This window comes from Allobosea sp. (assembly GCF_035999205.1).
Lineage (GTDB): Bacteria > Pseudomonadota > Alphaproteobacteria > Rhizobiales > Beijerinckiaceae > Allobosea.
The window spans coordinates 332964-560412 of the sequence record NZ_DASYHA010000026.1 but is presented as its reverse complement, the minus strand read 5'-3'; the positions used below and the strand labels follow the sequence as shown (position 1 = coordinate 560412).

Genomic DNA, 227449 nt, shown 5'->3' with positions numbered 1-227449 from the left:
GCGCCCGACCTGAAAGGCGGCGAGCGCCTGGCCGAGCGCAGTCTCGAGATCGGCCAGCGCCGGCGCGCCGGCGTCGAGCGCCGCCAGCACGTCGACCAGCACGATCTGCCGATCCAGCCGGGCGAAATGGTCGCGGAAGAACGGCGCCACCACGACGCGCTTGTAGGCCTCGAAGCGGTCCGCCATCAGCCCGCCGAGCGTACCGGGTCGCGGCTCGGCGTCATGGCCGAGATCGAGCGGCGCGAAGGTCAGCGCCGGCGAGCCCTCGAGATCGCCCGGCATCAGGAAGCGCCCGGGCGGCGTCACCGCCACCGCCTCGGGATCGGCCCGGAGCCTGGCGAGATAGGCCTTGAACAGGTCGCTCGCGGCCTCCGCCGCCATCTCGTCGGGCGGCCCCGCCGGGTCGCGCTGCGGCAGATCGGCCAGCCATTCGGCCGCCGCTGCCTGCCGATGGGCCTTGCGTGCATCCCCGACTGCCTGGCGCGACCACGTCTTGTAGTCCTGTCCGATCAGCGCGAGGTCGAGCAGCCATTCGCCTGGATAATCGACGATGTCGAGCGTCAGCGTCGCCGGTCCCTTGAACCAGCCGGCGGCACGCTCGTAGTCGATCTCGACGCGCAGTTCCGAAATCCGCCGCGTCGAATCCGGCCAGCGCCGCTCCGCCCCGTTGAGCGCCGCGCGATGCGCTTCGTAGGGAAAGCGTGGGATGTCCGGATCGGGCTGCGGCACGAGCCGCACGCGCGAGATCCGACCCTCGGTCGCGGCCTTCAGGACGGGGAGCTTCGCGCCCTCGATCAGGTTCTGGATCAGGGCCGTGGTGAAGACCGTCTTGCCCGAGCGCGACAGGCCGGTGACGCCGAGCCGCAATCGCGGTCGCGCCATCCCCAGCAGGCTGTCTCCGAAGGCGAGCGCCGCATTGCGCGCCTCGTCGAGATAGGAACCCTGGCTCACCGGCGTGCCGCCCGGATCAATCGTCCGGCCCTTCGCCGAGCGAAGCGGGGGTCACGAAACGGTCGAGCCGGCCGGAACGAAGGCTGAGATCGCGCCAGTCCTCGATGTCGAAATCCAGGACGGCAAGGCCGCAGGTCGGATACTTCTCGGCCATGCGCGCCGCGGCGTAACGGTCGCCATGCCCCGTGAGCTTGGCGGCAAGCTCCTCGAAGCCGGGATTGTGGCCGATCATCAGCAGGACGCGGACGGCGGGCTCGGCCTCCTGCACCACCTTCAGCAGGCGCTCGGGCGGCGCCTCGTAGATGCGCGGCTCGAAATGCGTGCCCGGACGCTCGGGCAGCATCGGCCGCACCAGTTCCCAGGTCTCGACCGTGCGCTTGGCCGGCGAGATCAGGACCAGATCGGGCAGCAACAATTCGTCGGCAAGGTAGCGCCCCATTACGGGAGCGGCTTCACGCCCGCGCACCGCCAGCGGCCGGTCGCGGTCGGGAGTGTTGGCGGGCCTGCTCGACTTGGCATGGCGCAGAAGCATGAGGCGTCGCATCAATGGAACCTAGTGAGAGACCGAGAGATTTGCGAGAGGCGGCATCGTCAGCGGCTTTCGCGCCTGACCATGAAGGCGAGCTTCTCGAACAGCGAAACATCCTGCTCGTTCTTGAGCAGCGCGCCGTGCAGCGGAGGGATCAGCTTGCGCGGGTCGCGCTCTCGCAGCACCTCGGGGCCGATGTCCTCGGCGACGAGCAGCTTCAGCCAGTCGAGCAACTCCGATGTCGAGGGCTTCTTCTTGATGCCCGGCACCTCGCGCACCTCGAAAAACAGCTTCAGCGCCTCCTCCATCAGCCTCTTCTTGATGCCGGGGAAATGCACCTCGACGATGGCCTGCATCGTCTCCGCGTCCGGGAAGCGGATGTAGTGGAAGAAGCAGCGGCGCAGGAAGGCGTCCGGCAGTTCCTTCTCGTTGTTGGAGGTGATGATCATCACCGGCCGCCGCGCCGCCCGGATCGTCTCGCCGGTCTCGTAGACATGGAACTCCATGCGGTCGAGTTCGAGCAGGAGGTCGTTGGGGAACTCGATGTCCGCCTTGTCGATTTCGTCGATCAGCAGCACCGGACGCTCGGGCGAGGCGAAGGCCTCCCAGAGCTTGCCGCGCTTGATGTAGTTGCCGATGTCGGAGACGCGCGGGTCGCCGAGCTGACTGTCGCGCAGGCGGCTGACCGCGTCGTACTCGTACAGCCCCTGCTGGGCCTTGGTCGTCGATTTGACGTGCCAGGTGATCAGCGGTGCCTTCAGCGCGGCCGCGACCTCCTCCGCCAGCACGGTCTTGCCGGTGCCGGGCTCGCCCTTGACCAGCAGCGGCCGCTCCAGCCGGATCGCGGCATTGACCGCGACGGTGAGGTCATCGGTGGCGACATAATTCTCGGTACCGGCGAAACGCATGCAAAGGCCTTCTGCGGGATGATCGCGGAAGGCTAGCCCAGGATCGCTCCAACAGGAAACCTCCACCGTCAGGCTCCGCGCAGGCCGCCCCACCTAAGACCTCGACCGGAAAGGCGAATTTCCGCGCGCCGCAACGGTTTGGCGGTTGTGTTGCCGCCGCCCAGACCGCACAGTCCACAGGCTCCTGACCGCTTCGAATCGCAAGGCATTCCCTTGGCCGGAACCGTCGATCCTTCCGTCTACAAGGACGCTGCCGTGGTGCTCGCGACGGCGGGCGTGATCGTGCCTTTCGCCAAGTCCCTGCGGGTCAATTCCGTCGTGGCCTTCATGGCCTGCGGCGCCCTCGTCGGCCCATTCGGATTGGGCGGCCTCGTTTCCTCGGTCCCGCTGCTGAGCACCATCACCGTCTCGAGCCCGGAGGCCTTGGCCGGGACGGCTGAACTGGGCGTGGCCTTCCTGCTCTTCGTGATTGGGCTCGAACTCTCCTTCGAGCGGCTCCTGACGATGCGCCGCTTGGTGTTCGGCCTCGGGCTCGGCCAGGTCGCGCTCTCGGCCGGCATCATCGGAACGGCGGCCTTCATGCTGGGCCAGCCTGCCGCGGCGGCATTGATCATCGGGTTCGGCCTGGCCTTGTCCTCGACGGCGATGGTGGTCGAGCTGCTGTCGGCCAAGAGGCGCATGATGTCCTCGGCCGGACGCGCCAGTTTCGCCGTGCTGATCTGCCAGGACATCGCGGTCGTGCCCCTGCTCTTCCTGGTCAGTGTGCTCGGCGCGCAGAACGGCGGCGGCTCGCTACTCGCTGGCCTGGCCCAGGCCCTGCTCCAGGCTGTCGCGGCGATCGCGATCATCGTCCTGGTGGGCCGACTGGCGCTCAGGCCGCTCTTCCGCCTCGTCGCCTCGACCGATTCCTCCGAGAGCTTCATGGCGGCGACGCTGCTGATCGCCATCGGGACCGGCATGATCGCCGCCGCGGCCGGCCTGTCGATGGGGCTCGGCGCCTTCATCGCCGGTCTCCTGCTCGCCGAAACCGAGTATCGGCGCGCCATCGAGGCGACGATCGACCCGTTCAAGTCGCTCCTGATCGGCGTCTTTTTCCTCACCGTCGGCATGAGCGTGAACCCGGCCCAGATCGCTGCGCAGCCATTCGCCATCCTGGGCATCGCGATCGGCCTGTTCGCCACGAAATCGCTGATCATCTTTACGCTTGCCCGCGTCTTCCGGCTGTCCAAGGCGACGGCGCTGGAAACTGCGATCATGGTGGGGCCCGGCGGCGAATTCGCCTTCGTTCTGCTGAACGGCGCGGTCGGCGCCAAGCTGCTGGGCCAGGAGGCCGCGAGCCTGGTCCTGGCCGGCGTCTCGCTGACCATGATCGCGTTGCCGCTGCTGGCGCGCCTGGCCGCGGCGCTGGCTGCGAAGCTCGCCGTGCCCGTCGTGCTGCCCGAGGAGGCGACGGTCCTGCCGCCGGACGACCACTCGGCGCGGGCCATCGTCGTCGGCTGCGGCCGTGTCGGCCAGCTGGTCGGCAGCATGCTCGAGGAGCACGGCAAGCCCTATATCGTGATCGACTCAGACGCCTCGTTGATCTCGGCCCAGCGGCGGGCCGGGCGGCCCGCCTATTACGGCGACGCCACCAGGTCGGATTTCCTGCGCCTGTGCGGGCTGGACGACGCGACGGCTCTGATCGTGACCATCGATAGCGCCCGCGCGGTCGATGCCACGGTGCAGGCGGCGCGCGCGCTCAGATCCGACCTCGTCATCGTGGCGCGCGCCCGCGATGCGGAGCATGCCCGGCATCTCTACAAGATCGGCGTCAACGATGCGGTGCCCGAGACGATCGAAGCGAGCCTTCAACTGTCGGAGGCGGCGCTGGTCGGCCTCGGCGTGCCGATGGGCCTCGTCATCGCCTCGGTCCATGAGAGGCGCGACGGCTTCCGTGCCGAGCTCAAGCCGGCAGACGCCGCGGCCCCGACTCTTCCGCGGCACGCGCGTTCGCGAAGGCTGTGACACTGGGCCCGGGCGCCACGGCCGCCCCGTTGCGCGGAAGCCGGCCCGCATTCTGGCCGGCGACCTGCCGGATATGGCCGTAGAACTGCGCCGCACTGCGCCGCCAGCTATGGCTGGCCGCGAGCTCCAGGCAGATCTCTCGCGGGACGCGCAGAGCCTGGAGCGCCGCGGTCCGAAGATCCTCGTTCAGGATCGCGGCGCCGCTGCCGGCGAAGACGTCGCGCGGGCCTTGCACCGGGAAGGCCGCGACCGGCAGGCCGCTCGCCGCCGCCTCCAGCAGAACGATGCCGAAGGTGTCGGTCAGGCTCGGGAAGACGAAGACGTCCGAGGATGCATAGATCGCGGCGAGCTCCTCGCCTTCGCGCGTGCCGAGGAAGGTAACGTCGGGAAAGGCGCGCTGCAGATCTGCGCGCGCCGGCCCGTCACCGACCACGACCTTGCTGCCCGGCAGCCGCAGCGACAGGAATGCGTCGAGGTTCTTCTCGACCGCGACGCGGCCGACGCTGAGGAAGATCGGGCGTGGCAGGTCCAGCACGCTGTGCGGGCGCGGATGGAACAGCGACAGATCGACGCCACGCCCCCAGCGCACGATCTTCTCGAAACCGTGCTGGCGCAGCTCCGTCTCGACCGATGCGGTCGAGACCATCACGGCGGCAGCCGGCCCGTGGAAACGGCGCAGGAAGCCGTAGCTCCAGCTCTCGGGGATCGGCCAGCGCGCCGCGACATATTGCGGGAAACGGGTGTGGTAGCTCGTCGTGAACGCCCGCTTCTGGGCGAGGCAGGCCGCCCGGGTCAGCCAGCCGATCGGTCCCTCCGTCGCAATATGGATGTGGTCGGGCCCGAAATCGGCGATCCGCTCGGCCACGGCACGCTGCGTCGTCAAGGCGATGCGGATATCGGGATAGCTCGGCAGACCGACCTGCGCGAACCCTTCCGGCGTCAGCATCTTCGGCGTGACGCCGAAATCCGGCCCTGCCTCTGCCATCCGTTCCAGCGAGCGCACGACGCCGTTGATCTGCGGACGCCAGGCGTCCGTCGCGATCATCACGCGCATCAGGCAGCCTCGACGAGCGTCGGCACGGCGACGGGCCGCGTCGGCACGACGACCGGAACCGGCGTCTCGCCCTTCAGGCGGCCCTGCGGCCAGCGGATCAGCTCGAAGCGTCCGTCATGATGCTCGACGAAGGCGGTGCAGCTTTCGACCCAGTCGCCGGTATTGATGTAGGTCAGCCCGTCGATCTCGCGGAACGCGGCATGGTGAATGTGGCCGCAGACGACGCCGTCGGCGTCGTGCCGGCGCGCCTCGGCCGCCAGGCAGGTCTCGAACTCGCCGATATAGTTGACCGCGTTCTTGACCTTGTTCTTCGCCCAGGCCGAAAGCGACCAATGCGGCAGGTTGAGCAGCCGGCGCACCTTGTTGACGACCGTGTTGGAGGCCAGCGCGATCGTGTAGGCCCAGTCACCGAGCAGGGCGAGCCATTTGGCGTTGCGCACCACGAGGTCGAACAGATCGCCATGGATGACGAGCAGGCGCTTGCCGTCGGCCGTCTCGTGGACGACCTCGTCGACGAGCGTGATCCCACCGAACTGCAACCCGGTGAAATCCCGCAGGAAATCGTCGTGGTTGCCGGTGACGTAGATCAGCTTGGAGCCCTTGCGGACCTTGCGCAGCAGCTTCTGGATGACGTCGTTGTGCGATTGCGGGAAGTACCAGCCGCTCTTCAGCCGCCAGCCATCGATGATGTCGCCGACCAGATAGATCTGGGGGGCATCGTACGCCCGCAGGAATTCCAGGACCAGATCGGCCTGCGCCCCGCGCGTGCCGAGGTGGAGATCCGAGATGAAGATGCTGCGAACCTGCTTCGCGTCGTCCTCGTCGCCCATGCCGCCCGGCCCATCCTGTTGCGATGCGTCCGGCATGTGTCTGATTTGCGTTGCGCTTTGATGACGGAACGAACGATCCGTGGTCTGTCTGTGGGCGAAAGCGCGAAGCCTCTGGAGGAATGCCATGGATCTGGGAATTTCGGGCCGCACGGCCATTATCTGCGCCTCCAGCAAGGGCCTCGGCCGTGGCTGCGCGCAGGCGCTGGCCGAGGCCGGCTGTACCGTCGTGATCAATGGCCGTGACGCCGTGACACTCGAGGCGACGGCGAGCCAGATTCGTGCCAGCACCGGCGCGACGGTGCTGACCGTCGTCGCCGACGTCTCGACTCGCGCCGGGCAGGACGCGCTCCTCGCGGCAGCCCCCGAGCCCGACATCCTGGTCAACAACAATGGCGGGCCTCCGCCGAAGCCGTTTCGCGACGTCTCCCGGGAGGCGCTGCTGGAAGGCGTCGTCCAGAACCTGGCGACCCCGCTCGAACTCGTGCAGCGCGTCGTCGACGGCATGATGGCCCGGGGCTTCGGGCGAATCGTCAACATCACTTCGGCCAGCGTGCTGACGCCGCTGACCGGACTCGACGTCTCCTCGGCCGCCCGCGCCGGGCTCACCGCCTTCCTCTCCGGCGTGGCGCGCGAGGTCGCCCATGCCAATGTCACGATCAACAACATCCTGCCCGGCATGTTCGACACCGACCGGCTGAAGAGCGGGCTGACGAAGATGGCGACGATCAAGGGCGTGGGTATCGAGGAGATCGCCAAGGCGCGTCGGGACAGCGTGCCGGCTGGCCGCTTCGGCGAGGCCGATGAATTCGGCAAGCTCTGCGCCTTTATCGCCAGCGCCCATGCCGGCTACATTACGGGCCAGAATTTCCTGATCGACGGCGGTGCCTTCCGCGGCAACTTCTGAGTCGCGCCAGTCAGACGCCCCCGATCAGCGGCCGGCCTCCCGCCGGCCGCTGATCGGGGTTGCAGCCTTCACGCTTTGAGAGCGTGACTGGACATGTTCTAAGGCGGCCTTCGCGGCGTCTGCCGTCGCCTTGTCCTCCCAGCGTGCCGGTCCGTTGTCCCCTCTCCTTGGCATCAGCCTGAAATTGCTCTCGGCGCTGGCCTTCACGCTGATGTCGGCCGGCATCAAGGCGGCGGCTGCCCGCTATCCGACGGGCGAACTCGTCTTCGTCCGCTCCTTCTTTGCGCTGATCCCGCTGTTGATCTGGCTGGCCTGGCGTTCCGAGCTTCCAGGCGCCCTCAAGACGAAGAACCTGCGCGGCCACATGAAGCGTGGCGTGATTGGTTCGACCGGCATGTTCTGTGGCTTTGCCGCGCTCCAGTTCCTGCCGCTCTCGGACGCGGTGGCGCTCGGCTACGCTGCGCCGCTGGGCGTTGTGGTGCTTGCCGCCCTCGTGCTGAAGGAACGCGTGCGGATCTATCGCTGGAGTGCCGTGACGATCGGCTTCGTCGGGGTGCTGATCATGCTCTCGCCGCATCTTTCGGGCGGCACGCTGTCCCACGGCTTGCAGGCGGGACCGGCACTCGGCGCGGCGCTCGGCCTCTTCGGCGCCTTCTGCTCGGCTTTCGCCTCGATTGAGGTGCGCCTCCTCACCAAGACCGAGCCGACCGGCGCGATCGTGTTCTACTTCATGCTGCTGACCAGCGCGCTCGGCCTTGTCACCCTGGCCTTCGGCTGGCGCATGCCGGATCTGCAGGACGCCTTGCTCATGGTCGCGATCGGCATCCTCGGCGGCCTCGGCCAGATCCTGCTCGTCCAGGCCTACCGCTTCGGCGACGCTTCGCTGATCGCCCCCTTCGAGTATTCGACGATGATCTGGGCGGTCCTGATCGGCTGGTTCCTCTTCGGCGAGTGGCCGGTCAGTACGATCCTGATCGGCGCCGCCATCGTCATCGCCTCGGGCATCTATGTCATCTTCCGCGAGCAGCGCCTCGGCCTGATGAACCGCAAGCAGCGCGAGGTCGGCTCGACCCGCAGCACCTGAGTCTTGACGCACACGGCCATGCCCTGTGCGCATTGCAACAGTCACAGCTTGCTCCTGAGGCGCGGAAGGAGCATTGTCCGGTGAGACAAACGATCGTTCGCTTGCGCAAACGACGCAACATGTGAGGCAGGCCGAGCAGGATGGGTATCGAGACGAAAGAGCGCGGCGGACGCGAGTTCGACTCCGGGGCCCAGGTCATCTCGGGCCAGCTCGGCAAGACGATCCAGCGCCTTCGCAAAGCCTACAACTTCTCGCTCTCGGAGCTTGCCGAACAGTCCGGCGTCGCCAAGTCCATCATCAGCCAGATCGAGCGCAACGAGACCAACCCGACGCTGGCGACGATCTGGCGGCTCTCCCAGGCGCTCGACATCTCGATCGAGCGCGTGCTCTCCAGCGGCGAGGAAGAGCCCTTCATCGAGAAGACGGCCCGGGCCGACACGCCGATCCTGCTCTCGGAGGACGGCAAGCTCCGCCTCGCCATCATCGGCTGGATAAAGACGGTCGAATGGCTGCAATGGTACGATGTCAGCTCAGAGCCCGGCGGCGAACTCGACTCCGAAGGGCATCAGCGCGGCTCGATCGAATCCCTCTCCGTGACCTCGGGCGAGTTCGAGGTCGAGGTCGGCGACATCATCCAGCGCGCCAAGGCCGGCGAGACCCTGCGCTACCGCTGCGACCGCCGCCACGTCGTCCGCTGCGTCGGCGACCAGCCCGGCACCGCCCTGATGGTCTGCATCCTCAAGGCGGCGGTGATGGAGTAGCCGCCAGCTGCGGCACCGCTCACCACCGCTCCCATCTTCCTCCGTCCCGATCACGCCTTCGCGCAAGCTGAGGTTAACTTCTCGCGGCTAGATCGATCTCTGGCTTGGGCGTGTTGGGAGCAGTGGATCATGCCTGAAGCCGGACGCTGGCAGCACTGACGACGATACCGATGGATCTCGCAACCCTCTGGTATCTGACCACCGGAACGGCGCTCATCGCCGCCATCATGACCCTGTGGGAGCGCAAGGCACAGGCCCAGCGTGCGCGCGAACTCGGCCTCTGGGCGGCTGCCTATCTCGCTTTTGCCGTTGGCTGCGTCATCGCGATGAACCGGCATGCCTTCCCAGGCATGGCCGGGCCCGCCATCACCAACATCGTCATGATGCTCGGCTACTTCCTCATGCTCCAGGGAGCCCTGGCGCTGGACGGTCGCAGGCTGCACCCGGCCCTGATCCTCGGCCTGCTGGCCGCCATCGGCATCGCCTGGTTCGTCGCCGGTGTCGGCGCGGTCGGACTTCTCTGGAATCATGTCAGTGCGTTCCCGATCGCCATCGTCGCCGGCTCGACCGCATTCACATTGCTGTGCAGCCGCACCGTGCAGGCTTTGCGCTCCCGCCCCATCGCCGTCGCCGTCTTCGCCTGCCACGCCCTGTTCTACGCCGCCCGCACCTTCGTCGTTCCGGTCATCGCCTCGATCTACGGCGAGAGCGTCCTCGCGCTCGCGGCGGAAATCACGATGTACGAGGCGGTGCTGTTCACGGTCGCGATGTCGATGTCGCTCCTGGCACTCGTGCGGGAGGAGGACCGAGCCAATCTCCTGGCGACGGCACGCACCGACTTTCTGACCGACCTCAACAACCGCCAGGGCTTCTTCGAGCTTGCTCCCAGGCGCCTGAGCGGCACCGCGAAGGACGCCGCGCACTCCCTGCTCGCCTTCGACCTCGATCACTTCAAGGCCATCAATGACCGCTACGGCCACGAAGCCGGCGACCGCGTCCTCAAGCTTTTCGCGACGATCGCTCGCGAGATCGCCGGGGCCGACGCCATGAGCGCCCGGCTCGGAGGCGAGGAATTCGCGATCCTGCTGCCGAACAGGAAAGGCGTGGAAGCCCATGCGATCGGACAAAGGATCGCCCAGCGCTTCGCCGAAATGGCCGTGCGCCCCGACGGGCTCGGCATTCCCGCGACCGTCAGCATAGGGCTTGCCGAGGCCAGCGGCGAGCAGGTCGATCTGGCCACGCTCCTGGCCGCAGCCGATCGCGCGCTCTATCGGGCCAAGATGCTCGGCCGCAACCGCATCGAGATGGCGCAGCCTGGGCAAGCCGCCAGGGCAGCCTAGATACCCTCACTCAGCCCGCCATTCCGCCCCCTTTTTGCTTGCGCCAAAGGCTCGCCGGCAGCCGGGCACAATGCGGCTCGGACGCCGTCGCGACGCCGTTGATGTCGATCACCGGGGGCTCAAACGCCTGCGACCTTCGACCCGATGCTTCAGGGCGCCTTGGCCGGCGGCCGGGCCGGACCTTGCACCGAGGGCAGCGACTTCAGATATTCCGCCATCGCCAGCCGGTCCGCATCCGGGAGCTGCGCCATGTTGCGCACCACCGCCGCCATCGTGCCGCCGACGCTGTCGAAGCTCGGCGTGAAGCCGGTCTTGAGGAGTTCCGCGATCTCCTCCTTCGACCATTTGCCGAGCGCATCGGGATGCTGGGTGATGTTCGGCACCCAGCCCTTGCCCTCAGGGTCCGGCCCTCCGGCGAGGCGCGTGGCCTGCACGATGGCGCCGAGCGCGTTGCGGTTCGAGTGGCATTCGGCGCAATGGCCGGGGCCGTTCACCAGATAGGCGCCACGATTCCACGCCTCGCTCTTCGACGGGTCGGGCACGAACGACGCGCCCTGGAAGAAGAGCAGCTTCCAGCCACCGACGACGCGGCGGATGTTGAAGGGAAACGGCAGGTCATGCGCCGGAGCGCGTCCCTCGACCGGCGCCAGTGTGCGGATATAGGCGAAGAGATCGGCCAGCGCCTTCGGCGGCATAAGCCGATAGGAGGTGTAGGGAAAGGCAGGATAGTAGTGCTGGCCCTTCGGCGAGACGCCCGCCGCCATCGCATCGACGAAATCCTGTACGCCCCAGTTGCCGATGCCGTCGCGCGTGTGCGGCGAGATGTTGGGAGCGTGGAAGGTGCCGAAGGGCGACCCGAGCGCAAGGCCGCCGCCGAGCTTCAGCTTGTCGTCCTGGTTGGGGGTGGCGTGGCAGGAGGCGCAGCCTCCGGCCGCAAAGAGCAGCCGGCCGTTCTCGATGTCAGGCGCGGCAAGTGCGCCAATCTCCGGCGATGGCGAGACGATGCGCGGATCGGTCAGGACATAGAAGCCTCCGAACCCAACGGCCGCCAGCAGGACGAGGGTGACCAGCAGACGGCGCAGGCGCAGCATGTCGATTTTCTCCCGAGCTCATCCTGGCGGCACCGACCGGCCCCGCAATCCGAATCTCTTGATAACGCGAAGCGCACCCGAAAGCTCCCGGGCGTGGCAAAGCAGGCGGACGGCGCGAGGGCCCTTCCACCTGCTCTCAGGCATCAGAACCGTCAGGTCCTGCCGCCGGCATCACTTCTTGATGCGATAGGCCTCGTGGCAGGCGCCGCAATTCTTGGTCGCGTTGCCGAAAGCCGCCTTGAAGCCGTCGAGATTGCTCGCCGAGGCGCCGGCGCCGGCGTCGGTCTCGAACTTGACGAAGGCAGCCTTGAAGCCGGCCTGGTCCTCCCAGATCTTCGGCGCTGCCGTGGTGTCGCCGCCGGTCTTCGCGCTGTCGGGATAGAGGCCGGGCATCTTCTTGGAGGCGTCGACATAGACCTTGAAGATGGCCTGCGCCTTCGTGGCGTCGAACGGGGCCTCGCCCTTGGCGATCGCCGCGCCGTCGCGCGTAGCGGCGCCGACGGCTTTCATCACGTTGCGGCGTTCGGAGATCGGATCGGTATCGGCGACGACGGCCGTCAGACCCAGGCCGAGAATGGCGGCGACGAGAGCGGTACGGATCATGAAACATCCTCAAGGCTTCGGTCGCCGGTGCGGCGCCGATTGGAACTGTTCCAGATCAACCGATCATGCTGTCGCCGCCAAGTCGCATTCGCGTGAGCGGTCTTGCGTCGATGCAAGGGAGTCCTTGCGTCAAAGTTGGTAACCGGCCTCCTTGAGAGCGTTGAACACCTTCAGCGGCGTCGCTGGCATGTCGATAGCCTTGATGCCGGCGGCCCGGTCGAGCGCGTCGACCATCGCATTCATCACCGCCGGACAGGCGCCGATCGCCCCCGCCTCGCCCGCTCCCTTGACGCCGAGCGCATTGGTGACGCAGCGGACATTGCGCGTCTCGAAATGGAAGTTCGGCACGTCGACGGCGCGCGGCAGCGCATAGTCCATGAAGGTCGCTGTCAGCATCTGCCCGGACGCGTCGAACCTGATCTCCTCCATGAGCGCCTGGCCGATGCCCTGCGCCGCGCCGCCATGAACCTGGCCCTGCAGCATGATCGGGTTCAGCGTCATGCCGAAATCGTCGACCACGACGTAATTGACGATCTCGGTACCGCCGGTCTGCGGGTCGATCTCCAGCTCGCAGATATGGGTGCCGTTAGGATAGGTCGCCTCCGGCGGCTCCCAGCTCTGATGCACCCTGAGCTTCGCCGGCGTCGCGCCCGGCAGCGCCGCGATGGCGGCGAGACCCAGCGCCTTGTCGGTGCCGACGACGCGCACGGCGCCATCCGCGATCTCGAGGTCGCCGACGCCGGCCTCCAGTTTCTCGGAGGCGAGCTGCTTCAGATTGTCGGAGAGGATCGAGGTCGCCTTGTCGAGCGCGGCGCCTCCGACCGGAATCGAACGCGAGCCCCCCGTGCCGGCACCGGTCTCGACCCTGTCGGTATCGCCCTGCACGACCCGGATGCGGTCCATCGGAATGTCGAGATGCTGAGAGACGAGCTGCGAATAGGCGGTCTCATGGCCCTGCCCGTTCGACTGCGTGCCGATCAGGACCGTGACCATGCCGTCCTTCTCGAGGATCACGGTCGAGCTCTCGGGCCCGCCGCCGCCGCAGGCCTCGATGTAGCTGGCCATGCCGATGCCGCGAATCTTGCCGGCCTTGTTGGCGGCCTTCAGGCGGGTCTTGAAACCCTTCCAGTCGGCCACATCCATCGCCCGGCGCATATGCCCTTCGAACTCGCCGGAATCGTAGACCGGACCGGTCTGCGTCCTGTGAGGCATCTCGCCCGGCTTGACGAAGTTCAGCGCACGCACGGCATCGGGCGTCTTGCCGGTCTCGCGCGCGATGGCATCGACGAGCCGCTCGATCAGATAGGCGGCCTCCGGGCGACCGGCGCCGCGATAGGCGTCGACCGCCATCGTGTTGGTCAGGATGCCACGGAAGCGCACATGAACCGCCGGAATGTTGTAGCAGCCGGGCGTCATCGTGGTGCCGACCCATGGGATGAAGGGTCCATACTGCGAGAGATAGGCCCCCATCTCGGCGGCGAGATCGACCTTGAGGCCGATGAACTTGCCGCGCTTGTCGAGCGCCATCGTCGCAGTCGCGAGGTTCGCGCGGCCATGGGTGTCGGCGAGGAAGTGCTCGGTCCGGTCGGCAACCCAGCGCACCGGGCGCTTCAGCCTCTCGGCCGCGACCATGGTCAGCGGATACTCGCGATACATGAAGATCTTGGTGCCGAAGCCGCCGCCGACATCGGGCGTGACGACGCGGATACGCGACTGGTCGACCTTGAGGATGTAGTCGGCGAGGATTTCGCGCGTGCCGTGGCTGCCCTGGCTGCCGAGCGTCAGCGTCCAGCGCTTCGTCGCCTTGTCGTATTCGGCGATGCAGGCGCGTGTCTCCATGTAGTTGGAGGCGAGCCGGTTGTTGACGATCGTCACGGAAACCGTGCGGTCGGCCTTGGCGAAGGCTGCGTCGGTCTTGGCCTTGTCGCCCTGCTGGCCCTCGAAGGCGACATTGCCCGGCCGGTCGGGCCAGACCCGATGGGCCTTCGGGTCGAGCGCTTCCTCGATGCCGGTGACCGAGGGCAGCGCTGTCCATTCGATGTCGATCGCCTCAGCCGCATCGCGCGCCTGCGCCAGCGTCTCGGCAACGACGAAGGCGACGGCTTCGCCGACATGGCGGACCGTATCGGTCGGCAGCACCGGCACCGGAAGCGGCCGCACCATCTCGCCGGAGACCTCCTGGATCAGCCCCTTGCAGGGCAGATCGCCGAGATCAGCGACATCCTCGCCGGTCAGGATGAGCTTGACGCCCTTCATCCTGCGGGCGGTCTCCTTATCGCGGATCGCAAAGGTCGCATGGGCATATTGCGAGCGCAACACGAAGGCGTGGAGCGCCCCATCGACCGCGGTGTCGTCGGTGTAGCGGCCCGTGCCGGTGGTCAGGCGCTGGTCCTCGACCCGGCGCACGGGCTGTCCGAATCCGAATTTCATGGGGCGCATCGCCGAACATCCTTCAGATAAGTCGAATGAAAGACTGGAACAGGATCGAGGTGGCGTCAGCCCCGGCAAGAGGCGTGCCGCGATGCGCCGGGCGCAAGGCGGAAAACGGCCGAAACCGTCAGTGCTCGACAGGTTCGCCCTGCATGACCCAGTCGCGGAAGCCGCCGAGATAATGGCTGTCGATATCGAGGCCAGCCGACTGTGCAAATTCGAGTGCCCGCAGCGAGCGGACACCGGCGGCGCAGGACATCACGATGCGCTTGCCGGGCTCGTTCGGAAGATCGGCCGGGTCGAAGCGTGAGAGCGGGCGCGAGACCGAGCCCGGAATATGGCCGGCAGCAAACTCATGCGGCTCGCGGACATCGACGAGGAGGATGGACCCGTCTGAAAGACCGGCCTTGATGTCGTCGATGTCAAGATCGTTCACGGTCAATGCGGCAGCTCCGACGCTCCAAGGGCCTGTACCCTAGTCCAGCAGCTTTACCAGATAGAGCGTGAGGGCTGGAAATGCCACCACGATGCCGAGCCGGATGACATCGGACAACACGAAGGGCAGCACGCCGCGATAGATCCGGGTAATCGGCACGTCGCGCGCCAGCGATGACACGACGAAGACGTTGAGCCCGATCGGCGGACAGGTCATGCCGATGCCGACGACGATCAGCACGAGGATGCCGAACCAGATCGCGACATCGTCCGGCGCCATCCCGAAGTCGAGTGCGGTGACGATCGGAAAGAACACCGGCAGCGTCAGCAGGATCATCGCGAGTTCGTCCATGACGCCGCCCAGCACGATGTAGAACAGCAGGAGCCCGACCAGCACCGTATAGGGCGCCCAGCCCGATGCAGCGATCATCTCCGCCGCCGCCGTCGGCACCTGCGTCAGAGCCAGGAAGGCGTTGAAGACCTCTGCACCAAGCAGGATCGCGAAGATCATGGCCGAGGTTTCGGCCGTCTGCAGGATCGCCTCGCCGATGCCCGACAGGTTCAGAGTGCCGCGGAGCAGGCCGATCAGCAGCATGACGAAGGCGCCGACCGAAGCTCCCTCCGTCGGCGTGAACACGCCGCCATAGATGCCTCCGACGACGACGAGGGCCACCGTCATGGCCGGGATGATGCCGAGCAGCGGCCGCAGGCGATCCGGCCAGGCGACACGCGGCTGGGCCGGACCGAGCTCCGGGTTTCGCCGTGTCATCAGCCCGATCGTGACGCAGTAGAACGCAGCCGCCATCAGTCCGGGGATCAGCGCCGCCTTGAACAGCTTGGCGATGTTCTGCTCGGTCGAGATCGCATAGACGACCAGGATGACCGAAGGCGGGATCAGAATCCCGAGTGTCCCGCCAACCGCGACGACGCCGCAGGAGAAGCCGGGATCGTAGCGATAGCGCCTCAGTTCCGGCAGGGCGGCGCGCGAAAACGTCGCCGTCGTCGCCACAGCCGAGCCGCAAATCGCGCCGAAGCCGGTGCAGGCGCCGATCACGGCCATGCCGAGTCCGCCGCGACGATGCCCCACGAGGGCGGACGCCGCCTTGAACAGGTCCCCCGCCAGCCCCGAGCGCTCGGCGAAGGCGCCCATCAGGACGAAGAGCGGGATCACCGACAGCGTGTAGTTTGCGAAGATCTGGTAGGGGGTGGTGCGGATGTAGTTCAGAAACGGATCGAGCCCGTTGAGCTGGACATAGCCGACACCACCGACCAGCATCATGGCGAGGCCGATCGGCAGGCGCAGCGCCATCAGCGCGAGCATCACCGCGAAGCCCGTGACGGCGATGGAAAATCCGCTCACGCCGAGGCCCTCATCAGACGCAGCGCACTGACGGCCGCTGCCGCTGCCACGAGCGCCGCCAATACCGAACAGAGCGCGATCGGCAGGTAGCTCGGTACCTGCAGCACCATGCTGTTCTCGCCCGTGGCGTAGGCCGCACGCGCACCCACCGCGAGCCGCCAGGAGATGAGCACCATCACCAGGGCGTAGACAATGTCCCAGAGCGCATCGATGCGACGCTGCCAGCGCAGCGGCAGCTTCAGCGTGAAGGTATCGACAAAGATGTTGCCGCGGCGGAGCTGGCACCAGGGCAGGAAACAGAAGGCGGCGATGGCGGTCGCCATCTGCACCAACTCGAAATCGCCGGGAACCCCGGCGCTGCCGACGAGGTCGCTGCGCAGCGTGACGCTGACCACGACCACGACCGACAAGGCGACCAGCAGCGCGCCGCCAAGCAGCGCAACCGCCCTCACCGCCCAGTCGAAACCGGACGGCGCAGCTTCCTCTTCCTTGCTCGACATCGTGTCCGTCAGGCCGCCTTCTCGTGCTTGGCGAGGGCGGCCTTCGCATTGGCGAGCAGCTTCTCGCCGTCGAGCCCCTTCTCCTTCGCCGTCTTCAGCCAGCCTTCGATCACCGGCTCGGTGGTCTTGCGCCAGCGAGCGGCCTCCGCCTCCTCGATCACGGTGATGGTGTTGCCGCGCTTGCGGACCATGTCGGACACCACGATCGCCTGCTCGTCCCAGACCTTGCCAGCCATGGCAGCGGCTGCAGCGCCCGAGTTGCGATCGATCACCGCCTTCAGATCGGGAGCCAGGGCGGCGTACTTCGCCTTGTTCATCGCCAGCACGAAGGTCGCGACATAGAAGGTCGGCGATCCCGGAATCTCGGTGTGATACTTGACCAGTTCCTGGACCTTGACCGAGGGCACCACCTCCCAGGGGATGACGCAGCCGTCGATCACGCGCTGGGCGAGCGATTCAGGCACCTGCGGTACCGGCATGCCGATTGCGTTCGCACCGAGCATCTTCAGCGCCTCGCCGGCGAGCCGCGTCGGGAAGCGCAGCTTCAGCCCCTTGAGGTCCTCCATCGTCTTGACCTGCTTGTTGGCGTGGATCAGGCCGTGATCATGCGTCCACAGGCAGATCGGCTGGACGTCCTTGAGTTCGTCCTTCAGATTCTGCTCGGCATAGTCGGTCAGGGCGAGCGAATTCGGCAGCGCCCGCTTGTTGGCGATGAAGGGTAACTCGAAGGCCTCGAGGCCGGGGAAGCGGCCTGGCGTATAGCCGGGCAACGTCCAGACCAGATCGGCGACGCCGTCACGCGCCTGGTCGAAGAGCTGCGGCGGCGTGCCGCCCAGCTGCATTGATGGGAAGATGTCGATCTTGATGCGCCCGTTCGACTCGGCCGCGACCTTGTCCGCCCAGGGCTTCAGGAACTTCGCATGCCCGACGGCGACCGGCGGCAGGAAGTGGTGCATCTTCAGCGTCACCTCCTGCGCATTCGCACGGGTGGCGCGCAACACGGCGGGCGCGGCCACGGAGGCGCCGGCCAATGTCAGAAAACGACGGCGATCGAATGTCATGATTTCCCTCCCCAGGGACAATGCTTGCGAACAATCCCACTTTCGCGACTGTCTTGGACGCCCACCCCACAGGGGAAAGGCCGCTCCGCGGCATACCGAACGATAGCATGGCCGGCGGCGGAGTTCCGCCACGGTCAGCCAGGCTCGCTTCTTTTTCACCGACGGCTGGACAAGATCGTTGCTGAGGCAACCAATCCCGTCAAGACCTTGCCGGTCGCCGCTGGCATCACGAGCAGCTGTCGCAGAAGAAGCCGCGCCCCGGAAGGCGCGGCTTCTTCGTCGCCGGGGCGCGAGGCCCGACAGCTCAGGCCTTCGGCGGAATCCGCAGCACCCAACCCGGCAGGATCAGGTCGGGATTCTTCACCGGCGGCGTATTGGCCTTGACGATCTCGGTGTATTTCGCGCCTTGCCCCTTGCCGTAATGCTCCTCCGCGATCTTCCAGAGGGTGTCGCCCTTCTTAACGGTGTAGAACACCGCGGCGGGAACCTCCTTGGTGACCGCGAGATCGGATTCGACCGAAGCGACGCCGACGGTGTTGCCGAGAGCCAGAATGATCTTCTCGGCTTCCTCGGTGGACACCGCCTTGCCGGAGACCTTGACCTTGTCGCCGTCGATCGAGATCGCAACGTCGGACGGCAGACCATGTCCGGCCAGTTCCTTCTGCATCTCCTCGGGCGTCGCAGCCTTCGCCGGGCTTGACCCGAAGATCTTGGCTCCCGCTTCCTTGATGAAACTGAACAGACCCATGACGTGTCCTCCTTGCGTTGGGACGCACATGAACCCCTGTCGCAACGACAAGTGCAAGACATGAAACGTGATCGGCTGAAATTTCGCATCGCCGCGGGCGCCATTGTGCGATTCCGCGCAAGCTCCTTCTCCGCCCGGCGCCTTTCGCAGCAGCGTCAGGGCTGGCAGAAGCTCTGACCGCAGATCAATCGGAGTCCATCATGCTGACGCTCGCACAGGCCCAGACCATCATGTCGGCCGCCATCGCCCATGCCGCTGCCGCCGGCTTCAAGCCCCTCGCCATCGCCATCCTCGACGGGCGCGGCGCGCCCAAGCTCGTGGTCGCACAGGACGGAACCAGTCTGAAGCGCGCCGAGATTGCGCTCGGCAAGGCGCATGGCGTGGTGGCGCTCGGCATCGGCTCGCGGGCTCTGCACAAGATGGCGATGGAACGGCCCTACTTCATCGAGGCCGCAACCCATGCCGTCGGCGGCTCGCTCGTGCCCGTTCCAGGCGGCGCCTTGATCCGCGATGCCGGCGGCGCCGTGCTCGGTGCGATCGGCATTTCCGGCGACACCTCCGACAATGACGAGGCCGCGGCCCTCGCCGGGATCGCGGCGGCCGGCCTCGTGGCCGAGACGGGCGCCTGAGCCACGCCCGCCCCAAATGCCTGCCCCGCGGGAGGGGCGGGCAATGCCCTTTCAGATGATCAGACGGACTCGCGCGGTCAGTGGGCCAGGGCCGAAGACATCAGGTCGCGCGCGACGATCGCCGGCGCCGGGCCGAGACGCAGCGAGTCCCGGACCGCCTGCGACGGCTGGGCCAGCATGGAGGGAAGCAGCGTCCCGGTCTGCGCGACGAGTGGCTCCTCAGGCAGCGGCGGCAGCGGCAGCGGCGCATCGTCCTCGACCGGCGCCGGGCTGACACGCTCGCGAAGTTCCGCCAGAGCGCCGGCGACCGGGTGGAAGCTGAAGCGGATCTTGTGGGTGCCGGCCGGGACCTGCACGGCCCGGAACAGCACGTTCGCCTTCAGGATCTCCGTTTCAGCGCCGTCGATCTCGGCTCGCCACCAGGGATGCCAGATGTCGTTCAGCACGACGAAGCCGGCAGCCGCCGTCGTGACCTCGATCTCGACCTCGGTGTTCTCGTAGCGGGTGAGCTTGATGTCGGCCTTCGCGGCAACCGGCCCTTCCGGTGTCGCCAGCGGCGGCTCGACCTCGAGCAGGACGGCCTGTTGCGGATCGACCTCCGGCCAGCTGCCGCCCTGCTTCATCCCGTCGAAATCGGCGAGCTCCCAGCCGCCGACGAACTGCACGCGCGGCAGGGCGCGCGGATTCTCGTAGATATAGCCATCCTTCGTCCGCGCGATCAGCTGGAGATCGCCGTCGCGCAGCGTGTGGTCGACCTGCTCGATCGGGACGGGCGAGGCGATGTAGCGCAGCCCCAACAGGTTGGCGAGGCGGCAGCGATAGGACGGAAACAGCGGCGTGAACTTGCGTTCCGAAGGCGAGGCGATGCCGTCGCGCGTGCCCACGGCTTCCGAAAAATCAGCCAGTCGGAGGGGGTTATAGCCCAGCGTATGGTCGAAGCCATGGACCATTGCGGCGTTGGGCCATTCGAAGCCCATGCCGAGCAGCTCGATGCGGTCACGACGCGGCGATCCCGCGGGCTGCACCGTCAACTGCTTGAGGACCGCCACCGTCTCGTTGCGCGTCTCCCGGCGCAGCACGTCGTAAAGCTGCGGCGGCAGGGCCGTCGATTCGTTGGGGCCGTTGTTGACGCCGAGATCGGCGGCGACGACGCCAGTGATCAGAACGGCCGCCGCAACCGGCCCGACCGCGCCGCGCCAGCGCTGCAACGCCAGGATGACGGCGCCCGCAGCCAGGAACCAGCCCAGCGCCAGCGCGACGGGCTTGCCGGCATCGGCCAGATGCCCCGCGCCCTGCGAGACGCCCAGTGCCACCCCGGCAATCAGCAGGAGGGCGACGGCGCCGATCAGCAGATCACGCCGGAACGAGGTGCCGGGTTCAGCGGTCAGGATGCGATGCAGCACATAGCCGGACAACAGCGCGCCGAGCGCCCCGACCAGGAAGGTCGCATCGGCCGGGCGCCGGAACACCTTGACCCCGGGCAGATAGTCGTAGGCCAGGTCGAAGACCGGCGTGTAGCGGCCGAGCGCAAACAGCACCATGAAGGCGAAGAGCAGCGTCAGCGGCCGCACGGCTCTGTCCCAGAGCCAGCCACGGGTCAGGCCCGGTGCGATCAGCAGCAGCACCGGCAGCGCCCCGAAATAGACTTGTCCCATGTTCTGCGACAGGAACAGCTCCTTGGCCCAGTTCGGATTGTTGTAGGGGCCCCAGAAATCGACGTTCGGATCCTGCGCGCCGAAGAGATCACCGAAGAAGGCGGTCAGGAGCGATACCGGGTGCAGCGAACCGCGCCCTGCCTCCGTCAGGTCGATCGCAGGACGGGTCGTCGCCTCGGCGAAGAGCCAGGTCCAGATCAGCGGCAGCGCGATCGTCGCGGCACCGACGACGCTCGCCACGCCGATCGCCGGCAGGCTCGCGCGAAGGGCGGCCCAGCCGCCCGAGAGCCAGTGGCCGACGACCATGCCGATCAGGATATAGGCCCCGAGTAGCGCCACCTGATCTGGCTCGAGCACCATCATCCCGGCTGCGAAACCGGCGAAAACGCCGGTCAGCATCGACGAGCGCTGCAGCATGCGCGCGGTCAGCCAGAAGGACAGTGCGAAGAAGGCAAGGCTGGCGATCTGGCCGACATGCTGCACGCGCCAGGCCGCCGAGGCGCCGAAGGCGAAGACCAGCGCCGCCAGCAGCCCACCGACGGGATGCCAGTTGCGGTCGCGGAAGAACATCATCAGCGCCAGCCCGCCGACCAGCAGATGCGCCAGCACATAGGCGTCGACCGCGCGGAAGCTCGGCGAGGGCGAAAGCAGCGCGAGGATGAGCGCGGGCGAGAAGATCAGCGACTGGGGGTCGGCCACCTGCGGCGAGCCGCCGAAGACGTTGTGCGTCCAGAACGGCGACTGCCCCGAGTGCAGCGCCTGCGCCAGGAACTGGATCTGCGCCTGGAAATGCGCCTTGGCGTCGAACGGAATGGTGACCGCACCCGACAGCCATGGCCAGCACAGCACCGCCCAGACACAAACAAATGCCACAGCCGCCAGCCGATAGCCGGCGGCTTTCCTCAAGAACACGTTCAACGGACCCCCCGGTCCCCCTTCAGGGCAGGACGGCTCCGGATAGTGGAGCCAGCCTCCAGCCTGTCAGTGCTTGGACCATGGCGACCGGCAGGTGAACCGAAACTGAATGGATTCGCACAGGCGTTCAGCTTGGTGCGAACAAGGTCAAAAGGCGGTAACGGCGATCGCGGAGATCAGCGCCCGGGCGTCAGCCACGCAGCCAGAACCCGGCGCTCGTCCGGCGTCATGCCCGACAGGTTGCTGGGCGGCATCGCATGGGTCATCACCGCCTGGGCCCGGATCGCGCGAGCCTGCGTCGCGATGCGCTCGGGCTCGTGCAGCAGCACGCCCTTGGGCGGAATCTGGATGCCCGGCCAGGACGGCTCCGGCGCATGGCACATGGCACAGCGCCCCGTGATGATGTTGGCGACTTCGGCCGGGGGCAGTTTCGCTCCCGCCAGCAGGATGGGCCTGGCGTCGGGCAAGGGCGCCAGCCCGAGCCGCTCGCGGCCTCCGGGCGAGGACGCCATCGCCAGCCAGAACGCAAGCCAGAGCGCGACGAGCGCCACGGCCCAGCACCACCAGGGCGACTTCGCATGGTCGGCATGGCGGATGTTGAAGAAATGTCGGATCAGCGCGCCCGCCACGATGATCAGGGCGACCAGGGCCGGAATCACCTTCGAATTCGCATAGGTGACCGGGTAGTGGTTCGACAGCATCAGAAACAGCACCGGCAGGGTGATGTAGTTGTTGTGCGTCGAGCGCTGCTTGGCCGCCTTGCCGTATTTAGGGTCCGGGGTTTCGCCTGCCGTCAGTGCCGCGATCACCTTCCGCTGGCCCGGCATGATGTTGAAGAAGACATTGGCGGTCATGATCGTCGCCATCAGGGCGCCGGTATGGATCAGCGCGCCGCGCCCGGAGAACACCGAGGCAAAAGCCCAGCTCGCCGCCACGACGTAGCCGAAGCCGAGCACGCCCAGCACGACGTCGTTGCGACCGAGCGGCGAGCGACAGAGCCAGTCATAGAACAGCCAGCCGAGGACCAGGGCCGCGACACCCATCGCGCCCGCCGCCAGCGGCGACAGCGCCATCACGGCGGGATCGATCAGGTAAAGCTCCGACTGCGCGTAATAGACCCAGACCAGCAGGAAGAAGCCGGAGATCCAGGTCCAATAGCTCTGCCATTTGTGCCAGGTCAGCTCCGCCGGCATCACCGCCGGCGCGACCATGTATTTGCGCATCTCGTAGAAGCCGCCGCCATGGACCTGCCAGGCGCGTCCTCCCGTTCCCGGCGGGATGTCCGCGGCCGGCCTGAGCGAGGCGTCGAGATGGATGAAGAAGAAGGACGAGCCGATCCAGGCGATCGCCGTGATCACATGCAGCCAGCGCAGCAGCATGCCTCCCCATTCCATCAGATAGGCGTCGAGCATCGCGGGTTCCGGTCGTGACGGGGACAGCTGAAGTTGGACAGAAGCTTGCAGGCACGTTCCTGCCGGTGGACTTCGGCGCCGGCCAAATTACGGTTGGCGTCGCGGAACACGCAAGCGCCGTTCCACGGCAGCAGGCAGGCGGGACAAGGACAGACATGGCCGGACTGACGACGCATATCCTCGACACCCATGGCGGCGTACCGGCGGCGAACGTCGCGATCACGCTGCGCCGCGTTGGTGACGGCGCGCCCGAGACGCTGGTCGAGACCGTCACCAATGCCGACGGTCGCACCGAGAAGCCGTTGCTGACGCCCGAGGCGACGAGGCCCGGCGTCTACGAGATCGACTTCGCCATCGGCGCATATTTCCGCAGCCGGGGCGTCGCGCTGGCGGAGCCCGCCTTCCTGGAGATCGTCACGGTGCGCTTCGGAATTTCCGACACCGCGCGGCACTACCATGTGCCGCTGCTCGCCTCGCCTTTCGGCTACACCACCTATCGCGGCAGTTGAGGGCCGGCCTTGGCCCTCGCCCGCCATCACAGACACCGCATTTCCATTTTGCGCCAACACGTTACCATTTCGACCTGAATCAATCTGCGAGCGCCGCACGCCATGACCGACACTGTTTATCCGCGCGATCTCAAGGGCTATGGCCGCACGCCGCCTCATCCGCACTGGCCCGGCGAAGCCCGGGTCGCGGTCCAGTTCGTGGTCAACTACGAGGAAGGCGGCGAGAACAACATCCTACACGGCGACGCCGCCTCCGAGGCCTTCCTCTCCGAGATCGTCGGCGCCGCGCCCTGGCCCGGCCAGCGCCACATGAACATGGAATCGATCTACGAGTATGGCTCTCGCGCCGGCTATTGGCGGCTCTGGCGGATGTTCACCGAGCGCAACATGCCGGTCACGGTCTTCGCCGTGGCGAGCGCCCTTGCCCGCTATCCCGAGATCGTCGGCTCGATGCAGGAAGCCGGTTGGGAAATCGCCACCCATGGCCTGAAATGGATCGACTATCGTGACGCGCCGAAGGAGCGCGAGCGCGCCGATATACTGGAGGCCATCCGCATCCAGACCGAGCTCGCCGGCGAACGTCCCCTCGGCTGCTACCAGGGTCGCACCTCCGAGAACACGATTCCCCTGACCATGGAGGAGGGCGGCTTCCTCTACACGGCGGACGTCTATGCCGACGAACTGCCCTATTGGCTGAGCGGTCCCAGGGGGCCGCAGCTCGCCGTGCCTTACACGCTCGACGCCAACGACATGCGCTTCGCGACGCCGCAGGGCTTCAACAGCGGCGACCAGTTCTTCGCCTATCTGAAGGACTCGTTCGACACGCTCTATGCCGAGGGCGCGACAGCTCCGAAGATGATGTCGATAGGCCTGCATTGCCGGCTCGTCGGCCGGCCCGGCCGCGCAGCGGCACTGGCGCGGTTCCTAGACTACGTGAAAGGCCATGAAGCGGTCTGGGTGGCGACGCGGCTCGACATCGCCAGGCACTGGATCCGACACCACCCCCCGGTCGGCGGTTATCGCCCTTCCGCGGTTCCGAAAGCGCTCTTCATCGAGGTCTTCGGCCGCATCTGGGAGAACGCGCCCTGGGTCGCCGAAGCGACCTGGGAAGCCGGCATCACCGCGGAGCACGACGATCCCGCCACGCTGCATGCGGCGATGGTCAAGGTCCTGCGCGCCAATTCGCCCGAGCGCCTGAAGGCCCTGCTGCACGGCCACCCCGACCTCGCCGGCAAGCTCGCCGCCGCAGGCGAGATGACGGCGGAATCGATCGGCGAACAGGCCTCGGCCGGGCTCGACCGGCTGACCAGCGACGAACGCGTCCGCTTCACCGCGCTGAACGAGGCCTACAAGGCGCGCTTCGGCATCCCCTTCATCATGGCGGTGGCCGGCGCGAACAAGGACGCGATCCTCGCGGCCTTCGAGACGCGCTTGAAGAGCACGCCGGAGGCGGAGTTCGAAACGGCGCTCGGGCAGGTCGAGAAGATATCGCTGCTGCGCCTGAAGGAGATCATGCGCGATTGAGGGCGTCATGCTCGGCTCGAGCCCGAGCAAGTCGATGCGCCCTACAGCCCGCTGACCAGATGCCCTCCGTCGACGGCGACCACGGCGCCACTCATGAAGCGCGAGGCATCGGCGCAGAGCAGCAGGAACGGCCCGTCGAGATCGGACAGCTCCGCCGCGCGTCGCATCGGCACGCGGCGGATCAGCGCCTGGCCCGCCTCCGTCGCGAAGAAATCGCGGTTGAGATCGGTGATCACATAGCCCGGCGCCAGGGCATTGACCCTGACCTTGTGGCGCGCCCATTCCAGCGCCAGCGCCTTGGTCATCTGGATCAGCCCGGCCTTGGCAATGGCATAGGGAGCGACCGAGGCCGCAACACGCTCGCCGAGGATCGACGCGATGTTGACGATCGCTCCTCCTTCCGCCTGCGTCGCCATGATCTTCGCCGCCGCCTGGGCCGCGAAGAAGCAGCCTTTCAGGTTGACGTCGAGATGGGCGTCCCACTGCGCTTCGGTGAGGTCGAGTGCGCGCGCGGTATCGGCGACGCCGGCATTGTTGACGAGCACGTCGAGCCCGCCAAGGGCGGCACGGGCCTCCTCCAGGCCAGCCGAGGTCGCTTCAACGGAGGCGACGTCCAGCACCACGGGCACCACCTTGCCCGGCAGGTCAGCACAGGCCTCGGCGAGTGCGACCAGGCGCTCGCGCCGCCGCGCCGCAGCCGCGACATGCGCCCCCTGCCCCGCGAGCAGCCGGACGAAATGTGCCCCCAACCCCGATGACGCGCCGGTGACCAGCACGCGCTTGCCCTTCAGATCCTCGAACATGCAGCCCTCATTTGCTCCCGCCGCAAGGGACACCGGAGCGCCGGGCGGGTCAACCAAGCGGCAGTTCCCCGCCTGGCATCCGGCCGGGAACCGGCCGCGAGCCCTCCGCGTTTCCTGCCAGGCGAGCAAGGGAGGGATAGATGCGCATCCTGCTGATCATCGCGGTCATCGCGATCGGCTATGACGCCGTGGTCCACCAGGGCCACTACACACGCAGCATCTGGACGAGTGTCGTCGGCCTCACCGATTCAGCGGTGACCAGCGCCAAGCAGATCGGCCAGAGTGCGCGCGAGGAAATGGGCAGCACGAAGCAATAGCGGCGCCCGGCACTTTCAGCTCCGAGCGCGAGGCAGCGCCGACAGTTCGTTCCGCGCTCACGCCGCCGCACGCGCCTCGACGATACCCGCGATCGCCTCGAGCATGCGGGTGTCGTCTCCAGCCAAACCTTCCATCGCGGCCATACGCTGGATCACCGTGCCTGCGACCGCTTCCTCGACCGTATCCTCGGCATAGGCATAGAAGATCGTCGCGTGCTGGCCGTCGCGATGGCAGCGCCCCTCGATCTGCTGGAGCTGGATCGCGCTGTGGCGCATGTCGTGGATCACGAGCGATCGCTCGCGCTCGCCGCCCGCCATCTCGCCGCGATGCAGCGAAATGGATTCGGTGACCGTGAAGATCACGGCGTCGAGCTGGCCGGTCTGGAAGGCGATGCGCGTCTCCTCATTGACCGCCCCAGAGCGCTCGCCATTGATCTCGCCTACGCGCCAGCCGTGCCCGCGCAACGCCTCGGCCAGCATCGCGCTGGTCTCGAGGAAGGCGACGGAGATCGCGACCTGTTCGTCATTTCCCAGCAGATCGTCGCAGAAATCGACCGTACCGGGAATCCGCAGCAGGCTCGCCTTCTGGCGGAAGCGCAGATCGGCCGCCCAGCCCTGCGGCTTGCGCGTCGAGCCTCCGGCGAGGCCGAGCTCCCTCCGGAACTCGCGCCACGTCGCGTCGTAGAGCTTGCGGGCGGCCGGATCGAGCGCGACCGGGGCGAGCTCGCGCTGGACTTCCGGCCAGCCGGCGATCTCCTCGGGGCGCCGGCGCAGACCGATCGCATGGGCGCCGCGATAGAGCAGCTCCGACATGACCTTGCGATCCGCCTCGTTCGGCTCCCAGCTCCAGTTCTTCCAGCGTCCCTTGGCGCGGCCGATCTTCAATCGCTTCATCAAGACGCGAAAACCGTCGAGGTCCGCGGTCGGCATGCCTGCCGCCCGCGCCAGCAAGGGCCCGAGATAGGAGAGCTCATGCGGCGACTGGCCTGCCGTCGCGCTCATATAGATCGTGAAATCGGCAGCAGCCGCCATCTGCCGGCAGACGAGGCCCTGCTGCGAATTCGGATTGCGGATACGGTGCGCCTCGTCGATCACCAGCAGCGGCCAGACCCGCTTCGGCACGCCATGCTTGGCCAGCTCGTTGTTCTTCGCCCGGACCGAGCGCTTCTTCGAATCGGTCGGCGGTGCCAGCAGCGACTTGGTCTTCTCGAAATTCATGAGCGTGACGCGCTTCGCCGGCAGCCCGGAGAGCGCGATCGTGCGGCGCCATTGCGGGATCGCACCCTTGGGGCAGATCACAAGAATGTCCTGTTCCGGCATGGCGGCCAGCGCGAGCCAGGCCGACAGCGTCTTGCCGAGTCCGGTCAGGTCGCCAAGCAGGAAGCCCGGCGCCCCGGCCGCACGCGCGGCCAGGATAGCGTCACGCGCGACGAGCTGGTGCGCATGCGGCACCATGAAGCCGGGTCCGCCCGTCATCAGGCGCGTACCCCCTGCCCGACATATCCCGTGGCCGATCCGTGCATGGCCATGCCAGTATCAATGCCCGGCAGCATCGGCAACGATCGCCTCGATTCCGTTCGACCAAGAGATAGCGAGCTTCCATGACCCGCGCCCAAGCCATCGCGCACGCCCAGGACTATTTCGACACCGGCGCCTTCAAGCGCGATCTCGCGCGGCTCATCGCGATGCCGACCGAAAGCCAGAACCCCGATCGCGCACCGGTCCTGAGCGACTATCTCGAAAACGAGATGCGCCCGCTCTTCGAGGGCCTCGGCTTCGAATGTCGCATCCTCACCCATCCCAAGGCCAAGGGCCCCTTCCTCTTCGCCCAGCGCATCGAGGACGAGAAGCTGCCGACGATCTTCGGCTATGGCCATGGCGACGTCATCCGCGGCCTCGACTCGCAGTGGAGCGAAGGCCTCTCGCCCTGGACGCTGACCGAGCGCGGCGACCGGTGGTATGGCCGCGGCGTGGTCGACAACAAGGGCCAGCACGTCATCAACATCAACGCCTTGCGCGCCGTTCTTGAATCACGCGGGAAGCTCGGCTTCAACGCCAAGTACCTGATCGAAATGGGCGAGGAATCGGGTTCGCCCGGCCTGCGCGAGCTCTGCGCCGACGAGGCCGAGCTGTTCCGCTCCGACGTGCTGATCGCCTCGGACGGCCCGCGCCTCAATGCGGAGCGGCCGACCGTCTTCCTCGGCGCGCGCGGCGTCATCACCTTCGACCTGCAGATCGTGGCGCGCGAGGGCGGGCACCATTCCGGCAACTGGGGCGGCATCCTCTCGGATCCGGCGATCCAGCTCGCTCACGCCATCGCTTCGATCACCTCTCCCACCGGCCAGATCCGCATCCATGAATGGGTGCCCAAGGAATTGCCCCGCGCCGTGCGCGAGGCTGTCGCCGACTGCGTCATCGACGGCGGCCCCGATGGCCCGCAGATCGACCCGAACTGGGGCGAGCCCGGCCTGTCGCCGGCCGAACAGGTCTTCGGCTGGTGCTCCTTCGACGTGCTGGCGATGAAGTCGGGCGTGCCGGAGACGCCGGTCAACGCCGTGCCGCCGAGCGCCTGGGCGCGCGTCGCGCTACGCTTCGTCGTCGGCATCGATCCGAAGGACGTCGTGCCGGCGATGCGCCGCCATCTCGACCGCCACGGTTTCCCCATGGTCGAGATCATCATGCCCGGCGCCGAGCGCTTCGGCGCGACCCGCCTCGACCCCGAGGATCCCTGGGTGACCTTCGCGATCGATTCCATCGCCGCCAGCACCAAGAAGAAGCCGGCGCTGCTGCCCAATCTCGGCGGCTCGCTGCCGAACGACATCTTCGCCGAGATCCTCGGCCTGCGCACGATCTGGGTGCCCCATTCCTACCCCGGCTGCTCGCAGCACGCGCCAGATGAGCACCTGCCCGTCGCCATCGCCCGCGAGGCGCTCGGCCTGATGGCGGGTCTCTACTGGGATATCGGCTCCGGCAACGCCCCGCCGGTCTGATCCTTACTCCTGCGGCTGCCGCGGGCCACGATCCGGCGGCAGGTCGAAGGGTGTCGCCGGGGGTGCCTCCGGCGGCTTCTCGGGCGGCAGTTCCGGCGGCGGCTCGGTCGGGATGCCAGGCGGCTCATCGGCCGGCGGCGATTCGACCGGGGGCGCGGGCGGCACCTCTCCCGGAATCAGCGGCGGAGCCTCGGGCGGCGGCGTCGGAATTGCGGGCGTACCGGGATCGGCGGCATCGATGGTCACTGTCATCAGGCTCATCCTCTTTCGGGGACAACGCCTCGCCGTGCCGAAAGGTCCGCCGCTCCCACCCGCCGCACAAGCCAAGCCCAAACGACGACGCCGGCCCTGAGGCCGGCGTCGCATGCGTTGGAGCTGTGTGGTGCCCTACTTGAAGGTGGGGGGCGCGCTCAGATCGAGCCCTGGCAAACCGCCGCCCATTCCCGGGATCTGGATCGAGTCGAACTGCTTGTCGATCGACTTCTGATCGAGCTGCACCGCGGACGCCTTGTAGTGCATCACCATCGACGGGAAGATCACGACCAGTGCCACCATGATGCACTGGATCACCACGAAGGGCACGGCACCCCAGTAGATCTGGGCCGTGGTGACCGGCTCCATCATCTTGCCGGTGATCTTGTCACGATAGCTGTCCTTTGGCGCGACCGAGCGCAGGAAGAACAGCGCGAAGCCGAAGGGCGGGTGCATGAACGAGGTCTGCATGTTCACGCCAAGGATGACGCCGAACCAGATCAGGTCGATGCCGAGCTTGTCCGCGGCAGGCCCCAACAGCGGCACGATGATGAAGGCCAGCTCGAAGAAGTCGAGGAAGAAGGCGAGCAGGAACACCATCACGTTGACGACGATCAGGAAGCCCGTCGCGCCGCCCGGCAGCCCGACCAGCAGGTGCTCGACCCAGATATGGCCGTTGACGCCGTAGAAGGTCAGCGAGAACACGCGCGCGCCAACCAGGATGAACAGCACGAAGGCCGAGAGCTTGGCGGTCGATTCCGTCGCCTGCTTGAGCAGGTCGAAGGTCATGCGCTTCTTGCCATAGGCCAGCAGGATCGCGCCCGCCGCGCCCATCGCGCCGCCTTCGGTCGGCGTCGCCACGCCGATGAAGATCGTGCCCAGCACCAGGAAGATCAGCGCCAGCGGCGGCACCATCACGAACACAACCTGCTCGGCCATGCGCGAGAGCAAATTCAGCCCCAGCAGCTTGTTGGCTAGAGCAATGACGAAGGAGACACCGACGGCGATCGACATCGTCAGGATCACGAAGTCCGCGCCCGCCGTCACCTTGGTGAACAGCTTCATGTAGGCGTAGGCGAGGCCGAAAGCGATGATCGTGATGACCAGCAGCGAGAGCCGCCGTGTCTTGCCGTCGGCATCGCGCAGCGTCTGGGCTTCCGGCGGCAGGCCCGGAGCGCGCTTCGGATAGACAATGGTGATGAGGAAGACATAGCCGGCATAGAGCGCAGAGAGCACGAGGCCGGGAATGAACGCGCCTTCATACATGTCGCCGACAGAGCGGCCGAGCTGGTCGGCCAGCACGATCAGGACGAGCGAAGGCGGAATGATCTGCGCCAGCGTGCCCGAGGCCGCGATCACGCCCGACGCCAGGCGCCGGTCATAGCCATAGCGCAGCATGATCGGCAACGAGATCAGGCCCATCGAGATGACCGAGGCCGCGACGACGCCAGTCGTAGCGGCCAGCAGCGCGCCGACGAAGATGACGGCATAGGCGAGACCACCGCGGATCGGACCGAAAAGCTGGCCGATCGTATCGAGCAGGTCTTCCGCCATGCCCGAGCGCTCGAGGATGAGGCCCATGAAGGTGAAGAACGGGATCGCCAGCAGCACGTCGTTGTTCATCGTGCCGTAGATGCGTTCCGGCAGCGCCTGCAGGAAGTTTTCCTGGAACAGGCCAAGTTCGATGCCGACAAGCGCGAAGAGCAGGCCGTTGGCGGCCAGCGCGAAGGCGACGGGATAGCCGAGCAGCAGGAACACGACCAGCGCGGCGAACATCACCGGCGCCATATTGACGCGCAGGAAGTCGCCGAGGCCGGCGGCATGGGCATCGCCGGTATGGAGGCCGAAGAAGGCGACGAGCGAGAGCGCGAGCAGGAGGCCGGCAAGGCGCGGCAGGCGGGAAGCGGTCATGGCGGGTGTCCGAACGTCCTTGGCGTTGCTCACGAGGCGAGCCCCTGTTCCTTGGCCTGGTCGAGCAGGCGCTGGGCTTCGGCCTCGGCCGCGGCGGCATGACCCTTCAGGGTTTCCTCGTCCTCGAGGTCGCCGCGCATGATCGCGATCTGCTTGATGATCTCGGAAACGCCCTGAAAGGCGAGCATCACGAAGCCGATGACGACCAGCCCCTTGGCCGGCCATTGCGGCAGGCCGCCAGCGGAGAGCGACTGCTCGTTGATGGCGTAGGAGCGCAGGAAGAACGGCCATGAATGGTAGACCATCAGCAAGCAGAACGGCATCAGGAACAGCGTGTGGCCGATCAGGTCGATCCATTGCTGGACCTTCTTGGGCAGCGCACTGTTCACGATATCGATGCGGATATGCTCCTTCACCTTCAGCGTCCAGGACGCGCACAGCAGGAACACCGCACCGAACAGCATCCACTGCAGCTCAAGCCAGGCATTCGACGAGACGTTGAAGACCTTGCGGATGATGGCGTTGACCGTCGCGACGATGACAGCCAGCAGGATGAGCCAGGCCGCTTTCCTGCCGATCTGGGTGTTCACCGTGTCGATGACACTGCTGAGCCGGAGTAGTCCCTTCACTTCGGTGCTCCCAAATACGTGCGCGCCCGCTTTCGACGCGGGGCTGTTGCGCGTTTCGGTTATAGGAAGGCTATGGCCGGCACAAGCCGGCAAGCATCTCATCCATTCGGCCACCTGCCGCGCTTGTCGGCAGCGCAAATGGCCTCAAGCCGCGAACTGCGACGGTCGCGAGCGCGTGCTCGAAGAGATGATCGCTACGGGCGGTCATGGCGCGGCAATGCGGGCAGCCAGAGGCCGGAAACACGACACCCCGAATGGGGCGCCATCCGAAGCCAGACTCTTCAACGATGTCCGCAAGGAAGGGTCGTGGTGGGTGATGTAGGGCTCGAACCTACGACCCGCTGATTAAGAGTCAGCTGCTCTACCAACTGAGCTAATCACCCATACGCCACGAAGCGCCGCCGGTCAGCGGCGTCGGCCGCGTCAGGCAGGCGGCGATGTAGCAAAGCGACCCGGGCCTGTCCACCCACCTGTGACAGAAATATGTGAGGCCCGCCGAAAACATTTTCGGCGGGCCTGATTTGGTCAGGCCGTCTTGCGGTTCAGCAGGTGATAAAGCGCAATGGCGCCGAAGGTCGCGGTGCCGATGCCGCCGAGCTCGAAGCCGAAGATCGGCAGCTTGAGGTCGCCCGCGCCGAGAATCAGCGCCGTCGCAACCGTCAGAAGATTCTTCGGCTCGGAGAAATCGACCTTGTTCTCGACCCAGATTCGCCCGGCAGTCGCAGCGATCAGCCCGAACACGACGACGGCGAGACCGCCCAGCACGGCCACGGGAATCGTGCCGATCACCGCGCCGAACTTCGGCGAGAAGCCGAGCACCAACGCGATGAGGCCGGCCGCGACGAAAACCAGCGTCGAATAGACGCGGGTCACCGCCATCACGCCCATGTTCTCCGCATAGGTGGTGACGCCCGTGCCACCGCCCGAGCCCGCAATCATGGTGGCGACACCGTCGGCGATGAAGCCGCGCCCGATCAGATGGTCGAGATTGCGCCCGGTCATCACGGCAATGCCCTTGATGTGCCCGAGATTCTCCGCGACCAGGATGATCGCAACCGGGGCGATCAGGGCCATCGCCTTGGCATCGAAGACCGGGGCAACGAAGTTCGGCAGCCCGAACCAGGCGGCCGCGCCGATGCGCCCGAAATCGACCGGCGGCGCGCCGAAGCTCGAAGCCGTCGCGGCATAGACGATGTAGGCCGCAAGCCCGCCGATCAGCACCGGCAGCCGCTGGGCAAGCCCGCGGCCATAGACGGCGACGAGGGCCACGGCGATGACCGTGAACAGCGCGATCCATTTGGTGTAGGCGCTGGCCGAGATCATGTTCATCGCGACGGCGGTGAGGTTGAGACCGATCGCGGCCACGACCGCGCCGGTCACCACCGGCGGCAGCAGCTTCTCGATCCAGGCCGTGCCGACCGCCTGCACGAGCAGGCCGATCGCCGCATAGAGGGCGCCGCAGGCGATGATGCCGCCGAGGGCGATACCGATATTGGCGTTGGGGCCGGAGCCGGCATAGCCGGTCGCCGCGATCACGACGCCGATGAAGGCGAAGGACGAGCCGAGATAGCTCGGCAACTGCCCGCGCGTGATGACGAAGAACAGCAGCGTCGCGACGCCGGAGAAGAAGATCGCCACATTGGGGTCGAACCCCATCAGGATCGGCGCTAGTGCGGTCGCGCCGAACATGGCGACGACATGCTGCAGCCCGGCGATGAAGGTCTGCGCGACGGGAAGCCGCTCATCCGGCATCACCGCGCCGGAAGTCTTCAAGGTCCAGTTTGGAAAATAGCCCGCCATCGCCGGTCGCTCCCCGCATGCCCGTGGCGGCCGGACGGCCGCCGCTCTGCGGAGAGGATGAAGGCAAGTTCGGAAGCCGCGCCAGATGATGGCGCGGTCATCCACTGGAATCAGGGGGCATTCGCGTCATTCTCGGGCGGAGCGAAGCGCAGACCCGAGAATCTCGACCAGGAGATGCTCTGGGCAAGCCCGAGCATGACGTGGTCGTCCGCGCTACTCCGCCGCGGCTTGCGCGTGCAGGCGGACGCCCTTGGCCATCAGCTTGTTCAGCGCGACCAGATAGGCCTTGGCCGAGGAGACCAGCGTATCCGGATCGGCGCCGCGGCCGGTGACCGAGAAGCCCTCATGCGTCAGCCGCACGGTGACCTCGGCCTGCGCATCGGTGCCTTCGGTAACCGCATGGACGTCATAGAGCTCCAGCGTCGCCTCATGCGGCACGATCGTCTTGATCGCGTTGAAGATGGCGTCGATCGGTCCGTTGCCTTCGACCTCCTCGGTGACCAGACGCCCCTCGACGTCCAGCCGCATGGTCGCGCGCTGCGGGCCGCGCGTGCCCGCGATCACCGTCAGCGAATCGAGCTTCACCCGGTCATGCGCGGTCGCGATGTTGTCGTCGACCAGCGCCTCGATGTCCTCATCATAGACATGCTTCTTGCGGTCGGCGAGCGCCTTGAAGCGAGTGAAGGCGTCTTCCAGCTGGTTGTCGCCCAGCTCGTAGCCCATTTCCTTCAGCTTGGAGCGGAAGGCGGCGCGGCCGGAATGCTTGCCCATCACCAGCGAGGTCTTGGTCACGCCGACCGAGGCCGGCGTCATGATCTCGTAGGTGGTGTTGTTCTTCAGCATGCCGTCCTGATGGATGCCGCTCTCATGGGCGAAGGCGTTCCGGCCGACGATCGCCTTGTTGTACTGCACCGGGAAGGAGCAGGCGTTCGAGACCGTCTTGGAGGCGCGCATCAGCATGGTCGCATCGATGCCGGTGTCATAGGGCATCACGTCGCCGCGCACCCGCAAAGCCATCACGACCTCTTCCAGCGCGGCGTTGCCGGCGCGCTCGCCGATGCCATTCAGCGTGCACTCGACTTGCCGCGCGCCGCCTTCGACGCCGGCCAGCGAGTTTGCGACCGCCAGGCCCAGATCGTTATGGCAATGCACCGAGAAGATCGCCTTGTCGGCATTGGGGACGCGCTCGCGCACCTGACGGAACATCGTCCGGTATTCGTCAGGCGTCGCGTAGCCGACCGTATCGGGCAGGTTGATCGTGGTCGCCCCTGCATTGATCGCTGCTTCCACGGCGCGGCACAGATACTCGATCGGCGTGCGCGTGGCGTCCATTGCCGACCATTCGACATCCTCGACCAGGTTGCGGGCCTGCGCGACGGTGCGGGTGATGATCTCCAGAACCTCTGCCTCGCTCTTGCGCATCTGGTGCTCCAGATGGATCGGAGAGGTCGAGACGAAGGTGTGGATGCGCGGCCGGCCGGCATGGCGCACGGCCTCGCCGGCGCGGGCGATGTCGGCGGTGATGGCGCGTGCCAGGCCTGCGATCGTCGAGCGCTTGCTGCGGCGCGCGATCTCGGACACCGCCTCGAAATCGCCGTCCGACGCGATCGGGAAGCCGGCCTCGATGATGTCGACGCCCATCGCGTCCAGCATCTCGGCGATCTCGAGCTTCTCCTCGAAGGTCATGGTCGCGCCGGGGCACTGCTCGCCATCGCGCAGCGTGGTGTCGAAGATCAGGACGCGGTCTTTTGCGGAGGAGCTGCCGGTGGCGTGGGCCCGGTTCGATTCGGTCATGGTCTTGTTCCTGAAAGCCTTGGCGCCGCTCTCGTCGGATGCAGGGCGCCTGATGTCTGGAAGGTCGTTCTCGTCACTCCCCTGAGCGCCCAGGCATGCATGCCCGGCCGGCCCTCAGGGGCGGCTAAGGAGAAGAAGGAGACCAAGGAGCGGGGTCGAGGAGGCGCGCATGCGGACCGTCCGCGCGGCGGCGCGGGCGTTCATCCGGACATGGGCGGCGGTCGAAACCACGGGCAATCCTTTACGAGGCTCGTCACGATGTAACCGAAAGCGCCCCTGCCGCGCAAGCATATGTCCGCATGCGCCGGCGAATTATGAAGAGCGGCACAAAAATCCTATGCTGACGCCGGCGCGACTCAAGGCCCGGGAGTGCGCCCGCCCTTCCCTCCGGCCGCCGCCGGACCAGCCGCAATGATGCGTTACGACCGCCGGGCGATCATCCTCGCCGCCTGCTTCTCGGGCCTCGCGGGCTATATCGATGCGCTCGGCTTCATCGCGCTCGGCGGCTTCTTCGTGTCCTTCATGACCGGCAACACGACCCGGCTCGGCATCGAGCTCGCGGGCGGCCATGGCGGCGGCATCGCGCTGGCCGCCGGTATCCTCGCCCTTTTCGTCGGTGGGGTCGTGCTCGGCACCCTCGTCGGCCACGCCGCGGGGCGGCACCGGCCGCCAGCGGTGCTCGCCTTCGTGACGATTTGCCTCGTCGCCTCGGCGGGGCTCGACACCAGCGGCTTCACCATGGCCGCCGTCTGCCTGCTCGCAGTGGCGATGGGCTCCGAAAACGCCGTCTTCCAGCGCGACGGCGAGGTTACAATCGGTCTGACCTACATGACCGGGACGCTGGTGAAGATGGGGCAGCGCATCGCCGGCGCCATGCTCGGAGGCCCGCCGCTGGCCTTCCTGCGGCATTTCCTGCTCTGGCTCGGCCTGCTCTCGGGTGCCGTCGCGGGCGCAGCCGCTCACCGCCTGATCGGCCTCGACGCAATCTGGCTGGCAGCCAGCGCCTCATTTGCGATGACGATCGCAGCCGCCTTCCTCCTGCACGAAGGCTGACCAGTTACGATTTTCTCGAAATCGAGACTGGAACGCCCCTCCTCATAAGATTACCTTGCGTCATCACGACACTGTGCTCGGCCCTGCCCCGGGAGGCATGGTCACGACGAAGGGGGACGACGATGCGCCTGCCTGTCGCGACGACCTTGCTGATGCTCGCCCTGACCTCGCACTCGCCCGTCCCTGCGCAGGCACAGGCTTCGGGCGACGCCGTGCGGCGCGGCGAATATCTCGCCACCATCATGGACTGCGCGGGGTGTCACACGCCGGGCAAGTTTCTCGGCAAGCCGGATTTCAGCCGCGCCTTCGGTGGCTCGGAAGTCGGCTTCCGCATTCCGGGCCTGGGTATCTTCTATCCGCCCAATCTGACGCCGGATCGCGAGACCGGCCTCGGCAACTGGTCGCAGGCGGATATCGTCAAGGCGGTGCGCACCGGCGTACGGCCGGACGGGCGTATGCTTGCACCGGCGATGCCTTATGAGAACTACGGCAGGCTGACCGATGCCGACGCAGCTGCCCTCGCCGGCTATCTCAAGAGCCTGAAGCCGGTGAGAAACGCGGTGCCGACGCTCGTCGGCCCGAATGAGAAGCCGACCGCACCTTATTTCAACGTCGTCATGCCCTGAGGCGACGCGGTTTCGCGCTGCCCGAGAATCAGGCATCGTCCCGGCCATCTCGCCGCGGAGCACCCCGATGCCGATCTCTTCCCGCCTCCTGCCCCTGCTCGCGCTCGGCTGCGGACTTTCGCTTTCGGCCTGCCAGACTCCTTCGGGCAACACCCCGCCGGCCCCTCCCCCGGAGCAGGCAGCGACCGGCGTCACCCCCAATACCTTCCGCATGCCCACCGGCTCGGGCTGCGCCGGCGAGGTCGACCGCTTCCAGGCCGTGATCGACAACGATCTCGCCACCGGCCACACCACCAAGGGCGTGCACACGCGCGTTTCGTCGGAGATCGCGACCGCCCGCTCGACCTGCGCCGCCGGCAATGATGGCGGCGCGATTGGGCAGATCAGGGCGACCAAGGCGAGGTTCGGCTATCCCGGATAGTCACGTTACGTCATTCTCGGGCGACGCGAAGCGCAGACCCGAGAATCTCTCAGGAGATGCTCGGGTCGTGCCCGAGCATGACGCCGGTCGTCAGGCCGCCAGCCCCCGCTTCGCCAGCAGCGCATCCGGCGTCGGCAGGCGGCCGCGGAACAGCGTGTAGGCTTCGGCTGCATCGCGCGTATCGCCGGCAGAATAGATGTAGCGTTTGAGCTTGCTCGCCAGTTCCGGCGCGAACACGTCGCCGGCCTCCAGGAAGGCGTTGAACGCGTCGGCATCCATCACCTCGGACCAGAGATAGCTGTAATAGCCGGCCGAATAGCCGTCGCCCGAGAAGACATGGCTGAAATGCGGGGTGCGGTGGCGCATCGTGATCTCGGCGGGCATGCCGAGCCGCGAGAGCTCCGCCTTTTCGAACGCGAGCGGATCGATCTCGCCCGGCTCCTCCAATGAGTGGAAGGCGAGATCGACCAGGGCCGACGAGGTGTATTCGACCGTGGCGAAGCCCTGGTTGAATGTCTGTGCCCGCTTGATCTTCTCGATCAGCGCATCGGGAATCGGCTCGCCGGTCTCCGCGTGCAGACAATAGGCCTTCATGACCTCGGGTGTCAGGAACCAGTGCTCGTAGAGCTGCGAGGGCAGTTCGACGAAGTCACGCGAGACCGAGGTGCCGGCGAGCGAGCCATAGGTCACGTCCGAGAGCAGCCCGTGCAGGGCATGGCCGAACTCGTGGAACAGCGTGCGCGCATCGTCGATCGATAGCAGCGCCGGCTTGCCCTCGGCCGGCTTGGCGAAGTTGCAGACATTGACGATGATCGGGCGGACCTCGCCTCCGAAGTTGCGCTGGCCGCGGAAAGCGCTCATCCAGGCTCCCGAACGCTTCGAGGCGCGCGCAAAGTAATCGCCGATAAACAGGCCGATATGCCGACCGCTCGCCGCCTCCTTCACTTCCCAGATGCGCGCATCCGGGTGATAGCCGGCGAGTTCCGGCTTGGCCTCGAAGGCGAGCCCGAACAGCTTGCCGGCGACGTCGAAGGCCGCTTGGATGACGCGGTCGAGCTGGAGATAGGGCTTGAGAACGGCCTCATCGAGCGCATAGGTCCGCTGCCGCACCTTCTCGGCATAGTGGCGCCAGTCCGACGGACGGATCGGCCCGTTCTCGCCCTCCGCCTGTGCCAGCGCGGCAAGGTCCTCTGCCTCCTGGGCGGCGCGGGCCTTGGCCGGGGTCCAGACCAGCTCAAGCAGGTCGCGCACGTTCTGCGGCGTCTTCGCCATCGTGTCGTCGAGCTTGAAATGCGCGAAGGTGGCGAAGCCCAAGAGCCTGGCCTTCTCGGCCCGCAGCGTCACCATCTCGGCAACGATAGCGCGGTTATCGCTCTCGTTGCCGTTCTCGCCGCGCTTGCTCCAGGCCACGAATGCCTCCTCGCGCAGGTCGCGGCGCGTCGAGAAGGTCAGGAAGGGCTCGATGATCGAGCGCGACAGCGTCACTGCATGCTTGCCGGGATGGCCGCGATCGGCCGCAGCGCGCGCCATTGCCGCCAGCAGGAAGGCCGGCAGGCCGGCCAAGCCCGCCTCGTCCTCGATGATCAGGGCATAGGAGGACTCGTCCTTCAGCACGTTCTGGCTGAACTGCGTGCCGAGGCCGGCGAGACGCTCGTTGATCGCAGCCAGCCTCGCCTTGTCCTCGGCGCCCAATTGCGCGCCCGAGCGGACGAAGCCGCGATGGGTGCGCTCCAGGAGCCGAGCCTGCTCGGCATCGAGCCCGAGCCCGTCACGCTGCGCAAAGACCGCATCGACGCGCTTGAACAGCGCCTCGTCCATCATGATCGCCGACCAGTGCCGCGAGGTGATCGGCGACATCTCGCGCTCGATCGCCTGCAGCGCCTCGTTCGTGTCGGCACCGGTCAGGTTGTAGAAGACGCCGCCGACGCGGGACATGGCCCGGCCGGCCCGCTCGAGCGCCTCGATCGTGTTGGCGAAATCGGGAGCCACCGGATCGGCCGTGATCGCCGCAATCTCGTCCTTGTGCTTGGCGAGCGCAGCGTCGAAGGCGGGTCGGATGTGCTCCGGCTGGATCGCCGCGAAGGGCGGCAATCCGAACGGCGTTTCCCAGCGCGCGGCGAAGGGGTTTTCCGACGGGAGAGGCAACGCTTCCGGATGGACGGTTTCGGCAGGGGTCATCGGATTGCTTTCGAAAGGCAGGCGGGGTCAGTCGCCAGCGAAGATATGCGCGAGATAGCGCCGCATGAAGGGCGGCATGTCGAGTGACGTCGTCTCGGCGAGACTGCGCACGATCACAATGTCGGAGAGCTCTTCTTCCTCGAGATCGCGCATGCGTTCGAGCATCAGCGCCCGCGCGTCCGCGGCCGGCAGATCGATCGCGACCTCCCGCATGAAGGCGATGCGCCCCTCCTCGATCACCGCGGTCCACGCCTCGCCCACGGCGAGTTCGTCGAGACGCAGGCCCGTCTCCTCGCCCAGCTCGCGGATGACGCTGCCGGCGAGGTCGAGCGTGCCGTCGGGACGGACATCCTCGCGATCAGGCGTGCCGGCCGCGAAATAGACCTTGCCGGCATTGGCGGTGTGATCGCCCATCTTGCCGCACAGAAAGGCGCCGTCATTGGCCCGCAGTGCAGCCATGGCGAAGCCGTTGCGGATAACGGGCCCCGGGTGGCCGCGATCGCGCCAGGTCATGAAGGCGGCGTAGTCGGTCTCGAAATACCCGGCCTCGAACACGCCGCCGCGGATCGCGGCACGGTGCTGCAACATCACCCTGCCGTTGAACATCGCCGGCTTGCCGCTGCTGATATGCGCCCAGTGCCTTTCGATGTCCTCGCCGTTCTCGCGTGCAAAATGCCAGTCATAAGCCTCGACCTGCGCCTCGACGCGGGAAAGCTGGACGATCCTGCCGTTCTCGACGCCCGCGCTCACAGCAGCACGCCTTCGCTGACGACGACCGCCGATCCGCCGATCCGCGCCGACACCAGCGCGCCCTTGCGGACGCTCATCTCCAGCGTGATCTGAGACGGCCTGCCCATTTCATAGCCCTGCTCGACCGTGAAGCGGTGGTCACCGTCTCCGGGCTGCTCGAAGCGCATGATCACATCTGCGAAAGCGGCGACGGCGGATCCGGTCGCCGGATCCTCCCTCACACCCATGGCGGGAGCGAACATCCTGGCATGGAAGTCGTGGCCGGCATCGCGGACCTGCCGGCAATAGGCGAAGGCATTGGGCTGGTCGGCCGGCCTGATCGCCTGCGACCATAGTGTCGTGTCGAGGCGCACGCGCTCCAGCGCCTCGAGGCTCGATACCGGTACGAAGGTGAAGGGCACGCCCGCGGAGACCACGCTCGGCACGTGCCGGTCAAAGCCGATCTCGCGGCGGTCGAGCCCGAGCGCTCCGGCGATCAGCGGCAGCCCGGCCGGCGGCTCCAGCTCCTGCGGCAGGCGCGGCAAGGTGAAGGTCGCATGGCCGGTCCGCGCACTCGCCACGGAGACGGCACAGGGCACCGGGCCGACCTGCTCCTCGAGCACGATCACGTCGGCGCCCCTGCCCTCCGCGCTATCGCGCAGGGCCAGCAGTACGGCGGCGCCGACGGTCGGATGCCCCGCAAAGGGCAGCTCTCGGCCGGGCGTGAAGATGCGCAGTGATGCGCGATGGCCGCGTTCCGCCGCCCCCGCCACGAACACCGTCTCGGAGAGATTGAACTCGCGCGTGATCGCCTGCATCGCGGCGGTATCGAGCCCCTCCGCGTCCAGCACGACCGCCAGCGGATTGCCGGCATGAGGCGTCGCGGTGAAGACGTCGAGGGTAACGAAGCGGCGGGCCATAAGGGTCATTCCTGCGGTATTGCGAGATCGATGGTGACCGGGCAGTGATCGGAGGCTTTCGGTCTGTCCCAGCCGACGCGCGGATAGCGGTCCGCACAGGTCGCAAGCCGCGCCATCGAGCGGTCGGCTTCACGCGGGTCTAGAGGCACGCGGTAAGGCAGCCCCCGGCGGATCATCTGCATCGTGGGTTTGGGATTGGCGGCCGCCAGAGCCGGCGACAGCAGGATATGGTCGAGCGGCATATGCGTCTCGACCAGGCGCTCGCGCTCCTCCGACCAGAACCGGCGGAAATGCGTCCAGCGCTCATGCTGGGGCAAGCTCTCCATCGGGTCGATGGCGAAATCGTCGAGCAGCGGCTCGATCCCGCTCTCACCCTCGTCGATCCGCTCCGCCAGCGGGCCAAGGCCGAAGCGATAGGCATTGAGATCGCCGAGGATGATCCAGTTCGCCTCGCGCCAGCCCTCGCCGAAGCGCTGCCTGACAAGATGCTTCACGGCCCGCGCCTCAGCGCGGCGTACCGGCAGTGTCGCCTGGCGCCCGTCGTCACGGCCATTGTTCATCGACTTGAGATGGCAGCCGAACAGCGTCAGTCCGCGGTCGCCGAGATCAAGGTCGATCTGCAGGCAGTCGCGCGCGAACACCAGGCCGCCGCGCGGGATCCCGAGCGTGGCGAGGTCATGATCGTAAACGCCGGCCTCGGCGAAGCTGAGATCCTTGTGAGATCGCACCGAGATCCGCTGCGGTGCCAGCAGGTCGCGGCGGGCGGCGAAGCCGATGTCGATGCTGCGGCGGTCATTGCCGTCGATCAGCGTGAAATGGCCGTAGCGATGGTCCGCGATGCGATGAACGTAGTTCGCGAAAAATGCCTGCAGGCTCGCCAGCGAGTCGACCTCCTGCAGCATCCACAGATCGGCCTGCGCCTCGGCGATCGCGAGCGCGGTCATCTGGCGCTTGTCGTCCTCGAGGGCAACGGCCAGGGACCGCTCGACGGCTTCCCGCTCGTCGTTTCGCGGAAAATGGAACAGCGACATCGCCGCGGAAGTGTCGCCCCGCTCGCCGGTCGCGAAGCGATGGCGCGTCAACAAGTTCTCGACATTGAAGGTGCCGACGCGCAGCCTCATCGCGCTTAGAGCTGCTCGGGCACGAACTGATGCGAAGGCGTGACGAATTCGTCCTGCGCCGCGACGGTCAGGATTTCACGCGAGCCCGCGTCCCTTGTCCGTCTCAGGAGGCCATAGATCGAGGCCGAGGCCTTGGCGAGCGCGGCCGCGGCCGAATCCTCCCGCATGTAATGCACGAAGAACAACGCTGCGATCGCGTCGCCGGCGCCGTTGACGTTGACGTCGAGCTTGGGCGTGCGGACGCGGAACGCCCCGCGCGCATCCGCCGCCATCAGGTCGATCGCATCGTCAGGAGTCTCGTCAGTCGAGAGCGACGTCACCAGCACGACCTTCGGCCCGGCATCGCGCAGCGTCTCGACGGCGCGATGCGCATCCGCGATCGTCCTGATCTCGATATCGGTGAGCAGTTCGAGCTCGAACTGGTTCGGCGTCACGATATCCGCCGCCGGAACCGCCTGCTCGCGCATGAATTCCGGGATACCCGGCCGCACGAAGACACCGCGCCCGACGTCGCCGATCACCGGATCGCAGCAATACAGCGCCTTCGGGTTGGCGGCGCGGACCCGCTCCACCGAATGCAGGATCGCATGGCCGATATCGGCCGAGCCCATATAGCCCGAGAGCACGCCGTCGCAGGAGGGCAGCACGCCACGCTCAGCGATACCCTCCATGACCTCCTCGATCATTCCCCCGTCGAAGACCCGACCCTTCCAGGCGCCGTATCCCGTATGATTCGAGAACTGCACCGTATGGATCGGCCAGACTTCGACCCCGAGGCGCTGCATCGGGAAGACGGCGGAGGCGTTGCCGACATGGCCATAGGCGACGTGCGACTGGATGGAGAGGATGTTCATGGGCGGCCATGCTTGCGGCGGGAAGGCAACGTCTAGCCGCTAGCCCTGCCCGATCGCAAATCGAAAGCGGATGGGTGCGACCAGCCGGCTCAGGACAGGCTGAGCCGCATGACGCTCGCCGTATCGGTGAACTGCGTCAGGCTACGCACCTTCCCATCCTCGAAGGTGATCATGTCGAAGGCCTCGAAATTCTGGGTCTTCCCGGTCGGCACGAAGGTGACGTCCGCGCGCCAGTGATGGGCGACCCGCTCCCCTTCGACGATCAGGCCGAGCATCTCGAACTTCGAGAAGGCGAAGGTTCCGATCAGCCCCGCCATGTGGGCGCGGACGGCATCGCAGCCGGTTTGCGGATTGCAGGCGGGCGCGACATCCGGCGCCCCCATCAAATGAAACCGGCACTCCGGATGGAAATAGGTCATGACCTTGTCGAGGTCGCCTTGCACCCGCGCCGCATAGGCGTCCTTGAGCAAGGTCTCGATCGCAGCGCGCTCGATCATCTCGGCTCTCCTTGGGCAGGTTTCCCTTTGGGAATAGACCGAGTTTGACCGAGCGGCTGCGAGAAGTCGAGATGCTAGGAGCCGGCTGCCGCCTTCTTGGCGAACGTATCGATGAAGGTCTTGCTCAGATCGACATTGGACGACGCCAGCTCGGGATCGAGCAGCTTGAGCGCGTCATACATGCTCTTCATCCCGTCGGGCGTTGAGATGCCGGTGCGTGAATAGCTCTCTTGCGAGTTCTTCACGGCCTGCAGGTAGAGCGGCTTGTCGCCGAGATGATATTCGGCCGGAACGAGCTCGGCGACATCCTCAGGCTTCGCGGTTTCGAGCCATTTCAGCGCCTTGACGAAGGCGTTGACCAGCTTCTGCGTAGTGACCGGGTTCTTCTCGGCGAAATCATTCTTGAGATAGAGCACCGCGGCCGGGTTCGAGCCGCCGAACAGCGCTTTGGTGCCGGCCTCGGTACGGGTGTCGATCACCGAGACGATATCGCCGTCCTGCTCCAGCTTCGAGGTCACCGGATCGAGATGGGAGATGATGTCGACCTGCTTCTGTTTGATCGCAGCGACTGCGCTCGCGCCGGCGCCGACGCCGATGATCGGCGCATCCGTCGCCTTCAGCCCGGCCTTGACCATGGCGTATTGCGCCGTCAGCGCGGTCGAGGAGCCCGGCGCGGTGACGCCGATCTTCAGCCCCTTGAAGTCCGCAGCCGACTTGACCTTGTCGGCGAGATCCTTGCGCACCGCGATGGTGATGCCGGGGAAGCGTCCGAGCTCGACCACGGCACGGATATCCTGGCCCTTGGCCTGCATGCGGATGGTGTGCTCATAGGCGCCCGTCACGATGTCGACAGACCCGCCGACCAGCGCCTGCAGGGACTTCGCGCCGCCGCCGAAGTCATTGATCTCGACATCCAGACCCTGATCCTTGAAGAAACCCTTCTTCTCGGCGACGGTAAGCGGGAGATAATAGAGCAGCTGCTTGCCGCCGACGCCGAGCGTCAGCTTGGGCTTCTCGGCATTCTGCGCGAGCGCGCCATGGGGCGCAAAGCCCAGCGAGGTGGAAAGCGCGAGCGCAGCAAGCGCCGCGCGGCGTGAAAGGATCATGGGTATTCCTCCGGTTGAACTGGTTTGCGCCTCTGGAGAGCGCATTCCCGATGAACATAGGCGAGATCGAGCAGCGGGAGCAAGAATCCTGCGTCCACCCGAGAAATAGCAGCGCTTCCGGCACGTCGGCCAATTCGGCCTGCGGCCTGCGCGCAAAAGGTCCGGCCATGAACGAAGTTCGCATTGCGATTTTCGTGTTCCTCTGCCTGGTCGGTGCGTCGCTCGGCGCCCTGTTCTCCTATGAACGGCTTCCGCCGCATCAGCGCCAGGACGACACCCACGCCGTCGTGCGGCTCATCGCCAACATCTTCATCGTGATGACGTCGCTCGTCCTCGGCCTGATGATCTCATCCGCCAAGGGCAGGTTCGACGCGGTCAATCGCGACGTGCACAGCTACGCGACCGAGTTGATCCTGCTCGACAGGATGCTGCTTCTCTATGGGCCCGAGGCGAGCGGAGCGCGCCGGGAGCTCCGTTCCTACACGGAACGCGCCGCCAGCGGCTGGACTGTCGAAGGCGGGCACTCCGACAAGACCAACGAACGGCTGCTCGAGGAGGTCGAAACCGGCTTGCGGGCGCTGGCACCGAGCAGGGAGCCGCAGCTTTCGATCTGGAACGACATCCGCGAGCAGTACCGCAAGGTGCTCGAACTGCGCTGGGCGCTGGTGGAACAGGCCGAGGGCTCGATCCCGCGGCCGCTGGTGCTGATGCTCGTCGCCTGGCTGGTCCTGATCTTCGCGACCTTCGGCTTCCGGGCGCCGAGGAACGCCGTGATCGTCAGCGGCTTCATCGCAGCCTCTGCCCTCATCGGCGGGGCGATCTACCTGATCGTCGACATGGATGCCCCGTTCGAGGGCCCGATCCAGGTTTCGCCCGCGCCGCTGCAACGCGCCGTCGCTGAAATGAGCCGGTAAGCCGCCCTGCCCGGCTTCGGCGACTACGTCGTCGTCGAACTCTGCCCCGGGCGCCAGACCAGCAGCTTCTTCTCGACCATGGTCACGACGGAATCGATCAGGATGACGAAGATCGCCAGGATCAGCATCCCCGAGAACACGCCGGTGACGTCGAAGACACTCTCGGCCTCGTGGATCTTGTAGCCGAGCCCGGCCGACGAGCCGAGATATTCGCCGACCACGGCGCCGACCAGCGCGAAGCCGACCGAGGTGTGCAGCGACGAGAACATCCAGGTCAGGGCAGACGGCCAGTAGACATGGCGGAAGAGCTGGCGCTCGTTCATGCCGAGCATGCGGGCATTGGCCAGCACCGTCGGCGAGACCTCGCGCACGCCCTGATAGACATTGAAGAAGACGATGAAGAAGACGAGGGTGAAGCCGAGCGCGACCTTCGACCAGATGCCGAGCCCGAACCAGAGCGCGAAGATCGGCGCCAGAACCACGCGCGGCAGGGCGTTCGCGGCCTTGATATAGGGGTCGAACACCGCCGCCAGCAGTGCGTTTCGCGCGAAGACGAAGCCGAACAGGATACCTGCTGCCGAGCCGATGACGAAGGCCAGCACCGTCTCGGTCAGCGTGATGCCGAGATGCCAGTAGATATCCGTGCCGGTCAGCTGCTTCCAGGTGCGGGCGAGGACATCGCCCGGCGTCGAGAAGAAGAACTGCGTCGTCTTGACGTCACCGAACAGGCCAGTGGTGGTGACGAGATGCCAGATCGCCAGGGCGACGACCATCACCAGCGCCTGCAGGACGAGAAGCTTCACCCGGCTCATCGCGTCGCCCCCTCGACCAGATCCTTGCCCTCGCCCATCGCATAGGCCTTCTGCACCTCGACGCGCAGCGAGGCCCAGATGTCACGGTGGATCTCGTGGAAGGCCTTCTCCAGCCTGATCTCGGCGATATCGCGCGGGCGCGGCAGCGGCACCCGGTAATCCGCGACGATGCCGGCGGCAGGGCCTGCCGACATCACCACAACCCGGTCGGACAGCGCGATCGCCTCCTCGAGGTCATGCGTCACGAAGATCAGCGCCTTCCGGTCCTTCGACCAGAGGTCGAGCAGGAGATTGCCCATGATCTGCCGCGTCTGCGCGTCGAGCGGCCCGAAGGGCTCGTCCATCAGCAGGATCTCGGGGTCGCGGATCAGCATCTGGGCCAGCGCCACGCGCTTGCGCTGACCGCCCGAGAGCATGTGGGGGTAGCGATCGACGAAGGCGCGCAGGCCGACGCGTGCGAGCCAGTCCCGCGCCCGCCTGTCGGCCTCCGCGTCGGAGACTCCCATCGGCTCTAGCGCGACCTTCACGTTGTCGAGCGCCGTCTTCCAGGGCATCAGCGCATCGGCCTGGAACAAGTAGCCCGCCCGCCGGTTCAGCCCCGAAAGCGGCTTTCCGAAAATGGTGACCGTCCCGGCCGAAGGCACCAAGAGCCCCGCCGCAGCGTTGAGCAGGGTCGACTTGCCGCAGCCGGTCGGACCGACGACCGAGACGAACTCGCCAGCGGATACGCTCAGATCGACGCCCGTCACCGCCTTGTAGCGATTGCCGCCATCGAGATGGAAGGTGATGTCGAGCCCGCCGAGCGCGACCGCGGCAGGCTGCGAGGCCGATGATGTCTGCGACGGCAAATCCATCGCTCCCGCATCGCCATGCGGGCGCTTCTGCAACTCCATGAAACCCGTTTCCCCGTCGGCGTCGGGCGCTCTTGATGGCGCCGGCCGAACCTAGTGTTCGTCGTTGCCGGGGAGACTAAGCCATCGGCCGGGATAGGCAAAGCCATCCTTCGGCTGAGGCATCTGCCGTACGCCCTGCTGCGACCATGCTTCGGTTGCAATGGTCGGACCGGGCGGCGATAAGCCCACAGCCTTCCGCTCGGGCGGCCAGGCAAGACGCGACCAGACACGAAGCGACCAGGACAGTCATGGCCCAACTCGAACTCTGGATGCAGGCGCTCGTCGAATTCATGCGCGCCAATCAGGAATGGGCGATCCCGATCGTCTTCCTGATCGCGTTCTGCGAATGTGTCGCCATCCTCTCCTGGCTCGTGCCGGCAACCGTTTTCTTCACGGCATTCGGTGCGGTGGCCGGCGCGTCGGGCCTCAATCTCGTGCCGCTGGCGATCGCGGCCGCGGCGGGCTCCGGCTTCGGGTTCTGGATTTCCTACTGGGTCGGCGAGAAACTCGGCCCGCGTGTCGATGACCACTGGCCCTTCAAGGACAGGCCTGAACTGCTGGCGCGCGGCCACGCCTTCTTCGAGAAATGGGGTGTCGCCAGCATTCTGATCGGCCACTTCTTCGGGCCGTTGCGCGCGGTGATCGCGATCGTCGCCGGCATCGTCAAGATGCCGTTCTGGCCGTTCCAGATCGCGAACTGGACCGCCTCGGCAGCCTGGGGGTTCGCCCTGATCTACGGAGCCGGCCGTCTCGCCGAAATGGCGACACAGGGTGGCATGCTGTCGCGATAACGGCGCTTCAGGCCAGGCCGAGGATTACCGCCAGCAACAGCGCCAGCGAGAGCGCCAAACCCACACCGGCCGCGACCGGTCCATCGATGACCTTCAAGACTTGCATCGCTACCTCCCATCTCTGATCGGCAACCGCGTCAATCTCAGCCAGGGAATGTCCACTTCCGCTCCGTGCCCAGAGGGCCGGCATGCGGGTTCAATAGGTCAGCATCTCCACTGCGATCCACGCCACGATCGCCAGCGCCAGCCCACCGACCAGCACCATCAGCACCGGCGCGCCGAGGAAGCCCTGCCGTGCCTCGACCGGCGTCTCGACCGCGGGATCGGCATCGCTGTGATCCTGCGCCCGCATCGGCGGAACCTTGTCGCCTCCGGCCGGCCCTTCACTCTGCGCCTTGGCGCGTTCTTCCGCCTCGATGCTCATGATCCGTTTCTCCGCGTACCCGCGACCCCTCGGCCCGGGATCAGCCGACGAACGTGTTGAAGAACGCCGCAAGGGCCAATCCGCCCAGCAACGCGCTCAGCAACGCCCAGTCCACGCCCAACTCTTCGGCCGCCTCTCGCCGGGAGGCTTTCGCATCGGACCGGTTTCGCTCCACCCCATGGCGATGCCGCTGGTCGGCTCTCTCATGATCCCATGTCATGTGCCCGCTCCCTGTGCCCCTTCCTGACGACCAAAACGCGCCGCTGCGGGATCGGTTCCGGCCGAGCTGGGACGCCGTCATGCGCGAATGCAGAAAGGCGGGCGCATCGCTGCGCCCGCCTTGATAAATCGTTCCAGATCAGAGTCTTGCAGACCGCTCCTGAATCAACTCCGCAAGGAGTTGATTCAAACGGCGAGTAGCGGCCTGGACCCGAGGCCTCAGTTCTTGGTCTTGTCGACGAGGGCCTTGGCCTTGATCCAGGGCATCATGTCGCGCAGCTTCGCGCCGACTTCCTCGATCGGGTGGGCGGCGTAGCGGGCGCGGGTCGCCTTGAACGAGGTCTGGTTGACCTTGTTCTCGAGCATCCAGTCGCGGGTGAACTTGCCCGACTGGATGTCGGCCAGAACGCGCTTCATCTCGGCCTTGGTCTCGGCGGTGATGATGCGCGGGCCGGTGACGTACTCGCCATACTCGGCCGTGTTCGAGATCGAGTAGTTCATGTTCGCGATGCCGCCCTCATAGATCAGGTCGACGATCAGCTTCACCTCGTGCAAGCACTCGAAATAGGCCATTTCGGGGGCGTAGCCGGCCTCGACCAGCGTCTCGTAGCCGGCCTTGATCAGCTCGACGAGACCGCCGCAGAGGACGACCTGCTCGCCGAACAGATCGGTCTCGCACTCTTCCTTGAAGTTGGTCTCGATGATGCCGGCGCGGCCGCCGCCATTGGCCGAGGCGTAGGACAGGCCGAGATCATGGGCGTTGCCGGTCGCGTCCTGATGGATCGCGATCAGGGTCGGCACGCCGCCGCCGCGCTGATACTCGGAGCGAACGGTGTGGCCGGGGCCCTTCGGGGCGACCATCAGAACGTCGAGATCCTTGCGCGGCTCGATCAGGTTGAAGTGCACGTTGAGGCCGTGGGCGAAGAGCAGCGCCGCGCCCTGCTTCATGTTGGCATGCAGTTCGTCGCGATAGATGTCGGCCTGCAGTTCGTCCGGCGTCAGCATCATCATGACGTCGGAGACCTTGGCGGCCTCGGTCGGGGTCATCACCGCGAAGCCGGCCTCCTCGGCCTTCTTGCGGGTCGGCGAGCCGGCCTTCAGCGCGATGACCACGTCCTTGACGCCGGAATCGCGCAGGTTGAGGGCATGGGCATGGCCCTGGCTGCCGTAGCCGACGATGCAGACCTTCTTGCCCTTGATCAGGTTGATGTCGGCATCACGATCATAATAGACGCGCATGTGAGGTGTCCTTCCTTGGGTCGTCTGGGTGGTTTCTTCAGGCTTCCGGCGCGGCTGTCTTCCGCCCGTAAAGTGCGAGGAACTGGTCGGTGGCCCGGGCAGCGTCACGCTCGATCTCGCCACGACCGAGCGTGAGGCTGTCGCCGAGCAGGAGTCGGATCTGAACGTCGCGGCCGACAAGGCCGAAGAAGGTGCGGAATGCCGTCTCGGAGTCGTCGAAGGCGAGCAGCCCCGCCTCGCGACCCGCCTCGAGCACGGGCCGCAGCCGCTCCGCGATGGCAAAGCGCCCATTCTCGAGGACGATCCGGCCGAGATTGCTCTTGCGCGACGCCGCATCGCCGATGGCGAGGCGGTTCAGCGCAATCGAGGTCGGGCTCGAGATCACGGTGAGCCAGGTCGCCGCGAAACCCTTGAGGCTATCGTGCAGGGCGGCGATGTCGAGCGTCGGCCGATCGTAGCGGCCGGCCCGGACGCGTGCGGCCTGCCAGCGCACGGTCGCCGTCAGCAGCCCGTCACGGTCGCCGAACCACTTGTAGAGCGTTTCCTTCGAGCAGCTAGCCCGGCGCGCCACCGCGGTCATGGTAAGTTGGTCGCCCTCCTCCACCATCAGCGACAGAACGGCATCGAGCACGGCCTGCTGGCGGGCCGTCGGCTCTTCCGTATCCGCTGTATTTCGCGTTGCCGACATGATCGCCGAGGGTCGAGTGATTGGCCGTACCGTACGTTACGGTTCGGCTCTCTAGCGCAGGCGGATCGCGCCGGCAAGAAGGATCTCGTACCGCGGCCATCCGCCCACTGTCGAAGGCTTGGCAGGCGAATCTAGAGGCCACCCGCCTGCTGGCTCGCCATGCGCTGCAGAAAGATAGCAGCGATGGTCAGGATGAATCCCGCCCACCACAGCGGCGAGCGCAAGCTCTTGCCGCTGCCGGGCACTTCTGGTGCGGCCTTGCCGCTCAAGCGCTGCAGGATCGGCCAAGCGAAGCAGCCGAAGCCGGCGATGCCCAGCCCCAGCGCAACCATGTTGAGCGTTTCAGGTGCCATCGACCGGCAGTCACATCGCGTCCGGTCCACGGCTCATCGCGGCGATGCCGGTGCGCGAGACCTCCGTCAGCCCGACCACCGTCATCAGCTTGATGAAGCGCTCGATTTCCTCGGTCGAGCCGGTCAGCTCGAAGACGAAGGAGGTCAGCGAGGCGTCGAGCGTGCGCGCGCCAAAGGCAGCGGCCAGCCGCATCGCCTCGACCCTGTGCTCGCCCTTGCCGACGACCTTGACCAGGGCCAGTTCGCGCTCGAGCGCCTCGCCCTGGAGGGTCAGGTCGACGACGCGATGCACCGGCACCAGCCGGTCGAGGTGCGCCTTGATCTGGTCGATGACGTTCGCCGTGCCGGAGGTCACGACCGTGATGCGCGAGAGATGCTTCTCGTGCTCCGTCTCGGACACCGTCAGGCTCTCGATGTTGTAGCCGCGGCCGGAGAACAGACCGGCGATGCGAGCGAGCACGCCCGGCTCGTTGTCGACGATCACCGCAAGGGTGTGACGGGCGACAGGCTGCGCGACGGGGGCGTTCGGGTAGTGCGTCGACGTGTTCATGAGGAGACTCGGCTGCGGCTGAGAGAGGGGCGAAAATCGGTCAGGACGGGCTCGTCGACCTCGTCCTCGGCAATGATCCACGGCTCGGCGAGAGCGCCTGCGCGCCAGGACTTAAAGCCCTGCGTCGCCTGAACCGCCGCGCAATAGGCGGTGCTGATCTCATCCGGCACTATGCCGTATCCGCTGAAGCGCGCCGTCACCGGCGCGAACATCGCATCCGCCGCCGTGAATGCACCGAACAGGAAGGGGCCGCCTGCCCCGAAGCGCTCCCGCGCCTCACGCCAGATCGTGCTGATCCGCGCGACATCGGCAGCAACCTTGGGCCCGCGATCGCGCGTCGGATGGACCCAGGCGAGATTCATCGGGCAGGCGCCGCGCAAAGCCTGGAAGCCGGCATGCATCTCGGCCGAGATCGAGCGCGCCATCGCCCGCGCAACGGGATCCCGCGGCCAGATGGCGAGATCGGGGTACAGATCGGCGACATGGTCCATGATCGCCAGCGACTCCCACACCCGGATGTCACCATCGACAAGCGCCGGCACCTTGCCGGCCGGCGTGAAGGCGGAGATCGCGCGCTTCCAGTCGGGGTCGTCGAAGGTCGGGCCAAACGGCACCAGCACCTCCTCGAAGGGAATCCCGAATTCGGTCAGCAGCAGCCAGGGCCGCAACGACCAGGAAGAATAGTTCCTGTTGGCGATGACGAGTTTCATGCGGCCTGGCTTTCTGCGGCGAGCGCGAAGTCGAGCGCGGCCTCGACATGCAACGCCGTCGTGTCGAACACGGGCAGCGTGACATCGGCTTGCGAGATCAGCAGGCCAATCTCGGTGCAGCCGAGGATGACGCCGTCAGCGCCCTCCTCTTCCGTCGCCCGGACGATAATCTCGAGGAACCGCTCCTTCGACTGCGGTGAAACCACGCCCCGGCAGAGTTCGGCGAAGATGATCTGGTGCACCGCGGCCCGGTCCGCTTCGCCCGGAACGATCGGCGCCAGCCCAGCTTTCGCCAGCCGCTCGCGGTAGAAAGGCTGCTCCATGGTGAAGCCGGTGGCGAGCAGCAGCGGCCGCCGCGATCGGGAGCCGGCGATCGTCTTCGCTGTAAGATCCACGAGATCGAGGAAGGGCAGTCGCGTCGCCGCGACGATGCAGTCAGCGACCTTGTGCATGGTGTTGGTGCAGAGCAGGACGCAGTCGGCACCGCCGCGCTCGAGCCGGCGCGCGCTCGCCGCCAGCACATCGCCGACGCCGTCCCAGTCGCCCGCCGTCATCCGTGCCGCGAGCGGTGCGAAATCAAGCGAGTGCAACAGGATCTCGGCACTGTGCAGGCCGCCGCGGCGCGCACGGATGCCCTCATTGAGAAGGCGGTAATAGACCGCGGTCGATTCCCAGCTCGTGCCGCCGATCAGGCCGATTGTCGTCATGCCCTGTCCCCGTGTCATGCCGAAGTCTTCATTCGTGGGCGCAGCGGCTCACGAAGCCACGGCAGGACGCAGCTCCGATCCTGCCCGAGATGCTCGGGACAAGCCCGAGCACGACGCTGCTTGATCAAACGAGCTGCTTGCCCTCGGCGTCGATGATCTCGCCGGTGTCGCCCTCGAAATCGGGCAGGATCATCTCGTTATGGGCCTTGCCCGACGGGATCATCGGGAAGCAGTTCTCTTCCTTGGCGACGAGGCAGTCGAAGATCACGGGCTTCGGCGTCTCGATCATCTCCATGATCGCGTCGTCGAGCTTGGCCGGGTCGTCGCAGCGGATGCCGTGGCCACCATAGGCCTCGGCCAGCTTCACGAAGTCCGGCAGCGACTGCGAGTAGCTCTCGGAATAGCGCCCGCCATGCAGCAGCTCCTGCCACTGGCGCACCATACCCATGTACTCATTGTTCAGGATGAAGATCTTGACCGGCAGCCGATACTGCACGGCCGTCGACATCTCCTGCATGTTCATCAGGATCGAGGCCTCGCCGGCGACGTCGATGACGAGAGCCTTGGGATGCTTCATCTGCACGCCGATCGCCGCCGGCAGGCCGTAGCCCATCGTGCCGAGGCCGCCCGAGGTCATCCAGCGGTTCGGCTCCTGGAACTGGAGATACTGCGCCGCCCACATCTGGTGCTGCCCGACCTCGGTCGTGATGTAGGTGTCGCGGTCCTTGGTCAGCGCGTGCAGCCGCTCCAGCGCGTATTGCGGCTTGATGACCGAATCCGACTTCTTGTAGGCGAGGCTCTTGCGCGCACGCCAGCCGTCGATCTGCGTCCACCACGCCGTCAGCGCTGTCTTGTCGATCTGCGGCGAGGTCTCGCGCCAGATCCGGACCATGTCCTCGAGCACATGGGCGCAGTCGCCGACGATGCCGATGTCGACCTTGACGTTCTTGTTGATCGAGGACGGATCGATGTCGATGTGGATCTTCTTCGAGCGCGGCGAGAAGGCGTCGATCCGGCCGGTGATGCGATCGTCGAAGCGTGCGCCGATGTTGATCATGACGTCGCAGTCATGCATCGCGAGGTTCGCCTCGTAGGTGCCGTGCATGCCGAGCATGCCGAGCCATTGCTTGTCGGCGGCCGGGAAGGCGCCGAGCCCCATCAGGGTCGAGGTGACCGGAAAGCCGGTCAGCCGGGCGAGTTCGCGCAGCAGCGCGGAAGCGTGCGGGCCGGCATTGATGACGCCGCCACCGGTATAGAAGACCGGCTTCTTGGCATTCGCCATCAGGGCGACCGCCGCCTTGATCGCGCCGAGGTCGCCCTTGACCGTCGGGCGATAGGTCTTGTGCTGGTTGTCGCGCGGCCGGCTGTAGGAGCCACTGGCGAACTGGATGTCCTTCGGGATGTCGACGACGACCGGGCCCGGGCGGCCATTGGAGGCGACGTAGAAGGCCTCGTGCAGGATGCGCGGCAGGTCCGCGATGCTCTTCACCAGGTAGTTGTGCTTGGTGCAGGAGCGGGTGATGCCGACCGTGTCGCATTCCTGGAAGGCGTCCGAGCCGATCAGATGCGTCGGGACCTGGCCGGTGATGACGACGAGGGGGATCGAGTCGAGCAGCGCATCGGTCAGACCGGTGACGGCGTTGGTCGCGCCGGGGCCCGAGGTCACGAGCACGCAGCCGACCTTGCCCGCGGTCGAGCGGGCATAGCCCTCGGCGGCGTGGACGGCGCCCTGCTCGTGGCGGACGAGGACATGCTTGACCTTGTCCTGCTGGAACAGCGCATCATAGATCGGCAGCACGGCGCCACCGGGATAGCCGAACAGATGTTCGACGCCCTGGTCCTGAAGCGCGCGGACGACCATCTCGGCACCGGTCATCATCTCGCTCATAACGGTCTCCTGCGGCAGTTCGGTTGGGGTCAAGGTCGAAAACGGGCAATAAAAAAGGCCCTCGTGGGGCCTGGACGTGCGCTGGCGTCGGGGTTGACGCGGTTCGTTTCAGAACCGGCCCCTACCAGCGCACCCGTACGATAATAAGCTTGCGCATCGCGCCTCGACCCTTTGCAGATGTTGCGGGACGCTAATCGACCCCGGCGCGGTGGTCAAGCGCAAACCATGACAACGATGCAGCCCCGCTCCAGGACGGCACTGCAGCAAATCCGATATCGCAGTGGAACCCTTTTTCAACTTCGGGTTGTTACGGTCGCCGCGCTCGCTACAGGACGACCATGTACCAGGAAGTTCACACCGACAACATCGCTGCACGCGCCCACGCGCCGGAAGTGGCGGACCTGTTGCAGCACTTCCTGCTCAACCGCGACGGCGACGGCCGCGTCCTCTATGAGAGCTTCCTCGCCGCGGTCATGCCCCGTTTCGGCGCGGACCTCCTGGTCCTCGCTCCGACCGGCGACGGTGACTACGCCTTCATCCACTACGGCCGCGAGATCATTCGCTATACCGGAGCCAGCCGACTCAGCGAGCGCGTCTCGGGCATGACGCCGCAGGTGGCACGTTTCACCATCGCCTGCTGCGACCAGACCCTGGCCAGCGGCAAACCGACCTATACCGTCCATCGGTCGAAAGCGACCGTCCGCGTCTGCCTCTGGGAGCGCCTGCTCATGCCGGCCACGGCCGCGGATGGCAGCCGCTATGTCATCGCGTTCAGCCGGCCGCTGCAGTTCCACGAGGAGATGCTGAGGACGGTGCTCGAAACCTCGCCATCCGGCATCGTGGCGTTGCGCGCCGTCCGCGACCTCGACGGCCGCGTCGAGCGGACCGTGGTCATCACGGCCAACCGCCGCGCCGCCGCGCTCGCGAGGCGCCCCGATGGCGAACTTCTCGACGAGGACGCCAGGATCTCCCTGCCCTTCCTGGCCGATCCGATGGTCTGGCGGCGCTGCCTCTATGCGCTCGACCTGCGCCGCCCAGACATGATCGAGACCTGCTACTCGGCCAAGGGCCAGACCGCCTGGCTGCAGATTGCAGTCGCGCCCCTCGGCGACGGGCTCGTCCTGACGATCACGGATGTGACCGACCTGATCGTCGCCAACCAGACCCTCCAGAGCCGTGCCGCGACGCTCGCTCTGGAGATCGGCCGCGAGCGGGCCACCCGCCGCGCCCTCTCGCAGGATATCGAGCAGCGCGAGGAGCGCGAGAAGGAACTGCGCCGCCTGGCCGAAACCGATCCGCTGACGGCGTTGCTCAATCGCCGCTCCTTCAGCGAGAAGGCCAATGCGGCGATCCTCGACGCCGAGCAGAGCGGCAGCGACATCTCGCTGATCGTGGTCGATCTCGATCACTTCAAGTCGGTCAATGATAGCTACGGCCATCCGGCCGGCGATGCGGTGATCCGGGCTTTCGCCGATGTGCTGCTCGGCCTGGTCCGGACAGAGCGCGATCTCGTCGGCCGCTTCGGCGGCGAGGAATTTGCCATCCTGCTGCCCGGCGCCGACCTCGATGCGGCGCTGCGCATCGCGCTGCGGGTCGAGGATGCCCTTGCCTCCCGCCGCCTGCCGGTCTCCGAGACGCTGGCGCTGCAGGTCTCCGCCAGCCTAGGCATCGCCACGCGATCCAGCCCGGAGACGCTCGCGGCCCTGGTAGAGCGCGCCGACCGCGCCCTCTACCGCGCCAAGAACGAGGGCCGCAGCTGTATTCGGATCTCGGATCCCGACGTCTCGGTCGCGGCCTGACCGCTCACAGCCCGGCATCAAGGGCGCGCAGCGCAACCTCGCGCGCGCCCTCGGGAGCGACTGCCTGCCAGCCCGCCATCTGATGCCGGAACCAGGTGACCTGCCGCTTGGCATAGGCGCGCGTATCCGCCTGGCCGCGCGCGATGGCCTCGTCCAGTCCGATCTCACCGTCGAGATGGGCGATCAGTCCGGGAACGCCATGTGCCCGCATGACCGGTAGAAGCGGGTCGAGCCGGCGCTCGCGCAAGGCCGCGACCTCGTCCAGCGCGCCCTGCGCGATCATCTGCTCGAAGCGCCGGTCGATGCGCGAGCGCACCTCCTCGCGCTCCGGGTGGATGAAGAGCTTCAGCATCGGCAGCGCATCCAGCGGCCCGGGATGGCGCTCGCCCTGGAAGCTGGCGATCGACCGCCCAGTGGCAAGATGAACCTCGAGCGCACGCATGATGCGCATCCGATCCGTGGGCCTGAGCCGTTCCGCCATGACCGGGTCGAGGCGCGCGAGCTCGGCGTGAAGCAGGCCCGTCTCCTGTCCGTCGACGCGCGCCCGGAAGGTAGAGCGGACCGCCTCCGGCACGGGCGGGATCGCCGAGAAGCCGTCGGTCAGCGCCTTGAAGTAGAGGCCCGTGCCGCCGACCAGGATCGGCAGGGAGCCGGTCCGGCCAAGCTCCGACAGCACGCCCGCAACATCCTCTGCATAGCGCATCGCCGAATAATTGATCGCGCCGTCGACATGACCGTAGAGCCGATGCGGCACGATCTCCTCTTCCTCAGGCGTCGGGCGTGCCGAGAGGACCCTGAGATCGGCATAGACCTGCATGGAATCGACGTTGACCACGGTGCCGCCCAGGCGTCGCGCGATCTCGATCGCCAGAGCGGACTTGCCGCTCGCGGTCGGACCTGCGATGAGCACCGCCCTGATCTCCGCCCCGTCCATCATCACCTGATCCGGCCCTTCACATGCTCGTCGCGACACTGGTTTCCGCCCATGGACAGGCCCTGCTCGACGACGGGCTGCTGAAACATCTTTCTGCCAGCCTGCCGGGAATCCTGCGCAGCGGGCGGCTCGATGGCGAGATCGCTGCCGACCTCTTCGCGGAAGCCGGCGATGCGCGCAAGCTCGAAGCGGATCTGCGCCAGCTGCTCGGAGCGGCGCCGATCGACATCATCGTCCAGCCGGCCGCGACACGGCGCAAGGCGCTGTTCCTGGCCGACATGGACTCGACCATGATCGGGCAGGAGTGCATCGACGAACTCGCCGCCTATGTCGGTCTGAAGGAAAAGGTCTCCGGGATCACCGAACGCGCGATGCGCGGCGAGATCGCCTTCGAGCCGGCGCTGCGCGAGCGCGTCGCGTTGCTCAAGGGCGTCCCGCTCGCTGTCGTCCACGAGATCATCGAGCAGCGCATCACGCTGACGCCGGGCGGCCGGGCGCTCGTCATGACGATGCGCGCAAACGGTGCCTATACCGCCCTCGTCTCCGGCGGCTTCACCGTCTTCACCGGCCCGATCAGCGCGACGATCGGCTTCGACGAGCATCGCTCCAACATCTTGCTGGCCGATGACGGCATCCTGCGCGGCGAAGTCGCCGATCCGATTCTCGGCAAGCAGGCCAAGCTCGATGCCCTGATCGAACTGCGCGCGCGCCGTGGCCTTGGCCTTGAGCAGACCCTGGCCGTCGGCGACGGCGCCAACGATCTCGCCATGCTCGGCGAAGCTGGACTCGGTGTCGCCTTCCGCGCCAAGCCGGCGGTCGCCGCCGCTGCCGATGCCCGGCTCGACCATGCCGACCTCACCGCCCTGCTCTACGCCCAGGGCTATGCGGGCTCCGAGATCGTCCGCTGATCCCGGCCTCATTGCATCGGCCTGCCCGAAAGCCGCGCAGCATTTTTCGGCCGATGCCTAGTCGACGATGAACAGCTTCGCGCCGGTCACGGTACTGGAGCGATGCGCCTCGGCGCCGTCAGCGACCTGATAGGACATGCCGGCCCTGAGCGGCATCACGCGCCCATCCTCCAGCGTCGTGTCCATCGCGCCTTCGAGGCACAGGATGATGTGGCCCTTGGAGCACCAGTGGTCGGCAACATAGCCCGGCGTGTACTCGACCATGCGAACCCGGATGCGGTTCTCCTCCGGCCCGAAATACTGTGTGCGCCAGATCGCTTCGCCCACCTCACCGGCATGCCGCTCCGCCGGTACCGTCGACCAGTCGGTGGTGACGAAGGCAATGTCGGTCAGTTTCATCTCGTCTCTCCGTCGCAGCCGCAGCGCCCCTGTCTCTCCAGGCGCGCGGCGGCCCATGCATATCGGTTGTTTGTCCGATCCGGACACGAAAAAGGGCGGCCCAGGATGGGCCGCCCTCGCATGACGAATGCCGAGACGAGGCTCAGTTCATCGAAACGGCGACGAAGCGAACCTCGCCCTGTGCGTTCGAGACCAGCAGCAGGGCCGACTTCTTGCCCTCCTTCTTGAGGGCATCGAGCCGCTTGGTCACATCCTCGGGCGAATTCACCGCCTCCTGGCCGATTTCGACGACCAGTTCGCCGACGAGCACGCGCTTGTCCGCGGCGTTAGAATTGGGATCGACCTTGGTGATGACCACGCCCTTGACGCCGTCCTTGATCGAATAGCGCTTCCGGAGTTCCTCGGTCTGTGGCGAGAATTCGAGGCCGAGCGCGGTGGTCACGGCTGGCTTGGCAGCTTCGGCTGGCGCCTTGACCGACGCGGGCTGGACCTTTTCGCCATCCTCGAGGCGGCCGAGCTTGACCGTCTTCACCTCTTCCTTGCCCTTGCGCATGATCGTGATCGGCACGTCCTTGCCGACCGGCGTCGCAGCCACGATGCGCGGCAGGTCGCGGGAATCCTTGACCTCCTTGCCGTCAAACTTGGTCACGACGTCGCCGACCTCGAGGCCGGCGGGCTTGGCCGGGCCCTTGTCGTCGATGCCGGCGACGAGGGCGCCGCGCGCCGTGCCGAGACCCAGGGCCTCGGCGGTGGCATCGTCGACGCTCTGGATCCGCACGCCGAGCCAGCCGCGGCGGGTCTCGCCGAACTCCTTGAGCTGGTCGACGATGTTGCTGGCAAGCGCCGACGGCACCGCGAAGCCGATGCCGACCGAGCCGCCCGTCGGCGACAGGATCGCGGTGTTGATGCCGATCACCTCGCCCGCCATGTTGAACAGCGGCCCACCCGAATTGCCCTTGTTTATGGCGGCGTCGGTCTGGATGTAGGTGTCGTACGGCCCCTGCTGGATGTCGCGGTTGCGCGCCGAGACGATGCCCGACGAGACCGAGCCGCCGAGGCCGAACGGGTTGCCGATCGCCATGACCGGATCGCCGATCCGCATCTTGTCGGAGTCGCCGAATTTGACCGCGGGCAACGGCTTGTCGTGCTTCACCCGCAGCACTGCGAGATCGACCTTCGCGTCCTTGCCGATCACCTCAGCCTTGAGGCGCAGGCCACTATTGAAGATCACCGTGATCTCGTTGGCGTCGCCGATGACGTGATTGTTGGTGACGACGATTCCTGAGGGATCGATGACGAAGCCGGAACCGGCCGACTGCGAACGGCGCTGCTGCGGCGGCTGGCCCTGACCCTGCTGGCCCTGGCCCTGCTGGCCTTGGCCGCGGCGGTTGAAAAACTCCTCGAACAGGTCGCCGAAGGGCGTGTCGGGGCCAAGCTGCGGCAGCTGCGGCAGGGTGCGGCCGCGCGTGTCGCTCGTCGTCACCGCCGCGATGTTGACCACGGCCGGCATCACCCGTTCGGCGAGATCGGCCAGCGAGACCCGGCCTTCGAGGACAGGCGCCGAGGCGGTCTGAGCGGGGGCGATGACCGGAGAGGCGAGAAGCGAAAGCGCCCCGACGCTCGCCACCAGCGCAGCCCGGCGCGCGCGTGACGCCAGGGAGGGCGAGGCGGAAGCCGGAGAGCCGAAAGCAGAGGCGAGATTATTTGCCATCAGTGTCCTCGTGAAAGAAAATTCGGGCGAGCCGCGCGGCGCGAGAACCCGACCTAGATTGAACCTCGAATTGCGGCGGAAGGTCGACACACGATCATGGCATCTAACACGATCGCGTGCACCTGCCGTGTCGTCAGCCGCGCACGAGCCAGACAAGCAACACGCCGAGCACCGCCGAGCCGAGGCCGATCAGCCTCATACGGTCGGGCGGTGTCTCGGCGGCGCTGCGAAGCGCGTCCTTGGCGAGGTTCGGCACCGCTGCGAACAGGATGCCTTCGATCGCGAAAACAAGGCCCAGCGCCGCGATGAAATCCCACATACGCGGCGCCTATGGCTGAATCAGGGCCGGGCCGGCGCCGGCGTCGCCGGCGTGGCTGGAGCCGCGTCGCGCCGGGGCGCATTCGGTCCGTTGAAGAACCGGAAGAACGGCGAATCGGGAGACAGCACCATCTTCGTATCGCCCGCCTTGATGCTGGCCTCATAGGCCTGCATCGAGCGGTAGAAGGTGAAAAACTCCTCGTCCTGCCCGAAGGCTTCGGCGAAGACGCGGTTGCGCTCGCCCTCGCCCTCGCCGCGGATCTCGTCGGAGCGGCGCTGCGCCTCGGCGACGATCACGGTCGACTCCCTGTCGGCCCGAGCCCGGACCTCCTGCGCCTGCTGGGCACCGAGCGCGCGAGCTTCGGCTGCCTCGCGCTGGCGTTCCGTCTGCATGCGCTGGAACACCGCCGCCGAGTTGGCCGCCGGCAGATCGACGCGTCGCAGCCGGACATCGACCACCGTCATGCCGAAGCGGGCGGCCTCGCGGTTCACCTCGTCGCGAATGCGGTTCATCAGCCGCGCACGGTCGTTGCGGACCATCGAGGTGAAGCTCGCATCGGCCAGCACCGAGCGGACATTGCCGTTCACGATCGAGGCAAGCTGCGAATTCGCGCGCGGGATGTTGTTGACCGCCTGGTAGAACTTCAGCGGATCGGAGATGCGATAGCGCGTGAAGGCATCGACCACCAGGCGCTTCTGGTCGGAGGCGATGATTTCCTGCGCCGGCAGGTCGAGATCGAGGATGCGGTTGTCGAGCAGGGTCACCTGCTCGAACGGCGCCGGCAGCTTGAAATAGAGGCCGGGCTCGGTGACGACGCTGCGCACGGCGCCGAAGCGCAGCACGAGAGCCGACTGCGTCTGCTGGACCACGAAGGTCATGGCGTAGAAGACGACGGCCGCGATGCCGAGGACGACGAGCAGGCCGATGCGGATGATGGCGCCGTTCATCGGACAGCTCCCGTCTGCGGGGCGCCCGGAACGGGACGCCTCTGCTGCAACTGGTCGAGCGGCAGATAGGGCACGACGCCCTGCCCTGTGCCCGAGCTATCGATGATCACCTTGTCGGTACCGCCCATCACGCGCTCCATCGTCTCGAGGAAGAGACGTTCGCGCGTCACGGCCGGGGCCCTCTTGTACTGCTGATAGACCGCGTTGAAGCGGCTCGCCTGTCCAAGCGCCTCGGCGACCGTCTGCTCCTTGAAGGCTTCGGCCGCCTGGACGAGCTGGGCCGCGCGACCGCGCGATTCCGGCACGACGCGGTTGGCGTAGGTCTGCGCCTCGTTGCGCAGGCGCTCCTGGTCGGCGCGTGCCGCCTGGACGTCGCGGAAGGCGTCGATGACCTGCTGCGGCGGATCGACCTTCTGCAGCTGCACCAGGCGGATCTGCACGCCCGCATTGTAGCTGTTGAGGGTCTCCTGCATGAGCTGGCGCACCTCGGTCTCGATTGCCGAGCGATCGGTCGTCAGCACGGGCTGGATGTTGCGCCGCCCGATGATCTCGCGCATCGCGCTCTCGGCGACGGCCTTCACAGTCCCCGGTGGATCCTGGATGTTGAAGACGTAGTTCTCCGGCGCCGCCGGATCGATCTGCCACTGCACGATCACGTCGATGTCGACGATGTTCTCGTCGCCGGTAAGCATCAGGCTTTCCTCGATCACGTCGGACTGGCGCGAGGCGCGCACGGATTCGACGGTCCGGAAGCCGACCTCAGTCGTGATGACGTTCGTCACCTGCGGCTTGATCACGCTGCCGATCGGATAAGGCCAGTTGTAGTTCAGGCCTTCGCCGGTCTTGCCGATGAACTTGCCGAAACGAAGATTGAGACCGACCTCGTTCGGACGGACGATGTACCAGCCCGTCAGGAGCCAGATCACGATCAGGGCGAGAATGCCGAAGATCAGCCCGCGGCTGCCGAGATTGCCGCCCGGCATCATGTCCCTCAGCCGGTCCTGGCTGCGGCGCAGAATGTCCTCCAGATCGGGCGGGCCGCTATTGCCGCCGCCGGAGCCACCGCCCCAGGGGCCGCCGCCACCGCCGCCGCCGCTTCCCCCGCGCTGGCCCCAGGGTCCGCCCCCGTTATTGCCACCGCCGCTCTGGTTGCTCCAAGGCATACTTGCGCCGTTCCCTTTCTCTGCCGACCAGCCCTGCAATAGGCGAATGGCGGTCGTTTGTCAGCGCCCACAGCCGGAGCGTGCTGGGCTGACTTGGGCATGGGCCATGGATTCGTCAACGACGCAAGGCCTTCAACATCAACGGAAAGCCGCTCAGACCCGGCGGCGAAACGTCGCGAAGGTAAACGGATGCTCGTCATCGGGGCCGGCGGGGTGGTTTTCGCGCGCCTCTGCGACGAAGGCCGAGGCGTCCCATTCGGGAAACAGGGCGTCGCCTTCGGGCGTCGCATGGACCTGCGTAAACTCGAGCCGGCCGGCCAGCGGCAGCGCCTGCCGATAGACCTCCGCGCCGCCCGCGACCGTCACGGAATCGGCGCCCAGGCCCAGGCCGAGCCGCTGCCCGGTCGCGAGTGCTTCCTCCAGCGAATGCGCCAGATGGACGCCATCGGGCCGGAAGCCGGGATCACGTGTCAGGACGATCGTCTCCCGGCCCGGCAAGGGCTTGCCGATCGAGAGGAAGGTCTTGCGCCCCATCAGTACCGGGCGTCCGATCGTCAGGCTGCGGAAATGGCGCAGATCGGTCTTGAGCCGCCAGATCAGCCGGTTGTCGTCGCCGATGACGCCGTTGTCGGCGATCGCCGCGATCACCACGACGGGAAGCTGCACCATCGCTCAGCCCCCTTCCGCAAGACGCTTCAACGCCTCGCCGTCGAGCCGCTTCACGGTCCATTCGTCCTGCGCCTTCGCACCGATCGACCGGTAGAACACGCGCGAGGGCTCGTTCCAGTTCAGCACCCACCAGGCGAGGCGCGGCAACCCCTCCGCAACGCAGCGCTTGGCAAGCGCCGCGATCAGCGCCTTGCCGATGCCCTTGCCGCGCAGATGCGGATGCACGAACAGATCCTCCAGCCAGATGCCGTGCCGGCCGCTGAAGGTCGAGTAGGTATAGAACCACACCGAGAAGCCGGCCGGCTCGCCATCCCATTCGGCGATGTCGCAGAATGCGCGCGGATTCGCGCCGAAGATCGCGTCGGCAATCTCGGCTTCGCTTGCGGTGACCTGATGCGCCAGCCGCTCGTATTCGGCGAGCGCCTTGATGAAATCGAGCACGAGCCCGGCCTCGTCCGGGCGAGCCGGGCGGATGGTGAGGCTCATACCGCGATCGGCGCCTTGATCGCCGGATGCGGGTCGTAGCCCTCGATCGTCACGTCCTCGAACTGGAAATCCTCCAACCGCGACACAGCCGGATTGAGCTTCAGTGTCGGCAGCGGCCGGAACTCGCGCGAAAGCTGCAGCTTCGCCTGGTCGAGATGGTTCACATAGAGATGCGTGTCGCCGAAGGAGTGGACGAACTCGCCGACGCCCAGACCCGTGACTTGAGCCACCATATGGGTCAGCAGCGCATAGCTCGCGATGTTGAATGGCACGCCGAGAAAGACATCGGCCGAGCGCTGATAGAGCTGGCAGGACAGCTTGCCGTCGGCGACGAAGAACTGAAACAGGCAATGGCAGGGGGCCAGCGCCATCTTCGGGATGTCGGCCGGGTTCCAGGCCGAGACGATCAGCCGGCGCGAATCGGGATTGCGCCTGATCTCGTTCACCAGCCAGGCGATCTGGTCGATCGTGCCCGACGAACCGTCCTCTGCCGGCGCGGGCCAGGACCGCCACTGCCGGCCGTACACCGGGCCGAGATCGCCGTTCTCGTCGGCCCACTCGTCCCAGATCGTGACGCCGTTCTCCTGCAGGTAGCGCACATTGGTGTCGCCCCGCAGGAACCAGATCAGCTCATGGATGATCGACTTCAGATGCAGCTTCTTGGTGGTGACGAGCGGGAAACCCTCGTTCAGGTCGAAGCGCATCTGGTGGCCGAACACGGCGAGCGTGCCCGTCCCGGTGCGGTCATCCTTGCGGACACCCTCGTCCAGGACGCGTCGAAGCAGGTCGTGATACTGGCGCATGAGCGAATCCCGGTCGAAACGGCGCCACCATAGCGATGGCGCTCCGCAATGGCGCGCCCGTCGCAAACGGCATCCCCCGTTTTCTTCTAACTGTCGGCCGCCCCGTTCCTGTCAGCATTCGGAACCGACCCAGCTGCCAATCGGTTGTTTGACGAACCCTTTCGCATCCTCCCGAGCAGGAGATCCTGTATGACGATCCGCACCGCCGCCCGCGCCCTGCTGCTATCGGCCCTGCTCGGCGCCCCTGCGAGCCTCCTCCACGCCCAGACCCAGCTACCGACCCCGATCCGTCCCGGCGAACCGGCGATCTCGCTGGACGATGCCCGGCGCATCGCCAAGGAGCACGGGCTCGTGCGCGTCGAGGAGATCAAGCTCGACGACGGAAAATGGGAGATCGAGGGCCGCGACAGCACGGGCGCAACCATCGAGATCGATCTCAACGCGACGGACGGGACGGTGATGAAGATGCAGAGGGATCGCCCCGCCTCCGCTGGAGCCAGGCCATGACCGAATCCACATGAGCGGATCGCTCTGGCGGCCTGCTTTGACTGGGCTGGCTTGGCGGACCCGCCATGGACCGGCACGTTCCGATCACGTGATCGGGAGCCGATGTGAATGATTGCGACAGCTCTCGCCACTCGGCCCGCCACAATCGTCGCGCCTCCTGCCACCTTCGCTGAAGCAGGAGGGGACAGTGAAACATATTGCTGTCTTTGCCGGAGCGGCCTGGCTGGCAACAGGTTTCGTTGGCGCCGACACCGCGCCGCCGGTCGCACCTGAATCGCCGCAGCATAAGGCGCGCAGCCACAGCGTCGTCGCCACCACCCAGGCCAAGGCCCCCCGGGTCTCGGAGGAATCCGCGCGCCAGATCGCCTGGCGCGCGGGCGTCGACCATATCGAGGAAATCGTGCTCTCAGGCGAGCTTTGGGAGGTCGCCGGGCGCGATCGTGCGGGGAATGAGAAGGCGCTCGACATCCACGCGCATGACGGCAGTGTCCTCGACTGAAAAAGAGGCGTACTCCGAAATAAGCCGGCGATGCATCCTTCCTCTCTTTCCCCGCGGCCACGCAGCCCCTATATTGACCGTGCCGTTCGCAAGATCGGCTATGGCGATAAACGAGCGTCGGAATAAGCTTTTCGGACCCGGGGGCGGTACCCGGCGCCTCCACCACAGCCCTGCGGCGCAAGCTTCGGGGCGGCCTGCGGGATCTTGGACCGCGGGCTGGCCAGGCCACTTCGTGGCAGGGTTGCGGCGGGGGCGAAATAGGATCGACGAGAGTGTAAAGGCCGTTCTTTTGCCCGGTATGGTTCCGCCGTTATAGGGCTAACGCATAGTTGCCAACGACAACAATGCTCGGGTTGCTGTCGCCGCGTAAGCGGTGCTGGTTCCCAAACCTAAGTCCTTCCGTTTAGCGACGTAAGGCGGGGCCCGGAGGCGCCTGGCAACAGAAGCCTCCACTTTTTTGATGGCCTGACCGGCAATGCGTCCGGATACTGAAAGTGGAAGCCCCGAGCCGATGTCAAAGGATGTTCTTCGCTACGATCTCATGGTGCAGGAGGCACTGAAGGGGGTCGTGCGCAAGATTCTGACCGAGGCTGGGCGGGATGGCCTGCCGGGCGATCATCACTTCTACATCACCTTCCGCACCGCGGCACCGGGCGTACGCGTTTCCCAGCGGCTGCGCGACAAGCATCCCGACGAGATGACGATCGTGCTCCAGCATCAGTTCTGGGATCTGAGCGTCAGCGAGCATGCCTTCGAGGTCGGGCTGTCCTTCTCGGGCGTCCCCGAGCGGCTGCTGATCCCCTTCGACGCGATCACGACCTTCTTCGATCCCTCCGTCCAGTTCGGGCTGAAATTCGAGACGCAGGACACCGCCGACAGCGCCTCCGCCAATGATCCGGCTCCCGGCACCAAGACCCGCGGGGCGGGTTCGGAACCGAGCGAGGCCCCGCCGGCGCCGGTCGCCCTGCCCGTCAAGGCCACATCCGCCGGCGTTCCCGCGATCAAGGGCAAGGGCGGGTCCAAGGCCGCCAAATCCGGCACCGACGAAGCCGGCACCGGCGAGCCGGAGGCCGCCCCCGGCGAAGACGGCGGCGGCGCACAGGTCGTCAGCCTCGATTCCTTCCGCAAGAAGACCTGACCCACCCGAAAAGCCCGACCGGCAAGAACCTCACCGGGCTTTTCCGGACGCGCATCGCCGCTGACGGCAGCCCCTCGAACGAGCAGGCCGCCCATGTCCGCGCACCAGACTTCCGAGCACCGCACCGAAACCGACTCCTTCGGCCCGATCGCCGTCCCCGCGGATCGCTATTGGGGCGCGCAAACGCAGCGCTCGCTGGAGAATTTCCGCATTGGCGGCGAGCGCGAACGCATGCCGCTGCCGCTCATCCATGCACTGGTCCTGGTCAAGAAGGCGGCGGCGCATGTCAATGCGCGGCTCGGCCTTATCGACCAGCGCGTCGCCGGAGCCATCGGGCATGCCGCAGACGAGGCGCTCGCCGGCAAGTTCGACGGCCATTTCCCGCTGGTGATCTGGCAGACCGGTTCGGGCACCCAGTCGAACATGAACGTCAACGAGGTGCTGGCCAACCGCGCCAATGAACTGCTCGGTGCCGGCCTCGGCGCCAAGAGCCCTGTCCACCCCAATGACCATGTCAACCGCGGCCAGTCCTCCAACGACTGCTTCCCGACCGCGATGCACATCGCTGCCGCGCTGCAGGTCTCTCGCTCCCTGCTGCCGGCGCTGCGCCTGCTCGAGAAGGCGCTTGCCGAGAAGGCCGAGGCCTTCAAGAACCTGGTCAAGATCGGGCGCACCCATCTGCAGGATGCCACGCCCGTCACGCTCGGCCAAGAGTTCTCCGGATATGCGATGCAGCTCCACCTCGGCATCGGCCGGATCGAGGCGTCGCTCGGGGGACTTCATGCGCTGGCGCAGGGCGGCACCGCCGTCGGCACCGGCCTCAACACCCATCCGGATTTCGCGGCCCTCTTCGCCAAGGAAGCTGCCGTTCTGACGGGGTTGCCCTTCCGCTCCGCCGAGAACAAATTCGAGGCGCTGGCGAGCCATGGCGCGCTCGCGGCCTCCCATGGCGCCCTCGCCGCCCTCGCTGCGGACCTCTTCAAGATCGCCAACGACATCCGCCTGATGGGCTCCGGGCCACGCTCGGGCCTCGGCGAGATCAGCCTGCCGGAGAACGAGCCCGGCTCCTCGATCATGCCCGGCAAGGTCAATCCAACCCAGGCCGAGGCGCTCACCATGGTCGCGACGCAGGTGATGGGGAACCAGACCACGATCGGCTTCGCCGCCAGCCAGGGACATTTCGAGCTCAACGTCTTCAAGCCGGTGATCGCGGCCGCCTTCCTGCAATCGGTCAGGCTGCTGGCCGATGCTGCCGAAAGTTTCCGCGTCAACTGCGTCGAGGGCATCGAGGCCAATGAGACGCAACTCCAGGAGCTCCTCTCGCGCTCGCTGATGCTGGTCACCGCGCTGGCTCCGGCGATCGGCTACGACCAGGCCGCCGGCATCGCCAAGGCGGCCCACCACAACGGCTCGACGCTGCGCGAGGAGGCCCTCCGCGCCGGCGTCGACGCCGCACTCTTCGATGCCACGGTCAGGCCCGAGCGCATGCTCGGCCCGGCCTGAATCGGACCAACACCATGGCCGAGATCATCAACCTCCGGCGCGCCCGCAAGCAGCGCGCCAGGCAGGATGCCGAGAATCAGGCGCAGCAGAACCGGATCAGCTTCGGCCGTAGCAAGGCCGAGCGCAGCCTGACCGAGGCTGAGCGCGACAAGGCCGCGCGCACGCTCGACGGCCATCGCCTGCCGGGCGAGGATGGCGAATCCAAACCGTGAGCGCAGAACGCAAGCGTTCGCTGACGATTGCCGGACACCGCACCAGCGTCTCGCTCGAGGAACCCTTCTGGGATGCCCTGAAGGAGATTGCCGCGGCCCAAGGGCTGACGGTCGCAGCGCTGATCGCAGCGGTCGATTCGGGGCGCGAGGCCGTCAACCTGTCCTCGGCGCTACGGCTGCACGTGCTGGCGCATTACCGGGCGAAGGCGGCCGGCGCGTAATCAAGGGCGGAATCAAGCCACAACCGCCGGCCCCGAAAACGATTCTCCGGCAGCCACTTGCGCCGCCCGCCTGAATCGATCTCGCAACGAGCTGAATCAGATTGCGAAGACGCCTCAGTTCGGCTGCGCCCCTCGTGACAAGGGCCGCGGCACGGGCTGGATGTCGATCGGCGGCGCCAGGGGCGGGGCCGGCTGCAGCACGGCGTCGGGGAAGTTCGCGCGCGGCGCACCGGGCAGGATCAGTGGCCCGGGCTGCTGTTGCTGCGTCGCCGCCCGCTCGGCCGCGGCGCGTTCGGCCGCCGCCCGCAAGCGCTCGGCCCGCTCTTCCGCCTCGATCCGGCGGCGCATCTCCTGCTCGATCCGCGCCTGCTCGACACGGCGCGCTTCCTCCGCCCGGCGCTCCTCGGCCAGCCGTCGCGCTTCCTCGGCACGCCTCGCCTCCTCGGCCCGCTTTTCTTCGGCAATGCGGCGCTCCTCGGCCCGCTTCTCTTCGGCGATGCGGCGCTCCTCCTCCGCCTTGAGGAACTCGGCGAGCCTGCGCTCGTTCTCCCGCGTCTCGCGCTCGGCCCGGAGCCTCCGCGAATGCGCGGCACGCTCGCGCGCATCCGCCTCGAAGGCCTCGACCCGCTCGATCTCGCGCGCCAGCGCCCGCGCCGCCACCATGTTCGAGAGCGCGTTCACATCCGCCTCGCGGCGCGGCGCCGAGAGCGGCCCGCGCCAGGCAATGCCGACCTGCGGCGCATCCGCCGGCCAGCCTTTGGGCAAGGGGCCGATCGGCCTCACGCCGAGCCGCAGATCGAGGTTCAGGGCGCGCAGGTCGACGATGCCGCTGGCTTCGCTGCGCAGGCCACCGCGCTCGAAACTCAGCGGCTGCAGCCGGATCAGGCCGCCCGCCAGCGTGAAGGGCACCGTGACGCTGCCCAACGCCCAGGAATCGCGTTCGAGGGCCTCGTGAAGACGTTGCTGCAGACGCGATGTATCGCTCTCGGAGGCATCCTCGCCGGTAGCTGCAATGACGCGCGCATAGGCGGCGGGGTCGAAGCGGCTGAGGCGTGCATCGGTGAAGGTCAGGCTGCCCGATCCGCCGAGCCCGGCAATCAGCCGCGCCGGGCTTTCTCCCGAACCGCCGGCCTCGAACTGCCCTGAAACCTTGCCACCGAGCGCACCGCCCGTCAGCGGGGCGAGATCAACCCGTTCGAGGCTGACGCGGCCGGCAAGCTGGGCGAGCCCCCCTTCGCGTCGGGTCGAAAAACGACCGCCGACGCGGCCGCCGCCATAGGCAGCCGTCAGGTCGTCGAGCCGCAACCCGTCCTGATCCGCGCGCAAGGTAAACCGCGCGTCGCGCAAGCTGACGCCTTCGGTCGCCAGGAGCGACCCCGCCTCGATTGCGAGCTGGAAGGCCGGCAATCCCGTTGGCGCGTTGAAGCGGGTCGTGGACCAGCTCGTAGCGCCGGAAGGCCCCGCGCCCAGGGCCGAGCCCAGCAGAGCGCGCAGATCGGTTCCCGGAACCGCGATGCGGCCGGTCAGCCCACCTTCGCGAGCAAAGGCGACGCTGCCGCGCGCCGAAGTACCGCCCAGATTGACCACGAGCTCATCGAACGAAACGCTCTCCGGCGTGAAACCGATACGGGCATGGGCATCGAGAAGCCCCTCCGGCAGCAGTCGAGATGCCCCCTCCGGCAGGATCTGGCCGACATCGTCGGCCTGGATCGCCAGCCGCGGCGACCGTGCCTCGTTCTCCAGCACGATGGAGAGGCCGGGCCCGGCTAACGTGCCGACAAGGCGCCCTGTTCCCTGCTCCAGGACCAGTTCGCCTGGGCCGGACTGTCGCGGCGCCGGCAGGCCGAGCGCCTGAAACGCCTGGCGCCGGTCCGCCAGCTCGAACCGCAGCTTCGCGCCGGTCCAGTGTCCTCCGCCATCGAGCCGCCCGGTCAGCGACAGGCGTCCTGCCTGTGCCGAGCCGTCGACAGTCAGCCCGGTATCTCCCGCCGGAGCACGCGTCAGCCGAAAGCCGGCGTCGAGCCGAGACAGCCCGTCGCCGACACGTCCGAGCACCTGTCTCGTCGCCTCGGGCAGAAGCGGCCCGGCCAGCGCGGCGATCGTCTCGAAGCGGGGTGCGCGGATGCGGCCGGAGATCTCGCCGCCCTCCGCCAGCAGCGCGCCCGAACCGGAGACGGCGACACCGCCGAATCCGTCGATACCCAGCCGACTCAGGCGCCAGTTCGTGCCCTCGCGGCGCAGATCGAGGCTGGCCGAGCCGGGCGGCGCATTGCGAAAGCGCGCGTTCGTCAGGCTCAGGTCGAGCGCGAGGTCGCGCGCGCCGAGCAGACCGGCGAAACTCTCCCCGGCCGGCAGGGTGTTGAGGTCGAAGCCGTGCAGGGCGGCCTTGGCGGCAAAGCGCTCCGCGGTAACGTCGCCGGAGAGTTCGAGCCGGACGCCGGAGGACCCGGTCATCATCAGTCGCTGCAGACCGATGCGCCCGCCATCCCAGGCGCCGATCGCTTCGGCATCGATCTGGCCGAGCCCTGCAACGAGGTCGGCCAGCGCCGGGTTCAAGCCCGCCCGGGCCAGAACGAGGCCGACCCGTCGCGAATCCGCAGCCTGAAGATTAAGCTTGCCCGCAACACCATTGGCGTCGACGGCGCCGCTCGCTCCGAGCAGTGCACCCGCAATCCGCACGGAAGCGGTGGCATCGGCAAGGCCCTGGCCATCCAGCCGCCCGCGCAAGCCGAAAGCGGAAAAATCCTCGCCGCGCCAGATCAACTGGTCGAGATCGAGCGAAATGTCGAAGTGACCGGGGAGCGTCTGCACGGCACGTTCGAAACCGGCCCGCTCGGCCAATGCTCCGGCCAGGGCATCGGCATCGAGCCGGCGTGCCCGCAGCGCCAGCGAGCCATTCCCCGTCGCCGGGAGATACTGCCCCTCGCCTTCCAGGCGCGCCGCGCCGCCGGCGATATCGAGCACCAGGCTCGCCAGGTCGAGTTGCCGGCTGCCGCCGCTGACCTTGCCCGACAGGGCGAGCGCCCCGCCCGGTGACAGCGTGAAGGCACCGTCGAGCCCGAGACCGATGCCGCCGCCAGCCGCAGCCGGCAGCAGGAAGTTGCCATCGAAGCTGAGCTGGAGGTCCTCGCCGGTGACGAACGCCTTTGCCCGCAGCCGGCCATCCGCCTCGAGCGCGCCGGTGGTGACGCGCAGCGACGAGCCCGCGACCTCGCCCTCGATCCGCCAGGGCCCGGACAGGCTTACGGCAGAGACCTCGGCCGCGATCGGCGCGATCGTCAGAGGCTCCTTGCCGGGCTCCCGCCAGACCAGCATCGAACGGCTGACGGCCAGACGGTCCAGGCTGGTCTGCACCGGCAGGCCGGCGCCGGTCTGCGTCGGCAGACGGATCGTGCCCGCCTCATCGAGCGCGACGGAGACGACCGCCCCTTCGGCTTTCGCCTCGGCGATGCGGAACTCGCCTCGCGCCAGGGCCGACAGCGCCAGCTCGACCGTCAGCGACTCGACAGCCGCCGTGCTCACCTCAGAGCTCCGGCCACCAAAGCGTACATCCTGCAGCGTCAACCTGGGCGACGGCAGAAGCCGCAGGCTGATACCGCCGGAAATGCTGGTCTCGACGCCGACTGCGGAAGCGAGCCGGGCTTCGAACTGGGGTCGGTAGCCGCGCCAGTCTACGAAGCCCGGCCCGATCAGGGCCGCGAGCAGCGCCAGCACCAGCAGGCCGGCCAGGACTGTCAGGGTTTCACGCAACGTCCCGCTTTATCCTCGTCATGTGGGTGTGTCGTGATCATGCCGCCAAGTCGCGGCGAGATCACGACATTTTCCAGGATCAGGCCAATCTCCACAGAGAACCGGTCGAGATCGGACGACCGGCCGGCCTTGCGCGACTACGGGACGAAGATCTTGCCGGGGTTGAGAATGTTCTGCGGGTCGAGCGCCCGCTTGAGTTGGCGCATCACGGCCAATGCCGGCGCGCCATGCTCGGCCTCGAGATACTTGCCCTTTTTCTGGCCGACGCCGTGCTCGCCCGTGCAGGTGCCGCCCATGGCCAGCGCGCGCTTGACGAGGCGATCGATGAAGGCTTCGGCCCGGGCCACCTCTTCCGGGTCGTTCAGGTCGACCAGCGGTTGCGTATGAAAATTGCCGTCGCCGACATGGCCGGCGATCGGGGCGATCAGCCCGCTCGCCTCGATGTCTCGCTTGGTTTCCTCGACGCAGTCCGCGAGCTGGGAAATCGGTACGCAGACATCGGTGGCAACCGAATTGACGGCCGGGCGCAGCGCCTTTGCCGCCCAGTAGGCGTCGTGGCGCGCCTGCCAGAGCTTGCTGCGGTCCTCGGCCTTGGTCGCCCATTCGAACGGCCCGCCACCGAACTCGGCCGCGATCTCGCCGAAGCGCTCGGACTGCTCCTTCACGCCGGCATCCGTGCCGTGGAACTCGACGAAGAGCATGACGGTCTCGGGCAGGCCGATCTTGGAATGAATGTTGACCCCGCGGATCATCACCTCGTCGAGCAGTTCAATGCGCGCCACCGGCAGGCCGGACTGGATGGTGATGATGGTGGCGTCGCACGCGGCCTTGACCGAGGGAAACGGGCAGATGCCGGCCGAGATCGCCTCGGGAATGCCGTGCAGCTTGAGCGTGATCTCGGTGATGATGCCAAGCGTGCCCTCGGAGCCGACGAGCAGCCGCGTCAGGTCGTAGCCGGCCGAGGTCTTGCGCGCCCGCGTCGAGGTCTTGACGATCGAGCCATCGGCCATGACCGCGGTCAGCGCGAGGACATTGTCCTTCATCGTGCCGTAGCGCACCGCATTGGTGCCGGAGGCGCGCGTGGCGGCCATGCCGCCGATCGAGGCATCGGCGCCGGGGTCGATCGGGAACATCAGACCCTGGTCGCGCAGATGCTCGTTCAGCTCCTTCCGCGTGACACCGGCCTGGACGACGCAGTCGAGATCCTCGGCATGGACGGCGACGATCTCCTTCATCTGGCTCATGTCGATGCAGACGCCGCCGAAGGGCGCATTCACATGGCCTTCCAGTGAGGTCCCCGTGCCGAAGGCGATGACCGGGACGCCATGCGCGGCGCAGAGCTTCACGATCTCGGAGACCTCCTGCGTGCTCTGCGGGAAGACAACGGCATCCGGCGGCTGGTTCGCGATCCAGGTCAGCGTGTGGCCATGCTGCTCGCGCACGGCCAGGCTCGTGACGAGCCTGTTGCCGAAGGAGGCCGCGAGCGCCTGCGTGACGGCTGCGACGGCTTGCGGCGACGGCGGCAGCTTTGCGGCGGATGCGGGGGTCTCATGCGAGGCGGCAGCAGGCAAACTCATTGTCAACATCCGGTTCTGGAGCTTAGACTTCGACCAGTCCGGTTTCATGATCGCTCACGATCCGGGCAGCAGCCTGACGCTAGATGGTTCAAACGTCGCCCAGCCGGGCTGACGGCTGGTGATTACGCAGTATGATAGACCATGCCGACACGCAAAGGGCAGCCGCAATGATGCGGTTTGGTAGCGACGACCATGCCCTGATCGCAGGAGTGACATCCGCGCCCATGTGGATTCGCGTACCATGTGGCTTTGAGTAAGGGAGGCGGCCATGAAAGATGAGATCCGCGCCCCGGCGCTGTTTTTTGCGCCCTTCGTCTCGTCGGCGATGCGGGTCGAACCCCAGTGGATCGACTATAACGGCCATCTCAACATGGCCTATTACCATGTGCTGTTCGACCGCGCCGTGGACGAGGTGTTCTCGCTGGTCGGGCTGAACCAGGACTATGTCGATGCGCGCCACGCCTCGACCTTCGCGGCAGAATGCCACATCCTCTACAAGCGTGAGCTGACCGAGAGCGACCTGGTCAGGATCACGGCCCAGCTCATCGCCTTCGACGACAAGCGGCTGCACTACTACCTCGAAATGCGCCACGCGTCCGAGGGCTGGCTCGCTGCGACCAGCGAGAACCTCTCGCTTCACGTCGACCTGACCAACCGCAAGGTCCACCCCTTCCCCGCCGACATCCTCGCCAATCTCGCCCTGATGAAGGCGGCCCACAGCATGATGCCGCTGCCCGCGACGATCGGCCGGATAATCGGCATGCCGCAGAAGACCGCGATTACCGTCGAGGGCATGACCGGCGAGCGCGAGACCGAAACCGAAACCCGGCACTGACGCAAACCCGCGCGGTCGAGCGCGGGACAGGCGCCGCTGATCAGTCGTGATCGGGAATCCGCAGCACATGGCCACATGCCTTGCAGTGCACGGCATCGGGTTCATGGCGTTGCAGCGCGCATTGCGGACAGGGAAACGTCACCTTCGTCGGCCGAAACACCGCCTGCGCCAGCCTTACGAACAGCGTGATGCCGACGATCATCACCACGATCGAGATCAGCTTGCCGGCGACGCCCGGCAGGACGATGTCGCCGAAACCGGTCGTCGTCATCGTCGCGACCGTGAAATAGAAGGCATCGACATAGCCTTCGAGTCCTGGCCGGTCAGCGAAGAAGAAGCTGTAGATGAAGCCGGTGACGACGAAGAGGAACGTCGTGAGGTTGAATACCGCCTTTGCCGCATCCTCCCATGCCCGTAGCCGCGTCTCGCGCAGTTCGGCCCAGATCCAGCCGCGCTGCGACAGCGACCACAGCCGGAGAATGCGCAGGAAGCCGAAATTCTCCAGCGTCTCTGGCGCCAGTAGCGTCGCAAGGATGAAGAAGTCGAGCAGCATGGTCGGCTGGCGCAGCAGCCGCGGCACATTGGACGACCCAAGCATGCGGGCGGCGATCTCGATCAGGAGGATCGCCGCGATCGAGTAGTCGATCCACAGAAAGGTCGGCCGGTCGCGGATCATCGGCGACACGATGAAGAACGCGATAATCAGGAGATCGATGATCGCCGCGGCAGCTTGGAACCGCAGGGCGAGCGGCGAGCGGCCGTGAAAGAGCTGACGCAGCCGGTCGCGCAGGCCTCCGCCTTCGGGCTGCGCGTCCGTATTGGCCTCTTGGCTCATTCACCGGCGCTAGCATGAAGCCGCGCGCAGCGTCCAGCATGGCAGATGCGTCGCCGTGCTCAGGCGGCGCGACGCAGCTTCGCCAGGGTGGCATATCCGCGATGAAGCGAGACCGTATCTGCCCTCGCGCCCGCGGCTTGCGCGGCGTCATCCAGCGCGGCTGCGAGATCGGCACGCGGCGTGACGTGGAACAGCGCCAGCCATCGGTTCAGCACCGCCCGGAAGGGGGCCGGCAGGTCCCGCTGGTCACCGAAATCGACGATGTGCAATTCCCCGCCCGGCGACAGCCGCCGCACAGCTTCCCCGACCACCCCGCGCCAGGGCGGGATCATCGAGAGCGCATAGGAGATCACGATCCGGTCGAAGCCCGGCTGGCCGAACAGCGCTTGCGGATCGAACGCCGTCGCGTCGGCCTGCCTCAGCACGATACGGTCGGACATGCGCGCGCGCTCGACTGACTGCCGCGCCGTCGTCAGCATCTCGCTGGAAACGTCGAGTCCATAGCAGGCGCAAGCCGGGTAGGCCCGCGCGATCGCGATCAGGTTGCGCCCCGTGCCGCAGCCGATCTCCAGCACGGTTCCGCCCGGTGGGGGGGTGAGCCCGGCGATCAGTTGATCGCGCCCGAGCAGGTAGAACTTGCGGCTGGCATCGTAGATGTGGCGCTGATGGCGATACATCGCATCCATCAGCCCGGCCGCGCCGCGCTCGGGCGCCGCCGCGCTCACGCCGCGGCCTCCGGCAGCACATAGAGATGGAAACCGCCATAGATCGCGGAGCGGTCGCGCGCGCAAAGCGCCCGACTCTGCGCCTCGTCATAGCGCCATTGGTCAAGGATTTCGGCCGGGACGCGACCCGGCAGCAGGCGTTCGTCGGCCGCCGTGCGGAAGATGACGCGCGCTCCCGATCTCGCCGTGCGGGTGATCTGCGTCCACAGCGCTGTCAGATCCGCATCGTTCATCCAGTCCTGCGCGTCGAGCAGCACAAAGGCGTCGCAGCTCTTGGCGGGCTGTGCCTCGAGGAAGACCGTGACCGCGCTCTGGTGATAGGAGACGCGGCCCGCACGAGCCCTCACCCGCTCGAAATGCTCGCGCTGCAGATAAGGCGGCAGCGCCGCCTCGGCTCCAGGCTCGTACCCGCGGCCGAAGGCTTGCCGCGCGAAGTAGTTGGCCTTGAGATCGAAGCCGCAGGCGAGCCGCTCCAGCCTGTCGCGCAACGCGCCGCGGATGCCGTCCGAACCGTCGGCGGCGAGGGCCTTGTATTGCGCCGGCGGGATGCCGAGCCCGTAGAGTGAGGCCGGCTGACGGATCAGCCAGCGCACGAAGGGCTTGTCGAAGACCGGAGCGAGATGCCGCTCGAACAGCACGCGCTGCTCGGCCATGTCGCGGGCCTCCAGCATCTTGCGGGGATCGCAGCCCAGCGCCCGGCCGAGCAGATGACCGGCGCCGATGAAGCGTCCGAGCAGCCCGAAGCGGTAGACGTTGCGTGCGAACATGCCGATGCGGCGACGCCCGTCGAGTCCCCGGCCTTCCCAGTAGCCACGCGAGACCGCATCGAGATGCGGCGCGATCTCGCGGTTGTAGTACGCGACGTTGGCCGGAGTCTGCGCCTGTCCGAAGAAGCGCAGGAACTCGTCATGCCGCGTCATGCGCGCAAGCGCCGCGAGCTTCAGCCGGCCGAGCGCGATATGGGCGCCGTTGAGGTCGATCGCGCTGATCTTCGCCGGGTCTGCCGTGAGATAGGACAGCACGTTGCAGGAACCCGACGCGATCGCGACGACATGGTCGTCGGGCCGCAACCGCAACGCCTCCATGTCGACGACGGGGTCTTCCCAGATCTGCGGATAGACCAGCCCCGAGAAGGCCAGCGTGAACATACGCTCCAGGAGCCCCGCCTTCGAGAGGGGCTTGCTGCGATGGACCGCGGTGGTCAGGCCCATCGTCGTCGTGCGGCGGACCGTGCGTGCCGTCTGCGTCAGCTGCTGCGTCACCTTGGCCCTCGCCCGCCATTTGCGATGGCGAGCCGACTAGTGGAGTCGCGTGACGGTTGGGTGACGCCCGCGCCTCAGCCCGCTACTGCGCCGTGACGCCGGCCGCCTTGATTACAGGCGTCCATTTGTCGACCTCGGCGCGGACATGGGCTCCGAGCGCGGCCGGGCTCTGGCCGGCATCGTCGGGAATGACGCAGCCGAGCTCGAGCAGCCGGGCCTTCACGCCCGGATCCGCCAGCGCAGCGCGGCCCGCGGCGTTGAGCTTGTCGACGATCTCCTTCGGCGTGTCCTTCGGCGCGAAGATGGCGTTCCAGCCGACGGCCTGGAATTCCGGAAGGCCGCCCTCCTGGCTCGTCGGCACCTCCTTGGCCACGTCGAGCCGCGTCGGCGTAGCGACGACATAGGTCTTGAGGTTGGTCAGTTGCGGCACGATGCCGACGGTCTGGTCGCAGACATAGTCGAGCTGCTTGGCGAGCAGCGCATTCATCGCCGGGCCCGAGCCGCGGAACGGCACCTGCTGGACCGGTGCCTTGATCAGATGGTGGAAGAACACGCAAGTCAGGTGAGAAGTCGAGCCGATGCCGCCATGGCCCCAGTTGTACTTCGACGGATCGGCCTTCAGCAGCGCAACGAGTTCCTGCAGCGTGTTGGCCGGGAAATCCTTATGCGCCGAGATCAGCATCGGCGTGCCGGCCGTGTTGATGACCGGTGCGAAATCGGTGCGCGGATCGTAGGCGAGGTTGGGATAGAGCCCAACCGAGGCCGAATGCGTACCGAGATTGCCCATCATCACCGTGTAGCCGTCGGGCGTCGCGCGTGCGACGCGCAGCGAGCCGGTGGTCCCGCCGGCGCCGGCGACATTCTCGACCACGATCGACTGCCCGAGCGTGCGGGACATGTGGTCGGAGACAATCCGCGCGATCACGTCGGTCGGCCCACCGGCGGCGAAGGGCACGATCATGGTGAGCGGACGCGAGGGATAGCTCTGTGCGGCAACCGGAGTTGCGGCCACGGCCAAGCCGGACATGGCAAAGGCGGCCCCGAGAGCCTGGATCAGACGACGCATCGATTTCCTCCGTTTCGGTTTGCCGCGTTGATCGCGGTCTTCGACAGTTGAAGCCCCTACATGTGCCGCAGCCCCACGCTCTCGATCAGCGGCAGCAATTCGTCGCGCGCCCGGATGCGGTGCCGACGTGCAGCCTCGCGAGCGAGCCCGGAGAGCCCCCGCCGGATCGCATCGCTGGTGGCGCGGTGCTCGGCTTCGGACGACGGCAGGCGCGGCCGGAGCCGCAGCGTCAGCATGCGGGCGCGGTGTGATTGGTCGTTCACCGTCTGGATGATGCGCAGGAAGCGGCTGTTGCCGCAGCGCTCGACCAGGAGGCGATGGAAAGTCTCGTCGGCGCGGCCCCAGCCATCGAGATCGCCGGTCGCCAGCGCCCGGCCCATCGCATCCGTCGCGCGGTCGAGTTCATCCGCCAATGCGATGCGGGCGGGCTCCGGCATTCTGGCCGAGAGCTCCGCCGCCCCCGCCTCGATCGCGATGAGGACCTCATAGATTTCGGCGATGTCCTGCGGCGCCAAGGCGCAGATCAGGATGCCGCGCTTCGGCAGGATACGGACGAGGCCCTCCTCCTGCAGGCGCAGCGCCGCCTCGTGCACCGGCGTCCGGCTGACGCCGAGCCGCAGCGCCAGCTCGCCCGCCGAGGCCTGATAGCCCGGCGCGAAGACGCTCTCCCGGATCGCCTGCTTCAGGGCTGCGTAGGCGCTGTCGACGAGGCTCGTACCCCGCTCGCTCGCCTGCTCGATTGCCTTGCTCCGCGCCGCCATTGGCACCTCCGACGCTGACACTACCAACTTCCATGGAAGCTGCAATGGATTCTTGACTTGCAGAGAGATCGCTCGCAAAGACGACACTGAAGTCAGCTTTCGGGGGAGACGAAGATGAAGACGCACCGCATCGCAGCCATTCCGGGCGACGGCATCGGCGTCGAGGTCATCGCCGCCGGCATCGAGGTTCTCGACGCGCTGGCGAAGCGCGACGGTTCCTTCGGCTTCGCCTTCGACCATTTCGACTGGGGCTCGGACTACTACAAGCGCACCGGGCTGATGATGCCGGCCGACGGCCGCGAGCAGATCAAGGACCACGACGCGATCTTCTTCGGCGCCGTCGGCGCGCCAGACGTTCCCGACCACGTCACGCTCTGGGGCCTGCGCCTCGCGATCTGCCAGCCCTTCGACCAGTACGCCAATGTCCGCCCGACCCGCGTACTGCCGGGCATCGTCTCGCCGCTGCGCTCCGTGTCCGGCCCGGAGCTCGACTGGGTGATCGTGCGCGAGAACTCGGAAGGCGAATATGCCGGCGTCGGCGGGCGCGTGCACAAGGGCTTCCCGGAGGAGGTCGCGACCGACGTCTCGATGATGACGCGCGCAGGCGTGACCCGGATCATCCGCTTCGCCTTCAAGTTGGCGCAGTCGCGGCCACGCAAGCTGCTGACCGTCGTCACCAAGTCGAACGCCCAGCGCCACGCTATGGTGATGTGGGACGAAATCGCCGCCGAGGTCGCCAGCGAGTTCCCGGACGTGACCTGGGACAAGATGCTGGTCGACGCCATGACCATGCGCATGGTCATCAAGCCCGGTAGCCTCGACACCATCGTCGCGACCAACCTCCATGCCGACATCCTGTCCGACCTGGCTGCTGCGCTCGCCGGCTCGCTCGGCATCGCGCCGACCGCCAACCTCAATCCCGAGCGCGCGTTCCCCTCGATGTTCGAGCCGATCCACGGCTCGGCCTTCGACATCACCGGCAAGGGCATCGCCAACCCGATCGGCACCTTCTGGACGGCGACCATGATGCTCGACCATCTTGGAGAGCCCGCCGCCTCGGCCCGGCTGATGCGGGCGATCGAGCGCGTGACTGCCGACCCGGCCTTCCACACGCCGGACCTCGGCGGCAAGGCGACAACCCGGCAGGTCACCGACGCGGTCATCGCTGCGATTGCCAGCGACAACGCCTGACCGCTCGCGACCACGGGCAACGTGCGGCGCGTGGCACTCCCTGCCCCGCCGCACGGGGCGGGGGCTGCAATTTTGGGTCCCGCGCCCCATATCTGCGGCCGGACCCCAGAGATCACGGAGGACGGCATGGGACTGAGCAGCATGTTCGGCGGCGCCAAGGCAGCCGAGGAGCATTTCCCCTACGAACTCAGCGATGCCGAATGGCGCGCGCGCCTGACGCCGGAGCAGTACAACGTTTTGCGTGGCCATGGCACCGAGCGTCCCGGCTCCTGCGCGCTGAACTATGAGAAGCGTGCCGGAACCTTCTCCTGCGTCGGCTGCGGCCAACCCCTGTTCCAGTCCGGCAAGAAGTTCGAAAGCGGCACCGGCTGGCCAAGCTTCGACCAGCCGCTCGAAGGCGCGGTCGGCATCAGCGAGGACCACAAGTTCGGCATGATCCGCACCGAGGTCCATTGCGCCAATTGCGGCGGCCATCTCGGCCACGTCTTCCCGGACGGCCCGCCGCCGACCGGGTTGCGCTACTGCATCAACGGTGTCGCGATGGATTTCGAGCCGGCGGCGACGGCAGGCTGATCGGCGTCGTCATGGTCGGGCTTGTCCCGACCATCCGCCTCCTTGCTGGTCGCGATCCCCGTTCAAGACGCGGAAGCTCGCAAAAAAGGGGCGAGCATGAGGGTGGAGTTCACGCCAGCTCCGGCACTGCCCGCCGAGCCAGCGCGCCGGAATCGATCCACGCAGGCAAATCGCCGAAATGCCCTGACCAGGCGCCCTCGATGCGGCTCGCGACAAAGGCGTCTGCGACGCGCTCCGGCGCATAACGCAGCAGCAGGGCCGCCTGCAGCATGACGGCCAGTCGCTCGACCAGCCGACGCGCCTGGCCTTCATGGCGCGTCAGCTCGGGCATTTCGTCCCTGAGCGCCGTCAGCGCCGCATCGAAACGCCTGTCCACCCCCTTGGCCTCGCCGAGTTCGCCGAGCAGCGCCGGAAGCGTCCCCGGCTCGCGCTCCAGCGACCGCAGCACATCGAGGCAGATGACGTTGCCCGAGCCCTCCCAGATCGAGTTCAGCGGCGCCTCGCGATAGAGCCGCGCCATCGGGTTCTCCTCGATGAAGCCGTTGCCGCCATGGCATTCGAGCGCCTCGACGACGACGGCCGGCGCGCGCTTGGCCAGCCAGTACTTCGCGATCGGCGCACCGATCCGCGCCAGCAACCTCTCGCTTTCGGACGCTTCCTGCCGGTCGACGGCAGCGAAGAGCCGGAAGGCGAGCCAGGCGGCAGCCTCCGCCTCGATGGCGAGGTCGGCGAGGACGTTCTGCATGATCGGCTGGTCGATCAGCACGCGCTGAAAGGCGTGGCGATGCGCGGCGTGATGCGCTGCCAGTGACACCGCCTGCCGCATAAGTCCCGCGGCGGAGGCGGCGATGTCCAGCCTGCTGTTGTGGTTCATCGAAAGGCCGGTGCGCAGACCCCGCCCCGGCTCGCCCAGCATGTGGCCGATGGCGCCACGGAACTCGACCTCCGACGAGGCATTCGAGCGGTTGCCGCATTTGTCCTTGAGCCGCTGGATGGCGATGCCGTTGCGCGCTCCATCCGGCAGCCAGCCCGGCACCACGAAACAGGAGATCCCCGCGCCCGTCCGCGCCAGTGTCAAGAACAGGTCCGAATGCGGCACCGAAAAGAACCATTTCTGCCCGGTGAGCGAGAAGGTTCCGTCGCGATTATCCGTGGCGACCGTCTGCGTCTGGCGTAGATCCGAGCCGCCCTGCACCTCCGTCATCGCAGTGCCCACGGTTGCGCCAGTCTTGGCCGCCGCCGGTCCCTGACGCGCGTCGTACCGGCTTGACGAGACGAGAGCGCCCCATTCCGCCCAGCGCGCCGCGTCCTGCCTGAGCAGCGGGATCGCCGAGTATGTCATGCTGATCGGGCAGCAGATGCCGCTTTCTCCTTGCGTCCACATATAGGTCAGCGCCGCACGCGCGACCTGCGCGCCGGGCCGCGGCTGGTTCCAGGCGAGCGCATGCGCCTCCTGGCAGATGGCGAGCCCCATCAATTCGTGCCAGGCAGGATGGAAGGCGATCTGGTCGATGCGGTTGCCGAAGCGGTCATGCGTTCGCAGTTCCGGCGTGAAGCGGTTCGCCTGCCGCGCCAGTTCCTGCACATGGGCAGAGCCGACGCAGCGCCCGGCCTCGTGCAGCCGCTCGCCTGCCCAATCCGCGCCGAAGGCGGAGATCGCCGCCCGCAGCACCGGATCAGCTGCAAAGGCGTCGTAATCCGCCAGCACGGGGACCTGATTGGTCACCTCGTGGACGAATCCACGATCGGCAGTCCTGGCCATGACCGCGCTCCCACTCGGGCGACATGCCGACGCATGCTGCGAGAGCCACGAAAGCCGCCTCGCAACAAGCAGCGCCTGCTATTTCGGAACCTCCAGCACATATACCGCCTTGTTGCCGACCGTGCCGGTGTGCAGGCACACGATCCGCGCACGGCGCTTGCCGTCCGCGTCTTCGATCGCGGCCCAGGCGATGTATTCGGACGAGACGTACTGGCTGCCCACTTTCCTGTCGTAGCGGTTCTCGTGCAGGCTGTCGCCGCGCTCGATCCTGATCGATTTGAGCGTGCCGCCCTCGCTCTTCGATTGAGCCAGGGCGAGGGTTTCGCAATCCCGCAGCGGGTCAGGCGCCGGCTTGGGCTGTGCGCTCGCAAGCGCGGGCAGGGCGATCCCAAACACACCGACAAGAATCTGGCGGCGAAGACTCATGAGGCAATACCTGTCGTAAAGCAGCATCGCTGCGAGCCCCATGACCATGCGTCAGCACGCAACCGAGGACAATCCCGGTGGAAACATGACGCCGGGTGACGCGCATTATCCGGCTCGACACCCTATATTGACGCGAGAACGAATCACGATCAGGCACTGTGCACTTGTCAGACCACGGCACCAACTCGGCCCCCCTGCCCCGCCCCGGCGGCCTCGCGGCGCGCGCCGCGGCCGTGCCGAGCGCGGGCTATCTTCAGGGCCTCAACCCGGAGCAGCGGCAGGCCGTCGAGGCCACCGATGGTCCCGTGCTGGTTCTGGCCGGCGCGGGCACTGGCAAGACCCGCGTGCTGACGACCCGCATCGGCCATTTGATCGCGACGAACCGCGCCTTCCCTTCCCAGATCCTCGCCGTCACCTTCACCAACAAGGCCGCGCGCGAGATGAAGGAGCGCGTCGCCCATCTCGTCGGCCCGGTTGCCGAGGGCATGCCCTGGCTCGGCACCTTCCACTCGATCTCGGCGAAGCTGCTGCGCCGCCATGCCGAGCTGCTCGACCTGCGTGCCGATTTCACCATCCTCGACACCGACGACCAGATCCGCCTGATGAAGCAGGTGATCCAGGCCGAGGGCATCGACGAGAAGCGCTGGCCCGGCCGCATGCTGGCGGGCTTCATCGATAGCTGGAAGAACCGCGGGCTGGCGCCGAAGGACGTCGCGCCGGGCGAGGCCGCCGTCTTCGCCAATGGCAAGGGCGGCAAGCTCTATGCCGCCTATCAGGATCGACTGAAGGCGCTGAACGCCGTCGATTTCGGCGATCTCCTGCTGCACTGCCTGACGCTCTTCCGCGAGCGTCCGGACGTATTGCAGAGCTATCACGAGCGCTTCCGCTACATCCTCGTAGACGAGTACCAGGACACCAACACCGCGCAGTATCTCTGGCTGCGCCTGCTGGCACAGGGCCGCCGCAACATCTGCTGCGTCGGCGACGACGACCAGTCGATCTATGGCTGGCGCGGCGCCGAGGTCGACAACATCCTGCGCTTCGAACAGGACTTTCCGGGCGCCGTCGTGATCCGCCTGGAGCGCAACTACCGCTCCACCGGACATATCCTCGCCACCGCCGCCAAGCTGATCGCCCGTAACGAGGGCCGCCTCGGCAAGACGCTGCGCACCGAGGACGAGGCAGGCGAGAAGGTCACCATCACCGGCGCCTGGGACAGCCAGGAAGAAGCCCGCCTGATCACCGACGAGATCGAGGCCATGCAGGCGAAAGGCGAGAACCTCGCCGAGATCGCGGTGCTGGTTCGCATCTCCGCCCAGATGCGCGAGCTGGAAGAGCGTTTCGTCCAGACCGGCGTGCCCTATCGCGTCATCGGCGGTCCGCGCTTCTATGAGCGCGCCGAAATCCGCGACGCCATGGCCTATCTGCGCTGCGTCGTCTCGGTCTCGGACGACCTCGCCTTCGAGCGCATCGTCAATGTGCCCAAGCGCGGGCTGGGCGACGCCACTGTGCAGATCCTGCACAACCATGCCCGCGCCACGGGCTTCTCGCTGCTGCAGTCGGCCCGCGCCATCGTCGAGAGCGACGAGCTCAAGCCCAAGGCCCGCACCGCGCTGCGCGAGCTGGTCGAGGCCTTCGCCCGCTGGTCGGCCAGGGCCGAGCACATGCGGCAGGGCGAGCTCGCGGAGTTGGTACTCGAAGAGAGCGGCTACACCGAAATGTGGCAGAAGGACCGCTCGGCGGACGCTGCCGGGCGTCTCGAAAACCTCAAGGAACTGGTCCGCTCGCTCGACGAATTCCCGGACCTGCCGGCCTTCCTCGAACACGTATCTCTGGTGATGGACGCCGACTCCGGCGAGAGCGACACGCGGCGCGTCTCGATCATGACCCTGCATGGCGCCAAGGGGCTGGAATTCGACACGGTCTTCCTGCCGGGCTGGGAAGAAGGGCTATTCCCGAACCAGCGCGCGCTCGACGAGAGCGGCCGCGCCGGGCTGGAGGAGGAGCGCCGTCTCGCCCATGTCGGCCTGACTCGCGCCCGCAAGCGCCTCAAGCTCTATTTCGCCTCGAACCGCCGCATCCACGGCCTCTGGCAGTCGAGCCTGCCTTCGCGCTTCATCGACGAACTGCCGGAGGAGCATGTCGAAGTCGTGCAGGCCGCGACCAACTATTCGCAGGGCGGCTACGGCGCCTCGCGCTTCGACCGCATGGAGAGTTTCGGTTCCAGCTACAACACACCGGGCTGGCAGCGCGCCCAGGAGAACAAGGCGAGAGGTGGCGGCTCCGGCTTCTCGGAAAGCGGCAGCGGCTTCGGATCGGGCGGATATGGTAGCTCGCGCCAGCGCGGCCCTCTGCTGATCGAGGGCGAACTCACGGCCAAGTCGACGGGCTCATCGGCCTATGGCGAAGGCGCACGCGTCTTCCACGTCAAGTTCGGTCCCGGCTCCGTCGCCAGCGTCGACGGCAACAAGCTGACGGTCGATTTCGACAAGGCCGGGCGCAAGATGGTGCTGGATTCATTCGTGCAGAAGGCGGGCTAGGCGCCGCCGATCAGCGAGCCATCCCGGGCGCGGCGAAGAGCTGGATAACCGGGCATCACCGCCCTTCCCGCGCCTTGAACGCCTTCCGCGCCGCCTCGACCTGCGTGTGATAGGTTTCCGCCCAGACCCAGACGCCGCAAAAGGCCGCCGTCAATTCGCGGCCGATCTCGGTCAGCGTGTAGTCGACATGCGGCGGGATGACCGGATGCACTGTGCGGGTGATCAGCCCGTCGCATTCCATCTGCCGCAGCGTCTGGGTCAGCATCTTCTGGCTGATGCCGCCGACGATCCGGCCCACCTGAGTGAAGCGCAGCGTGCCGTGCTCCTCTAGCGCCTCCAGGATCAGCATCGTCCACTTGTCGGCGATCTGCCCGATCACGTCGCGAACCAGCTCCTCGACCCCCGGGCTGACATCGGGGTGGAACAGCCGTCCCTGCTCCTGCATGGCCGAAACGGCATCCCGGATCATCCGCATTACGCTCTCCTTTTGGTATCTATAGAACTTTTAGGTGCCTTCTTTCGCTTGGAGAGCATCAGGCCTAACTGAGTTCGGCGCAACCCAGAACGGCGCGAAACTGAAAGGACCGGGCCCATGAACATCTCCGGCAACACCATCCTGATCACCGGCGGCGGCTCCGGCATCGGCCGCGCGCTCGCGGAGGCGCTGCACGCGAAGGGCAACACCGTCATCATCGCCGGGCGCCGCGAGAGCGTGCTCGACGAGGTCACCGAGGCCAACCCCGGCATGCGGTCGATGCTGCTCGACATCCAGGACAAGGCCGATATCGCAGCGTTCGCAAAAGAGGTCGCCGAACGCTTCCCGGCGCTGAATGTCGTCATCAACAATGCCGGCATCATGCGGCCGGAGCAGCAAATCGACCTCGCCACCGCTGAAGAGACGATCGCAACCAATCTGCTCGGGCCGATCCGGCTGACGGCGGCGCTGCTGCCACACCTCTTGGCGCGGCCACGCGCATCTGTGGTCACCGTCTCCTCGGGTCTGGCCTTCGTGCCGCTGGCCGCGACTCCGACCTATTCCGCGACCAAGGCGGCGATCCATTCCTGGTCGATGTCATTGCGCCAGCAATTGAAGGCGACATCTGTCGAGGTCATCGAGATCGCGCCGCCCTATGTGCAGACCGAGCTTCTCGGCCCGCAGCAGGCTGTCGACCCCGACGCCATGCCGCTGGCCGACTTCATCGCCGAGGTGATGGCGATCCTCGAAGCCGCTCCGGAATCGGGCGAGGTCATCGTCGAACGCTGCAAGCCGCTGCGCTTCGCGGCGGAGAACGGAAACCTCGCGCAGATGTTCGCGGCGCTGAGCGCCCGGGACCACTGAGGCGCACCCCGGTCCTTCTCGGGCCGCACATCGCGCGGACCCGAGAAGCTCATGACAAGTACGCTGGTTTCCGAGATGGTCAGGCGAAGCCCGAGCATCTCGCAGTAGCGGGTCATGACAATGCCTCCCGCGCCTGCTAATCCGCAGCCCATGCGTGAAGGTCTCCTGCCATCGACGGTCGCGACCGTCCTCGAACTCTCAACCTCGGGCGAGAAGGCGCGCGCGCTGACCGAGCTCTTGGGCGAGGTCTTCGACCCGACGGAAACGGCGATCTCGGCCTTCGAGATCGAGAGCGGCGTCACGACGCTCTCGCTCAACGCACCCTGGAAGGTCGAGATCTATTTCGCCACGCATCCGGACGAGGAGGCTGTACGCGACCTGCTGCGGCCGATCGTCGGGGATGTCGTCGACGCCACGCCCTTCGCGACGGTGAACCAGCAGGACTGGGTCGCCGCCAGCCTCGAGGGGCTGCAGCCCGTCCGCGCCGGACGCGTCCTCGTCCATGGCGAGCACGATCGCGACGCGGTCCGCATCAACGATGTCGGCATCGAGATCCCGGCCGCACTCGCCTTCGGCACCGGCCATCACGGCACCACCGCCGGCTGCCTGCTTGCTCTCGACGCCGAACTGAAGCGCCGCCGCCCGCGCAACGCCATCGATGTCGGCACCGGCACGGGCATTCTGGCGCTCGCGCTGGCGAAGCAGAGCAGGCGCAAGGTGGTCGCCGGCGACATCGACCCGATCGCCGTCGAGGTCGCAGCGCATAATGCCCGCGTCAACCATGCTCCCCATGCCCTAGATCTTTATGTCGCGCCGGGCCTGCGCCATGCCAAGGCGAACCGCTCAGGCCATTTCGACCTCGTCTTCGCCAACATCCTCGCCGGTCCGCTGAAGCGCCTGGCCCCCTCGATCGCGCGCGTGCTGGCGCCGGACGGCACGGTCATCCTGTCGGGCCTGCTGGCCATGGATGTCGCCGGCGTCGTCTCGACCTACCGGCATCAAGGCCTCTATCTCGCCAGCCAGTCGCTCCGCGAGGGCTGGGCGACGCTGGTCATGAAAAAAGGCGGCGCGGCCCCAAGGCCACGCCACCTTCGATAATTCACATCCACGCTCGGCAGGCGCGCTCGCGCGCCCGTCGGATCAGAAGCCGATGTGGCCGTACTTGGCCTCGGCCTCGTCCTGCATCGCGCGGGCATCGTGCCACACGGCGCTGGCGAAATTGACGGCGTCGACGACCCGCTCGATGGCATGCTTGATGATGGCGATCATGATCTTTGTCCTGTCTGTGCCACCGGGCGAAGGCCGGCGGCGAAATCGGGAAGAGAAGCCCGCGCGCTCGTCACGCAGGTGAGAAAGGCGAAGCTCAGCGATTGAACGGCAGGGCGACGTCGGCGGAGACCGTTGCGCCCGGCAGGCCGCCCATCACCATCTCCGACTCATTGATGAGGTAGGAGTAGGCGCGCAGTTCGCGCAGGGCTGAGCGGCGGCGGCTCTCGATCATCGCAGCGTACAGGCGCTGCCAGAAACCCTTGCCATCGGCGGTCTTGGCGGTCTTCGTCATCTCGGCCGCAGGCAGGACCGAGGCGTCATTCAGCACATAGGTCATAGGGATCCATCTCCTCTAAACGAAACGAAGGACAGTCCCGGTCGCTTCCTCGTTCTCTTATGCGACCAAAGTGGTACTTCTTCGCACGTGCGAGAAGAGGATTTCGCAGATGCGAGATATGCATCTGACGCATGGGCAAACTTGATCTGCGTTAAGGAATGGCAACCACTGCATGGCAAAGTGGCAAACCGCTTCGATATGCGGCGGCGCTCGCAAGCACGAATAACTGCCGCGCTTCCCTTTCGGGCTAGCCTTCGCTCGCGAGAGCCGCGACGATGGGCAAATCGTTCCCCGGACCCTGCCCCGATGCCCGAATCGCCTGCTGCTGCCCATTCCGCCTGCCGCTTTCAGTCCTTTTCCGAGCCAAGCGACCCTTCGCAGGTCGCACCTCGTATCGCCGCATTGCGCAAGGCACTGGCGCAACAAGGACTGGACGGCTTCGTCGTGCCGCGCGCCGACGAGCATCAGGGTGAATACGTCCCGTCGCATATGGCCCGCCTCGCCTGGCTGACAGGCTTTACCGGCTCGGCCGGCAATGCCGTCGTGCTGGCGGACAAGGCCGCGTTGATCGTCGACGGCCGCTACACGATCCAGTCGGCCGAGCAGACCGACACCCGTGTCGTCACGCCGACCCGCATGGAGGATACTCCGCTCGATCGTTGGATCGAGGAGAACCTGCCGGCAGGAGGCAAGCTCGGCTACGATCCCTGGCTGCACACCGTCGACGGCGTCGCCAGGCTCGAGAAAGCCGCGGTGTCTGCCGGCGGCAAGCTCGTCGCGGTCAAAGCAAATCCGATCGACGCGCTCTGGAGCGATCGCCCCGCGCCTCCCAGCGCACCGGTCAAGGCACATCGGGCCGAATTCGCCGGCGAGGACACGGCGAGCAAGCTTGCCCGCATCCAGGAGGCCCTCGCCAAGGCCAAGGTGGATGCGCTGGTCGTCTCCGATCCGCACGCCCTCGCCTGGACCTTCAATGTCCGCGGCGGAGACGTCGAACACACACCGCTGCCGCTCGGATACGCCATCGTCCCGCGCGAGGGGCGCCCGACCGTGTTCCTCGCACCAGAGAAGGTCACCAACGAAGCCGGCGATGCCATCGGCGCCGTTGGCGAGATCGCCCCTCCTGCCGCACTCGAAGCCCAGCTCGCCGCACTGGGTGCCGCCGGTGCCAAGGTACGCCTCGATTCGACCACCGCTGCCTCCGCCCTTGCGACCTTGATCCGTGAGGCCGGCGGCACTCCGGATGCCGGCGCCGACCCGATCGCGCTGATGAAGGCCCGCAAGAACGAGGCTGAGCTGAGGGGAGCGCGAAACGCCCATCTGCGCGACGGCGCCGCCATGGTGCGCTTCCTGTCCTGGCTGGCGCGCGAGGCGACCGGCGGCAAGCTGACCGAGATCGACACGGTGGCTGCGCTGGAAGCGGAAAGAGCCAAGACTGGCCTGCTCAAGGACGTCTCCTTCACCACCATCGCCGGCGCCGGCCCCAACGCGGCGCTGCCGCATTACCGCGTGACCGAGGCCAGCAACCGCAAGGTCGAGCCCGGTATCCTCCTGGTCGATTCCGGCGGCCAATACGAAGACGGCACAACCGACATCACCCGCACCATGGCCGTAGGCGCGCCGAGCGACGAGATGCGCGATCGCTACACCCGTGTCCTCAAGGGCCACATCGCGATCTCGCGCGCCGTCTTCGTCAAGGGCACTTCAGGCGCCCAGATCGATGCATTGGCGCGGCTCTCGCTCTGGCAGGCCGGGCTCGATTTCGACCACGGCACCGGCCATGGTGTCGGCAGCTTCCTGTCGGTGCATGAAGGCCCGCAGCGCATCTCCAAGCTCGGCACGACCCCGCTCGAACCCGGCATGATCCTGAGCAACGAGCCCGGCTACTACAAGCAGGGCGAGTACGGCATCCGCATCGAGAACCTGATCGTGGTCGAGGAGCGCGTCATCCCCGGTGGCGACCGCACGATCTACGGCTTCGAGACCATCACCTGGTGCCCCTATGAGCGCGCACTGTTCGAACTGAAGCTGCTCGATGACGGCGAGATCGGCTGGATCAACGCCTATCACGCTCAGGTCTGGAGCAATCTCGCGCCGTTGGTCGAGGGCGATGCCAAGATCTGGCTGGAGCAGGCCTGTCTGCCGCTGTGAGACCCTATGGCGGGTCGGTGGGGTATTTCCCTGTTATGCATTTCTAGAATGCCGAGGTCACCTTCAATAACCCGTCGCGCGTTTGTCACATGGCAACGATTATGCACCGGCTCCCGAACAGGAGATGTCCGATGCCAGACCTTCCACGCGACGCCCACATGTTCCTCGCCGCCTTCGCCTTCGCCGCGGCAGGGCTGTGGTGCTGGCTCGGCGGCATGATCTGACGCGACCTCGCGCCGAACACGCTCTTTGGATGTGAAATGATATTGACACAACCATAAGTAGAATTACCGTTCTCTCCAGCATTGGGGGGCGGACGATGGTCAGGCGTGTCATCTGGACGATATTCGGACTCTTGGCGGCGGGTTGCGCATCGCCACAGCCGATCAACACCAGCCCTTACAGCGGCGGACGCGAATTGCGGCCGGTGCGGGCCGGAATCAATGTCGGCTCGCTCTACTTCGCGCGCGAGACGGCGACCAACGACCCGTCGCGACCCGTCAATCTGGAGCGGCTCTGCGAAATCCGTCTCGACCGGCTCGGCATCCAGCCCGTCGAGGTCATGCAGGGCGATGTCGATCTGAGCCAGAACATCGAGGCAGCCGGCGCCCTGAGCGGGATCAGGAACATCTTCGTCAATGTCGGCCTGAACGCCAATTTCAGCGACCACTTCGAATACAAGCTGATCAATGTCGTCGATCGCAGCATCAGCTATCAGGAAGCGCAGACTCTGTTCAACGACCGGGCCTTCCGGACGGATTGCAGCTACTGGCGCACGAACATCTCGCGCGAGAACTGGGCCCGGTACCAGATCCTCTCGATCAAGACGGGCGACATCGTGCTGCAGCGCAAGGCGGGCAGTGGGGGCTCGGCCGACATCGAAGCCAGGATCGCCGTCGCCGAGCCGAAGCTCAGGGTCGCCCTGTCGCGCCAATACAGGCTGATTGTGAACGGCCGCGGCATGGTCGTCGCGGTCAATCCGATCATCCGGGAGTGAGTTCAGCCAAGCGCTCTGAAGCCCACCACGGCGACCACACCGACCGCCACGACGCCAAGCAGCGGCAGCCGCGTCGCGGCGAGCGCCGCAGCGGCGGTTGCGGCCGTCTCGGCCCAGCCGGTCGCCAGCGCACTCGGCGCGATGACGGCGACCAGCACGGCGGGCGGGATCGCGTCGAAGGCGGCCTGCGCGCGCGGTGACAGATCCAGGCGCCCCGCCAGCGCCAGGCCCGCGATGCGCGTGACGTAGGTCGCGATCGCCATGCCGAGGATAGCAAGCATGTTGAGAGGATCGACGGTCATGGGGCAAGCTTCATCGGACGAGGTTCATGGCTTGGCGGGCTCCGCAACGGCGCCTTCACGATCGCCCGCCGCAATCCAGGCCGCAGCCAGCCCGCACAGCGCGCCGGCCAGCACATGCCAGGGAGGGCCGACGAAGCGATAGGTCAGCGCCGAGGCGAGGCCCGCCGCTGCGACGGTCCAGAAGGTTACGCGTCCTTTCCAGAAGGCAGCAACGAGCGCGATGAACAGGGCGGTGAAGGCGAAATCAGCCCCGAAACGGCGCGGATCGCCGAGCGCGGCACCGACGATGGCGCCGAGCGTCGAGGTCGTGATCCAGCAGGCCACGAAGGGGGCCAGCATCCCGAACCAATAGGCCGGCGTCAGCCGGTGCGTCCGCGCGCGCTTCTCCGCCAGCGCCCAGTTCTCGTCGGCCATGTAGTAGAGGCCGAGCAGCTTCTGCCCGCGCGAGAATCCCTGGAGCTTGGGGGCGATCGAAGCCCCCATCAGCACATGCCGGGCATTGATCAGCAAGGTCGAGAAGACGAGCGCACCGATCGGCGCCGGCGTCGCCCAGAGCTCGACCGCGGCGAACTGCGCCCCGCCTGCGAAGACGAGCGCCCCCATGATCATCACTTCGAGCGGCGAAAGCCCCTTGCCCGCTGCGAGAGCGCCGAACAGCAGTCCGATCGGTACCGCCGCCAGCATCGCCGGCCAAATATCGCCGAATCCCCGGCGGGCATCGTCCCACAACGTGGACATCACAAATTGACCTTCAGGAGAGGTGAGCGGCGCGGAACGCGCCCGGCGTCACGCCGAGCCTCGCCTTGAACGCCCGCGTCAGATGCGCCTGGTCGCAAAAGCCGGTGGCAGCGGCGACATCGCCCGGCGCCTCGCCGAGACGCAGCCGGTCCCGCGCCCGCCGCACCCGGATATCGATCAGGAAGGCATGGGGTGTGAGGCCCGTCTCCTGGCGGAAGGCGCGGATGAGATGGTGGCGCGGCAATCCGACCGAGCCGGCGATCTGGGCAAGCGAGAGATCCTCGTCGTGGCGCGCCTCCATCAGCTCGCACGCGCGCGCCACCGGCCCGGCCTCCCGTCCGATCGAGCAGGCTGCGAGCCCGGCATGCCTGACCAGGCAATGGGCATAGGCGCGCAGCAGCAGCTCCTCGCCGCCGAAGGCCTCCCTCCCCGCCCCATCCTGGCCCGCTTCCATTGCTCGGTGGGCTCGCGACAGCAGTGCGGCTCCTTCCGGATCATGCACACAGGCCTTGGGGAAGAAGGGAGTCTGGCCGCCGTTCCAGCCGGCCAGCGACGATGCAATCTCCTGCATCAGCGCGACCGCCGGATAGGTCATGCGGTAGCTGTAGCCCTCGCCGATCGGCTCACCGTCATGGACCTCGAGCGGATTGATGAAGGTCACATCGCCGTGGCCGCCATAATGCCGCTCGCCGCGCACCGTCCAGGCTTCGCAGCCGGTCTCGATGGTGCCCACGACATAGGTATCGTGGGCATGGGGGGCGTAGGCATGTTTGGCGAAGGTCGCGCTCAGGCATTCCAGGCTGTCGAAATGGCGAGCCAGGAACAGCTCCGCCCGCTCGCCCGTCTGCAGCGGCTGGATCCCCAATGTCTCGCTTTGCCTGACGCTGTCCATGGCGCGAGGTTAGACCGGAACACGGGCCGGGTGTCTTGAAGAAAAGTGATCGGGCGCATCACGCGCCCGATACGTCCCAGGCGTCAGTGAGCGGCCGAGACGGCGCCTCCACCGACCCGTTCCGGGCTCCGCGCCCCGAAGGCGAGGACGCCGAGCCCGCCGATCAGCGTCGCCAGGGCCGCATAGGCGACCGCGCCGGGAGCGCCGAAGCCGTCGACCAGCAGGCCGCCGAAGATTGCGCCGCTGGCGATCGCAACCTGGAAGGCCGCGACCAGCAAGCCACCCGCCGACTCCGCCTCTTCCTCCGGCACGACCCGCACGATCCAGGTCTGGAAACCGACCGGCAGCGCTCCGAACGCGAAGCCCCAGAGGCCGACCGCAGCCGCCGAGGCGGCAGGCGAACTGCCGAACAGCAGCAGGCTCGCTCCCATCAGCGCGATGATCGCAGCTCCGAAGACCACGGATGCCTTGGCGCTGCGCGCCGTGATCGCGCCACCGGCGAGATTGCCGAAGAAGCCACCGACGCCGAAGGCAAGCAGGACGAGCGAGATTGCCTCGACGGAAAGCCGGGGGACCTGCTCCAGGAAGTGGCGGATATAGGTGAAGCCCGCGAAATGCCCGGAGATGACAACCACGATGCCGATCAGCGGCAGCGCCACGCTCGGCTGCCCCAGCAGCCTGATCAGCGTGCCGACATCCGCGGCGCCGCGCGCCGGCAGGCGGGGCAGCACCGCCATCTGCACCAGCAGCGTCGCGACACCGACGATCGCCGTGATCCAGAAGACCACCCGCCAGCCGAAGAGATCGCCGATATAGGCGCCAACAGGGGCGGCGCTCACCGTCGCCACCGAAACCCCGGCGAAGATCAGCGACATCGCTTTTGGCAGGGCGCTGGCCGGCACGAGCCGCATCGCGGTCGCCGCCACCATTGACCAGAAGCCGCCGAGCCCGATGCCGAGCAGGACGCGAGCGAACAGGAGCGTCGGCAGACTATCGGCGAGCGCCGCCAGGACGCTGGAGACGATCAGCATCGAGGTCAGCGCCCAAACGACGAAGCGCCGGTCGATCCCGCGCGTCACGATCGCCGTGGCGAGGCCGGCGATCGCGCCGATCACGGCGGTCGCGGTCACCGCCTGCCCGGCGGCACCGACCGAAACGCCGATATCGGCAGCCATCGGCGTCAGGAGGCTCGCCGGCAGGAACTCAGCCGTGACCAGCCCGAAGACACCCAGTGTCAGCGAGCCGATTGCGGCCCAGGCGGGCCTGTCGCGGACCTCCTCGGGGACAACTTCGAAGGTGAGAGCGGCGGTGGATGCGGAATCTGACATGAAAGGTCTCCATGAGGTCGCCGCAAGATGGGCGTGACCTTCTGGAGTTTCCATGCTATAAAATCCGGATAACTTGTCCGTTCGTCCATCACTGCGATGACAGCACCCGCCGATCACCTCACCGACATGCTGCGCGGCCTCCGGCTCGACGGCGTCGACTACAGCCGCTGCCAGATGGCGGCACCCTGGTCTATCGCCTTCCCGGAGCGGCGCGAGGCACGCTTCTATTTCATCTCGCGACGCGGCTGCTGGTTCAGAATGTCCGGCGGGGAGTGGTTGGAACTGGGCGACGGCGATGCCGTCCTGCTGCCGCGTGGCGCGGCGCATGTGCTGGCAAGTTCCCCCGAGGTCGAGCCCTCGCCGCCCTGCACCTGCAAGGTTCGCCAGCGCTGTGGCGACGTGCTGGACGTCGAGGGCGGCGGCGACGGCGAACACACCCTGCTGTTCAGCGGCAGCATGACCTTCAATGTCGATATCGATCACCCGCTCTTGCGACTGATGCCGGAGATGATGCGAATGAGCGAGGTCGTCGCTCATGAGCCCGGCATCCCGCATCTGCTGGAGGCGATGGGCCGCGAGGTCGCGATGGACCGCGTCGGCGCCGGCGGCATTCTGGCGAGGCTCGCCGATGTGCTGGCCGCGACGATCATGCGGACCTGGGTCGAGCGTGGCTGCGGCGAAGCCAAGGGCTGGATCGCGGCCGCACGCTGCCCGCTGATCGGCCGCGTCCTGGCGGCGATCCACGCCCATCCGGAAACCGACTGGACCGTCGAGAGCCTGGCGAAGCTGATGGGCGCCTCGCGCTCCGGTTTTGCCGAACGTTTCGCCGGCGCCGTTGGCGAAACGCCGGCGCGCTATGTCGCGCAGGTCCGCATGCATCAGGCCCGGCAATGGCTTGCCCGCGACAAGCTGCGGATCGCCGTCGTGGCGCAGCGCCTCGGCTATGATTCCGAAGCCTCGTTCAGCCGCGCCTTCAAGCGCATCATCGGCTCCGCGCCGAGCGAAATCCGCGCGGCCGGTGAGGCGCAGCCGGCGAGGCTCTTCGCGCCGCCAGCCGCCGCCGCGGAATAGGCCCTCAACCGCCGACGAGGTCGAACCAGCCGGCCTCGTCGATCACCTCGACACCGTGCTTCTGGGCGTCCTTGAGCTTCGAGCCGGCGCCGGGCCCTGCCACCAGCAAGTCCGTCTTCGTCGAAACCGAGCCCGCGACCTTGGCGCCGAGCCGCTCGGCCATTGCTTTCGCCTCGTCGCGCGTCATCCGCTCGAGCGCGCCGGTGAAAACGACGATCTTGCCGGCGACCGGACTGACCGACGCCACCGCTTCCAGAGGCTGCGGCGTCACCTGTGCCAGCAGCCGGTCCAGGAGTTCCTGATTGTGCGGTTCACCGAAGAACTCGGTCAGCGCCTCGACCACGGTGGGGCCGACCCCATCGATCGCATCGAGCTCGTGCCGCTCCGGGGAGGCTGCATCGGCAGCCGCGACGCCAGCGGAGCGCAAGGCATCGAAGGAACCGTAATGGCGGGCCAACAGTCGCGCATTGGTTTCGCCGATATGGCGGATGCCGAGCCCGAAGATGAAGCGGTTGAGCGGTGGCGTCCGCCTGTCCTCGATCGCGGCGAAGAGCTTCGCCACGCTCTGCGTGCCGAAACCCTCCTTGTCCTTGAGCTTCTTGAAGTTCGCCTGGTCGCGAGCCGCCAGCGTGAAGATGTCGGCCGGCTCCTTCACCGGCAGATCGGGATCGGCATGGAAGAACTCGATCTGCTTGTCGCCGAGCCCGTCGATGTCCAGCGCGTCGCGCGAGACGAAATGCTTCAACCGCTCCACCGCCTGCGCCGGGCAGATCAGCCCGCCGGTGCAGCGACGCACCGCATCCTCCTTGCCGGAGCGCGGGTTCATCTCGCGCGTCGCATGGCTGCCGCAGGCAGGGCAGAGCGTCGGGAAGAGGTAAGGCGACGCATCTGCCGGCCGCTTCGCCAGATCGACCGCCGCGACGCGCGGGATGACGTCGCCGGCGCGCTTCACCGTCACCGTATCGCCGACCCGGATGTCCGGAGGCTCGCCGTCGCGGATACGTTCGCCCTTGGAATCGAAGCCGCGGATGTAATCCTCATTGTGCAGCGTCGCATTGGTGACGACGACGCCGCCGACCGTCACCGGCCTTAGGCGAGCCACAGGCGAGAGCGCCCCTGTCCGGCCGACCTGGATCTCGATCGCCTCCAGCACTGTGGTCGCGAGTTCGGCCGGGAATTTGTGCGCGATCGCCCAGCGCGGCGCCCGCGAGACGAAGCCGAGCCGGGCCTGCAGCGCGAGGTCGTCGACCTTGTAGACGACGCCGTCGATATCGTAGCCGAGCCCCGCGCGCTGGCTCTCGATCAGGCGGTAGCGCTCCAGCAGTTCCGCGACGCTTTCGCAGCGCTTCATCAGCGGATTGACGCGAAAGCCCCAGCGCCCGAAGGCCTCGACGACGCCGAACTGGGTCGGTGCCGGCAGGACCGGCATCTCGCCCCAGGCATAGGCGAAGAAGCGCAAGGGCCTTGAGGCTGTGATCGAAGCGTCGAGCTGGCGCAGCGAGCCGGCCGCCGCATTGCGCGGATTGGCGAATTCGGGAAGGCCCTTCTCGCGCTGGCGCTCGTTGATCCCCGCGAAGTCGGCGTGGCCCAGATAGACCTCGCCGCGCACCTCCGCGACCTCCGGCACATCCGCCCCGGCGAGGCTCTGCGGAATCTCGGAGATCGTGCGGGCGTTGACGGTGACGTCCTCGCCCTCCTCGCCGTCGCCGCGCGTCGCGGCATGGACGAGCGCGCCGTTTTCGTAACGCAGGGAGAGCGACAGCCCGTCGATCTTGGGCTCGGCGGTGAAGGCGATCGCCTCCTCATCCTTGCGGCCGAGGAAGCGGTGCACGCGCTGCACGAACTCCGCCACGGCCTCGTCGGAGAAGGCATTGTCGAGCGAGAGCATCGGCACGCGATGCCGGATCTTGGCGAACTTGCCGGCCGGACGCGCGCCGACCTTGCCGCTGACGGAACCGGCCGATTTCAGCTCCGGAAACGCCTCCTCGACCGCGACCAGCCGGCGCCTCAGGGCGTCGTAGGCGGCGTCGTCCATCGTCGGCGCGTCGTTCTGGTGATAGGCGATGTCCGCCGCCTCGACGGCGGCCGCCAGTCGCTTGTGCTCCACCTTGGCCTGGCGGGCGGTCAATTCGGCGATCGGATTCGGCTCTGGTTCGCTCATGGCCTTGTCATAAGCGACAGGCCCGTGTCGGGGAAGGTCAGCAGGATCGCCCATCCGGCTCGCGCATTCGTTTCTGCAGCCCCTGCGACAAGCGCCGCGATCTCGCGTATAGTACCCGGATTGGGAATTGGAAGCTCGACGCCTACCGGCCGTTGACCCCAAGGATCAAGGCCAAGGCGAACCGGGCCGCAACCGGGAGACACGCCATGGCCAACCTCGACAGCCACTTCGACGACGCCCCGCGAGCCGCCGCCCCGGCATTGCCGCGCATCCTGACCATCAGCACGGCGGATCTGCTGGACGCGCTCCGGCTCGGCTGGGAGGATTTCAAGGCGCAGCCCAGCCATCTCGCCTTCGTTGCGCTGATCTACCCGATCTGCGGCGTGCTGCTGGCGCACCTCACCGTCAGCTTCAACATCTTCCCGTTGCTCTTCCCGCTGCTCGGCGGTTTCGCGCTGCTCGGCCCCTTCGCCGCCATCGGCCTCTATGAGATTAGCCGCCGGCGCGAACGCCAACTCGATACCTCCTGGCAACACGCCTTCGCATTGCTGCGCTCGCCAGCGATCAGCCAGATCCTGCTGCTCGGCGCCATGTTGACGGGGCTGTTCATGGCCTGGCTGATCTCGGCCTGGTTGATCTATCGGGGTCTCCTCGGTCTCCCGGCTGACGTCTCCACCGCCGATTTCCTGCGGGCCGTCTTCACCACCTTCAACGGCTGGATCATGATCATCGTCGGCAACTCCGTCGGCCTACTCTTCGCAATCCTGGCCTTCTCGATCTCGGTTACCTCCTTCCCGCACATCATCGACCGGCGGGTCGACGTTGCGACGGCCATCCGCACCTCGGTCGCGGCGGTCGAGAAGAACCCGCGCGTGATGATGATCTGGGGACTGATGGTCACCGGCCTGCTGGTGCTGGGCTGCCTGCCGATGCTGGTCGGCCTCGTCGTCGTCATGCCGGTTCTGGGGCATGCGACCTGGCATCTCTACCGCAAGGTCATCGACGGCTGAGCCGGGCCGCCGGCCTGCACGAGGCGGTGCCGTGGGAACATTCACCGCGAAGCGAGGTTCACTTGGCATCAGCGACGTCCGTCCATCGGACGACACTCCATTGCAAGCGGGCCGACAGGCCCGCCCACAGAGCGGGGGCTATGCCATGAACAGTATCATCTATCTCGTCGGTCTTGTCGTCGTCGTGCTCGCCATCCTGTCCTTCCTCGGCCTGCGCTGAGACGCAGCCGACGCTAAGGAAGGACAGAGACCGCCAGATGCCTGACGCCGCGCCCGACAATCAGCGATCGTCGCGGCGCGGCTTCTTGCCCTTGAACGGCTTGCCCGCCGGGCGGGTGTCGCCGTCACGCGGGCCGGACTTCGCGCCGAAAGGCTTGCCTGCGAAGGCCTTGCCGCCGCCTGACTTGCCCGCACCGAAAGGCTTGCCCGCAAAGGACTTCTTCTCGCCATAGGGCTTCTCGGCATGCGGCTTGGTGCCCGACCGGAACGAGACGTTCGGGTCGGAAAGCTGCTCGCGGTCGCGGCTCACCGGATCATAGGGCTTGGCGCCGAAGGGCTTGGACTTGCCTTCATAGGCCTTCTTCTTGCCCTCATATGGCTTCTTCTCGCCACCCTCATAGGCTTGGCGATCATAAGCCTTCTTCTCGTAGGGCTTCTTCTCATAGGCACGTGCCTCCGGGCGCGCATCACGTTCCTCCGCGCCATGGCGCTCGGGACGGCTCCGCTCCGGCTTGCCATAGGCTGAGGGCGCATGGCTCGCCTTCTCGGCGAAGGGCTTGGCCGGACGGCGCTCTTCCTCGCCGGTCACCGGCTCGATCGTGATCTTGTCGCGGTCGACTGCCTTGGCCAGTTCATAGAAGCGCTCGGCGACATCGGCATCGATCTCGACCTTGGTTTCCTTGTCGAAGATGCGGATCGCGCCGACCTCGTCGCGCGTGATCTTGCCTCGGCGGCACAGCATCGGCAGCAGCTGGCGCGGATCGGCACCGTCCTTGCGGCCGACACTCAGGCGGAACCAGACCGTATCGCCGCGCGGGCCCGCCTTCCGCGGCCCGTCCGAACGCGGACTATTTTCGCGGCCCTCGCCGAAGCGCGAGCCCTCACGCGGGGCATAATCGTCCCGCGATCGCGCCGGGCGGCGCTCGTCGCGCGCATAATTGGGATCGCCGACCTCTTCGGCCGCCGGCAGACGCGAGCGATAGACACGCACCAGCGCAGCCGCGATTTCCTCGGCCGAACGCCCCTTGAGCAAGGCTTCGACCATCGCTGCATCGTCCTCGCCCGGTTCCCCGGTCAGGATCGGGTCGCTGAGCAGACGCTCCTGATCGAGCGCGCGGATCTCCTCCTGCGTCGGGGCGCCGGCCCAGACCGCCTCGACCTTCGCCTCGCCCAGCAGCATCTCCGCCTTGCGGCGCCGCGACGGCGGCACCAGCAGAACGCTGGTGCCCTTGTTGCCGGCGCGCCCAGTGCGGCCCGAGCGGTGTTGCATCACCTCCGGGTCGTTCGGCAGCTCGGCATGGATGACCAGCGTCAGCCCCGGCAGGTCGATGCCGCGCGCCGCCACGTCGGTCGCCACGCAGACCTTGGCCCGCCCGTCGCGCAGAGCCTGCAGCGCCGAGTTGCGCTCGCTCTGCGACAGTTCGCCCGACAGCGCCACCGCCGAGAAGCCCCGTTCCAGCAGGATTGCCTCGAGATGGCGCACGGCGTTGCGGGTGTTGCAGAACACCAGCGAACAGGCGGCATCATGGAAGCGCAGCAGGTTGACGACGGCGAGCTCGACCTCCTTGGGATAGACCCGGATGGCGCGGTACTCGATGTCGGCATGGCCGCGCGCATCGCCTGCGACCTCGATGCGCAGCGCATCGTTCTGGTAGCTCTTGGCGAGATGGATGATCGCCTTGGGCAGCGTCGCCGAGAACAGCAGGCTGCGGCGATCTTCCGGCGAGGTCTTGAGGATGAATTCGAGATCGTCGCGGAAGCCGAGATCGAGCATCTCGTCGGCCTCGTCGAGCACCACGGCCTTCAACGCCGAGACGTCGAGGCGATGGCGCTCGATATGGTCGCGCAGACGGCCAGGCGTACCGACGACGATATGCGCGCCCTCGTCGAGCAGGGCGGCCTCGCGGCGCGGGTCCATGCCGCCGACGCAGGCAATGACGCGGGCATTGGCATGCTTGTAGAGCCAGGCGAGCTCGCGCTGGACTTGGAGCGCCAGCTCACGCGTCGGAGCGATGATCAGCGCAAGCGGCTGGCCGGCGCGCCCGAAGGCCTCCTCCTCGCCGAGCAGGGTCGAGCCGATGGCGAGGCCATAGGCGACGGTCTTGCCGGAGCCGGTCTGCGACGAGACCAGGAGATCGCGCCCGATGGCAGCGTCCTCCAGGACGGCGTTCTGCACCGGCGTCGGGTCGGAGTAATTGCGTTCGGCGAGCGCGCGCGCGAGCGGCGGGCTCGTGGTCAGAAAGGACATGGGGTGTCGGGCCTAGAGTTACGGCGCAGGGGAAAGACGGCGCAGGATGTCGGGCGATGGGCGTGAGCGCAGCCATCGATTGCAGCGGCTCTTAGCGCAAAAGCCAGCGGAAAGAAACTGTTACGGCGAAGGATGCGGAAAGTGCACCGGCTCATGCCCGGAGCGGTCTTGACGACTCAGCCCCATCGCGCGATTTCGCCGCCCCTGACGAGGAGAGCGACGCGGATGCGGCTGGCAATTGTTGCGGTGTTGATGGCGGTAAGCGGGCTGGCGCAGGCCCAGGACGGCGCGCACATGATGACGCTGGCAGAGGTCAAGCAGCGCCGGGCGGAACTTGCAGGGCTGTTCGTTCGCGTCGAGAACGTCACCATCTCCGGCTTCGCCATGTCGCGCGGCGGCCTCGCCAGCGATGCCAGCACCGGAGTACACCTTGACGATGGTGGCATGCCGATGGACACGATCACCTATCTCGAACGCAATTGCGCCAAGGCCGGCGCGGCGGCAGCTCCGGCCGGATGCCGCGGCGCTCTGGAATTCACCGTCGCGCAGGCACGCGGCAATTTCACCATCAGCGACGCGCAGTTCATCCCGCAGCGCTGACCCGCATGGCGCCACCGCTTCCGTGGCATTGCCACGAACCGGCCCCCTGCGCTCTGATCCGGACGGGCATGAGCCGGAGAGGAATCGCATGGACCAACCGCCGCGCCGCTTCGGCCGATATGATGTATCGATCCTCCATGACGGCTTCTTCGAAGCTCCCTCCCAAGTCCTGACGCACACCTCCGGCCAGGCGACGCGCCGTGACGCGATCGCTCGCTGGGGCCATCCGAAGATCCGCATTCCCGTCAGCGCCTTCCTGCTGCAAGGCCCCGACGGGATCACCCTGGTCGATGCCGGCACCGGCACCGCCTGGGGCGAAGCCTATGGCTACGCCCGAGCCGCCCTGCAGCATCGCGGTGTCGAGCCCGGGCAGGTCCGGCGCATCCTGATCACCCATCTTCACGGCGATCACGCGCTCGGGCTTGTCGCAGGCGACAAGCCCTATTTCCCCGAGGCCGAGATCATCGTGCCCGCGGCCGACCTCGCCTTTTTCGGTGACGAAGCGAAGCGCGCCACGACGCCAAAGGACCGGCAAGGCGGCTTCGACATCGCCGCAACGCTGCAGCAGCTCTATGCGGGGCGGCTGCGCAGCGTCGACCCGGGAACCGTTCTGCCAGGCATCGAGCTGATCGCCCTGCCCGGGCACACCCATGGCCATAGCGGCTACCTGATCGGCGACGCGACGCGCAGCCTGCTGCTCTGGGGCGACGCCCTGCATCTCTCGTCGCTCCAGGCAGGCGATCCCGACATCGGCATCGTCTATGATCTCGACGGCGCGGCAGCAGCGCGGACACGCCGCGACATCCTCGACCGTGCCGCCAGCCAGGGCTGGATCGTATCGGGCGGGCATATCGAGGGCTTCGCGACGGTCGGCACGCGCGGAAACGGATTCGAACTGATGCCGGACTGACGGCGTCAGCCTCTGACTCCAGCCGCCTCCAGCAGGCGCCCGGCGGCTGCCCTCGCCTCTTCGGTGATGCTCGCGCCAGCCAGCATGCGCGCGATCTCCTCGCGCCGCGCCTGATCCTCCAGCCCCGAGACCCGCGTCACCGTCCGCGAGGCGGCGTCGCCGTCCAGCGCCGATTTTGCGATCAGGAAATGTTGCGCCGCCTTCGCCGCGACCTGCGGGGCATGCGTCACCGAAATCACCTGCACCTTGCCGGCAAGCCTCGCCAGCCGCTCGCCAATGGCGTCGGCCACCGCCCCGCCGACGCCGGTGTCGATTTCGTCGAAGACCAGCGTCGGCGCCGAGCCACGCTCGGCCAGCACGACCTTCAGCGCCAGCATGAAACGCGAAAGTTCGCCACCGGAGGCGACTTTCATCATCGGTCCCGGCCGGGTGCCCGGATTGGTCTCGACCCAGAACTCGACGCGGTCGAAACCCTCCGGCCCGCGCGCGCTCTCGTCGCTGTCGATCTTGGTGATGAAACGCGCCCGCTCCAGCTTCAGCGGCGGCAATTCGGCCCTGACGGCGCCATCGAGCTTCGCAGCGGCCTGATGCCGGGCCTTGGACAGCGTGTCGGCCAGCGCTACGAAATCCGTCTCCGCCTGCCTGACCTCCTCCTCGAGGCGGCCCAGCGAGGTTTCGCTCTCGTCGAGCGCCGCGAGATCGCCGGCCATGCTCTGGGCCAGCACGGTCAGCCCCTCGACCGGCACGTCATATTTCCGCGCAGCAGCGCGCAGTGCGAACAGCCGTTCCTCGACACGCTCCTGCTCGCGAGGATCGTATTCGGCGGCGCGCATGCCGGCCGACAGCGTCTCGCCGGCCTCTTCCAGCGCGACGATCGCCGTGTTGAGCGCCGCGAGCGAAGGGTCGATCAGGGCCGGGGCCTGCCCGGCCCGGCGTTCGAGGCGGCGCAGTACGGCCGACAGCGCCGCGATCGGCGAGCCCTGCCCCCCGACCGCCTCATAGGCGTCGATCAGGTCGCGCGCGACCTTCTCCGCTTGCATCATACCCTGGCGCGCCGCCGCGAGTTCGTCCTCCTCGCCGGCCTTCGGCGCGAGCTTGCCAAGCTCGGCAACGGCGTGGCGCAGAAAATCGGCCTCCTTGCGGGCCGCCTCGACGCGGATGCGCTGGGTCTGCAGGGCCTGACGCGCGCGCTTCAGTGCCTCGCTCGAGGCCGCGACGGCCTCGGCCTGCTCCTCAAGCCCACCGAAGCCGTCGAGAATCATCCGGTGTTGGGCCGGGTCGGTCAGCGCCCGGTCGTCATGCTGGCCATGGATCTCGACGATCGCCGCCCCGATCATGCGCAGGATCTGGACGCTGACGGGCTGGTCGTTGACGAAGGCACGGGTGCGTCCATCGGCATACTGCACCCGGCGCAGGATGAGGTCGCCGTCGGTGTCGATCTCCTGCGCCTGGGCGAGCTTGCGCGCCAGATGCGCAGCCGGAAGGTCGAAGACCGCGCTGACCTGTCCCTGCGCCTCGCCATGACGCACGAGTCCACCATCGCCGCGCCCGCCGAGCGCCAGCGCAAAGCCGTCGAGCAGGATGGATTTGCCGGCACCGGTCTCGCCGGTCAGCACGCTCAAACCATCGCGGAACGCCAGATCGAGACGGTCGATCAGGACGATGTCGCGTATCGCCAGTTGGACCAGCATGGGGTCAGCGCAGGCTCAGGAAGCAGGGCATGCGCAAGCGACCCTCATGAGGAACAGATCAGCTACGGCTGCCGAATCCGACGATTCCGGTGACGGCGCGCGAGAAGCCCTGGAAAGCGCGGCTGATATAGGAACCGCGATCCTCGCGCGGCTGCAGACCGCCGCTCTCGAGCAGGGCATAGGCATCCTTGTACCACGGGCTCTCGGGGAAATTGTGCCCGAGCACAGCCGCCGCAGTCTGCGCCTCGTTGGTGATGCCCATCGCCATATAGGCCTCGGTCAGGCGCATCAGCGCCTCCTCGACATGGCGGGTGGTCTGGTACTTGATGATGACGTCACGGAAGCGGTTCACCGCACCGGTGTAGTTGCGCTTCTCGAGATAGAAGCGCCCGACATTCATCTCCTTGCCGGCGAGCTGGTCGCGCGCCACCAGGAGCTTCTCCTTGGCGTCGAGAACATATTCCGACTTGGGGTACTTCGCGATCAGCTCCTCGAAGGCGGCGATGGCGAGCGCGGTGCGCTCCTGGTCGCGGGTCGCATCCGGGATCTGGTTGAAATACGACATCGCCATCAGATACTGCGCATAGGCAGCGTCCGGGCTTGCCGGGTTCTGCGCGATGAAGCGCTTGGAGGCGGTGATCGTCTCCTCCCACTTCGACGCCTGGTAGTTGGTATAGGCGGCGAGGATCAGGCCCTTCTTGGCGTAGGGCGAGAACGGCGCCTCCTTGTCGATCTGGTCGAACTTCTTGGCCGCGCCTTCGCTGTCGCCGTTCTGCAGGCGCGCGAGCCCCTCATTGTAGAGCTTGTCGGCCGGGACGACTTCGGTGACCTCTGGCTTGTACACCTCCGGCCGGTCGAAGGGGTTCAGCGCCGAGACCGTGTCGCAGCCGCCAAGCATCAAGGCCATCCCGAGGGCCAGGGCAGTGCCCTTCCACATCGATTCGGCGCGCTTGAATGTCGGATTGTTCAGCCGCATGCCGCTCACGTCGTCCGTCCTCTTGATCATCGTCCCCGCTTCATGGGGATGCATGCCTTACCTCAGACGCCGCAACCGCGCCACTACCGAAAGCACGAGCCCACGGCGGTGACGTCGTCTATTCGACAGAAACCCGGCGATAGGAAGGCGCGAGCGGCTCAGCCGAGCTTCGCTCAGTGGACATCCGGCGCGAAAGCCGCAGGCGCGGCCGCAGCCATCTGGACGGCGCGCGGCGCAGCATAGACCGGCTCGGCCTCGACGATCGCGTAATTGGCGCGGTCGGCGAAGAGAGCCTCCAGAATGCGCACGTTCAGGCGATGGCCGCCGCAATAGGAGCGGAACTCGCCCTGGATCGGATAACCGGCCAGCGCCAGATCACCGATCGCGTCGAGGACCTTGTGGCGGACAAACTCGTCGCCATAGCGCAGGCCTTCGGGGTTGATCACCTTGTCGTCGCCGATCGCCACGGTGTTGTCGAGCGAGGCGCCGAGCGCGAAGCCGGCCTTCCAGAGCTGCTCGACGTCGCGCATGAAACCGAAGGTGCGGGCGCGCGAAATCTCGCGGGAATACGCCGAAGGCTCGAGGTCGAAGACCTTGCGCTGGCGGCCGATCACGGTCGTGTCGAAATCGATCTCGACATCGAGGCGGAAGCCGGCCTCGGAGGGGACCAGCTCGGCGAAGGCGCGGCCGTTCTCGACGCGGACCGGCTGCAGGATCTTGATATAGCGGCGTGCGGCCGACAGGGCGACGACGCCCGTCGCCTCGATCGCGGCGACGAACTCGGCGGCGCTGCCGTCCATGATCGGCATTTCCGGGCCGTCGATCTCGACGAGCGCATTGTCGAGGCCAAGGCCGGCGCAGGCCGACATCAGATGCTCGATGGTGGCGACGGAGGCCGAGGCGCGATCACCGATGACGGTGCAGAGCTCGGTCGCGCTCACCTTGGTGTGCTTGGCGTGAATGAGCTGCGCAGGACCGTCGTCGAGGCCCTTGCGGAGGAAGACGATACCGGAATTGGCGCTGGAAGGCTTCAGGCAGATCGTGGCAGGAGCCCCGGAGTGGACGCCGATTCCGGTCAAGGTGACGGGGGCGCGCAGGGTGGTCTGCCGATCGAAGCTCATTCCGGTATCCAATCCTGATCGCGAACGTTGCCGTTTCATGTGCTCACACAAGTGAAGGGCGGGTCGTCGGCGATGCCTCTGAAGCGGGGAGCAGGTTGAGGCCCGACTCCTGTATTCCGTGGTGCAGCTGCAACATAAGCTTTTGAGGCAGCCTCACAAAATCACGCTTTCTTACGCTCTGTTACAGCTTCGAGGCGTTGGCTCAGGCCGGCGCAATCGTTTGGAATCGTTAGGCTTTCAGATGCAGGAAATCCCCGGCGCCATAGAGTGCGCCGGGGAGTGTTACAAAACCGTGAAGGTAGGCTCCGGTCTCAGTTCGCCTGCCGGCGCAGGAACGCCGGGATCTCCAGGTGATCCTCCTCGCTGGAGCGATTCGGGGCAGTGCGGCCGAGCTGGTCGAGCTGGCCCTGCGCCGGACGGGCAGCCGGAGCGGCCGGGCGGCGCATGTATTCGGCATGGGCCGCGCTCGGCGCCTGCGGGATCGCGGGGGCGACCGGAGCCTGGCGGACCGGCGCGGGCTGCTGCTCCTGCATCTCCTCATCCTTGCGGCCGAAGCCGACGGAAGCGAGGCGCTGCATCAGCGACATCCGCTTCTGGTCGACGGGGCTCGGCGCTGCCGGCGCCGGTTGCACGCCGCGATTCGCAGCGATCTGGTTCTGGGCCGGCATCGGCAGATCCTCGATCCGCGGCATGCGCGTCGGGCGGACCACGGAACGCTCCGGCATCGGCGGGATGAAGCTGTCTTCCAGCATCGGTGCGTGCTCGGCCGGCATCATCATCGGCTCGGGCGCGGCGGTCATCACCGGACGCGGCGGCTGGGCGGGCTCGATGCGGATGTCTTCCGACAGGCTGGCGCGGCTCTGGGTCTCGATCTGGACCGGCGCACGCATCTCGAGCTGCTGCTCGACGGGCGCCGGCATCGGGACCGGCGGGGCCTGGCGAGCAGGAGCCGCGGTGCGCAGGCGGGCCTCGGCCTTCAGCCGTTCGGCAACCTGGGCGATGCGGGCTTCGGTCTCGTCGACCTCGGCCTGGCTGGTGATCGGCTTGTCGATGCCGGTCGCCACCACCGAGACGCGGACCACGCCCTCGAGCGATTCGTCGAAGGTCGCGCCGACGATGATGTTGGCTTCGGAATCGACCTCCTCGCGGATGCGGGTGGCGGCCTCGTCGACCTCGTAGAGCTTCATGTCGCGCCCGCCGGTGATCGAGATCAACAGGCCGCGCGCGCCCTTCATCGAGACGTCGTCGAGCAGCGGGTTATTGATCGCCGCCTGAGCTGCGGTCAGCGCACGCTTCTCGCCCTGCGCCTCGCCGGTGCCCATCATCGCCTTGCCCATGCCGCGCATCACGGCGCGCACGTCGGCGAAGTCGAGGTTGATCAGGCCGGGACGAACCATCAGGTCGGTGATGCAGGCGACACCCGAATAGAGCACCTGGTCGGCCATGCCGAAGGCGTCGGCGAAGCCGGTCGTCTCGTTGGCGACGCGGAAGAGGTTCTGGTTCGGGATGACGATCAGTGTGTCGACCGCCTCGTTGAGTTCGCCGATGCCGGCCTCCGCCATGCGCATGCGGCGATGGCCTTCGAACTGGAACGGCTTGGTGACGACGCCGACGGTCAGGATGCCCATGTCGCGGGCGACGCGGGCGATGGCCGGAGCCGCGCCCGTGCCGGTGCCGCCGCCCATGCCGGCGGTGATGAAGACCATGTGAGCGCCCGCCAGATGGTCACGGATCTCGTCGATCACCTCTTCGGCCGCGGCCCGGCCGACCTCCGGCTGCGAGCCGGCGCCGAGACCCTCGGTGACCTGCAGGCCCATCTGGATGATGCGCGAGGCGCGGCTGAGCGCCAGCGCCTGCGCGTCCGTGTTGGCCACGACGAAATCCACGCCGTCGAGACCGGCCTCGATCATGTTGTTGACCGCGTTGCCGCCCGCGCCACCGACACCGAACACCGTGATTCGGGGCTTGAGTTCCCGGATGTCCGGGGCTTGCAGATTCATCGCCATGGTTGCCTCTTTTGATCCTTTGTCCGGCGCCTGGCGGGAGCCGTCCCGATTGCTACATTCGACGCCGTGGCCCCTGGGGGCCGGTACTCACACAGATCTTGAACCTGCCGCGGAAAGCCGCCTCTGCTTCCGCGCCCTGTTCAGAAACTTTCCTTCAGCCACCGCCCGACACGCGAGAAGTAGCCGTCCGTTCCGGTCGCGAAATAGGCCGCGCCGGCGCGGGGTTCGAAATGCTCGACATGCGCCACCTGCGGATAGACCAGCAGGCCGACGGCAGCCGCGAAGGCCGGGCCCTTGCCGGCCTCGGGCAAGCCCTTGATCCCGAGAGGGCGACCGGTGCGGACCTGGCCGCCGAGGATGCGCCGCGCCACCTCGGGCAGGCCGGTGAGCTGGCAGGCGCCGCCCGTCAGCACGACCCGGCGCCCGGCCTGGGCGGAGAACCCGGCCTGGGTCAGCCGGTCGCGCACCAGTTCGAGGATCTCCTCGACGCGCGGCTTGATGATCCGGACCAGATGCGACTTGGCGAGATGGTTCGGCGTGTCGCGCTCGTCGTCGTCGACCTGCGGCACCGAGATCATGTCGCGCTCGTCGGAAGCGCTGGAAATGCAGGAGCCGTGCAGCGTCTTCAGGCGCTCGGCCGCCGAAACCCGGGTCGACAGACCGCGGGCCACATCCATGGTGATGTGGTTGCCGCCGACCGCGATCGCGTCCGTATGCATCAGGTGCCCGCCGGAGAAGACACCGAGGCTGGTGGTGCCTCCGCCCATGTCGACCACGACGACGCCCATTTCGGCCTCGTCGTCGACCAGCACGGAGAGACCCGACGCGTAGGGCGTCGCCACCACTGCCTCGACCTCGAGATGGCAGCGTTCCACTGCCAGCATGACGTTGCGTGCGGCCGAGGCCTCGCTCGCGACGACATGCATGTCGACCGAGAGCTTGCCGCCGATCAGCCCGCGCGGATCGAGCACGCCGGGCACGCCGTCGAGCGCATAGCCCGTCGGCAGGGCGTGGAGCACGGCCTTGCCGGGGCGGATCGCATGGGTCGCGGCATGGGCGAGCACGCGCTTGACGTCGCCATCGCCAACCGAGCCGGCACGGAGATCGACGCTGGCCGCATAGTGCTGCGAGGCAATGCGTCCGCCGGTGAGGTTCACGATGACCGACTGGACCTCGACCTTCGCCATCCGCTCGGCGGCGTCGACCGCCGCACGGATCGCGCGCTCGGCGCTTTCCAGATCGATGATCGCGCCACCCTTCAGGCCGAGCGAGCGCTGGTGCCCGATGCCGATGATGCGCGCGACATGGGTGCGGCCGCGCAGGCGCTCATTGGCCTCGGCCGGGTTCAGCTCGGCGATCAGGCAGACGACCTTGCTCGTGCCGATATCCAGAATCGACAGCGTCGCGCTCTTGCGCGACGAGAGCGGACGCATCCGCGGGGTCAGGCCCTGGGAGGTGACGTGGTTCACGCCTCGCCTCCCTTCTTCTTGGTCTTGCTCTTGAGCTGGTCGGCGCGGGCGGCAGCCCCCTCCTCCGTCAGCCTCATGACGACGCGGTCCGCCTGGCGCAGATCGATCGCCAGCAGGTCCTTGTCGAGGATCCGGTAATCCGCCTGGAGCGAGGCGAGACGCTTGACGGCGGCGGCGGCCTCCGTCTCGGGCAGGCGCACATCCATCCCGTTGTCGAGCTTGAGCGTCCAGCGCCGGCCCGAGACCAGCGTCGCTGCGCGGATATGGGGCGCGATCGCGCCGGCCTCGGCGCGCAGCGCGACGTATTCACGCGCCCGGTTGTTGGCGTCCGCGCCGACGACGAGCGGCAGGTGGGCAAAGCGTCCGTCGTCCATCTTGTCGATCACGGTCCCGTCTGCTGCGATGACGAAGAGCTCACCCTTCACCTGCCAGAGCGCGAAGGGCTCGCGCTCGACCAGCGTGATGGCGACTTCGCCTGGATAGAGTTTCCGAACGGTCGCCTCGCGGATCAGCGGAGCGGCCTCCAGGCGCTTGCGGGCCTGGTCGGCATCGAAGAAGGCAAGCGAGGTCTTGGCGTCGATCCCCGCCGCGACCAGCACTTCGACTTCGGAGAGTTCGGCGATGCCCGAAATGGTCACGCGATCGATCCCGAAGCCGACGAGGCGGGCCAGCATGTGGTGCGGCTCGCCGTAATTCTCGCGAAGCGTCTCGACATGGCCGCCGAGCACCGTGCCGCAGCCGAGGCTGAGGCCGAGGAAGCCCAGTGCCAGCCAGGTGCCCAGACGCCGCGGCAGGCGCTGCGCCAGCGGCACCGCGACCGCGCTGCGGCGCGAACGGCGCAGCCAGCGTCCGGTCCGCTCGCCAACGAGCAGTTGCGGCCCGGGAGCCGGGACCGGCAGACGCGAGGCAGCCACCGCCGCCACTGTCTTCACCGATCGAGGGAGGCGTCCTCCACCATCCATTTGACGAGCTCACCGAAGTTAAGGCCCGCGTGGGCAGCCAATTCGGGCACCAGGCTGGTCTCGGTCATGCCGGGCTGTGTGTTGACTTCCAGCCAGACGAGAGTGTCGGTCTCGTCGTCGTAGCGGAAGTCGGATCTGCTCACGCCCCGGCACCCGATTGCTTGATGCGCCGTTAACGCACACTCTTCGATCTGCTGGTAAATTTTTGGTAAAATTTGAGCCGGGCAGATGTGGATCGAACCACCTTTTGTGTACTTCGCATCGTAGTCGTAGAACTCCCCCGTGGCGGCCCGGATCTCGGTCACGCCGAGCGACTTGCCCGCCATCACGGCACAGGTCAGTTCCCGCCCGGAAATAAACGTCTCGGCCAGCATCGTCTCGCCGCAGGGCCAGTCGGGACGGGCAATTTCCTGGGGCGGATGCTCGCGCCCCTTCTTCACGATTACCACGCCGACTGACGAGCCTTCGTCGACCGGCTTGAGCACATAGGGCGGCGGCAGAACGTGCTTCTTGGCCGCCTCGAAGCGCGACACATTGATTCCATGCGCCACCGGCACGCCGGCGGCCTGGACCACCATCTTGGCCTTGTCCTTGCGGATGGCGAGCGCCGAGGCCAACACGCCGGAATGGGTATAGGGGATACGCAGGATCTCGAGCACGCCCTGGATCGTACCGTCCTCGCCAAAGCGGCCATGCAGCCCGTTGAAGGCGACGTCCGGCTTCAACTTCGCCAGGACTTCGGCGATGTCCCGGCCGACATCCACGCAAGTGACCCGGTAGCCCACGCCTTCCAGCGCCGCTGCGCAGGCCGTGCCGCTGCTGAGGCTGACCTCCCGCTCGACGGACCATCCGCCCATCAGCACTGCGACGTGTTTCGTCATCGAGGTCCCCGACCGATTTGATCGGGCGACCCTCGGTCGAACATGGTTAACGGGCCGTTAACCCTCGCCGGATTGCAGGTACGCCGGGACGCATCACTGGCGGACCGTGCTCAGGCGGCCACGCCGATCCGCTTGATCTCCCAATGCAGATCGTAGCCGGAGTGATCCTTCACGCGGCGCCGGACCTCCTCGCCCAGCCCCTCGACATCGGCCGCCGTCGCGCCGCCCGTGTTGATCAGGAAGTTGCAGTGCATCTCCGAGACCTGCGCCCCGCCGACGCGCAGGCCGCGGCAGCCGGCTGCGTCGATCAACTGCCAGGCCTTGCCGCCGGGCGGGTTCTTGAAGGTCGAGCCGCCCGTGCGCTCCTTGATCGGCTGCGCCGCCTCGCGCGCCGCGGTCACTCGGTCCATCTCGGCCTGGATCTCGGTCCGGTCGCCCGGTCGGCCCTGGAACAGCGCCGAGGTGAAGATGATGCCATGCGTTGCCTCGGCACTGCTGCGATAGGCAAAGCCCATATCGGCATGGCTTAGAGTGACGATCTCGCCGGCCCGCGTGACGCCGCGCGCCTCGACCAGGACATCGGTGGTCTCGCCGCCATGGGCGCCGGCATTCATCCGCAGCGCCCCGCCGATGCAGCCGGGAATGCCGCGGAAGAAGGCGAGCCCGTCGAGCGAAGCATCCGCGGCGGCCCGCGCCACCTTGACGTCAGGGACGGCCGTCCCGGCGCGCAGCCGGTCGCCCTCCTCGATTGCGATCTCGCCGAACGCCTTGCCGCCGAGCCGGATCACGAGGCCGGGAATGCCGCCGTCGCGCACGATCAGGTTCGAGCCGAGTCCGACGACCGTGATGGTGATGCCTTCGGGCAGCTTCGACAGGAGATAGGCCAGATCGGCCTCGTCCGCCGGAGTGAACAGCGCCTGGGCCGGCCCGCCGACCCGGAACCAGGTCAACGGCGCGAGCTCGGCATTGGCGAGCAGGCGGCCGCGAAGCTCGGGCGCGGCCGCGCGGATGGCGGGAGTGATGTCGGGGAAGGTCATGATCACCGATTTAACCGAACTCCCGCGAGGGGAGAAGGATCAATCCGCGAGGCTCACCCCTTCAGCGCCGCCAGCTCTCCCGGCAGCGCATAGGCCCACTGCGTGATATTGCCGGCGCCGAGCAGAACGACGTAATCGCCCGGCCCGGCAACCTCGGCCACCATTCCCGCAAGCTTGTCGGAACTCTCCAGCGGCAGCGCATGACGGTGGCCGCGCGCCTTGATGCCCGAGACCAGCGAATCGCGATCGGCACCCGGGATCGGCGCTTCGCCAGCCGCATAGGTGTCGGCGACGATCACCGTGTCGGCATCGTTGAAGCAGGCGGCGAAATCGTCGAACAGGCTGGAGAGCCGGGTGTAGCGATGCGGCTGAACCACGGCGATGACCTTGCCCTTGGTCGAGGCGCGCGCTGCCCGCAACACGGCGGCGATCTCGACCGGGTGATGACCATAATCGTCGAAGATCAGCGCGCCGTTCCACTCACCGGTCTTGGTGAAGCGGCGCTTCACGCCGCCGAAGCCGGCCAGCGCCGCCCGGATGCTCTCGACGGGCACGCCGAGATCATAGGCGACTGCGATGGCCGCCGTGGCGTTGAGCGCGTTGTGATGGCCGGGCATCGGCATGATGAGGTCGCGAATCACCTCGTCGCGGCCGCGCTTGCGGTCGCGGATCAGGAGCGTGAACTTTGCCTGGCCGCCCGACAGGTCGATGTCGATCAACCGGAAATCGGCCTGCGGGTTCTCGCCATAGGTGATGATGCGCCGGTCAGTGATCTGCCCGACCAGCCCCTGCACCGTCGGGTGGTCGATGCACATCACCGCGAAGCCGTAGAAGGGCAGGTTCTCGACGAAGCTGCGGAAGGCCGCCTTGATCGCGTCGAAGGTGCCGAAATGGTCGAGATGCTCGGGGTCGATGTTGGTGATGATCGCCACATCCGCCGGCAGCTTCAGGAAGGTGCCGTCCGATTCGTCGGCCTCGACCACCATCCAGTCGCTCTCGCCCATGCGCGCATTCGTGCCGTAGGCGTTGATGATGCCGCCATTGATCACGGTCGGGTCGAGCCCGCCCTTCTCCAGCAGCGTCGCGACCAGCGAGGTCGTCGTGGTCTTGCCATGGGTGCCGGCGACGGCGACCGCGGTCTTGAGCCGCATCAGCTCGGCCAGCATCTCGGCGCGGCGGACCACCGGCAGGCGCTTCTCGCGGGCTGCGACGAGCTCCGGATTGTCGCGCTTGATCGCGGTCGAGACGACGACGACCTCGGCTTCGCCGAGATTCTCCGCCTTGTGGCCGACGAAGGTCTTGATGCCCTTGTCGGCGAGGCGCTTGACGTTGGCTCCGTCGGAGGCGTCCGAGCCCTGCACCTTGTAGCCGAGATTATGCAGCACCTCGGCGATGCCCGACATGCCGATGCCGCCGATGCCGACGAAATGGATGGAGCCGAGTTCGACCGGCAGCTTCATGGTTCAACGATCCCTGGTGTCTCTAAAGCGTTTGCAAGCCAAGTGGTCACCGGCTCGCGTGACGAAAGCGCGTGGCAACAAGATGGTCTAGGAGCCGGCCACGTCGATGACGAGGCGGGCGAGACGGTCGGCGGCATCCGGAATTCCGGCGCTCTTGGCGTTCCCCGCCATGACCGTCAAGTGTTCGGGCTGTTTCAGCAGCCCGGAAAGTTCGCTTGCAAGCCGGCGCGGCGTGAACTCCGGCTGCAGGATGCGGATCGCTCCCCCGGCCGTCTCGAGGAAGGCAGCGTTGGCAGCCTGGTCCTGATCGAGCGCGCCCGGCAACGGCACCAGAATCGACGGCCGGCCGATGACCGTCAGCTCCGCCACCGTCGACGCGCCCGAACGCCCGACGATGAGGTGCGCCTGCGCCATCCGTGCCGGCAGGTCCTTGAAGAAGGGCGCGATCTCGGATTTGACGCCGAGTTGTCCATAGATGCCGTTGACCCGTTCGAAATCCTCGGTTCGCGCCTGCTGCGTGATGAAGAGCCGGGCCCGCTCCTCGGCACTCAGGAGCTGGATCGCGGGCGGCACGATGTCGGCCATGATGCGGGCGCCCTGGCTGCCGCCGAACACCAGCAGATTGAAGCTTCCGGCATCCGGCCGGCCATAGGGCGAGACCGCAGCGGTCACGGCAGGCCGGACCGGATTGCCGACATGCCTGCATTTCGCTTCCGCCGCCGGTGAAAGGCCGCCCACCTGCGAGAAGCCGGTCCCGATCGCGTCCACCCAGCGGGACAGGAAGCGGTTCGCCCGTCCGGCGACGGCATTCTGCTCGTGGATCATCGTCTTGGCGCCGGCCAGCGCCGCGCCAAGCACCGGCGGAACCGTCGGATAGCCGCCGAACCCCACGACCAGCGCGGGCCTTGCTTCCTTGACCGCGCGCCGCGCCGCCAGCACCCCCTTGGCGATATCCAGCACGCCGCGGGCCTTCCCTGACAGCGAACGCCCGGATGGTGTCGCGGACGGCACGGGAATGACGGCATCCGCCGGAAAGTCGCCTGCGAACTCGGCCCCGCGCGGATCCGTCATCAGCACGACCCTGACGCCCTGTGCGCGCAGCACATGGCTCAGCGCCTCGGCGGGAAACAGGTGCCCGCCCGTGCCCCCGGCCGCGAGAATGACGAGCTTGCCCTGCCCCATCGCGTCAGTTCCTGAACCGGCCGAAATCGACGGCTCGCGGCCGCTTGCGTGTCAGGGCCAACAGGAAACCGGTGCCAATGGCCAGCGAGATCAGCGAGGAGCCGCCATAGGAGACGAAGGGCAGCGTCATGCCCTTCGCCGGCATCATGTGCAGGTTCACCATCATGTTGATCGAGGCCTGGATCCCGAACAACAGCGCGAGCCCCGTGACGGCAAGGCGGATGAACGGATCCTCGGCCTTCTGCGCCACGCTGAGCGAGCGCAGCACGATCAGCGCGAACAGCATGACGAGCAGGATGCAAACGACGATGCCAAACTCCTCGGCCGTGACGGCAAAGATGAAGTCGGTATGCGCATCAGGCAAGATGCGCTTCACCGTGCCTTCGCCCGGCCCCTTCCCGAGCCAGCCGCCCTGGGCGAAGCTCTCCAGCGCCGTATCGATCTGGAAGGTGTCGCCCGAGCCCTTGTCCATGAAGCGCTCGATGCGGGCGCGCACATGCGGCACCAGCTGGTAGGCGATCAGGATGCCGACGGCCCCCGCCCCGCCCAGCCCCAGAACCCAGAACCAGTGCAGGCCGGCGACGAAGAAAAGGCCGGCCCAAACGAGCGTCACCAGCATGGTCTGGCCGAAGTCAGGCTGCAGCACGAGCGGCGCGATCGTCGCCGGCAGCAGCAGGAAGGCAAGCCAGGTGCCCGGCAGGTCGGGCCGGCGCCCCCCCTCGGAGAAGGCCCAGGCAGCGAGCACGACGAAGGCCGGCTTGATGAATTCCGAAGGCTGCACCGAGCCGAGCGGGCCGAGCGTCAGCCAGCGCCGCGCGCCTTTGACCTCGACGCCGAGATAAAGCGTCGCCACGACCATGGCGAGCGAGCCGACATAGATCAGCAGCGCCGCCCGACGAACCTGGCGCGGTGTCATGAACGAGACGCTGATGAAGATCGTCATCGCGATGAAGAGATAGGCCGCCTGCCGGTTGACGAAGTGGAAGGTCGAAAGACCGAGCCGCTCCGCCACGGGCGGGCCGCCCGCCATCAGTAGCACGACGCCGGATACCATCAGCGCGACGAGACCGCTGAGGATGACGCGGTCGATCGACCACCACCAGCGGCCGCTGAGAGAGGGTTCGGCGCGCGAAACCATGACGGGGGCTCCAGAGCAGGCAGCGCGCAGGTGAAGCGCCGCGAATCCGAATCACTCTGTCAATGAAGGGTTAACGGAATGATTCCGAAGCGGGCCAGCGCTACTGCAGATCGCCGAAGGCCTGCTTCAGACGCGAAACGGATTCCGCCACGACCGCACGCGGCGTCGCGAGATTGAAGCGCAGGAAGGAACCGCCGCCGGCGCCGAAACTCGGCCCGTGATTGGCCGCGATCAGCGCCTGCTTCTCCACCCGTGCGGTGAACTCGGCCGCCTCCATGCCGGTCCCGGCGAAATCGATCCAGGCCAAGTAGGTCGCTTCGAGCGCCATCGGGCGAAGGCCCGGAATCGTAGCGAGGCTTTCCTCGAACAGCCGGCGGTTGCCATCGAGATAGCTGACCAGGGCATCGACCCAGGTCGCGCCCTCCGGGCTGTAGGCTGCCGTCGCCATGACCATGCCGAACGCGTTGGGCGAGACGCCCCGGGCATTGAGGCTGGCCTGGAACGGCGCGCGCAGCGCCTTGTCGGCAATGATGACGTTGCCGACATGGCAGCCGGCAAGGTTGAAGGTCTTGGTGGAGGCGGTCATCATGACCAGCCGGTCCTGGATCTCCGGCGCCGCCAAAGGCATGGCGATGTGCTTGTGGCCTGGCATGACGAGATCATGGTGGATTTCGTCGCTGACCAAGATGAGGTCGTGCCGGACGCAGAATGCCGCGATCTCGCGCAGTTCGTCGCCGGTCCACACGCGGCCGCCCGGATTATGCGGCGAGCACAGCACTAGCATCCGCTCGCTGCCCGTCATCCGCGCGTCCCAGCCGGCGATGTCGAGAACATAGCGGCCATCCTCGATCGCCAGCGGGCACTCGACCACGCGCCGGCCGGCCGCCGCGATCACACGGGCAAACGCATGATAGACCGGCGTCATCAGGACGACGCCGTCGCCGGGCTTGGTATAGGCGTCGACGCAAAGCGCCGTGCCGTTGACCAGCCCGTTCGTGGTGAAGATCGCCTCCGACTCGACGTCCCAGCCATGGCGGTTCTTCATCCACCAGCGAATAGCGTCGTGATTGGCCCGGGCATCGCCGAAATAGCCGTAGAGGCCATGTGCCGCCATGCCTTCGAGCGCGGCCTGCACGCAGGCGGGCGGCCGGAAGTCCATGTCCGCCACCCACATCGCGATGCCGCTGGAAGCCGGAACGCCATAGATCGATTCCATCATGTCCCATTTGGCCGAATGGGTGCCGCGACGCTCAATCTGCTCGTCGAAATTCGGGGCGATGGTCATCGTCGATCCTCACTCGGTAGGCGTACCGAGCCAGCCGGTCGCCCTGCAGCCATGTCGCATTTGACGCGCTTGGGCCAGTTCGAGCGCGAATGGCCGCCATGCTCCAAAGCCGGCGCGGCCGATCGCGCCCCCGGCCGAAGCCATGCCCCGCAGAGGCTTCTGGGTTCCGCGCTGGCTGATACGCGCGGGCCGGCGGCTCAGAACCTGCGGCAGCGTCGGCATTCGCCAAACCCTGCGTCGAGCGACTGCCGCTCACGCCGGGTGGGACTTGGGTGGGCAAGCTGTGGCTTTCAGACGGCCGCTGGACGTCGCCCTTCAGAAGATCGGCGCCCAACACGGCCGACAGATCGTGCCGAAAGTCATCAAGCTCGACATCGAGGGCTACGAATACCATGCGTGGCGGGGCATGAAGCGGACGGTCGATGCGGCTGAGCCCCTCGCGCTCCTGATCGAGTTCGCACCGAGGCGCTATCTCCGGCAGGGCCTGGATCCGCTGGACTTCCTTGACGAGCTGGAGGCGGCCGGGTTTTCCCTCAGCACCCTTCACCCGAGCAAAAAGGGCATCCGCAAGCTGCCGTTCAAGCGCGACACGGTTCAGCCGATGATCGAAACCGACGGCGGCGTTGATATCGTAGCCGAGAAGGGCTCCCCATACGTTTGGCCATAGCCGGAGCCATCTGGTCGCGAGCAGCGACGCGGCGGGTTCCCGTGACTGGCTCGACGCGGAGCTCCGCTGCCGCCGGCATGGATCTGCTGGAGCTCATGCTGCGCACTCGGCTGGCAAACATGGATGGTCCGAAAATTCGTGTTAATCCGCTTGTCGACGGCACTTGGCCGAAGCGGTCGAGAAAGCCGCGGCAAGGGCGCAGGCATTCAAGTCGGGGGGCGTTCGGTGGTTCTTGGAAAGTGGTTGTCTCGTCGCGCTCGAATGGGCGCCAAGCCACCTTCGGAACCCAGGAAGGTCATTCGCACTGCGCCGCCAACGCCTCATGGGCTCACAGGCGTCTATCTCGGCCGCGGCCGCGTGCTGTCACGCCTCTGGACCGGCAACACCATCGTCCTTCCGGGCGATACCCTGGATGTCGGGCCTTCGATCATGACGACTGGAGCATGGGAGCCCGACAACTCCGGATACATCGCCCATGTTCTGGAGCCCGGAGACGTCTTCATCGATATCGGGGCCAATGTCGGATATTTCACGATCCTCGCGGCCGAGCTCGTCAAGCCAAACGGTTTCGTCGTGGCGTTCGAGCCGCAAAAGGCGCTTCTGCCCTTCATCCAGGAGAGCGTGATCGCCAACGGCTTCCAGCGGATCTGCCATGTGAGCGACGCGGCTATCGGCGCGACCGAAGCCGATGGCCTGTTGGGCCATTGTGACTTGCTGTCGGGCTCCGCTTCCATGGTGCCGAGCTTTGGTGACGGCAGCCGCGCCGCGGACATCGTCACGGTTCGCCCGCTCGACGACATTCTGGAGGAGATCAGCGCTCAGTACGGTCGGCGCCTCGTGCCGACGATCATCAAGATGGATATCGAGGGGTACGAATACCATGCTTGGCAGGGGATGAAGCGCACCGTCGCGGCCGCCGAACGGATCGCACTCATCATCGAATTCGCACCGCGACGGTATCTCAATATGGGGCAGGACGCTTTTGCTTTTCTGGACGAGCTCGAAGCCGCTGGCCTCACGCTCTTCGGCTTGCGCGATACCGACCAAGTCACGCGCAAAGTCCCGTTCAAGCGCGAGACGGTCCAGGCGATGATCGAGGCGGACGCATGGATCGACCTCATCGCCGAAAAGGGCGACCCCATGCGACGCTAGGGCGTCACCTCGCCAGGAGCATTCGGACTTCGGAGAGCGAGACGGTATCGAATCCCTGGGAGCCATTCGAAGACGGGAGACGAATGGCCGCCGATCACACCGTCATTTGACGCCGAACGGCTCGAACCCCGGCAGCGCCTTCACCAGCGCCCGGAAGGCGTCACCACGCACCTCGAAATTCGGGAATTGGTCGAAGGAGGCGCAGGCCGGCGAGAGCAGCACCGCGATCTCACCCGAACCGCCATGCGCCTGTGCATCGCGTGTCGCATGTGCAACCGCAGCGTCGAGCGTGCCGCTGCGCTCATAGGTGACACGGCCGTCATCGTCGAAGGTCGCCGCAAAGAGGTCGCTGGCCGCGCCGATCAGATAGGCCTTGGCGATGTTCGGGAAATACCGGCGCAGGGACTCGATACCGCCATCCTTGGCCTTGCCGCCGAGTATCCAGAAGATGTCGCGGAAGGAGGTCAGCGCCTTCTCGGTTGAATCGGCGTTCGTCGCCTTGGAATCGTTGATGAAGACGACCTGGCCGATGCGGCCGATCTCCTCCATGCGATGCGCGAGGCCGGGATAGCTCTTGAAGCCCGCCGCGATCTCGTCCGCCGACAGCCCGAGCGCGAAGCAGGCCGCAAAGGCAGCAGCCGCGTTCTGGGCATTGTGCGAGCCGCGCAGGCTACCGATCCCCGCAAGATTCGCGACGATGCGCGGCTTGCCGTCGAGCACCTGGACAATCCGCGTTTCCAGCGCTCCCCCATTTGCGGTGACGCCGGCGAAGACGCCGTCGTCGAGCGGCTGCTCGCCGCTGATCCTCACCAACGGGAGCCCCGAGGCGGCACGCCGCCGCGCCATCTGCTTGGACGGCTCGTCGTCGACGCCGACGATCGCGATGTCGGAGCCGGCGACGAGCCGCTCCTTGATCGCGCCGTAGTTTTCGAAGCTGCCATGCCGGTCGAGATGATCCGGCGTCAGGTTCATCTGGATGCCGATTGTCGGCGCCATCGAGAGCGCGAGGTCGATCTGGTAGCTCGAACATTCAACGACATGGACGCGTCCCTCGGCCGGCGGCTCCAGTGCCAGAACCGCCGTGCCGATATTGCCGCCCATCTGCACGTCGCGCCCGGCCGAGCGCAGGACATGGGCGATCAGCGCCGTCGTCGTCGACTTGCCGTTCGTGCCGGTGATGCAGACCACTGGCGCGCCCGGCGCGATCTTGCCGCGCTCGCGGAAGAACAGCTCGACGTCGCCGATGACCTCGATGCCGGCCGCGCGCGCCTTGTCGACGGTCCAGTGCGGGACCGGATGGGTCAGCGGCACGCCCGGCGCCAGGATGAGGCTGTGAAATGCTGCCCAGTCGACCGACGCCAGGTCGACGACCGCGATGCCTTCGGCGGCGGCCTTGTCACGGCTGGCCGGGCTGTCATCCCATGCGGAGACCTCTGCACCTCCGGCTGCGAGCGCGCGGGCCGTGACGAGGCCCGACCCGCCGAGCCCGAACAGCGCAACCTTGCGCCCTGAAAAAGCGGTGACTGGCGTCATGGTCAGCGCAGCTTCAGCGTCGAGAGACCGATCAGCGCGAGCACGACGGAGATGATCCAGAAGCGGATCACGACCTGCGGCTCGGTCCAGCCCAGCTTCTCGAAATGGTGGTGGATCGGCGCCATCAGGAAGACGCGCTTGCCGGTCCGCTTGTAGACGAAGACCTGGATGATGACCGAGAGCGCCTCGATCACGAACAGGCCGCCGACGATGGCCAGGACGATCTCATGCTTGGTCGCGACGGCGATGACGCCGAGCAGGCCGCCGAGGCCGAGCGAACCCGTGTCGCCCATGAAGATCTGGGCCGGCGGCGCATTGAACCAGAGGAAGCCGATGCCGGCGCCGATGACCGCACCGCACACCACCGCGAGCTCGCCCGCACCGGGCACATGGTGGATCTGGAGGTAGTTGGCGAAGATCGCATTACCGGTCAGGTAGGAGATGAAGCCGAAGGTGGCGGCCGCGATCATCACCGGCACGATCGCGAGCCCGTCGAGCCCGTCGGTCAGGTTGACCGCATTGCCGGCGCCGACGACGACGAAGGCCGTGACCAGCGGGAACAGGATCCCGAGCGGAATGACCAGTTCCTTCAGGAACGGCATCGCAAAGCCCGATGCGATCGCCGGCGGACCGAGCTGCATCACGAACCAGCAGGCGATCAGCGCGATCACCATCTCCAGCCCGAGGCGCGCCTTGCCGGAGAAGCCCTTGTGGGACTGCTTCGTGACCTTCAGGAAGTCGTCGTAGAAGCCGATCGCGCCATAGCTCACGGTGACGCCGAGCACGATCCAGACATAAGGGTTGCGCAGATTGCCCCAGAGCAGCGTTGCCACGAGCAGGCCGCCGAGGATCATCAGCCCGCCCATGGTCGGCGTACCGCGCTTGGCGAGATGCGTCTGCGGTCCGTCGGTGCGGATGGGCTGGCCCTTGCCCTGCTTGATCCGCAGCCACGAGATTGCCGCCGGACCGAAGAAAAAGACGACCAGGAGGGCCGTCGCAGTGGCGCCGCCGGCCCGGAAGGTGATGTACCGGAAGACGTTCAGGATCGGGAACGTGCTGGAAAAGTCGGCGAGCCAGACGAGCATCTGATTTTCGGTCTCTTGTTCTCGTGCGCCTTCGAGCGAAGTGGGCACCGTTTCGCGTGACGAAAACGCGACAAAGCAACAGGTACAGCGTTCCTCGACCCCGCCGGGTCACAGAATGCCGGACTATTCGGCCGTCAGAGCTGGAAAGCGCGCCACGACCGCCTTGACGATCGGCCCCATGCGCGTCCCCAGCGAGCCCTTGACCATGACGACGTCGCCGCCGCGGATCGCATCGAGCACGAGGGGCTCGAGCCCGCTCGCCTGCGCGGCATAAGCCCCTCTGAGGGTCGAAGGCAAGCTGTCATAGAGTTCGCGCATCAGTGGCCCGCAGGCGAAGACGGCATCGACGTGGTTGGTCAGGATCGCTTCGCCCAACCCCTTGTGCAAGGCGCCACCCGACGGCCCGAGTTCCAGCATGTCGCCTAGCACGGCGATCCTGCGACCGCGCCCGGCGATCGGGATGCGGCCAAGATTCTCGATCGCGGCGCGCATCGAGGCCGGGTTGCCGTTGTAGCTCTCATCGATCAGCGTGAAGGGCCCTCCCGGCCCTTCCAGCTTCTGCTGTGCGCCGCGCCCGGCCGGCGGCCGCAGATCGCCGAGCGCCAGTGCGGCCAGGGCGAGGTCGGCGCCCAACGCCTTGACGGCGGCGAGCACGGCGAGCGAGTTCAGCACGATGTGCTTGCCCGGGCTGCCCAGCCGATAGGTCACGGGCTGTCCCATCACGAGCGCTTCGACCGTCGAGACGTCGGATTTGAGGGCACATGAGATGAGCCGGACATCCGCGTCCGCGCTTTCGCCGAAGCGGATCACTTGGCCGGCCGGGCCCGCCTTGGCGATCCGCTCGAGCAGTTCGGCCTGCGGGATGTCGGCGTTGACGATCGCGGTGCCGCCCGGCTCGAGCTCCCAGAACACGCCGGCCTTCTCTTCCGCGATGCCTTCCAGCGATTCGAAGGCCGCGAGATGGACCGGCTGGATCGTCGTGATGATCGAGACCTGCGGGCGAACCAGCTTCGCCAACGGCAGGATCTCGCCGGGATGGTTCATCCCGATCTCATAGACCGCATAATCCACGTCGGCGGGGGTGCGGCAGAGCGTCAGCGGCACGCCCCAGTGGTTGTTGTAGGAGGCGACCGGCGCATGCGTCTTGCCCTGGCGCGACAGGACGAGCCGCAGCGCGTCCTTGGTCCCGGTCTTGCCGACAGAGCCGGTGACGGCGACGATGCCGGCCTTCAGTTCGGCGCGGCGTGCGCTGCCGGCCCGCTCCATCGCCTTGAGAACGTCGGGCACGATCGCGAGCGCGCCCTTGCCGGCGAACTGCGCCGCATGCGCCTCGTCGACGACCGCGAGAGCAGCCCCTTTCTCCAGCGCAGCGGCGACGAAGTCATGCCCGTTGCGGGCCTCTCCGGTGATCGCGAAGAAGGCGTCGCCCGGCTCCAAGGTGCGCGTGTCGATCGAGATGCCCGTCACAGCCGCGGGGACTGCCCCTTCAGCCCGCGCGCCGAGCGCAGCGATCAGTTGGTCTCCGCTCCAGAGAGGGGCGCTCATCCTGCGATCTCCGCAATTGCCGTCCGCACCACGTCTTGGTCGGAAAAGGGATAGGTTCGGTCGCCGATGATCTGGCCGGTTTCATGGCCCTTTCCGGCCACGACCAAAACATCCCCGGCACCGAGCATGCGCACCGCTGCCTTGATCGCCTCGGCACGGTCACCGATCTCGCGCAGGCGCGGCGATGCCGCCATCACCTGCGCCCGGATCGCGGCGGGGTCCTCGCTGCGCGGATTGTCGTCGGTCACGATGGCGATATCGGCCTTCTCGGCCGCGATGGCGCCCATCAGCGGGCGCTTGCCGGTGTCGCGATCGCCGCCGCAGCCGAAGACGCAGATCAAGCGCCCGGACGCATAGCCACGCAAGGTCGAGAGCACGGCGGCCAGCGCATCAGGCTTGTGGGCATAGTCGACCACGACGAGCCCCCCCTGGGCCTCGCCGACGCGCTCCAGCCGCCCCGCCACGCCGGTCAGCCCCGAGATTGCCCGCAGCGCGGCCTCCGCGTCCTCGCCCGTCGCCATGGCGAGGGCCGCGGCGACCAGCGCATTGCCGGCCATGAAATCCCCGATCAGCGGCAGCGAAACGACGAGTTCTCGCCCATCCAGAGCCACGGTGAGGCGCTGGGAGAAGCCTTCCCTCGTGCGCTCGATCAGGCGGATCGTCTCGCCCTTGCGGCCGATGCCGATCAGCGGATGGCCGGCGGCTGTCGCCGCCTGCGCGGCTTCCTCCGCAAACGGCTCGTCGCGGTTGATCACCACGGGAGCGCCCTTGGGCAGCAACTCCCAGAGCCGCATCTTGGCGGCGAGATAGTCGGCGACCGTCGGGTGATAGTCGAGATGGTCGCGGCCGAGATTGAGGAAGGCTCCCGCCTTCAGCCTGACGCCGTCGAGTCGGCGCTGGTCGAGGCCATGGGACGAAGCCTCCATGGCGAGATGCGTGACGCCCTCCCGGGCCAGCCTGTCGAGCGAGGCATGCAGCGACAGCGGGTCCGGTGTCGTCAGCGAACCGTAATCGGCCCCCTTCGCGGTCACGACGCCGATCGTGCCGAGGCTTGCCGCCTCATGCCCGAGAGTCTGGAAAATCTGGCGGGTGAAGTCGGCTACGGAGGATTTGCCGCTGGTGCCTGTGACGGCCACGATCGTGCCGGGCTGGCGCGGATGAACCTCGGCCGCCGCCCGCGACAGGGCAAGCCGCGGATCCGCGACCTGAGCGAAGGCGACGTTCGCGGCAAGGTCGGCCGGGCGCGCCTGTCCGGAAACCACGGCGACCGCACCCTTGGCGACGGCATCTGCGATGAAGCGAGCGCCATCCGCCTTGGCGCCGGCAAGCGCGACGAAGACCTCGCCAGGCTGGACCTTGCGGCTGTCGAAGGACACGCCGGTGATCGGGCGGGCCGCCACGGGTGCGAACAGGCCGGGGAAGAGCAGGTCGAGCGTCAGGGGGCGCGTGCTCATGCAGAAACCAGGGTCAAAAGCTCGTCCTCAATTCACCAAGACGCCGTCAGTCCGGGCGTAGCGAAGCGAAGGGCCGGAATCCATCATAAAGCGCCATGGCCTCCTATGACGGGATCCGGATCGGATGCGCTGATGCGGGTTGTACGGAATGGCGGCCGCTTGTGTCCTTCATGCGGCGCCCGGCAATCCTCAACGCGTCCCCCAGGCCCCCAGCCGCGCCATCAGCGGGAACGGCGCCACCGGCGGCTCGAAGCGCGGCGGCAGGCCCAGGATCGGCGCCGTGCGCTCGATCACCTTGCCGGTGGTGATGCCGGCGTTCCAGGCCGCGGTCGAGTAGCCGCCGCTCTCGGCATAGCCCTTGGGTTCGTCATAGATGGCGAGGAATAGGTATTTCGGCTTGTCTGACGGCGCGATCGCCGTGAACGTCGTGAAGTTCTTGTTCTTGGCGTAGCGCCCGTTGATGACCTTCTCGGCCGTGCCGGTCTTGCCGCCGACGAAGTAGCCCGCGATGTCGGCCTTGCGGGCCGAGCCCTTCTCGCCGTTCAGCCGCATGATGAAGCGCATTGCCTCCGAGGTCTCGGGCTTGATCACGCGGATGCCCAGGCGCTTCGCCTCTTCCTCCGAGCGCTTCAGGAAAGTCGGCGTGATCAGCGTGCCGCCATTGACCAGCGCGCCCACGGCCGCCATCGCCTGAAGCGGCGCCACGGCGAGACCATGGCCGAAGGCGATGGTCGCGGTGTTGATCTCGCCCCAGCGCTGCGGAACGATCGGGGCCGCGCTTTCCGGCAGCTCGGTCGTCATCCGGTCGAGCTGCATCATCTTGCGCAGGAAGGCTTTGTGGCCCTCGACGCCGACCGACAGCGCCATCTTGATCGAACCCATGTTCGACGAGTGCAGGAAGACCTCGGGCACGGTCAGGGTGCGGCCGGTGCCATGGTATTCCTTGATGACCTGCCGGCCGAAGCGCATCATGCCGCCGGCCGTCGAATAGCTCGAATTGATGTTGGCCTTGCCGGCGTCCAGCGCCATCGCGATGGTCAGCGCCTTGAAGGTCGAGCCCATCTCGTAGACGCCGACATTCATCCGGTTGATGCGGTCCTTCTCGAGCGCGTCGACGGGATTGCCGGGATCGAAATCGGGCAGCGAGACCAGCGCGATCATCTCTCCGGTGTTGACGTCCATGATCGCGCCTGCCGCCGCGATCGCCTTGTATTTCTCGATGCCCTTGGCCAGCTCGTCGCGTAGCGCATGCTGGACGCGCAGGTCGATCGACAGCGTCATCGGCTTGAGATCCGAAGCCTGGGTCGCGAGGCCGGCGCCGTTCAGGTCCTGCAGGCCTTGCGAGTCGATGTATTTCTCGATGCCGGCGATGCCGACATTGTCGACGTTGGCGAAGCCGAGGACATGGGCGGCAGCCGTGCCGTTCGGATAGACGCGCTTGTTCTCGGGCACGAAGCCGACGCCCGGGATGCCGAGCCGGTGAACTTCGGCCTGCTGGCGTGGGGTGATCTCGCGCTTGACCCAGACGAAACCCTTCTTTGTGCCGAGCTTGTCGCGCAGCTCCTTGGCGTCGAGGTCCGGCAGGACGGCCGTGAGCAGCTCCGTCGCCTCGTCCTTGTCGAGGATGTTGCGCGGCTCGGCGAAGACCGAGACCGTGCGGATATCGGTGGCGAGCACGTTGCCATGGCGGTCGACGATGTCGGGCCTCGCGGCCGAGATCGCGTTTGACGTCGCCCGGCGCAGGCCGACCTGTTCCGTCGGGAGCGTCGCCAGCATGACCAGACGGCCGGTGATGGCGAGGAAGAGCGCCGAAAAGCCGAGGATCACCAGGCCGACGCGCGGCTGGCTCTTCTCGCCGCTCATGCGGAAGACGTCGCGCAGCATGGCGAAGCGGCGGGCCCGCGGGGCGGCCTCGCCTTCGGCTGCGCTGTCCTGCGCCGCTGCCGCTTGTGCCTGGGCCTCGTTCATCGACGGCTTCATGGACGGCCTCCCGGCGTGGTCGCGCTCGCCTTGCGATCCTTGGGATCCTTGGGGGTCTCGGTCGGAATGCCGAGGCCCAGATCTTCGAGCTTGCGGCCGATCGCATCGACCTTCGGCCCGCGATTGGGGATGTCGGCGATCCGCACCACCTGCGACACCGAGAAGGGCTGGAGATCGAGATGGCGGTCGGCCAGCGCCTGCAGGCGATCGGGCCGGTTGAGGTATTGCCACTCCGCCTTCAGCACGGCGATGGCGTCGCGCTCGCGCTGGGCCTTCTTCCTGATCTTCTGGAGCTGCTCGGCCTCGAGCGTGGTCTCGTACTTGATCGTGTAGGCGTAGAGCGCCGAGGAGACGAGCGCACCGATGGCGATGACATGGAGCAGCTTGATCACGCTCAGGTCCTCCGGCGGGGCTGGGCTGCGGGAATGCCTGCGAGGGCGACGAGATCCGGATCGGCCGGACGTGCCGGGGCAGCATTGCGCTCCGCCGCCCTGAGCTTCGCCGGCCGCGCCCGCGAATTGCTCCGCATCTCCGCCTCGGAAGCCGTGACGGGGCCACGGCTGACGAGGCTGAAGGTCGGCTGCGCCACGGCGATGACCGGCGCATGGCGCGAGCCGGCGGGTGCCCGCCCCGAACGCTCGGCGAGGAACTGCTTGACGATGCGGTCTTCCAGCGAGTGGAAGGTCACGACGACGAGCCGCCCGCCGGGCGCGAGCACGGCCTCGGCCGCATGCAGGGCCGAAACCAGCTCGCCGAGCTCGTCATTGACCGCGATCCGCAGTGCCTGGAACACCCGCGTTGCCGGATGTGGACCGCCGGGCTCGGCCCAGACGATGCCCGCAACGAGATCGGCCAATTGCTTCGTCGTCGTCAGAGGCGCCTTGCGCCTGGCCTCGACCACAGCGCGGGCCACGGCCCGCGAACGACGCTCCTCGCCATAATGGTAGAAGATGTCGGCGAGCTGGCCTTCTTCCGCCTCGTTGACGAAGTCGGCGGCGCTTCGGCCCGTGCGGCCCATGCGCATGTCGAGCGGCCCGTCGAAACGGAATGAAAAGCCGCGCTCGGCCTGGTCGATCTGCATGGACGAAACGCCGATATCGAGCACCACGCCGTCGAGCGGCACCATCCGGAAGTGCTCGGCCTCGGTCGCCAGCTCGCCGAAGCGCGCCTGCGACAGCGTCAGGCGACCGGCCATCGCAGCGACGAGGCCAGCTCCGCCTGCGATCGCCGTCGGATCGCGGTCGAGCGCAAGCAGCGTCGCGCCGGGCGCGGCATCGAGGATCGCGCGGGAATAGCCACCGGCACCGAAGGTCCCGTCGAGATAGCGGCCGCCCGGCTTCGGCACGAGCGCGGCCAGAACCTCGGCCAGCAGCACGGGCACGTGCGCTGCCTCGGCCTCGCCGCCAGCGCCACCCTTCCGATCATCAGCCTTCGTCATGCGCCCGAGCTCCCGCCCGGAGCGAGCATCTGCGATCCGAACGCGCGCTTCACGTCGCGCAGCCTCGCCCGCGCCGCATCGAGATGCGCCCGGAACTGCTCGGGTTCCCAGATCTGGAATTTGTGACCATGCCCGACGAAGGTGACGGCATCGGTGATCCCCGTATGCGCCTTCAACGCCTCGCTCAGCATGATGCGCCCCTCCGGATCGACCTTCAACACCTCGGACGTGCCGTTCAGCGCCGTCGACAGCGACTCCCATTCCTCCGAAAAGGGCGAGAAGCGTGCGAGAATATCGTCGATGGTTCGACGCAGCGCATGTCCGCCGGCATCGAAGGCCGCCAGATCCAGCGCGGGATGAACGTAGAGCCCCTCGTAGCCGTCCTTCGCCAGCACGGCGCGAAAACTCGACGGGATCGAGACGCGCCCCTTGGCGTCCAGCCGATTGGTGAAATTCGAGACGAAGCGGTCCGTCAACGCCGCCTCCCGGCCTGCTCTCCACCCACCTGCCAGGCCACATCTCAGGCGGGGCCGAGGCCTCCCGTCGAAGCAGGCAAAGCGAGAGGGTCGACCGAAATCCGCGCGGCACACGGACCCTGATCTGACTGTCGCCTGCCGGTTTCGACGGGATGATTTGGGATAGCATGGGGCGTTATGGGCGTCAATGGAATCGGGCACGCGGGAGCATGCCTGCAAGAGCGTCGAAGCATCACAGCTCGTTAAGGTTAAGTATCCGTAACCGCGCGCAATTTCGGGGCAACAGGCGCAGATCAGCGCCCCGCGGCAAGCAAGCCACCGTCGTTTCCAGAGCAAATATTTTTTGGATGCTCAGTCCTGGCCGGCGGCTTTCAGCAGCGCAGCGCGCAGCGCCTCCAGGTCAGCCAGCAGCCGCCCGCCCGGCTGAACCGCCTCGCCGATGGCCTGCCCCATCGCCTCGGGCACGCAAGCCCCCTTCTCGCGCAATGCCTCGCCGGCCTCGGTCAGACGCAGCAGGACCTGCCGCTCATCTTCGCGGCTGCGCTCGCGGCGGATCAGGCCCGACGCCTCGAGACGCTTCAGCAGCGGCGTCAGCGTGCCGGAGTCGAGCGCCAGCCTTTCGCCCAAGGATTTCACCGACAGACCGTCGCCTTCCCACAGCACCAGCATCACCAGATACTGCGGATAGGTCAGCCCCAGATCGACGAGGATCGAGCGGTACATCCGCGTGAAGGCGTGCCCGGTTTGATAGACCGCGAAGCAGAGCTGCTCCTCCAACCGAGGCTCACGCCGCTCGGGAACTTTTTTCGCCGCCATCGCTTCCCTGTTCGCTCGCAGCCACATCGACCGCACCTGCCCCGACGGAAAACCAGAACCGGGGCAGCCGCGCAATCACCTCTCCGTGAACAATCGGATTTAGATCGTTGACAATTAGATTGTGCACGATCTAAATCATTCACGCAACCCCGGGGGCACGGCGGTCGCTCTCCGGATCATCCGGGACACTTGCCGCCCCCTTACCGAAGGAGCTTTCCGATGAAGATCCTCTACACTGCGCATGGCTCGGCCACTGGCGGCCGTGAAGGCAAGGCCGCCACCGACACCGGCAACATCTCGGTCGTCCTGAACACCCCCAAGGAACTCGGCGGCGGCGGCGGCGACGGCACCAACCCCGAGCAGCTCTTCTCCATGGGCTATTCGGCCTGCTTCCTCGGCGCGCTGAAATTCGTCGCCGGCAAGGAGAAGGTGAAGATCCCGGATGATGCGAAAGTCAGTGCCGATGTCGGCATCGGCCCGCGCGACGATGGCGGTGGTTTCGGCCTGGAGGTGAAGCTCACCATCTCGGTGCCGGGCGTCGACAAGGCCGTGGTCGAGGACCTCGTCCAGAAGGCCCACATCGTCTGCCCGTATTCTAACGCGACGCGCGGCAACATCCCGGTCGAGCTGAAGGTCGCTTGATCGCTTGAGCGTCCTTCAGGCAAGTGCGACCGCAAATTCGCTCCGGCGAGGCAGCTGGAGCGGCTTTCGAGAACCGGAGCGCAGCGGACATCAAGTCCGTGAGCACCGGAAGCGCAGAAAGTCGCTTCAGATGCCCGCCGGAGTAGAATTTGCAAGGTGCCAGCCGGCCTGTAAGCCGGGTTCTGGATGGCCGGAGGATCGCTCCCCCGACGTGACGGCCATTCCTCTGGGACGCGCATCGCTGCGCGCCTCGAGCAACCAACCCGGACGACAAGGCTCAGAAACAAGCCCCTCCCCGCTCGCGCGGGAAGCATCGTCCCTATTCGGTTTTGCTCCCGGTGGGGCTTGCCATGCCGTCCCCGTTGCCGGGTCCGCGGTGCGCTCTTACCGCACCTTTTCACCCTTACCGCGCGCCGAGGCGCACGGCGGTTCGATCTCTGTGGCGCTTTCCCTGGGGTCGCCCCCGCCGGACGTTATCCGGCACCGTGTTTCCGTGGAGCCCGGACTTTCCTCCCTCGCGAACGAGAGCGGCCGTCCGGCCGACTGGCGGCGGGGCTAGTGCGCGTTCCCAGGCGCCGCGTCAAGCCGAGGCGGCGCGAAAGCCTCAATTGCGCGCGGTGATCGTGCGAACCTTGGCGCAATAGGTGCGGTTGGCGCCGCTCATGCGCTCTGCCATGTGGCCGCTCTGGTACTTCATGATGGTGCGGCAGGTGTCGCCACCGGCGGCACGATAGGCCATCGCCAGATACTTCATGGCGTAACGCGCATTGGTCTCGGCATCGAGCAGCCCGCCGGCGCCGCCGGAATAGCCCATGCCACGCGCCGTCTGGTGGCGGATCTGCATCAGGCCGTAATTGCCGGCGTGCGAGGCGCGGGGATTGTAGCGGCTCTCGACCCGCACGATCGCATCGGCCAGCGAGAACGGTACGCCGTTGGCAGCGGCATGGCGCGCGACCAGCGCCCTCAGCCCGTCAGATCCCGCGGGTGCGGCGAGCGCGACAGGGCGTCCGGCCTTCGCATGGCCCGCGGCGGCGGTTGTCGAAGCGGCGGCCGCGGTACCGGCCCTGTCTGCACCGGCTTCGCCGGCCTCCTTCGCGCGTCGGATCTCCGCATCCCGGACGATGAGCGCACGGATGTCCGTCTCGTCATTCACCATGGCCGAGGTGGCCAGAGCCGGCTGCAGGGTTGCGAGGCAAATCGCGAGGGCGGCACCAGCGCCGCTGCAGATATATCGCATGATCGACTGAACCTTCCGTCTGGGAAATGGCTGGAAGCGACAGTCAATTGATCAGTAAATGTGACGAGAATCTGTCTCCGCCGTCGCGAAATCGGTCAGATTTTATTACATTGATTCGGATATACGATAACTTGCTTGCAAGTATTGCCCATGTAAATCGCAAATCAGCACGGCGTGCCGCGCCGGCGATCTGCGGTATTGACGCCGGCTTACGACTTTCGCCGCATTCTCGACGTATTTGCCTCTCCAATCAGAAAAGCGGACCGCTGCGACCGTGTCGGGCTGTCCTGCCCTGTCCCACGCCGCTATCATGTCAGCGCACTAGGCCCGGAGACGCCTGCACGATGGTTTCAACATTCTGGGGGGCGCTGGGCGGTGGCGGCCTCGGGCTGGCGCTGGGCGGCCCGCTCGGTGCGCTGGTCGGCGCCCTTGCCGGCCACATGCTCATCGACCGCGAAGGAGCCCCCTTCGGCCCGGCCTCGCGCGAGCTGATCTTCACCACCGGACTCGTGGCGCTCTCCGCCAAGATGGCGCGTTCCGATGGCGTCGTGACGCGCGACGAGGTCGCGGCGTTCGAGCGTATCGTCATCGTCCCGCCCGACCAGCATAAGCGCATCGAGATGCTGTTCGACCTCGCCAAGCAGACCAGCGCGGGCTTCGAGGCCTATGCCAGCCAGATCGCCGAGAGCTTCCGCGACGAGCCGGCCCTGCTCGAGGACGTGCTGGACGGGCTTTTCCTGATCGCCGCCGCCGATGGCGCGATCCACGAGGCGGAGCATGCCTATCTGCACGACGTCGCAGGCATCTTCGGCATCGGCGAGGCCGATTTCGCCAGGATCGAGGCGCGTCACGCCCGCCGGCCCGACGATCCGTATCTCGTGCTCGGCGCCAGCCGCGAGATGAGCGATGCAGAGCTGAAGCGCCTCTATCGCCAATTGGTCGCGGAGAACCACCCCGATCGCGAGATCGCGCGCGGCCTGCCGGAGGAGGCGGTGACGATCGCCACGAAGCGCCTGTCGGCCATCAACGCCGCATGGGACGCCATCGAGAAGGAGCGTGGCCTCGCCATCGGGCTCCCGGAGCCCGCATGAGTCCGACGAACACGCCCGACAGCCGCTTCGCGACGAAGGTCTTCCCCTCCCCCAATCACGGCGATCGCAAGTCCGGCAACGGCACGCCCGCCGAGCACGCACCCGCGCGCCGGCCGGACATGCTGATCCTGCACTACACCGGCATGCCCGATGCCGGCGAAGCCCTGCAATGGCTCTGCAACCCGGTCTCGCAGGTCTCTTCGCATTACTTCGTCTTCGAGAACGGCCATACGCTTCAGCTCGTTCCCGAAGGCCGTCGCGCCTGGCACGCAGGCGCCTCGCAATGGGCCGGCGAGACCGACATCAACTCCTGCTCGATCGGCATCGAGATCGCCAATCCCGGCCATCCGGGCGGCCTCCCCGATTTCCCGCCCGAGCAGATTGCCGCGACACTGAACCTCTGCCGCGACATCTGCGAGCGCTGGTCGATCCCGCCCGAGCGAGTCCTCGCCCATTCCGACGTCGCCCCGGGGCGCAAGATCGATCCGGGCGAGAAATTTCCCTGGCGCCATTTCGCCGAAGGTGGCGTCGGGCTCTGGAGCGAACCGGCGCCCATCCGCGGCGGCCGCTTCTTCGCGCGCGGCGACAGCGGACAGCCGGTCGAGGCGTTGCAGGCGATGTTCGCGATGCTGGGCTACGGCGTCACTGTCGATGGCATCTATGACGAGCGCCTTGAGGCGGTGGTCGCGGCCTTCCAGCGCCACTGGCGCCAGGACAAGGTCGACGGCGTCGCGGACGCCTCGACGATCACGACCCTGCGCGACCTGCTGGCGACGACGCAGAGGGCACGGACCGCCTGACACCCGCTCGTTGCGCGCGGGCGGTGGCGAGCCAGGCATCGTTCCGTCCGGCGCTATCGACGAAGCGCGAATGCGACGACGTAGTCGCCCTTCGCCGGCGTTGCCGAATGTCCGCCGGCGCTGATGATCACGAACTGCCTGCCGCTGGGGGACATGTAGGTCATCGGCGTGGTCTCCGCTCCAACCGGCAAGCGCCCCTTCCAGAGTTCGCGCCCCGTCCGGACGTCCAGCGCCCGGAGGTAGGAATCTTGCGACGCGGCGATGAAGACAACGCCGGACGAGGTGGTGATCGGCCCGCCGCGGCTGGGCATGCCGATCGGAATGGGCAAGCGCGTGGGGATGTCTCGCGGGCCGGTCTCCTCGATCGTGCCCAGCGGCATCGACCAGACCAGCTGTCGCGTGGCCAGATCGATGGCGTTGATCGTGCCATAGGGTGGCTCGTGGCAGGGAATCCGCAGCGGCGACAGGAACCGGTTCTGATCGGCCCCCCAGGGCGTGCCGCGCTGCGGGTTGCCGCCACCATGGCCGCCGCTGGCCGCGATCCTCGCATCGTATTCTGCGCGAGGGACGAGCCGGTGCATCATCGCGAAGCGGCTGTCATTGACGATGAGATACCCCAGGTTCTCTGCGATGGCGTTGGAGCCCCAATTGGCGCCACCGAACCATCCCGGATACTGAATGGTCCAGCGCTCGTTCGGCGGCGTGAACGTGCCTTCGTAGCGCGCCTGGCGGAAGCGGATGCGGCAAACCATCTGGTCCAGAGGGGTCAGCCCCCACATGCGCCGCTCGCTCAACGGCTCCGCCCCGAGAGCGGGCATGCCGATCGAGAAGGGCTGCGTAGCGGCAACCCGCTCGTCTGCGACGCCCCCCTGCGGCACCGGCCGATCCACGACCTCTGTTACGGATCGACCGTCGCGCCGGTCCAGCATGAAGATCTGTCCATGCTTGGTGGTCTGGATCAGCACCGGAATGGTACCGCCCTTGCCGTCCGGAACGTCGTAGAGCGCGGGCTGCGACGGTACGTCATAGTCCCAGAGATCGTGGCGGACAGTCTGGAAGCGCCAGCGCTCGCGGCCGGTGGCGATGTCCAGCGCCACCACCGAAGATGAATAGCGGTCATCCGCCTCCGTCCGGTGCCCACCCCAGAAATCCGGCGTCGCGTTGCCGGTGGGCAGGTAGACGAGGCCCAAAGCCTCGTCGAAGGCCGGCGTAGACCAGACATTCGGGGTGCCGGGCGTATAGCTCTTGCCCTCGGGCGGCAGGCCGGTGATGGCGGGATTCCCGAGATCCCAGGCCCAGACCAGCGCGCCCGTGCGCACGTCGAAGGCCCTGACGACCCCCGACGGCTCGCCCAGCTCCTGATCGTCCCAGACGAGGCCGCCGACGATGATGAGATCGCGCGTGACCGTTGGCGCCGCGGTCGGGAAGTAGAATTCGGGCCTGCTCCGCCCCATGCCGACACGCAGGCTGACGGTGCCGTTCTCCCCGAAGCCGCTGCAGCTGAGCCCCGTCAGCGCATCCACGGCAAGCAGGCGGGCATCGATCGTGGTTGCGATGATCCGACGCGTGCAGGCCGGCATCGCCTGCGAACTTTGCCCGTCGATCGGACCCGCTGCACGTTCGTCATGATAACCGACCCCGCGGCAGCGGGGGAAAACGCTCTCGCCGGTCTTCGGATCGAACACCCAGATCTGCTTTCCGGTTTCCGCGTCGAGCGCGAACAGGCGGCTCGACTGCGTGCAGCCGTAAAGGGCGCCATTCACGTAGAGCGGCGTGACGACATGCGCCTGATGGTCGTTTTTCGGGATCTCTCCGGTCCTGTAGGTCCAGGCGATCTCCAGGCCGGTCACATTGCCCGGCGTGATCTGGTCCAGCGGCGCATGACGCGTGCCGGACGGCGTGCGCCCCCAGTAGCGCCAGTCGCCGCCCTCGACCGCTCCCGTCGCTCGGCCGGGACGCGGTGCGGGCGCCGCATCCGCCGTCTGGGAGGGATGCGGCTGAAATGCCAGGTACAGCGTAGCCGCCAGGGCAACGACCAGAGCAGCCGCGGCACCATATGCGAGGCGCCATGGCGCGGGGTGCGCGCTACTGCGAAAGGCCGGCGCGAGCAACAGGACCGGGACGGCGAGCGCCGCCAGCATGACCAGGCGCGAGAACAGCGGCCAGAAGATTGGTCCCGCATCCCACAGCGACCAGACGATGGTCGCGGCAAAGACGATCATGTAGATCGCCGCCCCCGCAGGGTGCCGCCTGGCAATGAGAAAGCCCGCAGCCACGAGGCCGAGCCCCGCCGACGCAAAATACCAGGAGCCACCCAGCGTGGTCAGCTGGATCCCGCCGGCGAGCATGCAGAGGCCCGTGACGCCGACCACTGAGCCGACGGCGATGCATCCAACCGCTCTCAGCCCATCTGACAATGTCACGGAAATGACACCCCAGCCAGCGCCACAGGCCGTGAGCTTGACCGAGAGCGTCATGCGATGCAACGCCCGAAGGGTGGGATGGGCCGCAGCAGCGCGCGCTGCCGGCGAGCATTGTGCGGCTCTCGCTCGTCACGCGAACCACCCTCGATGCGCGCGCCGACCGCCGAACGACCGACTTATCCGCAACATTGCAATAAGTTAACTCGCTGCCCGCAACGGTTTCTGGCATGCTGCGGATGCTGACGCAGGCTGCCTCGCCTGCGCGAGGATGGGGATGACCTTTGCGCAAGTGGTTGATCGGATCTGGACTGGCGGCCCTCGTCTTGGCGGCCGGCTACTGGACGCTGCGCCCGGTTGGTGGTCCAGCCAATGACATGGCCTACCGCACCGCTCCGGTCGACCGCGGGCAGATCACCGCGGCGGTGCGCGCGACCGGCACGCTGACCCCCGTCACGACCGTCCTCGTTGGCTCGCAGCTCTCCGGCCAGATCGTCGAGATCCTGGCCGACTACAACTCGCAGGTGAAGGCGGGCCAGATCGTCGCGCGCCTGAACAGCGACCAGATCAAGACCCGCCGCGATGCCGCCCAGGCGGATGTCGCACAGGCGAAAGCGGATCTGGTCGTCAAGCGCGCCCAGCTCGACCGCGCCCGTTCAACCCGCGTGAAAGCCAATTCGACCGTCAAGGATCTCGAGGCGCAGCGCGACCGGACGGCAGCCCAGCTCGCCGACGCCAAGCGCACTTTCGAGCGCCAGAACGAACTCTTCAACCGCAGCGCCGGCTCACAGCAGACGCTCGACACGGCGCGTACGCAGGTCGAGATCCAGACGGCGACGCTCGCCTCCAGCGAGGCCCAGATCGCCTCGGCGAAGGCCGAACTCAACGGGCTCGATGCCGACATCCTGCTCGCCGAAGGACAGGTGCAGTCCGGCGAGGCGCTGATCGGCAGCCGCGAAGCCAAGCTCAACGACATCCTGATCGATCTTCAGCGCACCGACATCCGCTCGCCGGTCGATGGCGTCGTGGTGCAGCGCCAGATCGACCTGGGCCAGACTGTCGCGGCCTCGCTTTCGTCGCCGACCCTGTTCCAGATCGCGCAGGATCTGCGCGTGATCGACATTTACGCGAATATCGACGAGGCCGATGTCGGCCGGCTGAAACCGGGCCAGCCTACCAGCTTCACGGTCAACGCCTATCCGAACCGCAACTTCGAGGGTCGCGTCGAGATGGTGCGCCTCGGCGCCCAGACGATCCAGAACGTCGTCACCTATACCGGCGTGATCCGCGTCGAGAACGCCGACATGGCGCTGCTGCCGGGCATGACCGCCAATCTCCAGGTCGTCACCGAGGATCGCCGCGACGTGCTGCGCGTCGCCAATGCGGCGCTGCGCTTCCGTCCGGCCGGAGCCGCCGTCTCGACCGCCCCGGCGGCGCTTCCGCGCGCGACGCCCGGTCAGGGCCCAGGACAAGCTGGCAGTCAAGGCGGCCGCGGCGGCGCACAGGGGGCGGCCTTTCGCGAGCGCATCGATACCGAGCTACAGCCGACGCCCGAGCAGAAGCAGGCGATTGCAGCGGTCATGCAGGACGGTCGTGCCGGCTTCCGCGAGGCCATGGCCGGCCTCTCCGACGAAGAGCGCCGCGCCGCCTTCCGCAAGACCCGCACCGACATGATCACCAAGGTCGCGGCCGTGCTCGACCCGGAGCGCAAGGCCAAGTTCGAGGCGATGATGCGCGAAGGTCGCGTTGCCCCGGCACAGGGTACGCCCGGCCGTGTCTATGTCCTCGGCGACGACGGCCAGCCCAAGGCGGTCCCGGTGATGCTGGGGCCGACGGACGGCGCCTATACCGAGCTCGTCTCCGGCGATCTGAAGGATGGCCAGGCCGTCATCACCGGCGGCGGCCCTCGTGCTGCCACCTCCACGGCACCGGCGGGCGGACCGCCGGTCCGCGGCCCGCGGCTGTTCTGATGGCGGTGCGCGGTCACGGTCCGCGCCAGCGTTCCGTCGCGGCACGCGGCAGTTTAGCGGGAATAAAAGGGGGGAGCGCGCCATGCCTCTGATCGAAGCCCGCGACCTGTCCCGCGTCTATGATCTCGATTCCGGTCGCGTCACCGCGCTCGACCATGTCTCACTCGATATCGAGGCCGGCGAGCTCGTCGCCGTGATGGGCCCGTCCGGCTCGGGCAAATCGACCTTCATGAACCTGGTCGGCTGCCTCGACCGGCCGACCGGCGGGCACTATCGGCTCGACGGGGTCTCGGTCGAGACGCTCGATGGCGATGGCCTCGCCGAACTGCGCAACCGCAAGCTCGGCTTCGTCTTCCAGCAGTTCAACTTGCTGCCGCGTGTCGATGCCTGCGCCAATGTCGAACTGCCGATGGTCTATGCAGGGGCCGACCGCAAGCACCGGCGCGAGCGGGCACTCGCCGCGCTCGGCCGCGTCGGCCTCGCCGAGCGCGCCCATCACCGCCCGATGCAGCTCTCCGGCGGCCAGCAGCAGCGCGTCGCCATTGCCCGCGCGCTCGTCAACGAGCCGCAGCTGCTGCTTGCCGACGAGCCGACCGGCGCGCTCGACAGCCGGACCGCGCTCGAGATCCTCGCGCTCTTCCAGGACCTCAACCGCGACGGCGTCACCGTCGTGCTCGTCACCCATGACGCCGAGGTCGCGCGCCATGCCCGTCGGGTCATCCGCTTTCGCGACGGCAAGCTCCTGAGCGATAAGCGCCAGGCCCCCGCCGATGCCCGCATGGCACTCGCCGCGATCGACGCCGGCGCCCAGCAGCCCGAGCCCGCCGCGGAGGACGCAGCATGAGCATCTTGGAGGCGATCCGCTCCGCTCTCTCGGCCATCGGCGCAAACGCGCTGCGCTCGGCCCTGACCATGCTCGGCATCATCATCGGCGTCGCGGCCGTCATCGCCATGGTCGCGATCGGCTCCGGCGCGCGCGCAAGGGTGACCTCGCAGATCAAGTCGCTCGGCGCAAACCTCGCCATCATCCAGTCCGGCAACGTCACGCAAGGGGGCGTGCGGCTCGGCGCGGGCGCGTCTTCCACCCTAACGGACGAGGATGCAGTTGCGATCGCAAAGGAGTTGGACGACGTCGTCGCCGCGGCGCCCGTTCTCGTCACCCGCGCCCAGGCCGTCTATGCCGGCACCAACTGGTCGACGCAGATCACCGCGACGGACCTCGATTTCTTCACGGCGCGGGAATGGGACGTAGCCGAGGGCCGGCTGTTCGAACCGGAAGAGCTGCGCCGCGGCGAGATCGTCGCCATCATCGGCCAGACCGTGGCCAGGAATCTTTTCGGCGAGCAGAATCCGATCGACCAGCTGTTCCGCATCCGCAATGTCCCGTTCAAGGTCATCGGCGTGATGGCCTCCAAGGGGCAGTCGGCGCTCGGCCAGGACCAGGACGACGTCATTTTCGTGCCGCTCGACACCGGCCGGCGCCGTATCGTCGGCCGCAACTATGCCCGCGACCGCTCGGTCCAGACGATCATGGTCAAGTTCGCCAGCGAGGATGCCATCGCCCCCGGCATCGAGCAGACCAGCGCCCTCCTGCGCCAGCGCCACCGCCTGATGGCCGACCAGGACGACGATTTCATCGTCCGCAACCTGACCGAGATCGCGAACACCGCGACCCAGGCGGCGACCACGCTGTCCTGGCTGCTGGCAGCGGTCGCCGGTGTCTCGCTGCTGGTCGGCGGTATCGGCATCATGAACATCATGCTGGTCTCGGTGACCGAGCGCACGCGCGAGATCGGCCTGCGGCTGGCGGTGGGCGCAAGGCAGCGCGACGTGCTGGCACAGTTCCTGATCGAGGCGACGACACTGGCCACCATCGGCGGCGCGGTCGGCATCGCTCTCGGCATCGGCGCGGCGCTCACGATTGCGCGAGTGGCCGGCTGGCCATCCGTTGTCTCGATCGAGACAATTCTGATCGCTGTCGGCGTGTCCGGCATGATCGGCATCTTTTTCGGCTTCTACCCCGCAAGGCAGGCCGCGAGGCTCGACCCGATCGAGGCGTTGAGGCGGGAGTGACAGGAGCCGCCCGCGCGAGGTCGGCAAGGATCGCTTAACGGATCGCTCATAGCCTCGGCTCTAGAGGTCGAAACCGCTCTCGCCGGGGACCATGCCTTGAGCCCGACGCCAAGCTCAACTCTCGTCGCCGGCCGCCTCTACGATCAGGCGGCCCTCGCACCGGGTGGCGCCTGGGCCTGCGATCTTTCCAATCAGACACTGTCCTGGACGAACGAGGTCTACGACCTTTTCGGCCTTCCGCGCGGCTCCAAGCTGCAGCGCGCCGCGACGCTCGACATCTATCAGAGCCAAAGCCGGAGCGAGATGGAGAAGCGGCGTGCGGCTGCCATCCAGACAGGAAAGGGCTTTGCCCTCGATTGCCAGCTTCGGGTCGGCGGCCAGAGCCGCTGGATGCGCCTGCGCGTCGGCGTGAACCATGAGCATGGGCGTCCTGTCCGCATTTTCGGCTCCAAGCAGGACATCACTGCCGAAAAGAGGATGTGGGACGGGCTCGTGACGCTCGCCGGCAACGACCCGCTGACCGGGCTCGCCAACCGCCGTGCCTTCGAGACGGCGGCCCGCGAACTCAGCCGCCATGCCGACGGCTCGCATGGCTTTGCGCTGGCCGTGCTCTGCATCGATGATTTCGCGGCGCTCCGCGAAGAGCATGACCATGCTGGCGCGCATGAATGCCTGCGCTGCCTTGGCGAACGGCTCGCGCGGCTGTTCCCGGACGCCGTCCTGGTGTCACGCATCGGCGGCTGCGAATTCGCGCTGCTGCTGCGTGTTCCGGGCGGACACGCCGGCCTGGCCGCGACGCTTGAAGGGGCGCATCGACTGCTCGCCCGCCCGGTGCCGCGTGACGCGATGCCCATAGAGATCGGCGTCACGATCGGCGCGGCCATCCTGAAACCGGCTCATCGGCACGAACCGAAGACCCTGTTCGCCGAGGCCGACGCGGCGCTCTATGTCGCCAAGGCGGCGGGCAACAACCGCGTCCGGGTGTTCGACGGCATGGTCGCGAAGCCTGTGATGGCGTCGGCACTCGTGGGCTGATGCCAAGGCCGCAACCCTGTTCGGATCGCGGCCCGCCAGCAACACAGCGAGAAACTTAAGGCACTCAGCCCTTCACGCTTTTCACGACATCGGCCACATTCCGGCCGAAGGCTTCCGCCGTCTTCAAGTCGCCAGAGACCATCTCGTCGACGCCGGCATCGGACGGCGACGTCACGAGCAGGCCGAGATAACCACCGAGGTGGTTGAGATCATCGCGGCCATGGGCCTTGGCGTTGGACGGGTGCATGCCCGTGCCGGTCCACAGCATCTTGTGCTGGGCGGCCAGCGTCGCGAGATAGGCGATCGTCGAGCCCTTGTCGCCGTTCAGCGTCGCTGAATTGGTGAATCCGGCTGCGACCTTGCCCTTCCAGTCCATCGTGTACCAGGGCTTGCTGGAGGCATCCGCGAACTTTTTGAACTGCCAGGAGACCATGCCCATATAGGTCGGCGCGCCAAAGATGATGCCATCGGCCGCCTTGAGCGTTTCCCAGCCCGCCTCCGGAAGATTGCCGTCGGCATCGATCGCGACGAGATCGACGATGGCGCCGGCCGACGCGGCACCGGCCTTGACAGTCTCGGCGACCTTCTTGGTGTGGCCATAGCCGGAGTGGAACACGATGGCGATCTTGGTCATGGGCAAGCCTCTGTGGAAGTGAATCCGTGGGGTGCCACCAAGATGTTGCAGCGCAACGACGGCTTCAATGCCGACGCCGTTGCAGCGGCGCAGCCTCGCCATGGCGTTGCCGCAAGGAAGTCCTTCAGAGCGACCGAACGAAGACGACCTGCCCGCCGAGGTCGTAGCCCATGTCGCGCCAGCCATGCCGGCGATAGAAGCGCTCGGCGCGCGTTCCCCCCCCGGTATTGAGATGCGCCTGCGAGTGTCCGGCGGCCTTGAGCCTCGCCAGAGTCTCGTCGAGGAGCGCGCGACCATGGCCGCGGCCCTCATGGCCGGGATCGATGAAGAGCGCCCAGACCAATCCGCTCAGGTGATTGCCGCAGGCGAAGCCGACGACCTCGTTGTCCTCCTCGGCGACGAGGAAGATCGCCTGCTCGCGATACCAGGCAACCTCCTCGTCGGTCACCTTCGACGGATCGGAGAGCACGTTCTCCTTCACGCCCATCCGGATCGCATGAATGCGCGGTTGGTCGGCAACCGTCGCCTTGCGGATTGTCACTCCGCTGCTTCCAGTCGATAGGCCGACGGCTCGTAGTTGAGGATCGGGGCGAGCCAGCGTTCGACCTCGTGGATCGGCATGCCCTTGCGCGCCGCGTAATCCTCGACCTGATCGCGCTCGACCTTGGCGACGCCGAAGTAATAGGCGTCGGGGTGCGAGAGATAGAGGCCGGAAACCGAGGATCCCGGCCACATCGCGAAGCTCTCCGTCAGCTTGACGCCGACGCGGCGCTCCGCCTCGAGCAACGAGAACAGCGTCGCCTTCTCGGTATGGTCAGGCTGGGCCGGATAGCCCGGCGCCGGACGGATGCCCTGATATTCCTCGCGGATCAGCTCGTCGTTCGAGAAGGACTCGTCGGGCGCATAGCCCCAGTATTCCTTGCGCACAAGCTGGTGCATGCGCTCGGCGAAGGCTTCCGCGAAGCGATCTGCCAAAGCCTTGACCATGATCGAGCGATAGTCGTCGTTATCCCGCGCGAACTTCTCCGAGATCCGCTCCTCTTCCGCGCCGGCCGTGACCACGAAAGCGCCGATGTAATCCGGCGCCACGCCCTCCGGCGCGACAAAATCGGCAATGTTCATGTTGGGCTTGCCGTCACGCTTCGATAGCTGCTGGCGCAGCCCATGGAAGGTGGCGAGCGTCTCGGAGCGGCTCTCGCCGGTGTAGAGACGGATGTCGTCGCCGACCTGATTGGCCGGCCAGAAGCCGATCACCGCCTTCGGATTGAACCAGCGCTCCTCGACGATGCGCTTCAGCATCACCTGCGCGTCGTCCCAGAGCGCGCGCGCCGCCTCGCCCTGCTTCTCGTCCTCCAGGATCGCCGGGAAGCGGCCCTTCAGCTCCCAGGTCTGGAAGAATGGCGTCCAGTCGATCACCGGCACGAGATCCGCGAGATCATAGGTCCGGAAGGTCCGGGTGCCCAAGAAGCTCGGCTTCGGCGGCTGGTATCCCGCCCAGTCAGGCTTGAAGGCGTTGGCGCGCGCCTTCTCGATCGGGAGGCGCTGCTTGTCGGCCTCGGAGCGGCGATGGGCGGCTGCGACCTTGGCGTACTCGCCCCTGACGCCCTCGACATAGGGCCCCTTCTGCTCGCTGGAGAGCAGGCTGGAGACGACGCCGACGGCGCGCGAGGCGTCGTTCACATGCACGGCCTGGCCGCGCTCATAGCTCGGATGAATCTTCACCGCGGTGTGGACGCGGCTCGTCGTCGCTCCGCCGATCAGCAGCGGAATGTCGAAGCCCTCGCGCTCCATCTCGGTCGCAACCGTGACCATCTCGTCGAGAGAGGGGGTGATGAGGCCCGACAGCCCGATGATGTCGACCTTCTCCTTGCGCGCCGTGTCGAGGATCTTCTGCGTCGGCACCATCACGCCGAGGTCGATCACCTCGTAATTGTTGCACTGGAGCACGACGCCGACGATGTTCTTGCCGATGTCGTGGACATCGCCCTTCACCGTCGCCATCAGCACCTTGCCGGCAGCGGCGCGCTCGGAGCCGCCGTTGAGGCGCTTCTCCTCCTCCATGAACGGCATGAGATAGCCAACCGCCTGCTTCATCACGCGGGCCGACTTCACCACCTGCGGCAGGAACATCTTGCCGGCGCCGAACAGGTCGCCGACCACGTTCATGCCGGCCATCAGCGGCCCTTCGATGACGTGCAGCGGCTTCTCGGCCTTCTGCCGCGCCTCCTCGGTGTCTGCGTCGATGAAGGCGGTGATGCCGTTGACCAGCGCATGTTCGAGCCGCTTCTCGACTGGCAGTTCCCGCCAGGCGAGATCCTTGCCGGATACGGCGACCGAGCCATCGCCCTTGAAGCGCGGCGCCGCGTCGAGCAAGCGCTCGGTCGAGTCCTTGCGGCGGTTGAGGACGACATCCTCGCAGAGTTCGCGCAGCTCCGGGTCGAGATCGTCATAGGAGCCGAGCTGGCCCGCATTGACGATGCCCATGTCCATGCCGACCTTGATGGCGTGGTACAGGAAGACCGAGTGCATCGCCTCGCGGACCTTCTCGTTGCCGCGGAACGAGAAGGACAGGTTCGAGACGCCGCCCGAGATATGCGCATGTGGCAGCGTCTCGCGGATCGTCTTGGCCGCCTCGATGAAATCATTGCCGTAGTTGTCGTGCTCCTCGATACCCGTCGCCACCGCGAAGACGTTCGGGTCGAAGATGATGTCCTCCGGCGGGAAGCCGATCTCTTCGGTCAGGAGCTTGTAGGCGCGGGAGCAGATCTCGATCTTGCGCTCATAGGTGTCGGCCTGGCCCTTCTCGTCGAAGGCCATCACGACGACGGCCGCGCCGTAGTCGCGGCAGATCCGGGCATGTTCGAGGAAGGCCGCCTCGCCCTCCTTCATGGAGATCGAATTGACGATCGGCTTGCCCTGGATCGTCTTCAGCCCCGCCTCGATGACATGGAACTTGGACGAGTCCACCATGATCGGCACGCGGGAGATGTCCGGCTCAGAGGCGATCAGGTTGCAGAACTCGGTCATCGCCTTCTCGGAATCGAGCAGGCCCTCATCCATGTTGATGTCGATGACCTGCGCGCCATTGGCGACCTGGTCGCGCGCCACGTCGAGCGCCGCCGCATAGTCGCCATTGGTGATCAGCTTGCGGAACTTGGCCGAGCCGGTGACATTCGTCCGCTCGCCGACGTTCACGAAGGGGATGGTCTCGTCGAGCGTGAAGGGCTCCAGCCCCGCCAGCCGCAGATAGGGCTTGATCGCCGGCACGGAACGCGGCGCCTTGCCGGCCACGGCCTTGGCGATGGCTTCGATATGGCCGGGCGTCGTGCCGCAGCATCCACCGACGACATTGACGAGCCCGGCATCGGCGAATTCGGCGAGCATCGCCGCCGTCGCCTCGGGGCTCTCGTCGTAAAGGCCGAACTCGTTCGGCAGGCCGGCGTTCGGATAAGCGCAGATCAGCGTGTCGGCGACGCGCGAAAGATCCTTGATATGGGCGCGCATCTCGCGGGCACCGAGCGCGCAGTTGAGCCCGATGGTCAGTGGCGCGGCATGGCGCACCGCATTCCAGAAGGCTTCCGTGGTCTGCCCGGAGAGCGTCCGGCCGGAGAGGTCGGTGATCGTGCCGGAGATCATCACCGGGAGGCGGATGCCCCGCTCGCGGAAGACCTGCTCGGTCGCGACGATCGCGGCCTTGGCGTTGAGCGTATCGAAGATCGTCTCGATCAGGATGATCTCGGAGCCGCCATCGATCAGTCCCTGCACCTGCTCGGCATAGGAATCACGCACCTGGTCGAAGGTCACCGCCCGGTAGCCGGGATTGTTGACGTCGGGCGAGATCGAGAGCGTGCGGTTGGTCGGGCCGATCGCGCCGGCGACATAGCGGCGGCGGCCGTCCTCCTTCTGCGCGATCGCGGCCGCCTCGCGGGCGACGCGCGAAGCTTCCACGTTCAGCTCATAGGCCAATGCCTCCATGCCGTAGTCGGCCTGGGCGATCTGGGTCGAGGAGAAGGTATTGGTCTCGACGATGTCCGCGCCGGCCCGGAAGTAAGCCAGGTGGATGTCACGGATCGCTTCGGGCTGGGTCAGAACCAGAAGGTCGTTGTTGCCCTTCAGGTCGTGGTTCCAGCCCTTGAAGCGCTCGGCCCGGAAATCGGCCTCCGAGAACTTCTGGTTCTGGATCTGGGTGCCCATCGCGCCGTCGAGCACGAGGATGCGCTCGGAAGCGGACTGGCGCAGCGCGCGCTCGATCTCGGCGCCGTCGACGGGGGTGGGGGTGAAGTCGGTCATCGTTACGCTTTCATCGAACCCGGATCGGCCCGCACAGTCACTTGGCTATGGTTTCACGCCGCCGCGGCGGCCTGCTCTGCCGCCTTCTCGGGCTTGACCCCGACGAGATGGCAGATCGCATAGACGAGGTCGGCTTTATTCATCGTGTAGAAATGCAGGTCGCCAACGCCGCGGTCGATCAGGTCCAGCGCCTGCTCGGCGCAGACAGCGGCCGCGACCAGGCGGCGCGTCGCCGCGTCGTCCTCCAGCCCCTCGAAGCGGTCGGCGAGCCATTGCGGCACGCTCGCCCCGGTCTTGCGGGCGAAATTGGCGGTCTGCTTGAAGTTCTGGACCGGCACGATCCCCGGCAGGATCGGGATGTTGATCCCGGCAGCCCGAACCTTGTCGAGATAGCGGAAATAGACGTCGTTATCAAAGAAGAACTGGGTGATCGCACGCGTCGCGCCTGCATCGACCTTCTTCTTCAGCGCATCGATGTCGGCGTCGAGCGACGCCGCTTCCGGGTGCTTCTCGGGGTAGGCCGAGACGGTGACCTCGAAATCGCCGATGCGCTTGAGGCCGGCGACCAGGTCCGAAGTCTGGTGATAGCCCTGCGGGTGCGGCTCGTAGGCCGTGCCGAGCCCACCGGCCGGATCACCGCGCAGCGCCACGACGTGGCGCACGCCGGCATCCCAGTAAGCGCGGATGACCTCGTCGACCTCGTCGCGGGACGCCGACACGCAGGTCAGATGCGCCGCCGGCTTGAGGCCGGTTTCCTCGACCATGCGCTTGACGGTGGCATGGGTGCGCTCGCGCGTGGAGCCGCCGGCGCCATAGGTCACCGAGACGAAGGAGGGTCCGAGCGGCTCGAGCCGGCGCACGCTCTCCCAGAGCGTGACCTCCATCTCCTCCGTCTTGGGCGGGAAAAACTCGAAGGACACCTTCGGGCGGCGGGAGCCATGCCGGCTGGGGCGAAACGCGTTCATCAGGCCACCTCTAGATTGTTCTGACGCTGCACCGGATCGGATTGGACGCGCCGGTCCCTGCCCCGCCAGAGCATCACCGGCAACTGGCCGGAGCCACCCCCGGCCATCGTGATTTCCTCGGACATGTCACAGCTCAGCCCGCTCTCCGCGAACCAGCCGGCGATCTGCGCCTGCGAGAAACCCAGCCGGCGATGGGCATGCTCGGTGCGCAGGAATTCCATCTCGTGGGGCGCAAAATCGACGACGATCAGCCGCCCGCCGGGGCTCAGCATCGCCGCAGCCTCGCGCACCGCGCGGCCGGGATCGTCGAGGAAGTGCAGCACCTGATGGATGATGACGAGATCGAAGGCGCCGCGCGGAAACGGCAGCGCATAGATGTCGCCCTGGCGCAGCTCGACACGCGACAGCCCCGCCTTCTCGAGATTGGCGCGCGCCACGGCGAGCATGGCGTGATTGGCGTCGACGCCGACAGCCCGGCCGAATTTCGGCGCGATGCGCTCCAGCATGCGGCCCGTGCCGGTGCCGAGATCGAGCATGCTGCCCGGCGTCCCATCGCCGACAGCCGCCTCGACCGCCGCCTCGACGGCATCATCAGGCACGTGCAGCCGGCGCAGGCGATCCCAGTCGCGGGCGACGCTGGCGAAATAGGTCTGCGCCACTTCGGCTCGCGTTCCCCGCACAGCGGCAAGCCGCTCGCGATCCGCCGCCAGCACCGGATCGGACCGGTCGAGCCAGGCCGCCAGCGACGCGGCAAAGGCACCGCCAGCTCCGGTCTCGTCGAGCCGGAAGAAGGCCCAGGCGCCCTCGCGCGAGCGCCTGACCAGCCCGGCCTCGGCCAGAAGCTTGAGATGGCGCGAGATGCGCGGCTGCGACTGGCCGAGAATGTCGGTCAGATCTGACACCGATAACTCGCCCTCGGACAGCAGCGCCAAGATGCGCAGCCGCGTCTCCTCGCCCGCGGCGCGCAGGCCGGCGAGAAGAACATCCGAGGAGAGCGTGGTCGGCTGGCGCAAGCGTGCGACTCCGCGTGAATGAAAAAAGATATAAAGATATCTTTATGTCAGACAGCACACCAGCGCAAGTTCAAACTGTGCCGGCGCGGCCATGTCGCGTGCCCGCTGCCATGGCTCGCCCAAGCGCGCTGAACAGGCGCGGATCGCTGGATTGCGCGACATTGAAGCGAAGGAACCGCCCCGCCGTTTGCGACAGGCTGTAGACATTGCCGGGCGCCAGAACGATGCCCTCGGCGAGCAGCTGCCGGGCGATCACCGACGAATCCAACCCTTCGGGCAGCGCGCACCACAGGAACATGCCGCCACGCGGCTCGATCCAGGGCTCGACACCCATCGCACGCAGCCGCCGCGACGTCTCCCCCATGGCGCGGGCGAGACGCGACCGCAGGCCGTCCATGTGCTTGCGATAGCTGCCGTCCTTCAGGATGGTCAGGACCATCTCCGCCGCCAGGCGGCCGGTGCCGAAGGAGGCTGCGATCTTCAGGTCGATCAACCCGTCGATCCAGTCGCGCCTCGCCGCAATGTAGCCGCAGCGTGCCGACGCCGAGAGCGCCTTCGAGAAGCTGCCGATCTGGACGACCCGGTCGAGCCCATCGAAGGCGGCCAGACGCGGCGCCGGCTCCAGCTCGAAATCGGCGAAGATATCGTCCTCGACGATCGTCAGCCCGAACTGATCGGCAAGCTTCAGAACCCGATGCGCCACGACCGGGGAGAGGGTCGCACCCGTAGGATTATGGAGCGCCGAGTTGGTGATGTAGAGCCGCGGGCGCTGCTCCGTCAGGACCTGCTCGAACGCGACCGGATCCGGCCCATGCTGCGTATAAGGCACACTGACGATGCGGACGCGGTGGGCGCGCAGCAGCGCATGAAAGTTGAAGTAGCAGGGGTCGTCGACGAGAACCGTGTCGCCGGGCTCGACCAGGAAGCGGCAGACCAGATCCAGCGCCTGCGTGCCGGACTCCGTCAGCATGATGCTGTCCGGCATGGCCTCGATTCCGTGCAGCGCCAGTCGCCGGCCCAGCAACTGCCGGAGCGGCAACGACCCCAGCGGCGTACCATAATCCGCCAGCGTCTCGGCCGGCGCGCGCGACACCGTGCGCAGCGCGCGACGCAAGGCATCCTGCGGCAGCCAGTCCGCCGGCAGCCAGCCGCAGCCCGGCTTGAGCACGGTTTCGCCGGCATCGAGCGTTTGCCGCGAGACCCAGAACGGATCGACCGCGCGCTCCAGCCTGGGCCCGAGATCGGCGACCGAAAACGGCTGCGCATGCCCCACGACATAGAAGCCGGAGCCGCGGCGCGCCTGGATCACGCCCTCGGCCGCAAGGCGATCATAGGCCTCGACGACCGTCGATTTGGAAACCGCCATCGTCTCGGCAAAGGCTCGGATCGACGGCAGGCGGGCGCCCGGAGCCAGCACGCGCCCGGCGATACGCGCCCTGAGAGCCTGCATGACAAGGCCGACGCGCGTCCCGCCATCGCCATCCGTCAGCGCACTCGGACCCATCCGTACGGCCTCCATTGCCAGTACAGTTTGTCCGAACTGTACTGAACTGTCTCTGGAGAATTTCACACCGCCAACCGATGCAGAAGGCGAGGCGGAACCCGACGATGGACAAGATGACGAGTGGCTGGATCAACGGCCTTCTGGGTGTGCTGATCTTCAGCGGCTCCCTCCCCGCAACGCGCGTTGCGGTCGCGGATTTCGACCCGGTCTTCCTCACCCTGGCCCGGGCCGCCATCGCGGGCCTGGTCGCGCTCGCCCTGCTGGTGGCCTTCCGGGAAAGGCGACCGCAACGCAGCGACGTGCTGCCACTGATGGTCGTGGCTCTCTGCGTCGTCATCGGCTTTCCGCTGCTGACGGCCTTCGCGCTTCAGCACGTCACCTCGGCGCACTCGATCGTCTTTATCGGGCTTTTACCGCTCGCCACCGCGCTTTTCGGCGTGGTCCGCGGCGGCGAGCGCCCGCACCCGACCTTCTGGGTGTTCTCCTGCCTTGGGAGCGGCCTCGTCGCCTGCTTCGCCCTGGCGCAAGGCTTCACCGCCTCGCCGACCGGCGACCTGCTGATGCTGGCCGCGATCACCCTCTGCGGCCTCGGCTATGCCGAAGGCGCCGCCCTGTCCCGCCGGCTCGGCGGCTGGCAGGTGATCTCCTGGGCCCTGCTGCTGTCGCTGCCCGTTACGGCCGGCCTCGCACTCAGCCTGCTTCCGGCCTCCTTCGCCGAAACCGGCCAGCCCGCCTGGATGGGTCTGGCCTATGTCTCGCTGTTCAGCATGCTGATCGGCTTCGTCTTCTGGTACCGCGGCCTGGCACAGGGCGGCATCGCCGCCGTGGGACAATTGCAGCTGCTGCAGCCCTTCTTCGGCCTGGCGCTGGCCGGGCTCCTGCTGGGCGAGACCGTGAGCTGGCAGATGCTCGCCGTGTCAGTCGCTGTGGCGGCCTGCGTCGCCGGCGCGAAGCGCTTCGCACGCTAGCGCCGCAGTCGAAGGTGCTGGCGCGGCCATGCCTTGTGCAGAGCCACCCCGCTCTCAGGCCCGAAGCGATGCCCGGCCCGACGAGCTCGCCTCTGTTCGCCTTGCGCGGCCGGCGAGACCCAATGGCTTCCTGTAACGCGAGCGACCCAGACCGGGATCACTCACAAGATTGCCCTGAAATCAGGGAAGGTTCGACCAGAAGGACAGCAACCGACAACTGGCCCAAGCGCGCCCTTCGCGGGATGGCGCACCACGGCAGAACCGCCAGGGGCACGCCATCAACACGCAACCGCTGGCCGCGCGAGCAAGGCGCACGCGCTGGGCTCATTATGCCGATAGGCTCACCTCACCTGCAGTGAGCCCGCCGCCGTCTTGCCGCGTTCGGTCTTGAGCTCGAACGAGACTTGCTGGCCTTCTGTCAGCGTCATCAGGCCCGCTTCCTTTACGGCAGTTATGTGCACGAACACATCCTTGCCGCCATCAGCGGGTTGAATGAAACCAAAGCCCTTCTCGGTATTGAACCATTTGACGGTGCCAGTCGCCATCGCCGCATCCTTTGGAAGCCTTAGCGTCTTCGCGGCCGACGGATACAAGCGTCCATTGGTCGCGCCTTTGAAGGATTGACCGAATTTTCATGCTTGTCGAGAACAAAGAAGAAGCCGGCAAGCTAGCCTGATGATCAAGACTTTGTCAGAAGCAAGCGCGTCATGACCGAAGTCCGGGATGACCCTCCAAGATATATCTCGACTTCGCCCGGATCGACCGTATAGCGCCCCACCTCGTCATGAGCGCCAAGCCGCGCAGCCTCCAGTCGGAAGCGCACGGTACGGGTCTCGCCGGCTCGCAGCATGACCTTGTCGAAGCCCTTCAATTCGCGCAGCGGCCGCGAGCGGGTCGCGACCGGCTGGCGGATGTAGAGTTGCACGACCTCCTGCCCATCACGCTCGCCCGCATTGGTCACATCAACCGAAACCTCGACCGCGCCGTTGAGCGGGATGCTCGGCCGCGACACGCGCGCATTGGCATAGGCGAAGCGGGTATAGGAGAGTCCGTGGCCGAACGGGTAGAGCGCCTCGTTGGGCTCGTCCATGTAGATCGATTCATAGCGCTGACGGATCTTCTGCGGCCGCCCTGTCGGGAGCTGGTCGTAATAGACGGGGACTTGACCGACAGAGCGCGGAAAGCTCATCGGCACCCGGCCCGACGGATTGACCTTGCCGGTCAGGATGTCGGCGATGGCCGTGCGGCCCTCGGTACCGCCATGGAAGGTCTGCAGGATCGCCGCGACGTGGCTGTCGGCCCAGCTCAGGATGAGGGGCCGCCCCGTGGCGAGCACCAGCACCACCGGCTTGCCCGTCGCGACCAGCGCCGCGAGCAGTTCCTGCTGGACGCCGGGCAGGTCGAGCTTGGTCCTCGAGGCGCCCTCGCCCATGAACTCGCAATCCTCGCCGAGCATGGCGACGATCAGGTCGCTCGCAGCCGCGGCGCGCACCGCCGCTTCCTTGTCGGCGAACTCCGTGCCGCAGGCCTTGGTGAAGGCGGGCTCGTAGGCGACGGCGACATCCGCAGGCAGCCGCTCCATCAGCGCCTCGGGCAGCGCCTGCACGACGCGCCGGCCCAGCCCGGCAGGGTCGGTCCAGACGCGTTCGTCCTCGGGCCGCGCCATCGCGCCGATGACAGCGATCGACTTCACGGACGGCTTGATCGGCAGGGTCGCGTCGGCGTTCTTGAGCAGCATCGCGCCTTCCTGCGCGGCCTTGAGCGCCACATCGCGTGCAGCTTGCGTCTGCATCAGCGCCGGGGCCGCCTCGGGATCGACGTCGGGCTTGTCGAACAGGCCGAGATGGAACTTGACCCGCAGCACCCGTCGCACGGCCTCGTCGAGCGCCTTCACCGGGACGCGGCCGGCCTTGACCTCGGCGGCGAGGTGCTTGTGGAAGACATCGCCCATCATGTCCATGTCGATGCCAGCGAGCAGCGCCTTGCGCGCGGCCTCGGCGTCGTCCTTGGCGATTCCGTGCAGGCGAAGCTCCGTGATCGAGCCGAAATCGGAGGTAACGAAGCCCTTGAAGCCCCATTTCCCGCGCAGCAGATCGGTGAGCATGCCCCTGTGGGCCGTGGCCGGAATGCCATTCAGAGCGTTGAACGCCGCCATCGCCGTCATCGAGCCGGCCTCGAACGAAGCCTTGAACGGCGGCAGGAAGAGGTCGTGGAGCTGGCTCGTCGGGATCCAGGTCGAGTTGTAGTCGCGCCCGCCCTCGGCGGCGCCATAACCGACGAAATGCTTGACCGAGGCGGCGACGCCGCCGCGCTGATAGCCACGCGTGCGCGCCGCCGCGACGACGGAGCCGAGAAAGGCGTCCTCGCCCGCGCCCTCGAGAACCCGGCCCCAGCGCGGATCGCGCGAGATGTCGACCATCGGCGCGAAGGTCCAGTTGATGCCGGCGGCGGAAGCCTCCCGGCCGGTCCAGTAGGCCGCCTCCTCGATCAGCCCCGGATTCCAGGTCGCGGCCTGGCCGAGCGGCAGCGGGAAATAGGTCGAGAAACCATGGACGGCGTCGAGCCCGATGATCAGCGGAATCTTCAGCCGCGTCTGGCGAACCGCTTTTTGTACCTCCAGCACCTCGGCTGGCACGACGAAGTTCATCACCGCGCCCATGCGGCCGGCCCTGACCTGGTTGATGTCGAAGCCTTCGCCCCGTCCTGACAGATGCAGCTGACCGACCTTCTCCTCCAGCGTCATCTGTCCGAGCAGGCCGTCGATGCGCCGCTCGATCGCGGTTGCCTCCCGGCCCGTCTTCCACCCGACCGCCTGCGGTGCGGGCGGCTGTTGCGCCGATGTGCGCGTCCCAAGGGACGGAATGGCGAGGCAGCAGGCGAGAAGCGTGGCGGCAAGCCGCAGTGTCATGGAGTGCATCTTTCGGGGAAGCGAGAAGGCGGGAGCGAGGATCAGTACGATGAAATCAATGACGGATGTCGACCGCCGCCCTACAGGAATGAACCAGCCGGCTCAACCTCGAGGCCGGGCAGGCTGGCTTACCGGTTGCATTGCAGCTATCGCCTGAACGCCTTCTGAATCGGACCCACACGCCATGCCGCAGACCACCGCGCCTCTCGCCTCGTCGCTGGAGCGGCACCGGCTCTATGAGGACGCGCTCGCACTCCTGCTCGGCACGCTGATGGTCTCGATCGGCATCGCGCTGTTCTCCAAGGCGATGATCATGACCGGCGGCGCGGCCGGGCTTGCCCTGCTGCTGCAATATGCGACCGGCCTCGAATTCGGCCTGCTCTTCTTCGTCATCAACCTGCCGTTCTACTGGCTCGCATTCCGGCGCATGGGGCTGGCCTTCACGCTGCGCACCTTCGTCGCGGTCGGCCTCGTCTCCCTTCTCGTGCAGGCGACGCCGCTCTGGCTCGACATCGCGGCCATCCAGCCGGTCTATGCCGCGCTGGCCGGCGGCAGCACGATGGGGCTGGGCCTGCTGGCGCTGGCCCGCCACCGCACGGCCATCGGCGGGGTCAACATTCTGGCGCTCTTCCTGCAGGAGAAGCGCGGCTGGCGCGCCGGCTGGGTCCAGCTCGCCATCGATGCCGCGATCTTCACCTGCGCCCTCTTCGTCCTGCCGCTCGACCGGCTGGCGGTCTCCCTTCTGGGGACGCTGGTTCTCAACGCGGTGCTCGGCATGAACCACAAGCCCGGGCGGTACATGGGCGTCTCGTAACGGGTGCGACGCAGGCGGAACTTGCGCATGGGCCAGCGGCATGCGAGTCACCCCGCCGGGTGACCGAACGCGACGAGGCTCGAGACCATGGCCCAACCCCTGACCATCGAAGACCTGCGCCTGCTGGCGAAGCGCCGCGTGCCGCGCATGTTCTACGACTACGCCGATTCCGGCGCCTGGACCGAAGGCACCTACCGCGCCAACGAGACCGATTTCGCCAAGGTCAAGCTGCGCCAGCGCGTCGCCGTCGACATGACGAACCGGACGCTGGAATCGACGATGATCGGCCAGAAGGTCGCGATGCCGGTCGCGCTCGCCCCGACGGGGCTGACCGGCATGCAGCACGCCGACGGCGAGATCCTGGCGGCCCGGGCCGCTGCCAAGGCGGGCGTGCCCTTCACCCTCTCGACCATGAGCATCTGCTCGATCGAGGACATTGCCAACCACACCGGCACGCCGTTCTGGTTCCAGCTCTATGTGATGAAGGACCGCGACTTCATCGCCCGCCTGATCCAGCGCGCCAAGAAGGCCGGCTGCTCGGCCCTGGTGCTGACGCTCGACCTGCAGATCCTCGGCCAACGCCACAAGGACATCCGCAACGGCCTCTCCGCCCCGCCGAAGCCGACCATCGCCAATCTGATCAATCTCGCGACCAAGCCGCGCTGGTGCCTGAAGATGCTGGACACGCCGCGCCGGCAGTTCGGCAACATCGTCGGCCATGTGACCGGCGTCGCCGACATGTCCTCGCTCTCCTCCTGGACCGCCAGCCAGTTCGACCCTCAGCTGAACTGGGACGACGTCAAGTGGATCAAGGATCAGTGGGGCGGCAAGCTTATCATCAAGGGCATTCTCGACCCTGAGGATGCCGAGATTGCGGCCCAATCCGGAGCCGACGCCCTGATCGTCTCGAACCATGGCGGCCGCCAGCTAGACGGCGCGCTCTCCTCGATCGAGGCGCTGCCGCAGATCGTCGAGCAGGTCGGCAACCGCATCGAAGTACTGTTCGACGGCGGCATCCGCTCGGGCCAGGACGTCCTCAAGGCGCTGGCGCTCGGCGCGCACGGCACCTTCATCGGCCGTGCCTTCCTCTATGGCCTCGGCGCGATGGGCGAGAAGGGCGTGACGCTCGCCCTCGACATCATCCGCAAGGAACTCGATGTGACGATGGCGCTCTGCGGCCTCCGCGACGTCAAGCAGGTCGACGAGCGCATCCTCGTCGGCGGGCGCGAAGGGGCGATCGCCCGGCTGGCGACCTGATCCCCGGCTCCCGCCTTCGGTTCCTCACTGAACGGAAGCGCATGAAAAAGGCCCGGCGGATCGCATCCGCCGGGCCCTTCTTCTTTTGGCCACCTGCGGCCGACCGCGCGATCGCGCGGTGGGCCGCCGGAGCTCAGCTGCGATACCAGGCCGCGAGGTTCCAGGTGTCGACGTCCCAGCCGCTGTGATCGATCGAGAGGGCATTCGCCGCAGCGACGACCTTCTTGCGCGACAGGATCGGCAGGATGACGTTGGCCTCGCAGAAGATCTCGTTGACCTTGATCAGGAGCGCGGCGCGCTTGGCAGGGTCGAGCTCCTTCTGGGCAGCCCGGTAGGCCTCGTCGGCCGCCGGATCGGTGTAGCGGGAGACGTTGCGGCCGAGCCACTTGTTCTCCTTGTTGGCGACCTCCCAGGAGACGAACTGGTTGAGCAGGCGCTCCGGATCGGGCTGCGGCTGCGTCGTCGTGTACATCTCGATGTCGGTGTACAGCTTGGTGTAGGTGTCGGGGTTCGCGACGTCAGACGAGAAGAACACCGACGCAGTGACCGACTTCAGCTCGAGGTCGATGCCGGCCCGACCGCAGGCCTGCTTGATGATCGCCTGGACCTTCTGGCGCGGGGCGTTGATCGAGGTCTGGTAGACGTATTTGAGCTTCTTGCCATCCTTCTCGCGGATGCCGTCGGAGCCCTTCTTCCAGCCGGCTTCGTCGAGGATCTTGTTGGCCTTCTCGATGCTGAACTCGTACTTCAGCTTCGTCGACTTGAACTGCTTCGGCTCGTTGACGAAGCTCGCCGTCGCTGCGCCGGCGCGGCCATAGATGAACTTCTGGATCGAGTCGCGGTCGATCAGCAGGTTGATCGCCTGGCGCACCGCCGGGTCCGACAGCGTCGGGTGCTTGGTCTTGATGCTCGAGCGCTCGCCATCGACCTCGGTCCACGGATCGGTCGTGTTCAGAGTGATGAACTCGATGTCGCCCGCGGGAGCCGCGCTGGTGCGGCCGCGTCCGCCCGTCTCCATGCGCTTGAGGACCTCGTCCTCGACCAGCGTGTCCCAGGCGTAGTCGTATTCGCCGGTCTGCAGCACGGCGCGCGCCGCCGAGACCGCATCACCGCCGCCCTTGATCTCGAAGCTGTCGAAATGCGGGCGGTTGACGACGTGGTATTCCTCGTTGCGGGTCGCCGTGAGGATGTCGCCCGGCTTGAAGTCGGTGAACTTGTAGGGACCGGTGCCGACGGGCTTCAGGTTGACCGGGTTCTCACGCGACTTGGCGCCCTTGAAGTCGGCGAAGAGGTGCTTCGGGATGATCATGCCGACGGTGCCGACGAAGGCGTCGGCCCAGAACGGCGTCGGCTTGGCGAAGATCACCTTGACGGTGAGGTCGTCGACCTTCTCGACCTTGATGTCCTTGTAGGCGCCCGAGGTGTAGGCGGCGGTCGCCGGATCGGCGGCGTATTCCCAGGTGAAGACGACGTCATCGGCGGTGAACGGCTTGCCGTCATGCCACTTCACGCCGGGCTTCAGCTTCCAGGTGACGCTCGTCCCGTCCTCTGAGAGGCCGCCATTGGCGCGCGTCGGCACCTCGGCAGCGAGCTGCGGGATCAGGTTGCCTTCCTTGTCCCAGCCGGCGAGCGGCTCGTAGAACACGCGCGAGGCGATCTGGTCCTTGGTGCCCGAGGCGAAATGCGGGTTGAGCAGCGTCGGCGCCTGCCAGAGCAGCATCTTCAGCGGGCCGCCGCCGCCAGCCTTGGTCGGCTTGTATTCGAGCGTGGCGTTGGCCATCGCGACGTCGTTCCAGGCCAGGATCTGGCTGGCGATCGGCGCGGTGATTCCGACCGCGGCCAGCCTCTGGATAAAGGAACGGCGCGAAATCTGCCCGTCCTTGACGCTCTGAACCATACCCTGAATTTGCCGGCTATCCATAACGAACCTTCGCAGTACAGTCACTGACGCCCATGACAGAGCGGAGAGACACAGAACAATTGCTTCAAGGCCACGACATTACTATGTCGAGACCGCGGGACATCTCTAGAAGCTTCGCCTTAAGCCCCGCTTAAGGGGATCGGTCAAAGCGCCGCATCTTTGACCAGAGTGCCGTCACTTTAGCCACCCCGCGCGACGCATGCCGCGCGTGCACCCGCGCAACGAAAAGGCCCCGCGGCGGGAGCCGCGGGGCCTTGGTCCTTCATCGATCGATGCCTCAGCGCGAGAATTTCTTGTACTGGATGCGCTTCGGGATGGTGCTGTCGATGCCGAGGCGACGCTTCTTGTCCTCCTCGTAATCGGCGAAATTGCCCTCGAACCACTCGACATGGCTGTCGCCCTCGAAGGCGAGGATGTGGGTCGCGATGCGGTCGAGGAACCAGCGATCGTGGCTGATGATCACGGCGCAGCCGGCATAATCCTCCAGCGCCTCTTCGAGCGCACGCAGCGTATCGACGTCGAGGTCGTTGGTCGGCTCGTCGAGGAGGAGGACGTTGGCGCCCGACTTCAGCATCTTGGCGAGATGGACGCGGTTGCGTTCACCGCCAGAGAGCGAGCCCACCTTCTTCTGCTGGTCGCCGCCCTTGAAGTTGAAGGCGGAGCAGTAGGCGCGCGAATTGATCTCTTTCTTGCCGAGATAGATGATGTCGTTGCCGCCCGAGATCTCCTCCCAGACGTTCTTCTTGTCGTCGAGCGAGTCGCGGCTCTGATCGACATAGCCGAGCTTGACGCTCTCGCCGATCTTGATCGTGCCGGCATCGGGCTTGTCCACGCCCGTGATCATGCGGAACAACGTCGTCTTGCCGGCGCCGTTCGGGCCGATCACGCCGACGATGCCACCCGGCGGCAGCTTGAACGACAGATCGTCGATCAGGAGCTTGTCCTGGAAGCCCTTCGACAGCCCCTCGAAATCGACGACATTGTTGCCCAGCCGCTCGGCGATCGGGATGATGATCTGCGCGGTGTCCGGCCCCTTGTTGTTGGCCTTCTGGACCAGCTCGTCATAGCGCTGGATGCGGGCCTTGCTCTTGGCCTGGCGCGCCTTTGGCGAGGCCGAGATCCACTCCTGCTCGCGCTCCAGCATCTTCTGCCGCGAGGCGTCCTCACGGCCCTCCTGGGCGAGACGCTTCTGCTTCTGCACTGACCAGGCCGAGTAATTGCCCTCATATGGGATGCCCTGGCCACGATCGAGCTCGAGGATCCAGCTCGTGACGTTGTCGAGGAAGTAGCGATCGTGGGTGACGATCAGGATCGCCCCCGGATAGGTCCGCAGATGGCCTTCGAGCCAGGCGGTGGTCTCGGCGTCAAGATGGTTGGTCGGCTCGTCGAGCAGCAGGAGCTCGGGCTCTTCCAGCAGGAGCTTGCACAGCGCGACGCGGCGGCGCTCGCCACCCGAGAGCTTGTCGACCTGCCAGTCGTCGGGCGGGCAGCGCAGCGCGTCCATCGCCTGGTCGACCTTCGAATCGAGATCCCAGAGGCCCTTGGCCTCGATCTCGTCCTGCAGCTTGGTCATCTCGTCCGCAGTCTCGTCCGAATAGTTCATGGCGAGCTCGTTGTAGCGGTCGAGGATCGCCTTCTGGGGTCCGACGCCGAGCATGACGTTCTCGCGCACCGTCAGGTTCTCGTCGAGCTTCGGCTCCTGCGGCAGATAGCCGACGCGCGCGCCTTCTGCGACCCAGGCCTCGCCGGTCCACTCCTTGTCCATGCCGGCCATGATCTTGAGCAGCGTGGATTTACCGGCGCCGTTGACGCCGAGCACGCCGATCTTCGCGTCGGGATAGAAGGAGAGGTGGATGTTGTTGAGAACCTGCTTGCCGCCCGGATAGGTCTTCGACAGGCCGCGCATATGGTAGATGAACTGACGGGACATAAGCGAGCCGGCTCCGCTTTCGGACTGATGGTCACAAGGTTCGGGAAATCTGGCGCGTATGTAGCGACCCACAGCCGCAGCCGCAACCGGCATGCAGCCAGAGCGATGACGATTGCGCCGGTGCCGACAGCCTGAATAATGCGCCCAGGCGCAATTGTTCGAGGCGAATCCGACGTGTCAGATGCGAGCGGCAAGACGCCGATCGAATTGAGGTTGCGCGACAGCGCCCAGCTCTTCAACACCCTCGACCCCTTCCCCTTCCGCGAGGGCGACATCGATGCCGATGCCGAGCGCTACATCGTCGAGTGGGCGCAGGAGCTGCCAAAGGACGAGCCGATCGCGATCGTCATTCACCTCCAGTCGCCGGAGCGGCCCGACAAGCCCAAGCCTGACCTCGCAGCCGCGGTGAAGAACTGGTTCGCCGCCAAGGCGCGCGCGGAGAACCTGGCACTGCGAGACCTCTTTCGCGACGGCCGGCTGGCCTTCCTGATCGGCTTCGCCGGCCTCGGCACCTGCCTGTTCCTGAGTTTTCTCGTCACGAAGCGGTTCGACAGCCCCTTCGCACGCATCTTTCAGGAGAGCCTGATCATCATCGGCTGGGTCGTGATTTGGCGGCCGGCCGAAATGTTCCTCTACGACTGGGTTCCGCTCATCCGTCGCCGGCGGCTGTTCCGGCGTCTGGCGGATGCCCGGGTCACGGTTGTGCGGGCGCCCCATGACCAGCCCCTGCCCCCGGCCGGGCCGGCCTAGGCATGGCCGAGCGCATCGAGGAACCTGACGAAACGCCTCGTATGGCCCGTCCTGGCTCTGGGATGCGGCGCGGTCTGCACCACGACGAGCCGTCGCGCCGGCACCACCGCAATGAACTGCCCGCCGAATCCTGCGGCGAAGCCAGCTCCCGCGCCGAAGCGAGCCCTCGGCAGGGTCCACCATAGATAACCGTAGCCGAGATCGCCGCGATCCGTGGCGGCCTGCTCGCTCAGTGATTGGTCGATCCATTCGGCGGGAATGACCTGTCGGCCGTTCCATGCCCCGCGATCGAGCACCAGCCGCCCGAACCGCAGGGCATCCCGTGCCGTGAGCTTGAACGGATAGGCTTCGTGAAGGGATTGCGGCACCCGGACATAGCGGCCGTCACCCGGCACGAAATCCTCCATGCCGATCGGCCTCGCGATACGCCTGCCGAAACTCTCGAAGATGTCCTCGCCCGTGAGCCGACGATAGATCGTGCCCAGCGCGTTGAAATCCCAATTGTTGTAGAACCAGAAGCTTCCCGCGGCATGGCTGCCGCGTCCCGGGCGCCGCGCGCGTATCTCGGCCGTCTCATGCGCAGCGACATGATAGATGCCCGAGCGCGCGCTCAGGAGGTCGCGCACGGTCGCGCGCTTTTCCGCATCCGTGAGGCCGGGCGGCAAATCGTCGATGCCGAGCTGCGCCAGCGTCGCGGCAGGATCGATGCGCTTCTCGGAGATCGCGATGCCATAGAGCGCACCGAGCAGGCTCTTGCGTACCGAGGCGACATCGACCTTGAGCCGATCGTCGCCGAGGCTCGCGACGCTCCGCCCGTCCCGCGTCACGATCAGCGCCGCGAGGCCCTCCGTGCGGAAATGCTCGGCCGCGAGATCGGTGCCGGCACCGAGCGAGCTCGCGGAGCGGCTTTCCCGGCCGAAGCACGTCGCATCGAGCAAGGGAAGAACGGCAAGGCTGCACAGGCAACGGCGCGTGAGAGGGGCGTGACTCATCGCCGGCTTTTCCAGTTCCGTTGCGCTGAACGTCTCCCGCGCAGCCTTAGCGGTTCCGCTGCAACATGTCCCGCCGGTAGCCTGAGCACCGAACACTGTATGCAGCATATCTTGAGATCGATCTCAAAGCTGCCTACTCTCCCGAGCAGACCACCGGCCTGAAGAGGTGGCCGATCCCTGGGGAGGGACCATGAAACTCATCGTGAAGGCCGCGCTCGGCGCGGCGGCAATGCTGTTGGCGGCCGGCCCCTCCTGGGCCTTCCCGGACCGTCCGATCCAGCTGATCGTGCCCTGGGCCGCCGGCGGCGGCATGGATGCGGTGATGCGGATCGTCGCCAACGGGTTGGAAGTCGAACTCAAGACGCCGGTCAATGTCGTCAATCGCACCGGCGGCGGCGGCATCACAGGCCATACCGCCATCGCGACCGGCACGGCCGACGGCTACACGATCGGCGGCATCAGCCCCGAGATCTCCTTCTTCAAATCGCTCGGCATGGGCGAACTGACGATCGACAGCGTCGACGCCTTCTCGCGTGTCTCGCTCATCCCCGCCGGCGTCACCGTCAAGGCGGACAGCCCCATCAAGACGATCGCGGACTATATCAAGGCTGCCAAGGACAGCCCGAAAGGCTCGATGCTGGGTTCCGGAACCGGTGTCGGCGGCTCCTGGCACATCGCGTCGGGGGGCCTGCTGAAAGCGGCCGGGCTTCCGCCCGATACGGTCAAATGGGTGCCCAGCAATGGTGGCGCACCGGCCCTCAACGACCTCGTCGCCGGCGGGATCACGGTCTTTACGGGTTCGCCGATCGAGGCCAAGGCGATGCTCGAGGCCGGGCGCGTGCGGACCATCCTGCTGATGACCGAGGAGCGCCACCCCAACTTCCCGGACGTACCGAGCGCCAAGGAAGCTGGGCTGGACTGGACTTACCAGAACTGGTTCGCGCTGGCCGCGCCCAAGGGCATCCCGGCCGACCGCCGCAAGATCCTGTTCGACGCGGCCGAACGCACCCTGCAGCGGGCGGAGGTGCGCAAGGCCATGGCCGACCGCGGCATCACGCCGGTCTGGGACAAGCCCGGCGAATTCGCCGCCTATGTGAAGACCTTCACCGAACGTGGCAACGGCGTGCTCAAGGAGCTCGGCCTCGCCAAGGACTGACGCCTGACGGCCGAGGCGATTTCACAAAGATGACATCGCCTCACGGCGCAGCTTCCCTTCGGCCCGGACCATGCATCAGACTGGCCGGGCCGAGGACCGCAGGAGGAGAAGCATGCGACGAGCAACGACGTCCGCGAGAGCCCTCCGCCTTGGCCTGATCGCCCTCATTGCCGCCTGGTTCGGCACGCTTCCCGCCAGCGCCCAGTCGGATGAGCCGGGCTGCCGTCCTGACATGGCCTCGCTGAGACTGCCGATCCAGCGTGCCAATCTCGAGCGGACCAATCTCGCAAAAGATGAGGTGCGGCTCACCTTTGTCGGCCATGCCACCTTCCTGATCGAAACCGCAGGCGGAGTGAAGGCCGCGACCGACTACAACGACTATATCCGGCCGCCGGTGACACCGGACATCGCCACGATGAACAAGGCCCATTCGACCCATAATTCGCGCAATCCCGATCCGGCCATCAAGCAGGTCCTGCCCGGCTGGGACCCGACGGGCGCCGGCGCGGCAAAGCACGACGTGACCATGGGCGACCTGCGTGTCCGCAACGTGCCCACCAATATCCGCTCCTATTCCGGATCGACGGATTTCGACGGCAACTCGATCTTCGTCTTCGAGATTGGCGAGCTCTGCGTCGCTCATCTCGGCCATCTCCACCATCCACTGGAGCCCGGCCATCTGCGTGCGCTTGGCCGCGTCGACGTCGTGCTGTTCCCGGTCGATGGCAGTTACACCCTCGATCAGGAGGGCATGCTTGAGGTGCTGAAATCGCTGCAGGCGCGGGTGATGATCCCGATGCACTTCTTCGGCGGCGGAACGCTGAACCGTTTCCTCACCCGCTCGCAGGAGCTCTGGCCGGTCGAGCGGCGCGAGCAGCCAGTGATCACGGTGACCAAGGCGGGCCTGCCGGCACGCCCGACCGTGATCGTCCTGCCCGGCCATTGACCTCGCGTTCATGCGGCAGCGCGCAATCGCGTTAAGCTCCCGGTCAGACTGATCCCGGACTTCCGTTGCGGTAGCCTGGGACTTCGGCATTCTGTCAGGCCTCCGATCGTCCATCAGGAAGCTCCGCGATGAACCGCGCGCTCGTGATCGCCTGCCTTTCGACCGCCCTCCTGCTGCCGGCCAGCGCCGAGGCCGCGAAGATGCGGTTCGGCGGCAAGAGCAGTTCCAAGCCCTCCTCGACCGAGACCTCGACATCCGGCGGCAAGAGCAGAAGCCTCGTCGTCGTGCCGGGAGTCGGCGGCGCGGCCGCTGGTACGGCGAAGGCCGGCGAACCTGCCCCGGCACGGGTCCCCTTCCCGCCAGCCACCGCATCGCAAGCGGCCCCTGCCCCGGCGCCGACCCTGATGAAGCTCTCCGTGAATGACGGCGCCAAGATCTGGTGCCGCAGCGAGGTCGTGGTCGGCGGCTTCTGCGTTCTCAACTAGGCCGCAGCCATCCGCGATCAGAAATCGCCCACGTCGTCGGGGACATTGCCATGGACCCGGCCGGCGGCCTTCGGCTTGGTCAGCGGCGCCGGGATCGGCGCGTTGCCCCGGATCAGATTGACGCCGGCATAGATGTCGCTGGCGACCTGCAGGTCGAGCCGTTCCGCATCGCGCCGCCGCACATCCTCGGCGATCTCCACCGCCTCGTCCTGCGGCACGCCCATGCCGAGCAGCACCGCCGTGCCGAAAGCCATCGCGGATTCGAAGGTCTCGCGGATCTGGTACTCGACGCCGGCGCGGATCAGGTCCATCGAATGGCCGCGATCGAAGGCACGCACGAACAGCTTGGCGTGAGGGAACGCTTCCTGCGACACGGCGACGATGCGGTCGGCGGTGTTGCGGTCCTCGACGCAGACCAGGATCGCCTCCGCCCGCTCGGCCCCTGACGCGTGCAGGATTTCGGCCCGCGTGCCGTCGCCATAATGCACCTTGAAGCCGAAATCGGCGGCGGCCTTGATCAATTCGACATCGACCTCGATGATCGAGACACTGAAGCCACGTGCCAGCAATGCCTGGCTCGCGACCTGCCCGAAGCGGCCGAAGCCGATGATCAGGACCCGGCCGTTCAACCCCTCGGCGAGTTCGACCCCATCGAGCGAGGCTTCTTCCGGCGGCATGAAGCGGTCGAGCGCGATGGCCAGCAATGGCGTCAGCGCCATCGAGATGATCACGGTCGCGCTGGCGATGGCGTTGACCTGACCGTCGAAGATGCCAGCCGCAAGCGCCGCGCCATAGAGCACGAAGGCGAATTCGCCGCCCTGCGAAAACAGGGCGACCCGCGTGACCGCCTCCCGCGTCCGCGAACGGAACAGCTTGGCGACGATGAAGATGCCGAGCGCCTTGACAGACATGAAGGCGAGCACGGCGAGCGCGATCAGGCGCCACTGCGCGGCAATGACGCCGAGATCGAGCGACATGCCGACGGCCAGGAAGAACAAGCCGAGCAGAATGCCGCGGAACGGCTCGATATCGGCTTCGAGCTGATGCCGGAAACTGGACTCCGACAGAAGCACACCGGCGAGGAAGGCGCCCATCGCCATCGAAAGGCCGCCGAGCTGCATCGCCAGCGCAGCCCCAAGCACCACGAGCAGCGCTGCGGCGGTCATCACCTCCCGCGCATGGGCCAGCGCCAGCAGGCGGAACATCGGGTTAAGCAGGTAGCGTCCGGCGAGCACGAGGCCCCCGACGCTCGCCACGCCGATGCCGAACGAAAGCCAGCCGCTGCCGGTATCGCCCTTGAACGGCGCGAGCAGGGCGACCACCGCCAGCAGCGGCACGATGGCGAGGTCTTCGAGCAGCAGGATCGAGACCGCCTGCTGGCCTTGCGGCGTCGAGGTCTCGCCGCGCTCGTTCAGCATCTGCATGACGACTGCCGTCGAGGACAGGACGAAACCCATGCCGGCGATGAAGGCGGCCGGCAGCGGCAGGCCATAGGCGTAGCCGACGCCGGTCAGCAGCGCGCCGCAGAGCGTGACCTGTGCCGCCCCGAGTCCGAAGATCTCGCGCCGGAGATTCCACAGCCGCGATGGCTGCATCTCCAGACCGATGATGAAGAGGAACATCACGACGCCGAACTCGGCGACGTGCAGCACCGATGCCGGGTGAGAGAAGAGGCCGAGGCCATAGGGGCCGATGGCGAGACCCGCAGTGAAATAGCCCAAGACGGAGCCGAGTCCGAGGCGCTTGAACAGAGGCACGGCCACGACGCCGGCACCCAGCAGGCTGACGACCTTGATCAGATCGCCCGTGACGCCCTCGACTGCCATCCACTCCCCTTCCAGCTCGGCGCCGCCGCCCGACGCAGACTTGCTCAGTTAGGTGCGCCGCCCCTGCAAGGCAATCGCCTTTCCTGCACGGCGGCGGTCAGTGGCGCCGTCAGGCGCCGGTCCGGCTCGGCCGGCCTTCGACGGGATAGGCCGGATCGCTGTAGCCAGGGGTCGACGGGTGGCCCGCCGGGACGAGCTCGTTCACCAGCGCCTCGTCCTCGGCCGTGAAGGTGATGTCGAGTGCGGCGAGATAGGCCTGCCATTGCTCCATCGTCCGCGGCCCGGCGATCGCCGCCGTCAGCAGCTTGTTATTGAGCACCCAGCCGACGGCGAACTGGATCGGCGTCATGCCGCGCGCGGCCGCATGGCGCTTGATCGTCTGGGCGATGACCAGGCTTTCCTCGCGCCATTCGGTCTGCATGATCCGCTTGTCGGCGCGGCCGGCGCGCGTGCCCTCCGGCGGCGCCTGGCCGGGCTCGTATTTTCCGGTCAGCACGCCGCGCGCCAGCGGCGAATAGGAGGCGACGCCGAGCCCGTAAAAGCCGCAGGCGGGCAGGTGCTCGACCTCGGGCATGCGGTTCATCGCGTTGTAATAGGGCTGGCTGACCACCGGCCTGTCGATGCCGAGCTCGTCGCAGAGCCGGCAGATCTCGGCAACCCGCCAGGAACGGTAGTTCGAGACCCCGAAATGCCGGATCTTGCCCTGCTGCACGAGCTGCCCGATCGCGCGCACCGTCTCGACCAGCGGCGTCGCATGATCCTCCTTGTGGAGGTAGTAGATGTCGATGAAGTCCGTGCCGAGCCGGCGCAGGCTGTCGTCGCAGGCCTGCAGCACCCATTTGCGCGAGAGCCCGACCCGGTTGGGCCCCTCCCCCATGGGATTGGCGAGCTTGGTTGCCAGCACCCAGTCATGCCGGTTCGCCGCGATGGCGCGCCCCGTGATCTCCTCGGAACGCCCCTCATTGTAGACGTCGGCCGTGTCGATGAAGTTGATGCCGGCCCCGCGCGCATGGTCGATGACGGCGCGCGAGCCGGCCTCGTCGGTCGCGCCGCCGAACATCATCGTGCCCAGGCAGAGCGGCGAGACCTTGAGGCCGGACCGGCCGAGTTGGCGATAATCCATCGAAACTCTCCATCCCCATCGAGCGGCCGAACCACACCCTGTCCGGCCCTGCCGTCGGCGAGCCTGCCCCAGCGCCACGCCAGGCGCCAGCACGCCGCGCGCAGCCGCCCCCTGCAGGGCGCGCGCCCTTCTGCCCCCGCCGCCTTGGGCAGCCAGCATGCGCAAAGAGAATCCTTAATCTCTTGTGCCAGGATTCGGCATCTTCCTCGCGGCCGGAGCCGATGAACCTCGCCACGCTCGTCCAGAGCCAGACCCTTGCCACCTTGCTGCAAGCCCTTGCGCCGGCGAGCGAGCTCGCGCCGGGCAAGACGGTCGAGGCACGGCTGCTCGCGCTGGCCGGCGACGGCACCGCGACGGCGCAGGTCGGCAATGAGACGATCGCGCTCGTGCTCGCTGGCCCCACCACCAGGCAGGCCGCCTTGCAGCCCGGCGCCACTCTACTTCTGAAGATCGACGCCCCCGACGAGCCCGGCCCTGGACTGAAGGCGACGCTCGTCGAGATCCGCCCGCCTGCCACTCCGGCCGCGCAGCCCGCGCTGTCGCCCGCCTCATCGACCCAGCCCGCGACGGTCGCGACGACGGCACCGATGGCCCCCTCAGTGCCAGCGGCGACCACGATGGCCGCGCCCTCACCGGGCCAGGCAGCCCCCGGCACCGTCTCGTCCCCTGTTGCGTCGGGCCTTTCTCCGACCACCCCATCGCAGATCCCGTCGACGGCACAGCCCGCCACAATGCGGGTCACGACGACCACGCCCGGGGTGGCGATGCAGGCCTCGCCCACCCCACAGGCGACCGCCAATCAGGCGGCTTCGCCGCGCGCTCTGGCCGGCCCGTCGCTCGGACCGGCATTGGCGCGGCAGGACAGTCTCGCACCGCTGCTGGCAAACATGCGGGCCCTCGCCAATGGTTCGGTCGCCATCGCGCTGCCGAAGCCCCTGCTGACGCTGATCGACCGCGTTCTCAGCCAGACCATCCCGGTCGAACGCCAGCCGATGACAGCATCCGTCCTGAAGGCCGCCGTCCAGAACTCCGGGCTCTTCCTCGAAAGCCATCAGGCCGAAGGCCGCACGCCGCCCCCGGGCGGCGATCTGAAGGCCAGCCTGCAAACGCTGCGCGCCAGCCTGGCGCCGCTGCTCGAGGCGCTTTCGCCGCCGCAACCCGCCAAGGCCGAAGCGGTCGGCAAGGCAGTCATCGCCACCGCGCCTCTGCAACCCGTGCCGGAGACCGGGGCCAGGCCGGCCCCGCCTCGGCGCGACGGCGCACTTGTCCCGCAGCCGATTGCGGAGCCGAGCCTGTCCGCCGGCGAGAAGCCGCTCGCCATCATCGAGACACTGCTGGAGCAGACCGACGCCGCGCTCGATCGGATCAAGCTCGCGCAATATGCCTCGCTGCCGCCGGAAGGCCCCCGGGCTGAGGCGCAGCAGGGCCAGCGCTGGCTGACCGAACTCCCCCTCGCCTTCCACAACGGCGCCGCGATGCTGCCGCTGCAGATCGAGAAGGAGCCGCCCCGACGCGATGCCGATGGCGTGGCCGGCCCGCTCTGGCGCGTACGTTTCGCCCTCGACGTCGAGCCGATGGGGCCACTGCAGGGTGTCGTCACGCTGCAGGGCCGCAGCGTCGGGATCACGCTCTGGGCTGAACGGGAAGAAACCAGCAAGGTCCTGCGCGGAGCCTCCCGCGGCCTGGAGGCGGCATTGGCCGATGCGCATTTCGAGAACGGTACCATCGACATCCACACCGGCCAGCCGCGCGTCGCGCAGCCCACCGCAGGCCAGTTTCTCGACCGCATGTCATGACCGTTCCCCCCGACCGCCCCTCTCCTCGCCAGATCGCCGTCGCGCTGGAATATGATGGCCAGGGCGCACCGCGCGTCACCGCCAAGGGTCGCGGCGAACTGGCCCAGCGCATCGTCGAGACCGGTCGTGAACATGGCGTCGCGATCGAGGAGAACGCCGTGCTGGCGCAGGCTTTGTCGGCTGTGGAACTCGACGACCAGATCCCCGAGGAGCTATACCGCGCCACGGCGCAGGTCATCGCCTTCGTGCTCTCGCTGCGGGGCGAGATTCGGCGCCACCGTCGGGAAGATCATTCACCTTGAACACGGGAATCGTCGTCAGACGCATCCGACCCGCCGATTATGCCGGCTACGGCCCGGCCTTCGCGGAACTTGCCGGACGCGCGCTCGAACCAAACCCGCATATGTCACCGGCCGCCGTGGCAGCCGCCCGGGTCGTCGTGCCGGAAGACCGGATCGTCATCCTGGCGGCATGGCTGAGCGAGGCACTGGGCTCCGAGCGGCTCGCCGGGCTCTGGGCGCTGCGCCGCCAGCGCGACTGGCGCACGGGTTTCTCCGCCACGCTCACCGCGCCAATCCTGCCCCTCTACGAGGTCTCGTCCCTGCCGGTCATTGATCGCGACCAGGCCGACGACGTCATCCAGGCGATGCTGCGCCATCTCCTCGCCTCGGGCGATCTGCCGCGCACCCTGGCCTTGTCGCTCTTGCCGCTCGAGGGGCCGTCCTTCGAAGCCTTGCAGGAGGCCTGCCGCGTCACCGGCAGCGTTCTCTGCAGCTATGAACGCTGGCAGCGACCCGTCATGCGGCCCGAACCGGGCGACGACGCCGAGCGCTACCTCCGCCGTTCACTGGGCTCCGGTTACAAGAAGCGCATGCAGCAGTTTCGCGCCGTCGCCCGCCACGGTGCCATGACCTTCCGACGGCGCCGTGGCGATGCGGCGCGGCAAGCCCTCTCCGATTTCCTGGCGCTGGAAGCGGCGGGCTGGAAGGGCAAGGCGGGGACAGCGATCGCCCGACTGCCGCAGGCTTCAGCCTATTTCGACAGCCTGGCCACGCATTTCGCGGCCGCCGACGCACTGCAGATCGACACATTGCTGCTCGACGATCGCCCCCTCGCTATGGGCCTGCTGATCGAGAGCGCTGGCACCCGGCATTTCCTCAAGATCGCCTACGACGAAACGGAAGCCCGCCATTCGCCCGGCCGTGCCTTGACCATCGCCATGCTGCAGGCCGATTTCGCCGGCACGCCACCGCTCTTCTTCGACAGCGGAGCCGGCGATGGCGTCGATGCCGGCACCTATGTCTGGGGCGAACGCCGCCTGATGGGCAATGTCCTCATCGGCCTCGGCAACGCCTCGCCGGATCTCCCGCGGGCAGCGGCGCGGCTGCGGCAGGTCCTGCGCAGGGCCCGGGCACGATTGCGGCGCTGAAGCCCAGAATTCAGTGGCGAATATCCGGCGGATCGGCCACATCTCCCCCCGACATCAGGGCAGGAACGTTCGGCATGAGCAACGCGATCAGGATCGGCATCGTCACTGTGTCCGACCGCGCCTCGGCCGGCGTCTACGAAGACGAAGGCGGCCCTGCTATCAACGCCTATCTCGACAAGGCACTGGCTTCGGCCTGGACCGCAGTCGCCCGTGTCATTCCCGACGACCGCGCGCTGATCGCACGGACGCTGGTCCAGCTGGCGGACGAGGAAGGTTGCTGCCTGATCGTCACCACCGGCGGCACCGGCCCGGCGCCACGCGACGTCACGCCGGAAGCGACCGAGGACGTGATCGAAAAGCCGATGCCAGGCTTCGGCGAACTGATGCGCCAGGTCAGCCTCGCCAAGGTGCCGACCGCGATCCTCTCGCGCCAGACCGCCGGCATTCGCGGTCGCTCCCTGATCGTCAACCTGCCCGGCCGGCCCCGCGCCATCGCCGAATGCCTCGACGCCGTGATGCCGGCGATCCCGTACTGCATCGACCTGATCGAGGGCCCTTATATCGAGACCGACCCGGCGGTGATCGTCGCCTTCAGGCCGGGACAGAAGCCGAAGGCGTGAGCGGCTCCTTCCGGCCTGCGCGTAGCGAAGGGCCCGGCGCCCAGTGCCTCACTCTGGCTCGACCACGCCGACCTGGGAGGTGATCGATCCATAATGCTCGATCCGGCGATGGCGCTTGAAGTCGAAGATCGTCTCCTTGCCGAAGCGCGTATCGTCCAGATCGCAGGCATGGACGATGACGCCATCCGCCTCGCCTTCCAGTTCGGCGACGATCTCGCCGTCGGGATTGACGATCAGCGTCCCGCCCATCAGGTGATGCCCGTCCTCGTCGCCGGCCTTGGCCACGGCGACGACCCAGCAGGAATTCTGATAGGCGCCGGCCTGCACGGAAAGCCGGTGGTGGAACAGCCGCTGCTCGAGGCCCTCGCCGCCCTTCTGCGAGTTGACAGATGGCGTGTTGAAGCCGAGCACGACCATCTCGACGCCCTGCAGACCCATCACGCGATAGGTCTCGGGCCAGCGCCGGTCGTTGCAGATGCACATGCCGATCAGGCCGCCCATCGTCCGCCAGACCGGGAAGCCGAGATCGCCCGGTTCGAAATAGCGCTTCTCGAGGTGCTGGTGCGAGCGGCTGTCATCGTAATCGACATGGCCCGGCAGATGGACCTTGCGGTATTTGCCGACGATCGCGCCGGACTTGTCGACGATGATCGAGCTGTTGAAATGCCGGCCTTCCGGCGTCAGCTCGGCATAGCCGAAGCTCATGCCCATGCCGTATCCGCGAGCCTTTTCGAAGAGCGGCTGGACCGCCGGATTCGGCATCGCTGCCTCGAACCATGGATCGGCCTCGACGCGGTCCTCATGGTACCAGCGCGGGAAGAAGGTCGTCAGCGCCAGTTCCGGATAGATGATGAAGTCGGCGCCCTTCGCCGCGGCTTCCTCCATCAGCGCGATCATTCGGGCAACGACCTCGCCGCGCGTCTCGGCTTTCTGGATCGGCCCGAGTTGGGCTGCGGCAACGGTCAGGATGCGGGACATGGAAACCTCGGCAGGCAGGCGTGGCGACCCGAGCGGCTTAGCGAGAACGATGCCAGCCGCCTATCCCATCTCATGCAGGCGGCGCTCAGCCCGCCTGCAATTCCTGCCCGATCGCCCGCACGAGTTGCGGACCGATCGGATCGGTCATCGACGAATACCCGCCCACCAGCTCGCCCGAGCGGCCGACCAGATATTTGTGGAAGTTCCAGCGCGGCGTCTCTGTCGGACGCTGCGCAGCGGCCCAGCGATAGAAGGGATGCGCGTCGGGGCCTTTGACCACCGTCTTCTCCGCGAAGGCATAGGTCGCGCCATGGCTTTGCCGCGCGGCCTCGGCGATGGCTGCACCTTCGAGCGGCTCCTGGCCACCGAAATCGTTGCTCGGCACGGCGATCAGCATCAGACCGCGTTCTCGGTAACGCTGCCAGAGTTGTTCGAGCGTGCCGAACTGGCCGGCGAAGCCGCAATTCGTCGCCGTATTGACGATCAGGATGGGCCGGTCCCGGTAGTCGGCAAGCAACAACGAACCGCCTCCAGCTCGGGCGAAGACGAAGGGCGATGCCGGCGGCACCCCCTGGGCGTCTGCAGCCCGGCCGATCAGCGACACCACGCCAGCACCCGCCAGCATCCCCAGAAGTTCCCGACGTTGCACCGCCATCGCCCGTCCCTCCGTCGTCATCGGAAGAGCCTCGCCCGCCCGATACTGCATCATGATCCCTTCTACGACTGGGATGCAAAGACAGATGCGCCCCGGAAGCCTTCCGGCCCGGGGCGATCATCATGGAGCGAAGCACCATCCGGCCGGCAATGCCGGCGTGTCGAGCTCAGGAGCTGAGCTGCAGGACCTTCTTCACGCGCACTTCGAGGTCGCGCAGTTCATAGGGCTTCACGACGTAGTGGTCGGCACCGTTCGTCGTCGCCTCGTCCATCTTGTCGACCGAGCGCTCCGAGGTCGCCATGATGATCTTGATCTGGTTCAGCTCGGGCACCGAGCGGATGGCGCGCAGCAGGTCGATGCCGCTCATGCCGTCCATGTTCCAGTCGAGCAGAAGCAGGTCGTAGCGCTTGGTCTGCATCTTCATCAGGGCCTCGCGAGCATTCTCGGCCTCGTCGATGTCCTGAAACTCGATCTGCTTCAGGAAATAGGTCGCGAGGCCGCGCATGCTCTTCTGGTCGTCGACCACAAGGATCCGATAGTCGCTTCTCGCTTTCATCACGCTCTCCTTATGCGGTGCGCAGATGGGCTCGCTCGCCGAGCAGGTTGCTGACGGCAGCGCCGATCTGATCAAGCGCGACAACCCGGTCGGCGGCACCGATCTCGAATGCCGCTTTCGGCATCCCGTTTACCACGCAGGTTTCCCCACTTTGAATTAACGTCTCGGCGCCCGCTTTGCGCATGGCTAACAAACCTTCAGCGCCGTCTCGGCCCATGCCCGTGAGCAGGATTCCGACCGCCTGCGGCCCGATGCTGCGGGCTACGGAGTGGAACATTACATCCACGGAGGGAGAATGTCCGCTCACCAGAGGGCCCTCCCGCAGCACGCAGACGAACTCGCCCCGGCGCTCCTCAATCTCGAGATGGCGCGGCCCGCCCGGCGCCACGACGGCCATGCCCGGCTTCAGCCGGTCGCCGTCACTAGCCTCGCGGACGTCGAGTCCAGTCGCGGTGGCAAGCCTCGCGGCGAACTTCGCCGTGTAGCCGGGCGGCATGTGCTGCACGACGGCGATCGGCAAGCGCAGATGTGCGAGGTCGCGCATGACGACCTGAACCGCCGGCACGCCGCCGGTCGATGCCCCGATGGCGATGAAAGAGGCCCGCCCGCCGGCCCGGGCCGGCTCGCGCGGCGCCACTGCGCGCGCTGGCGCGACTTCGCGACGGGAGGCGAACATCCGGCGGCTGGCCGAGGCGCGCTGCAGTGCGCCCACCAGATGCCGCATGAAACCTTCCAGCGTATTGGTCGAGCCGTCGGGCTTCTCGATGAAGTCGATGGCGCCGAGCTCGAGCGCCTGGATGGTGTTATCAGCGCCCGGACCGCCGAAGGCCGAGACGATCAGGACCGGCAAGGGGTCCTGCTTCAGGACGCGCGCCAGCAGCTTCAGGCCGTGGCGGCCGGGCAGCTCGAGGTCGAGCGTCACTACATCGGGCCGCAGTTCCTGGATGGCGTCCCAGCCCTCCTCGGCGCTGCCGGCGACGCCGATCACCTTGAAGCCCGGGGCTCCGTCGATGATCTGCGTCATCAGCTTTTGCATCAGCACGGAATCGTCGACGACGAGAACGCGGACCGGACCTGCGGAGCTGTTCATCATGCTCATCACCAGATTTCGACTTCGCCTGCCACAGGCTGGGTCTTGAGGCGGTTGAGATAGGCGACTTCCTGCTCGTGCTCGGTGCTCTTCTGGCTCGACTGGACATGCTGGACCCAGGCCCGCCCGGTGGAAGGCTGGTAGTGGATGCGCCGCGAGCGCGTTCCGCCGACATCCTTGGATACGGTCGGAATGCCCTCGCGGTTGAGGAATTCGGTCACGAAGGCGATGTTGCCGTCGCCGATCGCCAGCATGGTCGCGCCCGACAGTACGCGCGCCCCGCCGAAGACCTTGGCCTCGAGATTGCTGCGCTTGGCGCCGCGCTTCAGCAGCCCGTTGATGAGCACTTCCATGGCGGTGTCGCCATAGCGCTCGCCCGCGCTCGCATCCGCGCTGCCATTGCTCTTCGGCAGCAGGAAATGGTTGAGGCCGCCGACCCCATTATGGGGATCGCGCATGCACACCGAGATGCAGGACCCCAGCACCGTCGCGACGATTTCGTCCCTGGCGGAGGTGATCTCGTGCTCGCCGGGGGCGACCGTGATGATCGTCGCCTCGAAGCGGGGATCGAAATAGCGACGGGAAGAACGCGCGACGCTCATGGAAGTCTCTCATAGATCGTACGGCCGATGAGGCGCAGTTGCGGATGAGGCTGTGGGAGCGATTCCGAGTGGCCGAGATAAAGGAATCCACCGGGCGCGAGCAGCGTGACGAAGCGGTCGAGGATCGAGGCCTTGGTCTGTGTGTCGAAGTAGATGAAGACGTTGCGGCAGAAGATCGCGTCGAACGGGCCGCTCATCGGCCAGCGGTCGATCAGGTTGAGCCGCTTGAAGGCGATCATCCGGCGCAGGTCGTCGCTGATGCGGCACTCGCCCCTGCCGGCATGCCCATCCAGCTTCAACAGCGGCTTGATGTCGGACGGCAGCCGGTCGAACTGTTCGCTCGAATAGACGGCCGTCTCCGCCTTCACGAGGATATCGGTATCGATGTCCGTGGCGAGGATCTTGAAGTCGACGTCGCTGCGTGAACCCAGCACGTCGCGCGAGACCGCCGCGATGCTGTAGGGCTCTTCGCCGGAGGAAGACGCCGAACACCAGATCCGGATGCGGCCCCGGCGTCCGCTGCGCTCCTGCACGAGGCGCGGCAGCACATCCTTGCGCAGATGGTCGAAATGGTGGCGCTCGCGGAAGAACGAGGTGTGGTTGGTCGTGACCGCGTTGATCAGTTCCGGGATCTCGTCGGCAGCCTGGGGCGTCTTCAGAAAGGCGCAGTATTCGGCGACGGAGTTCAGACCCAGCGCCTTGACGCGGCGCGCCAGCCGGCCGCGCGTCATCGCTTCCTTGTGCTCGCGGATGACGATGCCCGCCTGTTCATAGACGAGCTTCGAGATGAAACCCATGTCGTCGCGCGTCAGCGTGACGTCGGCGAACTGGGGCTGGACCACGGCGGCGCTGGATCTCGACATTCTTCCTAGAACTCCGCCCAGTCATCTGCACGCCCGCCGCTGGCGACACGCCGGCGTGGTTCCTGCCAGGATTTCGGCGCCGGCTCCGACCGGCGCGCTTCGTTGGCCCGCGGGACCGGCCGTGGGGCTGCCGCAGGAATTGGTGGCCGCGTCTGTCGGGCCGGCTCGACGGCCACGCGAAGCGGCGTCGGAGCGGCATGGCTGTCGCGGCCGACGGCATTATCGGCCCGGAAGAACGCAACGAGGCGCCGCAGCGCCGCGATCTCCGTCATCAATTCCGTCGCGGATGTCGCGCTCTGCTCGGCCAAGGCCGAATTCTGCTGCGTCGTCTCGTCCATGTGGGCGACAGCGCGGCTCATCTCGTCGATGCCGCTGGCCTGCTCGGCAGTCGCTCGCGAGATCTCCGCGACGGTCGTCGAGACCTTGCCCGCCGCCGCCACGATCCGTTCGAGTGCATCGCCGGTCGAGCGCACGAAACGCACGCCCTCGCCGACCTGCTCGTTGGAGCTGACGATCAACCCCTTGATGTCCTTGGCCGCCTGGCCGGAGCGCTGCGCCAGCGCACGCACCTCGGAGGCGACGACGGCGAAGCCCCTCCCCGCCTCGCCCGCTCGCGCCGCCTCGACGGCGGCGTTCAGCGCCAGCAGGTTGGTCTGGAAGGCGATGTCGTCGATCACCGAGACGATCTCGGAGATGCGTTCCGACGAGGTCTCGATGCGCTCGATCGCGCCGACGGCCTGCGCGACCACGTCCTTGCCGTCCTGGGCGACGCCCATCGCCTCGTTGGCGAGCTCGGTCGCCTCCCGCGAGCGGCTTGCGCTCTGCTTGACCGAAGCCGCGAGCTGCTCTGTCGTCGCTGCCGTCTCCTCGAGATTGGCCGCGGTCTGCTCCGTCCGGGCCGCGAGGTCGCCGGCCCCGGTATCGATCTCCGTCGCAGACCGCGCGACATTGCCGGCCGTGCCCTGGATCGTCGCGACGGTCTCGCCGAGATGTGCGAGCGCCGCATTCAGGCTGGACTTCAGTTCGGCCAGTCGGCCCCGGTAATTACCGGTCATGCGCTGGGTCAGGTCGCCCTCGGCCAGCCCGCCCACGACCGTCGTGAACTCGCCGACCGCGTTCTCGACCAGCGCGTTGATCTCGTTCATGCCTTCGGCGATGCGCAGCAGCGCATCAGGTTTGCCCGCGACCGGCACGCGCCGCGAAAAATCGCCCTCGACGGCGGCCGCGACCACGTCAGCGACCTCCGCGGCTGCGGCGAGCTCGTCGGTCAGCTCGAGCCATTCCACCGCGGTGCCGAGCCGGCGGCCGTCGGCATGCATCACCGGGGAGAGCGAGAGCGCCACCGTGCGGCGTCCGAGAGCGAAGCGGACCGCCTGCTGCTGGCTCTGGCGCAGCCCTGCCGGGCCCTGGATGCTCTCCATGACCTTGCCCAGCATGTCCTTGGCGGAGCAGCCGGGGAAGGCGGCGCGGAAATCCTCCTGCGCCTCCCCGAAGAAGCGGAGCAGGGAGTTGTTGACATAGACCACACGGCCTTGCGCGTCGCAGACCATGACACTGGTGCGGCAGCCGTCGAGCGCGGAGCGGATGCGGGCGGCCTCGACGCCGGAATCGTGCGTGGCCTTGAGCGCACGCGCGAGTTCACCGATCTCATCGCCGCGATCGGTGCCTGGAACGGCCATGTCCTCACCGGCAGCGAGCCGCCCCATCGCGATGCGCAGTGCGGAAACCGGGCGCTGGATCAACCGGGCCGCGGCCCAGATCGCCGCTCCGGCGACACCAAGTCCAGTTGCGCTCAGGGCAAGCAGCGACGCCCCATCCAGTCGCCCCAGGGCGGCCTGATAGGCAAGGCCGCCCGCCGTTCCCCCTGCGACGAGGGCGGTGGCGGCGAGCAGGAGCGGAAGCTCGAAGGGGAGTCGCGGGGAGGAACCGGGGACGCTGCCCATTGATGGTGTCGTTTCTTTTCTGGCCCGCGCTTTTCCCAACGCGACTCCTCGGGCCCTGGTCCTGTTCGGCGCTCAGCTTGCGCGGGCAAGCCGCGCCGGCGCTTCGGCCCCGCCGTCGCGGATGACGGCAGCGAGATCCAGCAGCGCCACGATGTCGGTGTCGAGCAGCACGAGGCCTTCAATCAGGCCGTGCTCGTCGCGCTCCAGATCGGGCGCCGGACGGACCGCGCTGACCGGCACGTCGACGATGTCGGAGACCGAGTCGACCAGCAGGCCGGCGACCTTGTCCTCGATGTCGACGACGACGATGACATGCGTCGCGGTCGCGTCGGTGGTGCCGAGGCCGATCGAGGTACGCAGGTCGTAGACCGCCAGGATCACGCCGCGCAGGTTGAGCACGCCCCGCACATGCGGAGCCGCATGCGGCAGCGGGGTCGTCGCCTGCCAGCCCTTGATCTCACGGACCATGCCGACATCGATGCCGAAGGTCCGGTCACCGACCTTGAAGGTGACGATCCGGCGCGCCGCCGATTCCGGCTGCGCCGACGAGAAGTGTTTTTCGCCGAGTTGCACGCTCATGGTCATCCAGCCAGTTTCATTTCGGTTGCAGGGTGGCGCTCGCTCGAAGCGGCGAGGCGAAGCATGGAGTCCACATCGAGGATCAGTGCGACGAGGCCGTCGCCCAGGATGGTCGCGGCCGATGCGCCGTGAACCGTGCCGTAATTGCCCTCGAGGCTCTTCACGACGACCTGCTGCTGCCCGACGATCTCATCGACGGCAATGCCGACATTATCGCCGCGCTCGGTCTCGGCGATAATGATGATGTTCTCGTTGGGCGTACCCGTCGAACCCATCAGGGCGCCAAGGCGATGCAACGGCGTGATCTCGCCGCGCCAGCGCAGTACCTCCTGGCCGAAGGTCAGGTGTTCGATCGGCGTCGAGGCCAGATGCTGCGTCTCGATCACGCTGGCGATCGGGATGACGTAGCGATCGTCGCCGCAGCGGATGACCATGCCTTCGAGCACCGCGAGCGTCAGTGGTAGGGCAAGCGTGAACTTGCAGCCCCTGCCCGGCTCGGAATCGACCGAGATGCGGCCACCGAGCGATTCGACGTTGCGGCGCACCACGTCCATGCCGACGCCGCGGCCCGAGATGTCGCTGACGGCCTCGGCCGTCGAGAGCCCGGCGGCGAAGATGAGCTGATCGATCTCTTCGGGTGCGAGCTTCTCGTCGGCGCCGACGAGACCGCGCGACTTGGCCTTCGCCAGCAGCCTGTCGCGGCCGATTCCGCGTCCGTCGTCGGTAACGGAGATGACGATGCGGCCGGCGCGGTGCTCCGCGATCAGCTTGATCGTGCCTTCTGGCGGCTTTCCGGCGGCGATGCGGTCTTCCGGCGTTTCGAGGCCATGATCCATCGAGTTGCGGATCATGTGGGTCAGCGGATCGGCCAGCTCCTCGATGATCGTCTTGTCGACCTCGGTGTTCTCGCCCTCAAGCACGAGGCGGACTTCCTTGCCGAGCGTCTGGGCGAGCTCGCGCACCAGGCGCGGCATGCGCTGGAACACCGCCTTCACCGGCTGGGCGCGGACCGCCATGACATGGTCCTGCAGCTCGCGCGTCTGGCGCGACAGCGTCAGGATGCCCTCGGCCGTCTTGGCGTAGACGTCGTAGGGCAGCGAGCGGACGCATTCGACCAGCATGGACTGGGTGATGACGATCTCGCCGACGAGATTCATCAGCTTGTCGATGCGGTCGAGGTCGACGCGCACGCTGACGGCCTGGCGCTGGCGCGCGGCGGCAGCGTCGTTGGCCGGGGCGCGAGCCGCAGCCTTCGCGGCGACCGGCGCTTCGACGGCCACCGGGGCCGGCACGGCGACGGGAGCCGGAGCGGCCGGCCGGATGTCGGGCTCGGCCGTCGTCGTCGAAGCGGGGCCGAGCTTGGCCAGGATGGCCGAAAGATCGGCCGCGACGGAGCCGGGCACCTCGGGGGCCGGCGGGGCGACGGGAGCAGCGGCGACCGGAGCCGCAACCGGCGCATCGTCGTTCGCTGCCGAGTCCGCGAGCACCTCGATCTCGAACTCCTCGGTGGCGAGGGTGAAATCGAAGCGGCTGCAGATCTCCTCGATCGACAGCTCGGTACGCATCGTCACGACGAAGCGCATCCAGCAATCGGAGACGTCGATCGTCTCCAGCATCGGCACATGACTGAGGTCGCAGGTGATCGAGACGATGTCGTCGGCCGGCAGCGAGGCGAACACCACGCGCGGCTCGATCACACGGCGGAACAGGTCGCTCTCGGGCGATATCCTCAGCACGACGTCACGGCCGGGCTTGGTGGGGGAGACCTTCGCGGCAGGCTCGTCGTCCCAGCCGAGGTCGGCAGCGGGCGCGCCCATGCCGGTCTTAGCCTCGACCATCGCGATCAGGTTGCCGAGCGCGGCCACGCCGAGCGGGGCGTCATTCGCCGACGCGGCAGGAGGAGCGGCAGGAGCGGAGGCAACGGGAGCCGGAGCAGACGGAGCGGGCGCGGGCGCCGGAGCGGCAGGCGCCGGCGCTGCGGCACCGGCTGGCTTGCCGACCTGCTCGAGCGCTTCCAGAAGATCAGGGCGCGCCCGGGCGGGCTCATCGTTGCGGGCCGCTGAAACGAGATCGGCCACCGCGTCCGAACAGCGCAGGAAGAGCGCGAAGGGCGCATCCTCGAGCGCGACCCGGCCCGACCTCAGATGATCGAGCGAGGCCTCGAAGACATGCGCGAAGGAGACGAGTTCGGTGCAGCCAAATGCGCCTGCGCCGCCCTTGATTGAATGGATCGCCCGGAAGGCGGCGTTGACGTCCTCGGGATCGGTCGAACCTTCATCCAGCGCCTGGAGGCGCTGTTCGAGCGCCCCCAGAAGCTCTTCGCACTCCTGAAAAAAGGTCTGCTTGAGTTCGGCCAACGGATCCATTGACGACAGCCTCAGTTCTGGTAGCGGGCGACGAGGCCGAGCAGGGTGTTGGGCTCGAATGGCTTGACCATCCAGGCGCTGGCGCCGGCGCGCCGGCCCTCCGCCTTGATTTCAGCGCCGTTTTCGGTGGTCAGCACAATGATCGGCGTGTTCTGGCCGGCAGGCCGCGCCCGGCAGGCCCGGGTGAACTCGATGCCGTCCATCAACGGCATGTTCAGGTCGGTGATCACGAGATCGGGCTTGAACTGGTCGAACTTCGCCAACCCGTCCTCGCCGTTCTCCGCCTCCGCCACCTCATGGCCGGCATTGCGCAGGGTCAGGCTCAGCAGGCTGAGCAATGTCTTGGTGTCGTCGATCGCTAGAATGCGCATTCATATCACTCCAGAACGAGAGCGCTGTGAGCGGAGTCGAAGCCGATCGCGCGCAGGGAATCGCGGCACTCTACCGACGCAGCCTTGAGCGAGACCGACAGCCCGCGCGCCTTGGCGCTGACCGCAGCCGAATGCAGCAGTTGAACCCAGAGGCTGGGCAGCGGCCCGGCTTCGGCACACTCGACGGCGATGCTTTCCTTCTGCTCCAGCGCGACGAGCAACTGGTTCCGGAAGGTTGCCGCTTCGGAGCGGCCCAGAAAGTTGGGGAGCGAGACGGTGATGACCACGGCGAATTGACCCAGGATTGCGCCACTCAACATCGGGGCGGACTGGTAAAAATTTCCCTAACCAGGGCACCGGGCGTCAACGTTTTGGGCGAAGCGATGGCAGGAAGTGCCGGGTTATGCCGCGATGCGGCATCGGCCCTCTGCGGCAGCGCGGCGGAAACGCACTTCGATGTCCGCCGAGCACCATGCACATCCGGAAGCGGCCGCGGATCGCTCTTTCAGAAGATCGCGTTGCTAATCGCGCGAGGCACGAGCGAGATGCTGCCGCTCGCCTCGCGATATTTGCGCGGGATGTTGATGATGCCTGACAGGTGCACCCAGAGATTGTTGGGCGAGATCGGCTTTGTGATGATCTCGTGAGCCCCAAGTTTCGCAGCCTGCACGACCGAACGCCTGTCCGGGCGCTCCATCATGACCAGGACCGGCGCCTTCGCGAAGGGCGAGGTCTTGAAGGAACGGATCGCCGCCAGGCATTTCGTGCTGCCATTGTCCGGCAGGTCCCAGTCGAGGATCACGATGTTCGGCTGCTTCTGGATGAACATCGTCGCGGCGGAAGCCAGATCCGAGGCCTCGAAGATCCGGCTGAGCTGGGCCTGATAGAGCATCGTGCGGACGATGCGTCGGTAATGCGGGCTCATGTCGATCAGGAGCACCGACAGATTGGGGAATGACGGCGCTATGTGCATGACGCGGGGCTCGACAACTCACTCAACCTGAAACCGACGCAACGCAAAACTCTGGCTGGATTAGACGTTGAGGCCGAAGCGGAAGCCACCCCAGTGCCGACCCTTGACCAGGATCGGAGCGGAGAGGTCTTCCATCACCAGGAACTGGCCGCCACCCATGTCGCGCCGGTAGGTCTGCAGCAAGAACGGCTTGCGGTTGCGCGCGGCCGCCAGCCCGGTCCGGTCGTCGAAGATGCGCCGATTGCGGCAATTGGCATTGTTCCAGACCGGATCCACGCCCTGGGGCTGGGCATACTTGCGGTTGTGCGTCGGCAGGAAGCCGTTGCGGTCCACTGCCGCGCAGAACACGATGCGGCGGTTGGACGTGAGCAGGGCCTCCTGGATCGGCGGCAGCACGCGGTCGCAGAGGGCAACGAAGCGCGTCATGTGCTGGACGGGATTGGTACCGGTGATCGGCTGGTATGACTCGTCGTAGAGGTCGGCCAGCGTCAGTTCGCCCCTGTCGAGCGCCTGCTCGAACAGCCCGCCGATCCGGACAGCGGTCTCCATCGCGGTGGCGATCAGTTCCGATTGCGCCGTCCGCACGCCCGAGGCGGCGATCGCGCCCAGGATCCCCTCGCTGATCGCGACCAGCGCATCGCCGCGTTGGGCTGCGCGCTCGAGGTTCTCGCTCGACTGGTCGACGCCATCGACCAGCGCCCGCAGGTCCACGCCAACCTTGGCGAAGGCGACTGCATTTTCCCGCGTCGGGTTCGAGATCGCGTCGATATCACCAATGAGATCGACGACCGAGCGACCGAAGCTGTCGAGTTCGCCCAGTTGCTGCGAGATCGACTGGCTCTCGTCGCGGGCACGCCGCGCCGTCGCGGCATTCTCGTCGCTCTTGCTCGCCAGCAGGTCGACCGACTTGACCAGGGCCTCGAGCTGTTTGGAGCTGAGCGCTGTGGCCTCGCGGGTCTGCTCCGAAAGGTGCTTGACCGCAGCCGCGATCACCGCGAAACCGCGCCCCGCTGCGCCGCTGCGCGCCGCCTCCACGCCGGCGTTGATCGACAACAGCTGGATCTCGCGCGTGATCGCCTGAATCGCATCGCTCGACGCCCGCACCTTGTGGGCATCGGCGACAGCCTGGGCCAAAGCCTCCGAAAGCGATTGTGCGCCCTGCGACAGGGCCTCGATGTCCGATTGTGCAGCGTTGAGGCCGACCTTGACCGCGCCGGTCACACGCTCGAGACCGTTGCGGACGACGGATGCGGTCGTCTGCGCGCCCTCGGCCGCCTGCTGAATGGATCGATTGGCCCGTGACACCTGCTCGACCGCAGTGACGACCCGATGGAGGCCGTCCGTCTGGCCTTCGAGCTGCCGTGTCACATCGCCGATGCGCCCGGAGATGTCGGTGATCTCCACCCCGAGCTTGCCGAAGCGTTCTGCGATCTCGCGAACGGCGGCCTCGGCGGAGGCTTCGGCCGGCCTGTCTTCATTGGCCGGCTCAAGGGCCTTCAGCGCGAGCGCATGCATGATCGGCGGGTCCTTTTCGGGCCTCGGTAATTCGATCAGGACGCTAGCAAAACGCAGTAAATCGAGCGTTAATGCAACTTTCTGGAGAATTCCCGGCCATTCGTCGAACCGCACAGCGTCCTGTTATGTCGACGGGCCACGAAAGTCGCGTCGTTCCCGAAGTACGAGGTCGGCCAAGCCGCATACCCGTTGCATCCGCCCACGCGCTTCCCGCATAACCTTAGGGTAAGGCGGCACCCGACGCCGCCATTGGAGGATCCCATGATCGCCGCATCTCCCCTCTCCCGCCGCTCACTGCTCGGATTCGGCGCCGCCGCCATCGCCGTCGCCGCCGCTCCGAAGGTCTGGGCCCAGGCCGCCGCGCCGGCCGCTCCCACCGGGCCGTTCTCGCTGCCGAAGCGCGCCTACGAGGCCGCCGCGCTGGAGCCGCATATCGACACGACGACGATGGATATCCACTACACCCGGCACCATGCCGCCTTCATCGCCGGGCTGAATGCCGCCGCCAAGGACAATGGCGTGCTCGCCACCAAGCCGATCAACGAGCTCCTCGGCGATATCACCAATCTGCCGGAAGCCGTCCGCGTCGTGATCCGGAATGCCGGTGGCGGGCACGCCAACCACAGCATGTTCTGGGAGATCATGGGGCCGGGGGCCGGCGGCGTGCCGACCGGCGATGTCGCGGCCGCGATCACCAAGGACCTCGGCGGCTTCGACAAGTTCAAGGCCGATTTCGAGAGCGCGGGCCTGCGCGTCTTCGGCTCAGGCTGGGTCTTCGTCACCGTCGACAAATCCGGCAAGCTCGCGCTGCTCGCCAAGCCCAACCAGGATAGTCCGTTGATGGACAAGCAGATGGTCCTGATGGGCAACGACGTCTGGGAACACGCCTATTACCTGAAGTACCAGAACCGCCGCGCCGACTACCTCAAGGGCTGGTGGAACGTGGTCAACTGGGCGAAGGTCAATGAGCGCTACGCCGCAGCCAAGGCCGGCAAGTTGACCGTCTGAGCCCTCGCACCTTGACGCAGATCACGATGCCCGGCCGCAAGGCCGGGCATTTTGTTGCTCTCGCAGTCCAGGCGCGGTCGCCGCTCTTGCGGAGTGGAAGGGCAATCTCTAATTTAGAATCATTCTAAATTAGAGATACCATCATGCTCTCTCGCTTTTCCCTGCCGAGCTTCGGCGGCAAGCGCCGCTTCGACGACCTCTCCGAAAAGGAGATCCTCGCTCTCGCGATATCGTCCGAGGAGGAGGACGGCCGCATCTATGCGACCTACGCCCAGACGCTGCGGGCGGCCTACCCCGCCTCGGCGGCGATCTTCGACGGCATGGCGCAGGAGGAGGACGGCCACCGCCAGCGCCTGCTCGCGCTTTATCGGCAGCGCTTCGGCGACGTCGTCCTACCGATCCGCCGCGAGCATGTCGCCGACTTCTACGCCCGCAAGCCGATCTGGCTCGTCGAGAACCTCGGGCTCGAGCGCATTCGTCAGGAAGCTGCCGACATGGAGCGGCAGGCGCGGGATTTCTATGTCGCAGCCGCCGGCCGCTCGACCGATGTCGACACACGCACGCTGCTCGGGACTCTGGCCGCAGCTGAAGCGGGGCACGAAGCGAAGGCACAGTCCCTGACCGCCGAGAAGCTCGGTGGCGAGAGCCGCTCGCAGGAGGACCTCGCCGCCAAGCGCCAGTTGGTCCTCACCTGGGTCCAGCCCGGCCTCGCCGGATTGATGGACGGCTCGGTCTCGACGCTGGCGCCGATCTTCGCCACGCCCTGCCCTATCTCATCCCGCATTTCTGGACGGCGACGGCGATCGCCTTGGTCGTGGTGTTCGTAGAGCTCTGGGCCATCGTCTGGATCCAGAACCGCTACATGGAGACACCCTTCCTGCGCGCCGCCTTCCAGATCGTGCTGGGCGGAAGCCTCGTGCTGGCGGCCGGCATCCTCATCGGCGGGGCATGAGGACTACCGGCATCACAAGCCCGGTGCCCTCGCCTCGCACACTCCGGCTTTCTGCAATGCGAATGCGGCCCGCAGGCAGAGATCCTCGCGCCAGGGTGCGGCGATGATCTGCACGCCGATCGGCAGGCCCATTCCGAACACCGGAACCGCTGCAACCGGCAGGCCGATCGCCGAGACCGGCTGAGTGAACAGTCCGAGATTGGGCCGCAGCGGCACGGTCTCGCCGCGCAGCTCCAGAACCTTCTGCCCAATGCGCGGCGCCGGACAGGGCGTCGCTGGCGCGATGATCAGGTCGACATCGGCGAAGACCTTCAACATCTCGTCGTGGAACCAGTGCCGCGCCCTCTGCGCCTGGACATACCAGGCCGCCGGCAGCATCGCTCCCGCCAGGAAGCGGTCCCGCGTCTCGGGATCGAAGTCGTCAGCCCGCTGACGCAGGCGGTCGAGATGGAAGGTCGAACTTTCGGCATTGGTGATCAGGAAGGCGGCGGCCCGCGCAATGCCGGCTCCCGCCAGTTCGAACGTCCGGGTAGTTCCGAGCCCCCTCGCCACGGCGGCGACAGCCGCTTCCGCCTCCGGCATCCCCTCCGTCGAGAAATGCCCGCCAGCGATCGCGATCCGCAGATCGCCGACCCCGCGCTGCAACGAGGTCAGCGTCGGCTCCACCGGCAGCTGCGCGCAATGGGGATCCTCGGGATCAGCGCCCTGCAGCAGGTCATAGGCCATCGCCAGATCGGTGACGTCCCGCGCGAACGGCCCGAGATGATCGAGCGAGTCGCAGAAGGGAAAACTGCGGGTGCGCGGAAGCCTGCCATAGGTGGGCTTGAGCCCGAAGACGCCGCAGAGGGAAGCCGGGACCCGGATCGAGCCGTTGGTGTCGGAGCCCAGCGACAAAGGCGCGAGCCCGGCCGCCGTGGCAGCACCCGATCCCGAGGAGGAACCTCCGGCCATCCGCGCCGGGTCGTGCGGATTGCGGCCTGGCCCGTCATGGGCGTTCTCGCCGGTGAAGTCATAGGCGTACTCGCCCATGTTCAGCCCGCCGAGCAGAACCGCGCCCGCCGCCGTCAGCCGCTCGACCAGCGCCGCGTCGCGCGTGGCCACAGCGCGGTCGCGGTTGATCTTGGAGCCCGCCTTGGTCGGAAGGCCCCTGATGTCGAACAGGTTCTTGGCGGCGAAGGGCACGCCGGCCAGCGGGCCGAGCGCCTTGCCCGCCGCGCGAGCCAGATCGATGCCGCGCGCCTGCTCCAGAGCACGTTGCGCGGTGACGTCGGTGAAGGCATTGACGACAGGATTGACCTTGTCGATGCGGGCCAGGAAGGCCCCGGTCACCGTTTCGGCGGAAAGCCCGCCTTCCCTGATCTCGGTCGCGATGCGGTGGGCCGGCGTGAAGACGTCGAAACTCACGAAGCGTCTCCACGCGGAGCGCCTGGCCGAAAGACAGGCGCGAGTTCGAGCGAGGCGGAGTCGAGCGGCGCGGTGCGCACGATCTCGGACATTGCCTGCGCGATGGCGATGAATTGCAGCACAACTGGCCGCTGCTCGGCGGTGATCGTCAGGCCGAGCGCCGGCGCCATCGCATCGAGATGGCGGGCGGCGTCGAAGCCGCCCCCCGCATCGGACTTGCTCATTCGGCCGGCTCCAGCTTGGCGTGTGGCTCTGTGGTCATCGTCTTGATGGCGGGTTCGCCGGCCAGCGCCTTCGCGCAGTAATAGAGGAACCCCGCGACCATCGCATAGGCGAGGCTGATCGAGGGCGTCACGCCCAGCCCCTTGCCGATGCCGATCGCCTCGCCGTGCATCAGCCCGAAATAGGTCAGAACAGCACCGGCTGCAGCGAAGGCCGCCGCCTGCATGAACTGCTTCTCGATCACGAAGACGGCGATGGCGCCGAGCACGAGGCCCGACAAAATCGCGCCGCCGCCCATCAGTTCGAGCCCGTGATAGAGCACGCCCATATTCGCCATCTTGTCGAGGCCGACTGCCGCCGCATTGGTGCCGGCCGCCCCGAGTGCACCGTCGATCAGGACCTTCGCCCAGGCTGCGAGATGCGGCGTGATCGCCAGCACGATCGCCGGAGCATGGCTCGCGGGCGTGGTCTGGAAGGCCTGCGCCCCGATCAGCATGCCGATGTAGAGCAGGATCGGCGAGATCGCGACGATCGGGATCAACGCCAGCAAGAGCGCGATGATGCCGAACCAGCACAGGGCGATGACGATCATTCCGGTCGCGGCCGAATAGCCGATGCGACCGCCCATCGCCTTCCAGCCGGGATGGCCGATATAGACCGCGTTGATGAAGGGGTTGCCCATCAGGCAGCCGATCAGCGAGACGACGCCGTCGGCCGTCAGCACCCGCGTGGTCGGGTAATGGTCGCCCGCCGCCTCCGCGCTCTCGACATTGTCCATCGCCTCGACGAGGTCATAGATGCCGAAGGGGATCGCCGTGACCAGGATGATCCCGAGATAGCTGAAGCCCGAGAAGACGTGGTCGAAGGCTGGCAAGGGCAGCGAAAAGCCGAAATTCGTGAAGGCAGCGCCGAGCTTGGCCAGCGACAGCCCTCCGACATCGAGCCCGAGGGCGGCCCCGCCCCAGGCGACGACCATGCCGAAGGCGATCGCAACGAGCCCCGCGGGAATGCCGCGCGGATAGCGCAGCCCGCCGAACCAGCTCACCAGGATGATCGCAAGGCAGACCAGACCGATCGCAGGCGTGAGGAAGATCTCCAACGCCGGCCGCATCGAGATGAAGGCGATCGAGACACCCGCCAGCGTGCCGAGCAGGGCGGCGCGCGGCGTGATCTTGCGGATGTACGGCGCGATGAAACCGCCAAGCATCAGGATGAAGCTCTGGAAGAAGACCCATACCAGGCCGGCCTCCCAGCCCTTGATCGGATCACCGGTCATGCTCGCGATCGGCAGCATGATGACGAAGGTGACGACGAACATATGCGGCACGCTGATGCCGGAGGGGAGCGCGCAGACATCGTCGCGCCCGGTCTCCTTCGCGAGCTTCCAGGCGAGATAGGCGTAGTACCCAGTCGAGAGGAACATCATCAGCCCGAGCGCCGGCAGGATGCGGCCGAAGACGATCTCGGAGGGCATCTTCAGCACGAATTGCAGCAGGCCGGTCAGCACCAGCAGGTTGACCAGGATGTTTGTCCCGAAGCCGAACAGGGCGTTCCAGTCGCCCGGGGTCCAGAGTTTCGGTGAGGTCGTCGTCGCCGTCGTGGTCGTCGCCATGTCCCCTCCCTCGCCGCGCTCAGGCGGCCCGCTCCGTGGCGGCGAGCGCCGCCAGCACATCCGACGTTGTCGAAACCCAGCCAAAGATCCCGCCCTGGGCCGCGATCATCCGCAGGCCGACCTCGTGGAACTCCGGGAAATAGGAGGCGCAGGCATCGCCGAGCACGAGGCAGCGATAGCCCCGGTCGTTGGCCTCGCGCACGGTGGTATGGACACAGACTTCGGTGGTGACGCCCGTCACCATCAGCGTCTCGATGCCGCGATTGCGCAGCATCAGGTCGAGATCGGTCTGGTAGAAGGCGCCCTTGCCGGGCTTGTCGATGACCGGCTCATCCGGCAATGGCGCGAGCGCGGGAATGATGTCGTGGCCCGCCTCGCCGCGGATCAGGATGCGCCCCATCGGCCCGCAGGCGCCGATGCGCTTTTCGGCCGGGCCGCGCAGAACCTTGGCCGGCGGCGCGTCGGACAGGTCAGGGCGATGACCCTCGCGCGTGTGGATCACCAACATCCCGGCGGCCCGCGCTCTCGCGAGAATCGCCCGGCAGGGCTCGACGGCCGCGACCAGCCGGGAGACGTCGTTACCCAGCGCAGCCCCGAAGCCGCCTGGCTCCAGAAAGTCCCGCTGCATGTCGATGATAACGAGCGCCGTCCGCGCAAAATCCACGCTGAGCGGGAAGGGCTGGGCTGGAATATCGAAGCGGCTCACGGCAAGCGCCCCCGATCGCGGACGAACGGAACAGGCTTTGCAAGGGCCATGCCTGAGACGGAGTCATGCGACGAGCGCGGAATCGAGATCTCAGCAACACCATTCAGATCATTGGGATCGCAATGGAATCCTGCGGAATCGAAATCTCAGCTTCGACGCGGCTCCGCTCGCCGCGAGACGCCAAGCCACATCGTTGGCGGTTCGTTGCATAATCTTTGTATGCATGTTGAAAAAATATGCCCGCTTCATGGGCATGCCGATTGAGAGGGCATAGTGCCGACGCTGACCCGCATCCTTGCCGACCATCTGGACGGCCGCTCCACCATCCCGCAGACCGTCGCGGCCTGTTACGCCCGCCACCTCGCCCATGGCGATGCAGCAATCTTCATCTCCTTGCGCCCCGAGGCCGAGGTCCTGGCGGAAGCGGAGCGGCTGCAGGCGGAAGGCCCGCTCGGCCGCAAGCTCTGGGGCATCCCCGTCGCTGTGAAGGACAACATCGACGTCACGGGCTTGCCGACCACGGCCGCCTGCCCAGCCTACGCCTATCAGCCGGCGCGGGACGCGAGCGTCGTCGCCAGGCTGCGGGCCGCAGGGGCGATCATCATCGCCAAGACGAATCTCGACCAGTTCGCCACCGGCCTGAACGGCACGCGCTCACCCTATGGCGTTCCGCTCAACACGCTGCGTGCCGATCTCGTCCCCGGCGGCTCCAGTTCCGGCTCCGCCAGCGTGGTCGCGGCCGGGATCGTGCCGGTGGCGCTCGGTACCGACACGGCCGGTTCCGGTCGCGTCCCCGCAGGACTGCAGAACATCGTCGGCCTGAAACCCAGCCTCGGCGTCGTCCCGACCGCGGGGGTGGTCCCCGCCTGCCGCACCCTGGATTGCGTCTCGGTCTTCGCGCTGACAGTCGAGGATGCCTGGGCCGTGCTCGATGTGGTCGCCGGTCCGGACGGGAGCGACCCATTCTCGCGTCCGGTCCCCCTCGGCCACCCCGGTGCCGTTCCACCGAAAACCCGCATCGCCGTGCCCCGCCCCGAGGATCTCGACTTCGCCGGCGATGCCGATGCCAAGGAGAGCTTCGCGCTGGCGATCGAACGCGCGCTGGCCCTCGGCGCCGAGATCGTTCCGCTCGAGATGGCCCCGCTCTACGAGACCGCGCGGCTGCTCTATGAGGGCCCCTGGGTCGCCGAGCGTTTCCTGGCGATTCGCGACCTGCTGGACAAGGATCCGGACGCCATCCTGCCGGTGATCCGCACCGTCATCGCCGGCAAGCCGCTCCCGGACGCGGCCGAAACCTTCGCCGCGCGCTATCGCGTCGCGGAACTGGCGCTGGCTGCAAAAGCCGCTTTCAAGGGCATCGACGCGTTGATGGTGCCGACTGCGCCGCGGCCGGTGACGCTTGCGGAAATGGCCGCCGACCCGATCGGGATGAACTCGCTGCTCGGTCGCTACACCAATTTCGTCAATCTGCTCGACATGTGCGCGCTCGCCGTGCCGGTCAGCCTGGCGTTCGACGGCACCGCCGCAGGCGTCACGCTGATCGCCCCCTCCGGACATGATGCAGTGCTCGCCGGCTTCGGCCGCGCCCTTCACGAAGCCGCCGACCTCCCCCTGGGAGCGACCGACCTGCCCTATCCGTCCCCGACAGCGCTTCCGGTCAGGGCCGCGCCGGATGCGATCGAGATCGCCGTCGTCGGCGCGCATCTCTCGGGCATGCCGCTGAATGGCGAACTGACACGCCTCGGAGGGACCTTCCTCCGCGCCACCATGACGACGCAGGATTACCGTCTCTTCGCCCTGCCGGGAGGTCCGCCGGCCCGCCCGGGCCTCATCCGGGCGGGAGAAGGCGGTGCGGCAATCGCATTGGAGGTATGGTCGCTGCCGCCGGAAGGCTTCGGCCGCTTCGTCGCCGGCATCCCCTCGCCGCTCGGCATCGGCACGCTGGCTCTGGCCGACGGCACGCGGGTCAAGGGCTTTCTCTGCGAGACCATCGCGACCGAGGGAGCCCGCGACGTCACGGAATTCGGCGGCTGGAGGGCCTTTGTTGCGGCCCAGGCAAGGGCGGGCTGACGATGGGGCTGGCGATCAGAGCCGCCGCTCATCGCGTCCCGGCATAGCTCCGGAACGCGTCCCTGACGATGCCGATATGGGCGCGCATCGCCTCGTTCGCCGCCGTCTGGTCGCCGCGCAGGATCGCCTGCACGATCAGGTCGTGCTCCTGATAGGAGCCACCGAGCCGGCCCGTCGCACGGAACTGGGCGCGGCGGAACGGCGCGACGCGGATGCGCGTCATCAGGGTCAACTCGGCCAGGTAGCCATTGTGCGAGCCGGCATAGATCGCGGCGTGGAAGGCCTCGTTCTTCTCGTGGTAGCTCGCCGGATCGCCCTCATGCACGAGGACGCGCAGTTGTTCGTGCAAGGTCTCGAGCCCGCAACGCTCGGGCACGGTCATGTTGCGCGCAGCGAGCCCGGCGCAAAGCGCCTCCAGCTCGGCCATCGCCTCGAACATGTCGTTGAGCTGGGCCGGCGTCGGCAGGGCGACGACCGCGCCGCGATGCGGCCGCACGCTGACAAGTCCGGAAGCTGAAAGCTGACGGATCGCCTCGCGCACGGGCGTCCGCGACACCCCAAAGCGGGCCGCGAGATCCTGCTCGTCGAGTGGCATGCCGGGCTCCAGCACACCCGAGACGATCTCGTCGGCGATCTGCAGCCGCAACGCCTCGGTGCGCGTCAGCCTTGCGGCGGGTGGATCAGGCGTCAGGACGATGGCGGCGTGGCGCGGCATGAAGACTGAACTCGAGACGTCGAAGGCGCGCCGCTGGAACGGCAGGGCGCGACGGCGGGATCATCGGACGGAAGCGTTCATTCGGCAATCGCGCTGACATGCGCGGCGACCACGCGCCAGCCTTCCGGAAACTTGACCCAGGTCTGGCTCTGGCGGCCGACCTTTCCGGCCATGCTCTCGCGCCGGAACAAGGTGTTGGCAGTCGCCATGTCATTGCCATAGGTGGTGATGACCGTGCGCTCGATCGTCCGCGTGAGCCCCACGGGCGAGCGCGCGGAGCGGAAGGCCGCGATCTCGCCGAAGCCGTAGAGGTTTTCCGCCATGCCGTAGCGGATCGTCTCCGGCGCATCCTTGAAGGATGCATCGAGCACCGCGACATCGTTCTCGCCCAGCGCCTTCTCATAAGCCATGAATGCGGCCTCGACTTCAGCCACAACGGCGGGGTCATTGATCTTCATCGTCTGTCTCCAGTCCGCGCGGGCGCTCACAGCGGCGGATGCGGAATCGCCGTCAGCAGTTCCTTCGTATACTCCGCCTTCGGGTCGCCCAGCACCTCCTCGGCCGTGCCCTGCTCGACGATCGCGCCCGTCCTCATCACGATCACCCGGTCGCAGAGCAGGCGCACGACGTTGAGGTCATGCGAGACGAAGAGGTAGCTCATCCCGAGCCGGCCCTTCAGCTCCTCGAGCAGGTTAAGCACGACCGCCTGCACGGAGACGTCGAGCGCTGCCGTCGGCTCGTCGAGAATGACGAGGTCGGGATCGAGCGCGATGGCGCGGGCGATGCCAACGCGCGCCTTCTGTCCGCCCGAAAGCTGGTGCGGAAAGCGATCGATCAATTCGACCGGCAGCCCGACCAATCGCGCCAGCTCCTCGCAGCGCGCCCGCAGCGCATCGCGCCCGGAGATCGAGCCCATGCGCAGGATCGGGTCGACGATCGCCCGCTCGGCGGTGAAGCGCGGATTGAGGCTATCGGTCGGGTCCTGGAACACCATCTGGATGCGCCGGCGGTGCGGTGAGGCCGCAAACTGCTTGGCCGGGATCGCGCCGATGTCCATACCGTCGAAGATGATACGGCCAGCGCTCGGATCGATCAGCCGGGTGATCATCATCGAGGTCGTCGACTTGCCGCAGCCGGATTCGCCGACGAGGCCAAGTGTCTCGCCCCTGGCGACGGTAAAGCTGATGCCATCGACCGCGCGGAAGGCCGGTTTCTCGGGCTCGGCCTTTCCCATGAGCTTGGCGAGAAGGGAACCCGTCGCCGGCCTTGGATACTCCTTCACCAGGTTCTCGACACGCATCAGCGGCTCGGCCCCTGGCACAGGCGCGGAGCGCGGCACTGCAGCCTGCGCCGGCTGCGCCTTCGGCGCATCCGGCAGCAGGTCGCGAAGGCTCATGCCGATGCGCGGCGTCGCCTTCATCAGCTTGCGGGTATAGGGGTGCTGCGGATTGCGGAAGATCTCGCCGGCGGCCGCCGTCTCGACCACGACGCCCTTCTCCATCACCACGACCTTGTCGCAATAGGCGGCGGCGAGCCCCAGATCATGCGTGATCAGGATCGTCGACATGCCGCGCTCGCGCGTCAATTCGACGATCAGGTCCATCACCGCCTTCTGGGTGGTCACATCGAGGCCTGTCGTCGGCTCGTCCGCGATCAGGAGCTGCGGCTGGCAGGCGAGCGCGAGCGCGATCACGACGCGCTGGCACATGCCGCCGGAGAGCTCGAAGGGATAGGCGTCGTAGCGTTCCTGCGGCCGCGCGATCTTGACCTTTTCCAGCGCCTCGATCGCCTTCTCGCGTGCTGTCGCGCGTGTCGCCTGGACATGCTCGAGCAGCACGTCCTCGATCTGCTTGCCGACCTTCCGGATCGGGTTCAAAGCGGCGCGCGGGTTCTGGAAGATCATCGAGATCTCGCGCCCGCGCAGATCGCGCATCTGCGATTCCGGCGCGCTGACGAGGTCCATGCCGGAGAAGGTGATCGAGCCCTCCGCGACCTTGCCGGCCCGGTCGAGGATGCGCACCACCGCATAGGAGGTCACCGACTTGCCGGAGCCGGATTCGCCGACGATAGCGACCGTCTCGCCCTTGCCGACGCTGATGTCGATCGCCTTGACGGCCTTGACCGTGCCGCGGCGCGTCGCGAACTCGACGGTGAGGTTCCGGATGTCGAGGAGCGGTACAGGAATCACGGCATCGCCCTCAATTGCGTCGCTGCGGATCGACGAGGTCGCGCACGCCGTCGCCGAGCAGGTTGAAGCAGAAAACCGCGGTCATCAGCGCCAGCCCCGGGAAGAAGGCGATCCACCACTCGCCGGAGACGATGAAGCTCGCCCCCTCCGCGACCATGATCCCCCATTCCGGCGTCGGCGGGCGCACGCCGAGGCCGATGAAGGACAACCCCGCCGCGTTCAGGATCGCGTAGCCCATGGTCAGCGACATCTGCACCGCCATGATCGGCATGATGTTGGGCACGATCTGCGTCAGCAGCAGCCGCCAGTCCGAATTGCCCGAGAGCCGTGCCGCCTGCACGAAGCCGGCCTCGCGCCGGACATTCGCCTCGGCACGGGCGACGCGGGCATAAAGCGGGAAATTGATGATCGCCGTGGCGATGACGATGTTGGTGACGCTGTTGCCGAGCGCCGCGACGATGCCCATCGCCAGTACGAAGAGCGGAAAGGCCATGATCGTATCGGCGATGCGCCCGACAAGCTTGTCGACCCAGCCGCCATAGAAGCCCGCCATCACGCCGGCGAGCCCGCCCATGGCGAAGACAAGCGCGACGGAACAGACGGCGATGGTGAAGTCGAGCCGAGTCGCCACGATGACCCGGCTGAAGATGTCGCGCCCGAGTTGGTCGGTGCCGAACCAGTGCCGGGCGCTCGGCCCCTGCAGGGCGGCGTTGGTGTTGCTCGCCAACGGGTCGTAGGGCACGAGCGACGGCCCCAGGATCGCCGCCAGCACGATCAGTGCGAACAGCCCGAAGGCGAGCCCCGTGACCGGGTTCTCGGCGACGATATGGCGGGCATGGGCCCAGATGCTGGTGGAGGGCGGGGCCTCGAAGCGCAGGGCGGGAGGCGGTTCGACCTTGGTCATGTCGTTCATGATCCTCAGCCCTCCAGCCTGACGCGGGGATCGATGACGCCGTAGAGCACGTCGATCATGAGATTCAACGCGACGTACATGATCGCCATGGTCAGCACGAAACCCTGGATCGGCGCATAATCCGAGGCGATCAGCGCCTCGACCGCGTAGGAGCCGACGCCCGGCCAGGCGAAGACCTTCTCGACCAGCACATTGGCCCCGAGCAGGAAGGAGAACACCATGCCGAGCGTGGTCACGACCGGCAGCATCGCGTTGCGGAAGGCATAGGTGCCGATGACCTTGCGGCTGGAGAGACCGCTCGCCCGCGCGGTGCGCACGAAATCGGCGCCGAGCACCGCCAGCATCGAGGCGCGCGTCATGCGGGTGATCGGCGCCAGCGAGAAGATCGCCAGCGTCACCGCGGGCAGCATGATCTGCGCGAAGGCGGCGCGGAAGGTCTCGCCGTCGCGCGCCAGCAGCGAGTCCACGAGGTAGAATCCGGTCACGCGCGCCGGCTCCGAGGCGAAGACGTCGAGCCGCCCGAGCGGCGCCGGCGCCCAGCCGAGCCGGAAGTAGAAGACGTAGACCAGGAGCAGGCCGGTGAAGAACACCGGCAGCGAAACGCCGGCCGTGGCCACGATGCGGCAGAGATGGTCGATCCACGAACCCTGCCTCACGGCCGCGAGAACGCCGAGCGGAAGCGCCACCATCATCGCAAGCAGCAAGCCCGCCAGGGTCAATTCGCCGGAAGCCGGAAGCCGCGCTGCGAGATCGGCCGTCACCGGCTGGCCGGTCGTCAGCGACGTCCCGAGATCGCCACGCAGCAGCGCGCCGACATAGGAGACGAACTGCACCGGCAGAGGCTGGTCGAGCCCGAGCTTGCTGCGGATCTCGGCGATCGCCTCGTTCGAGGCGGCAGGTCCCGCGAAGTAAGCCGCCGTATCGCCCGGCAACACCCGCGTCAGCAGGAAGGTGACGATGATCACGCCGATGACGGACGGGATCGTCGTCATCAACCGCGCGCCGATCATGCGCAGCATGGGGAAGCCTCCATCATGGCGTTCGACCTGTCCGTCATTCTCGGGCGGCGCGGAGCACCGACCCGAGAATCTCAGTCCGGAGATGCTCGGGTCTTCGCCCGAGCATGACGCTCTTCAGCGCATCAGCGTCACACCATGCCCTTGCTGAGATAGCGGAAGTCCGGCTCGCGGCAGGGCTGGAACTGGTAGCCGCCGATCGACTTCTGCAGCGCGACGTCGTGGGTCGGCTGGTTGATCGGCACCATCGGCACCTCGCTGTTCACCAGCTTGATGAAGTCGATGACATTGGCGTCGTAGGAGGCCTTGTCCGGTGCGAAGCGGGCGGCATCGACGAGCTTGTCCAGTGCCGGGTTCTGATAGGCGGCGATGTTGAAGATCGAATTGTTGCCGTGCATCGTCCAGAACAGATAGTAGTCGGGGTAGTCGAGCCAGCCGGCGAAGCGGTTGAGGACCATCGGATTGGTCTTCTTGGCGATCTCGGTGCGGAAATTCGCGCCCGGCACCTTGTTGATCTCGACCGTGATCCCGATCGTTGCCAGCGCTTCCTTGATCAGCACCGCCATCGGCTCGGCGACGGTCGCGTTGCCGGCGTCGAAATAGAGCGTCGTCGAGAACGGCCCGCCTGCAGCGTCGACCAGCGCCTTCGCCTTGGCCGTGTCCGAGGTGTAGGGGAAGGGCTGCGGCCAGGCGACCTTCGGCGTCGTACCGCCGTCCATCGAAACGCCGCGACCGAACAACGCGGCCTGCTTGATCTTCTCATAGGGCATCACCCAGGCGACGGCCTGGCGCAGGCGGACATCCTTGAACGGGCCGACCTGCGTGTTGAGATAGCAGCCCCAGACGCCGTTCGGGATCGGAACGCCGACGACGTTGATCTTGCCGGCGTCGAGCAGGTCCTTGAAGTCCTTCGGCGGCAGCCCGTATGACACATCGGCATCCCCGCGCTCGATCAGCGCGCGGCGGGTCGAGGGCGAGGCGATGTCGCGCGCGATGATACGGCGCAGTTGCGGCAGCTTTCCGCAGGCCCAGGCGTCGTTGCGGACATAGATCGTCTCGACGCCGGGCTTCCAGCTCTCGACCTTGTACGCGCCCGAGCCGGCGATGTTATTCTTGAGGTATTCCTTGGCGTGCGGATCGCCGCCCGAGTTCGCGATCGCCAGCTCGGAATCGAACACGAAGGGGATGGTGACCGCGAGGTTCGGCAGTGTCATCTTGTCCTTGCGGACGAAGTCGACGCGGAAGGTCTTGTCGTCGACGACGACGAACTGCTCGGGCTTCTCCAGCGAGCCGGCATTCATCTGCGTCGTGGCGAAGCCGCCGATCGTGCAGGCGCGGTCGAGCGACCACTTGACGTCCTTGGCCGTGACCTGGCGACCCGAATGGAACTTGGCGTCGCGCAGCTTGAAGGTGCAGCTCATGCCGTCGGAGGCGACCTGCCAGCTTTCCGCCAATTCGCCCTCGAGCTCGCCCATCGAGATCGTGTTGCCGCCACCGCCCGGGATCGGCACCGGCTTGAAGCGCAGCAGCCGGTCATAGCAGTTCAACGCGACGCCGTTCACCGGCTGCGACGAGCCGATGCCCTGCATGTCCAGGCTGTTGGGGCCATATTCCTGCACGAGCAGCAGCGTCTCGTTGCGACCCGGAGCCTGGGCCTGAGCACTGCCCTTCGCCACGAAGGGAGCAGCAAGGCCTGCTGCGATAGCTGTGCGGCGCGTGATCATCGACGATGGTCCTTGTGTTTCGCAGGGTTGGAGTGAGGCGAGGGAACGGACCGGCGGTCCATGCATGCCGCGTGCCGCCGGTCGCAGGCCGTCAGCCGGCCCAGCGGCCCGCATGGGAACCAGGACGACGGTGTCCCCACGAAAACTTGACGGCGAAGCATCGCGCGCTCCCGGCGCCACCATGGCGCGACGGGTTTTTACCTAGCAGGGAGCATGCCAACCGCAGGGCCTTGTTTTTGCTGGCATATTCCCGCCAGCTCGCTCCGACGGCTGAAAAAATTCACGCATCATGTATGCATGAGCATCAAACATGCTCAATTATTCACCATTACAGAGATCGCCCATGTTGCGGGCGTAACGCATTCTTAAGCGGCGAGATGGCCGCTCCTTGCATCGACGCGAATCCGGCGGTGCTATCGCCGAGCCGCGCGGCAGTCGCGAGCCCATGGAACAGCGATGCGCGCAAGGCAGATCGAAGTCTTCAGGATGGTGATGCGCCTGGGCACGCTGACGAGCGCGGCCGAGGCGCTGAACGTGTCGCAGCCCGCGCTGAGCCAGATTCTTCTGCACACTGAGGACGAGCTCGGCTTCAAGCTCTTCCTGCGGGTCAAGGGCAGGCTGATCCCGACTCCCGAGGCCGAAGAGCTCTACCCCGAGGTCGAGCGCCTTTTCGGTGATCTCGAAGCTCTGCGCCGCCGCGCCGGCGATCTCCGCCACGGCAAAGCCGGGATCGTGCGCCTTGCCGCCTCGGCGCCGCCCTCCCTGTCGCTGGTTCCGGAGGCGCTGCGCCATTTCCGCGGCGCCCATCCGGACATGCGCATCCTCTCCTATGTCGTGCCAGCCGAGATCATCATGAGCATGCTCGACAGCGGCCAGGCCGGCCTCGGCATCGCGATGACAGACGAGCGCGTGCCGGGGATCGACACCGAAATCATCGGCCGCACCCGCATCGTCTGCGTGCTCCCGGCCGCCCACCCCCTCGCTGGGCGGGAGGCCATCGCTGCCGCCGATCTCGACGGCGAGACACTGATCTCGTACCGCGCGACCTCCCTGCCCGGCCAATTGCTGCGCGCCGCGCTCGGGCAAGAGGGCATCGACTTCCAGCCGGAGATGGAAATCGACGTCTCGATCATCGCTTTGGCCTTCGTCCAGCAGGGCCTCGGCATCGCGGTGGTCGACGGGCTCTTGCCCTGGCACAGCTTTCCTGGGCTGGTGACACGGCCCTTCCTGCCCGAGGTCTCGCTACCGCTCTGCCTGCTCACCAGCGCCCGCCGGCCGCTGTCGCGCAGCCATGATTTGCTGCGCAGCCATCTTCGCACCGCCTGCCGCGAACTCGGCCTCGACCAACCCAAGGGCCCAAATCCATAAGCGTGACTTATGCGATCCGGGAGCTTTGCTCTTTGACGCCGGCCGCCGCCAAGCCCAACACTGCGCCGACATCACGCACACAGGCGAACCATGAGCTGGCGTATCGGCGTCGACATCGGCGGCACCTTCATCGACTTCTGCGCCCTCGAGACCGGGAGCAACCGTTTCGAGACCATCAAGGTCCTGACCACGCCGGACGAGCCGGGCAAGGAACTGCTCGACGGCCTCGGCCTCCTGCATGAGCGCCATGGCGTCGCGCCGCAGGAGGTCGCCTCCTTCGTCCACGGCACCACGGTCGGCATCAACACGATCATCCAGCGCAAAGGCAGCCGGCTCGCGCTGATAACCACGGCCGGCTTCGAGGACGTCATCGAGCTGGCGCGGCTGCGCATGCCCGACATGTATTCGCTGTTCTGCGCCAGGCCCGAGCAGCTCATCCCGCGCGACCGCATCTTCGGCGTCCGCCAGCGCCAGCTCGCCAGCGGAGAAATCGCGGAGCCGCTCGACGAGGACGGGCTGAAGGCCATCGTCGCCGCCATCCGCGCCAAGGGCGTCGACGGCATCATCGTCTCCTTCCTGCATGCCTATCGCAACGGCGCCCATGAAGCTCGGGCACGCGCCATGATCGCGGAACTGGCGCCAGAACTCTTCGTCTTTACGACCAATGAGGTCTGGCCTGTCATCCGCGAATACGAGCGCACCACCACCGCGATCCTGAACGGCTATGTCCACCCCCGCGTCGCCGGCTATCTGACGGCACTGGAGAAGGCGCTCGCCTCGCGCGGAGTGCCGGCCGGGCCGATGCTGACCAAGTCGAACGGCGGCGTGATGAACGCACAGACCGGCAAGCGCGCCTGCGTCAACATGCTGCTCTCGGGCACGGCATCGGGAGTCATCGGCGCCTCCTGGCTCGCCGAGCAGGCCGGCATCGGCAACATCCTGACGCTGGACATCGGCGGCACCAGCGCCGACCTCGCCCTCATCATCGACGGCAAGCCGCAATTCGGCACCGGCGAGGTCGTCGGCGACTTCCCGCTCTTTCTGCCCTCGGTGTCTGTCACCTCGATCGGCAGCGGCGGCGGCTCGATCGCCTGGGCGGACGATTTCGGCGTGCTCAAGGTCGGCCCGGAAAGCGCCGGCTCGACGCCCGGCCCCGCCTGCTACGGACGCGGGGGTACCCGTGCCACCGTCACCGATGCGATGGCGGCAAGCGGCTTCCTCGGCCACACTCCCCTCGCCTACAACCAGATCGGCATGGATCGCGCCCGCGCCGACACCGTGATCGGCGAACTCGCCACGAAGCTCAGCCAGACGCCGCAGGCCACCGCCGAGGCGATCATCGCCGTCGCGGTCTCCGAGATGTTCGTCGAGGTCAACAAGCTCGTCGCGCGCTATGGCGTCGATTTGCGCGACTTCACGCTGATGCCCTTTGGCGGCGCCGGCCCCATGCTCGGCTGCTTCCTGGCCCGCGAGCTCGGCATCCCCCGCGTGCTGGTGCCGCACCGGCCGGGGGTGGTCAGCGCGCTTGGCGGGCTGATCGCCGATCTGAAGGGCGATTTCATCCAGACCGTCTTCGCCGCCGCCGTGCCGGAGTCGCTGCCTTCGCTGCGCGAAGCGCTGGCCCGGCTGAAGGCGGATGGACAGGCCTGGATCCGCGGCGATCAGAAGTTCACCGGCCCGGTGGTCGAGACCCTGACCGCCGATATGCGCTATCACGGCCAGTCCTTCGAGATCGAGGTCGCGCTCTTGGAAGGATGGCTGGCAGAAGGCGATCTCGGCAGGATCACCGAGGCTTTCCATCGCCAGCATCTGGCGATCTACGATTTCAACGACGTTGCCGCCGAGGTGCAGATCGTCAACCTGCGCCTCGTCGTCAGCGGCGCCACCCCCCGCCCGAACCTGACGCCTGCGGCGGTGACGCCGGCCGCAACAGCGACGCCGGAGCGGACGATCGAGGTCTGGCTCGACGGCGCGACGCGCGAAGTCCCGCTCTATCACCGCGACGCCCTGCGCAATGGGCATCGCTTCGAAGGCCCCGCCGTCGTCGCGCAGCAGGACACCACCGTCTGCATTCCCGAAGGGTTCGACGCCGAGGTCGATGCCTGGCTCAACCTTCACCTCATCCTGCGCTCGGAGGCCTGATCATGGTCGACAAGGTGACTTTGCAGGTTCTCGCGAACCATTGCCGGGCGGCGGCCGAGAACATGGCCTACACGCTCTACCGCACCGCCCACTCGACCTTCGTCAAGGAGACCGAGGACTTCACCGTGATGGTAATGGACCGGACCGGCCGCGTCGTTGCCGTGCCGATGGATCTCGGCGCGACCTGGTATCCGGGCATGAACTACAACCGTGCGATCGACCTCGTCGACGAGTACCGGCCGGGCGACATCGCCTTCACCAACGACCCCTATAGCGGCTATCTCGCGACCCATGCGCCGGACACGCATCTCTGGAAGCCGATCTTCCATGACGGCGAGATCGTCTGCTTCGTCGGCGGCCATGTCCACAATACCGATATGGGCGGCGCGGTCCCCGCGAGCCTCTCGCGTTCGCTGACCGAGATCCATCAGGAAGGCATTCGCTTCCCGCCCATGACACTGATGCGCGACGGCGCCTTCGACGAGAAGGTGCTGTCGATCATGACGATGAATGTCCGCAAGCCGCATCTCAACATGGGTGACCTCAAGGCGCTCGCCGGCGCGCTCAACACCGGCGAGCGCAAGATCCTGGCGATGGTCAAGAAGTTCGGCGCCAAGGGCTTCATGGACGGTCTCGACGGGCTGATGGACTATGCCGAGCATCAGGCTCGCGAAGTCCTGCGCTCGATGCCGGATGGCGAGTATTTCTTCTCGGACTACGCCGATGAGGACGGCGTCGACGGCAATCCTTGCCGGCTGGCGCTGAAGCTCACCATCAAGGGAGACGAGGCGATCCTCGACTTCACCGGCTCGGACCCGCAGCTCGGCTCCTCGCTCAACGTCCCTACAGGCTCGGATCCGCGCCACACCCTCCTGCTCGTCGGCGTCTACTATGTGCTCTACACGCTGAACCCGCAGCTCCTGCTCAACTCCGGTCTGACCCGTCCCTTCACCTGCATCGCGCCGGAAGGCACGGTACTGAACCCCGCCTTCCCGGCGGCGGTGGGCATGCGCAGTCTGACCTGCGCGCGTCTGCGCAGCCTGATCTTCGGCGCCTTCAGCCTCGCCGTACCCGAGCGCATGCCGGCCGCGCCAGCGGGCTCGAGCTCGATCGTGAACGTCATGACCACCGACGAGCGCACCCATCGCAGCGTCATCGCCGCGATCAACCCGGTGGTCGGCGGTGGTGGCGGCATGCCCCACCGCGACGGCCCCAATGGGTCCGGCGCGGACGCCGCCTATCTCAAGAACACGCCAATCGAGATCACCGAGACCGAGGTGCCGATCCAGTTCGTGCGCTACGGCCTGCTGCCGGATTCCGGAGGCGCTGGCCGCTGGCGTGGCGGGCTCGCCACCGTCATGGAGTTCAAGGTCTTCTCGCCGAACTCGCGGATCACCGTGCGCAATCGTGACCGCTCGATCTTCCGCCCCTGGGGCACGCTCGGCGGGCTATCGGCCGAGACCTCGAACTTCATCATCAATCCCGGCGCCGCCAACGAGCGCGTGCTCGGCAACACCGACATCGCCATCGCCGAACCGGGCGACGTCATCCACATCCATTCGCCTGGCGGCGGCGGCCGGGGCTGCCCGCTCGACCGCGAGCCCGAACGCGTGCGCCTGGATGTCGAGCGCGGCTATGTCAGCGATGCGGCCGCGAAGGATCGCTACGGCGTCGTCCTGTGCGACGGCGCGGTCGATGCCGACGCGACGACCAAGCTGCGGGCGACGATGCGCGAAGCCGTCCACAGATCCCATTTCCACTTCGGCCCGGAGCGCGATGCCTTCGAGAGCGTCTGGCACGCACGCAACTACGACGCCCTGACACGGCTCCTCGCAGCACTGCCGGTGCACTGGCGCTTCTTCGTCAAGACGAAGGTCTTCGCCGCAATCAGCGACGATCGGAACGCAAACGATGTCCCGGCTGCCTTCGCCGCGGTCCGGCGCGACTATCCGCAGGTTCCCCAAGTGGTAGCAACGGCCGCCTGATATCTGCGATCGCCGGATCGGCCCCGCCATCGTCGCGGTATCGAACGCCGATCGCCTGCAACAGGCCCGTGGAATATGCCGATTCACCCTGCGCCTTCGGCATAGGCTTCTGCGGGGATGGGGTGATATCGGGCTCTTGCAGCCGAGCTTCGCCAAAGGATTCAGGAAACCCGATGTCTCCTCCGGTCACCCGCGTCCACAGCGACGAGACGCTGCCTCCCTCCGCCGATGTCGTCGTGATCGGCGGCGGTATCGCCGGCATCACGGCCGCCTACCATCTCGCCAAGAAGGGCCATTCCGTGGCCGTGGTCGAGAAAGGCTATGTCGCGGGCGAGCAATCGAGCCGCAATTGGGGCTGGTGCCGCCAGCAGAACCGCGACCTGCGCGAATTGCCGCTGGCCCAGCGCGCCGTCGAGATGTGGAACGGGCTGAACGAGGAACTCGGCGCCGACACCGGCTTCCGGCGAACCGGCCTGGTCTATGTCACCACCAAGCAGTCGGATCTGAACGCCTGGTCGGGATGGGTCGACAAGGCTCGCGAGATGCAGATGCATAGCCGCGTGCTCTCGGCCGCGGAGGCCAAGGCGATGTCGCCGGGTTCGACCGAGAACTGGATCGGAGGCATTCACTCTCCGACCGACGGCAAGGCGGAGCCGGCGCTCGCGGTCCCGGCCTTTGCGGAAGCCGCTCGCAGGCTGGGCGTCACCATCCACCAGGATTGCGCGGCACGCGGGCTCGAGACCTCGGCCGGGCGCGTCTCGGCCGTCGTCACCGAGAAGGGCACGATCAAGACCAGCACGGTGCTCGTCGCGGGCGGCGTCTGGACCTCGATGTTCTGCCGCCACCATGGCATCGACATGCCGCTCGCCGGCGTTCAGTCGACCTCATTCTTCACGGCGCCTGCACCCGAGATCACCACGGGCGGCATCTCGACGCCGGACGTCACCTTCAGGCGGCGCCTCGACGGCGGCTATACGATCGGCATCAGCGGGCGCGGCCTGCTCCGGCTCAGCCCGCAGGGCATGATGTACGCCAAGCCGTTCTGGCGCACCTTCAAGAAGCGCCACAAGCTCCTGACCATCCGCGCCGACAAGACCTTCTTCGCCGGCCCCGAAGCCTTGATGCGCTGGAGCAATGACAGTGTCTCCCCCTTCGAGCGCATGCGCACTTTCGACCCGCCGCCGCAGGAGAAGCTGATCTCATTCGCGCTCAAGCGCATCGGCGAGATCTATCCGCAGCTCGGCAATGTGAAGATCATGCACAAATATGGCGGGCTGATCGACTTCACGCCGGACTGGGTGCCGGTGATCTCGGCGATCGACAAATTGCCGGGCCTGCATGTCTCGGCCGGCTTCAGCGGCCACGGCTTCGGCGTCGGCCCGGCCGCCGGGCGCCTCGCCGCCGACATCGTCGCGGGTGACGCTCCGATCGTCGATCCCCACCCCTATCGCTACAGCCGCCTCGTCGACGGCACCGATCTCGGCGAGCCCGGCCTGATGTGAGCAGGCCGGTGGCCCATGCGTCGGCATGCATGGATTTCGCGAGGCGGCGGCGATAAGCCGGTAGCCTGAGCGAAGGCGGAGAATCGATCATGCTGCGGACCGTGCAAGGCTGTGCCGAGGACCTCGCGACGGGGGTCGTGACCTCGCGCGCTCTGGTCGAGGAATGTCTCAGCCGGATCGCCGACACCTCTGGAGAAGGCGCTCGCGCCTTCATCTCCGTCTCCGCGGATGCCGCGCGCGCCTCGGCCGATGCCTATGACGCCCTGCGCCGCGCTGGCCGCGCGCCTTCGATCTTCGCTGGCATCCCCTTCGCGGTGAAGGACCTCTTCGACGTCGCCGGCGAGCGCAGCATGGCCGGCTCGCGCGCCCTGGCCGACGCCCCGCCCGCAAAGGCCAGTGCACCGACGATCGCACGCATGCTGGCTGCGGGCTTCATCCCGATCGGCCGAACGAACATGACGGAATTCGCCTATTCCGGCATCGGCGCCAACCCGCATTACGGCACGCCGCTCAGCCCCTGGGACCGCGCCTCCGGCCGCATTCCCGGCGGCTCCTCCTCGGGCTCCGGCGTAGCGGTCGCTGACGGCATGGCGGTGGTCGCACTAGGCAGCGACACCGGCGGCTCCTGCCGTATCCCCGCCGCGCTCTGCGGCATCGTCGGCTACAAGCCGACGGCCAACCGCGTGCCGCTCGACGGTGTCGTCCCGCTCTCCGGAAGCCTCGACTCGCTCGGCCCGCTCGGTGCCAGCGTGTCCTGCTGCGCCATCGTCGACGCGATCCTGGCCGGCGAGGCACCGGCGCTGCCAACGCCCCGGCCGCTGGCCGGTCTGCGCCTGGCGATCCCCAAGGAGATCATGCGCGACGGCATGGACGCCACCGTCGCCGCCACGTTCGAGCGTGCGGTCGCCCTGCTGAGCGCCCAGGGCGCCCATCTCGTCGAGGTCTCATTCCAGCCTCTGCTCGATCTCGTCGCCGCCCAGCGCCGCGGCGGCTTCCCCGGGCCGGAATCCTATGACTGGCACCGCGACCTCCTCGCGGCGAAGGGTGATCTCTATGACCCGCGCGTCCGCAGCCGGATCGAGTTCGGCGCGAGCATGACGGCGGCCGACTATGTCGCCCTGGCGTCGGCGCGCCGGCGTATCATTGCAGCGATGAACGCGCTGACCGCCCCCTATGACGCCCTGCTGATGCCGACCTGCCCGATCGTCGCGCCGCGCATCGACGAACTGGCCGAGGATGCTGAGTATTTCCGGCTCAACGCGCTGCTGCTGCGCAATCCCAGCATCGGCAACTTCCTTGACCGCTGCGCGATCAGCCTGCCCTGCCAGCGGCCGGGTGAGGCGCCGGTCGGGCTGATGCTGATGGGCGAGACCGGCGGCGACGCCTCCCTCTTCGCCGTCGCGGCCGGCGTCGAGGCCGCCTTGGCCTCCTGAGGCAAACGGTCCAGGTCTGCCGCGGCAATCCGTGCTGCCGAGGCCGGCACGATCGGCATAAACTTGGGCGAGCAGCCCGCAAATGCGTGCCCGCCGCCGGACCGCGCGGCTAGCTTTGGCCAGTCGGCGGCAGCGCCCGCCCCTGAACAATGCGAGCGGACCCATGAGCACCTGGCGGCCGAAATTCATCACCTTCGACTGCTACGGCACGCTGATCAATTTCGAGATGGGGCCGGCCGCCCGCCGCGTCTATGGCACGCGCCTTTCGCCCGAACAGATGGACGCCTTCGTCGCCGATTTCAGCGCCTATCGGCTCGACGAGATCCTCGGCCCATGGAAGCCCTATCAGGACGTCGTCCACAACGCGGTGGAGCGCACGTGCAAGCTGCAGGGCGTTGCCTATGACCGCGCCGATTCCCAGCTTATCGTCGATGAGATCACGAGCTGGGGTCCGCATCCGGACGTGCCCGCCGGCCTCGCCAAGATCGCCGACGAAATCCCGCTCGTCGTGCTCTCGAATTCGATGACGGCACTCATCCCGCACTCTGTCGCAAAGCTCGGGGCGCCTTTCCACGCCGCCTACACCGCCCAGGAAGCGCAGGCCTACAAACCCCGCATGCAGGCCTTCGAATACATGTTCGACCAGCTCGGCTGTGGGCCCCAGGACGTGATGCACTGCTCGTCCAGCTTCCGCTATGACCTGATGACGGCCCACGACATGAAGATCGGCAAGCGCGTCTGGGTAAACCGCGGCCACGAGCCGGCGAACCCCTATTACGGCTATACCGAGATCAAGGACATCGGCGGCCTGCCGGCTCTCGTCGGGCTCTGAGGCAATGAACGATTTCGCGCCGGATTCGATCACCTTCTCGACCGGCCACTACATCGGCGGCGAGGTCGTCGCGACCGGCGAACGCCTCCCGGTCGCCCGGCCCTCCGACCTCGTCGACTATGCCGATCTGCCCGTCGCCACCGCCGATACGGTCGACCGGGCGGTGACCGACGCGGCCCAAGCCTTGGCGCGCAGCGGTTGGGCGACGCAGCCGCCGCGCGAACGCGCCCGCGCCATGCGCCGCTGGGCGGAGCTGATCGAGGAACGCGCGCTCGAACTTGGCCGGCTCGAGGCGCTGGGCTCGACACGGCCAATTGCCCAGGCCGTCACCGGCGACGTCGCCAGTGTCGCCGAAGGCATCCGCTTCTTCTCGGAATGGGCCGACAAGCTCGGCGGCGACGTGGCCGCCACCCGCGCCGACCATCTCGGCATGATCGTCTCCGAGCCCTATGGCGTCGTCGGCGCGATCACGCCGTGGAATTTCCCGCTCAGCATGGCTTCGTGGAAAGTCGGGCCCGCGCTCGCCGCCGGCAACGCGATCGTGCTCAAGCCCTCGGAGCTGACGCCGTTCTCGACCGTGCGGCTCGCCGAACTCGCCGTCGAGGCCGGCATTCCCGCCGGCATTTTCAACGTCGTGCAAGGTAACGGCGCCGTGACCGGCGACGCCCTGTCGCGCCATCCCGATATCGCCAAGCTCTCCTTCACCGGCTCGACCCGAACCGGCGTCGCCGTGATGAAAGCCGCCGCCGAAAGTGGCATCAAGCCGGTGACGCTCGAACTTGGCGGCAAGAGCCCGCAGCTCGTCTTCGCCGATGCCGATCTGGAAAAGGCAGCAACCTGCATCGCCGGCTCGCTCCTCGCCAATGCAGGGCAGGCCTGTGTCGCCGGCTCGCGGCTGATCGTGCAGCGCGCCGTCATGGCCGAACTGGTCGAGCGGCTGAGGAAGAAGCTCGCCGCGGTCATCCCCGGCCCGACCTGGAAGGCCGCGACCGGCTATGCGCCGATCGTCTCCGAGATCCAGGCGCAGCGCATCGACCGCATCCTCGCCGAAAGCGCCCGTCAGGGCGCGCAATGCCTCCTCGGCGGCAGCCGCATCGAAGGCCATGGCGGCGCCTTCTACCAGCCGACCCTGCTCGCCAACGTCACTGCCGAGACGGCCGCCGTCCGCGAGGAGGTCTTCGGCCCTGTGCTGACGATCCAGGGCTTCAACGAGGAGGAGGAAGGATTGGCGCTGGCCGACCACCCCGAATACGGCCTTGCCGCCGGCATCTACACCGCCGATCTCGGCCGTGGGCTGCGGGCGATGCGCGCGCTCAAGGCCGGCACGGTCTGGATCAACCGCTACAGCCGCACGCTCGACTTCATCCTGCCAACCGGCGGCTACAAGAGTTCTGGCATCGGCAAGGATCTCGGCCGACAGGCGGTGGAGCAGAACCTCAGGCACAAGACGGTGCTGATCGACATCGGCGGCTGAGATGCTCAGACCACCGCCGTCTTCAGCGCCAGCGCCGGATACAGCCTGTCGATCGCCGCGATCTCCGCCTTGAGCTCCGCGATCATCCAGTCGCGGATCTCGCGCACGATCGGCCGCGCCGGCCGGTTGCGCGGCGTCAGCAGCACGCAGATCCGCTCCCCGACCGTCAACCGATCGGCCGCGGGGACGAGCGCCCCCGACATCAGCGCATGCGCGACGACGGTGATCCAGCCGAAGGCGATGCCCTGGCCCAGCAGTGCCGCCTGCACCACCACCGCATAATCCGAGAAGGTCAGCGCCTTGATGGCCCCCGACCGCCCGGTGGCGAAGGGCGCGTACTGGTTCGCCCAGTCGGACGGCGAGTCCGTCAGCTGGATCACCGTGTTGCCGCTGGCCGCCTGCTCGATCGCTCCCGGCTCGCAGCGATAGCCGGGGCTGCACACCGGCAGCATGACTTCATGGACCACCAGGGCTTCGGCAGGGACCGGTTCGTCGGAAGCGACGAAGCGCATGCCCAGATCGACGTTCTCGACGGCGCCACGCAGCGATCCGGCGATCATCTGGAAGCGCAGGTCGACGCTCGGAAAGCGCTGCTGGAAGCGGTCCATGCGCGGCATCAACCAATGCGTCGTGAAGGCGGACGACACCGAGATCGTCACGGTCTCCTTGCCGCCGCGAAGCTGCTCCACCTCGCGCAGGCCCGCCTCGATGCTGCGAAAGCCGTCCGCGACGCGGCGGTAGAGGATCTCTCCCTCCGGCGTCAGCACCGCGCCCTTCCCGCCCCGCTCGAACAGGCGCAAGCCCAGATAGCTCTCGAAGCGCGAGAGCATCCGGCTGACCGCGGGCTGGGTGACGTTCAGCTCGTCGGCCGCACGCGTGAAACTGCCGCTGCGCGCGGCCGCTTCGAAGACGAACAGCGCATTGCTGGAGGACACCATGCGGCGCAGGTCTGACATTACATGAGGTTATGATCTGACTGATTATTTGGCAATTGCCGTAGCCGCCGAAAATCCCGTTTGATGCCCTTGTCGAATACAGCTTGCGGCGACGGACACGACAGAGGTCCGCGCTGCCGGGCAGCGGATCGATCCATCGCCGGCGCCACATAAGATCGACTTATGGCCTGGTCTGGAATCGGTCTTTGCCCACGCGGCCAGAGCCGGATCCGATCAGATGACAATCTGATCGGTGAATCCGTCTCTGAATTGAAGTGGAGAGACCGCTTTTTCCGATCTGATTGCGTCGCAATCCGATCGGAGCGGGCTCTTGCGCGATGTCGCTGTATCGCAACGGGAGCAGGTAATGGCGAAAAGTGGCGGCGAACGCGTCGAGGTCAGATCGGCCAGCAAGGTCTACGGATCGGTGCGGGCACTGGACGACGTCTCGCTCGACATTGCACCCCAGGAATTCGTCTCGCTGCTCGGCCCGTCGGGCTCGGGCAAGACGACGCTGCTCGGAATCCTCGGCGGCTTCGTCCAGCCCTCCGCCGGTTCGATCCTGTTCGGCGGGCGGGACGTAACCTTCACCCCACCGCACAAGCGCGACATCGGCATCGTCTTCCAGAACTACGCGCTCTTCCCGCATATGAGCGTCGGCGAGAACGTCGCCTTTCCGCTCCGGGCGCGTCGCCTGCCGAAATCAACCTATGCCGACAAGGTTCGCGCGGCATTGGCGATGGTCGACCTTGCCGGCTACGAGGAACGCGGCATCGGCCAGCTCTCCGGCGGCCAGCGCCAGCGCGTCGCCCTCGCCCGTGCCATGATCTTCGAGCCGCGCCTGATCCTGATGGACGAGCCGCTCTCGGCCCTCGACAAGCAGCTCCGCGAGACCATGCAGATCGAGCTGCGCCAGCTCCACAAGCGGCTCGGCGCCACGATCATCTACGTCACCCACGACCAGCGCGAGGCGCTGACGATGAGCGACCGGGTTGCGATCCTGAAGGACGGCAAGCTCGTCCAGATCGACAAGCCCGAGCGCCTGCACGACCACCCCGCCAACGCCTTCGTGGCCAGCTTCATCGGCGAGGCGACACTGCTGCCCGTCGGTCGCATCGGCCAGGACAGCGTCTCGCTCGCCGGCACCGCGATCCGGACGGCCCGCCCGCTGCCGGCGAGCGGCGATCTGGTTCTCGCCGTGCAGACCGAGAAGCTCCTGATCGAGGACGGCACGGGGACGGCCGAGCGCAACCGCTTCTCGGCCCGCGTCACCGACATCGTTTTCCAGGGCGAAAGCCTGCGCGTCTTCCTCGCATTGGATGACGGTACGCCTCTGAGCCTGCGCCAGCCCAGCCATTACGAAGCCGCCCGTCGCATCCCCCCGATCGGCGAGCGCGTCGAGATCAGCATCCACCCGCAGGACACGATCGTCGTGTCGAAGGCGGGGGGCTGAACGATCTGCACCGAACACCAGACCCGCACAGCCAGAAGAGAATTCGCATCATGGCTCTCAAAGACTTCAAGGTTCTCACATTCGACGTCGTCGGTACGCTGATCGACTTCGAGACCGGCGTCCTGAACGCGGTGCGCCGCATCGGCGGCTCGAAGGCGGCAGCCCTCAGCGACGACGAGATCTTCGCGCCCTATCTCGACGGCCGCGCCAAGCACTATGAGCGCTCCAGCGAGGTGATGAAGCTGGTCTACATCCATCTCGCCAAGGAGCTCGGCCTGCCCGCCGACGAGGCCTCGGCCGACTCCTTCCAGTATGCCATCCTGCAGCACCCGGCCTTCCCGGATTCGGTCGCGGCGCTGGCCCGTTTGCGCAAGCATTTCCGGCTGGTCGCGATGACCAATGCCGACCGCCCGACCTTCACATTCTATTCGCAGACGCTCGGCAATCCCTTCCACGACAGCGTCACCGCCGACGAGGCTGTTCATCCCAAGCCCGATCCGCTGTTCTTCGCCTTCAACCGCGGCCGGCAATCGGCCCATGGCTTCAAGCAGGAGGAGATCCTGCATGTCGCGCAGAGCCAGTATCACGACATCGGCGTCGCCAAGTCGCTCGGCTACACCACCTGCTGGATCGAGCGGCGCCAGGGCCAGAAGGGCTTCGGCGGCACGCCCGCCGTGCCCGAACTGACCAAGCCCGACTACCATTTCCCGACGCTGAAGGCGCTCGCCGACGCGGTCGAGGCCGGGGCCTGAGCCTTGAACGCCGCGCCTTCCTGGCAGTCTCTCGAGGCAGCGCCTTCGCTGTGGGGCGCGACGGCAACGCCGCTGCGCGAGTTGCCGCCACTGCGCGGCGACACGCAGGCCGACGTCGTCATCATCGGCGCCGGCTATACCGGACTGTCGGCGGCGCATCACCTCGCCGAGGGCGGCCTCTCTTCGATCGTGCTGGAGGCCAACCGCCCCGGCTGGGGCGCGAGCGGCCGCAATGGCGGCGTCATCACTGCCAAGTTCCGGATCTCCTTCCCCGCCATCGCCGCAGCCCATGGCAAGCCGATGGCGAAAAGAATGTACGATATCGCGCTGGAAGCCACCGATATCGTCTCGGAACTGGTCGCGACCTACGGCATCGATGCTGCCAATCTGACACGCTCGGGCCAGGTCAAGGCCGCCCATAACCATGAGACGCTGGCCTATGCCGTGAAGGAAGCCGAATGGCTTCGCAGCGAACTGGGCGACACCACCATGTCCGTTCTCGACGCCGGACAGGTTCGCGAGGAAACCGGCTCGGCCGGCTTCGTCGGCGGCGTGCTCAATGCGGGCTCGGGGGGCATCCACCCACTCAACTATCTGCATGGGCTTGCCGACGGCGTGGCGAGGCGCGGCATTCCCATCCATGCCGGAACGCCCGCTTTGCGCCTGCGCCGCGAGCGCGACGGCGTCGTCGTCGAAACGCCCGGCGGCACGGTCCGGGCGAAGCAGGCGATCATTGCGACCAACAGCTATTCCGACCTGACCCCGGCGACGCGGGAATGGCAGAGCACGCTGATACCCTTCCGCAGCGCGATCATCGCGACGGAAAAGCTCTCGCCCAATCTCGCCGCCAGCGTCATGCCGACGCGACGCACCTATACCGAGACCAAGCGCATGATGCGCTGGTTCCGGATGGTCGACGACCGCATCGTCTTCGGCGGCCGCGGTGCCTTCGGCAAGACGGATTCTCCCGCCGCCTTCCGCGCCCTGCACAAGGCGATGGTCGGCATCTTCCCGCAGGTCGCAGACGCGCCGCTGGCCTATCGCTGGTCCGGCCTCGTCGCGATGACGCTCGACTCGGTCCCGCATGTCGGGCGCGTCGACGACCGGGTGATGCTCGCCATGGGCTACAACGGTGCCGGCGTGGCGATGTCCAGCCTGATGGGGCGCTATCTCGCCGCCTTCGCCCGCAATGAGCACCCCGATGTCGGCCTGCTCGATGCCGGCCGCATGCGCAGCGTCCCGTTCTACCCGCTTCGAGAGCCGGCCGTCCGCATGGTCGCCGGCTGGTACCAGTTTCTAGACGCGATCGGACGGTAGCTTTCGAAGATCCGATCCAACAACAGGGGATAAGGACATGCCAGAACGACGCCTGACCATTCGTACCGCCGCCGCCGCGGGCCTGTCCCTGGCCCTGCTGAGCCCGCTCTCCGCGCTCGCCGCCGAGCAGATCATGTTCGTCTCGCAGGGCGGAGCCTATCAGAAGGCGCAGACCGTCGCGATCCTCGATCCGAGCGCCAAGAAGCTCGGCATCACCATCAACCAGGACAGCGTGCCCGACGCCTGGCCGATCATGCGCTCGCAGGTCGCCACCGGAAAGCCGACCTGGGACGTCGTCGACGTCGCCACCAATTTCTGCCTGCGTGGCGGCGAGCAGGGCATCGTCGAGAAGCTCGACTTCAGCAAGATCCCGAACGCGGCCGCCATGCCGGCCGAATATCGCAGCGACTATTCCGTCGCCTACGAGTTCTATTCGAGCGTGCTCGGCTACAGCCAGAAGAAGTTCCCCGACGCGGCCGCCGCGCCCAAGACCTGGGCCGATTTCTGGGACGTGAAGAAGTTTCCTGGCCGTCGCTCGCTGCGCAACCACCCGCTCGCCACACTGGAAGCCGCGCTGATGGCCGACGGCGTTCCGGCCGACAAGCTCTACCCGCTCGATGTCGACCGAGCCTTCAAGAAGCTCGAGGAGATCAAGCCGCACATCACGGTCTGGTGGACTTCCGGCGCCCAGTCGGCCCAGCTCCTCAACGACGGCGAGGTCGACATGGTGATGGCCTGGAACGGCCGCATCAGCGCGTTGACCAAGGAAGGCGCCAAGGTCGCCTACACCTACAACCAGGGCATCCTGCAGAGCACCTCGCTTTGCGTGCTCAAGGGCGCCCCGAACCTGCCGATCGCGATCAAGTTCCTGAACGAGGCGGTCGATCCGGTGCATCAGGCCAACCTGCCGCTGCATATCGACTACGGCCCGGCCAACCCCAAGGCCTACGACACCGGCGTCATCCCGGCCGCCCGCGTCGGCGAGCTGCCGAGCGCGCCTGCCAACGCCAAGGTCCAGGCCCTGATGTCCTATGCCTGGTGGACCTCTGCCGCCGGCGAGGCCGCCGAGAAGCGCTGGCTCTCCTTCGCGCAGAAGTAGGGCCTCGTTCGACACCGCGTCATTCCGGACAAGCCGCGAAGCGGCGCCGATCCGGAATCCATCGAAGGGCGCCGCGCTCTACGATGGATTCCGGGCCTCCACTTCGCTCCGCCCGGAATGGCGCCGGAATTCGATACGCACTGGCAGGATCGCAGATGAGCGCCATCGACCCATCCCTCCGATACCAGCGCCGCGAGCAGGGACTGATGCTCCTGCTCGCTTCGCCCGCGGTGCTCGTCATCCTCGCCCTGGTGGTGATTCCGGTCGGCTGGCTGATGGGCCAGTCCTTCTACGACAACGGCTTCACGCTGGAGAATTACCGCCGCATCTTCAGCGAGGACATCTACTGGCGCAGTTTCGGCCTGACCTTCCGCATCGCGCTGATGGTCACGGTGATGACGCTGATCCTCGGCTACCCCGTCGCCTATGCCGCTGCCCATGTGAAGCGGCCCTGGGACGTGCTGATCCTGTCCTTCGTGATCCTGCCATTCTGGACCAGCGTTCTGGTGCGCGCCTATGCCTGGCTCGTCCTGCTCCAGCGCACCGGCGTCACCAACCAGATGCTCGAACGCTTCGGGCTGATCAGCGAACCGCTGGCGCTCGTCCATAACGAGCTCGGCACGGTCATCGCGACCGTCCACATCCTCCTGCCCTTCATGGTGCTGCCGCTCTATTCGACGATGCAGAAGATCCCGCGCGAACTGATGCTGGCCGGCGCCAGCCTCGGCGGCGGGCCGCTGCACACCTTCCTGCGCGTCTTCCTGCCGCTGTCGCTGCCCGGCGTCGTCGCGGGACTGACGCTCGTGTTCGTGCTGACGCTCGGCTTCTACATCACGCCAGAGCTGCTCGGCGGCGGCCGCACGATCATGATCTCGATGGTCGTGAGCCGGAATGTCGAGCTCTACAACCAGTGGGGCGCGGCCAGCGCCGTCGGCGTCGTGCTCTTGGTTGCGGTGCTCGCGATCTTCATGGCCGTCGGCCGCATCATCCCGCTCGACAAGATGCTGGGGCAGAAGTGATGAAACAGCCCCTTCTCCCTCGCCTGCTCTTCGGCGCCTTCGTTGGCCTGGTCCTGATCTATCTGATCCTGCCCCTGCTGATCATCGTGCCGATGTCGTTCTCGTCGACGCGTTTCCTGACCTTCCCGCCGCCGGCCCTCTCGCTGCGCTGGTACGCGGAGTACTTCGGCAATCCGAACTGGATGCAGGCGACCCGGATGAGCCTGATGATCGGCGTGCTCACCGTTCTCGTCGCCACGCCGCTCGGCACGGCGGCGGCCTACGCCATCAGCAACTCGCAGTCGAAGCTGATGCGCTCTTTGCACATGATGCTGATGCTGCCGCTGATCGTGCCGATCATCATCATCGCGATCGGCATCTTCTTCATCTATGCCAAGATCGGCCTGATCCAGACCCTGACCGGGCTTGTCCTGGCGAACGTCATGCTCGGCCTGCCCTATGTCATCACCTCGGTCGTCGCCGGCATGCAGAGCTTCGACAAGACGCAGGAGATGGTGGCGCGAAGCCTCGGCATGAACCGTTTCCGCGCTTTCCTGACCGTGACGCTGCCGCAGATCAAGGCCAGCGTCTTTGCCGGCGGGATCTTCGCCTTCATCTCGGCGATCGACGAAACCATCATCGCGCTCTTCGTCTCGGGCGGTCAGTATCAGACTCTGACCAAGCGCATGTTCACTGCGCTGCGCGACGAAATCGACCCGACCATCGCTGCGATCTCGACCCTGCTGACGGCCGCCTCCTTCATCCTCGTCCTGCTGGCGACGAGCGGGCAGAAGCGCGCTGCTTAGGCCCGGCGCTTCGGCTCCCGCTTTACAGCGACCCGGCGCGCCGCCGCCAGCGCGGCCTGCCCCCAGGTGACGAGTTCATCGGGCTCGTCTAGCAGCCGCTCCGGCGCGCGCCAGAAGGCGAGATCGATGGCGCGGCCCTGCTTTTCGTAGCTGAGCGGCGGGTTGCTCTCGGCCTCTGCCAGGGCCGCCCGGTTCTGCTCATCGATCCGGAAGTAGAGCGTGTCGTCCGCGACCATCCCGAACATCAACCCGTCGCAGAACACGCCGGTCTTGCCGAACATACGCCGTGTCGTGATGCGGCCGAGCGGAGCAAGCTGCTCGCGCAGAAACTCGGCGAAGCCATGGCTTGCGACCATCGTCGACCTCACATCCCGGGCGTGCAGAATCCGCTCGCCATCAGTCGGATGCAAGGCTCGACTTCGGTGCCTGCGCCAGGCGCCTTCAGCTCCGCCAGTCCTGAAACTTGTAATACATTCCGACGAAGGGCAGGAACCAGGGCGGGCCGAAATGACCGGGCACCACCGGCCAGTCGAGCCCCGCCAGCGGGTTCGCCTTCGTGTCCCCGCCCATCACGCGGGCCATGGCCTGTCCCATATGCACGGACATCTGCGTACCGTGGCCGCTATAGCCAAGCGCGTAGAACACCCCGTCACGCTCGCCGGCCCGCGGCAGCCGATCCGAAGTCATGTCGACCAGCCCGCCCCAGCAATAATCGATCCGCGTACCCTTGAGCTGCGGAAACAGCTCCAGCATCCGCGCCAGCAGGATCGCCCCGCTCTTCGCGTCGGACGTCGGGCTCGACAGGGCGAAGCGGGCCCGCCCGCCGAAGATCAGCCGGTTGTCGGGCGTCAGCCGGAAATAGTTTCCGATGTTCATCGTGGTCGTCGCCGTGCGCCGCGTCGGCATGATCGAGGCCGCCCGCTCGGCCGACAGCGGCTCGGTCGCGATGATGAAGCTGCCGACCGGAACGATGCGCCGGCGCAACCAGGCGAACGGCCCCTGCCGCGAGGCGCCTGTCGCAAGAAGAACCTGCTTCGCCTCCAGCGTCCCGCGGGTGGTGACGACGCGATGCGCTTGCCCGTTCAGGCGCTCCAGCCCAGTGACGGCCGCGTTTTCATTGATCGCGGCACCCGCTCGGGCAGCAGCCTCGGCCAGCCCGACGCCGAAGCGGCCCATATGCATATGGGCGCTGCGTGGAAAGACGAGACCGCCGTGGAAGCCGTCTGAGCCGATTTCGCGCTGCGTCTGCTCCGGCCGGACTACGACGAGATCGGGCTCGACCGTCGCCTGCAGCAGCTCTGCGCCCTTCTCCAGCTTGGCGAAATGCCCGGGCTTGGCCGCGAGCTTGATCTTGCCGGTGCGGGTGAAATCGCAATCGATGCCCTCGCGCGCGACCAGCGACTCGACCGTGTCCACGGCAGCATCGAAGGCGCGGTAGAGCGCGCTCGCGCGCTCGATGCCGAGGCTCGCGGCCAGCCCGCCGAGATCATGCGCGAGCCCGTTGTTGCAATGCCCGCCATTGCGGCCAGACGCCTCGCCGACGACGCGGCCCTGCTCCAAGACGGCAACGCTCGCGCCAGCCTTTGCCAGCGCCAAGGCCGCCGACAGCCCGGTGAAGCCGCCCCCGACAACCGCAACATCGACCTTGCCCGCCACTGGCACCGAAGAGCCCGAAGCGAAGCGCGGCGCGGAGGCGAGCCAGTAAGGTTCGAGCTTCATCGGGAGGGTCCTCGGCGGAAGCGGGGAGAAATGACTGGTCGTCTCGCATGCGCTCGGGGGAAGAGAAACCGGCGCGGCAAGAGGCTTCGCCCCTACAGCCTGCATGTTCCTAAGCCCATGTATTGTATGAATTTTGCTATTCTCGAACCGCCTTGCCCCACCTATAATTCGCCCTCACTCCGCATGGGGCCAGACGCCTTGGCTTACAGAACGGCAAAGCGCCGGCTCGGCTATGAGATCGACATTCGGGCGATGGCCGATGCCGATCTCGACCAGTTGCACCAGCTCTCGATCAGTGTCGGCTGGCCGCACCGACCGGAGGACTGGCGCCTCGTCATGAGCGTCGGGCAAGGCTTCGTCGCCTGCGATACGATCGGCCGCGCGCTCGGCTCGGCAATGTGGTGGACCTTCGGCGAGAGCTTCGCGACCGTGGGCATGGTCATCACGTCGCCGCGCCTGCAGGCGCAGGGTGCCGGCCGCGAGTTGATGGAAATGATCTTCGCACAGTGTGGTGATCGCGATCTTCGCCTCAGCGCCACGAAGGCGGGCTACCGTCTGTACCGCTCGCTCGGCTTCGAGCCGATCGGGCGGATCTTCCAGCATCAGGGGCGGAGCGTCGCGCTGCTGGCGGCTGCTCCAGACTTCCCCGGCCTCAGGTCGGTGACCGCCGCAGATCTGGGCGCACTCTCGAGACTCGATGCCAGCGCCTATGGCGCCGACCGCAGCCGTGTCATCGCGGCACTTCTTGCGCATTCGGTCGGCACAGCCGTGGAGCGGGACGGCGAGATCGTCGGCTTTGCGCTCTGTCGGCCCTTCGGACGCGGCCATGTCGTCGGCCCCATCGTCGCGGAGGATGACGATATGGCAGTCGCGCTGGTGGCCCCGCATGTCGACGCGCATCAGGGTGGCTTCCTTCGTGCCGATACTGCCCTGGAGCAGGGCCGCTTCGGCGCATTCCTCGAATCCTGCGGCATGACGATCTTCGATTCGGTCACGCCCATGATCCGCGGCCGGCATCATCCGCCTAGCGGCGCCGCCCGCACCTTCGGGCTGGCGACCCAGGCGCTGGGTTAGGGTCCAGCCCCTAGGGCACCCATCCCGGCAGCGCCGCGGCCTGCCTGATCCAGGCGGCCATCTGCTCTTCGTCGAGCATGTCGGCCTCATGGAGGTCGATCCAGCGCGCCTCGCCGCTGCGCGCCGTGCCACCCGGCGGAAGCGGATTCAGCGAACGTCCCTGCAGGAACGTCACCTTCACAAAGCGGGTGAAGACATGGAACGACAGGAACCAGCCCTTGCCGTCGACCGCATAGAAGGGCGAGTTCCAGCGCACGGCCTTCTTCAGGTCGGGCGTGGTCCTGACGATCAGCTCATCGAGGCGCCGGCCGAGATCGCTCTTCCAGCCCGGCATGGCCTCGATATAGGCCTGCACCGGCGCATCCCCGTCACCTTTTGCGATCTGCGGGTTGCCTCCGGACAGGAGGACCGGTGTCTTGCCAGCGCCAGCCATCCTAGCCTCCGTGTCGCTGTCGCTGCGCTACGCGCTTCAGACGTCGAACAGCACCGGCAGAGGGTAGCCCGGCTTCTGGATCGGCGACTTGATGACGATGTAGCTGAAATACTTGGAGATGCCGATATTGCGGTCGAGCAGCGTCTCGATCAGCGACTGGTAATGCGTCAGCCCGCGCGTGACGAACTTGACCAGATAGTCGTAGCCGCCGCTGACCAGATGGCACTCCACCACCTCGTCGACGCGGCGCAGCGCCGTCTCGAAACGGATGAAGTACTCCTTGGTGTGGTCCTGCAACGTGACCTCGGTGAAGACCGTGATCGTCTCGCCGAGCTTCTGCAGGTTGATCGTCGCTCCATAGCCCGAGATGTAGCCGGCCTGTTCGAGCCGCTTGACCCGGAGCAGGCAAGGACTCGGCGACAGCCCGACGGCATCCGCCAGGGTGACGTTGGTCATCCTGCCGTTGTTCTGCAACTCGATCAGGATCTTCATGTCGATGCGGTCGAGCCGCACGCCCGGTGTCACGACGAAAGCCTCACCCCAACGCCTGCGGCGCGATGCAAGGGCGCACCAGAGCCGTAGCGGGAACCTAGACGGTTCGCCGCTCCAGGCAAAGCAAGGATCGCGCCGATGTCACGCCGCCTTGGCGGTCGCAAGCGCAGCCTGCACCTCGGGAAGCGCCAGCATGTCGTCGAGCGTCTTGCGCAGGCGCGACACAATCAGGTCAATCTCGCTCTCGCTGCAGCACAGCGGCGGGGCTAGCCCGATGATGTCGTCGGCGAAGGCGCGGAAGATCACGCCATTGGCGTAGCCGCGTGCGAACAGATGGTCGGCCAGCTTGACGCTGCGCGGGAGCTTCTCCCTGCTCGCCTTGTCGGCGACGAGTTCCACACCGGCGAGCAGGCCGCGCGCACGCACTTCGCCGACGAGGGGATGGTCCGCCAGCGTCGCGAGTTTCTTCTCGAAATAGGCGCCGACGCGTTGCCCATTGGCGAGGATGCCGCCCTCGTCATAGAGCCGCAGCACCTCCAGCGCGACGGCAGCCGAAACCGGGTGGCCGGAATAGGTCTGGCCATGGCCGACCGGGCCGCCCTCGGGCGCATTGTCCTTGATGCCGCGATAGACCTTCTCGCCGATCGCGAGCGCGCCCATCGGCGCATAGCCCGAGGTCAGCCCCTTCGCCATGGTCATCATGTCGGGCACCACGCCTTCCGCCTCGCAGGCGAACATCGGCCCGGTGCGCCCGAAGCCGGTGATGACCTCGTCGGCCAGGAAGAGGATGTCGAGCTCGGCGGCCGTCTCGCGCATCGCCTTGAGCCAGCCCTTCGGCGGCACGATCACGCCGCCCGAACCCACGACCGGCTCGCAAAAGAAGGCCGCCACATTATCGGCGCCGAGTTCCTCGACCTTGGCGCGCAGCGAGGCGACGCTGGCCGCGATCACCGCCGCATCGTCCGAGCCGGTCGGATTGCGATAGGCGTAAGGCGCGGCGACGTAATGCCGGACATGGCTGGGGAAATCGAAATTGGCCTGGAAGGCCGGAAGCGCGGTGACGCCGGCTCCGGTGGAGCTCGAGCCGTGATAGCCGCGCTCGAGCGAGATGATCGCCTTCTTCGTCGGCCGGCCGGTGACGTTGTAGTAGAACTGGATCAGGCGCAGCGCGCCGTCGATCGCATCCGAGCCGCCGAGCGAGAAATAGATATGATTGAGGTCGCCGGGCGTCAGTTCGGCCAGCTTCGCCGCGAGCCGGATCGCCGGCTCGCTGCCGAAGCTGAAGTAGCCGGTGGCATAAGGCAGTTCGCGCATCTGCGCTGCGGCTGCCTCGACGATGCTCTCATGGCCGTAGCCAACATTGACGCACCAGAGCCCGGCGAAGCCATCGATCAGCTCATGGCCATCCGCATCGGTGATGAAGGCGCCCTTGGCCGACTTCATGATGGTGACGCCGCGCTTCTCATGGCCGGCCCAGTTGGCCACCGGGTGGACCCAGTGCAGGCGATCGAGCGCTTCGAGCGAATTGACGGTCATCGGTGAGGCTCCTGCTGGAGAATGTCGACTTGTCGTAAGGACGTTCAGGCGGCGGGCTGGAGACGAGCGCCGGACTCGGCACAGCGTTTCGGCCCCTGGCTGCTTTCGCGCAGATACCGGCCAGGCGTGATGCCGCAGATGTTCTTGAAATGACGCGAGAAATGGCTTTGGTCGAAAAAGCCGGCCTCGGAGGCTGCGAGCGCCATCGGAACGCCATCGCGCAGCAACCGCTTCGCATAGCCGATGCGGCGATGGCAGATGAAGCGGTGCGGCGTCAGCCCAACCTGCCGCCTGAACACGGTGACGAAGCGGCAGACGCTGAGACCGGCCAGCGCTGCGAGATCTTCCAGGTAGATCGCTTTGGTGAAGTTGCGCTCGATATGACCGAGTGCGCGCCGGATGCCGTCGCTCGCCCGCTCCGGCGATCGAAGACTCCCGCTTTCGGACATCGCCTCATGCAGCGACGTGGCCTCGCGCAACATTGACTCGTGCATGGACTGCTTCGACCTCCGCTGGCGCTGCTCCCGCCTCGCCGCAGAGGTTAGACGGTCGCGGATCGTCATCGGCGCGGCCTTCGCTGCCCGCCATAACATCCCCTGCCCTATTGGCGTGGCCCGGCAGCAGATCGTGCTTCGTCGCCGCCTGCCCTCGTCCGATGGCGAGGCCGGCTCAGTAGCCGCGCTTGCGATCGACGAGGCCGATCAGCGGCTCTCCGGCCTGGTGGCGGCGCAGATTCTCCAGCACGACGTCGATCGCCGTCTCCGGCTGCGTCATGCTGGCGACGTGCGGCGTCATGAGCACGCGCGGATGGCTCCAGAGTGGATGGCCGGGCGTCAGCGGTTCCGGCGTCACGACATCGAGCACCGCCGCCGAGATCTGGCCGCTGTCGAGCGCCGCCAGCAAAGCGTCCTGGTCGAGATGGGCACCGCGCCCCGTATTCACCAGCCGCGCCCCATGGGGAAGCTGCGCGAACAGTTTCGCATCCAGCATGCCACGCGTCTCGTCGGTCAGCGGCAGCAGGCAGACCAGGATGTCGGTACGCGCCAGGAAGGCCGGCAGCTCCTCCACGCCCGCGAAGGACGTGACCCCTTCGATTGCCCGGCGCGACCGGCTCCAGCCGGCGACCTGGAAGCCGAAATTCGTCAGCATTCGGCAGGAAGCCTCGCCGAGCATGCCGAGCCCGAGCACGCCAACCCGGCGCGTCGCGGCCGGGCGCACGCGGATCTGCTTCCAGACTTCGGCTCGCTGCTGGGCGACATAATCGATCAGGTCGCGATGCAGGCTCAGCACAGCCATCGACACGAACTCGACCATGCTGTCGACGATGCCCGGCTCGACCATGCGCACGACCGGCAGGTCGGGGGGCAGCTTCGAGAGATCGAGATGGTCGACCCCCGCCCCGGCCGAGATCAGCAGCTCGAGATTGGGGAAACGGCTTTCCAGGTCGTCCGGCGGCATCCAGGCGAAGAAATAGCGGATCTCGTTCGGGTCGCCGATCTCTGGCCAGATCCGGAACGACAGGTCCGGCGCCTTCTCCGCCAGGATCTTCGCCCATTCGGCGCCGCGCGCCGGATCCGATTTATAGAGCAGTGCCATGTCTTATCCTGACGGTCAGCCGAGAGCCTGATTGGAGAGCCCATAGAGCCGCGCCGGCCCATGGGCCACCGGCAATGTGCCGCGAACCATGGCGACGACGCTGCCCGCGGGCCCGAGCCCGTGATCGATCAACCAGCGGGCAAGCGCCGCGTTGGCGCGAATATCCACCCTGATGAATTGTCCCCGCCGGCCGTGCAGCCAGTGCGCGACCAGAGTGCGCGCGTCGCCGTCATCCTCCGCGATCACCGGCCCCACGACGAGGCCGCGCCCGAACCGGCGCAGAATGCTGAAGCCGACGGCCCGGCCACCACGCTCCAGCAGCACGCATTCGCCACGTTCCAGCAGAGAGGCGAGCAAAGCTTCCCGCGGCAGGCCGCTGGCGGCTTGATCGAGGCGCTTCAGCTGCGGCAGGTCGGCCGCCGTCGCGGCCCGAAGCGCGGTTCCTTCCGCGAGCGTCGGCGCAGCAACGTCCTGCACCTCGCCGTGATGCTGGCAGACCTCGCCCCAGGCCACGAAGCCCAGCCGCTCATAGAGTGGCTGGCCCGCAGCCGTCGCATTGAGCATCAGCGACCGCTCCTCCGCCTGGGCCAGCAGTTCCTGCACCAAGCGGCGGCCGATACCGGCGCCCTGGTGTTCGGGCGACACGATGATCATCCCGACGGTCGCGTGGCTGTCGCCATAGGGCCACCACAGCCCCACCGCCACGACCTCGCCAGCCAGCGTCGCAACGCGTCCATGGCCCAGCGCAATCGCCATCTCGCAATCCTCGGCACGATGCGGCCAACCGACGGCGCGCGCCAGCGCTGCACAGGCTGATGCATCGCTCGTGGCGATCTCGCGGAAGGCGGTCGCCTCCTGCATCAGGCTAATCGACATCAGCCGGCAGCCTCCTGCACCACATAGAACTTGGCGACATGAACCCGGCTATCCCAGGCACAGGGCGCGCCTTGCGGGACCAGCACCGTGTCACCTTCCGAAACGGTATGGACGGTGCCATCTTCTCCGGTCAGATCCACGGAACCGGCCAGGATATGCATCAGCTCGCTGACCTTGTGCGGGCGTGAGATGCGGGCATAGGGCGTCGAATCCCACACTCCGGCGCGCAGCTCCGACGCCTCTTCCGTGAAGGCATTGAAACTGCGGCATTGCGGGGCAGGACCGATCAGGACTTGCGCCGGCGGGGCATCGGACGGCGAAAGCGCCGAATCCGCCGCAAGCAGCGTGACACCCGGCACGGACGCGGCCGCCGCCGTTCCGGCATAGAAGGCCCAGCGCGTGCCCGGCGCCGCGCCGATGCGCAGCCGCGTGCCACGTGCAACGACCACGCCGTTTCCGGCCGAAACCGTCACGCCGGCAGCACCATCCGCCGACAGCGTCAGCGCCCCCGCCAGCACGATCATCGTCTCGGTATACGGGAAGGCTTCGATCTCGACCGTGCCCGCGAATGCGACGCGGCCCGCCGCCGCGCCGGGGATCGACCAGGCCACATCGCGCCCGGAGGCGAAGAGGTCGGCTGCCCCGAGCCCCGTCCCCGGCGTGGATGCGGGCAAGGCCGCGCCAGAGGCGCGATTGAGCATGACGATAGAGGATGTCTTCGGCGAGGCCGTCTTGGGCGAAGCGGTCATGGGCGCAGCAGTCCGTCGCAGTCGATTTCGGAACTCTACGCCGCTAAGGCAATCCCGGCCCGCGTGATTGGACTATCTTTTCGGTCGGTCGGATGGAAGACCTCAAACCGCCCGGCTGAAGCGGCGCGCCGGCTGGTCGATATGCGCGTCGAAAGCCGAGGCCGCCTTGCGCACCAGCAGGCGGGCATGCTCGGGCATCAGGATGCGGGTGCCCTTGAACTTGATCATGCCCTCCCGGGAGAGCTTGTCGAGCTTGGCCAACGAAGGCGCAAGCGATCCCGGGTCGACGTCATGCCGGGCGCACACCGCGGCGATGTCGACCTCAAGATCGCACATCAGCCGCTCGATCAGCTCCGCGCGCAGCCGGTCGTCCTGGCTGAGCCGATAGCCCTTCGCCGTCGGCAGCTCACCCAGCCCGACGCGCTCGGCATAGCGCCCGATAACGACCTCGTTCTGGATATACCCCTGGGGCAGCCGCCCGATCGCCGAGGCGCCGAAGCCGAGCAGCGCCTCGCAGCCATCGGTGGTGTAGCCCTGAAAATTGCGGCGCAGGCTGCCGCTGCCGAGCGCACGAGCCATCTCGTCCTCGGGGCGCGCGAAATGGTCCAGCCCGACACGGACATAGCCGGCCTCGACGAGTCTTTGCGCCATCGCCTCGGCCTGCGCCTGCCTCTCCCGGCCATCGGGCAGATCGGCCTCCGTGATGCGGCGCTGATGCTTCTTGAAGTCCGGCACATGCGCATAGCCGAAGATCGAGAAGCGTTTCGGCCGCATCTCCAGGCAGCGCTCGACGGTGTCTATACAGGACGCCATCGTCTGCTTCGGCAGCCCGTAGATCAGGTCGAAATTCACACCGCCGATACCCGCCGCGCGCAGGCCGCCGACAACCGCTGAGGTTTGCTCGACGCTCTGGATACGGTTGATCGCCTTCTGGACGAGCGGATCGAAGCTCTGCACGCCAAGGCTCGCCCGGGTGACGCCGGCGGCACCAAGCGCCTGCATCATGGCCCGCGTCAGGCGGCGCGGGTCGATCTCGACGGCGATCTCGGCCTCCCGATGGAGCGCGAAGCGTTCCCGCAGCAACGCGACCAGACCGACGAAATCACCGGGCTCGAGGATCGAGGGCGTGCCACCGCCGAAATGGACATGGCGAACGTCGAGCGGTGCCCGCAGATGCCCCCCCACGATGTCGATCTCGCGGCGCAGCATTGCAAGGTAGTCGATGATCGGCCCGTCGCGCAGGGCGACCGTCGTATGGCAGCCGCAATACCAGCACATCGACCGGCAGAACGGGATGTGGAGATAAAGCGAGGCCCTGGTCTCCGGCGCGAGCTCGCCGAGCCAGCGGCCATAGCAGCCGGCATCGACATCCGCGCCGAAATGCGGAGC

The 227449-nt window shown here is 66.9% G+C and carries 208 protein-coding genes, 1 tRNA gene, 2 other RNA genes and 1 pseudogene (2 of these 212 only partly in view); 73 read left to right on the top strand and 139 right to left on the bottom strand.

The annotated features are described in order from the left end of the window. The 3 genes in view from VGN82_RS24600 to VGN82_RS24590 are tightly spaced (at most 59 nt apart) and all read right to left on the bottom strand, a layout consistent with a single transcriptional unit that may run on beyond the window. A protein-coding gene (locus VGN82_RS24600) for a YcjX family GTP-binding protein (RefSeq protein WP_327529699.1) crosses the window boundary here: on the bottom strand, positions 1-951 show its 5' portion. It extends 495 nt beyond the left edge of the window; 951 of the gene's 1446 nt are visible here — the first part of the coding sequence; it begins with the start codon at positions 949-951; the stop codon falls past the left edge of the window. Positions 952-967: 16 nt separating this feature from the next. Continuing rightward, positions 968-1483 carry a SixA phosphatase family protein gene (locus VGN82_RS24595; RefSeq protein ID WP_327529698.1) on the bottom strand — a complete coding sequence of 172 codons (516 nt, stop codon included), beginning with the start codon at positions 1481-1483 and terminating at the stop codon, positions 968-970. A gap of 59 nt (positions 1484-1542) precedes the next feature. Beyond that, entirely contained in the window at positions 1543-2388 is an 846-nt protein-coding gene (locus tag VGN82_RS24590) for an AAA family ATPase (protein ID WP_327529697.1), read from the bottom strand. Positions 2389-2601: 213 nt separating this feature from the next. Between VGN82_RS24590 and VGN82_RS24585 the strand changes: the two genes are divergently transcribed. Further along, on the top strand, positions 2602-4392 hold the full coding sequence (locus VGN82_RS24585) for a cation:proton antiporter domain-containing protein (protein ID WP_327529696.1): 1791 nt from the start codon (positions 2602-2604) through the stop codon (positions 4390-4392). Here VGN82_RS24585 and VGN82_RS24580 read toward each other — a convergent pair. Then, entirely contained in the window at positions 4331-5446 is a 1116-nt protein-coding gene (locus tag VGN82_RS24580) for a glycosyltransferase family 4 protein (protein WP_327529695.1), read from the bottom strand. The genes VGN82_RS24585 and VGN82_RS24580 overlap by 62 nt on opposite strands. Next, on the bottom strand, positions 5446-6276 hold the full coding sequence (locus VGN82_RS24575) for a UDP-2,3-diacylglucosamine diphosphatase (RefSeq protein WP_327529952.1): 831 nt from the start codon (positions 6274-6276) through the stop codon (positions 5446-5448). The genes VGN82_RS24580 and VGN82_RS24575 overlap by 1 nt, the downstream gene beginning before the upstream one ends. A 124-nt stretch (positions 6277-6400) precedes the next feature. On the opposite strand from VGN82_RS24575, the gene VGN82_RS24570 reads away from it, so the two are divergent. The 4 genes from VGN82_RS24570 to VGN82_RS24555 all read left to right on the top strand — a co-directional run bounded on the left by VGN82_RS24570 (position 6401) and on the right by VGN82_RS24555 (position 10365). After that, on the top strand, positions 6401-7180 hold the full coding sequence (locus VGN82_RS24570) for an SDR family oxidoreductase (protein ID WP_327529694.1): 780 nt from the start codon (positions 6401-6403) through the stop codon (positions 7178-7180). A gap of 154 nt (positions 7181-7334) precedes the next feature. Then, complete coding sequence (locus tag VGN82_RS24565) at positions 7335-8264, top strand: DMT family transporter (protein WP_327529693.1); 930 nt, start codon at positions 7335-7337, stop codon at positions 8262-8264. A 140-nt stretch (positions 8265-8404) separates the two neighbouring features. Further along, complete coding sequence (locus VGN82_RS24560; protein ID WP_327529692.1) at positions 8405-9025, top strand: helix-turn-helix domain-containing protein; 621 nt, start codon at positions 8405-8407, stop codon at positions 9023-9025. A 170-nt stretch (positions 9026-9195) separates the two neighbouring features. Next, positions 9196-10365, top strand: a complete 1170-nt coding sequence (locus VGN82_RS24555) for a GGDEF domain-containing protein (RefSeq protein ID WP_327529691.1) — start codon at positions 9196-9198, stop codon at positions 10363-10365. Between the two features lie 149 nt (positions 10366-10514). On the opposite strand, the gene VGN82_RS24550 is transcribed toward VGN82_RS24555, so the two are convergent. From VGN82_RS24550 to lysM, 8 genes are all read right to left on the bottom strand, one after another. Beyond that, a complete protein-coding gene (locus VGN82_RS24550) occupies positions 10515-11456 on the bottom strand; it encodes a c-type cytochrome (protein ID WP_327529690.1) in 942 nt (313 codons plus the stop codon). 171 nt (positions 11457-11627) lie between these two features. Continuing rightward, positions 11628-12059, bottom strand: coding sequence for a c-type cytochrome (locus VGN82_RS24545; RefSeq protein WP_327529689.1), 432 nt, complete (start codon positions 12057-12059; stop codon positions 11628-11630). 129 nt (positions 12060-12188) lie between these two features. Continuing rightward, a complete protein-coding gene (locus VGN82_RS24540; RefSeq protein ID WP_327529688.1) occupies positions 12189-14498 on the bottom strand; it encodes a xanthine dehydrogenase family protein molybdopterin-binding subunit in 2310 nt (769 codons plus the stop codon). A gap of 118 nt (positions 14499-14616) precedes the next feature. Then, entirely contained in the window at positions 14617-14931 is a 315-nt protein-coding gene (locus VGN82_RS24535; protein ID WP_327529687.1) for a rhodanese-like domain-containing protein, read from the bottom strand. A gap of 33 nt (positions 14932-14964) precedes the next feature. Then, positions 14965-16284, bottom strand: coding sequence for a TRAP transporter large permease (locus tag VGN82_RS24530; RefSeq protein WP_327529686.1), 1320 nt, complete (start codon positions 16282-16284; stop codon positions 14965-14967). After that, positions 16281-16784: a TRAP transporter small permease gene (locus VGN82_RS24525; protein WP_327529685.1), complete on the bottom strand. Its 504-nt coding sequence runs from the start codon at positions 16782-16784 to the stop codon at positions 16281-16283. Before VGN82_RS24525 ends, VGN82_RS24530 begins: the two co-directional genes overlap by 4 nt. Before the next feature lie 8 nt (positions 16785-16792). After that, positions 16793-17845, bottom strand: a complete 1053-nt coding sequence (locus tag VGN82_RS24520; RefSeq protein WP_327529684.1) for a TRAP transporter substrate-binding protein — start codon at positions 17843-17845, stop codon at positions 16793-16795. A 304-nt stretch (positions 17846-18149) separates the two neighbouring features. Then, the gene (lysM, locus tag VGN82_RS24515; RefSeq protein ID WP_327529683.1) at positions 18150-18593 is read right to left on the bottom strand and encodes a peptidoglycan-binding protein LysM; all 444 of its coding nucleotides are present in this window, start codon (positions 18591-18593) and stop codon (positions 18150-18152) included. A 200-nt stretch (positions 18594-18793) separates the two neighbouring features. On the opposite strand from lysM, the gene VGN82_RS24510 reads away from it, so the two are divergent. Further along, a complete protein-coding gene (locus VGN82_RS24510) occupies positions 18794-19222 on the top strand; it encodes a GlcG/HbpS family heme-binding protein (protein ID WP_327529682.1) in 429 nt (142 codons plus the stop codon). 77 nt (positions 19223-19299) lie between these two features. Here VGN82_RS24510 and VGN82_RS24505 read toward each other — a convergent pair whose 3' ends face one another. Both VGN82_RS24505 and VGN82_RS24500 read right to left on the bottom strand, forming a co-directional pair. Then, positions 19300-21783: a hypothetical protein gene (locus VGN82_RS24505; RefSeq protein ID WP_327529681.1), complete on the bottom strand. Its 2484-nt coding sequence runs from the start codon at positions 21781-21783 to the stop codon at positions 19300-19302. Between the two features lie 185 nt (positions 21784-21968). Continuing rightward, positions 21969-23204, bottom strand: a complete 1236-nt coding sequence (locus tag VGN82_RS24500) for a urate hydroxylase PuuD (protein WP_327529680.1) — start codon at positions 23202-23204, stop codon at positions 21969-21971. Between the two features lie 155 nt (positions 23205-23359). Between VGN82_RS24500 and uraH the strand changes: the two genes are divergently transcribed. Together uraH and puuE are read left to right on the top strand one after the other, a co-directional pair. After that, the gene (gene uraH, locus VGN82_RS24495; protein ID WP_327529679.1) at positions 23360-23713 is read left to right on the top strand and encodes a hydroxyisourate hydrolase; all 354 of its coding nucleotides are present in this window, start codon (positions 23360-23362) and stop codon (positions 23711-23713) included. 102 nt (positions 23714-23815) lie between these two features. After that, the gene (gene puuE / locus VGN82_RS24490) at positions 23816-25237 is read left to right on the top strand and encodes an allantoinase PuuE (RefSeq protein ID WP_327529678.1); all 1422 of its coding nucleotides are present in this window, start codon (positions 23816-23818) and stop codon (positions 25235-25237) included. 41 nt (positions 25238-25278) lie between these two features. On the opposite strand, the gene VGN82_RS24485 is transcribed toward puuE, so the two are convergent. Beyond that, positions 25279-26040, bottom strand: a complete 762-nt coding sequence (locus VGN82_RS24485; protein WP_327529677.1) for an SDR family NAD(P)-dependent oxidoreductase — start codon at positions 26038-26040, stop codon at positions 25279-25281. Positions 26041-26180: 140 nt separating this feature from the next. Here VGN82_RS24485 and VGN82_RS24480 point away from each other — a divergent pair, with 140 nt between their 5' ends. Next, positions 26181-26357: a hypothetical protein gene (locus tag VGN82_RS24480; RefSeq protein WP_327529676.1), complete on the top strand. Its 177-nt coding sequence runs from the start codon at positions 26181-26183 to the stop codon at positions 26355-26357. Positions 26358-26414: 57 nt separating this feature from the next. On the opposite strand, the gene VGN82_RS24475 is transcribed toward VGN82_RS24480, so the two are convergent. Continuing rightward, the gene (locus VGN82_RS24475) at positions 26415-27833 is read right to left on the bottom strand and encodes an SNF2-related protein (protein WP_327529675.1); all 1419 of its coding nucleotides are present in this window, start codon (positions 27831-27833) and stop codon (positions 26415-26417) included. 125 nt (positions 27834-27958) lie between these two features. Here VGN82_RS24475 and VGN82_RS24470 point away from each other — a divergent pair, with 125 nt between their 5' ends. Next, complete coding sequence (locus tag VGN82_RS24470; RefSeq protein WP_327529674.1) at positions 27959-29347, top strand: M20 family metallopeptidase; 1389 nt, start codon at positions 27959-27961, stop codon at positions 29345-29347. A 3-nt stretch (positions 29348-29350) separates the two neighbouring features. On the opposite strand, the gene VGN82_RS24465 is transcribed toward VGN82_RS24470, so the two are convergent. From VGN82_RS24465 to VGN82_RS24440, 6 genes are all read right to left on the bottom strand, one after another. Beyond that, positions 29351-29599, bottom strand: coding sequence for a hypothetical protein (locus VGN82_RS24465; RefSeq protein WP_327529673.1), 249 nt, complete (start codon positions 29597-29599; stop codon positions 29351-29353). 135 nt (positions 29600-29734) lie between these two features. After that, a complete protein-coding gene (locus tag VGN82_RS24460; RefSeq protein WP_327529951.1) occupies positions 29735-31387 on the bottom strand; it encodes a TRAP transporter large permease in 1653 nt (550 codons plus the stop codon). Between the two features lie 152 nt (positions 31388-31539). Beyond that, the gene (locus tag VGN82_RS24455) at positions 31540-32139 is read right to left on the bottom strand and encodes a TRAP transporter small permease subunit (protein WP_327529672.1); all 600 of its coding nucleotides are present in this window, start codon (positions 32137-32139) and stop codon (positions 31540-31542) included. Between the two features lie 307 nt (positions 32140-32446). Next, positions 32447-32522, bottom strand: a tRNA-Lys gene (locus VGN82_RS24450). A gap of 142 nt (positions 32523-32664) precedes the next feature. Next, entirely contained in the window at positions 32665-33939 is a 1275-nt protein-coding gene (locus VGN82_RS24445) for a solute carrier family 23 protein (RefSeq protein WP_327529671.1), read from the bottom strand. Positions 33940-34152: 213 nt separating this feature from the next. Beyond that, positions 34153-35733 (bottom strand): 2-isopropylmalate synthase, encoded by a 1581-nt coding sequence (locus tag VGN82_RS24440; RefSeq protein WP_327529670.1) that lies wholly within the window; start codon positions 35731-35733, stop codon positions 34153-34155. Between the two features lie 411 nt (positions 35734-36144). On the opposite strand from VGN82_RS24440, the gene VGN82_RS24435 reads away from it, so the two are divergent. The 3 genes from VGN82_RS24435 (at position 36145) to VGN82_RS24425 (ending at position 37833) form a co-directional block, all read left to right on the top strand. After that, a complete protein-coding gene (locus VGN82_RS24435; protein ID WP_327529669.1) occupies positions 36145-36786 on the top strand; it encodes a YoaK family protein in 642 nt (213 codons plus the stop codon). A 122-nt stretch (positions 36787-36908) separates the two neighbouring features. Then, entirely contained in the window at positions 36909-37412 is a 504-nt protein-coding gene (locus tag VGN82_RS24430; RefSeq protein WP_327529668.1) for a cytochrome c, read from the top strand. Between the two features lie 67 nt (positions 37413-37479). Further along, positions 37480-37833: a hypothetical protein gene (locus VGN82_RS24425; RefSeq protein WP_327529667.1), complete on the top strand. Its 354-nt coding sequence runs from the start codon at positions 37480-37482 to the stop codon at positions 37831-37833. Positions 37834-37923: 90 nt separating this feature from the next. On the opposite strand, the gene VGN82_RS24420 is transcribed toward VGN82_RS24425, so the two are convergent. The 7 genes from VGN82_RS24420 to VGN82_RS24390 all read right to left on the bottom strand — a co-directional run bounded on the left by VGN82_RS24420 (position 37924) and on the right by VGN82_RS24390 (position 45238). After that, positions 37924-40011 (bottom strand): M3 family metallopeptidase, encoded by a 2088-nt coding sequence (locus VGN82_RS24420; RefSeq protein ID WP_327529666.1) that lies wholly within the window; start codon positions 40009-40011, stop codon positions 37924-37926. Between the two features lie 27 nt (positions 40012-40038). Next, the gene (locus VGN82_RS24415; RefSeq protein WP_327529665.1) at positions 40039-40761 is read right to left on the bottom strand and encodes an NUDIX hydrolase; all 723 of its coding nucleotides are present in this window, start codon (positions 40759-40761) and stop codon (positions 40039-40041) included. Beyond that, positions 40758-41660, bottom strand: coding sequence for a PhzF family phenazine biosynthesis protein (locus VGN82_RS24410; protein ID WP_327529664.1), 903 nt, complete (start codon positions 41658-41660; stop codon positions 40758-40760). Before VGN82_RS24410 ends, VGN82_RS24415 begins: the two co-directional genes overlap by 4 nt. A 5-nt stretch (positions 41661-41665) precedes the next feature. Continuing rightward, positions 41666-42781, bottom strand: a complete 1116-nt coding sequence (locus VGN82_RS24405; RefSeq protein WP_327529663.1) for an endonuclease/exonuclease/phosphatase family protein — start codon at positions 42779-42781, stop codon at positions 41666-41668. 5 nt (positions 42782-42786) lie between these two features. Beyond that, entirely contained in the window at positions 42787-43635 is an 849-nt protein-coding gene (pdxY, locus tag VGN82_RS24400) for a pyridoxal kinase PdxY (RefSeq protein ID WP_327529662.1), read from the bottom strand. 89 nt (positions 43636-43724) lie between these two features. Next, the gene (locus tag VGN82_RS24395) at positions 43725-44132 is read right to left on the bottom strand and encodes a nuclear transport factor 2 family protein (protein ID WP_327529661.1); all 408 of its coding nucleotides are present in this window, start codon (positions 44130-44132) and stop codon (positions 43725-43727) included. A gap of 74 nt (positions 44133-44206) precedes the next feature. Further along, complete coding sequence (locus VGN82_RS24390) at positions 44207-45238, bottom strand: ABC transporter substrate-binding protein (RefSeq protein ID WP_327529660.1); 1032 nt, start codon at positions 45236-45238, stop codon at positions 44207-44209. Between the two features lie 167 nt (positions 45239-45405). Between VGN82_RS24390 and VGN82_RS24385 the strand changes: the two genes are divergently transcribed. Continuing rightward, positions 45406-46152 carry a bestrophin-like domain gene (locus VGN82_RS24385; protein ID WP_327529659.1) on the top strand — a complete coding sequence of 249 codons (747 nt, stop codon included), beginning with the start codon at positions 45406-45408 and terminating at the stop codon, positions 46150-46152. A 23-nt stretch (positions 46153-46175) separates the two neighbouring features. On the opposite strand, the gene VGN82_RS24380 is transcribed toward VGN82_RS24385, so the two are convergent. Then, positions 46176-46964: an ABC transporter permease gene (locus tag VGN82_RS24380; protein WP_327529658.1), complete on the bottom strand. Its 789-nt coding sequence runs from the start codon at positions 46962-46964 to the stop codon at positions 46176-46178. Next, on the bottom strand, positions 46961-47818 hold the full coding sequence (locus VGN82_RS24375) for an ABC transporter ATP-binding protein (protein ID WP_327529950.1): 858 nt from the start codon (positions 47816-47818) through the stop codon (positions 46961-46963). The genes VGN82_RS24380 and VGN82_RS24375 overlap by 4 nt, the downstream gene beginning before the upstream one ends. Before the next feature lie 287 nt (positions 47819-48105). On the opposite strand from VGN82_RS24375, the gene VGN82_RS24370 reads away from it, so the two are divergent. Beyond that, positions 48106-48648 carry a DedA family protein gene (locus VGN82_RS24370; protein WP_327529657.1) on the top strand — a complete coding sequence of 181 codons (543 nt, stop codon included), beginning with the start codon at positions 48106-48108 and terminating at the stop codon, positions 48646-48648. 196 nt (positions 48649-48844) lie between these two features. Here VGN82_RS24370 and VGN82_RS24365 read toward each other — a convergent pair whose 3' ends face one another. From VGN82_RS24365 to VGN82_RS24325, 9 genes are all read right to left on the bottom strand, one after another. Then, the gene (locus VGN82_RS24365) at positions 48845-49072 is read right to left on the bottom strand and encodes a hypothetical protein (protein ID WP_327529963.1); all 228 of its coding nucleotides are present in this window, start codon (positions 49070-49072) and stop codon (positions 48845-48847) included. A gap of 40 nt (positions 49073-49112) precedes the next feature. After that, positions 49113-49292, bottom strand: coding sequence for a hypothetical protein (locus VGN82_RS24360; protein ID WP_327529656.1), 180 nt, complete (start codon positions 49290-49292; stop codon positions 49113-49115). A 218-nt stretch (positions 49293-49510) separates the two neighbouring features. Further along, the gene (gene ilvC, locus VGN82_RS24355; protein WP_327529655.1) at positions 49511-50530 is read right to left on the bottom strand and encodes a ketol-acid reductoisomerase; all 1020 of its coding nucleotides are present in this window, start codon (positions 50528-50530) and stop codon (positions 49511-49513) included. A gap of 37 nt (positions 50531-50567) precedes the next feature. Next, on the bottom strand, positions 50568-51218 hold the full coding sequence (locus VGN82_RS24350) for a TetR/AcrR family transcriptional regulator (RefSeq protein ID WP_327529654.1): 651 nt from the start codon (positions 51216-51218) through the stop codon (positions 50568-50570). A 131-nt stretch (positions 51219-51349) separates the two neighbouring features. Then, entirely contained in the window at positions 51350-51571 is a 222-nt protein-coding gene (locus tag VGN82_RS24345) for a hypothetical protein (protein WP_327529653.1), read from the bottom strand. Positions 51572-51581: 10 nt separating this feature from the next. Further along, the gene (gene ilvN / locus VGN82_RS24340; protein WP_327529652.1) at positions 51582-52121 is read right to left on the bottom strand and encodes an acetolactate synthase small subunit; all 540 of its coding nucleotides are present in this window, start codon (positions 52119-52121) and stop codon (positions 51582-51584) included. After that, on the bottom strand, positions 52118-52831 hold the full coding sequence (locus VGN82_RS24335) for a glutathione S-transferase family protein (protein ID WP_327529651.1): 714 nt from the start codon (positions 52829-52831) through the stop codon (positions 52118-52120). Before VGN82_RS24335 ends, ilvN begins: the two co-directional genes overlap by 4 nt. Further along, a complete protein-coding gene (locus VGN82_RS24330) occupies positions 52828-53556 on the bottom strand; it encodes an aspartate/glutamate racemase family protein (RefSeq protein ID WP_327529650.1) in 729 nt (242 codons plus the stop codon). The genes VGN82_RS24335 and VGN82_RS24330 overlap by 4 nt, the downstream gene beginning before the upstream one ends. 106 nt (positions 53557-53662) lie before the next feature. After that, positions 53663-55426, bottom strand: a complete 1764-nt coding sequence (locus VGN82_RS24325; RefSeq protein WP_327529649.1) for an acetolactate synthase 3 large subunit — start codon at positions 55424-55426, stop codon at positions 53663-53665. A 338-nt stretch (positions 55427-55764) separates the two neighbouring features. On the opposite strand from VGN82_RS24325, the gene VGN82_RS24320 reads away from it, so the two are divergent. Beyond that, complete coding sequence (locus VGN82_RS24320) at positions 55765-57225, top strand: GGDEF domain-containing protein (RefSeq protein WP_327529648.1); 1461 nt, start codon at positions 55765-55767, stop codon at positions 57223-57225. A 4-nt stretch (positions 57226-57229) separates the two neighbouring features. On the opposite strand, the gene miaA is transcribed toward VGN82_RS24320, so the two are convergent. Further along, entirely contained in the window at positions 57230-58165 is a 936-nt protein-coding gene (miaA, locus tag VGN82_RS24315) for a tRNA (adenosine(37)-N6)-dimethylallyltransferase MiaA (protein ID WP_414644399.1), read from the bottom strand. Between the two features lie 17 nt (positions 58166-58182). Between miaA and serB the strand changes: the two genes are divergently transcribed. Further along, the gene (gene serB / locus VGN82_RS24310; protein ID WP_327529647.1) at positions 58183-59067 is read left to right on the top strand and encodes a phosphoserine phosphatase SerB; all 885 of its coding nucleotides are present in this window, start codon (positions 58183-58185) and stop codon (positions 59065-59067) included. 57 nt (positions 59068-59124) lie between these two features. Here the strand turns inward: serB and VGN82_RS24305 are convergent, their stop codons facing one another. The 8 genes from VGN82_RS24305 to VGN82_RS24270 all read right to left on the bottom strand — a co-directional run bounded on the left by VGN82_RS24305 (position 59125) and on the right by VGN82_RS24270 (position 65564). Then, positions 59125-59466, bottom strand: coding sequence for a DHCW motif cupin fold protein (locus VGN82_RS24305; protein WP_327529646.1), 342 nt, complete (start codon positions 59464-59466; stop codon positions 59125-59127). Between the two features lie 142 nt (positions 59467-59608). Next, positions 59609-61177, bottom strand: a complete 1569-nt coding sequence (locus tag VGN82_RS24300; protein ID WP_327529645.1) for a Do family serine endopeptidase — start codon at positions 61175-61177, stop codon at positions 59609-59611. Positions 61178-61310: 133 nt separating this feature from the next. Beyond that, positions 61311-61496, bottom strand: coding sequence for a DUF2065 domain-containing protein (locus tag VGN82_RS24295; protein ID WP_327529644.1), 186 nt, complete (start codon positions 61494-61496; stop codon positions 61311-61313). A gap of 20 nt (positions 61497-61516) precedes the next feature. Further along, positions 61517-62443, bottom strand: coding sequence for a protease modulator HflC (gene hflC / locus VGN82_RS24290; protein WP_327529643.1), 927 nt, complete (start codon positions 62441-62443; stop codon positions 61517-61519). Then, complete coding sequence (hflK, locus tag VGN82_RS24285) at positions 62440-63606, bottom strand: FtsH protease activity modulator HflK (RefSeq protein ID WP_327529642.1); 1167 nt, start codon at positions 63604-63606, stop codon at positions 62440-62442. The genes hflC and hflK overlap by 4 nt, the downstream gene beginning before the upstream one ends. 153 nt (positions 63607-63759) lie before the next feature. Continuing rightward, positions 63760-64275, bottom strand: coding sequence for a dihydrofolate reductase (locus VGN82_RS24280; RefSeq protein WP_327529641.1), 516 nt, complete (start codon positions 64273-64275; stop codon positions 63760-63762). Positions 64276-64278: 3 nt separating this feature from the next. Further along, positions 64279-64761 (bottom strand): GNAT family N-acetyltransferase, encoded by a 483-nt coding sequence (locus VGN82_RS24275; RefSeq protein ID WP_327529640.1) that lies wholly within the window; start codon positions 64759-64761, stop codon positions 64279-64281. Continuing rightward, positions 64758-65564, bottom strand: a complete 807-nt coding sequence (locus VGN82_RS24270) for a thymidylate synthase (RefSeq protein WP_327529639.1) — start codon at positions 65562-65564, stop codon at positions 64758-64760. Before VGN82_RS24270 ends, VGN82_RS24275 begins: the two co-directional genes overlap by 4 nt. Before the next feature lie 189 nt (positions 65565-65753). Between VGN82_RS24270 and VGN82_RS24265 the strand changes: the two genes are divergently transcribed. The 7 genes from VGN82_RS24265 to VGN82_RS24235 all read left to right on the top strand — a co-directional run bounded on the left by VGN82_RS24265 (position 65754) and on the right by VGN82_RS24235 (position 69644). Next, the gene (locus VGN82_RS24265; protein ID WP_327529638.1) at positions 65754-66071 is read left to right on the top strand and encodes a PepSY domain-containing protein; all 318 of its coding nucleotides are present in this window, start codon (positions 65754-65756) and stop codon (positions 66069-66071) included. Positions 66072-66258: 187 nt separating this feature from the next. After that, entirely contained in the window at positions 66259-66570 is a 312-nt protein-coding gene (locus VGN82_RS24260) for a hypothetical protein (protein WP_327529637.1), read from the top strand. A 42-nt stretch (positions 66571-66612) separates the two neighbouring features. After that, positions 66613-67024: a transfer-messenger RNA gene (ssrA, locus tag VGN82_RS24255) on the top strand. A 57-nt stretch (positions 67025-67081) separates the two neighbouring features. Then, the gene (locus VGN82_RS24250; RefSeq protein WP_327529636.1) at positions 67082-67708 is read left to right on the top strand and encodes an SspB family protein; all 627 of its coding nucleotides are present in this window, start codon (positions 67082-67084) and stop codon (positions 67706-67708) included. Positions 67709-67801: 93 nt separating this feature from the next. Continuing rightward, positions 67802-69211, top strand: coding sequence for a class II fumarate hydratase (gene fumC, locus VGN82_RS24245; RefSeq protein ID WP_327529635.1), 1410 nt, complete (start codon positions 67802-67804; stop codon positions 69209-69211). Positions 69212-69225: 14 nt separating this feature from the next. After that, entirely contained in the window at positions 69226-69423 is a 198-nt protein-coding gene (locus VGN82_RS24240) for a DUF4169 family protein (protein WP_327529634.1), read from the top strand. Further along, entirely contained in the window at positions 69420-69644 is a 225-nt protein-coding gene (locus VGN82_RS24235) for a ribbon-helix-helix domain-containing protein (protein WP_327529633.1), read from the top strand. Before VGN82_RS24240 ends, VGN82_RS24235 begins: the two co-directional genes overlap by 4 nt. A gap of 114 nt (positions 69645-69758) precedes the next feature. Here the strand turns inward: VGN82_RS24235 and VGN82_RS24230 are convergent, their stop codons facing one another. Both VGN82_RS24230 and VGN82_RS24225 read right to left on the bottom strand, forming a co-directional pair. After that, positions 69759-73394, bottom strand: a complete 3636-nt coding sequence (locus tag VGN82_RS24230) for an AsmA family protein (protein ID WP_327529632.1) — start codon at positions 73392-73394, stop codon at positions 69759-69761. A gap of 137 nt (positions 73395-73531) precedes the next feature. After that, positions 73532-74971 (bottom strand): FAD-binding oxidoreductase, encoded by a 1440-nt coding sequence (locus tag VGN82_RS24225; RefSeq protein ID WP_327529631.1) that lies wholly within the window; start codon positions 74969-74971, stop codon positions 73532-73534. A gap of 268 nt (positions 74972-75239) precedes the next feature. On the opposite strand from VGN82_RS24225, the gene VGN82_RS24220 reads away from it, so the two are divergent. Continuing rightward, positions 75240-75806 (top strand): thioesterase family protein, encoded by a 567-nt coding sequence (locus VGN82_RS24220; protein WP_327529630.1) that lies wholly within the window; start codon positions 75240-75242, stop codon positions 75804-75806. A gap of 40 nt (positions 75807-75846) precedes the next feature. On the opposite strand, the gene VGN82_RS24215 is transcribed toward VGN82_RS24220, so the two are convergent. The 5 genes from VGN82_RS24215 to VGN82_RS24195 all read right to left on the bottom strand — a co-directional run bounded on the left by VGN82_RS24215 (position 75847) and on the right by VGN82_RS24195 (position 80455). Further along, entirely contained in the window at positions 75847-76641 is a 795-nt protein-coding gene (locus VGN82_RS24215) for a potassium channel family protein (protein ID WP_327529629.1), read from the bottom strand. Positions 76642-76700: 59 nt separating this feature from the next. Beyond that, on the bottom strand, positions 76701-77318 hold the full coding sequence (locus VGN82_RS24210) for a class I SAM-dependent methyltransferase (protein ID WP_327529948.1): 618 nt from the start codon (positions 77316-77318) through the stop codon (positions 76701-76703). Between the two features lie 44 nt (positions 77319-77362). Further along, complete coding sequence (locus VGN82_RS24205; protein ID WP_414644398.1) at positions 77363-78616, bottom strand: BtaA family protein; 1254 nt, start codon at positions 78614-78616, stop codon at positions 77363-77365. Between the two features lie 94 nt (positions 78617-78710). Continuing rightward, positions 78711-79694, bottom strand: a complete 984-nt coding sequence (locus VGN82_RS24200; RefSeq protein WP_327529628.1) for a tripartite tricarboxylate transporter substrate-binding protein — start codon at positions 79692-79694, stop codon at positions 78711-78713. A gap of 56 nt (positions 79695-79750) precedes the next feature. Then, entirely contained in the window at positions 79751-80455 is a 705-nt protein-coding gene (locus VGN82_RS24195; protein ID WP_327529627.1) for a GntR family transcriptional regulator, read from the bottom strand. 114 nt (positions 80456-80569) lie between these two features. On the opposite strand from VGN82_RS24195, the gene VGN82_RS24190 reads away from it, so the two are divergent. Together VGN82_RS24190 and msrB are read left to right on the top strand one after the other, a co-directional pair. After that, positions 80570-81646 (top strand): tartrate dehydrogenase, encoded by a 1077-nt coding sequence (locus tag VGN82_RS24190; RefSeq protein ID WP_327529626.1) that lies wholly within the window; start codon positions 80570-80572, stop codon positions 81644-81646. A gap of 126 nt (positions 81647-81772) precedes the next feature. Beyond that, entirely contained in the window at positions 81773-82219 is a 447-nt protein-coding gene (gene msrB, locus VGN82_RS24185) for a peptide-methionine (R)-S-oxide reductase MsrB (protein ID WP_414644380.1), read from the top strand. A 109-nt stretch (positions 82220-82328) separates the two neighbouring features. Here the strand turns inward: msrB and VGN82_RS24180 are convergent, their stop codons facing one another. Together VGN82_RS24180 and VGN82_RS24175 are read right to left on the bottom strand one after the other, a co-directional pair. Further along, a complete protein-coding gene (locus VGN82_RS24180; RefSeq protein WP_327529625.1) occupies positions 82329-83981 on the bottom strand; it encodes an acyl-CoA dehydrogenase family protein in 1653 nt (550 codons plus the stop codon). A 78-nt stretch (positions 83982-84059) separates the two neighbouring features. Continuing rightward, complete coding sequence (locus VGN82_RS24175; RefSeq protein WP_327529624.1) at positions 84060-84449, bottom strand: hypothetical protein; 390 nt, start codon at positions 84447-84449, stop codon at positions 84060-84062. Between the two features lie 122 nt (positions 84450-84571). Here VGN82_RS24175 and VGN82_RS24170 point away from each other — a divergent pair, with 122 nt between their 5' ends. Beyond that, positions 84572-86947 (top strand): ATP-dependent helicase, encoded by a 2376-nt coding sequence (locus tag VGN82_RS24170; protein WP_414644379.1) that lies wholly within the window; start codon positions 84572-84574, stop codon positions 86945-86947. 55 nt (positions 86948-87002) lie between these two features. Here VGN82_RS24170 and VGN82_RS24165 read toward each other — a convergent pair whose 3' ends face one another. Then, positions 87003-87416 (bottom strand): winged helix-turn-helix transcriptional regulator, encoded by a 414-nt coding sequence (locus tag VGN82_RS24165; protein ID WP_414644397.1) that lies wholly within the window; start codon positions 87414-87416, stop codon positions 87003-87005. A gap of 123 nt (positions 87417-87539) precedes the next feature. Between VGN82_RS24165 and VGN82_RS24160 the strand changes: the two genes are divergently transcribed. Together VGN82_RS24160 and VGN82_RS24155 are read left to right on the top strand one after the other, a co-directional pair. After that, entirely contained in the window at positions 87540-88286 is a 747-nt protein-coding gene (locus VGN82_RS24160; protein ID WP_327529623.1) for an SDR family oxidoreductase, read from the top strand. A 150-nt stretch (positions 88287-88436) separates the two neighbouring features. Beyond that, positions 88437-89384, top strand: coding sequence for a 50S ribosomal protein L11 methyltransferase (locus VGN82_RS24155; protein ID WP_327529622.1), 948 nt, complete (start codon positions 88437-88439; stop codon positions 89382-89384). 42 nt (positions 89385-89426) lie between these two features. Here the strand turns inward: VGN82_RS24155 and VGN82_RS24150 are convergent, their stop codons facing one another. Further along, positions 89427-89555, bottom strand: a complete 129-nt coding sequence (locus VGN82_RS24150; protein ID WP_327529621.1) for a hypothetical protein — start codon at positions 89553-89555, stop codon at positions 89427-89429. A 94-nt stretch (positions 89556-89649) separates the two neighbouring features. Next, on the bottom strand, positions 89650-89892 hold the full coding sequence (locus VGN82_RS24145) for a hypothetical protein (protein WP_327529620.1): 243 nt from the start codon (positions 89890-89892) through the stop codon (positions 89650-89652). Positions 89893-90198: 306 nt separating this feature from the next. Here VGN82_RS24145 and VGN82_RS24140 point away from each other — a divergent pair, with 306 nt between their 5' ends. Together VGN82_RS24140 and VGN82_RS24135 are read left to right on the top strand one after the other, a co-directional pair. Continuing rightward, positions 90199-92043: an aminopeptidase P family protein gene (locus VGN82_RS24140; RefSeq protein ID WP_327529619.1), complete on the top strand. Its 1845-nt coding sequence runs from the start codon at positions 90199-90201 to the stop codon at positions 92041-92043. Between the two features lie 319 nt (positions 92044-92362). Further along, positions 92363-93040 carry a hypothetical protein gene (locus VGN82_RS24135; protein WP_327529618.1) on the top strand — a complete coding sequence of 226 codons (678 nt, stop codon included), beginning with the start codon at positions 92363-92365 and terminating at the stop codon, positions 93038-93040. 2 nt (positions 93041-93042) lie between these two features. Here the strand turns inward: VGN82_RS24135 and VGN82_RS24130 are convergent, their stop codons facing one another. From VGN82_RS24130 to VGN82_RS24115, 4 genes are all read right to left on the bottom strand, one after another. Continuing rightward, complete coding sequence (locus tag VGN82_RS24130; RefSeq protein ID WP_327529617.1) at positions 93043-93342, bottom strand: AzlD family protein; 300 nt, start codon at positions 93340-93342, stop codon at positions 93043-93045. Positions 93343-93366: 24 nt separating this feature from the next. Next, a complete protein-coding gene (locus VGN82_RS24125) occupies positions 93367-94080 on the bottom strand; it encodes an AzlC family ABC transporter permease (RefSeq protein ID WP_327529616.1) in 714 nt (237 codons plus the stop codon). A 13-nt stretch (positions 94081-94093) separates the two neighbouring features. Further along, positions 94094-94972, bottom strand: a complete 879-nt coding sequence (locus VGN82_RS24120; protein WP_327529615.1) for an AraC family transcriptional regulator — start codon at positions 94970-94972, stop codon at positions 94094-94096. Positions 94973-95055: 83 nt separating this feature from the next. Further along, complete coding sequence (locus VGN82_RS24115; RefSeq protein WP_327529614.1) at positions 95056-96300, bottom strand: MFS transporter; 1245 nt, start codon at positions 96298-96300, stop codon at positions 95056-95058. A gap of 96 nt (positions 96301-96396) precedes the next feature. On the opposite strand from VGN82_RS24115, the gene VGN82_RS24110 reads away from it, so the two are divergent. Further along, complete coding sequence (locus VGN82_RS24110) at positions 96397-97371, top strand: AraC family transcriptional regulator (RefSeq protein ID WP_327529613.1); 975 nt, start codon at positions 96397-96399, stop codon at positions 97369-97371. A gap of 4 nt (positions 97372-97375) precedes the next feature. Here the strand turns inward: VGN82_RS24110 and ligA are convergent, their stop codons facing one another. Then, a complete protein-coding gene (gene ligA, locus VGN82_RS24105; RefSeq protein WP_327529612.1) occupies positions 97376-99532 on the bottom strand; it encodes an NAD-dependent DNA ligase LigA in 2157 nt (718 codons plus the stop codon). A gap of 206 nt (positions 99533-99738) precedes the next feature. On the opposite strand from ligA, the gene VGN82_RS24100 reads away from it, so the two are divergent. Further along, positions 99739-100542 (top strand): DUF2189 domain-containing protein, encoded by an 804-nt coding sequence (locus VGN82_RS24100; protein WP_327529611.1) that lies wholly within the window; start codon positions 99739-99741, stop codon positions 100540-100542. Positions 100543-100822: 280 nt separating this feature from the next. On the opposite strand, the gene VGN82_RS24095 is transcribed toward VGN82_RS24100, so the two are convergent. Continuing rightward, entirely contained in the window at positions 100823-103009 is a 2187-nt protein-coding gene (locus VGN82_RS24095) for a DEAD/DEAH box helicase (RefSeq protein ID WP_327529610.1), read from the bottom strand. 225 nt (positions 103010-103234) lie between these two features. Here VGN82_RS24095 and VGN82_RS24090 point away from each other — a divergent pair, with 225 nt between their 5' ends. Together VGN82_RS24090 and aidB are read left to right on the top strand one after the other, a co-directional pair. Further along, positions 103235-103609 carry a hypothetical protein gene (locus VGN82_RS24090; protein WP_327529609.1) on the top strand — a complete coding sequence of 125 codons (375 nt, stop codon included), beginning with the start codon at positions 103235-103237 and terminating at the stop codon, positions 103607-103609. An 88-nt stretch (positions 103610-103697) separates the two neighbouring features. Then, positions 103698-104519, top strand: coding sequence for an AidB family quorum-quenching N-acyl homoserine lactonase (gene aidB, locus VGN82_RS24085; RefSeq protein ID WP_327529608.1), 822 nt, complete (start codon positions 103698-103700; stop codon positions 104517-104519). 5 nt (positions 104520-104524) lie between these two features. Here aidB and recN read toward each other — a convergent pair whose 3' ends face one another. The 12 genes from recN to VGN82_RS24025 form a co-directional block, all read right to left on the bottom strand. Further along, positions 104525-106210 carry a DNA repair protein RecN gene (gene recN, locus VGN82_RS24080; RefSeq protein WP_327529607.1) on the bottom strand — a complete coding sequence of 562 codons (1686 nt, stop codon included), beginning with the start codon at positions 106208-106210 and terminating at the stop codon, positions 104525-104527. A 58-nt stretch (positions 106211-106268) separates the two neighbouring features. Beyond that, positions 106269-107147 carry an outer membrane protein assembly factor BamD gene (locus tag VGN82_RS24075; RefSeq protein ID WP_327529943.1) on the bottom strand — a complete coding sequence of 293 codons (879 nt, stop codon included), beginning with the start codon at positions 107145-107147 and terminating at the stop codon, positions 106269-106271. Between the two features lie 212 nt (positions 107148-107359). Continuing rightward, the gene (gene lpxC, locus VGN82_RS24070; RefSeq protein ID WP_327529606.1) at positions 107360-108307 is read right to left on the bottom strand and encodes a UDP-3-O-acyl-N-acetylglucosamine deacetylase; all 948 of its coding nucleotides are present in this window, start codon (positions 108305-108307) and stop codon (positions 107360-107362) included. 311 nt (positions 108308-108618) lie between these two features. Beyond that, positions 108619-110313 carry a cell division protein FtsZ gene (gene ftsZ, locus VGN82_RS24065; RefSeq protein WP_327529605.1) on the bottom strand — a complete coding sequence of 565 codons (1695 nt, stop codon included), beginning with the start codon at positions 110311-110313 and terminating at the stop codon, positions 108619-108621. A gap of 140 nt (positions 110314-110453) precedes the next feature. Next, positions 110454-111746, bottom strand: a complete 1293-nt coding sequence (gene ftsA, locus VGN82_RS24060) for a cell division protein FtsA (RefSeq protein WP_327529942.1) — start codon at positions 111744-111746, stop codon at positions 110454-110456. Positions 111747-111778: 32 nt separating this feature from the next. Then, positions 111779-112744 (bottom strand): cell division protein FtsQ/DivIB, encoded by a 966-nt coding sequence (locus VGN82_RS24055; protein ID WP_414644377.1) that lies wholly within the window; start codon positions 112742-112744, stop codon positions 111779-111781. Next, positions 112711-113625, bottom strand: a complete 915-nt coding sequence (locus VGN82_RS24050) for a D-alanine--D-alanine ligase (protein ID WP_327529603.1) — start codon at positions 113623-113625, stop codon at positions 112711-112713. The genes VGN82_RS24055 and VGN82_RS24050 overlap by 34 nt, the downstream gene beginning before the upstream one ends. Before the next feature lie 110 nt (positions 113626-113735). Further along, complete coding sequence (murB, locus tag VGN82_RS24045) at positions 113736-114662, bottom strand: UDP-N-acetylmuramate dehydrogenase (RefSeq protein WP_327529602.1); 927 nt, start codon at positions 114660-114662, stop codon at positions 113736-113738. A gap of 53 nt (positions 114663-114715) precedes the next feature. Further along, positions 114716-116122, bottom strand: a complete 1407-nt coding sequence (gene murC / locus VGN82_RS24040) for a UDP-N-acetylmuramate--L-alanine ligase (RefSeq protein ID WP_327529601.1) — start codon at positions 116120-116122, stop codon at positions 114716-114718. 87 nt (positions 116123-116209) lie between these two features. After that, entirely contained in the window at positions 116210-117304 is a 1095-nt protein-coding gene (gene murG, locus VGN82_RS24035; protein WP_327529600.1) for an undecaprenyldiphospho-muramoylpentapeptide beta-N-acetylglucosaminyltransferase, read from the bottom strand. A 4-nt stretch (positions 117305-117308) separates the two neighbouring features. Then, on the bottom strand, positions 117309-118442 hold the full coding sequence (locus VGN82_RS24030; RefSeq protein WP_327529599.1) for an FtsW/RodA/SpoVE family cell cycle protein: 1134 nt from the start codon (positions 118440-118442) through the stop codon (positions 117309-117311). Positions 118443-118542: 100 nt separating this feature from the next. Next, positions 118543-119727, bottom strand: coding sequence for a MalY/PatB family protein (locus tag VGN82_RS24025; protein ID WP_327529598.1), 1185 nt, complete (start codon positions 119725-119727; stop codon positions 118543-118545). A gap of 142 nt (positions 119728-119869) precedes the next feature. Between VGN82_RS24025 and VGN82_RS24020 the strand changes: the two genes are divergently transcribed. Next, positions 119870-120394, top strand: coding sequence for an FkbM family methyltransferase (locus VGN82_RS24020; protein ID WP_327529597.1), 525 nt, complete (start codon positions 119870-119872; stop codon positions 120392-120394). 123 nt (positions 120395-120517) lie between these two features. Beyond that, positions 120518-121546, top strand: coding sequence for an FkbM family methyltransferase (locus VGN82_RS24015; protein ID WP_327529596.1), 1029 nt, complete (start codon positions 120518-120520; stop codon positions 121544-121546). A 102-nt stretch (positions 121547-121648) separates the two neighbouring features. Here the strand turns inward: VGN82_RS24015 and murD are convergent, their stop codons facing one another. From murD to VGN82_RS23970, 9 genes are all read right to left on the bottom strand, one after another. Further along, positions 121649-123079, bottom strand: coding sequence for a UDP-N-acetylmuramoyl-L-alanine--D-glutamate ligase (gene murD / locus VGN82_RS24010; RefSeq protein WP_327529595.1), 1431 nt, complete (start codon positions 123077-123079; stop codon positions 121649-121651). Between the two features lie 2 nt (positions 123080-123081). Beyond that, complete coding sequence (mraY, locus tag VGN82_RS24005; RefSeq protein ID WP_327529594.1) at positions 123082-124164, bottom strand: phospho-N-acetylmuramoyl-pentapeptide-transferase; 1083 nt, start codon at positions 124162-124164, stop codon at positions 123082-123084. A gap of 123 nt (positions 124165-124287) precedes the next feature. Then, complete coding sequence (locus VGN82_RS24000) at positions 124288-125709, bottom strand: UDP-N-acetylmuramoylalanyl-D-glutamyl-2,6-diaminopimelate--D-alanyl-D-alanine ligase (RefSeq protein WP_327529593.1); 1422 nt, start codon at positions 125707-125709, stop codon at positions 124288-124290. Next, a complete protein-coding gene (locus tag VGN82_RS23995; protein ID WP_327529592.1) occupies positions 125706-127163 on the bottom strand; it encodes a UDP-N-acetylmuramoyl-L-alanyl-D-glutamate--2,6-diaminopimelate ligase in 1458 nt (485 codons plus the stop codon). The genes VGN82_RS24000 and VGN82_RS23995 overlap by 4 nt, the downstream gene beginning before the upstream one ends. A 189-nt stretch (positions 127164-127352) precedes the next feature. Next, on the bottom strand, positions 127353-129143 hold the full coding sequence (locus VGN82_RS23990; protein WP_327529591.1) for a peptidoglycan D,D-transpeptidase FtsI family protein: 1791 nt from the start codon (positions 129141-129143) through the stop codon (positions 127353-127355). Then, positions 129140-129535, bottom strand: coding sequence for a cell division protein FtsL (gene ftsL / locus VGN82_RS23985; protein WP_327529590.1), 396 nt, complete (start codon positions 129533-129535; stop codon positions 129140-129142). The genes VGN82_RS23990 and ftsL overlap by 4 nt, the downstream gene beginning before the upstream one ends. Positions 129536-129537: 2 nt before the next feature. Then, positions 129538-130581 (bottom strand): 16S rRNA (cytosine(1402)-N(4))-methyltransferase RsmH, encoded by a 1044-nt coding sequence (rsmH, locus tag VGN82_RS23980; protein ID WP_327529589.1) that lies wholly within the window; start codon positions 130579-130581, stop codon positions 129538-129540. Then, positions 130578-131057, bottom strand: a complete 480-nt coding sequence (locus VGN82_RS23975) for a division/cell wall cluster transcriptional repressor MraZ (protein WP_327529588.1) — start codon at positions 131055-131057, stop codon at positions 130578-130580. The genes rsmH and VGN82_RS23975 overlap by 4 nt, the downstream gene beginning before the upstream one ends. 351 nt (positions 131058-131408) lie before the next feature. Next, on the bottom strand, positions 131409-131873 hold the full coding sequence (locus tag VGN82_RS23970) for a MarR family winged helix-turn-helix transcriptional regulator (RefSeq protein ID WP_327529941.1): 465 nt from the start codon (positions 131871-131873) through the stop codon (positions 131409-131411). 219 nt (positions 131874-132092) lie between these two features. Here VGN82_RS23970 and VGN82_RS23965 point away from each other — a divergent pair, with 219 nt between their 5' ends. Further along, on the top strand, positions 132093-132515 hold the full coding sequence (locus tag VGN82_RS23965) for an organic hydroperoxide resistance protein (protein ID WP_327529587.1): 423 nt from the start codon (positions 132093-132095) through the stop codon (positions 132513-132515). Between the two features lie 155 nt (positions 132516-132670). On the opposite strand, the gene rnpB is transcribed toward VGN82_RS23965, so the two are convergent. Together rnpB and VGN82_RS23955 are read right to left on the bottom strand one after the other, a co-directional pair. After that, an RNA gene (gene rnpB, locus VGN82_RS23960) (RNase P RNA component class A) lies at positions 132671-133062 on the bottom strand. A gap of 57 nt (positions 133063-133119) precedes the next feature. Then, positions 133120-133752, bottom strand: a complete 633-nt coding sequence (locus tag VGN82_RS23955; protein WP_327529586.1) for a transglycosylase SLT domain-containing protein — start codon at positions 133750-133752, stop codon at positions 133120-133122. 344 nt (positions 133753-134096) lie between these two features. Between VGN82_RS23955 and VGN82_RS23950 the strand changes: the two genes are divergently transcribed. Together VGN82_RS23950 and VGN82_RS23945 are read left to right on the top strand one after the other, a co-directional pair. Further along, complete coding sequence (locus VGN82_RS23950) at positions 134097-134843, top strand: TerB family tellurite resistance protein (RefSeq protein ID WP_327529585.1); 747 nt, start codon at positions 134097-134099, stop codon at positions 134841-134843. Next, complete coding sequence (locus VGN82_RS23945) at positions 134840-135643, top strand: peptidoglycan recognition protein family protein (RefSeq protein WP_327529584.1); 804 nt, start codon at positions 134840-134842, stop codon at positions 135641-135643. Before VGN82_RS23950 ends, VGN82_RS23945 begins: the two co-directional genes overlap by 4 nt. A 53-nt stretch (positions 135644-135696) precedes the next feature. Here the strand turns inward: VGN82_RS23945 and VGN82_RS23940 are convergent, their stop codons facing one another. Further along, complete coding sequence (locus VGN82_RS23940; RefSeq protein ID WP_327529583.1) at positions 135697-138120, bottom strand: membrane-bound PQQ-dependent dehydrogenase, glucose/quinate/shikimate family; 2424 nt, start codon at positions 138118-138120, stop codon at positions 135697-135699. A gap of 227 nt (positions 138121-138347) precedes the next feature. On the opposite strand from VGN82_RS23940, the gene VGN82_RS23935 reads away from it, so the two are divergent. The 4 genes from VGN82_RS23935 (at position 138348) to VGN82_RS23920 (ending at position 143141) form a co-directional block, all read left to right on the top strand. Further along, on the top strand, positions 138348-140033 hold the full coding sequence (locus VGN82_RS23935) for an efflux RND transporter periplasmic adaptor subunit (protein ID WP_327529582.1): 1686 nt from the start codon (positions 138348-138350) through the stop codon (positions 140031-140033). Positions 140034-140115: 82 nt separating this feature from the next. After that, on the top strand, positions 140116-140877 hold the full coding sequence (locus VGN82_RS23930; protein WP_327529581.1) for an ABC transporter ATP-binding protein: 762 nt from the start codon (positions 140116-140118) through the stop codon (positions 140875-140877). Further along, positions 140874-142106, top strand: a complete 1233-nt coding sequence (locus VGN82_RS23925) for an ABC transporter permease (RefSeq protein ID WP_327529580.1) — start codon at positions 140874-140876, stop codon at positions 142104-142106. Before VGN82_RS23930 ends, VGN82_RS23925 begins: the two co-directional genes overlap by 4 nt. A gap of 96 nt (positions 142107-142202) precedes the next feature. Next, positions 142203-143141: a sensor domain-containing diguanylate cyclase gene (locus VGN82_RS23920; protein ID WP_327529579.1), complete on the top strand. Its 939-nt coding sequence runs from the start codon at positions 142203-142205 to the stop codon at positions 143139-143141. A 64-nt stretch (positions 143142-143205) separates the two neighbouring features. Here the strand turns inward: VGN82_RS23920 and VGN82_RS23915 are convergent, their stop codons facing one another. The 6 genes from VGN82_RS23915 to VGN82_RS23890 form a co-directional block, all read right to left on the bottom strand. Then, complete coding sequence (locus tag VGN82_RS23915) at positions 143206-143775, bottom strand: flavodoxin family protein (protein ID WP_327529578.1); 570 nt, start codon at positions 143773-143775, stop codon at positions 143206-143208. 124 nt (positions 143776-143899) lie between these two features. Next, positions 143900-144316, bottom strand: a complete 417-nt coding sequence (locus VGN82_RS23910) for a GNAT family N-acetyltransferase (protein ID WP_327529577.1) — start codon at positions 144314-144316, stop codon at positions 143900-143902. Further along, entirely contained in the window at positions 144313-148065 is a 3753-nt protein-coding gene (gene metH / locus VGN82_RS23905) for a methionine synthase (protein ID WP_327529576.1), read from the bottom strand. The genes VGN82_RS23910 and metH overlap by 4 nt, the downstream gene beginning before the upstream one ends. Before the next feature lie 53 nt (positions 148066-148118). Further along, entirely contained in the window at positions 148119-149030 is a 912-nt protein-coding gene (metF, locus tag VGN82_RS23900) for a methylenetetrahydrofolate reductase [NAD(P)H] (protein WP_327529575.1), read from the bottom strand. Then, positions 149030-150043 (bottom strand): ArsR/SmtB family transcription factor, encoded by a 1014-nt coding sequence (locus VGN82_RS23895; protein WP_327529574.1) that lies wholly within the window; start codon positions 150041-150043, stop codon positions 149030-149032. The genes metF and VGN82_RS23895 overlap by 1 nt, the downstream gene beginning before the upstream one ends. Positions 150044-150113: 70 nt before the next feature. Beyond that, the gene (locus VGN82_RS23890) at positions 150114-151547 is read right to left on the bottom strand and encodes an aminotransferase-like domain-containing protein (protein WP_327529573.1); all 1434 of its coding nucleotides are present in this window, start codon (positions 151545-151547) and stop codon (positions 150114-150116) included. A 104-nt stretch (positions 151548-151651) separates the two neighbouring features. Between VGN82_RS23890 and VGN82_RS23885 the strand changes: the two genes are divergently transcribed. Continuing rightward, positions 151652-152515 (top strand): DMT family transporter, encoded by an 864-nt coding sequence (locus VGN82_RS23885; protein WP_327529572.1) that lies wholly within the window; start codon positions 151652-151654, stop codon positions 152513-152515. A 341-nt stretch (positions 152516-152856) separates the two neighbouring features. On the opposite strand, the gene VGN82_RS23880 is transcribed toward VGN82_RS23885, so the two are convergent. Then, positions 152857-153060, bottom strand: coding sequence for a cold-shock protein (locus VGN82_RS23880; protein ID WP_327529571.1), 204 nt, complete (start codon positions 153058-153060; stop codon positions 152857-152859). Between the two features lie 134 nt (positions 153061-153194). Further along, positions 153195-155423 (bottom strand): glycoside hydrolase family 3 N-terminal domain-containing protein, encoded by a 2229-nt coding sequence (locus tag VGN82_RS23875; RefSeq protein WP_327529570.1) that lies wholly within the window; start codon positions 155421-155423, stop codon positions 153195-153197. Positions 155424-155607: 184 nt separating this feature from the next. Between VGN82_RS23875 and VGN82_RS23870 the strand changes: the two genes are divergently transcribed. Together VGN82_RS23870 and VGN82_RS23865 are read left to right on the top strand one after the other, a co-directional pair. Beyond that, positions 155608-156237, top strand: a complete 630-nt coding sequence (locus VGN82_RS23870; protein ID WP_327529569.1) for a DUF6198 family protein — start codon at positions 155608-155610, stop codon at positions 156235-156237. An 87-nt stretch (positions 156238-156324) separates the two neighbouring features. Next, positions 156325-157494 (top strand): alpha-hydroxy acid oxidase, encoded by a 1170-nt coding sequence (locus VGN82_RS23865; RefSeq protein WP_327529568.1) that lies wholly within the window; start codon positions 156325-156327, stop codon positions 157492-157494. A gap of 133 nt (positions 157495-157627) precedes the next feature. On the opposite strand, the gene VGN82_RS23860 is transcribed toward VGN82_RS23865, so the two are convergent. Together VGN82_RS23860 and ettA are read right to left on the bottom strand one after the other, a co-directional pair. Further along, complete coding sequence (locus VGN82_RS23860; protein WP_327529567.1) at positions 157628-159415, bottom strand: peptide ABC transporter substrate-binding protein; 1788 nt, start codon at positions 159413-159415, stop codon at positions 157628-157630. A 277-nt stretch (positions 159416-159692) separates the two neighbouring features. Next, a complete protein-coding gene (ettA, locus tag VGN82_RS23855) occupies positions 159693-161345 on the bottom strand; it encodes an energy-dependent translational throttle protein EttA (RefSeq protein ID WP_327529566.1) in 1653 nt (550 codons plus the stop codon). A gap of 174 nt (positions 161346-161519) precedes the next feature. On the opposite strand from ettA, the gene VGN82_RS23850 reads away from it, so the two are divergent. Further along, positions 161520-162095 carry a hypothetical protein gene (locus tag VGN82_RS23850; protein WP_327529565.1) on the top strand — a complete coding sequence of 192 codons (576 nt, stop codon included), beginning with the start codon at positions 161520-161522 and terminating at the stop codon, positions 162093-162095. On the opposite strand, the gene VGN82_RS23845 is transcribed toward VGN82_RS23850, so the two are convergent. Beyond that, positions 162092-163087, bottom strand: coding sequence for a serine hydrolase domain-containing protein (locus VGN82_RS23845; RefSeq protein WP_327529564.1), 996 nt, complete (start codon positions 163085-163087; stop codon positions 162092-162094). The genes VGN82_RS23850 and VGN82_RS23845 overlap by 4 nt on opposite strands. A gap of 190 nt (positions 163088-163277) precedes the next feature. Between VGN82_RS23845 and VGN82_RS23840 the strand changes: the two genes are divergently transcribed. The 3 genes from VGN82_RS23840 (at position 163278) to VGN82_RS23830 (ending at position 165674) form a co-directional block, all read left to right on the top strand. Continuing rightward, positions 163278-164243, top strand: a complete 966-nt coding sequence (locus VGN82_RS23840; protein ID WP_327529563.1) for a Bug family tripartite tricarboxylate transporter substrate binding protein — start codon at positions 163278-163280, stop codon at positions 164241-164243. Positions 164244-164355: 112 nt separating this feature from the next. Continuing rightward, positions 164356-165189: an MBL fold metallo-hydrolase gene (locus VGN82_RS23835; protein ID WP_327529562.1), complete on the top strand. Its 834-nt coding sequence runs from the start codon at positions 164356-164358 to the stop codon at positions 165187-165189. Positions 165190-165317: 128 nt separating this feature from the next. Continuing rightward, positions 165318-165674 carry a hypothetical protein gene (locus VGN82_RS23830; RefSeq protein ID WP_327529561.1) on the top strand — a complete coding sequence of 119 codons (357 nt, stop codon included), beginning with the start codon at positions 165318-165320 and terminating at the stop codon, positions 165672-165674. Between the two features lie 17 nt (positions 165675-165691). Here VGN82_RS23830 and VGN82_RS23825 read toward each other — a convergent pair whose 3' ends face one another. After that, positions 165692-167500: a monovalent cation:proton antiporter-2 (CPA2) family protein gene (locus VGN82_RS23825; RefSeq protein ID WP_327529560.1), complete on the bottom strand. Its 1809-nt coding sequence runs from the start codon at positions 167498-167500 to the stop codon at positions 165692-165694. A 109-nt stretch (positions 167501-167609) separates the two neighbouring features. Further along, positions 167610-168623, bottom strand: coding sequence for an aldo/keto reductase (locus tag VGN82_RS23820; RefSeq protein WP_327529559.1), 1014 nt, complete (start codon positions 168621-168623; stop codon positions 167610-167612). Between the two features lie 221 nt (positions 168624-168844). Between VGN82_RS23820 and fliK the strand changes: the two genes are divergently transcribed. The 4 genes from fliK (at position 168845) to mog (ending at position 172468) form a co-directional block, all read left to right on the top strand. Next, positions 168845-170419, top strand: coding sequence for a flagellar hook-length control protein FliK (fliK, locus tag VGN82_RS23815; RefSeq protein WP_327529558.1), 1575 nt, complete (start codon positions 168845-168847; stop codon positions 170417-170419). After that, positions 170416-170721, top strand: coding sequence for an EscU/YscU/HrcU family type III secretion system export apparatus switch protein (locus VGN82_RS23810; RefSeq protein WP_327529557.1), 306 nt, complete (start codon positions 170416-170418; stop codon positions 170719-170721). The genes fliK and VGN82_RS23810 overlap by 4 nt, the downstream gene beginning before the upstream one ends. Then, positions 170718-171848, top strand: coding sequence for a GNAT family N-acetyltransferase (locus VGN82_RS23805; protein WP_327529556.1), 1131 nt, complete (start codon positions 170718-170720; stop codon positions 171846-171848). Before VGN82_RS23810 ends, VGN82_RS23805 begins: the two co-directional genes overlap by 4 nt. Positions 171849-171922: 74 nt before the next feature. Continuing rightward, a complete protein-coding gene (mog, locus tag VGN82_RS23800; protein WP_327529555.1) occupies positions 171923-172468 on the top strand; it encodes a molybdopterin adenylyltransferase in 546 nt (181 codons plus the stop codon). 48 nt (positions 172469-172516) lie between these two features. Here the strand turns inward: mog and VGN82_RS23795 are convergent, their stop codons facing one another. The 13 genes from VGN82_RS23795 to VGN82_RS23735 form a co-directional block, all read right to left on the bottom strand. After that, complete coding sequence (locus VGN82_RS23795; protein ID WP_327529554.1) at positions 172517-173446, bottom strand: N-carbamoyl-D-amino-acid hydrolase; 930 nt, start codon at positions 173444-173446, stop codon at positions 172517-172519. Between the two features lie 85 nt (positions 173447-173531). Then, on the bottom strand, positions 173532-174101 hold the full coding sequence (locus VGN82_RS23790; RefSeq protein WP_327529553.1) for a glutathione peroxidase: 570 nt from the start codon (positions 174099-174101) through the stop codon (positions 173532-173534). 166 nt (positions 174102-174267) lie between these two features. Next, on the bottom strand, positions 174268-174657 hold the full coding sequence (locus VGN82_RS23785) for a response regulator (RefSeq protein ID WP_327529552.1): 390 nt from the start codon (positions 174655-174657) through the stop codon (positions 174268-174270). Between the two features lie 10 nt (positions 174658-174667). After that, positions 174668-175747, bottom strand: coding sequence for a chemotaxis-specific protein-glutamate methyltransferase CheB (gene cheB / locus VGN82_RS23780; RefSeq protein WP_327529551.1), 1080 nt, complete (start codon positions 175745-175747; stop codon positions 174668-174670). Between the two features lie 8 nt (positions 175748-175755). Next, positions 175756-176349, bottom strand: coding sequence for a chemoreceptor glutamine deamidase CheD (locus tag VGN82_RS23775; protein ID WP_327529550.1), 594 nt, complete (start codon positions 176347-176349; stop codon positions 175756-175758). Then, complete coding sequence (locus tag VGN82_RS23770; protein WP_327529549.1) at positions 176346-177212, bottom strand: CheR family methyltransferase; 867 nt, start codon at positions 177210-177212, stop codon at positions 176346-176348. The genes VGN82_RS23775 and VGN82_RS23770 overlap by 4 nt, the downstream gene beginning before the upstream one ends. A 5-nt stretch (positions 177213-177217) precedes the next feature. After that, positions 177218-179155 (bottom strand): methyl-accepting chemotaxis protein, encoded by a 1938-nt coding sequence (locus tag VGN82_RS23765; RefSeq protein ID WP_327529548.1) that lies wholly within the window; start codon positions 179153-179155, stop codon positions 177218-177220. 72 nt (positions 179156-179227) lie between these two features. Then, positions 179228-179740: a chemotaxis protein CheW gene (locus VGN82_RS23760; protein ID WP_327529547.1), complete on the bottom strand. Its 513-nt coding sequence runs from the start codon at positions 179738-179740 to the stop codon at positions 179228-179230. After that, positions 179737-182100 (bottom strand): chemotaxis protein CheA, encoded by a 2364-nt coding sequence (locus VGN82_RS23755; protein WP_327529546.1) that lies wholly within the window; start codon positions 182098-182100, stop codon positions 179737-179739. The genes VGN82_RS23760 and VGN82_RS23755 overlap by 4 nt, the downstream gene beginning before the upstream one ends. A gap of 11 nt (positions 182101-182111) precedes the next feature. Beyond that, positions 182112-182471, bottom strand: a complete 360-nt coding sequence (locus VGN82_RS23750) for a response regulator (RefSeq protein ID WP_054210774.1) — start codon at positions 182469-182471, stop codon at positions 182112-182114. 5 nt (positions 182472-182476) lie between these two features. After that, on the bottom strand, positions 182477-182758 hold the full coding sequence (locus VGN82_RS23745; protein ID WP_327529545.1) for an STAS domain-containing protein: 282 nt from the start codon (positions 182756-182758) through the stop codon (positions 182477-182479). A 218-nt stretch (positions 182759-182976) separates the two neighbouring features. Beyond that, a complete protein-coding gene (locus tag VGN82_RS23740; RefSeq protein ID WP_327529544.1) occupies positions 182977-183444 on the bottom strand; it encodes a response regulator in 468 nt (155 codons plus the stop codon). A gap of 60 nt (positions 183445-183504) precedes the next feature. After that, positions 183505-184959: a methyl-accepting chemotaxis protein gene (locus tag VGN82_RS23735; protein ID WP_327529543.1), complete on the bottom strand. Its 1455-nt coding sequence runs from the start codon at positions 184957-184959 to the stop codon at positions 183505-183507. A 261-nt stretch (positions 184960-185220) separates the two neighbouring features. On the opposite strand from VGN82_RS23735, the gene VGN82_RS23730 reads away from it, so the two are divergent. Next, a complete protein-coding gene (locus tag VGN82_RS23730; protein WP_327529542.1) occupies positions 185221-185967 on the top strand; it encodes a superoxide dismutase in 747 nt (248 codons plus the stop codon). 143 nt (positions 185968-186110) lie between these two features. Next, a pseudogene (locus tag VGN82_RS23725) lies at positions 186111-186919 on the top strand (ferritin family protein). Between the two features lie 12 nt (positions 186920-186931). Here the strand turns inward: VGN82_RS23725 and VGN82_RS23720 are convergent. From VGN82_RS23720 to VGN82_RS23705, 4 genes are read right to left on the bottom strand one after another with little or no spacing between them, the layout of a single operon-like run. After that, positions 186932-188323: an AtzE family amidohydrolase gene (locus VGN82_RS23720; RefSeq protein WP_327529541.1), complete on the bottom strand. Its 1392-nt coding sequence runs from the start codon at positions 188321-188323 to the stop codon at positions 186932-186934. Continuing rightward, complete coding sequence (locus tag VGN82_RS23715) at positions 188320-188547, bottom strand: DUF4089 domain-containing protein (RefSeq protein WP_327529540.1); 228 nt, start codon at positions 188545-188547, stop codon at positions 188320-188322. Before VGN82_RS23715 ends, VGN82_RS23720 begins: the two co-directional genes overlap by 4 nt. Next, a complete protein-coding gene (locus VGN82_RS23710; RefSeq protein ID WP_327529539.1) occupies positions 188544-190157 on the bottom strand; it encodes a regulator in 1614 nt (537 codons plus the stop codon). Before VGN82_RS23710 ends, VGN82_RS23715 begins: the two co-directional genes overlap by 4 nt. 19 nt (positions 190158-190176) lie before the next feature. Further along, positions 190177-190863, bottom strand: coding sequence for a cysteine hydrolase family protein (locus VGN82_RS23705; RefSeq protein WP_327529538.1), 687 nt, complete (start codon positions 190861-190863; stop codon positions 190177-190179). 270 nt (positions 190864-191133) lie between these two features. On the opposite strand from VGN82_RS23705, the gene atzF reads away from it, so the two are divergent. Further along, positions 191134-192933 carry an allophanate hydrolase gene (atzF, locus tag VGN82_RS23700; RefSeq protein ID WP_327529940.1) on the top strand — a complete coding sequence of 600 codons (1800 nt, stop codon included), beginning with the start codon at positions 191134-191136 and terminating at the stop codon, positions 192931-192933. 28 nt (positions 192934-192961) lie between these two features. On the opposite strand, the gene VGN82_RS23695 is transcribed toward atzF, so the two are convergent. The 6 genes from VGN82_RS23695 to VGN82_RS23670 all read right to left on the bottom strand — a co-directional run bounded on the left by VGN82_RS23695 (position 192962) and on the right by VGN82_RS23670 (position 199489). Continuing rightward, the gene (locus VGN82_RS23695) at positions 192962-193648 is read right to left on the bottom strand and encodes a GntR family transcriptional regulator (RefSeq protein WP_327529537.1); all 687 of its coding nucleotides are present in this window, start codon (positions 193646-193648) and stop codon (positions 192962-192964) included. Between the two features lie 77 nt (positions 193649-193725). Beyond that, positions 193726-194106 carry an oxalurate catabolism protein HpxZ gene (gene hpxZ / locus VGN82_RS23690; protein WP_327529536.1) on the bottom strand — a complete coding sequence of 127 codons (381 nt, stop codon included), beginning with the start codon at positions 194104-194106 and terminating at the stop codon, positions 193726-193728. 26 nt (positions 194107-194132) lie between these two features. Continuing rightward, positions 194133-195836 carry an ABC transporter ATP-binding protein gene (locus VGN82_RS23685; protein WP_327529535.1) on the bottom strand — a complete coding sequence of 568 codons (1704 nt, stop codon included), beginning with the start codon at positions 195834-195836 and terminating at the stop codon, positions 194133-194135. Positions 195837-195846: 10 nt separating this feature from the next. Beyond that, positions 195847-196740 carry an ABC transporter permease gene (locus VGN82_RS23680; protein ID WP_327529939.1) on the bottom strand — a complete coding sequence of 298 codons (894 nt, stop codon included), beginning with the start codon at positions 196738-196740 and terminating at the stop codon, positions 195847-195849. Positions 196741-196754: 14 nt separating this feature from the next. Further along, entirely contained in the window at positions 196755-197768 is a 1014-nt protein-coding gene (locus tag VGN82_RS23675; RefSeq protein WP_327529534.1) for an ABC transporter permease, read from the bottom strand. Positions 197769-197896: 128 nt separating this feature from the next. After that, a complete protein-coding gene (locus VGN82_RS23670; RefSeq protein ID WP_327529533.1) occupies positions 197897-199489 on the bottom strand; it encodes an ABC transporter substrate-binding protein in 1593 nt (530 codons plus the stop codon). A 456-nt stretch (positions 199490-199945) separates the two neighbouring features. Here VGN82_RS23670 and VGN82_RS23665 point away from each other — a divergent pair, with 456 nt between their 5' ends. From VGN82_RS23665 to VGN82_RS23635, 7 genes are all read left to right on the top strand, one after another. After that, positions 199946-200857 (top strand): LysR family transcriptional regulator, encoded by a 912-nt coding sequence (locus tag VGN82_RS23665; RefSeq protein WP_327529532.1) that lies wholly within the window; start codon positions 199946-199948, stop codon positions 200855-200857. Between the two features lie 90 nt (positions 200858-200947). Further along, positions 200948-202999 (top strand): hydantoinase/oxoprolinase family protein, encoded by a 2052-nt coding sequence (locus VGN82_RS23660; protein WP_327529531.1) that lies wholly within the window; start codon positions 200948-200950, stop codon positions 202997-202999. A 2-nt stretch (positions 203000-203001) separates the two neighbouring features. After that, positions 203002-204984, top strand: a complete 1983-nt coding sequence (locus tag VGN82_RS23655) for a hydantoinase B/oxoprolinase family protein (RefSeq protein ID WP_327529530.1) — start codon at positions 203002-203004, stop codon at positions 204982-204984. Between the two features lie 173 nt (positions 204985-205157). After that, a complete protein-coding gene (locus VGN82_RS23650; RefSeq protein WP_327529529.1) occupies positions 205158-206486 on the top strand; it encodes an NAD(P)/FAD-dependent oxidoreductase in 1329 nt (442 codons plus the stop codon). Between the two features lie 89 nt (positions 206487-206575). Continuing rightward, on the top strand, positions 206576-207919 hold the full coding sequence (locus VGN82_RS23645) for an amidase (protein WP_327529528.1): 1344 nt from the start codon (positions 206576-206578) through the stop codon (positions 207917-207919). Positions 207920-208082: 163 nt separating this feature from the next. Beyond that, positions 208083-208751: a haloacid dehalogenase type II gene (locus tag VGN82_RS23640; RefSeq protein ID WP_327529527.1), complete on the top strand. Its 669-nt coding sequence runs from the start codon at positions 208083-208085 to the stop codon at positions 208749-208751. Between the two features lie 4 nt (positions 208752-208755). Continuing rightward, positions 208756-210225: an aldehyde dehydrogenase family protein gene (locus VGN82_RS23635; RefSeq protein WP_327529526.1), complete on the top strand. Its 1470-nt coding sequence runs from the start codon at positions 208756-208758 to the stop codon at positions 210223-210225. Between the two features lie 5 nt (positions 210226-210230). Here the strand turns inward: VGN82_RS23635 and VGN82_RS23630 are convergent, their stop codons facing one another. Then, positions 210231-211181, bottom strand: coding sequence for a LysR family transcriptional regulator (locus VGN82_RS23630; RefSeq protein ID WP_327529525.1), 951 nt, complete (start codon positions 211179-211181; stop codon positions 210231-210233). Positions 211182-211527: 346 nt separating this feature from the next. Between VGN82_RS23630 and VGN82_RS23625 the strand changes: the two genes are divergently transcribed. The 6 genes from VGN82_RS23625 to VGN82_RS23600 all read left to right on the top strand — a co-directional run bounded on the left by VGN82_RS23625 (position 211528) and on the right by VGN82_RS23600 (position 217585). Next, a complete protein-coding gene (locus VGN82_RS23625; RefSeq protein ID WP_327529524.1) occupies positions 211528-212613 on the top strand; it encodes an ABC transporter ATP-binding protein in 1086 nt (361 codons plus the stop codon). 50 nt (positions 212614-212663) lie between these two features. Next, entirely contained in the window at positions 212664-213365 is a 702-nt protein-coding gene (locus tag VGN82_RS23620; RefSeq protein WP_327529523.1) for an HAD-IA family hydrolase, read from the top strand. A gap of 3 nt (positions 213366-213368) precedes the next feature. After that, complete coding sequence (locus VGN82_RS23615; protein WP_327529522.1) at positions 213369-214682, top strand: NAD(P)/FAD-dependent oxidoreductase; 1314 nt, start codon at positions 213369-213371, stop codon at positions 214680-214682. 37 nt (positions 214683-214719) lie between these two features. Next, complete coding sequence (locus VGN82_RS23610) at positions 214720-215781, top strand: ABC transporter substrate-binding protein (protein ID WP_327529521.1); 1062 nt, start codon at positions 214720-214722, stop codon at positions 215779-215781. Between the two features lie 155 nt (positions 215782-215936). Continuing rightward, a complete protein-coding gene (locus VGN82_RS23605) occupies positions 215937-216800 on the top strand; it encodes an ABC transporter permease (RefSeq protein WP_327529520.1) in 864 nt (287 codons plus the stop codon). After that, positions 216800-217585 (top strand): ABC transporter permease, encoded by a 786-nt coding sequence (locus VGN82_RS23600; RefSeq protein ID WP_327529519.1) that lies wholly within the window; start codon positions 216800-216802, stop codon positions 217583-217585. The genes VGN82_RS23605 and VGN82_RS23600 overlap by 1 nt, the downstream gene beginning before the upstream one ends. Here VGN82_RS23600 and VGN82_RS23595 read toward each other — a convergent pair. Together VGN82_RS23595 and VGN82_RS23590 are read right to left on the bottom strand one after the other, a co-directional pair. Next, the gene (locus VGN82_RS23595) at positions 217582-217941 is read right to left on the bottom strand and encodes a TfoX/Sxy family protein (RefSeq protein ID WP_327529518.1); all 360 of its coding nucleotides are present in this window, start codon (positions 217939-217941) and stop codon (positions 217582-217584) included. The genes VGN82_RS23600 and VGN82_RS23595 overlap by 4 nt on opposite strands. An 85-nt stretch (positions 217942-218026) precedes the next feature. Further along, on the bottom strand, positions 218027-219304 hold the full coding sequence (locus VGN82_RS23590; RefSeq protein WP_327529517.1) for an NAD(P)/FAD-dependent oxidoreductase: 1278 nt from the start codon (positions 219302-219304) through the stop codon (positions 218027-218029). Positions 219305-219502: 198 nt separating this feature from the next. Here VGN82_RS23590 and VGN82_RS23585 point away from each other — a divergent pair, with 198 nt between their 5' ends. Further along, a complete protein-coding gene (locus VGN82_RS23585) occupies positions 219503-220378 on the top strand; it encodes a GNAT family N-acetyltransferase (RefSeq protein ID WP_327529516.1) in 876 nt (291 codons plus the stop codon). A gap of 10 nt (positions 220379-220388) precedes the next feature. Here the strand turns inward: VGN82_RS23585 and VGN82_RS23580 are convergent, their stop codons facing one another. The 8 genes from VGN82_RS23580 to hemN all read right to left on the bottom strand — a co-directional run. Further along, a complete protein-coding gene (locus VGN82_RS23580; RefSeq protein ID WP_327529515.1) occupies positions 220389-220811 on the bottom strand; it encodes a DUF1801 domain-containing protein in 423 nt (140 codons plus the stop codon). Positions 220812-220847: 36 nt separating this feature from the next. Continuing rightward, positions 220848-221324 carry an Lrp/AsnC family transcriptional regulator gene (locus tag VGN82_RS23575; protein ID WP_465247925.1) on the bottom strand — a complete coding sequence of 159 codons (477 nt, stop codon included), beginning with the start codon at positions 221322-221324 and terminating at the stop codon, positions 220848-220850. A gap of 120 nt (positions 221325-221444) precedes the next feature. After that, a complete protein-coding gene (locus VGN82_RS23570) occupies positions 221445-222839 on the bottom strand; it encodes an aminotransferase class III-fold pyridoxal phosphate-dependent enzyme (protein WP_327529513.1) in 1395 nt (464 codons plus the stop codon). 44 nt (positions 222840-222883) lie between these two features. Beyond that, positions 222884-223402 (bottom strand): AraC family transcriptional regulator, encoded by a 519-nt coding sequence (locus VGN82_RS23565; protein ID WP_327529512.1) that lies wholly within the window; start codon positions 223400-223402, stop codon positions 222884-222886. 106 nt (positions 223403-223508) lie between these two features. Next, positions 223509-224435, bottom strand: a complete 927-nt coding sequence (locus VGN82_RS23560; RefSeq protein WP_327529511.1) for a 2-hydroxyacid dehydrogenase — start codon at positions 224433-224435, stop codon at positions 223509-223511. 15 nt (positions 224436-224450) lie between these two features. Then, positions 224451-225311 carry a GNAT family N-acetyltransferase gene (locus VGN82_RS23555; protein WP_327529510.1) on the bottom strand — a complete coding sequence of 287 codons (861 nt, stop codon included), beginning with the start codon at positions 225309-225311 and terminating at the stop codon, positions 224451-224453. Next, positions 225311-226060, bottom strand: a complete 750-nt coding sequence (locus VGN82_RS23550) for a cupin domain-containing protein (RefSeq protein WP_327529509.1) — start codon at positions 226058-226060, stop codon at positions 225311-225313. Before VGN82_RS23550 ends, VGN82_RS23555 begins: the two co-directional genes overlap by 1 nt. A 102-nt stretch (positions 226061-226162) precedes the next feature. After that, positions 226163-227449 carry the 3' portion of an oxygen-independent coproporphyrinogen III oxidase gene (gene hemN, locus VGN82_RS23545; protein ID WP_327529508.1) on the bottom strand. It continues 63 nt past the right edge of the window, so only the last 1287 of its 1350 coding nucleotides appear in the window; the start codon falls outside the window, past its right edge; the stop codon is at positions 226163-226165.

Bases quoted from the DNA above. Each gene is read 5' to 3' on its own strand.
- VGN82_RS24240 (WP_327529634.1), top strand. From the start codon at position 69,226: ATGGCCGAGATCATCAACCTCCGGCGCGCCCGCAAGCAGCGCGCCAGG.
- VGN82_RS23785 (WP_327529552.1), bottom strand. From the start codon at position 174,657: ATGAAAGCGAGAAGCGACTATCGGATCCTTGTGGTCGACGACCAGAAG.
- VGN82_RS23825 (WP_327529560.1), bottom strand. From the start codon at position 167,500: ATGGCAGTCGAGGGCGTCACGGGCGATCTGATCAAGGTCGTCAGCCTG.
- VGN82_RS24075 (WP_327529943.1), bottom strand. From the start codon at position 107,147: ATGTGGAAGGGCACTGCCCTGGCCCTCGGGATGGCCTTGATGCTTGGC.
- VGN82_RS24015 (WP_327529596.1), top strand. From the start codon at position 120,518: ATGGTCCGAAAATTCGTGTTAATCCGCTTGTCGACGGCACTTGGCCGA.
- VGN82_RS23645 (WP_327529528.1), top strand. From the start codon at position 206,576: ATGCTGCGGACCGTGCAAGGCTGTGCCGAGGACCTCGCGACGGGGGTC.
- VGN82_RS24435 (WP_327529669.1), top strand. From the start codon at position 36,145: ATGATGCGTTACGACCGCCGGGCGATCATCCTCGCCGCCTGCTTCTCG.
- VGN82_RS24280 (WP_327529641.1), bottom strand. From the start codon at position 64,275: ATGGTGCAGCTTCCCGTCGTGGTGATCGCGGCGATCGCCGACAACGGC.
- VGN82_RS23680 (WP_327529939.1), bottom strand. From the start codon at position 196,740: ATGACCAAGGTCGAACCGCCTCCCGCCCTGCGCTTCGAGGCCCCGCCC.
- VGN82_RS24330 (WP_327529650.1), bottom strand. From the start codon at position 53,556: ATGACACGGGGACAGGGCATGACGACAATCGGCCTGATCGGCGGCACG.
- VGN82_RS24595 (WP_327529698.1), bottom strand. From the start codon at position 1,483: ATGCTTCTGCGCCATGCCAAGTCGAGCAGGCCCGCCAACACTCCCGAC.
- VGN82_RS24250 (WP_327529636.1), top strand. From the start codon at position 67,082: ATGTCAAAGGATGTTCTTCGCTACGATCTCATGGTGCAGGAGGCACTG.
- VGN82_RS23555 (WP_327529510.1), bottom strand. From the start codon at position 225,311: ATGTCGATTAGCCTGATGCAGGAGGCGACCGCCTTCCGCGAGATCGCC.
- VGN82_RS23990 (WP_327529591.1), bottom strand. From the start codon at position 129,143: ATGAAGCCGTCGATGAACGAGGCCCAGGCACAAGCGGCAGCGGCGCAG.
- hpxZ (WP_327529536.1), bottom strand. From the start codon at position 194,106: ATGAAGATCAATGACCCCGCCGTTGTGGCTGAAGTCGAGGCCGCATTC.
- VGN82_RS23965 (WP_327529587.1), top strand. From the start codon at position 132,093: ATGAAGATCCTCTACACTGCGCATGGCTCGGCCACTGGCGGCCGTGAA.
- VGN82_RS23650 (WP_327529529.1), top strand. From the start codon at position 205,158: ATGTCTCCTCCGGTCACCCGCGTCCACAGCGACGAGACGCTGCCTCCC.
- VGN82_RS24500 (WP_327529680.1), bottom strand. From the start codon at position 23,204: ATGCTCGACGCCTATCTGATGGAATGGGGAGGCATGCTGCTGCGCTGG.
- serB (WP_327529647.1), top strand. From the start codon at position 58,183: ATGCTCGTCGCGACACTGGTTTCCGCCCATGGACAGGCCCTGCTCGAC.
- VGN82_RS24410 (WP_327529664.1), bottom strand. From the start codon at position 41,660: ATGGCCCGCCGCTTCGTTACCCTCGACGTCTTCACCGCGACGCCTCAT.
- VGN82_RS24095 (WP_327529610.1), bottom strand. From the start codon at position 103,009: ATGTCCTTTCTGACCACGAGCCCGCCGCTCGCGCGCGCGCTCGCCGAA.
- VGN82_RS23775 (WP_327529550.1), bottom strand. From the start codon at position 176,349: ATGAGCGTCGCGCGTTCTTCCCGTCGCTATTTCGATCCCCGCTTCGAG.
- VGN82_RS24195 (WP_327529627.1), bottom strand. From the start codon at position 80,455: ATGGCGGCGCGGAGCAAGGCAATCGAGCAGGCGAGCGAGCGGGGTACG.
- VGN82_RS24510 (WP_327529682.1), top strand. From the start codon at position 18,794: ATGCTGACGCTCGCACAGGCCCAGACCATCATGTCGGCCGCCATCGCC.
- VGN82_RS24020 (WP_327529597.1), top strand. From the start codon at position 119,870: ATGCCCCGCAGAGGCTTCTGGGTTCCGCGCTGGCTGATACGCGCGGGC.
- VGN82_RS24030 (WP_327529599.1), bottom strand. From the start codon at position 118,442: ATGGTTTCGCGCGCCGAACCCTCTCTCAGCGGCCGCTGGTGGTGGTCG.
- VGN82_RS24395 (WP_327529661.1), bottom strand. From the start codon at position 44,132: ATGATCGAGCGCGCTGCGATCGAGACCTTGCTCAAGGACGCCTATGCG.
- VGN82_RS23860 (WP_327529567.1), bottom strand. From the start codon at position 159,415: ATGGATAGCCGGCAAATTCAGGGTATGGTTCAGAGCGTCAAGGACGGG.
- VGN82_RS24465 (WP_327529673.1), bottom strand. From the start codon at position 29,599: ATGACAGTGACCATCGATGCCGCCGATCCCGGTACGCCCGCAATTCCG.
- VGN82_RS23795 (WP_327529554.1), bottom strand. From the start codon at position 173,446: ATGTCCCGCATCCTGACCGTTGCCGCAGCCCAACTCGGGCCGATCCAG.
- VGN82_RS24145 (WP_327529620.1), bottom strand. From the start codon at position 89,892: ATGACCTATGTGCTGAATGACGCCTCGGTCCTGCCTGCGGCCGAGATG.
- VGN82_RS24525 (WP_327529685.1), bottom strand. From the start codon at position 16,784: ATGTCGAGCAAGGAAGAGGAAGCTGCGCCGTCCGGTTTCGACTGGGCG.
- VGN82_RS24215 (WP_327529629.1), bottom strand. From the start codon at position 76,641: ATGAGCCAAGAGGCCAATACGGACGCGCAGCCCGAAGGCGGAGGCCTG.
- murG (WP_327529600.1), bottom strand. From the start codon at position 117,304: ATGGGGCAGGGCAAGCTCGTCATTCTCGCGGCCGGGGGCACGGGCGGG.
- VGN82_RS24590 (WP_327529697.1), bottom strand. From the start codon at position 2,388: ATGCGTTTCGCCGGTACCGAGAATTATGTCGCCACCGATGACCTCACC.
- VGN82_RS23670 (WP_327529533.1), bottom strand. From the start codon at position 199,489: ATGATCACGCGCCGCACAGCTATCGCAGCAGGCCTTGCTGCTCCCTTC.
- VGN82_RS24175 (WP_327529624.1), bottom strand. From the start codon at position 84,449: ATGGGGCTCGCAGCGATGCTGCTTTACGACAGGTATTGCCTCATGAGT.
- cheB (WP_327529551.1), bottom strand. From the start codon at position 175,747: ATGAACAGCTCCGCAGGTCCGGTCCGCGTTCTCGTCGTCGACGATTCC.
- VGN82_RS24090 (WP_327529609.1), top strand. From the start codon at position 103,235: ATGCGGCTGGCAATTGTTGCGGTGTTGATGGCGGTAAGCGGGCTGGCG.
- VGN82_RS24180 (WP_327529625.1), bottom strand. From the start codon at position 83,981: ATGGCCAGGACTGCCGATCGTGGATTCGTCCACGAGGTGACCAATCAG.
- VGN82_RS23950 (WP_327529585.1), top strand. From the start codon at position 134,097: ATGGTTTCAACATTCTGGGGGGCGCTGGGCGGTGGCGGCCTCGGGCTG.
- VGN82_RS24575 (WP_327529952.1), bottom strand. From the start codon at position 6,276: ATGGGCGACGAGGACGACGCGAAGCAGGTTCGCAGCATCTTCATCTCG.
- VGN82_RS23970 (WP_327529941.1), bottom strand. From the start codon at position 131,873: ATGGCGGCGAAAAAAGTTCCCGAGCGGCGTGAGCCTCGGTTGGAGGAG.
- VGN82_RS24165 (WP_414644397.1), bottom strand. From the start codon at position 87,416: ATGATCCGGGATGCCGTTTCGGCCATGCAGGAGCAGGGACGGCTGTTC.
- VGN82_RS24050 (WP_327529603.1), bottom strand. From the start codon at position 113,625: ATGACGAAACACGTCGCAGTGCTGATGGGCGGATGGTCCGTCGAGCGG.
- ligA (WP_327529612.1), bottom strand. From the start codon at position 99,532: ATGAGCGAACCAGAGCCGAATCCGATCGCCGAATTGACCGCCCGCCAG.
- ftsZ (WP_327529605.1), bottom strand. From the start codon at position 110,313: ATGGCGATGAATCTGCAAGCCCCGGACATCCGGGAACTCAAGCCCCGA.
- VGN82_RS24200 (WP_327529628.1), bottom strand. From the start codon at position 79,694: ATGCGTCGTCTGATCCAGGCTCTCGGGGCCGCCTTTGCCATGTCCGGC.
- VGN82_RS24390 (WP_327529660.1), bottom strand. From the start codon at position 45,238: ATGATCCTTTCACGCCGCGCGGCGCTTGCTGCGCTCGCGCTTTCCACC.
- VGN82_RS24055 (WP_414644377.1), bottom strand. From the start codon at position 112,744: ATGGATGGTGGAGGACGCCTCCCTCGATCGGTGAAGACAGTGGCGGCG.
- VGN82_RS23635 (WP_327529526.1), top strand. From the start codon at position 208,756: ATGAACGATTTCGCGCCGGATTCGATCACCTTCTCGACCGGCCACTAC.
- VGN82_RS23600 (WP_327529519.1), top strand. From the start codon at position 216,800: ATGAAACAGCCCCTTCTCCCTCGCCTGCTCTTCGGCGCCTTCGTTGGC.
- VGN82_RS24440 (WP_327529670.1), bottom strand. From the start codon at position 35,733: ATGACCGAATCGAACCGGGCCCACGCCACCGGCAGCTCCTCCGCAAAA.
- VGN82_RS23955 (WP_327529586.1), bottom strand. From the start codon at position 133,752: ATGCGATATATCTGCAGCGGCGCTGGTGCCGCCCTCGCGATTTGCCTC.
- VGN82_RS23930 (WP_327529581.1), top strand. From the start codon at position 140,116: ATGCCTCTGATCGAAGCCCGCGACCTGTCCCGCGTCTATGATCTCGAT.
- VGN82_RS24550 (WP_327529690.1), bottom strand. From the start codon at position 11,456: ATGCTGCGCCTGCGCCGTCTGCTGGTCACCCTCGTCCTGCTGGCGGCC.
- VGN82_RS23760 (WP_327529547.1), bottom strand. From the start codon at position 179,740: ATGACCATGAGCGTGCAACTCGGCGAAAAACACTTCTCGTCGGCGCAG.
- VGN82_RS24580 (WP_327529695.1), bottom strand. From the start codon at position 5,446: ATGCGCGTGATGATCGCGACGGACGCCTGGCGTCCGCAGATCAACGGC.
- ettA (WP_327529566.1), bottom strand. From the start codon at position 161,345: ATGTCCCGTCAGTTCATCTACCATATGCGCGGCCTGTCGAAGACCTAT.
- uraH (WP_327529679.1), top strand. From the start codon at position 23,360: ATGGCCGGACTGACGACGCATATCCTCGACACCCATGGCGGCGTACCG.
- VGN82_RS23790 (WP_327529553.1), bottom strand. From the start codon at position 174,101: ATGGCGGTGCAACGTCGGGAACTTCTGGGGATGCTGGCGGGTGCTGGC.
- VGN82_RS24110 (WP_327529613.1), top strand. From the start codon at position 96,397: ATGACAGCACCCGCCGATCACCTCACCGACATGCTGCGCGGCCTCCGG.
- VGN82_RS23875 (WP_327529570.1), bottom strand. From the start codon at position 155,423: ATGACACTGCGGCTTGCCGCCACGCTTCTCGCCTGCTGCCTCGCCATT.
- VGN82_RS24025 (WP_327529598.1), bottom strand. From the start codon at position 119,727: ATGACCATCGCCCCGAATTTCGACGAGCAGATTGAGCGTCGCGGCACC.
- VGN82_RS24325 (WP_327529649.1), bottom strand. From the start codon at position 55,426: ATGAGCGAGATGATGACCGGTGCCGAGATGGTCGTCCGCGCGCTTCAG.
- VGN82_RS24405 (WP_327529663.1), bottom strand. From the start codon at position 42,781: ATGAGGCTGCGCGTCGGCACCTTCAATGTCGAGAACTTGTTGACGCGC.
- VGN82_RS24210 (WP_327529948.1), bottom strand. From the start codon at position 77,318: ATGTATCGCCATCAGCGCCACATCTACGATGCCAGCCGCAAGTTCTAC.
- mog (WP_327529555.1), top strand. From the start codon at position 171,923: ATGAGCAACGCGATCAGGATCGGCATCGTCACTGTGTCCGACCGCGCC.
- VGN82_RS23675 (WP_327529534.1), bottom strand. From the start codon at position 197,768: ATGCTGCGCATGATCGGCGCGCGGTTGATGACGACGATCCCGTCCGTC.
- VGN82_RS23770 (WP_327529549.1), bottom strand. From the start codon at position 177,212: ATGTCGAGATCCAGCGCCGCCGTGGTCCAGCCCCAGTTCGCCGACGTC.
- VGN82_RS24470 (WP_327529674.1), top strand. From the start codon at position 27,959: ATGACCCGCGCCCAAGCCATCGCGCACGCCCAGGACTATTTCGACACC.
- VGN82_RS24345 (WP_327529653.1), bottom strand. From the start codon at position 51,571: ATGGCACCTGAAACGCTCAACATGGTTGCGCTGGGGCTGGGCATCGCC.
- recN (WP_327529607.1), bottom strand. From the start codon at position 106,210: ATGCTGGTCCAACTGGCGATACGCGACATCGTCCTGATCGACCGTCTC.
- VGN82_RS24520 (WP_327529684.1), bottom strand. From the start codon at position 17,845: ATGACATTCGATCGCCGTCGTTTTCTGACATTGGCCGGCGCCTCCGTG.
- VGN82_RS24295 (WP_327529644.1), bottom strand. From the start codon at position 61,496: ATGTGGGATTTCATCGCGGCGCTGGGCCTTGTTTTCGCGATCGAAGGC.
- VGN82_RS24155 (WP_327529622.1), top strand. From the start codon at position 88,437: ATGCGTGAAGGTCTCCTGCCATCGACGGTCGCGACCGTCCTCGAACTC.
- VGN82_RS24140 (WP_327529619.1), top strand. From the start codon at position 90,199: ATGCCCGAATCGCCTGCTGCTGCCCATTCCGCCTGCCGCTTTCAGTCC.
- VGN82_RS24370 (WP_327529657.1), top strand. From the start codon at position 48,106: ATGGCCCAACTCGAACTCTGGATGCAGGCGCTCGTCGAATTCATGCGC.
- VGN82_RS24335 (WP_327529651.1), bottom strand. From the start codon at position 52,831: ATGAAACTCGTCATCGCCAACAGGAACTATTCTTCCTGGTCGTTGCGG.
- VGN82_RS24125 (WP_327529616.1), bottom strand. From the start codon at position 94,080: ATGTCCACGTTGTGGGACGATGCCCGCCGGGGATTCGGCGATATTTGG.
- VGN82_RS23625 (WP_327529524.1), top strand. From the start codon at position 211,528: ATGGCGAAAAGTGGCGGCGAACGCGTCGAGGTCAGATCGGCCAGCAAG.
- VGN82_RS23940 (WP_327529583.1), bottom strand. From the start codon at position 138,120: ATGACGCTCTCGGTCAAGCTCACGGCCTGTGGCGCTGGCTGGGGTGTC.
- VGN82_RS24480 (WP_327529676.1), top strand. From the start codon at position 26,181: ATGCGCATCCTGCTGATCATCGCGGTCATCGCGATCGGCTATGACGCC.
- VGN82_RS24320 (WP_327529648.1), top strand. From the start codon at position 55,765: ATGTACCAGGAAGTTCACACCGACAACATCGCTGCACGCGCCCACGCG.
- VGN82_RS24545 (WP_327529689.1), bottom strand. From the start codon at position 12,059: ATGATCCGTACCGCTCTCGTCGCCGCCATTCTCGGCCTGGGTCTGACG.
- VGN82_RS23835 (WP_327529562.1), top strand. From the start codon at position 164,356: ATGCGACGAGCAACGACGTCCGCGAGAGCCCTCCGCCTTGGCCTGATC.
- hflC (WP_327529643.1), bottom strand. From the start codon at position 62,443: ATGAACGGCGCCATCATCCGCATCGGCCTGCTCGTCGTCCTCGGCATC.
- VGN82_RS23945 (WP_327529584.1), top strand. From the start codon at position 134,840: ATGAGTCCGACGAACACGCCCGACAGCCGCTTCGCGACGAAGGTCTTC.
- VGN82_RS24430 (WP_327529668.1), top strand. From the start codon at position 36,909: ATGCGCCTGCCTGTCGCGACGACCTTGCTGATGCTCGCCCTGACCTCG.
- aidB (WP_327529608.1), top strand. From the start codon at position 103,698: ATGGACCAACCGCCGCGCCGCTTCGGCCGATATGATGTATCGATCCTC.
- VGN82_RS23735 (WP_327529543.1), bottom strand. From the start codon at position 184,959: ATGCATGCGCTCGCGCTGAAGGCCCTTGAGCCGGCCAATGAAGACAGG.
- VGN82_RS23655 (WP_327529530.1), top strand. From the start codon at position 203,002: ATGGTCGACAAGGTGACTTTGCAGGTTCTCGCGAACCATTGCCGGGCG.
- ilvN (WP_327529652.1), bottom strand. From the start codon at position 52,121: ATGAACACGTCGACGCACTACCCGAACGCCCCCGTCGCGCAGCCTGTC.
- VGN82_RS24360 (WP_327529656.1), bottom strand. From the start codon at position 49,292: ATGACATGGGATCATGAGAGAGCCGACCAGCGGCATCGCCATGGGGTG.
- VGN82_RS23810 (WP_327529557.1), top strand. From the start codon at position 170,416: ATGACCGTTCCCCCCGACCGCCCCTCTCCTCGCCAGATCGCCGTCGCG.
- VGN82_RS23710 (WP_327529539.1), bottom strand. From the start codon at position 190,157: ATGGCGACGACCACGACGGCGACGACGACCTCACCGAAACTCTGGACC.
- VGN82_RS24190 (WP_327529626.1), top strand. From the start codon at position 80,570: ATGAAGACGCACCGCATCGCAGCCATTCCGGGCGACGGCATCGGCGTC.
- VGN82_RS23590 (WP_327529517.1), bottom strand. From the start codon at position 219,304: ATGAAGCTCGAACCTTACTGGCTCGCCTCCGCGCCGCGCTTCGCTTCG.
- lysM (WP_327529683.1), bottom strand. From the start codon at position 18,593: ATGGGTCTGTTCAGTTTCATCAAGGAAGCGGGAGCCAAGATCTTCGGG.
- VGN82_RS23660 (WP_327529531.1), top strand. From the start codon at position 200,948: ATGAGCTGGCGTATCGGCGTCGACATCGGCGGCACCTTCATCGACTTC.
- VGN82_RS24275 (WP_327529640.1), bottom strand. From the start codon at position 64,761: ATGAGCCTCACCATCCGCCCGGCTCGCCCGGACGAGGCCGGGCTCGTG.
- VGN82_RS23630 (WP_327529525.1), bottom strand. From the start codon at position 211,181: ATGTCAGACCTGCGCCGCATGGTGTCCTCCAGCAATGCGCTGTTCGTC.
- VGN82_RS24100 (WP_327529611.1), top strand. From the start codon at position 99,739: ATGGCCAACCTCGACAGCCACTTCGACGACGCCCCGCGAGCCGCCGCC.
- murC (WP_327529601.1), bottom strand. From the start codon at position 116,122: ATGAAGCTGCCGGTCGAACTCGGCTCCATCCATTTCGTCGGCATCGGC.
- rsmH (WP_327529589.1), bottom strand. From the start codon at position 130,581: ATGACGAAGGCTGATGATCGGAAGGGTGGCGCTGGCGGCGAGGCCGAG.
- VGN82_RS24220 (WP_327529630.1), top strand. From the start codon at position 75,240: ATGAAAGATGAGATCCGCGCCCCGGCGCTGTTTTTTGCGCCCTTCGTC.
- hflK (WP_327529642.1), bottom strand. From the start codon at position 63,606: ATGCCTTGGAGCAACCAGAGCGGCGGTGGCAATAACGGGGGCGGACCC.
- VGN82_RS24120 (WP_327529615.1), bottom strand. From the start codon at position 94,972: ATGGACAGCGTCAGGCAAAGCGAGACATTGGGGATCCAGCCGCTGCAG.
- VGN82_RS24460 (WP_327529951.1), bottom strand. From the start codon at position 31,387: ATGGCGCCGGTGATGTTCGCCGCGCTGGTCGTGTTCCTGCTGCTCGGC.
- VGN82_RS24475 (WP_327529675.1), bottom strand. From the start codon at position 27,833: ATGACGGGCGGACCCGGCTTCATGGTGCCGCATGCGCACCAGCTCGTC.
- VGN82_RS24160 (WP_327529623.1), top strand. From the start codon at position 87,540: ATGAACATCTCCGGCAACACCATCCTGATCACCGGCGGCGGCTCCGGC.
- VGN82_RS23565 (WP_327529512.1), bottom strand. From the start codon at position 223,402: ATGACGATCCGCGACCGTCTAACCTCTGCGGCGAGGCGGGAGCAGCGC.
- fumC (WP_327529635.1), top strand. From the start codon at position 67,802: ATGTCCGCGCACCAGACTTCCGAGCACCGCACCGAAACCGACTCCTTC.
- VGN82_RS24445 (WP_327529671.1), bottom strand. From the start codon at position 33,939: ATGGCGGGCTATTTTCCAAACTGGACCTTGAAGACTTCCGGCGCGGTG.
- ftsA (WP_327529942.1), bottom strand. From the start codon at position 111,746: ATGCGTCCGCTCTCGTCGCGCAAGAGCGCGACGCTGTCGATTCTGGAT.
- VGN82_RS24130 (WP_327529617.1), bottom strand. From the start codon at position 93,342: ATGACCGTCGATCCTCTCAACATGCTTGCTATCCTCGGCATGGCGATC.
- puuE (WP_327529678.1), top strand. From the start codon at position 23,816: ATGACCGACACTGTTTATCCGCGCGATCTCAAGGGCTATGGCCGCACG.
- VGN82_RS24385 (WP_327529659.1), top strand. From the start codon at position 45,406: ATGAACGAAGTTCGCATTGCGATTTTCGTGTTCCTCTGCCTGGTCGGT.
- VGN82_RS24420 (WP_327529666.1), bottom strand. From the start codon at position 40,011: ATGACCCCTGCCGAAACCGTCCATCCGGAAGCGTTGCCTCTCCCGTCG.
- VGN82_RS23605 (WP_327529520.1), top strand. From the start codon at position 215,937: ATGAGCGCCATCGACCCATCCCTCCGATACCAGCGCCGCGAGCAGGGA.
- mraY (WP_327529594.1), bottom strand. From the start codon at position 124,164: ATGCTCGTCTGGCTCGCCGACTTTTCCAGCACGTTCCCGATCCTGAAC.
- VGN82_RS24485 (WP_327529677.1), bottom strand. From the start codon at position 26,040: ATGTTCGAGGATCTGAAGGGCAAGCGCGTGCTGGTCACCGGCGCGTCA.
- pdxY (WP_327529662.1), bottom strand. From the start codon at position 43,635: ATGAACATCCTCTCCATCCAGTCGCACGTCGCCTATGGCCATGTCGGC.
- VGN82_RS23560 (WP_327529511.1), bottom strand. From the start codon at position 224,435: ATGGCACTGCTCTATAAATCGGATCCGGCGCGCGGCGCCGAATGGGCG.
- lpxC (WP_327529606.1), bottom strand. From the start codon at position 108,307: ATGAGCTTCGATCGGCAGACCACCCTGCGCGCCCCCGTCACCTTGACC.
- metH (WP_327529576.1), bottom strand. From the start codon at position 148,065: ATGACCGACTTCACCCCCACCCCCGTCGACGGCGCCGAGATCGAGCGC.
- VGN82_RS23830 (WP_327529561.1), top strand. From the start codon at position 165,318: ATGAACCGCGCGCTCGTGATCGCCTGCCTTTCGACCGCCCTCCTGCTG.
- VGN82_RS23880 (WP_327529571.1), bottom strand. From the start codon at position 153,060: ATGGCGACTGGCACCGTCAAATGGTTCAATACCGAGAAGGGCTTTGGT.
- VGN82_RS23750 (WP_054210774.1), bottom strand. From the start codon at position 182,471: ATGCGCATTCTAGCGATCGACGACACCAAGACATTGCTCAGCCTGCTG.
- VGN82_RS24000 (WP_327529593.1), bottom strand. From the start codon at position 125,709: ATGAGCGCCCCTCTCTGGAGCGGAGACCAACTGATCGCTGCGCTCGGC.
- VGN82_RS24265 (WP_327529638.1), top strand. From the start codon at position 65,754: ATGACGATCCGCACCGCCGCCCGCGCCCTGCTGCTATCGGCCCTGCTC.
- VGN82_RS23840 (WP_327529563.1), top strand. From the start codon at position 163,278: ATGAAACTCATCGTGAAGGCCGCGCTCGGCGCGGCGGCAATGCTGTTG.
- VGN82_RS24300 (WP_327529645.1), bottom strand. From the start codon at position 61,177: ATGGCAAATAATCTCGCCTCTGCTTTCGGCTCTCCGGCTTCCGCCTCG.
- VGN82_RS24555 (WP_327529691.1), top strand. From the start codon at position 9,196: ATGGATCTCGCAACCCTCTGGTATCTGACCACCGGAACGGCGCTCATC.
- VGN82_RS23845 (WP_327529564.1), bottom strand. From the start codon at position 163,087: ATGAGTCACGCCCCTCTCACGCGCCGTTGCCTGTGCAGCCTTGCCGTT.
- VGN82_RS24365 (WP_327529963.1), bottom strand. From the start codon at position 49,072: ATGAGCATCGAGGCGGAAGAACGCGCCAAGGCGCAGAGTGAAGGGCCG.
- msrB (WP_414644380.1), top strand. From the start codon at position 81,773: ATGGGACTGAGCAGCATGTTCGGCGGCGCCAAGGCAGCCGAGGAGCAT.
- VGN82_RS24540 (WP_327529688.1), bottom strand. From the start codon at position 14,498: ATGCGCCCCATGAAATTCGGATTCGGACAGCCCGTGCGCCGGGTCGAG.
- ilvC (WP_327529655.1), bottom strand. From the start codon at position 50,530: ATGCGCGTCTATTATGATCGTGATGCCGACATCAACCTGATCAAGGGC.
- VGN82_RS23865 (WP_327529568.1), top strand. From the start codon at position 156,325: ATGGCCCAACCCCTGACCATCGAAGACCTGCGCCTGCTGGCGAAGCGC.
- VGN82_RS23665 (WP_327529532.1), top strand. From the start codon at position 199,946: ATGCGCGCAAGGCAGATCGAAGTCTTCAGGATGGTGATGCGCCTGGGC.
- VGN82_RS23715 (WP_327529540.1), bottom strand. From the start codon at position 188,547: ATGAGCAAGTCCGATGCGGGGGGCGGCTTCGACGCCGCCCGCCATCTC.
- VGN82_RS23695 (WP_327529537.1), bottom strand. From the start codon at position 193,648: ATGCCGCGCCACGCCGCCATCGTCCTGACGCCTGATCCACCCGCCGCA.
- VGN82_RS23730 (WP_327529542.1), top strand. From the start codon at position 185,221: ATGATCGCCGCATCTCCCCTCTCCCGCCGCTCACTGCTCGGATTCGGC.
- VGN82_RS23755 (WP_327529546.1), bottom strand. From the start codon at position 182,100: ATGGATCCGTTGGCCGAACTCAAGCAGACCTTTTTTCAGGAGTGCGAA.
- VGN82_RS23610 (WP_327529521.1), top strand. From the start codon at position 214,720: ATGCCAGAACGACGCCTGACCATTCGTACCGCCGCCGCCGCGGGCCTG.
- VGN82_RS23820 (WP_327529559.1), bottom strand. From the start codon at position 168,623: ATGGATTATCGCCAACTCGGCCGGTCCGGCCTCAAGGTCTCGCCGCTC.
- VGN82_RS23870 (WP_327529569.1), top strand. From the start codon at position 155,608: ATGCCGCAGACCACCGCGCCTCTCGCCTCGTCGCTGGAGCGGCACCGG.
- metF (WP_327529575.1), bottom strand. From the start codon at position 149,030: ATGAACGCGTTTCGCCCCAGCCGGCATGGCTCCCGCCGCCCGAAGGTG.
- VGN82_RS24350 (WP_327529654.1), bottom strand. From the start codon at position 51,218: ATGTCGGCAACGCGAAATACAGCGGATACGGAAGAGCCGACGGCCCGC.
- VGN82_RS24115 (WP_327529614.1), bottom strand. From the start codon at position 96,300: ATGTCAGATTCCGCATCCACCGCCGCTCTCACCTTCGAAGTTGTCCCC.
- VGN82_RS23995 (WP_327529592.1), bottom strand. From the start codon at position 127,163: ATGAGCACGCGCCCCCTGACGCTCGACCTGCTCTTCCCCGGCCTGTTC.
- murB (WP_327529602.1), bottom strand. From the start codon at position 114,662: ATGACCTTCCCCGACATCACTCCCGCCATCCGCGCGGCCGCGCCCGAG.
- VGN82_RS23885 (WP_327529572.1), top strand. From the start codon at position 151,652: ATGGACAAGATGACGAGTGGCTGGATCAACGGCCTTCTGGGTGTGCTG.
- VGN82_RS23740 (WP_327529544.1), bottom strand. From the start codon at position 183,444: ATGCACATAGCGCCGTCATTCCCCAATCTGTCGGTGCTCCTGATCGAC.
- VGN82_RS24270 (WP_327529639.1), bottom strand. From the start codon at position 65,564: ATGCGCCAGTATCACGACCTGCTTCGACGCGTCCTGGACGAGGGTGTC.
- VGN82_RS23550 (WP_327529509.1), bottom strand. From the start codon at position 226,060: ATGACCGCTTCGCCCAAGACGGCCTCGCCGAAGACATCCTCTATCGTC.
- VGN82_RS24225 (WP_327529631.1), bottom strand. From the start codon at position 74,971: ATGAGTTTGCCTGCTGCCGCCTCGCATGAGACCCCCGCATCCGCCGCA.
- VGN82_RS24150 (WP_327529621.1), bottom strand. From the start codon at position 89,555: ATGATCGCCATCATCAAGCATGCCATCGAGCGGGTCGTCGACGCCGTC.
- VGN82_RS23925 (WP_327529580.1), top strand. From the start codon at position 140,874: ATGAGCATCTTGGAGGCGATCCGCTCCGCTCTCTCGGCCATCGGCGCA.
- VGN82_RS24425 (WP_327529667.1), top strand. From the start codon at position 37,480: ATGCCGATCTCTTCCCGCCTCCTGCCCCTGCTCGCGCTCGGCTGCGGA.
- VGN82_RS24560 (WP_327529692.1), top strand. From the start codon at position 8,405: ATGGGTATCGAGACGAAAGAGCGCGGCGGACGCGAGTTCGACTCCGGG.
- VGN82_RS23580 (WP_327529515.1), bottom strand. From the start codon at position 220,811: ATGGCTGGCGCTGGCAAGACACCGGTCCTCCTGTCCGGAGGCAACCCG.
- VGN82_RS23915 (WP_327529578.1), bottom strand. From the start codon at position 143,775: ATGACCAAGATCGCCATCGTGTTCCACTCCGGCTATGGCCACACCAAG.
- VGN82_RS23620 (WP_327529523.1), top strand. From the start codon at position 212,664: ATGGCTCTCAAAGACTTCAAGGTTCTCACATTCGACGTCGTCGGTACG.
- VGN82_RS24380 (WP_327529658.1), bottom strand. From the start codon at position 46,964: ATGAGCCGGGTGAAGCTTCTCGTCCTGCAGGCGCTGGTGATGGTCGTC.
- VGN82_RS23595 (WP_327529518.1), bottom strand. From the start codon at position 217,941: ATGGTCGCAAGCCATGGCTTCGCCGAGTTTCTGCGCGAGCAGCTTGCT.
- VGN82_RS24305 (WP_327529646.1), bottom strand. From the start codon at position 59,466: ATGAAACTGACCGACATTGCCTTCGTCACCACCGACTGGTCGACGGTA.
- VGN82_RS24375 (WP_327529950.1), bottom strand. From the start codon at position 47,818: ATGGATTTGCCGTCGCAGACATCATCGGCCTCGCAGCCTGCCGCGGTC.
- fliK (WP_327529558.1), top strand. From the start codon at position 168,845: ATGAACCTCGCCACGCTCGTCCAGAGCCAGACCCTTGCCACCTTGCTG.
- VGN82_RS23570 (WP_327529513.1), bottom strand. From the start codon at position 222,839: ATGACCGTCAATTCGCTCGAAGCGCTCGATCGCCTGCACTGGGTCCAC.
- VGN82_RS23640 (WP_327529527.1), top strand. From the start codon at position 208,083: ATGAGCACCTGGCGGCCGAAATTCATCACCTTCGACTGCTACGGCACG.
- VGN82_RS23765 (WP_327529548.1), bottom strand. From the start codon at position 179,155: ATGGGCAGCGTCCCCGGTTCCTCCCCGCGACTCCCCTTCGAGCTTCCG.
- VGN82_RS24135 (WP_327529618.1), top strand. From the start codon at position 92,363: ATGGTCAGGCGTGTCATCTGGACGATATTCGGACTCTTGGCGGCGGGT.
- VGN82_RS23890 (WP_327529573.1), bottom strand. From the start codon at position 151,547: ATGGGTCCGAGTGCGCTGACGGATGGCGATGGCGGGACGCGCGTCGGC.
- VGN82_RS24570 (WP_327529694.1), top strand. From the start codon at position 6,401: ATGGATCTGGGAATTTCGGGCCGCACGGCCATTATCTGCGCCTCCAGC.
- murD (WP_327529595.1), bottom strand. From the start codon at position 123,079: ATGACGCCAGTCACCGCTTTTTCAGGGCGCAAGGTTGCGCTGTTCGGG.